Annotated in this window: 215 protein-coding genes, 1 tRNA gene and 1 riboswitch (2 of these 217 cut by a window edge); of the genes, 112 read left to right on the top strand and 104 right to left on the bottom strand. The window is 66.4% G+C overall.

What is annotated here, in order from left to right:
• Positions 1-506 carry the 3' portion of an amino acid permease gene (locus EEB18_RS11465; RefSeq protein WP_056342360.1) on the top strand. The gene continues 1,057 nt to the left of window position 1, outside the view, so only the last 506 of its 1,563 coding nucleotides appear in the window; its start codon lies off the left edge, out of view; the stop codon is at positions 504-506.
• A 67-nt stretch (positions 507-573) separates the two neighbouring features.
• On the opposite strand, the gene EEB18_RS11460 is transcribed toward EEB18_RS11465, so the two are convergent.
• The 4 genes from EEB18_RS11460 to EEB18_RS11445 all read right to left on the bottom strand — a co-directional run bounded on the left by EEB18_RS11460 (position 574) and on the right by EEB18_RS11445 (position 7,423).
• Positions 574-1,767: a multidrug effflux MFS transporter gene (locus EEB18_RS11460; RefSeq protein WP_235535531.1), complete on the bottom strand. Its 1,194-nt coding sequence runs from the start codon at positions 1,765-1,767 to the stop codon at positions 574-576.
• A 188-nt stretch (positions 1,768-1,955) separates the two neighbouring features.
• Positions 1,956-2,258 carry a hypothetical protein gene (locus EEB18_RS11455; RefSeq protein WP_056342353.1) on the bottom strand — a complete coding sequence of 101 codons (303 nt, stop codon included), beginning with the start codon at positions 2,256-2,258 and terminating at the stop codon, positions 1,956-1,958.
• Between the two features lie 26 nt (positions 2,259-2,284).
• On the bottom strand, positions 2,285-5,161 hold the full coding sequence (locus EEB18_RS11450) for a M16 family metallopeptidase (protein WP_187142002.1): 2,877 nt from the start codon (positions 5,159-5,161) through the stop codon (positions 2,285-2,287).
• A gap of 102 nt (positions 5,162-5,263) precedes the next feature.
• Entirely contained in the window at positions 5,264-7,423 is a 2,160-nt protein-coding gene (locus tag EEB18_RS11445; RefSeq protein WP_187142003.1) for an acylase, read from the bottom strand.
• 161 nt (positions 7,424-7,584) lie between these two features.
• On the opposite strand from EEB18_RS11445, the gene EEB18_RS11440 reads away from it, so the two are divergent.
• Together EEB18_RS11440 and clpB are read left to right on the top strand one after the other, a co-directional pair.
• Positions 7,585-9,165: a leucyl aminopeptidase gene (locus EEB18_RS11440; protein WP_187142004.1), complete on the top strand. Its 1,581-nt coding sequence runs from the start codon at positions 7,585-7,587 to the stop codon at positions 9,163-9,165.
• Positions 9,166-9,235: 70 nt separating this feature from the next.
• The gene (clpB, locus tag EEB18_RS11435) at positions 9,236-11,815 is read left to right on the top strand and encodes an ATP-dependent chaperone ClpB (RefSeq protein WP_187142005.1); all 2,580 of its coding nucleotides are present in this window, start codon (positions 9,236-9,238) and stop codon (positions 11,813-11,815) included.
• 51 nt (positions 11,816-11,866) lie between these two features.
• Here clpB and EEB18_RS11430 read toward each other — a convergent pair whose 3' ends face one another.
• From EEB18_RS11430 to EEB18_RS11410, 5 genes are all read right to left on the bottom strand, one after another.
• Positions 11,867-14,932 carry a TonB-dependent receptor domain-containing protein gene (locus EEB18_RS11430; RefSeq protein ID WP_262407903.1) on the bottom strand — a complete coding sequence of 1,022 codons (3,066 nt, stop codon included), beginning with the start codon at positions 14,930-14,932 and terminating at the stop codon, positions 11,867-11,869.
• 287 nt (positions 14,933-15,219) lie between these two features.
• Entirely contained in the window at positions 15,220-15,534 is a 315-nt protein-coding gene (locus EEB18_RS11425) for a hypothetical protein (RefSeq protein ID WP_187142006.1), read from the bottom strand.
• A gap of 39 nt (positions 15,535-15,573) precedes the next feature.
• Positions 15,574-15,897 (bottom strand): hypothetical protein, encoded by a 324-nt coding sequence (locus EEB18_RS11420; RefSeq protein WP_187668990.1) that lies wholly within the window; start codon positions 15,895-15,897, stop codon positions 15,574-15,576.
• 55 nt (positions 15,898-15,952) lie between these two features.
• Positions 15,953-16,273 (bottom strand): hypothetical protein, encoded by a 321-nt coding sequence (locus tag EEB18_RS11415; protein WP_056342333.1) that lies wholly within the window; start codon positions 16,271-16,273, stop codon positions 15,953-15,955.
• Between the two features lie 119 nt (positions 16,274-16,392).
• Entirely contained in the window at positions 16,393-17,577 is a 1,185-nt protein-coding gene (locus EEB18_RS11410; RefSeq protein ID WP_262407902.1) for an aspartyl/asparaginyl beta-hydroxylase domain-containing protein, read from the bottom strand.
• A gap of 61 nt (positions 17,578-17,638) precedes the next feature.
• Between EEB18_RS11410 and EEB18_RS11405 the strand changes: the two genes are divergently transcribed.
• Positions 17,639-18,646, top strand: a complete 1,008-nt coding sequence (locus tag EEB18_RS11405) for a hypothetical protein (RefSeq protein WP_316248970.1) — start codon at positions 17,639-17,641, stop codon at positions 18,644-18,646.
• Positions 18,647-18,752: 106 nt separating this feature from the next.
• Here EEB18_RS11405 and EEB18_RS11400 read toward each other — a convergent pair whose 3' ends face one another.
• The 4 genes from EEB18_RS11400 to xseA all read right to left on the bottom strand — a co-directional run bounded on the left by EEB18_RS11400 (position 18,753) and on the right by xseA (position 24,756).
• A complete protein-coding gene (locus EEB18_RS11400) occupies positions 18,753-21,827 on the bottom strand; it encodes a TonB-dependent receptor domain-containing protein (protein WP_262407901.1) in 3,075 nt (1,024 codons plus the stop codon).
• A 257-nt stretch (positions 21,828-22,084) separates the two neighbouring features.
• On the bottom strand, positions 22,085-23,020 hold the full coding sequence (locus EEB18_RS11395; RefSeq protein WP_187142010.1) for a M23 family metallopeptidase: 936 nt from the start codon (positions 23,018-23,020) through the stop codon (positions 22,085-22,087).
• Positions 23,017-23,223: a DUF2093 domain-containing protein gene (locus EEB18_RS11390; RefSeq protein ID WP_056342324.1), complete on the bottom strand. Its 207-nt coding sequence runs from the start codon at positions 23,221-23,223 to the stop codon at positions 23,017-23,019. Before EEB18_RS11390 ends, EEB18_RS11395 begins: the two co-directional genes overlap by 4 nt.
• Before the next feature lie 75 nt (positions 23,224-23,298).
• Entirely contained in the window at positions 23,299-24,756 is a 1,458-nt protein-coding gene (xseA, locus tag EEB18_RS11385) for an exodeoxyribonuclease VII large subunit (protein ID WP_187142011.1), read from the bottom strand.
• Here xseA and purD point away from each other — a divergent pair.
• Positions 24,755-26,032, top strand: coding sequence for a phosphoribosylamine--glycine ligase (purD, locus tag EEB18_RS11380; protein WP_187142012.1), 1,278 nt, complete (start codon positions 24,755-24,757; stop codon positions 26,030-26,032). The two genes, xseA and purD, sit on opposite strands and share 2 nt — an antisense overlap.
• Positions 26,033-26,177: 145 nt before the next feature.
• Entirely contained in the window at positions 26,178-26,849 is a 672-nt protein-coding gene (locus EEB18_RS11375; protein WP_187668989.1) for a hypothetical protein, read from the top strand.
• Between the two features lie 99 nt (positions 26,850-26,948).
• Here the strand turns inward: EEB18_RS11375 and EEB18_RS11370 are convergent, their stop codons facing one another.
• The gene (locus EEB18_RS11370; RefSeq protein WP_187668988.1) at positions 26,949-27,713 is read right to left on the bottom strand and encodes a hypothetical protein; all 765 of its coding nucleotides are present in this window, start codon (positions 27,711-27,713) and stop codon (positions 26,949-26,951) included.
• 181 nt (positions 27,714-27,894) lie between these two features.
• Between EEB18_RS11370 and EEB18_RS11365 the strand changes: the two genes are divergently transcribed.
• Positions 27,895-28,338 (top strand): hypothetical protein, encoded by a 444-nt coding sequence (locus tag EEB18_RS11365; RefSeq protein ID WP_187139173.1) that lies wholly within the window; start codon positions 27,895-27,897, stop codon positions 28,336-28,338.
• 50 nt (positions 28,339-28,388) lie between these two features.
• Here EEB18_RS11365 and EEB18_RS11360 read toward each other — a convergent pair whose 3' ends face one another.
• On the bottom strand, positions 28,389-29,711 hold the full coding sequence (locus EEB18_RS11360) for a hemolysin family protein (protein WP_056342308.1): 1,323 nt from the start codon (positions 29,709-29,711) through the stop codon (positions 28,389-28,391).
• Positions 29,712-29,924: 213 nt separating this feature from the next.
• On the opposite strand from EEB18_RS11360, the gene EEB18_RS11355 reads away from it, so the two are divergent.
• Entirely contained in the window at positions 29,925-30,614 is a 690-nt protein-coding gene (locus tag EEB18_RS11355) for an OmpA family protein (protein ID WP_187139174.1), read from the top strand.
• Positions 30,615-30,675: 61 nt separating this feature from the next.
• Here EEB18_RS11355 and EEB18_RS11350 read toward each other — a convergent pair whose 3' ends face one another.
• The 7 genes from EEB18_RS11350 to EEB18_RS11320 are packed head-to-tail and all read right to left on the bottom strand — an operon-like array spanning position 30,676 to position 36,796.
• The gene (locus tag EEB18_RS11350; RefSeq protein WP_056342302.1) at positions 30,676-31,302 is read right to left on the bottom strand and encodes a MarC family protein; all 627 of its coding nucleotides are present in this window, start codon (positions 31,300-31,302) and stop codon (positions 30,676-30,678) included.
• A 2-nt stretch (positions 31,303-31,304) separates the two neighbouring features.
• Entirely contained in the window at positions 31,305-31,985 is a 681-nt protein-coding gene (locus EEB18_RS11345) for a hypothetical protein (protein ID WP_187139175.1), read from the bottom strand.
• Positions 31,985-32,875, bottom strand: a complete 891-nt coding sequence (gene folD / locus EEB18_RS11340; protein WP_187139176.1) for a bifunctional methylenetetrahydrofolate dehydrogenase/methenyltetrahydrofolate cyclohydrolase FolD — start codon at positions 32,873-32,875, stop codon at positions 31,985-31,987. The genes EEB18_RS11345 and folD overlap by 1 nt, the downstream gene beginning before the upstream one ends.
• Positions 32,876-32,878: 3 nt before the next feature.
• Positions 32,879-33,178, bottom strand: coding sequence for a YggT family protein (locus EEB18_RS11335; RefSeq protein ID WP_056342910.1), 300 nt, complete (start codon positions 33,176-33,178; stop codon positions 32,879-32,881).
• 45 nt (positions 33,179-33,223) lie between these two features.
• Complete coding sequence (argB, locus tag EEB18_RS11330; protein ID WP_056342298.1) at positions 33,224-34,120, bottom strand: acetylglutamate kinase; 897 nt, start codon at positions 34,118-34,120, stop codon at positions 33,224-33,226.
• Positions 34,117-34,794 carry a queuosine precursor transporter gene (locus EEB18_RS11325; RefSeq protein ID WP_187139177.1) on the bottom strand — a complete coding sequence of 226 codons (678 nt, stop codon included), beginning with the start codon at positions 34,792-34,794 and terminating at the stop codon, positions 34,117-34,119. The genes argB and EEB18_RS11325 overlap by 4 nt, the downstream gene beginning before the upstream one ends.
• A 43-nt stretch (positions 34,795-34,837) precedes the next feature.
• Positions 34,838-36,796: an alpha/beta hydrolase family protein gene (locus tag EEB18_RS11320; RefSeq protein WP_187139178.1), complete on the bottom strand. Its 1,959-nt coding sequence runs from the start codon at positions 36,794-36,796 to the stop codon at positions 34,838-34,840.
• A 150-nt stretch (positions 36,797-36,946) separates the two neighbouring features.
• Here EEB18_RS11320 and EEB18_RS11315 point away from each other — a divergent pair, with 150 nt between their 5' ends.
• The 3 genes from EEB18_RS11315 to EEB18_RS11305 all read left to right on the top strand — a co-directional run bounded on the left by EEB18_RS11315 (position 36,947) and on the right by EEB18_RS11305 (position 39,371).
• Positions 36,947-38,296, top strand: coding sequence for a NupC/NupG family nucleoside CNT transporter (locus EEB18_RS11315; RefSeq protein WP_187139179.1), 1,350 nt, complete (start codon positions 36,947-36,949; stop codon positions 38,294-38,296).
• Between the two features lie 125 nt (positions 38,297-38,421).
• Positions 38,422-39,045, top strand: coding sequence for a beta/gamma crystallin-related protein (locus EEB18_RS11310; RefSeq protein ID WP_187139180.1), 624 nt, complete (start codon positions 38,422-38,424; stop codon positions 39,043-39,045).
• Positions 39,046-39,056: 11 nt separating this feature from the next.
• On the top strand, positions 39,057-39,371 hold the full coding sequence (locus EEB18_RS11305) for an MliC family protein (protein WP_187139181.1): 315 nt from the start codon (positions 39,057-39,059) through the stop codon (positions 39,369-39,371).
• Here EEB18_RS11305 and EEB18_RS11300 read toward each other — a convergent pair.
• The 8 genes from EEB18_RS11300 to gluQRS all read right to left on the bottom strand — a co-directional run bounded on the left by EEB18_RS11300 (position 39,366) and on the right by gluQRS (position 46,307).
• On the bottom strand, positions 39,366-40,508 hold the full coding sequence (locus tag EEB18_RS11300) for an epoxide hydrolase family protein (RefSeq protein WP_187139182.1): 1,143 nt from the start codon (positions 40,506-40,508) through the stop codon (positions 39,366-39,368). The two genes, EEB18_RS11305 and EEB18_RS11300, sit on opposite strands and share 6 nt — an antisense overlap.
• 35 nt (positions 40,509-40,543) lie before the next feature.
• On the bottom strand, positions 40,544-41,032 hold the full coding sequence (locus EEB18_RS11295; protein ID WP_187139183.1) for a hypothetical protein: 489 nt from the start codon (positions 41,030-41,032) through the stop codon (positions 40,544-40,546).
• 122 nt (positions 41,033-41,154) lie between these two features.
• Positions 41,155-42,021, bottom strand: coding sequence for a 3-hydroxyacyl-CoA dehydrogenase NAD-binding domain-containing protein (locus EEB18_RS11290; RefSeq protein ID WP_187139184.1), 867 nt, complete (start codon positions 42,019-42,021; stop codon positions 41,155-41,157).
• A gap of 69 nt (positions 42,022-42,090) precedes the next feature.
• On the bottom strand, positions 42,091-43,077 hold the full coding sequence (gene egtD / locus EEB18_RS11285; protein ID WP_187139185.1) for an L-histidine N(alpha)-methyltransferase: 987 nt from the start codon (positions 43,075-43,077) through the stop codon (positions 42,091-42,093).
• Position 43,078: 1 nt separating this feature from the next.
• A complete protein-coding gene (egtB, locus tag EEB18_RS11280; protein WP_187139186.1) occupies positions 43,079-44,389 on the bottom strand; it encodes an ergothioneine biosynthesis protein EgtB in 1,311 nt (436 codons plus the stop codon).
• Between the two features lie 234 nt (positions 44,390-44,623).
• Positions 44,624-45,205, bottom strand: a complete 582-nt coding sequence (locus tag EEB18_RS11275; RefSeq protein ID WP_187139187.1) for a cob(I)yrinic acid a,c-diamide adenosyltransferase — start codon at positions 45,203-45,205, stop codon at positions 44,624-44,626.
• Positions 45,206-45,224: 19 nt separating this feature from the next.
• Positions 45,225-45,449, bottom strand: coding sequence for an HIG1 domain-containing protein (locus EEB18_RS11270; RefSeq protein ID WP_056342260.1), 225 nt, complete (start codon positions 45,447-45,449; stop codon positions 45,225-45,227).
• Between the two features lie 9 nt (positions 45,450-45,458).
• Entirely contained in the window at positions 45,459-46,307 is an 849-nt protein-coding gene (gene gluQRS / locus EEB18_RS11265; RefSeq protein ID WP_187139188.1) for a tRNA glutamyl-Q(34) synthetase GluQRS, read from the bottom strand.
• A gap of 171 nt (positions 46,308-46,478) precedes the next feature.
• Here gluQRS and EEB18_RS11260 point away from each other — a divergent pair, with 171 nt between their 5' ends.
• Positions 46,479-47,045 (top strand): HNH endonuclease, encoded by a 567-nt coding sequence (locus EEB18_RS11260; protein WP_056342256.1) that lies wholly within the window; start codon positions 46,479-46,481, stop codon positions 47,043-47,045.
• Between the two features lie 81 nt (positions 47,046-47,126).
• Positions 47,127-47,549 (top strand): YbaY family lipoprotein, encoded by a 423-nt coding sequence (locus tag EEB18_RS11255; RefSeq protein WP_187139189.1) that lies wholly within the window; start codon positions 47,127-47,129, stop codon positions 47,547-47,549.
• Positions 47,550-47,567: 18 nt separating this feature from the next.
• On the opposite strand, the gene EEB18_RS11250 is transcribed toward EEB18_RS11255, so the two are convergent.
• Positions 47,568-48,116 (bottom strand): hypothetical protein, encoded by a 549-nt coding sequence (locus tag EEB18_RS11250; protein WP_187139190.1) that lies wholly within the window; start codon positions 48,114-48,116, stop codon positions 47,568-47,570.
• Positions 48,117-48,298: 182 nt separating this feature from the next.
• Between EEB18_RS11250 and EEB18_RS11245 the strand changes: the two genes are divergently transcribed.
• Both EEB18_RS11245 and ppc read left to right on the top strand, forming a co-directional pair.
• Entirely contained in the window at positions 48,299-48,745 is a 447-nt protein-coding gene (locus EEB18_RS11245; protein ID WP_187139191.1) for a hypothetical protein, read from the top strand.
• A gap of 78 nt (positions 48,746-48,823) precedes the next feature.
• A complete protein-coding gene (ppc, locus tag EEB18_RS11240) occupies positions 48,824-51,502 on the top strand; it encodes a phosphoenolpyruvate carboxylase (protein WP_187139192.1) in 2,679 nt (892 codons plus the stop codon).
• Between the two features lie 115 nt (positions 51,503-51,617).
• Here the strand turns inward: ppc and EEB18_RS11235 are convergent, their stop codons facing one another.
• From EEB18_RS11235 to EEB18_RS11220, 4 genes are all read right to left on the bottom strand, one after another.
• On the bottom strand, positions 51,618-52,133 hold the full coding sequence (locus tag EEB18_RS11235; protein ID WP_187139193.1) for a hypothetical protein: 516 nt from the start codon (positions 52,131-52,133) through the stop codon (positions 51,618-51,620).
• A 234-nt stretch (positions 52,134-52,367) separates the two neighbouring features.
• Positions 52,368-53,171 (bottom strand): SDR family oxidoreductase, encoded by an 804-nt coding sequence (locus EEB18_RS11230; RefSeq protein WP_056342243.1) that lies wholly within the window; start codon positions 53,169-53,171, stop codon positions 52,368-52,370.
• Between the two features lie 133 nt (positions 53,172-53,304).
• Positions 53,305-54,423, bottom strand: coding sequence for an acyl-CoA dehydrogenase family protein (locus tag EEB18_RS11225; protein ID WP_187139194.1), 1,119 nt, complete (start codon positions 54,421-54,423; stop codon positions 53,305-53,307).
• Positions 54,424-54,426: 3 nt separating this feature from the next.
• Entirely contained in the window at positions 54,427-55,608 is a 1,182-nt protein-coding gene (locus tag EEB18_RS11220; RefSeq protein WP_187139195.1) for an acyl-CoA dehydrogenase family protein, read from the bottom strand.
• Between the two features lie 171 nt (positions 55,609-55,779).
• Between EEB18_RS11220 and EEB18_RS11215 the strand changes: the two genes are divergently transcribed.
• The 11 genes from EEB18_RS11215 to EEB18_RS11165 all read left to right on the top strand — a co-directional run bounded on the left by EEB18_RS11215 (position 55,780) and on the right by EEB18_RS11165 (position 67,952).
• Positions 55,780-56,637 (top strand): SDR family NAD(P)-dependent oxidoreductase, encoded by an 858-nt coding sequence (locus EEB18_RS11215; protein ID WP_187139196.1) that lies wholly within the window; start codon positions 55,780-55,782, stop codon positions 56,635-56,637.
• Entirely contained in the window at positions 56,634-58,091 is a 1,458-nt protein-coding gene (locus EEB18_RS11210; protein ID WP_056342232.1) for an MFS transporter, read from the top strand. Before EEB18_RS11215 ends, EEB18_RS11210 begins: the two co-directional genes overlap by 4 nt.
• Positions 58,092-58,202: 111 nt before the next feature.
• A complete protein-coding gene (locus EEB18_RS11205; RefSeq protein ID WP_187139197.1) occupies positions 58,203-59,492 on the top strand; it encodes an acyl-CoA dehydrogenase family protein in 1,290 nt (429 codons plus the stop codon).
• Between the two features lie 120 nt (positions 59,493-59,612).
• Positions 59,613-60,704 (top strand): Zn-dependent alcohol dehydrogenase, encoded by a 1,092-nt coding sequence (locus EEB18_RS11200; protein ID WP_187139198.1) that lies wholly within the window; start codon positions 59,613-59,615, stop codon positions 60,702-60,704.
• On the top strand, positions 60,701-61,768 hold the full coding sequence (locus EEB18_RS11195; RefSeq protein ID WP_056342223.1) for a phosphotransferase family protein: 1,068 nt from the start codon (positions 60,701-60,703) through the stop codon (positions 61,766-61,768). Before EEB18_RS11200 ends, EEB18_RS11195 begins: the two co-directional genes overlap by 4 nt.
• On the top strand, positions 61,765-62,538 hold the full coding sequence (locus EEB18_RS11190; RefSeq protein ID WP_056342220.1) for an SDR family NAD(P)-dependent oxidoreductase: 774 nt from the start codon (positions 61,765-61,767) through the stop codon (positions 62,536-62,538). Before EEB18_RS11195 ends, EEB18_RS11190 begins: the two co-directional genes overlap by 4 nt.
• Position 62,539: 1 nt before the next feature.
• Entirely contained in the window at positions 62,540-63,343 is an 804-nt protein-coding gene (locus EEB18_RS11185) for an SDR family NAD(P)-dependent oxidoreductase (RefSeq protein WP_056342217.1), read from the top strand.
• Between the two features lie 13 nt (positions 63,344-63,356).
• Positions 63,357-64,304, top strand: coding sequence for an aldo/keto reductase family protein (locus EEB18_RS11180; RefSeq protein WP_187139199.1), 948 nt, complete (start codon positions 63,357-63,359; stop codon positions 64,302-64,304).
• Positions 64,301-65,515: a serine hydrolase domain-containing protein gene (locus tag EEB18_RS11175; RefSeq protein ID WP_187139200.1), complete on the top strand. Its 1,215-nt coding sequence runs from the start codon at positions 64,301-64,303 to the stop codon at positions 65,513-65,515. The genes EEB18_RS11180 and EEB18_RS11175 overlap by 4 nt, the downstream gene beginning before the upstream one ends.
• Before the next feature lie 21 nt (positions 65,516-65,536).
• On the top strand, positions 65,537-67,570 hold the full coding sequence (locus EEB18_RS11170; protein WP_187139201.1) for a 3-hydroxyacyl-CoA dehydrogenase NAD-binding domain-containing protein: 2,034 nt from the start codon (positions 65,537-65,539) through the stop codon (positions 67,568-67,570).
• A 154-nt stretch (positions 67,571-67,724) separates the two neighbouring features.
• A complete protein-coding gene (locus tag EEB18_RS11165) occupies positions 67,725-67,952 on the top strand; it encodes a hypothetical protein (RefSeq protein ID WP_235535528.1) in 228 nt (75 codons plus the stop codon).
• A gap of 115 nt (positions 67,953-68,067) precedes the next feature.
• On the opposite strand, the gene mmsB is transcribed toward EEB18_RS11165, so the two are convergent.
• The 9 genes from mmsB to EEB18_RS11120 all read right to left on the bottom strand — a co-directional run bounded on the left by mmsB (position 68,068) and on the right by EEB18_RS11120 (position 75,953).
• A complete protein-coding gene (gene mmsB / locus EEB18_RS11160; RefSeq protein ID WP_187139202.1) occupies positions 68,068-68,937 on the bottom strand; it encodes a 3-hydroxyisobutyrate dehydrogenase in 870 nt (289 codons plus the stop codon).
• 118 nt (positions 68,938-69,055) lie between these two features.
• Entirely contained in the window at positions 69,056-69,838 is a 783-nt protein-coding gene (locus EEB18_RS11155) for an enoyl-CoA hydratase-related protein (RefSeq protein WP_056342200.1), read from the bottom strand.
• Positions 69,835-70,881 carry an enoyl-CoA hydratase/isomerase family protein gene (locus EEB18_RS11150; RefSeq protein ID WP_187139203.1) on the bottom strand — a complete coding sequence of 349 codons (1,047 nt, stop codon included), beginning with the start codon at positions 70,879-70,881 and terminating at the stop codon, positions 69,835-69,837. Before EEB18_RS11150 ends, EEB18_RS11155 begins: the two co-directional genes overlap by 4 nt.
• Positions 70,882-71,061: 180 nt before the next feature.
• Positions 71,062-72,207 (bottom strand): acyl-CoA dehydrogenase family protein, encoded by a 1,146-nt coding sequence (locus EEB18_RS11145; RefSeq protein WP_187139204.1) that lies wholly within the window; start codon positions 72,205-72,207, stop codon positions 71,062-71,064.
• Entirely contained in the window at positions 72,204-72,608 is a 405-nt protein-coding gene (locus EEB18_RS11140; RefSeq protein WP_262407899.1) for a RidA family protein, read from the bottom strand. Before EEB18_RS11140 ends, EEB18_RS11145 begins: the two co-directional genes overlap by 4 nt.
• The gene (locus EEB18_RS11135) at positions 72,601-72,900 is read right to left on the bottom strand and encodes an I78 family peptidase inhibitor (RefSeq protein ID WP_187139206.1); all 300 of its coding nucleotides are present in this window, start codon (positions 72,898-72,900) and stop codon (positions 72,601-72,603) included. The genes EEB18_RS11140 and EEB18_RS11135 overlap by 8 nt, the downstream gene beginning before the upstream one ends.
• A 23-nt stretch (positions 72,901-72,923) precedes the next feature.
• Complete coding sequence (locus EEB18_RS11130) at positions 72,924-73,466, bottom strand: hypothetical protein (RefSeq protein WP_187139207.1); 543 nt, start codon at positions 73,464-73,466, stop codon at positions 72,924-72,926.
• 47 nt (positions 73,467-73,513) lie between these two features.
• On the bottom strand, positions 73,514-74,488 hold the full coding sequence (locus EEB18_RS11125; RefSeq protein ID WP_187139208.1) for a polysaccharide deacetylase family protein: 975 nt from the start codon (positions 74,486-74,488) through the stop codon (positions 73,514-73,516).
• A complete protein-coding gene (locus tag EEB18_RS11120) occupies positions 74,460-75,953 on the bottom strand; it encodes a CoA-acylating methylmalonate-semialdehyde dehydrogenase (protein ID WP_187139209.1) in 1,494 nt (497 codons plus the stop codon). Before EEB18_RS11120 ends, EEB18_RS11125 begins: the two co-directional genes overlap by 29 nt.
• Positions 75,954-76,048: 95 nt before the next feature.
• On the opposite strand from EEB18_RS11120, the gene EEB18_RS11115 reads away from it, so the two are divergent.
• The 4 genes from EEB18_RS11115 (at position 76,049) to EEB18_RS11100 (ending at position 82,703) form a co-directional block, all read left to right on the top strand.
• The gene (locus tag EEB18_RS11115) at positions 76,049-76,936 is read left to right on the top strand and encodes a LysR family transcriptional regulator (protein WP_187139318.1); all 888 of its coding nucleotides are present in this window, start codon (positions 76,049-76,051) and stop codon (positions 76,934-76,936) included.
• Positions 76,937-77,198: 262 nt separating this feature from the next.
• Entirely contained in the window at positions 77,199-77,999 is an 801-nt protein-coding gene (locus tag EEB18_RS11110; RefSeq protein WP_187139210.1) for an ImuA family protein, read from the top strand.
• Positions 77,890-79,440 (top strand): Y-family DNA polymerase, encoded by a 1,551-nt coding sequence (locus EEB18_RS11105; RefSeq protein ID WP_187139211.1) that lies wholly within the window; start codon positions 77,890-77,892, stop codon positions 79,438-79,440. Before EEB18_RS11110 ends, EEB18_RS11105 begins: the two co-directional genes overlap by 110 nt.
• Positions 79,437-82,703 carry an error-prone DNA polymerase gene (locus EEB18_RS11100; protein WP_187139212.1) on the top strand — a complete coding sequence of 1,089 codons (3,267 nt, stop codon included), beginning with the start codon at positions 79,437-79,439 and terminating at the stop codon, positions 82,701-82,703. Before EEB18_RS11105 ends, EEB18_RS11100 begins: the two co-directional genes overlap by 4 nt.
• Before the next feature lie 17 nt (positions 82,704-82,720).
• On the opposite strand, the gene EEB18_RS11095 is transcribed toward EEB18_RS11100, so the two are convergent.
• Positions 82,721-83,314, bottom strand: a complete 594-nt coding sequence (locus EEB18_RS11095) for a TetR family transcriptional regulator (protein ID WP_187139213.1) — start codon at positions 83,312-83,314, stop codon at positions 82,721-82,723.
• 151 nt (positions 83,315-83,465) lie between these two features.
• On the opposite strand from EEB18_RS11095, the gene EEB18_RS11090 reads away from it, so the two are divergent.
• The 3 genes from EEB18_RS11090 to EEB18_RS11080 are packed head-to-tail and all read left to right on the top strand — an operon-like array spanning position 83,466 to position 89,241.
• Complete coding sequence (locus tag EEB18_RS11090) at positions 83,466-84,635, top strand: efflux RND transporter periplasmic adaptor subunit (RefSeq protein WP_187139214.1); 1,170 nt, start codon at positions 83,466-83,468, stop codon at positions 84,633-84,635.
• Positions 84,632-87,832, top strand: a complete 3,201-nt coding sequence (locus tag EEB18_RS11085) for an efflux RND transporter permease subunit (protein WP_187139215.1) — start codon at positions 84,632-84,634, stop codon at positions 87,830-87,832. Before EEB18_RS11090 ends, EEB18_RS11085 begins: the two co-directional genes overlap by 4 nt.
• Positions 87,832-89,241 (top strand): efflux transporter outer membrane subunit, encoded by a 1,410-nt coding sequence (locus tag EEB18_RS11080; RefSeq protein WP_056342166.1) that lies wholly within the window; start codon positions 87,832-87,834, stop codon positions 89,239-89,241. The genes EEB18_RS11085 and EEB18_RS11080 overlap by 1 nt, the downstream gene beginning before the upstream one ends.
• 100 nt (positions 89,242-89,341) lie before the next feature.
• On the opposite strand, the gene EEB18_RS11075 is transcribed toward EEB18_RS11080, so the two are convergent.
• A complete protein-coding gene (locus tag EEB18_RS11075; RefSeq protein ID WP_187139216.1) occupies positions 89,342-90,310 on the bottom strand; it encodes an NAD(P)H-dependent flavin oxidoreductase in 969 nt (322 codons plus the stop codon).
• Between the two features lie 132 nt (positions 90,311-90,442).
• Here EEB18_RS11075 and EEB18_RS11070 point away from each other — a divergent pair, with 132 nt between their 5' ends.
• Positions 90,443-92,134, top strand: coding sequence for an N-acyl-D-amino-acid deacylase family protein (locus EEB18_RS11070; RefSeq protein ID WP_187139217.1), 1,692 nt, complete (start codon positions 90,443-90,445; stop codon positions 92,132-92,134).
• Between the two features lie 3 nt (positions 92,135-92,137).
• On the opposite strand, the gene EEB18_RS11065 is transcribed toward EEB18_RS11070, so the two are convergent.
• From EEB18_RS11065 to EEB18_RS11050, 4 genes are read right to left on the bottom strand one after another with little or no spacing between them, the layout of a single operon-like run.
• Positions 92,138-92,905 (bottom strand): ABC transporter ATP-binding protein, encoded by a 768-nt coding sequence (locus EEB18_RS11065; RefSeq protein ID WP_187139218.1) that lies wholly within the window; start codon positions 92,903-92,905, stop codon positions 92,138-92,140.
• Positions 92,902-93,885 carry a FecCD family ABC transporter permease gene (locus EEB18_RS11060; protein ID WP_187139219.1) on the bottom strand — a complete coding sequence of 328 codons (984 nt, stop codon included), beginning with the start codon at positions 93,883-93,885 and terminating at the stop codon, positions 92,902-92,904. Before EEB18_RS11060 ends, EEB18_RS11065 begins: the two co-directional genes overlap by 4 nt.
• Complete coding sequence (locus EEB18_RS11055) at positions 93,885-94,790, bottom strand: ABC transporter substrate-binding protein (protein ID WP_187139220.1); 906 nt, start codon at positions 94,788-94,790, stop codon at positions 93,885-93,887. Before EEB18_RS11055 ends, EEB18_RS11060 begins: the two co-directional genes overlap by 1 nt.
• Complete coding sequence (locus tag EEB18_RS11050) at positions 94,790-96,694, bottom strand: TonB-dependent receptor plug domain-containing protein (RefSeq protein ID WP_187139221.1); 1,905 nt, start codon at positions 96,692-96,694, stop codon at positions 94,790-94,792. Before EEB18_RS11050 ends, EEB18_RS11055 begins: the two co-directional genes overlap by 1 nt.
• Before the next feature lie 176 nt (positions 96,695-96,870).
• Positions 96,871-97,095: riboswitch (cobalamin riboswitch) on the bottom strand.
• Positions 97,096-97,272: 177 nt separating this feature from the next.
• Between EEB18_RS11050 and EEB18_RS11045 the strand changes: the two genes are divergently transcribed.
• A complete protein-coding gene (locus EEB18_RS11045; RefSeq protein WP_187139222.1) occupies positions 97,273-98,682 on the top strand; it encodes a sugar porter family MFS transporter in 1,410 nt (469 codons plus the stop codon).
• Positions 98,683-98,732: 50 nt separating this feature from the next.
• Here EEB18_RS11045 and EEB18_RS11040 read toward each other — a convergent pair whose 3' ends face one another.
• Positions 98,733-100,235, bottom strand: coding sequence for a tryptophan halogenase family protein (locus EEB18_RS11040; protein ID WP_187139223.1), 1,503 nt, complete (start codon positions 100,233-100,235; stop codon positions 98,733-98,735).
• 179 nt (positions 100,236-100,414) lie between these two features.
• Here EEB18_RS11040 and EEB18_RS11035 point away from each other — a divergent pair, with 179 nt between their 5' ends.
• Complete coding sequence (locus EEB18_RS11035; RefSeq protein WP_187139224.1) at positions 100,415-103,711, top strand: TonB-dependent receptor; 3,297 nt, start codon at positions 100,415-100,417, stop codon at positions 103,709-103,711.
• A gap of 56 nt (positions 103,712-103,767) precedes the next feature.
• Here the strand turns inward: EEB18_RS11035 and EEB18_RS11030 are convergent, their stop codons facing one another.
• The 3 genes from EEB18_RS11030 to EEB18_RS11020 are packed head-to-tail and all read right to left on the bottom strand — an operon-like array spanning position 103,768 to position 108,104.
• Positions 103,768-104,496 carry a DUF6445 family protein gene (locus EEB18_RS11030; protein ID WP_187139225.1) on the bottom strand — a complete coding sequence of 243 codons (729 nt, stop codon included), beginning with the start codon at positions 104,494-104,496 and terminating at the stop codon, positions 103,768-103,770.
• A 30-nt stretch (positions 104,497-104,526) separates the two neighbouring features.
• Positions 104,527-105,666, bottom strand: coding sequence for an endo-1,4-beta-xylanase (locus EEB18_RS11025; protein WP_262408213.1), 1,140 nt, complete (start codon positions 105,664-105,666; stop codon positions 104,527-104,529).
• Between the two features lie 29 nt (positions 105,667-105,695).
• A complete protein-coding gene (locus EEB18_RS11020) occupies positions 105,696-108,104 on the bottom strand; it encodes a glycoside hydrolase family 3 N-terminal domain-containing protein (RefSeq protein ID WP_187139226.1) in 2,409 nt (802 codons plus the stop codon).
• Positions 108,105-108,253: 149 nt separating this feature from the next.
• On the opposite strand from EEB18_RS11020, the gene EEB18_RS11015 reads away from it, so the two are divergent.
• From EEB18_RS11015 to EEB18_RS11005, 3 genes are all read left to right on the top strand, one after another.
• A complete protein-coding gene (locus tag EEB18_RS11015) occupies positions 108,254-110,359 on the top strand; it encodes an alpha-glucuronidase family glycosyl hydrolase (RefSeq protein ID WP_187139227.1) in 2,106 nt (701 codons plus the stop codon).
• A 64-nt stretch (positions 110,360-110,423) separates the two neighbouring features.
• Positions 110,424-111,524, top strand: coding sequence for a LacI family DNA-binding transcriptional regulator (locus EEB18_RS11010; protein ID WP_187139228.1), 1,101 nt, complete (start codon positions 110,424-110,426; stop codon positions 111,522-111,524).
• Complete coding sequence (locus tag EEB18_RS11005; protein WP_187139229.1) at positions 111,521-113,302, top strand: IlvD/Edd family dehydratase; 1,782 nt, start codon at positions 111,521-111,523, stop codon at positions 113,300-113,302. Before EEB18_RS11010 ends, EEB18_RS11005 begins: the two co-directional genes overlap by 4 nt.
• A 7-nt stretch (positions 113,303-113,309) precedes the next feature.
• On the opposite strand, the gene EEB18_RS11000 is transcribed toward EEB18_RS11005, so the two are convergent.
• From EEB18_RS11000 to EEB18_RS10980, 5 genes are read right to left on the bottom strand one after another with little or no spacing between them, the layout of a single operon-like run.
• Positions 113,310-115,184: a sialate O-acetylesterase gene (locus EEB18_RS11000; RefSeq protein WP_187139320.1), complete on the bottom strand. Its 1,875-nt coding sequence runs from the start codon at positions 115,182-115,184 to the stop codon at positions 113,310-113,312.
• 35 nt (positions 115,185-115,219) lie between these two features.
• Positions 115,220-116,095, bottom strand: coding sequence for an SMP-30/gluconolactonase/LRE family protein (locus EEB18_RS10995; protein ID WP_187139230.1), 876 nt, complete (start codon positions 116,093-116,095; stop codon positions 115,220-115,222).
• Positions 116,095-116,865, bottom strand: a complete 771-nt coding sequence (locus EEB18_RS10990) for an SDR family NAD(P)-dependent oxidoreductase (RefSeq protein ID WP_187139321.1) — start codon at positions 116,863-116,865, stop codon at positions 116,095-116,097. The genes EEB18_RS10995 and EEB18_RS10990 overlap by 1 nt, the downstream gene beginning before the upstream one ends.
• A 20-nt stretch (positions 116,866-116,885) precedes the next feature.
• Positions 116,886-118,325, bottom strand: coding sequence for an aldehyde dehydrogenase family protein (locus EEB18_RS10985; RefSeq protein ID WP_187139231.1), 1,440 nt, complete (start codon positions 118,323-118,325; stop codon positions 116,886-116,888).
• A 16-nt stretch (positions 118,326-118,341) separates the two neighbouring features.
• Positions 118,342-119,481, bottom strand: a complete 1,140-nt coding sequence (locus EEB18_RS10980) for a fumarylacetoacetate hydrolase family protein (protein WP_187139232.1) — start codon at positions 119,479-119,481, stop codon at positions 118,342-118,344.
• 139 nt (positions 119,482-119,620) lie between these two features.
• Between EEB18_RS10980 and EEB18_RS10975 the strand changes: the two genes are divergently transcribed.
• The 5 genes from EEB18_RS10975 to EEB18_RS10955 are packed head-to-tail and all read left to right on the top strand — an operon-like array spanning position 119,621 to position 127,613.
• Positions 119,621-121,327, top strand: a complete 1,707-nt coding sequence (locus EEB18_RS10975; protein ID WP_262408212.1) for a glycoside hydrolase family 43 protein — start codon at positions 119,621-119,623, stop codon at positions 121,325-121,327.
• A complete protein-coding gene (locus EEB18_RS10970; RefSeq protein ID WP_262408211.1) occupies positions 121,324-122,835 on the top strand; it encodes a tryptophan halogenase family protein in 1,512 nt (503 codons plus the stop codon). Before EEB18_RS10975 ends, EEB18_RS10970 begins: the two co-directional genes overlap by 4 nt.
• Complete coding sequence (locus EEB18_RS10965; RefSeq protein ID WP_187139233.1) at positions 122,832-124,091, top strand: tryptophan 7-halogenase; 1,260 nt, start codon at positions 122,832-122,834, stop codon at positions 124,089-124,091. The genes EEB18_RS10970 and EEB18_RS10965 overlap by 4 nt, the downstream gene beginning before the upstream one ends.
• 7 nt (positions 124,092-124,098) lie before the next feature.
• Positions 124,099-126,597 carry a glycoside hydrolase family 3 protein gene (locus EEB18_RS10960; RefSeq protein WP_262408210.1) on the top strand — a complete coding sequence of 833 codons (2,499 nt, stop codon included), beginning with the start codon at positions 124,099-124,101 and terminating at the stop codon, positions 126,595-126,597.
• Positions 126,594-127,613 carry a cupin-like domain-containing protein gene (locus tag EEB18_RS10955; RefSeq protein ID WP_187139234.1) on the top strand — a complete coding sequence of 340 codons (1,020 nt, stop codon included), beginning with the start codon at positions 126,594-126,596 and terminating at the stop codon, positions 127,611-127,613. Before EEB18_RS10960 ends, EEB18_RS10955 begins: the two co-directional genes overlap by 4 nt.
• Here the strand turns inward: EEB18_RS10955 and EEB18_RS10950 are convergent.
• From EEB18_RS10950 to EEB18_RS10935, 4 genes are all read right to left on the bottom strand, one after another.
• Positions 127,610-129,109 carry a tryptophan halogenase family protein gene (locus tag EEB18_RS10950; RefSeq protein ID WP_187139235.1) on the bottom strand — a complete coding sequence of 500 codons (1,500 nt, stop codon included), beginning with the start codon at positions 129,107-129,109 and terminating at the stop codon, positions 127,610-127,612. The two genes, EEB18_RS10955 and EEB18_RS10950, sit on opposite strands and share 4 nt — an antisense overlap.
• Positions 129,106-130,002 (bottom strand): aldose 1-epimerase, encoded by an 897-nt coding sequence (locus EEB18_RS10945; RefSeq protein ID WP_187139236.1) that lies wholly within the window; start codon positions 130,000-130,002, stop codon positions 129,106-129,108. The genes EEB18_RS10950 and EEB18_RS10945 overlap by 4 nt, the downstream gene beginning before the upstream one ends.
• Positions 129,999-132,107 carry a glycoside hydrolase family 5 protein gene (locus EEB18_RS22550; protein WP_262408209.1) on the bottom strand — a complete coding sequence of 703 codons (2,109 nt, stop codon included), beginning with the start codon at positions 132,105-132,107 and terminating at the stop codon, positions 129,999-130,001. The genes EEB18_RS10945 and EEB18_RS22550 overlap by 4 nt, the downstream gene beginning before the upstream one ends.
• Positions 132,108-132,299: 192 nt before the next feature.
• Positions 132,300-132,376: transfer RNA gene (locus EEB18_RS10935), tRNA-Arg, on the bottom strand.
• Between the two features lie 130 nt (positions 132,377-132,506).
• On the opposite strand from EEB18_RS10935, the gene EEB18_RS10930 reads away from it, so the two are divergent.
• Complete coding sequence (locus EEB18_RS10930) at positions 132,507-133,544, top strand: YeiH family protein (RefSeq protein ID WP_410468133.1); 1,038 nt, start codon at positions 132,507-132,509, stop codon at positions 133,542-133,544.
• Between the two features lie 130 nt (positions 133,545-133,674).
• Here EEB18_RS10930 and EEB18_RS10925 read toward each other — a convergent pair whose 3' ends face one another.
• Positions 133,675-134,463, bottom strand: a complete 789-nt coding sequence (locus EEB18_RS10925; protein WP_187139238.1) for a zinc-ribbon domain-containing protein — start codon at positions 134,461-134,463, stop codon at positions 133,675-133,677.
• A gap of 169 nt (positions 134,464-134,632) precedes the next feature.
• On the opposite strand from EEB18_RS10925, the gene ftsE reads away from it, so the two are divergent.
• From ftsE to EEB18_RS10905, 4 genes are read left to right on the top strand one after another with little or no spacing between them, the layout of a single operon-like run.
• Entirely contained in the window at positions 134,633-135,364 is a 732-nt protein-coding gene (ftsE, locus tag EEB18_RS10920; RefSeq protein ID WP_056342035.1) for a cell division ATP-binding protein FtsE, read from the top strand.
• Positions 135,365-135,368: 4 nt separating this feature from the next.
• Positions 135,369-136,274 (top strand): cell division protein FtsX, encoded by a 906-nt coding sequence (locus EEB18_RS10915; protein WP_187139239.1) that lies wholly within the window; start codon positions 135,369-135,371, stop codon positions 136,272-136,274.
• A complete protein-coding gene (locus EEB18_RS10910) occupies positions 136,271-136,801 on the top strand; it encodes a YdcF family protein (RefSeq protein ID WP_187139240.1) in 531 nt (176 codons plus the stop codon). The genes EEB18_RS10915 and EEB18_RS10910 overlap by 4 nt, the downstream gene beginning before the upstream one ends.
• Before the next feature lie 11 nt (positions 136,802-136,812).
• Positions 136,813-137,544, top strand: coding sequence for a lysophospholipid acyltransferase family protein (locus EEB18_RS10905; protein WP_187139241.1), 732 nt, complete (start codon positions 136,813-136,815; stop codon positions 137,542-137,544).
• A gap of 27 nt (positions 137,545-137,571) precedes the next feature.
• Here the strand turns inward: EEB18_RS10905 and EEB18_RS10900 are convergent, their stop codons facing one another.
• The gene (locus EEB18_RS10900) at positions 137,572-138,480 is read right to left on the bottom strand and encodes a prephenate/arogenate dehydrogenase family protein (RefSeq protein ID WP_187139242.1); all 909 of its coding nucleotides are present in this window, start codon (positions 138,478-138,480) and stop codon (positions 137,572-137,574) included.
• A gap of 5 nt (positions 138,481-138,485) precedes the next feature.
• Positions 138,486-139,601: a histidinol-phosphate transaminase gene (hisC, locus tag EEB18_RS10895; protein ID WP_187139243.1), complete on the bottom strand. Its 1,116-nt coding sequence runs from the start codon at positions 139,599-139,601 to the stop codon at positions 138,486-138,488.
• Positions 139,602-139,680: 79 nt separating this feature from the next.
• On the opposite strand from hisC, the gene EEB18_RS10890 reads away from it, so the two are divergent.
• Positions 139,681-140,802 carry a homoserine O-acetyltransferase MetX gene (locus EEB18_RS10890; RefSeq protein ID WP_187139244.1) on the top strand — a complete coding sequence of 374 codons (1,122 nt, stop codon included), beginning with the start codon at positions 139,681-139,683 and terminating at the stop codon, positions 140,800-140,802.
• On the top strand, positions 140,802-141,389 hold the full coding sequence (gene metW, locus EEB18_RS10885) for a methionine biosynthesis protein MetW (protein WP_187139245.1): 588 nt from the start codon (positions 140,802-140,804) through the stop codon (positions 141,387-141,389). The genes EEB18_RS10890 and metW overlap by 1 nt, the downstream gene beginning before the upstream one ends.
• A 104-nt stretch (positions 141,390-141,493) precedes the next feature.
• Here metW and EEB18_RS10880 read toward each other — a convergent pair whose 3' ends face one another.
• Entirely contained in the window at positions 141,494-142,135 is a 642-nt protein-coding gene (locus EEB18_RS10880) for a TetR/AcrR family transcriptional regulator (protein ID WP_187139246.1), read from the bottom strand.
• A gap of 217 nt (positions 142,136-142,352) precedes the next feature.
• Here EEB18_RS10880 and EEB18_RS10875 point away from each other — a divergent pair, with 217 nt between their 5' ends.
• Complete coding sequence (locus EEB18_RS10875) at positions 142,353-144,716, top strand: TonB-dependent receptor (protein ID WP_187139247.1); 2,364 nt, start codon at positions 142,353-142,355, stop codon at positions 144,714-144,716.
• Positions 144,717-144,772: 56 nt separating this feature from the next.
• On the opposite strand, the gene EEB18_RS10870 is transcribed toward EEB18_RS10875, so the two are convergent.
• The 5 genes from EEB18_RS10870 to hemC are packed head-to-tail and all read right to left on the bottom strand — an operon-like array spanning position 144,773 to position 149,702.
• A complete protein-coding gene (locus EEB18_RS10870) occupies positions 144,773-145,894 on the bottom strand; it encodes a CaiB/BaiF CoA transferase family protein (RefSeq protein WP_187139248.1) in 1,122 nt (373 codons plus the stop codon).
• The gene (locus EEB18_RS10865; protein ID WP_187139249.1) at positions 145,887-147,089 is read right to left on the bottom strand and encodes an acyl-CoA dehydrogenase; all 1,203 of its coding nucleotides are present in this window, start codon (positions 147,087-147,089) and stop codon (positions 145,887-145,889) included. Before EEB18_RS10865 ends, EEB18_RS10870 begins: the two co-directional genes overlap by 8 nt.
• 48 nt (positions 147,090-147,137) lie before the next feature.
• On the bottom strand, positions 147,138-148,055 hold the full coding sequence (locus EEB18_RS10860; protein WP_187139250.1) for a hypothetical protein: 918 nt from the start codon (positions 148,053-148,055) through the stop codon (positions 147,138-147,140).
• A 19-nt stretch (positions 148,056-148,074) separates the two neighbouring features.
• A complete protein-coding gene (locus EEB18_RS10855; RefSeq protein WP_262408207.1) occupies positions 148,075-148,755 on the bottom strand; it encodes a uroporphyrinogen-III synthase in 681 nt (226 codons plus the stop codon).
• Entirely contained in the window at positions 148,755-149,702 is a 948-nt protein-coding gene (gene hemC / locus EEB18_RS10850) for a hydroxymethylbilane synthase (RefSeq protein WP_187139252.1), read from the bottom strand. The genes EEB18_RS10855 and hemC overlap by 1 nt, the downstream gene beginning before the upstream one ends.
• Before the next feature lie 63 nt (positions 149,703-149,765).
• On the opposite strand from hemC, the gene tsaD reads away from it, so the two are divergent.
• From tsaD to EEB18_RS10835, 3 genes are all read left to right on the top strand, one after another.
• Complete coding sequence (gene tsaD, locus EEB18_RS10845; RefSeq protein WP_187139253.1) at positions 149,766-150,800, top strand: tRNA (adenosine(37)-N6)-threonylcarbamoyltransferase complex transferase subunit TsaD; 1,035 nt, start codon at positions 149,766-149,768, stop codon at positions 150,798-150,800.
• An 11-nt stretch (positions 150,801-150,811) separates the two neighbouring features.
• On the top strand, positions 150,812-151,804 hold the full coding sequence (locus EEB18_RS10840) for an NAD(P)H-dependent glycerol-3-phosphate dehydrogenase (protein WP_187139254.1): 993 nt from the start codon (positions 150,812-150,814) through the stop codon (positions 151,802-151,804).
• A 76-nt stretch (positions 151,805-151,880) separates the two neighbouring features.
• The gene (locus EEB18_RS10835; protein ID WP_187139255.1) at positions 151,881-153,440 is read left to right on the top strand and encodes a lipopolysaccharide biosynthesis protein; all 1,560 of its coding nucleotides are present in this window, start codon (positions 151,881-151,883) and stop codon (positions 153,438-153,440) included.
• Between the two features lie 3 nt (positions 153,441-153,443).
• On the opposite strand, the gene EEB18_RS10830 is transcribed toward EEB18_RS10835, so the two are convergent.
• Together EEB18_RS10830 and EEB18_RS10825 are read right to left on the bottom strand one after the other, a co-directional pair.
• The gene (locus EEB18_RS10830; protein ID WP_056341981.1) at positions 153,444-153,701 is read right to left on the bottom strand and encodes a hypothetical protein; all 258 of its coding nucleotides are present in this window, start codon (positions 153,699-153,701) and stop codon (positions 153,444-153,446) included.
• A gap of 56 nt (positions 153,702-153,757) precedes the next feature.
• Positions 153,758-154,756, bottom strand: coding sequence for an adenosine kinase (locus tag EEB18_RS10825; protein WP_056341976.1), 999 nt, complete (start codon positions 154,754-154,756; stop codon positions 153,758-153,760).
• 110 nt (positions 154,757-154,866) lie between these two features.
• Here EEB18_RS10825 and EEB18_RS10820 point away from each other — a divergent pair, with 110 nt between their 5' ends.
• Positions 154,867-155,547: an EI24 domain-containing protein gene (locus tag EEB18_RS10820; protein ID WP_187139256.1), complete on the top strand. Its 681-nt coding sequence runs from the start codon at positions 154,867-154,869 to the stop codon at positions 155,545-155,547.
• A complete protein-coding gene (locus tag EEB18_RS10815; RefSeq protein WP_056341969.1) occupies positions 155,544-155,912 on the top strand; it encodes a hypothetical protein in 369 nt (122 codons plus the stop codon). Before EEB18_RS10820 ends, EEB18_RS10815 begins: the two co-directional genes overlap by 4 nt.
• Before the next feature lie 7 nt (positions 155,913-155,919).
• On the opposite strand, the gene queG is transcribed toward EEB18_RS10815, so the two are convergent.
• On the bottom strand, positions 155,920-156,972 hold the full coding sequence (gene queG, locus EEB18_RS10810) for a tRNA epoxyqueuosine(34) reductase QueG (RefSeq protein WP_187139257.1): 1,053 nt from the start codon (positions 156,970-156,972) through the stop codon (positions 155,920-155,922).
• Positions 156,973-157,041: 69 nt separating this feature from the next.
• Here queG and EEB18_RS10805 point away from each other — a divergent pair, with 69 nt between their 5' ends.
• From EEB18_RS10805 to msrB, 4 genes are all read left to right on the top strand, one after another.
• Positions 157,042-158,007 (top strand): ABC transporter ATP-binding protein, encoded by a 966-nt coding sequence (locus EEB18_RS10805; RefSeq protein WP_187139258.1) that lies wholly within the window; start codon positions 157,042-157,044, stop codon positions 158,005-158,007.
• Positions 158,004-159,290 carry an ABC transporter permease gene (locus EEB18_RS10800; RefSeq protein WP_187139259.1) on the top strand — a complete coding sequence of 429 codons (1,287 nt, stop codon included), beginning with the start codon at positions 158,004-158,006 and terminating at the stop codon, positions 159,288-159,290. Before EEB18_RS10805 ends, EEB18_RS10800 begins: the two co-directional genes overlap by 4 nt.
• 69 nt (positions 159,291-159,359) lie before the next feature.
• A complete protein-coding gene (locus EEB18_RS10795) occupies positions 159,360-160,616 on the top strand; it encodes a cytochrome P450 (RefSeq protein WP_187139260.1) in 1,257 nt (418 codons plus the stop codon).
• Between the two features lie 56 nt (positions 160,617-160,672).
• Complete coding sequence (msrB, locus tag EEB18_RS10790; RefSeq protein WP_187139261.1) at positions 160,673-161,161, top strand: peptide-methionine (R)-S-oxide reductase MsrB; 489 nt, start codon at positions 160,673-160,675, stop codon at positions 161,159-161,161.
• Here msrB and EEB18_RS10785 read toward each other — a convergent pair.
• From EEB18_RS10785 to EEB18_RS10775, 3 genes are read right to left on the bottom strand one after another with little or no spacing between them, the layout of a single operon-like run.
• Entirely contained in the window at positions 161,142-162,938 is a 1,797-nt protein-coding gene (locus tag EEB18_RS10785) for a hypothetical protein (protein WP_187139262.1), read from the bottom strand. The two genes, msrB and EEB18_RS10785, sit on opposite strands and share 20 nt — an antisense overlap.
• A gap of 6 nt (positions 162,939-162,944) precedes the next feature.
• On the bottom strand, positions 162,945-163,382 hold the full coding sequence (locus EEB18_RS10780; protein ID WP_056341951.1) for a GtrA family protein: 438 nt from the start codon (positions 163,380-163,382) through the stop codon (positions 162,945-162,947).
• Complete coding sequence (locus tag EEB18_RS10775; protein WP_187139263.1) at positions 163,382-164,917, bottom strand: NAD(P)/FAD-dependent oxidoreductase; 1,536 nt, start codon at positions 164,915-164,917, stop codon at positions 163,382-163,384. The genes EEB18_RS10780 and EEB18_RS10775 overlap by 1 nt, the downstream gene beginning before the upstream one ends.
• A gap of 146 nt (positions 164,918-165,063) precedes the next feature.
• Between EEB18_RS10775 and EEB18_RS10770 the strand changes: the two genes are divergently transcribed.
• The gene (locus EEB18_RS10770) at positions 165,064-168,297 is read left to right on the top strand and encodes a CHAT domain-containing tetratricopeptide repeat protein (protein WP_187139264.1); all 3,234 of its coding nucleotides are present in this window, start codon (positions 165,064-165,066) and stop codon (positions 168,295-168,297) included.
• Positions 168,298-168,324: 27 nt separating this feature from the next.
• Here EEB18_RS10770 and EEB18_RS10765 read toward each other — a convergent pair whose 3' ends face one another.
• The 7 genes from EEB18_RS10765 to EEB18_RS10735 all read right to left on the bottom strand — a co-directional run bounded on the left by EEB18_RS10765 (position 168,325) and on the right by EEB18_RS10735 (position 175,541).
• On the bottom strand, positions 168,325-171,111 hold the full coding sequence (locus EEB18_RS10765; protein ID WP_262408206.1) for a collagen binding domain-containing protein: 2,787 nt from the start codon (positions 171,109-171,111) through the stop codon (positions 168,325-168,327).
• 31 nt (positions 171,112-171,142) lie between these two features.
• Positions 171,143-171,970 carry a molecular chaperone gene (locus EEB18_RS10760; RefSeq protein WP_187139265.1) on the bottom strand — a complete coding sequence of 276 codons (828 nt, stop codon included), beginning with the start codon at positions 171,968-171,970 and terminating at the stop codon, positions 171,143-171,145.
• Positions 171,971-172,220: 250 nt separating this feature from the next.
• Positions 172,221-172,718: a DUF4402 domain-containing protein gene (locus tag EEB18_RS10755; protein ID WP_187139266.1), complete on the bottom strand. Its 498-nt coding sequence runs from the start codon at positions 172,716-172,718 to the stop codon at positions 172,221-172,223.
• A 275-nt stretch (positions 172,719-172,993) separates the two neighbouring features.
• Positions 172,994-173,953 carry a ParB/RepB/Spo0J family partition protein gene (locus EEB18_RS10750; RefSeq protein ID WP_187139267.1) on the bottom strand — a complete coding sequence of 320 codons (960 nt, stop codon included), beginning with the start codon at positions 173,951-173,953 and terminating at the stop codon, positions 172,994-172,996.
• Positions 173,954-174,736: a ParA family protein gene (locus EEB18_RS10745; protein WP_056341935.1), complete on the bottom strand. Its 783-nt coding sequence runs from the start codon at positions 174,734-174,736 to the stop codon at positions 173,954-173,956.
• A complete protein-coding gene (gene rsmG, locus EEB18_RS10740) occupies positions 174,733-175,395 on the bottom strand; it encodes a 16S rRNA (guanine(527)-N(7))-methyltransferase RsmG (protein WP_262408205.1) in 663 nt (220 codons plus the stop codon). The genes EEB18_RS10745 and rsmG overlap by 4 nt, the downstream gene beginning before the upstream one ends.
• Positions 175,392-175,541 carry a hypothetical protein gene (locus EEB18_RS10735; RefSeq protein ID WP_187669112.1) on the bottom strand — a complete coding sequence of 50 codons (150 nt, stop codon included), beginning with the start codon at positions 175,539-175,541 and terminating at the stop codon, positions 175,392-175,394. Before EEB18_RS10735 ends, rsmG begins: the two co-directional genes overlap by 4 nt.
• On the opposite strand from EEB18_RS10735, the gene EEB18_RS10730 reads away from it, so the two are divergent.
• Complete coding sequence (locus EEB18_RS10730) at positions 175,540-176,166, top strand: hypothetical protein (RefSeq protein ID WP_187669111.1); 627 nt, start codon at positions 175,540-175,542, stop codon at positions 176,164-176,166. The two genes, EEB18_RS10735 and EEB18_RS10730, sit on opposite strands and share 2 nt — an antisense overlap.
• Positions 176,167-176,263: 97 nt before the next feature.
• Here the strand turns inward: EEB18_RS10730 and EEB18_RS10725 are convergent, their stop codons facing one another.
• The 4 genes from EEB18_RS10725 to EEB18_RS10710 form a co-directional block, all read right to left on the bottom strand.
• Positions 176,264-176,575 carry a 1-deoxy-D-xylulose-5-phosphate synthase gene (locus EEB18_RS10725; protein WP_187139270.1) on the bottom strand — a complete coding sequence of 104 codons (312 nt, stop codon included), beginning with the start codon at positions 176,573-176,575 and terminating at the stop codon, positions 176,264-176,266.
• Between the two features lie 14 nt (positions 176,576-176,589).
• Positions 176,590-178,461, bottom strand: a complete 1,872-nt coding sequence (gene mnmG, locus EEB18_RS10720) for a tRNA uridine-5-carboxymethylaminomethyl(34) synthesis enzyme MnmG (RefSeq protein ID WP_187139271.1) — start codon at positions 178,459-178,461, stop codon at positions 176,590-176,592.
• A 210-nt stretch (positions 178,462-178,671) separates the two neighbouring features.
• Positions 178,672-179,976: a tRNA uridine-5-carboxymethylaminomethyl(34) synthesis GTPase MnmE gene (gene mnmE, locus EEB18_RS10715; RefSeq protein ID WP_262408237.1), complete on the bottom strand. Its 1,305-nt coding sequence runs from the start codon at positions 179,974-179,976 to the stop codon at positions 178,672-178,674.
• 23 nt (positions 179,977-179,999) lie between these two features.
• Positions 180,000-180,299, bottom strand: a complete 300-nt coding sequence (locus tag EEB18_RS10710; RefSeq protein WP_056341926.1) for a DUF6489 family protein — start codon at positions 180,297-180,299, stop codon at positions 180,000-180,002.
• 109 nt (positions 180,300-180,408) lie between these two features.
• Here EEB18_RS10710 and EEB18_RS10705 point away from each other — a divergent pair, with 109 nt between their 5' ends.
• Genes EEB18_RS10705 through EEB18_RS10695 form a run of 3 tightly spaced genes read left to right on the top strand, consistent with a single transcriptional unit; the run spans position 180,409 to position 183,093 of the window.
• A complete protein-coding gene (locus EEB18_RS10705) occupies positions 180,409-181,107 on the top strand; it encodes a dienelactone hydrolase family protein (RefSeq protein WP_056341924.1) in 699 nt (232 codons plus the stop codon).
• Positions 181,104-181,502, top strand: a complete 399-nt coding sequence (locus tag EEB18_RS10700; protein WP_056341922.1) for a nuclear transport factor 2 family protein — start codon at positions 181,104-181,106, stop codon at positions 181,500-181,502. The genes EEB18_RS10705 and EEB18_RS10700 overlap by 4 nt, the downstream gene beginning before the upstream one ends.
• A gap of 4 nt (positions 181,503-181,506) precedes the next feature.
• The gene (locus EEB18_RS10695; RefSeq protein ID WP_187139273.1) at positions 181,507-183,093 is read left to right on the top strand and encodes an FMN-binding glutamate synthase family protein; all 1,587 of its coding nucleotides are present in this window, start codon (positions 181,507-181,509) and stop codon (positions 183,091-183,093) included.
• On the opposite strand, the gene EEB18_RS10690 is transcribed toward EEB18_RS10695, so the two are convergent.
• The 7 genes from EEB18_RS10690 to hemE all read right to left on the bottom strand — a co-directional run bounded on the left by EEB18_RS10690 (position 183,090) and on the right by hemE (position 187,960).
• Positions 183,090-183,491, bottom strand: a complete 402-nt coding sequence (locus EEB18_RS10690; protein WP_187139274.1) for a DUF1489 family protein — start codon at positions 183,489-183,491, stop codon at positions 183,090-183,092. The genes EEB18_RS10695 and EEB18_RS10690 overlap by 4 nt on opposite strands.
• 46 nt (positions 183,492-183,537) lie before the next feature.
• The gene (locus EEB18_RS10685) at positions 183,538-183,975 is read right to left on the bottom strand and encodes a hypothetical protein (protein ID WP_187669110.1); all 438 of its coding nucleotides are present in this window, start codon (positions 183,973-183,975) and stop codon (positions 183,538-183,540) included.
• A 32-nt stretch (positions 183,976-184,007) separates the two neighbouring features.
• The gene (locus EEB18_RS10680; RefSeq protein WP_187139326.1) at positions 184,008-184,730 is read right to left on the bottom strand and encodes a TerC family protein; all 723 of its coding nucleotides are present in this window, start codon (positions 184,728-184,730) and stop codon (positions 184,008-184,010) included.
• A complete protein-coding gene (locus EEB18_RS10675) occupies positions 184,730-185,023 on the bottom strand; it encodes an antibiotic biosynthesis monooxygenase family protein (protein WP_187139276.1) in 294 nt (97 codons plus the stop codon). Before EEB18_RS10675 ends, EEB18_RS10680 begins: the two co-directional genes overlap by 1 nt.
• A gap of 12 nt (positions 185,024-185,035) precedes the next feature.
• Positions 185,036-186,292, bottom strand: coding sequence for a transcription termination factor Rho (gene rho / locus EEB18_RS10670; protein ID WP_056341910.1), 1,257 nt, complete (start codon positions 186,290-186,292; stop codon positions 185,036-185,038).
• 193 nt (positions 186,293-186,485) lie between these two features.
• The gene (locus EEB18_RS10665; protein ID WP_187139277.1) at positions 186,486-186,935 is read right to left on the bottom strand and encodes a CopD family protein; all 450 of its coding nucleotides are present in this window, start codon (positions 186,933-186,935) and stop codon (positions 186,486-186,488) included.
• A gap of 2 nt (positions 186,936-186,937) precedes the next feature.
• Complete coding sequence (gene hemE, locus EEB18_RS10660; RefSeq protein WP_187139278.1) at positions 186,938-187,960, bottom strand: uroporphyrinogen decarboxylase; 1,023 nt, start codon at positions 187,958-187,960, stop codon at positions 186,938-186,940.
• 338 nt (positions 187,961-188,298) lie between these two features.
• Between hemE and EEB18_RS10655 the strand changes: the two genes are divergently transcribed.
• The 12 genes from EEB18_RS10655 (at position 188,299) to EEB18_RS10600 (ending at position 196,597) form a co-directional block, all read left to right on the top strand.
• Complete coding sequence (locus EEB18_RS10655; protein WP_056341901.1) at positions 188,299-189,111, top strand: pyruvate, water dikinase regulatory protein; 813 nt, start codon at positions 188,299-188,301, stop codon at positions 189,109-189,111.
• A complete protein-coding gene (locus EEB18_RS10650) occupies positions 189,108-189,704 on the top strand; it encodes a Maf family protein (RefSeq protein WP_187139279.1) in 597 nt (198 codons plus the stop codon). Before EEB18_RS10655 ends, EEB18_RS10650 begins: the two co-directional genes overlap by 4 nt.
• Positions 189,701-190,519 (top strand): shikimate dehydrogenase, encoded by an 819-nt coding sequence (aroE, locus tag EEB18_RS10645; protein ID WP_187139280.1) that lies wholly within the window; start codon positions 189,701-189,703, stop codon positions 190,517-190,519. The genes EEB18_RS10650 and aroE overlap by 4 nt, the downstream gene beginning before the upstream one ends.
• Positions 190,516-191,139 carry a dephospho-CoA kinase gene (gene coaE / locus EEB18_RS10640; protein ID WP_187139281.1) on the top strand — a complete coding sequence of 208 codons (624 nt, stop codon included), beginning with the start codon at positions 190,516-190,518 and terminating at the stop codon, positions 191,137-191,139. The genes aroE and coaE overlap by 4 nt, the downstream gene beginning before the upstream one ends.
• Before the next feature lie 19 nt (positions 191,140-191,158).
• Positions 191,159-191,863, top strand: a complete 705-nt coding sequence (gene dnaQ, locus EEB18_RS10635; RefSeq protein WP_187139282.1) for a DNA polymerase III subunit epsilon — start codon at positions 191,159-191,161, stop codon at positions 191,861-191,863.
• 44 nt (positions 191,864-191,907) lie between these two features.
• On the top strand, positions 191,908-192,480 hold the full coding sequence (gene hpf / locus EEB18_RS10630; RefSeq protein WP_056341896.1) for a ribosome hibernation-promoting factor, HPF/YfiA family: 573 nt from the start codon (positions 191,908-191,910) through the stop codon (positions 192,478-192,480).
• 158 nt (positions 192,481-192,638) lie between these two features.
• Complete coding sequence (locus EEB18_RS10625) at positions 192,639-193,103, top strand: PTS sugar transporter subunit IIA (RefSeq protein ID WP_056342854.1); 465 nt, start codon at positions 192,639-192,641, stop codon at positions 193,101-193,103.
• 27 nt (positions 193,104-193,130) lie between these two features.
• Positions 193,131-193,469: a DUF1491 family protein gene (locus EEB18_RS10620; RefSeq protein WP_187139283.1), complete on the top strand. Its 339-nt coding sequence runs from the start codon at positions 193,131-193,133 to the stop codon at positions 193,467-193,469.
• A 193-nt stretch (positions 193,470-193,662) separates the two neighbouring features.
• Positions 193,663-194,325, top strand: coding sequence for a cell wall hydrolase (locus tag EEB18_RS10615; RefSeq protein WP_056341892.1), 663 nt, complete (start codon positions 193,663-193,665; stop codon positions 194,323-194,325).
• Between the two features lie 69 nt (positions 194,326-194,394).
• Positions 194,395-195,006, top strand: a complete 612-nt coding sequence (locus EEB18_RS10610) for a DUF4136 domain-containing protein (RefSeq protein WP_187139284.1) — start codon at positions 194,395-194,397, stop codon at positions 195,004-195,006.
• Positions 195,003-196,124 (top strand): carboxypeptidase family protein, encoded by a 1,122-nt coding sequence (locus tag EEB18_RS10605; RefSeq protein ID WP_187139285.1) that lies wholly within the window; start codon positions 195,003-195,005, stop codon positions 196,122-196,124. Before EEB18_RS10610 ends, EEB18_RS10605 begins: the two co-directional genes overlap by 4 nt.
• Positions 196,124-196,597 carry a GNAT family N-acetyltransferase gene (locus EEB18_RS10600; protein ID WP_187139286.1) on the top strand — a complete coding sequence of 158 codons (474 nt, stop codon included), beginning with the start codon at positions 196,124-196,126 and terminating at the stop codon, positions 196,595-196,597. The genes EEB18_RS10605 and EEB18_RS10600 overlap by 1 nt, the downstream gene beginning before the upstream one ends.
• A 267-nt stretch (positions 196,598-196,864) precedes the next feature.
• Here EEB18_RS10600 and EEB18_RS10595 read toward each other — a convergent pair whose 3' ends face one another.
• A complete protein-coding gene (locus tag EEB18_RS10595) occupies positions 196,865-197,320 on the bottom strand; it encodes an Hsp20 family protein (RefSeq protein WP_187139287.1) in 456 nt (151 codons plus the stop codon).
• A 185-nt stretch (positions 197,321-197,505) separates the two neighbouring features.
• Between EEB18_RS10595 and gpmA the strand changes: the two genes are divergently transcribed.
• Positions 197,506-198,192: a 2,3-diphosphoglycerate-dependent phosphoglycerate mutase gene (gpmA, locus tag EEB18_RS10590; RefSeq protein WP_187139288.1), complete on the top strand. Its 687-nt coding sequence runs from the start codon at positions 197,506-197,508 to the stop codon at positions 198,190-198,192.
• A 100-nt stretch (positions 198,193-198,292) separates the two neighbouring features.
• Here the strand turns inward: gpmA and EEB18_RS10585 are convergent, their stop codons facing one another.
• Positions 198,293-200,386, bottom strand: a complete 2,094-nt coding sequence (locus EEB18_RS10585; protein ID WP_187139289.1) for a TonB-dependent receptor — start codon at positions 200,384-200,386, stop codon at positions 198,293-198,295.
• A 211-nt stretch (positions 200,387-200,597) separates the two neighbouring features.
• Here EEB18_RS10585 and EEB18_RS10580 point away from each other — a divergent pair, with 211 nt between their 5' ends.
• The gene (locus EEB18_RS10580; RefSeq protein WP_262408204.1) at positions 200,598-202,628 is read left to right on the top strand and encodes a DUF3857 domain-containing protein; all 2,031 of its coding nucleotides are present in this window, start codon (positions 200,598-200,600) and stop codon (positions 202,626-202,628) included.
• On the opposite strand, the gene dapD is transcribed toward EEB18_RS10580, so the two are convergent.
• The gene (gene dapD / locus EEB18_RS10575; RefSeq protein WP_187139290.1) at positions 202,606-203,448 is read right to left on the bottom strand and encodes a 2,3,4,5-tetrahydropyridine-2,6-dicarboxylate N-succinyltransferase; all 843 of its coding nucleotides are present in this window, start codon (positions 203,446-203,448) and stop codon (positions 202,606-202,608) included. The genes EEB18_RS10580 and dapD overlap by 23 nt on opposite strands.
• On the bottom strand, positions 203,445-204,122 hold the full coding sequence (locus EEB18_RS10570) for a pyrimidine 5'-nucleotidase (protein ID WP_187139291.1): 678 nt from the start codon (positions 204,120-204,122) through the stop codon (positions 203,445-203,447). The genes dapD and EEB18_RS10570 overlap by 4 nt, the downstream gene beginning before the upstream one ends.
• Positions 204,123-204,275: 153 nt before the next feature.
• Between EEB18_RS10570 and EEB18_RS10565 the strand changes: the two genes are divergently transcribed.
• Positions 204,276-205,571, top strand: a complete 1,296-nt coding sequence (locus tag EEB18_RS10565; RefSeq protein WP_187139292.1) for a metal-dependent hydrolase family protein — start codon at positions 204,276-204,278, stop codon at positions 205,569-205,571.
• 54 nt (positions 205,572-205,625) lie between these two features.
• Positions 205,626-206,363 carry a hypothetical protein gene (locus EEB18_RS10560; protein ID WP_187139293.1) on the top strand — a complete coding sequence of 246 codons (738 nt, stop codon included), beginning with the start codon at positions 205,626-205,628 and terminating at the stop codon, positions 206,361-206,363.
• Between the two features lie 52 nt (positions 206,364-206,415).
• Here the strand turns inward: EEB18_RS10560 and EEB18_RS10555 are convergent, their stop codons facing one another.
• Positions 206,416-206,961: a DNA-deoxyinosine glycosylase gene (locus EEB18_RS10555; protein ID WP_262408203.1), complete on the bottom strand. Its 546-nt coding sequence runs from the start codon at positions 206,959-206,961 to the stop codon at positions 206,416-206,418.
• 260 nt (positions 206,962-207,221) lie between these two features.
• Between EEB18_RS10555 and rpsL the strand changes: the two genes are divergently transcribed.
• From rpsL to EEB18_RS10410, 29 genes are all read left to right on the top strand, one after another.
• Positions 207,222-207,593, top strand: coding sequence for a 30S ribosomal protein S12 (gene rpsL / locus EEB18_RS10550; RefSeq protein WP_037515637.1), 372 nt, complete (start codon positions 207,222-207,224; stop codon positions 207,591-207,593).
• A 72-nt stretch (positions 207,594-207,665) separates the two neighbouring features.
• Positions 207,666-208,136, top strand: coding sequence for a 30S ribosomal protein S7 (gene rpsG / locus EEB18_RS10545; protein ID WP_056341861.1), 471 nt, complete (start codon positions 207,666-207,668; stop codon positions 208,134-208,136).
• Between the two features lie 110 nt (positions 208,137-208,246).
• Positions 208,247-210,340 carry an elongation factor G gene (gene fusA, locus EEB18_RS10540; protein WP_056341859.1) on the top strand — a complete coding sequence of 698 codons (2,094 nt, stop codon included), beginning with the start codon at positions 208,247-208,249 and terminating at the stop codon, positions 210,338-210,340.
• A gap of 118 nt (positions 210,341-210,458) precedes the next feature.
• On the top strand, positions 210,459-211,649 hold the full coding sequence (gene tuf, locus EEB18_RS10535) for an elongation factor Tu (RefSeq protein ID WP_056341856.1): 1,191 nt from the start codon (positions 210,459-210,461) through the stop codon (positions 211,647-211,649).
• A gap of 148 nt (positions 211,650-211,797) precedes the next feature.
• Complete coding sequence (rpsJ, locus tag EEB18_RS10530; protein WP_003042199.1) at positions 211,798-212,109, top strand: 30S ribosomal protein S10; 312 nt, start codon at positions 211,798-211,800, stop codon at positions 212,107-212,109.
• 302 nt (positions 212,110-212,411) lie between these two features.
• Entirely contained in the window at positions 212,412-213,191 is a 780-nt protein-coding gene (gene rplC, locus EEB18_RS10525; RefSeq protein ID WP_056341854.1) for a 50S ribosomal protein L3, read from the top strand.
• 2 nt (positions 213,192-213,193) lie between these two features.
• Positions 213,194-213,820: a 50S ribosomal protein L4 gene (rplD, locus tag EEB18_RS10520; protein ID WP_056341851.1), complete on the top strand. Its 627-nt coding sequence runs from the start codon at positions 213,194-213,196 to the stop codon at positions 213,818-213,820.
• Positions 213,813-214,121 carry a 50S ribosomal protein L23 gene (locus tag EEB18_RS10515; RefSeq protein WP_056341848.1) on the top strand — a complete coding sequence of 103 codons (309 nt, stop codon included), beginning with the start codon at positions 213,813-213,815 and terminating at the stop codon, positions 214,119-214,121. The genes rplD and EEB18_RS10515 overlap by 8 nt, the downstream gene beginning before the upstream one ends.
• Positions 214,122-214,142: 21 nt before the next feature.
• Positions 214,143-214,979, top strand: coding sequence for a 50S ribosomal protein L2 (gene rplB / locus EEB18_RS10510; protein WP_056341845.1), 837 nt, complete (start codon positions 214,143-214,145; stop codon positions 214,977-214,979).
• A gap of 3 nt (positions 214,980-214,982) precedes the next feature.
• A complete protein-coding gene (rpsS, locus tag EEB18_RS10505; RefSeq protein WP_037556370.1) occupies positions 214,983-215,258 on the top strand; it encodes a 30S ribosomal protein S19 in 276 nt (91 codons plus the stop codon).
• The gene (rplV, locus tag EEB18_RS10500) at positions 215,258-215,638 is read left to right on the top strand and encodes a 50S ribosomal protein L22 (protein ID WP_056341841.1); all 381 of its coding nucleotides are present in this window, start codon (positions 215,258-215,260) and stop codon (positions 215,636-215,638) included. Before rpsS ends, rplV begins: the two co-directional genes overlap by 1 nt.
• Before the next feature lies 1 nt (position 215,639).
• Entirely contained in the window at positions 215,640-216,347 is a 708-nt protein-coding gene (gene rpsC, locus EEB18_RS10495; protein WP_056341838.1) for a 30S ribosomal protein S3, read from the top strand.
• An 11-nt stretch (positions 216,348-216,358) separates the two neighbouring features.
• Positions 216,359-216,790, top strand: a complete 432-nt coding sequence (gene rplP, locus EEB18_RS10490) for a 50S ribosomal protein L16 (protein ID WP_056341835.1) — start codon at positions 216,359-216,361, stop codon at positions 216,788-216,790.
• 4 nt (positions 216,791-216,794) lie between these two features.
• Entirely contained in the window at positions 216,795-216,998 is a 204-nt protein-coding gene (gene rpmC, locus EEB18_RS10485) for a 50S ribosomal protein L29 (protein WP_037515654.1), read from the top strand.
• Positions 216,999-217,009: 11 nt separating this feature from the next.
• Positions 217,010-217,279, top strand: a complete 270-nt coding sequence (rpsQ, locus tag EEB18_RS10480; protein ID WP_056341832.1) for a 30S ribosomal protein S17 — start codon at positions 217,010-217,012, stop codon at positions 217,277-217,279.
• A 60-nt stretch (positions 217,280-217,339) separates the two neighbouring features.
• Positions 217,340-217,708, top strand: a complete 369-nt coding sequence (gene rplN, locus EEB18_RS10475) for a 50S ribosomal protein L14 (protein ID WP_056341829.1) — start codon at positions 217,340-217,342, stop codon at positions 217,706-217,708.
• A 2-nt stretch (positions 217,709-217,710) separates the two neighbouring features.
• On the top strand, positions 217,711-218,031 hold the full coding sequence (gene rplX, locus EEB18_RS10470; protein ID WP_187139294.1) for a 50S ribosomal protein L24: 321 nt from the start codon (positions 217,711-217,713) through the stop codon (positions 218,029-218,031).
• Complete coding sequence (rplE, locus tag EEB18_RS10465; RefSeq protein WP_082544748.1) at positions 218,024-218,602, top strand: 50S ribosomal protein L5; 579 nt, start codon at positions 218,024-218,026, stop codon at positions 218,600-218,602. The genes rplX and rplE overlap by 8 nt, the downstream gene beginning before the upstream one ends.
• 50 nt (positions 218,603-218,652) lie before the next feature.
• Positions 218,653-218,958 carry a 30S ribosomal protein S14 gene (rpsN, locus tag EEB18_RS10460; protein WP_056341822.1) on the top strand — a complete coding sequence of 102 codons (306 nt, stop codon included), beginning with the start codon at positions 218,653-218,655 and terminating at the stop codon, positions 218,956-218,958.
• A 12-nt stretch (positions 218,959-218,970) separates the two neighbouring features.
• The gene (gene rpsH / locus EEB18_RS10455) at positions 218,971-219,375 is read left to right on the top strand and encodes a 30S ribosomal protein S8 (protein ID WP_037556380.1); all 405 of its coding nucleotides are present in this window, start codon (positions 218,971-218,973) and stop codon (positions 219,373-219,375) included.
• Positions 219,375-219,908, top strand: a complete 534-nt coding sequence (gene rplF, locus EEB18_RS10450) for a 50S ribosomal protein L6 (protein WP_056341818.1) — start codon at positions 219,375-219,377, stop codon at positions 219,906-219,908. The genes rpsH and rplF overlap by 1 nt, the downstream gene beginning before the upstream one ends.
• A 3-nt stretch (positions 219,909-219,911) precedes the next feature.
• A complete protein-coding gene (gene rplR / locus EEB18_RS10445; RefSeq protein ID WP_056341815.1) occupies positions 219,912-220,265 on the top strand; it encodes a 50S ribosomal protein L18 in 354 nt (117 codons plus the stop codon).
• Between the two features lies 1 nt (position 220,266).
• Positions 220,267-220,983 carry a 30S ribosomal protein S5 gene (gene rpsE / locus EEB18_RS10440; protein WP_056341813.1) on the top strand — a complete coding sequence of 239 codons (717 nt, stop codon included), beginning with the start codon at positions 220,267-220,269 and terminating at the stop codon, positions 220,981-220,983.
• A 4-nt stretch (positions 220,984-220,987) separates the two neighbouring features.
• Complete coding sequence (gene rpmD, locus EEB18_RS10435) at positions 220,988-221,173, top strand: 50S ribosomal protein L30 (RefSeq protein ID WP_056341809.1); 186 nt, start codon at positions 220,988-220,990, stop codon at positions 221,171-221,173.
• A gap of 6 nt (positions 221,174-221,179) precedes the next feature.
• Complete coding sequence (locus EEB18_RS10430) at positions 221,180-221,329, top strand: DUF1737 domain-containing protein (protein ID WP_187139295.1); 150 nt, start codon at positions 221,180-221,182, stop codon at positions 221,327-221,329.
• A gap of 112 nt (positions 221,330-221,441) precedes the next feature.
• Positions 221,442-221,969, top strand: coding sequence for a 50S ribosomal protein L15 (rplO, locus tag EEB18_RS10425; RefSeq protein ID WP_082544747.1), 528 nt, complete (start codon positions 221,442-221,444; stop codon positions 221,967-221,969).
• Between the two features lie 145 nt (positions 221,970-222,114).
• Entirely contained in the window at positions 222,115-223,488 is a 1,374-nt protein-coding gene (secY, locus tag EEB18_RS10420) for a preprotein translocase subunit SecY (RefSeq protein ID WP_187139296.1), read from the top strand.
• A gap of 48 nt (positions 223,489-223,536) precedes the next feature.
• A complete protein-coding gene (locus EEB18_RS10415; RefSeq protein WP_187139297.1) occupies positions 223,537-224,202 on the top strand; it encodes an adenylate kinase in 666 nt (221 codons plus the stop codon).
• A 122-nt stretch (positions 224,203-224,324) separates the two neighbouring features.
• The gene (locus tag EEB18_RS10410) at positions 224,325-225,035 is read left to right on the top strand and encodes a hypothetical protein (RefSeq protein WP_262408202.1); all 711 of its coding nucleotides are present in this window, start codon (positions 224,325-224,327) and stop codon (positions 225,033-225,035) included.
• A gap of 4 nt (positions 225,036-225,039) precedes the next feature.
• Here EEB18_RS10410 and EEB18_RS10405 read toward each other — a convergent pair whose 3' ends face one another.
• Both EEB18_RS10405 and EEB18_RS10400 read right to left on the bottom strand, forming a co-directional pair.
• On the bottom strand, positions 225,040-225,564 hold the full coding sequence (locus EEB18_RS10405) for a YceD family protein (RefSeq protein WP_187139298.1): 525 nt from the start codon (positions 225,562-225,564) through the stop codon (positions 225,040-225,042).
• Positions 225,561-226,088 carry a ubiquinol-cytochrome C chaperone family protein gene (locus tag EEB18_RS10400; RefSeq protein WP_187139299.1) on the bottom strand — a complete coding sequence of 176 codons (528 nt, stop codon included), beginning with the start codon at positions 226,086-226,088 and terminating at the stop codon, positions 225,561-225,563. Before EEB18_RS10400 ends, EEB18_RS10405 begins: the two co-directional genes overlap by 4 nt.
• Positions 226,089-226,271: 183 nt before the next feature.
• On the opposite strand from EEB18_RS10400, the gene EEB18_RS10395 reads away from it, so the two are divergent.
• On the top strand, positions 226,272-226,766 hold the full coding sequence (locus EEB18_RS10395; protein WP_056341789.1) for an outer membrane protein assembly factor BamE: 495 nt from the start codon (positions 226,272-226,274) through the stop codon (positions 226,764-226,766).
• Positions 226,767-226,866: 100 nt separating this feature from the next.
• Here the strand turns inward: EEB18_RS10395 and EEB18_RS10390 are convergent, their stop codons facing one another.
• Positions 226,867-227,653, bottom strand: the 3' end of a protein-coding gene (locus EEB18_RS10390; protein WP_056341786.1) for an NADP-dependent malic enzyme. The gene runs 1,478 nt beyond the window's last position; only the last 787 of its 2,265 coding nucleotides appear in the window; its start codon lies beyond the right edge, outside the window; its stop codon occupies positions 226,867-226,869.

The raw sequence follows: 227,653 nt of genomic DNA, 5'->3' as shown, positions 1-227,653 counted from the left end.
TCGCGCTGCCGTCGGTCATCCTGATCCTGCTGTTCGGCCAGACCCGCGTCGCTTTCGTGATGAGCCGCGACGGCCTGCTCCCCGAATCGTGGAGCAAGGTCCATCCCAAGTGGAAGACCCCGCACATCATCACCGCGATCACCGGTGCAGCTGTGGCCTTCGCCGCCGCTTTCCTGCCGGTCGGGAAGCTCGCCGACATCGCCAATGCCGGCACGCTCTATGCGTTCATGATGGTCGCCGTCGCGGTGATGATCCTGCGCAAGACCGCCGCCGACACGCCGCGTGCGTTCAGGACGCCCGCGCTGTGGCTGATCGGCCCCGCCACCATCGCCGGCACGGTGTTCCTGTTCTTCAACCTGCCGCTCGACGCGATGCTCGTGCTGCCGATCTGGGGTGCGATCGGCCTGCTGATCTACTTCCTCTACAGCCGCAGCCGCAGCCATCTTGGCCGCGGTATCGTCGAGGTGCATGAGGACGATCTGGAACCGCACGCGCCGATCAACTGACGCCAACGGCCAGAATCGAATTGAAAGGGGCCGTCCCGGCGATGCCGGGGCGGTCCCTTCGCTTTTGTCAGAACGGACTTTTCGGCGCCGTTCCCGGCCGGGTGAACAGCTTGCCGCGCTCGGCCCAATAAACCAGCGCCAGACCCAACACCCCCGACATCAGGAAGGCATAAGCGAGCGGCAGCGTCGTGCCGTCATATTGCTGGCCGATCAGCGCGCCGACCGTCGCCGCGAGCAGAGTCTTGGCAAAGCTCTGATAGGAGGAGGCCACGCCGGCCATATGGCCGAAATCCTCCATCGCGATCGAGCCGAAATTGCTGCCGATAAAACCGATCAGACCGACATTGACCATCATCAGCGCGGTGAACATCCACAAGGTCTCACCGCCGCTGAGCGCCACCAATATCTGTATGCTCGCTGTCGCCATGAAGGCGAAGACCGCGCATTGCGACACGCGCCGCGCCCCGAAACGCTCGACGATCGCCGCGTTGGAAAAATTGGCGATCGCGATGCCGGTCGCGACGAACGCGAAGACCAAGGGAAACAGGTTTCGCGCCTGGAACACATCGGCGATGATCTGTTCGCTGCTGTTGAGATAGCCATAGAGCGACCCCTGCATCATGCCCGATGCGAACATGTAACCCGCGGCGCGGCGATGGCGCGTCACCGTCGCCCAGCCCGCGATCATGGTCCGCAGGTCGAGCGGACGGACGTCGGCGGGGTCGAGCGTTTCGGGCAGCCGCCGCAGCCAGAACAGCATGACGACACCCATCACCGCGAGGACGATGAAGATCGAACGCCAGCCCGCGACGGCGGCGACCCCCGCGCCCATCGTCGGCGCGATCGCGGGCACGATCATGAAGACGAGGAAGATCATCGACAGCCTTTTGGCCATCGCATCGCCCGAAAAAAGATCGCGAATCACCGCGACGACAATCACGCCGAGCGCCGCGCTGACGACGCCATGTCCGAAACGCAGCGTGAGCAGCATCGGAAAACTGGTCGCGAGACCGCAGCCGATCGAAAAGGCGACATAGGCAAAGAGCGCGGGCACCAGCACGCCCTTGCGCCCGAAGCGGTCGGACAGCGGACCATAGAGGAGCGAACCGAAGCCGATGCCGAGCAGATAGGTCGAGATCACATATTGCCGGTCGTTGGCGACCGTCACCCCCAGCCCCTCGCCGATCGCGGGCAGGGCGGGAAGCATCGAGTCGATGGCGAGCGCATTGAGCGCCATCACCATCGCCATCATCACAACCATCTCGCGTTGGCCGGGAAGGGGACGCGCGGTTTCGGGCGGGGGGGCGGAGGGATTATTGTGCATTGCAGCAGCGCTATGCGCTCGCCCCCGCAGTTTGGCCACCCCCTCCGGCCCGGCAAAGCTATGCAAAGAAAAGGGCCGCCTCCGGGTGGAGGCGGCCCTTCGTCTGTTTCCAGGCGTTGCGGCGATCAGCCCTGGCGGGTGCCGGTCATCGCCATCGAACCGAAAGGGCCGGCCTTGATCGTGCCGGTCAGCGTGTCACCGTCGATCGTCGCTTCGGCTTCGAGCGTCATCGGCATCGGCACCTTCATGTTCATGGTCCAGGTCAGCTTGTTGCCATCGACCTTGCCATTTTCCACATCGAGCGCGCCCATCGCACCGGCATTCTGGCCGGTGAAGGTCGCGCCGTCGCTGGTGACGGTGAAGACCGACTTCTGGTCGCCCATCGGCGACTTGGTCACGCAATCATAGCTGCCATCGACTTGGGACATCTGGGCTCTCCTTACTGAAACTGATGTTAGTTATCGAGAGTCACCGTTTCCACCGGCAGACCCAATCCGTCAAGCTGTGGTTTGACCGTCGCGGCATCGCCGACGACGACATAGACGAGGCCCTCGGTGCTCAGCGCCTTGCGCGCCGCTCCGTCGATCTCGGCGGTCGTCATCGCTTCATAGGTCGCGGGCAGGGTTTCGTAATAATTGTCCGGACGGCCATATTTGACGATCGCGCGCAGCCCGCCGAGCACATCGCCCGAAGTTTCGAAGCTGCCCGGCAGTTCGCGGACATTGCCGTTGGTCGTGCGCTGCAACTCTTCCGCGGTGACGCCCTTGTCGCCGAGGAAGGATTTGAGGTCGCTTTGCAGTTCCTTGATCGAATCGCCGGTGCGATCGGCCTGCACCGGCGCCGCGGCGATCCAGGCGATCCGGTCCTTGTCGCTCGAAACCCGGGTCCGCACGCCATAGGACCAGCCCTTGGTCTCGCGCAAATTGGTGTTGAAGCGCGAGAGGAAACTGCCTCCGAAAATATCGTTCGCCGAACGCAGCACCTCCAGCTTGTCGGTGCCTTTGGCATCGAGCACCTTGCCCGCGAGAATCACCGACTGCGGCGATTTGGGGCGGTCGAAGAGCAGGATGCGCGGCTGCGGCGCCGGGATCGCGACCTCGAAATGCTTGGTCGGCTTCGCCGTCGCGGGCGCCTTCCAATTGCCGAAGGCGGTTTCGAGCTGCCTAGTCACCTCCTTCAGCGTCGTGTCGCCGACGACGAAGATGCGCGCCGTGTCCGGGCGAATCCAAGTCGAATGGAACGATGCCAGCTGGCCCTGCGTCGCGGCGGTCACCGCCTTGGCATCGCCAAGGCCCGACGGCGGAATGCCATAGGGATGGTCGGCGCCGTACAGCACCGGCATCAGCACGCGCGACGCGATCGCATTGGGATTGTTGAGTTCGGCCTTCAGCCGGTTGAGCTGCTGCGCGCGCACCCGCTCGAGTTCCTTCGCGTCGAAGGCGGGATTGCGGATATAGTCGGCGAGCAGGGTCAGCGACGGCGCGAGGTTCGGCTTCAGCGCGAACAGTTCGAACACCGTTTCGTCGGCGTTGGCCGATCCGTCGATCTGTGCGCCGAGCCGCTCCTTGGCTTCGGCAAAGGCGATCGAATCGAGGCTCTTGGTGCCCTCGTCCATCAGGCTGAGCATCAGGGACTGGGTACCCAGCGCGTCATGCGGATCGGCGGCATAGCCGGCGTCGAAGCTGACCGCGACATTGACCGTCGGCACCGCCGTGCGCTTGGCGAAGACGACCTCGATGCCATTCTTGAGCTTGGCGCGTTCGATCGTCGGGAAGTCGAGCGCGGTCAGGTTGGCGACCGCCGGCAGTTGCGACCGGTCGGCGATCGAGGTGCCGAAGCCGGTGTCGGGACCGACATCGCCGAGCGCGGGGTTCCAATAGCGGTCGGGTTCGACCGCCGCCGTGACCTTGCCGGTTACCGCACCGCCGCGATTCTCGCCGCCCTCGGTGCGTTCGCCGGGAACATAGGTCAGCGAAAAGGCCGGGCGCGACAGCCATTTGTTGGCAACCGCCTTCACCTGCTCGGGGGTCGCCTTCGCCATGCGGTCGAGCTCGACCTTGTAATAGCCCGGATCGTTCGAATAGAGCGCGCCCTCGGCGAGCGCGACGGCCTTGCCGCCGAAGCCGCCGACCGATTCGAGCCCCGAGATCGCCGACCCCAGATAACTCGCCGCCGCACGCTGCAACTCGTCGGCGGTCGGGCCGCTCGCGAGGAATTTGGCGACCTCTTCGTCAAGGCGCTGCCCGACGAGGGCGGTGTCGACGCCAGGCTTCACATCGGCCTGGACGAGCAGGATGCCGGCATCCTCGAACGGCTGGGCGAAGGCCGAGACGCTGACCGCGACCGGGTCCTTGCGCACCAGCGCATTGTCGAGCCGCGACGACGACAGCCCGCCGAGCACCGACATCGCCATCTGCAGCGGGATCGAGTCGGCATCGTTGAGGCCAGGAATCGCCCACATGCGATAGATGCGTGTCGTCGGGACGAGGTCCTTGACCTCCTTGGCGAGCGGCGCGGGCAGCGTCGGGACCGACGTCGCCGGCGCCTTCACTTCGGGACCCTTGGGAATATCGCCAAACCACTGCTGCACCTTGGTCTTGGCGGTCGCGACGTCGATGTCGCCCGCGAGCACCAGCACCGCATTGTTCGGGCCATAATTGTCGGTGAACCACTTTTTCACGTCGTCGAGGCTTGCCGAATTGAGGTCGCCCATCGAGCCGATCGTGCTGTGGTGATAGGGATGGCCGGTCGGGAAAAGATTCTCGAAAATCTCGTAACGCAGCAGGCCATAGGGATTGTTGTCCCCCTGGCGCTTTTCGTTCTGGACGACGCCGCGCTGGTTATCGAGCTTCTCCTGCGTCACCGCGCCGAGCAGATGCCCCATGCGGTCGCTTTCGAGGAACAGCGCCATGTCGAGCGCGCCGGTCGGGACGGTTTCGAAATAATTGGTGCGGTCGACGTTGGTCGTGCCATTCTCGTCGGTGGCGCCGACCTGCTGCAGCGGTTCGAAGAAATCGCCCGGCGAATTTTCCGACCCGTTGAACATCAGATGTTCGAACAGATGCGCGAAGCCCGTCTTGCCCTTGGGTTCGTGCTTCGACCCGACACGGTACCACACCGACACCGCGATCACCGGCGCCTTGCGGTCCTCATGGACGATGACGCGCAGGCCATTGTCGAGCGTGAACGCCTGATACGGAATGTCGACCGCCTTGACGAGGTCGGCGATCGGCGCGGGGTCGGCCGCCTTGGCCTTGGCGAGTGCGGGGCCGGCGGCGACGAGCGAGGTCGACAGGGCAAGGGCAACGGCGAAGCGGTGAAAACGGGGCATGAAAATCCTCTTGAAATCAGGAGCAAGCGCGGGTTCGGCCTGCATGCGACCGGGGTGCCGGACGGCACTGTATCAACGGTTTAGGACAGCGCGCGTGCCGGTTCAAGGCCGATAGACGCGCGGCTTCGTCGCCCACAGCGCCGCGGGGTCGAACAGCACCGGCTTCAACTGGTGCCGCACGAACAGCGGCGCCTGATCGTTATAATGCGGGCTGTCCGGGCGCGTCGTCGCCGATCCGAACGGCTGGATCGATTCGGACTTGAGCTTGCCGTCCTTGCCCCAGGTCACGAACATGATGAAGCTGTCGCCGTGACGGACCTTGAGCCGGCCGTCGGGCTCGACGTCCCACAGGGTCGAGGCGCGGATCGTATCGTTGCCGCCGTCGAGCGGCAGGTCGACACGGTGATCGCCCTCGCCATGGCGCAGCCGCAGCACGGTACCGAGCTTGGGATCGAGCGTGCCGAAATGTTGCTGCAGATGGTCGGCGGCTTCCTTCAGCGTCTCGCGCGGGTCGGGGCGTTCGGCGAGCCGTTGGTAATGGACGCGGTTCGCGGGGCGCAGCACCATCAGCGCCAGCGCATCGCCCTGCCCCTTGCCATCGAGGTTCCAGTCCCATGCGCGCAGCAAGGCCTGCGCCTGCGCGAGTTCGGCATCGCCCTTCAGGTTCAGCGCGAGGATGCGATCGATCCACGCCTTGGCATAGCCGGTCTTCGCATAAGCGGTGTCATATTTGATCGCCTTCAACCGCGCCTCGTCGATCTGTCCCGACGCCTCGAACAGGTCGATCAACCGCGACGCGCGGTTGCTCATATCGTCTTCGATTCCGAGCAGCGGCGAAAAAGCCGCCGCGTCGAGTTCGTCGCCCGGACCCGCCGCGACCCACGGCGTGTTGTTGGCGTTCATCACATAACCCGACGCCGGATTGACCAGCGCCGGGACGCGGTCGAACGGCAGCGTCTTGGTCCACAGATCCGCCGAGCGATCGCCCGGCAATATGCCGCGCCAATTATAGCCCGCCGGCCGGTCGGGGAACATCGCGTTGTAGAACATCCCGATATTGCCTGCGGCGTCGGCATAGATGAAATTGGTCGCGGGCACGCCCTGTCCCGCCATGGCGGCGCGCCATTCGGCGAAATTCTTCGCCTTGTTCAGCCTATAATATTGGGTGACCATATTCGCCTGGTCGATCCCGGCGTAGCGGATCGCAAAAGCGCCCTTGGCGTTCCTGATCACCGGGCCATGCACCGAGCGATAGACCATGCGCGGCACCGGCAGGACGAAGGGGCCGAACTTGACCTTGAGCCACACCCGCTTCGCCTCGAGCGGGCGCCACTGGCCGTCGAAGCGATATTTCTCGCCGCTCTCGTCGAGCACGAGCTTGTAGATGTCGATCAGGTCGGGCCGGTTCACCGTATTGGTCCAGCCGAGATATTTGTTGTGGCCGAGGAAGGGGTATGGCGAGCCGGGGAAGTTCGCGCCCGCAAAATCCCAGCCCTCCTCACTATGCACCACCAGTTCGTACCAGGCGACCCCGCCGGTCCAGGGCTGGTGCGAGTTGGAGACGAGCCGCGTCGCGCCGTCCGTCGAACGGGCTGGCGCGACCGCCATCGCGTTCGACCCGTTGGCGGCGGGATCGCTGCCGAGCGGCGTGTCCTTGCGCGGTACGATCTTGCCGGTGGCGTCGAGTTCGGGGCCGCCCTCCCGCCCCATCTCCTTGCCTTCGACGAGCGAGCCGAGCGTCGAATCGAGCCCGAAGAAAAAGGGTGAGCGCAGCACGAAACCCGCGACGACATCCTCGCCGGTCACCGGGAACAGCTTCGACAGCCGCACTTCGTCCGGATGCTTGTCGGCGTAGCGATTGAGCCCGGCCGCATAAGCGGTGAACAGCGCCTGCACATCCTTCGGCAGCCGCGGCCAGTCGCGCGCGGTGGTCGTGCGGATATCGAGCAGCGCCGCAGCATAGTCGATCTTGGCGCCATCCTGCCCGAGCATCGCCCCGGCGCGCCCGCGCGTCATCGCGAGCACTTCCTGCAGCGTCGCAAAATCATCCTCGGCATGGGCATAGGCGACGCCATAGGCGACATCGGCATCGGTCTTGCCGAAGATGTGCGGGACGCCGAACTTGTCGCGCGCGATCCTGACGTCGGTCGGCTTGAAGCTCGGCGCGGCGGGTGCCTTAGCGGTCAGCGGCTCCCAGACCGCCAGCGAAATCACGGTCAACAGCAGCAGGACCAGCAGCCCGATTCCCAGTTTGCGCAGCATCTCGGTCCCTTTTGCGTCGGCTCACGAACGCGACTGTCTGACCGCGTGCAGGTTCGATGGCAAGCGTCTGTCGTTCGTCGAGAGGCAATTGCAGGTCGGGCCGCGCGTGCTAGGTCAAGAAACGGACCGATAGTGATGGAATAACAGGGAGTTTCCTTTTGATGCGTACCAAAAGCCTGCTGCTCGCCGCCTGCCTCTCGCTCGCGCCTTTGACGGCCCCCGCCGCCTTGGCGCAGGACGTGACCGGCTCGGGCGTCGTCCCCGGCAGTGTCGCCAACAGCGCCGAGCGCCCGATCGGCTTCGCCGCGAGCGCGCCCGCCAAGGGCGTACTGGTGGTGCTGATGGCCGACGCGACCCTGCCAGCGCTCGACGCGGTCGGCGTCGGCGCGGGCGAACGCGCCGCGATCGAATCCGCGATCGCCAATGCGAAGTTCGACGGCAAAGCCAACGCCACGCTGTCGCTGCGCGGGATCGGCGCGCACAGCCGCATCCTGCTCGTCGGCACCGGCACCGCGCCGACGATGCTCGCGCTCGCCGAGGCGAGCGGCAAAGCGGCGCAGGAACTCAAGTCCGACGCACAGCCGGTGACGCTGACCGGGGCCTTCACCGGCGCGCAGGGTGCCGAGGCGGGCTATGGCTTCGCGCTCGGCCAGTACCGCTTCGACCGCTACAAGACCGTCGACCGCAAGGCGCCCGCAACCGACGCGGTGACCATCGTCGGCGGCGACAGTGCTGCCGCCGGGTCGACCTTCGCCGCGCGCTGGCGCCCACTCGCCGACGGCGTGCGCCTGTCGCGCGACCTCGCCAACGAACCCGCCAATGTCGTCTATCCCGAAAGCTTCGTCGCCGAGGTGCGCCAGGCCTTTTCCGGCGTCCCCGGGGTGACGATCGAAGTACTCGACGAGGCGGCGATGCGACGGCTCGGCATGGGCACGCTCGTCGGGGTCGGCCAGGGCAGTCCGCGCGGCTCGCGCCTGCTCGCGGTGCGCTATCGCGGCGCTGGCTCCGACGCCGCGCCGCTCGCCTTCGTCGGCAAGGGCATCACTTTTGACTCCGGCGGCATCTCGCTCAAACCCGGCAGCGGCATGTGGGACATGAAGGGCGACATGTCGGGCGCCGCCTCGACCGTCGGCGCCGTCCTCTCGCTCGCCAGGTCGAAGGCGCCGGTGCATGTCGTCGCGGTCGCGGCGCTCGCCGAGAATATGCCCGACGGCAACGCCCAGCGCCCCGGCGACGTCGTGCGCACCATGTCGGGCAAGACGATCGAGATGCTCAACGCCGATGCCGAAGGGCGGCTCGTGCTCGCCGACGCCAATGAATATGTCGCCGACAAGTACAAGCCGCGCGCGATCGTCAATATCGCGACGCTGACCGGATCGATCGTAGGCGCGCTCGACAACCAATATGCCGGGCTGTTCGCGCGCGACGAGACGCTCGCCACGCAACTGCTTACGGCGGGCAGCGCGAGCGGCGAAGAACTGTGGCGCATGCCGCTCCACAAAAATTACGCCAAGAAGATCGAATCGGACATCGCCGACATCCGCAACATCGCGCCGGGCAGCGGGCCGGGGGCGAGCATCGGTGCGCATTTCATCGGCTATTTCGTCGCCGAGACGACGCCCTGGGCGCATCTCGACATCGCCGGGGTGAACCAGGCCGACAGCGCCTCGCCGCTTGTCCCCAAGGGCATGTCGGGATTCGGCGTCCGCCTGCTCGACCAGTTGGCGCGCGGCGGATATTGAAGGGTTGGGGAAGCCCCTTGTGTTGCCCAAAAGCAACACTATCTCTGAGCCAGAGAAAGGGGCTTTCTGGATGAACCTCGAAAAATTCACCGACCGCGCCAAGGGCTTTTTGCAGGCGGCGCAGACGATCGCGATCCGCATGAACCATCAGCGGATTTCGCCCGAGCATGTCGCCAAGGCATTGCTCGAAGACAATCAGGGCATGGCCGCCGGGCTGATCGCCAAGAGCGGCGGCGATGCCGCGCGCGCCGTGCAGGGCATCGACGCGCTGCTCGCCAAGGTGCCTGCGGTGTCGGGGTCGGGCGCGCAGGCGACCCCGGGCCTCGACAATGATGCCGTGCGCCTGCTCGACCAGGCCGAGCAGGTCGCAACCAAGGCCGGCGACGGCTTCGTCACCGTCGAGCGGCTGCTGCTCGCGATGGTGCTGGCGGCGGGCACGCCGGTCGCCAAGGCCTTCGCCGACGCGGGCGTGAAGGCGGACGCGCTCAACGCCGCGATCAATGACCTGCGCGGCGGGCGCACCGCCGACAGCGCGAGCAGCGAAGACCGCTACGAAGCGCTCAAGAAATTCGCCCGCGACCTCACCGAAGTCGCGCGCGAGGGCAAGCTCGATCCGGTGATCGGCCGCGACGAGGAAATCCGCCGCACGATCCAGATTCTCGCGCGCCGCACCAAGAACAACCCGGTGCTGATCGGCGAAGCCGGGGTCGGCAAGACCGCGATCGCCGAGGGCCTCGCGCTGCGCATCGTTAACGGCGACGTGCCCGACAGTCTGAAGGACCGCCGCCTGCTGTCGCTCGACATGGGCGCGCTGATCGCGGGCGCCAAATATCGCGGCGAATTCGAGGAACGGCTCAAGGGCGTACTCGACGACGTCAAGGCGGCCGAGGGCGAAATCATCCTGTTCATCGACGAGATGCACACGCTGGTCGGCGCGGGCAAGGGCGAGGGTGCGATGGATGCGTCGAACCTCCTGAAGCCCGCGCTCGCGCGCGGCGAACTCCACTGCATCGGCGCGACGACGCTCGACGAATATCGCAAGCATGTCGAAAAGGACCCCGCGCTCCAGCGGCGCTTCCAGCCCGTCTTCGTCGGCGAGCCGACGGTCGAGGATTCGATCTCGATCCTGCGCGGTATCAAAGAGAAGTACGAGCTGCACCATGGCGTGCGGATCACCGACGGCGCGATCGTCGCCGCCGCGACGCTGTCGAACCGCTACATCTCCGACCGCTTCCTGCCCGACAAGGCGATCGACCTGATGGACGAGGCCGCGAGCCGCATCCGCATGGAGGTCGAATCGAAGCCCGAGGAGATCGAAAACCTCGATCGCCGCATCATCCAGATGAAGATCGAGGAATCGGCGCTCGGCAAGGAAAGCGACGCCGCATCGAAGGACCGGCTCGCGACTTTGCAGTCCGAACTCGCCAATCTCGAGCAACAGTCGGCCGAGATCACCCAGAAGTGGCACGCCGAAAAGGACAAGATCCACGCCGAGGCCAAGATCAAGGAAACCCTCGACGCGGCGCGTTCGGCGCTCGACCAGGCGCAGCGCGCAGGCGACCTCGCGAAGGCGGGCGAGCTCAGCTACGGCACCATCCCGGGCCTCGAGAAGCAGCTCGAAGCGGCGCAAGCCGCGGCGGGCAATGCGATGCTGCGCGAAGAGGTCACCGCCGACGATATCGCCGCAGTGGTCAGCAAATGGACCGGCATCCCAGTCGACCGGATGATGGAAGGCGAGCGCGAGAAATTGCTGACGATGGAATCGACGCTCGAAAAGCGCGTGATCGGCCAGGACGATGCGGTGCGCGCGGTATCGACCGCGGTGCGCCGCGCGCGTGCAGGGCTTCAGGACCCCAATCGCCCGCTCGGCAGCTTCCTCTTCCTCGGCCCGACCGGGGTCGGCAAGACCGAGCTCACCAAGGCGCTCGCACGCTTCCTGTTCGACGACGACAATGCGATGGTCCGCATCGACATGTCCGAATTCATGGAAAAGCACAGCGTCGCGCGGCTCGTCGGCGCGCCGCCGGGCTATGTCGGATATGAAGAGGGCGGCACGCTCACCGAAGCGGTGCGGCGCCGCCCCTATCAGGTCGTGCTGTTCGACGAGGTCGAGAAAGCGCATCCCGACGTCTTCAATATCCTGCTGCAGGTGCTCGACGACGGGCGCCTGACCGACGGACAGGGCCGCACGGTCGACTTCACCAACACGCTGATCATCCTGACCTCGAACCTCGGCAGCCAGGCGATCGCCGCGCTCCCCGACGACGCGCCGGTCGAACAAGCCGAACCCGCGGTGATGGAGGTGGTGCGCGCGCATTTCCGGCCCGAGTTCCTGAACCGGCTCGACGAGATCGTGCTCTTCAACCGCCTCGCGCAGCAGCATATGGGCGGCATCGTCGATATCCAGGTCGCACGCGTCCAGAAGCTGCTCAATGATCGCAAGGTGACGCTCGACCTGACCGACGCCGCGCGCGCCTGGCTCGGCCGCGTCGGCTACGACCCCGTCTATGGCGCACGGCCGCTCAAGCGCGCAGTGCAGAAATATCTGCAGGATCCGCTCGCCGACCTGATCCTGAAGGGCGAAGTCAGGGACGGCTCGACGATCAAGGTCGACGAAGGCGACGGCGCTCTCAAGCTGACCCCAGCGTAACAAAAAAGGGCGGCAGAAATGCCGCCCTTTTCTTTTGATCCGAGACCGGCCCTAGAGGCCGAGGCTCGCAAGGTTCACCTTCACCCCCGCATAGACGTAACGCCCGCGGAAGCTCGACGGATAGTTGAGCTCGCCGACATCGGGATCGCGACCGAAGATATTGTTCACGCCGGCATAGAATTGGAAACGCTCGTCGTCGGTCTTGAAGCCGAGCTGGACGTCATGTTCCCATTTCTCGCGATAGAAGATGTATTTCGGATCGACGAGATCGGGGTTCGCCTCGATCTGCTCGGTGGTGAAGCGCCGCGTCTTGCTGAAATAGTTGACGCCATAGTTCAGCGACCAATTGTCCTTCACCCAGGTGATGTCGAGCGTGCCGTTCCATTTCGGCGCGAACGCCTCGGTCCGGTCGTTGTCGACCTCGGCCCCCGGGGTCGAGATGAAGGTCAGGCTATCGAGATAGCCGCCCGCGAGCCGCAGATTGAACTGGCCAAGGCTGTCGCTCGGCCGGAAGGCATAGTTGATCGTGAAGTCGGCGCCCGACGTCGCGAACTGCGACACGTTGAGCGGCCGCAGCAGATAGTCCGAAACGAACCCGGTCGACGGATCGCGGGTGATCAGGTCGCAGAACTGGTTGTCGAGCGTCGGCTGGTCGACGCAGGCGTTGGTGAGGTCCTGCGCGGTCGCCGTCGTAATCGCATTGGCGATCTTGATGTCATACCAGTCGAAGGTCGCGACCAGCCCCGGAATGAAGCTCGGCCGCAGCACCACCCCGGCAGTCCACGTCTTCGCCGTTTCCTCGTTGAGGAAGGGCGTGCCGATCGTGCGTCCCGGCAGCGAGGCGGTCGCCTGCGGATTCTGCGACGGATTGAAGGTTGCCGGATTGATGCCGAGCGCGGTCAGCGTCGCGTTGCAGTTGGCGACGCGGAACGACGTGCCTTCGGCGAGGTTGGTCGGATCGCACGGATCGTCGATGAACGAGAAGGTCCCGTTCTGCGGCGCGAACAACTCGGTCAGGTTCGGCGCTCGCACCGCTTCGGAATAGGTGCCACGGAAGCGGATGTCGCGCACCGGCCCCCAGGTGCCATCGACCTTCCACGTCGTCGTGCTGCCGATCGTCGAATAATCCGACACACGGATCGCCGCACCGAACTGCAGGATATCGGCGAACGGCATGCCGCGCAGCACCGGGATATTGATTTCGGCAAAGGCTTCCTTAACGTCGAAGCTGCCGCTTTCGGGGAATTGCGCCGCGAGATCCTGTAGCGCGTCCTGGACGAGGAAAGCGTCGGGCACGAAGTTCGACTTTTCCTTCCGATATTCGGCGCCCAATGCAAAGCCGATCGGGCCGCCAGGCAGTTCGAACACCGCGCCCGTGTCGCCTGATACCGAGGCGCTGACCACATGCTGCTGTACTTTGACGCGGTTGGCGAGGTCGACGTTGATCCAGTCGAGCGCCGCCTTGCTCGGCGAACCCTCGCCGAAAATGTTCAGCGGAACGCAGCCGCTGTTCGCGCCGGGGGTGAAGGTGATCGGCGTCGTATTGGCGCCGATGATGAAGCCGTTCGGGTCATTCAGCGGCGCGGTGGGGTCGAGCGACGAGCGGCAGACGATATTGCCGTTCGGCGTTCCTGTCGTGAACGCGCCCTGGTCGACCGCATCGAGCGCCGCGAAATAGCGGTCGCGGAGGCGGTAATTGGTGCTCAGGAACTGCGTCTTGGTCTGGCCATAGACATAGCTCACCTCATAGGTGAGATTGTCGGTGAGCCGACCGTCAAAGCCGAGCACCCCGCGATAGGTATCGCGCTCGGCATATTCGCCGCGCACGCCCATGTCGAAATTGTCGCGCGAGACGAGCACGCCGTCGGGCAGGAAACCCGAAGGCAGTTCCAGCGAATTGTTGATGTTGTCGGGTGTGATCAGCGCCGCGATATTGGCGGGAATGAACGGATTGTCGGCCTGGACCGTGGTGAAGAAGTCGAACGACGGCTGCGCGAACGAGAAGTTCTTCGTCTTCACATATTTGGCCTCGACGAAGAAGCGCAGCGCGTCGCTGAACTCATAACTGCCGAGCAGGTTGATATTATGCTTCTCGGTCTTGGGCTGGAGGTCGCCCTGATAGCCCGCGATCGGGGTGCTGTCGCCGCCCTGCACCACGCCGCCCGAACTGGGGATCGCCGTGCCGAGATCATAGACCTTGCCCGCGCCGGTGAAGTCGGGCGAAAAGTCGATGTCGACGTCGACCGCGCCGCCGGGCGCGCTGTCGGCATAGCGGATGTCGTTGTACAAAATCCGGTCGATGATGTTCGGATCGTCGAAATCGGGATCCGGATTATCCAGCAGATTCTGGCGGAAGCTGAACAAACCGAGATTGCGTCCGGTCTTGCGCGCATTGGCGGGCACCCGCGAATCGCGGTTATATTCGTACGACACCGCGACATTGCCGCGATCTTCCGAGAAATTGGTGCCGACGGTCAGCGCGCCATAGATGTTGTTCGCATCGCCTCGTGACGAAATGCCCGTCTGGAAGCGCGCGTCGATACCCTCGAAATCGCGCTTGAGCACGAAATTGACGACGCCCGACACGCCGTCGGCGCCGTACACCGCCGACACGCCGCCGGTGAGCACGTCGATCCGGTCGATCAGCGCGTTGGGGATGGTGTTGATATCGACCGACGAGGTGCCGGTGATCCCCGAAATATGGCGGCGGCCGTTGACGAGCACGAGCGTACGCTCGGTGCCGAGGTTGCGCAGGTTGAGCAAATTGACCCCGACCCCGCCGAACAATGCGGTCGATCCGCCGGCATCGGCGGTCGTGCTCGATCCGAGCAGCGCCGGATTCTGGACGAGCAGGTCGGTGAGGTTGGTAAGGCCCGATTGCTGGATCGTGTCGCTGCTGATCGAGGTCACGGGGTTGGGCGAATCGGCTTCGGGCCGCGCGATGCGCGACCCGGTAACCACGATGGCCTCGCCATCGTCGGCCGCGGCGTCGGCGTCGGCGACGGCATCATCGGCGGGCGCTTCCTGCGCGAAGGCGGGGGCGGCACAAAGCGCCAGGCCGAGGGCCAATGGCGCGGCACCGCGGCGCAGGCTTGCCAGAACGACGAGATTTTTCACGGATGGGACTCCCTTTTTGTCATCAACAAAAGGTGAGCCATGGCAGGGGGTGACGCGCGCCAACAGGCAGCGCGCTCCGTCATCCGGCACGACCCACCCCACATCGTGCACTGAAGGATTATCCTTAATTTTCTGTTATTTCGGTGAATCCCCGGTGCAAAACCAACATGCAGGGGCCACGTGCCAAAACAAGCATGGTCCGGCCAAGCGACGTGGGGCTTCGACGAACGGTCGTCAGCCGCGCGGACAGTGGCGCGCACCGACTGCGCGTTACGTGCCGCGATAATTTAGTTGCTGTGGTTGACCGGTGCGCGCGTCATCGCTTCGGCGGTTTGGCGGGCATCCTGATTTTCCTTCGCCCACACCGCCTTCCACTGTTCATTGGTGTGGCAGACACGGTTCTTCTTCACCAGTGAGCCGATCTCGAGCGTCTTGCGGCATTTGATATAATAGGGATGGGCCGGCGCGAGGCCGACGTTATACGCCTTGATCTCGGTCGGCGTCATCTCCGACGGCTTCCGCGTCGGCGGCGCGCGATCGGCAGCGGGATCGGGAGCCGCGGCCGACACGGCCAGTGCAAGCGCTGTCAATATCGTCAACATCGAGACCGCCTTTCCTTCAACGGGGTTCGCCCGCCACGCCTATTGCGGACGTCTGGGAATGGTGACCAACTGGTCGGCGGGTTCCTGCGGATTTGTCCAGCCGCGCGCGAGCGTCTCCATCGTATCGCGGGCGTCCTGATTGCCCTTGTCGACGATCCGTCGCCACTGCGCATTCGTGTTGCACACCCGCAACTTCTTCACCAGCGAGCCGATTTCCTCGATCTTGCGGCATTTGATATAATTGGGATCGGCAAACGCCAGCCCTTCATTATGCGCATCGATTTCGGCCCCGGTCATTTCCGAAGGGGTCCGCGCGAGGGGCATGTCGTCGCTCGCCGATGCCGCAGCCGGGGCAGCCAGCATCAACGATATGGATAATATGGGACGCGCACGCATCATCATCTCCCCATCGGCTGCGTCAGTTCGAACCGCCCGCCGCCTTGCTCGTCATCGCCTCGGCGGTGTCGCGCGCATCCTGGTTGCCCTTCGCCGACACTTCCTTCCACTTCTCGTTGGTGTAGCACACCCGGTTCTTCTTCACGAGCGAACCGATTTCGAGCGTCTTGCGGCATTTGATATAATAGGGATGGGTCTGCGCCAGCCCCTCGTTATACGCCTTGATCTCGGTCGGCGTCATCGCCGAGGGCGCCTTGGTCGGCGGCGCGCGGTCGTCTTCGGCCGCCTGGGCGACCGGAGCCGCAACCAGCAACGCGGCAAACAGGGTCACATATTTACGCATCGAATATCCTCCTTGCCGCCGGGCGGGCCGGCGGCATCCAGGCGATATCATATGTCGGCGTGCACCCCTTCGCCAAGCGGAATCTCCAGTCGAAACCATGGCCGCGAGCGGGCGCCGGTTCAGCGCGGAATGGCGAAGCCCGTCGCGTCCGCGGCGGCGAAATAGCGGGTCAAAAGCTCCTGCTCGCGCGGGGTCAGATGCGGGTTCCAGACGTCGAAGATCAGCACCGCGCGCAGATCGTCGCTGTCGTTCCACGCCTCATGTTCGATCGTGTCGTCGAAGGCGAAGGCCTTGCCCTCCTCCCACGCCCGCGTCTCGCCCCCGACCCGGAAACCGCAGCCCGGCGGCACGATCAGCGGCAGATGGACGATCGCCCGCGTGTTGGTCACCCCGGTGTGCGCGGGGATGCGTGTGTGGGGTTTCAGCAGCGAAAAAAAGGCGCTCGGCGATCGGCCCGGAATATGCGCGCCCGGTACCGTGGCGAGCACCGCCGCGGTCGCCGGGCAGCGATCGAGTACCGCCGGATTCGGCTCGCCATATTCCCACAGGAAGCACGCCCCCCAATCGAGCCGGTTGTCGAGCGGCGACCAGATCGACGTCGGGGTTCCCGCGTCCATCCGCACATAGGGACGCAGCGCATCGCCGGGATCGTCGAGCAGCGCAACGAGTTCGGCGCGGATGGCATCGGTCTGCGCCTCGACGTCCGCACGCCAGGGAAAATGGCCGCGATCGAAAAATTCGTCGGCGGGCAGGAACGGATAATAAAGCCCGGCGCATTCGTTCTGATAGATACGACGGCGCCCAAGCGCGCTCGCGACGAAAGCATCGCCGCGGCGTGCCTCGATCTCGGACAGGTCGCCCCGCATCGGCGCGAGCGCGCCGGTGACGGCATCGAACATCGTGTCGGTCGCCCCCGCGACAAAGGCCTGGCCGTGCGCCAACAGCGGTGCGAGCGGCGGCGGCATCGGATCGAGCTGGCCGCCGAGCGCGGTCGCCGCGCTCCATGCGCCGAGCGCCGCGCCAAGTTCGCCCCGCGCCTCGTGTCGCTCGGCCTTGCGGACCCAGGCCATCAGGTCGCGCCGGTCGACCGCCAGCGCGGCATCGAGCGCCGCCAGTTCGCGCCCGTCGTCGCCGAGCGCGCGCCAGGCCGACGCGAGGTTGCGCTGCAGCGCACCCGACTGCGGGTCGGCGGCGGCGGCGGCGGTAAAATGGGTCACGGCGGCAGCGGGATCGCCCGCCTGAAGCGCCGCGATGCCCAACCGGTTGGCCTCGACGGCCGATGCAGGCTGAGAAGAGCTGGTCATGGCCATGCTTGCCATCGGCGGATGCAATCGGCAAGGTCGATTGATGACCGCCGCGCCTTCCGTGACCGCCATTATCGGCGATGCCGAATGGCTGGCGCACCGCTACGATCCCGGCCACGACACCTTTCATTTCCGCCGCGTCGGACGCGAAGCGCGGGCGGTCGTTCCCTTCCTGACCGATGCCTGCCTCGGCGAGGACGCGGCGGCGGTCGTGCTGGTGCGGAAGGACTGCCGCGCGGCGACCGCGAACGCCCCGGCGCCGCTGCATTTTCTTTTCCATTCGGCCTATTGCGCCTCGACGATGCTCGTCCAGGCGCTCGACCAGCCGGGGGTCGCGACCGGCCTCTCCGAGCCGGTGCTGCTCAACGACATGGTCGGCTGGCGGCGGCGCGGCGCCGCGCCGCAAGAGCATGGCCGGGTGATGGACGACGCGATGGCGATGCTCGGCCGCCCTTTCCGTCCGGGAGAGGCGGTGGTGGTGAAGCCGTCGAACATCTTCAATCCGCTGGCGCGTGGCGCGTTGACGCTTCGCCCGCAGGCGCGCGCGATCCTGCTCCACGCGCCGCTCCGCGCCTTTCTGTTGTCGGTCGCGCGCAAGGGCATGTGGTGCCGGCTGTGGTGCCGCGAACTGCTCGAAAATTACCTCGCCGACGGGTTCGTCGCACTCGGGTTCGAGCCGCGCGACTATTTCCGCCAGTCCGACCTGCAAATCGCCGCGGTCGGCTGGCTCGCCCAGCAACAGGCCTTTGCCGCGCTCGCGGCATGGGCGCCCGATCGCATCGCGACGCTCGACAGCGAAACGCTGACCGCCGATCCCGCCGCGGCGGTACTCGGCGCCGCGCGCCATTTCGGACTCGCCGCGGACCCGGCGCACATCGCGGTCCATCCCGCGCTTGCCCGCAACAGCAAGTCGGGCGCCGCCTTCGCGCCCGGCGAGCGTCAACGCGACCTTGCGGCGGCGGAGGCCGCCTATGGCGAAGAGATCGAGCAGGTCGCCGGCTGGGCGGCCGTCGTCGCCGAACAGGCCGGCATCCCGCTGGCCTTGCCGCGCAGGCTCGCCATCGCCTGACGCCACGGCGTCACCTCCGCCACCGGTTCGTGCGGATTACCGCAGGCAAAGAAAAAGGGGCGGACATCGCTGTCCGCCCCCGATTCCTGTGCTTGGCTGAAGAAGACTAGAACTTCAGCTTCGCCGACACCGCGTAGCGGCGGCCCAGCGCGTCGTAGGTCGACGGATAGGTGTTGCCGCTGTTGTACGTGGTCGAACCCAGCGAGTTGCCGACGATCGGCGGCTTCTGGTTGAGCAGGTTCTGCACGGTCGCCGTGAAGGTCAGGTTTTCGCTGACGTTGAACCGCGTGGTCAGGTCGAAATAATGCTTCGCCTTGATCTTGCGGAACTCGGGGTTGACCATGCAACCGTCGGGATCGGCACCATTCGGATCGCGGCAGTCGGCCGGATTGTCGAGAGCGAAGTCCAAGTCGGCCTGCAGCTGGGCCGGCTCGAACGAAACGCTGTCCTGCCAGCGCCACAGCAGCGACACGTCAACCTTGTCGAAGCCCAGCGTGAAGCGGTTCGAGAACTGGAACTCCGGCTGGATCGAACCGGTGAACGAGCAGTTCACGCTGTAGTAGCCGACGCATTCGCGGTTCAGGCTTTCCGGATCGGCGACATTCGCGTTGAATTTCGAATGGCGCGTCCAGTTGCCGACGAACGACCAGTCGAGGCTGGCGAAGCCCAGATCGGTGTTATAGTTCAACAGCAGATCGACGCCGTCGGTGTACAGACGGCCAAGGTTGTTGGTCGTGCCGAACAGGCCCGCAGTGGTCGCCGGATCGCCGTCGAGGCCACCGGTGATCGGGTTGCGACGGATCGACGTACAAGCCGGATCGGTTGCGCTGCCTGCGGTGAGATTATCGAAGCAGGCCGCGATGATGTCACCCGGCAGCGGCGTACCCAACACGTCGTTGATCTTGATGTTGTAATAGTCGATCGACATGTTGAAACGCGGCAGGAAGTCGGGCTGCCACACCACACCCAGGGTCCAGGTGTCGGCCTTTTCCGGCTGCAGGTTCAGGTTACCACCGGTGGTGATATTGGCCTGAGCCGCGGTCGGGTTGGTGATCGAACCGATCGTGCCAGCCGGAGCGCCCTGCGCGATACAGACCGCACGCAGGTTGGCGTTGGCGGGCAACGTCGGACCCGTGCCAGCGCAGGGATCGATGCCGAGGTTGGTCAGGCCAACCGAGGTCGGCGTGAACAGTTCGCCGATGTTCGGCGCGCGAACAGCGCGGCTGTAGTTACCACGGAACTTCACGCCCGCGCCCGGTTCCCAGCTGCCGCCGGCCTTCCAGGTCGTGGTGTTGTAACCGGCGGCGCCACGGACGCTGTAGTCCGAATAGCGGATGCCGGCTTCGAGGGTCAGGCTTTCGAAGAACGGCTTGTCCTCGATCAGCGGCGCCACGATTTCGGCATATGCTTCATAGACGTCATACTGGCCATCGATGTCGGGAGCCGCACCGCCGGCGCCGCCGAGTTCACCCGGGGTCTTGGCGAGAAGGTCCGACGCCTGCTGCGCGCGATATTTGCGATATTCGCCGCCGAGGGCGAAGCCGATCGGCTGGACCGCACCCGGCGAGGTGAAGCCGAGGTCGCCCGAGATGATCGCGCGGGCCTGCGCCAGCGACGTGCGGTTCACCGAGGTGCTGTTTTCCTGGAGGTAACCAGCCATTGCGGGCGTGATCGAGCCTTCGGGACCGAACAGGTTGACCGGAACGCAATCCGGGTTGCCGCTCTGGCAGGTCACGCCATCATTCGACAGCGCCGCTTCGCGGAAACGCGACTGCAGCGTATAGCCCTGAATCGTCTGGATATTTTCCGATTCGCCATAGGCGCCTTCGACGTTCCAGTCGATCGAGTCGGTGATGCCGCCACGGGCGCCGACGCGATAGTCGAAGAAAGTCGTCTGATAATCGCTGATACGCGGACCGACTTCCGGAGTACGACGCGACAGCGCGACGGTAACGGTCTTGTAGTCAGTATTCGTGGTTCCGTCAGCGTTGGTCGGCCCCCGCGCGGCGGCTGCGGCTGCGCATTCCGTCGGCGTATAAAGCGCCTTATAGGCGCCCGCACCCAAGGTGTTCAGTGCGCAGAACTGGTTACGCAGTGTTGCGGGCAGGAACGGGTTGTTCAGGTTGATCGTGACGGTACCGCCGAACGAACCCGACGGGGCGATGATCGTCGACACGGTCTGCTTCGAGAACATGCCGCGCGTATAGACCTCGACCGAATCCGACACTTCATAATTGGCCTGGCCATAGATGTTGAAGCGTTCGAACGGCGTCTGGAAGATGTTGAACGGGTTGAAGTTGAACGTCTGGAACGTGCCAACCGCCTGGCCAGCGGCGTTCACCTGCCGCACGCCGCCATTGCCGTTGCCGTCCGGGTTGGGCGTGGTGTTGATCGTGCCATCGGCGTTCAGCGGACGCGTGCCCGAGAAGCGCGAGGGAACCGAGGTGCCCGAACCGCCGGTGCCGCCGGTATAGCTGTCGACCTGGTTGACCGAGAACGGACGCGCGCCCTGATAGACGGGGTCGGCCTGCTGGTAACCGATGCTCAGCACCGCGTTGCCGCGGCCGTCGTCGAAGTTCGCACCGATGGTGGCGTCGACGCGGAAGACGTTGCCGTCACCCTGCTCGGTGATCTGTTCCGAAGCCGTGACTTCCAGACCCGCGAAATCGCGCTTGGTGATGAAGTTGACGACGCCGGTGATGGCGTCGGCGCCATAGGTGGTCACCGCGGCGCCGGTCAGCGCATCGACGCGCTCGATCAGGGCCAGCGGGATGTTGTTAAGGTCGACGCGGCCGTTGACGTCCGACGGCGCGACGCGGTTGCCGTTCAGCAGCACGATGTTGCGGGTCGAGCCGAGGCCACGAAGATCGACGTACGAAGCGCCGCCGTTGCCGTTGTTGACGGCCGAACCGATGTTGGCGACGACGCCCGGCAGTTCGCGCAGAACTTCTTCCGCGGTGTTCGACTGCTTCAGCTCGATCGTGTCCGACGTGGTCACGTTGACCGGCGTCGACTGCTCGAGGTTCGGGTTGCGGATCAGCGAACCGGTGACGACGATTTCCTTTTCGGCCGCCGCACCGTCTTCTGCGTCCTGCGCGAAGGCAGGAACCGAAACGAGCGCAACGCTCAGCACCAGCGGTGCGGCGCCCAGTTTCAGCTTGGAATATTGGGTTTTCTTCACAGTGCAGTCCCTTGCTACTGATGGATAAGATACCCGGACCCCCATTGCGCCGGCAAAACGCCAGCGCACAGATGCCCCGATAGCGTGCGGGATGATCCTTCATTCATGTGGAGTAAAGGGAATTTCCGGCGCTTCCGGCGGTTTCACCGGCCATTGTGACGTATTTGCAACAAGTGCGAGGGCGCGCGAAATTCTATGATGCGTCGCAGCATGTTATGCGACATAAAGTTACGCCGGTTACGAAATCGCTCGCAGCCTCAGTTCCCCATCGGCCCCGCGAGCTTGCCCGGATCGAGGCGCGCATCGCGCCATTTCATGCCCCAGTGCATATGCGGACCCGTCGCGCGGCCGGTTTGCCCCACCGTGCCCAGCCGCTGCCCCTGGACGACGCGGTCGCCGACCTTCACGTCGAGCCGCTGACAGTGGAGAAAGGCGCTGTTCAGCCCCATGCCGTGATCGACGATCAGCAGATTGCCCTCGAGCGTGAAGGGCGACGCCGCCGCGAGGACGACGACCCCGTCGGCGGGCGCGACGAACGGCGTGCCCGCCGGCACCGCGATATCGGCGCCGCTGTGATAACTGCCCGGCTTGCCCTGATAGACGCGCTGCGAGCCGAAGAAGCCCGATCGCCGTCCGGTCACCGGCCAGATGAAATGCTGACGCCAGCCGTCCGAGGCGTGATCGACGCGGCGCGCCTCGGCGATCTGCGCCAGTTCGGCGGGGCGACGGCGCTCGAACTCGGCGTCGCTCGACGCGCCGCCGCGATAGGGGGCGTTGATATTCTCGATCCGCCAGTTGCCGGGCGCGACGCTTAGCGCGCGTTCGATCGTGCGGCCGTCGGCGAAGGTCGCGACGAGCCGCGCCGTCGCAGCGGCATCGCGGTCGAAGGCGATCAGGAAGGCGCCGTCGTCGGTCGTCGCAACCGGCCGTCCGTCGAGCGTCAGCGCCGCGATTCCGCCCGGCACCTGCCCGACCATGGCGCCGCCCTGTTCGGCGGTGCCCCGCAGCGTGAAATCGCGGCGGAGCGGCGCGATCGGGCCGACCACCACCGGCGTCGGCGGCGCGGCGGCCTCGACCCGCGGCGGAGGCGGCGGCAGCGCGGCCGACTCGCTGACCGGGGGCACACAGCTTCCCGCAACGACCAGCAGCGGCAGCGCGGCACCATAGCGCCGCCAGCGTCGGTGGCGCGTCATGCTCTGGATTCGAGCGCCGCCTGCACCGAAATCGCCGCGCTCGCATAAGGCTCCTGCCGTGCGACCGACCAGTAGCGCAGCTCGTCGAGCCCGATCGGCACCCCGGTCACCGCGCACAGCACATGATCGCCCGGCGACAATATCCGAAAGCCGTTGGGCCCGAACTGCAGGCGGGCGAGGCGATTGCGGCTGGCGATCAACATGGTCGGGGGTCCATTCGGTGACGATATTCGCGCCGACCATAGCAGCTTCGGCGTGCCCGGCCAGCCCCGGCGACGTCAGAAAAGCTCGCCCTGCCCCCGTTTCGGCGCGTCCGGCGACGGCTTGCGCGCCGGTTTGGCCGCGGCCGGAAGAGGCGGAGCGGCATCGCCGCCCGCCACCTGCACCGGCAATTCGCCGTCGGCGAACTGCAGCCGCAGATGCCCCGCCTGCTCGGCCTTCGCCGCGGTCGTGACGATCGCGCCGCCGGTATCGCGCACCATCGCATAGCCGCGCGACAGCAGCGCGCGCGGGTCGAGGCTATCGAGCAATCGCCCCAGTCCTTCGATCCGCGCCCGGTCGCGGTCCCAGCGCCGCGCCAGCAGCGAAGGCCGGAGCGCGCCCGACCGCGTCGCGAGCCGCTCGGCGATCACCGCCAGCCGGTGGCGCTGGCTGCGGTCGAGCCGGTCGCCCGAATCGTCGAGCCGCTGGCGCTGCGGCGCATAGAGCGCCTCGCGGCGCGGCAAATGCCGCGCCAGCGCGGTCAGCCGCTCGCCCGCCAGCGCCTGATGCCGGTTCGCCGCCGCGATCATCCGTCCCGCGCGCTGGAGCAGCAGTTCCTGCAATTCGGCGCGCACCGGCACCGCCATCTCGGCGGCCGCCGTCGGCGTCGGCGCGCGGCGGTCGGCGGCATAGTCCGCAAGCGTCGTGTCGGTTTCGTGCCCCACGGCGCTGATCGTCGGGATCCGGCAGTCGGCGAGCGCGCGCACGACCACCTCTTCGTTGAACGCCCACAGATCCTCGATCGACCCGCCGCCGCGCGCGACGATGACGAGGTCGGGGCGCGGCACCGGCCCGCCGGGCGCGATCGCGTCGAAGCCGCGGATCGCATGCGCGACCTGCGCCGCGGCGCCGTCGCCCTGCACCAATACCGGCCAGACGATGACATGCATCGGGAACCGGTCGGCGAGGCGGTGGAGAATGTCGCGGATCACCGCGCCGGTCGGCGAGGTCACCACACCGATCACACGCGGCAGGCGCGGCAGGGGCTGCTTGCTGTCCTGATCGAACAATCCCTCTTCGCCGAGCCGCGCCTTCAATTTCTCGAAGAGCAGCATCAGCGCGCCCTCGCCCGCGACCTCGAGCGTATCGACCACCAGCTGATATTTGGAGCGCCCCGGATAGGTGGTGAGCTTGCCGGTCGCGATCACCTCGATCCCGTCCTCGGGCCGGAAGGCGAGGCGCGCCGCCTGCCCCTTCCACATCACCATGTCGATCAGCGCATTATCGTCTTTCAGCGCGGCATAAAAATGCCCCGACGCCGCACGCTTCGCCCCCGACAATTCGCCGCGCACGCGGACGCGCGCAAAGCCATCCTCGACCGTGCGCTTGATCGCCGCCGACAATTGGCTGACCGATAGCGCCGGAGCATTGTCGCCATACGGCGACGGCGGCACATTGTCGCCGGGCGCCGCCTCGGCTAACAGCCGCGCCGCGGGGTCGGTTTCGGACGCCGGATCGGGAAAAGGGACTGCCATGAATATCCTGCTGGTCGGCTCGGGGGGCCGCGAACATGCGCTGAGCTGGCAACTGGCACAATCGCCGTCGTGCGCCAAGCTCTATGCCGCGCCCGGCAGCCCGGGGATCGAGGCTCATGCCGAATGCGTGCCCGTCGCGGTCGACGACCTCGACGGCCTCACCGCCTTCTGCACCGCCCACGCGATCGACTTCGTCGTCGTCGGTCCCGAGGCGCCGCTCGTCGCCGGCCTCGCCGACCGGCTGCGCGCGCTTGGCATCGCGACCTTCGGCCCCGGCGCCGCGGCGGCGCGGCTCGAAGGCAGCAAGGGCTTTACCAAGGACCTGTGCGCCCGCGCGTCGATCCCGACCGCCGCTTATGCCCGCTGCACCAGCGCCGAGGAAGCGCATGCGGTGCTCGAAGGCTTCGACATCCCGGTCGTGATCAAGGCCGACGGCCTCGCCGCGGGCAAGGGCGTGATCATCGCCGAGACCGCCGAAGACGCCGCCGCCGCCATCGACGACATGTTCGGCGGCGCCTTCGGCGGCGCGGGTGCCGAGGTGGTGATCGAGGAATTCATGACCGGCGAGGAGGCAAGCTTTTTCGCGCTGTCCGACGGCACCGACGTCATGGCGTTCGGCAGCGCGCAGGACCACAAACGCGTCGGCGACGGCGACGTCGGTCCGAACACCGGCGGCATGGGCGCGTACAGCCCCGCACCGGTCCTCACCCCCGACCTCGAAGCGGCGGTGATGGACCGCATCATCCGCCCGACCGTGGCGACGCTCGCCGCCGAGGGCACGCCCTATATCGGGGTGCTGTTCGCGGGGCTGATGCTCACCGACACGGGGCCGAGGCTGATCGAATATAACGCGCGTTTCGGCGACCCCGAATGCCAGGTGCTGATGATGCGTTACACCGGCGACCTCGCCGCGCTGCTCCATGCCGCCGCGACCGCCGCGCTGGCCGGGGCGACCCCGCCCGCTTTCACAAGCGATTATGCGCTGACCGTGGTGATGGCGGCGAACGGCTATCCGGCGACCCCCGCAAAGGGCGGCGTCATCCATGGCATCGCCGAAGCAGAAGCTGGCGGCACACGCGTTTTCCACGCCGGCACCGCGCGCGACGGCGAAACCATCGTCGCAGCGGGCGGGCGCGTGCTGGGCGTCACCGCGACCGGCCGCACCGTCACCGAAGCGCAGGCGCGCGCCTATGCCGCGGTCGACAGGCTCGATTTCCCGACCGGCTTCTGCCGCCGCGACATCGGCTGGCGGGAAGTCGCGCGCGAGGCCGAATAGCCACCCCATTCGTCATCCCCGCGAAAGCGGGGACCCAGCGAGCCAGCATCGGAACTGGGTCCCCGCTTTCGCGGGGATGACATAGATTATGGGTCGACCCGATGCGCACACCCGCATAGGCTGACCGAAAGACAGGGAGACTATCATGGTGTGGCTTCAGGAAAATTATGTCATCGCGGTCGTCGGGCTCGTCGTCGCGGTCGTGCTGCTATGGTTCCTGTTCGGCCGCAAAAAGGCCGAGGATGTCGCGCCGACCGTCGCCCCGCCCGCCGAACCGAAGAAGCCGCTCGAAGCGGTGAAGCCCGAGATCGTCGCCGCCGAGCCCGCACGCTTCAAGCCGAAGGAACCGGCGCCGGTGCCCGCGCCCCCGGTCGCAGCCCCGCCGCCTCCCCCGCCCCCTGCGCCCGAACCGGTCGTCGAACCGGTACCCGAAACCGAAGCACCGGCGGCACCGGCCGAACCGGTAACCCCGCCGCCGGCTGTCGAGGCGACCGCCGAAGCGGCCCCCGCTCCAGCCCCTGAACCGGCTCCCGCTCCGGCTCCGGCTCCAGCTCCGGCTGCCGCGAAGGCCGATAATCTGCAGCTGATCAAGGGACTCGGCCCCAAACTCGCCGGCCTGCTGAACGGCCTCGGAGTCACCGGTTTCCAGCAGATCGCCGACTGGACCGACGCCGATATCGCCGCGATCGATCCGCAACTCGGCGCCTTCCAGGGCCGCATCGCGCGCGACAATTTCGTCGACCAGGCGGGCTATCTGGCGCGCGGCGACAAGGCCGGGTTCGAAGCGAAATATGGCGCGCTGGGCGGCGAACTGTAACGACGGATTTCGACCGATTGCGGACGTTCGACCTCGGCACCAAGCCTACCAGGAAGCGATTATCCTTACCCGGTCGCATGCAAGCGTGCCGCGGTAGCTTCAGCCCCTCGGTTGCCGGTCAAAAGTCGGAGCCCACTCGAATGGCTCGTGTTGCCTGCGGATTTCGTCGGGACTTAGAACTCGGGCAGGCAGCTCGAACCTCTCCGGATCAACGGTTGCGTCGGACACCTCTGACAGCTCAAGCCCCTTGAGGCGGAGAGGAGTGCCGCTCGCGAGAAGTTCGCGCACCTTCGGGTCGTAAACACCGAACCCGAAAAGGTTGGTAAGTGACAAAGCTCTGAGCGTTCCGAAGCGACCTTTGACCAAGCGGGCGAAAGCGCTGCCGATGGGGCTTAGATACTCATCGTCCGAGATGATCAGATCGACTGGCCCAACCTTCCTGTTCGAACCGCGTTCGGCGTAGCCGCGCCCCTTCCACTTTCCGACATTCACCGCACCCTTCTCAACCAAATCGATCTTGGTGAACTGATCGACCAAATCGAGCGATATCCCTCCAGCCTGCCCGGCATCCGCAATCACTGCTTCAAGGTCATTCAGCTTCTTGGCGTAAGGCCCATCGATACCGCGACTGATCGCGTAAACCTCCCCGTCACGGATGAGGAAGTAATCGGACTTTCCGGAAATGTGCAGCCGGGCATCGCCAGCTTCATTGATTTCAATTGTCATGGCCATGTCGAGCTTCTGCTCGAACTCGTCCTCCGATTGGACTTCATAGAGCGCGGACATGTCGGCACTAGCGGGCACAGCGATGACTCCAGAGATAAACGCCAAGGTAAAGGCAGACCAGCGTAGCTTCATGAGCATGACCTCGCGATAGATGCCGGGTTGGAAAGCTAGGGTGGTGGCCGTGAAACAGCAAGGATGCACTTGTTAGCAAAGCAAAGTCCCGATGATCGGACATCCGCTTCCCACCCCAAAGCCGACCCTTCGCCGCCGCCGAAAATAATCCTTTCCTAAATTAGTTCGCTATGTTCCAAACTGGTGGATGGAACCCTCGCCTTCCCCACCACCCGCCCTGTTGCTCGCCGACAGCTGCCTCGCCTTTGCGTCCGTGCCGCAACAGCGCCATCGCGCCGACGGCTGGACGCCCGATACGCAAGCGCGCTTCATTCGCGCGCTGGAGGCGATGGGGTCGGTGGGCAAGGCGGCGCGCGCCGTCGGCATGGGCCGTGCCTCAGCCTATCGCCTGCGCGACCGGCCCGGCAGCGCGTCTTTCGCGGCGTCCTGGGATCGCGCGATATCGATGGGGCGCACCTATCAATATAGCATCGCGATCGACCGCGCGATCAACGGCGTGACGACCGTCCGCGTCTTGAAGGGCGGCGCGATCGAAGTCAGCGGCGGCCCCGACATGGCGGTCGTCCATGCCGCACTCCGCGACGAAACCGTGCCGCCGCATGCCGCTAAAGCGACAAAGGAGACAATATGACGGCGTGTGTCCGTATCTTTTGTCGCTTTAAGGCCCGAAACGGCCGCGCCTCACTCCGCCTCGTCGCCCTTCGGCTTGACGATCTCGCTGACGAGCAGCTTGTCGATCTTGCGCCCGTCCATGTCGACGATCTCGAAGCGCCAGCCGCGGTCGGTGAATGTCTCGCCTTCCTTGGGCAGATGCTTCAAAATCGCGAGCGCATGGCCGGCGGCGGTCGCATAGTCGCGGTCCTCGCCGAGTTCGATCCCCAGCCGTTCGGCCATCTGGTCGGCGGGCATAGACCCCGCGATCAGCAGGCTGCCGTCGTCGCGTTCGACGACGAAGGGCTCGCTGCCGATATCCTGGTCCGACGCGAATTCGCCCGCGATCGCCGACAGCAGGTCGGCGGGGGTCACCAGTCCTTCGAAATGGCCATATTCGTCGTGGACGAGCAGCACCGGCACTTCGGCGGCGCGCAGGTTTTCGAGCGCGTCCATCGCATCGATCTGGTCGTGGATCACAGTCGCGCGGCGCGTGAGCTTTTCGAGGTCGAGCGTCTCGCCGCGGAACAAAGCGCCGGCGATGTCACGCGCCTGGACGACGCCGATGATGTCGTCGACCGACCCGCGCGCCACCGGCAGCCGCGTGTGCGGGCTTTCGAGCAGCTTGGCGCGCACCGCGTCGGCATCCGAGGCGATATCGATCCAGTCGACGTCGATTCGCGGGGTCATCACCTCACGCACCGGGCGGTCGGCAAGCCGCACGACCCCCGAGATGATCGCGCGTTCGCTTTCCTCGATCACCCCCGACTTCGACGCCTCGGCGACGATCAGGTGAAGTTCTTCCGCGGTCACCCGGTCTTCGGATTCGCGGCTGAGGCCGAGCAGGCGGAAAACGAGTCCCGAGCTGTTGTTGAGCAGCCAGACCAGCGGCGCCGCGATTTTCGACAGCCACAGCATCGGCCGCGCCATGAAGATCGCGATCGGCTCGGGCGCGCGGAGCGCGAACTGCTTGGGCACCAGTTCGCCCGCGATCAGCGAGAAATAGGTGGTGACCGCGATGACGACCGCGAACCCTGCGGTCAGCGCGGTTTCGTCGTCGAGCCCGAACCAGGCCTGCAACCGTTCGCCGACCGGCCCGCCGAGGCTGGCGCCCGAATAGGCGCCGGCAAGGATGCCGATCAGCGTGATGCCGACCTGGACGGTCGACAGAAAGCGCCCGGGATCGGCGGCGAGCTGGCGTGCGACCGCCGCCCCGCGACTGCCGCGCTTTTGCGCCGCCTGCAGGCGCGGACCGCGCGCCGAGACGATCGCGAGTTCGGACAACGCAAAAATGCCGTTGAGAAGGATCAGCAAGGCGATGATCGCCACGTCCGACCAGGGAAAAGGGGTCATCAGTTATGTGTCCGGCGCGGTCGCGCCTGGCCCCTGTCAGCTTCGGTCATGGCCACCCTATAGGCGAAAGGTGCCGCGCTGCACAATGGGCGCGCCGCGCCCGGCTCAGCGGGGGTTCAGGCGATGAATGGAACCAGAGGCGCGGCCGGAGGTTATCGGCACAGCGACAGCAACGTCGGCGATCAGCCGTCCGCGCATAAAAGGGAGCGCATCATGAATATCAAGACTATCAAACTGGCCGCACTGGCGAGCATCGCCGCCATCGGCCTGTCGGCCTGCGTCACCGACCCGGTGACCGGCGAAAAGAAGATCTCCAAGGCCGCGATCGGCGGCGTCGGCGGCGCGCTCGGCGGCTATCTGCTCGGCGACCTGATCGGCGGCAAGCACAGCCGCACCGAGGAAATCGTCGGCGCAGGCATCGGCGCGGTCGCCGGCGCGGGCGTCGGCTATTATATGGACCAGCAGGAAAAGAAGCTGCGCGAACGCACCGCCGGCACCGGCATCGACGTCGAGCGCCAGGGCGACCAGCTGGTCCTCAACATGCCCGGCGACGTGACCTTTGATTACAACAGCGCGCTGGTAAAATCGCAGTTCCGCAGCGCCCTCGACAGCGTCGCCTCGACCCTCGCCGAATATCCGAGCACCTATATCGACGTCTATGGCCACACCGATTCGACCGGCAGCGACAGCTATAACCAGGGCCTGTCCGAACGCCGCGCCTCGTCGGTCGCCGACTATCTCGGCGGCCGCGGCATCCAGCGCGCGCGCATGGCGACGATGGGTTATGGCGAATCGCAGCTCAAATGCTCGCCCGAACGCAGCGAGGCCGATTATCAATGCAACCGCCGCGTCGAAATCCGCATCGCGCCGGTGACGCAGAACGACGTGAACAGCGCGCGGTAAACACCGATTCCAGTGGATGGAAGGAGGGCGTCGCCGACAAGGCGGCGCCCTTTTCCGTCGCTCAACCCAGGTTGAAGCTGGCCTTGACCCCGTCGATAACGAATTGCGCCGCCAGCGCGGCGAGCAGCACGCCGAGCAGGCGGGTGATCACCGCCTCGCCCTTGTTGCCGATCAGCCGCATCAATGGCCCCGCCGCGAGCAGGGCGGCGAGCGTCAGCAGCAGCACGAGCAGCAGCGCGCCGAAGATCACGAAAGCCCGGTCGAGGCCATTGTTCTGCGACACCAGCAGCATCACCGAGGCAATCGACCCCGGCCCCGCCAGCATCGGCATCGCCATCGGGAACACCGACACATCCTCGACCTCGGGGGTCGCCTTGACCTTTTCGGCGCGCTGCTCGCGGCGTTCGGTGCGCTTTTCGAACACCATGTCGATCGCGATGATGAACAGCATCAGGCCGCCAGCGATGCGGAAACTGTCGAGGTCGATGTGCAGGAAGCTGAGCAAAGCCTCGCCGAACATCGCGAAGAAGACCAGGATCCCGCCCGCGATGATCGTCGCCCGGATCGCCATCGAACGCCGCTGCACCGCGTTCGCGCCCGTCGTCAGGCTGGCATAGATCGGCGCGCACCCCGGCGGGTCGATCACCACGAACAGGGTGACGAAGGCCGAGATGAAGAGGTCGAGCATCGTCAGGGCTTCTGCGGTGTCGGGGCCGCGACCCGGTCGTCGATCACCGGCGTCATCGCTGTGCCGTCCCACAGCCGCACGGTAACGCGGCGCGCGCCGTCGGGGCTGACGACCGAGGTCCAGCTGAGCGTCTGGTCGGGCGACAGGCCGACCGCGCGGTCCTCACCCTCGTTGCCGCCGTCGATCGCGACGCCGGGACGCGAGCCGCAGACCGCCTGTTTGGTCTCGATGAATTCGGGCGCCGCGCGCGGGGTCGTCAACGTGTCGCCATGGTCAAGCGTCCACAGCGTCTTGCCGCTCTTGGGATCGCGCAGCCAGACGGTGCTGAAATAGCCGTTCGCCGGCCCCTTCTGCCAGGCGCCGGTAGTGACGCCGACATTGCCGTCGCAGCTGACATAGACGGCGTGCGGCTGCCACTTCACCGCCTCGACGGGGTCCTTCTGCGTCCGCAGCCAGTCACGCGCCTTCACCCGCTGCGGCACGAACATCGTCGCATCGGGCGCCGAGGTTTCACGAAACGCCGTCCACTGCCCCTTTTCCTGCGCGAGCCGGGCAAAGCCGATCTCGGCGGCGACGAAGCCGCTGGGATTGGGGCCGAGTGGGCGGTTGCGGATATCGTCGGGCTGACCCGCGCACCCCGCCACCAGAAGCAATGCAAGGGCAGCGGCGGTCATGCGGCGCATCAGAAACCCTCCGGATCGGCAAGGCCGGTGCGGCGGTGCGCGGCGACGAGCGTGTTGCGGAGCAGGCAGGCGATGGTCATCGGTCCGACACCGCCCGGAACCGGGGTGATCGCATCGGCGACCGCCGAAACCTGCGCATAGTCGACGTCGCCGACCAGCCGCCCCTTGGTTTCGCCGTCGGCGGGCGCGAGCCGGTTGATCCCGACATCGATGACCACCGCACCGGGCTTGATCCAGTCGCCCTTCACCATTTCGGCACGGCCGACCGCGGCGACGACGATATCGGCGCGGCGCACCGCATCGGCCAGATCGCGGGTCCGGCTGTGCGCGATGGTGACGGTGCAGTTCGCGCCGAGCAGCAATTGCGCCATCGGTTTGCCGACGAGGATCGAGCGGCCGACGACGATCGCGTCCTTGCCGCTCAAATCGCCGAGCCGGTCCTGGAGCAGCAGCAGGCAGCCATAAGGGGTGCAGGGCACCATGCCGGGGATGCCGAGCGCGAGGCGCCCGGCGCTGACCGGGGTCAGCCCGTCGACATCCTTGCCGGGATCGATCGTCGCGACCGCCGCCTGTTCGTCAAGATGGCCGGGAAGCGGCAACTGGAGCAGGATGCCGTCGACGACTTCGTCGGCATTGAGCGCGCCGAGCAGCGCCTCGACCTCGGCCTGCGTCGCGGTCGCGGGCAGGCGGTGTTCGAAGCTCGCCATGCCGGCGGCGACCGTCGCCTTGCCCTTCGACCCGACATAGACCGCGCTCGCGGGATCGTCGCCGACGAGCACGACCGCGAGGCCGGGGGCGCGGCCGGTCGCGGCCTCGAACGCCGGCACCGCATCGGCGATTCGCTCGCGCAGCCCGGCGGCGAAAGCCTTGCCGTCGATCACCGCCGCCATCGATCAGGCCAGCCCGGAACTGATGCCGAGTTGCACCAGATAGGACATCACCGGTCCGCGGATGATGATCAGCAGGATCAGCACCACCATCGGGGTCAGGTCGATGCCACCGAAATCGGGCATGATGCGGCGGATCGGGCGATAGAGCGGCTCGGTGATCCGTTCGAGAACATACCAGAGCTGGCGCACGAATTCATTGTGGGTGTTGATGACGTTGAAGGCGAGCAGCCACGACATCACCGCCTGGACGATGATGATCCACCACAGGATGTTGAGAAGGATCGACAGGATCTCGAGGAACATGAAATACAAGGGATAGTCTCCGGGGGAGCCGCGCGGGCCCCCATCTTAGCGATGAATCAGCGTGCCTGCACCCCGGGCGGTGAAAATTTCGAGCAGCATCGCGTGCGGCACCCGCCCGTCGAGGATGACCGCCGCCTCGACCCCGGCATCGACCGCAGCGACGCAGGTTTCGACCTTCGGGATCATCCCGCCGGTGATCGTCTCGTCGGCCTTCAGCGCCTCGATCGCGACGCGGTCGAGGTCGGTGAGCAGATTCTTGTCCTTGTCGAGCACCCCGGCAACGTCCGTGAGCAGGAAGAAGCGCTTGGCCCCCAATGCCCCGGCGATCGCGCCCGCCATGGTGTCTGCGTTGATATTGTAGGTCGCGCCATCGGCGCCGAGCGCCACCGGGGCGACGATGGGGATGAAATTGTCCTTGGTCAGGTTCTGCAGGATCGTCGGATCGACTGCGACGGGCTCGCCGACGAAACCCAGGTCGACATGGCGCTCGATTCCCGAATTGGGGTCGGGTTCGGTGCGCTTGACCTTTTCGGCGAGCACGAGATTGGCGTCCTTGCCCGAAATGCCGACCGCCCGGCCGCCGAGGGCGGCGATCCAGCTGACGATTTCCTTGTTGATCTTGCCCGCGAGGACCATTTCGGCGACCTCGGCGGTCGCGGCGTCGGTGACGCGCAGGCCACCGACGAAGGTCGATTCGATCCCGAGCTGCTTGAGCATCGCGCCGATCTGCGGCCCGCCGCCATGGACGACCACCGGGTTGATCCCGACCGCCTTGAGCAGCACGACATCCTCGGCGAAGTCGCGCTGCGCCTCGGCATCGCCCATCGCATGGCCGCCATATTTGATCACGAAGGTCTGGCCAGCATAGCGCTGCAGATAGGGCAAGGCCTCGACGAGCGTTTCGGCTTTCGCGAGCATCGCGGGGTCGGGGGCGTGGCTCATGCGGTGGGCTTGCTATCGAGATTGCGACCCAGCGCAACGAGGCCGGTGATCACGAAGGGGATGACGAGGATCGACAGCGTGACCTTGGCCAGCATCTGCCCGCCCATCAGGTTCGCGATGGGAAAAACCCCCGAAAAGGCGATAGTGACGAACAGCAACGTGTCGACGATCTGGCTGAGCGCGCTGGCGATCGCGCCGCGGATCGCGAGCCAGGTCGACCCCGTTCCCGCGCCTTCACGACCGCGCAGGCGGCTGAAGATCGTGACGTTCAGGAACTGCGACGTGCCATAGGCGACGATGCCCGCCGCCATCAGCCGCGGACTCTGCCCAAGCACCGTTTCGAAAGCGGCCAGCCGCGCGGGGTCCATTTCGGGCGACGCCGGCAGCGACAACACCAGCGCGGTGAGCAGGATCGACAGCACGAGCGGCACGAAGCCCCACAGCACCAACCGGTTCGCCGCAGTCTGCCCATGAAGTTCAGATACGCTGCTCGACAGGGCGACGAGCAGCAGGAAGGGGAAAATTCCCGCCTCGACCGCCAGCCAGTCGCCGAGCGCGACCTGCTTGTTGCCCAGCACCCCGGCGAGCACGACCATGCCGCCATAGATGATGGTGAAGAGGAAGAGCGAGGGCGAGAGCGTGCGCGGCAACGCCGTCGAAGAGGTGTCGGTCATCGGCGCGCGATAGTCGGTTTTGGCGGCGCTGGAAAGATGCCGGTCAATCGGGCGGATTATGCTTGGCCAGAAACGCCTCAATTGACGTCAGCAAGGTGGTCCGGTCGGCCTCGCGGGTGAAATAATGGTCGGCGAGCGGGATCGAGACGAATTCGACCGATTTGCCCGCCTTGCTCATCGCGCTGTACATCTTTGCCGACTGGACGTGGTCGACGGTGACATCCTTCTTGCCATGGACCAGCAGCAGCGGCGTCTTGATCCGGTCGATCGCGTTGATCGGCGACACGGCGGCGAAATCGGGGGTCATCTTCTGCCACTGGTCGCGATAGAGGCGCGAACGGACCTTGCCGCCGAAATCATTGACCTCGCGCCGCAGGTTGGACACGCCGTTGATCGATACCGCGCAGCGATATTGGTCGGGATCCTTGGCGATGCCCCACATAGCCGCGTACCCCCCGTAGGAGGCGCCGACGATGCACACGCGCTTCGGGTCGGCTATCCCCTCGGCGACCGCCCAGCGCACGCCATCGGTGACATCGTCCTGCATCGCGAAGCCGAGCTGGCCCTGCCCGGCCTTCAGGAAGGTCTCGCCATAGCCGGTCGAACCGCGGAAATTGGGCTGGAGCACCGCATAGCCACGCTCGGCGAGGAATTGCGCCCAATAGTCGTAGCTCAGCGTATCGTGCGACCAGGGGCCGCCGTGCGGCATGACGATGAAGGGCAGGTTTTCCTTGGCGCGGCCGCGTGGCATCGTCAGCACGCCCTCGATCTCCAGCCCGTCGCGCGCCTTGTACTGGACGAGCTTCGAACGCGACAACCGCCTGCCGCCGATCGCCTCGTTCACCGACGCCAGTTTCGACAGGTCGCCCGCGGCGGAATCGAAATAATAGAAGAGCCCCGGATTGTCGGGAGTACTGATCCGCACCAGCAGCTTCGTCAGGTCGCGGCTATAGCTTTCGATGCGGACCTTCGACTGCGGCGATGCCGCGTCCAGCTCCTTCTGGTGCGTCGCCATCACGGGGTCGATCCACTGGATCGGTTTCGCATCGTCGGAGGTGTAGAAGCCGATCAGCCGCGACCCGTCGGGCGACCGGATCGCGCCCTCGATATCGGCGCCGTCGACCTGATGCGCAATCCGTAGCTGCTTGCCCGTCGCCAGATCGGTTTCGGCGATCACCGTGCGCCCGTCGGGGGCATCGGCATAGACCAGCCCATTGTCGGTGCCCGGAACGAAGACGAAGGGAACCGACAGCCGCTCCTCGTCACGCAGCGAGGCGCTGTCGATCGTGCGGAACAGCGACTTGCCGTCGCCGCGATAGAGCAGGGTCGATTTGGTCGTCTGGTCGCGATAGCCGATGCCGTAGCGGACCCGGCCGAGATGGTCGGCACCCCACTCGAGGACGCTGCCCCGCGCAGTGACCTCGGTCTTCCTGCGGCCGGTAGCGACATCGACGCGGTAGACGGCAGGCCAGAAATCCTCGCCTTCATAGATGGAATTCTGTCCGGCCACGAGAATTTCGGTGCTGCCGTCGCTTGGAATCCACACGACGCTCGATGCATCCTGTCCCTTGAGATCCCAGAGCAGGCGGGTCGGCTTGCCAGTGGTGCGGTTGATGCTGATCAGGCGCGAGATGTACCAATTGTCCGTCTCGACCGGCAGCAATGCACGCAGGCCGACGATGATATTGTCGTCGCCGACCCATTGCAGCCAGTCGATCTCGGTCAGGTCGGGCACGCCGACAAACATCGCCTGGCTGGCGTCGCCACCGATCGGAATGATGCCAATGCGCTGTTCGCCCTTGATCGCGAACAATCCCGCGAGGTGCCGACCATCGGGCGAAAGTTCGGCGCTTTCGATGAAAGGCAGGCGCGCGAAGGTCGCGGTCGGCAACGGCTCGATCGGTTTTGCGGCAGGCGCGGGAACCGCGGCACCGCCCCCGCCCTGAGCCAGAACCGACGGCGAAACGGCGAGCAGAACCATCGCCATCATCGAACGAAACATGCGCCCCCCAAGACAATAGCCCCATGTCTATAAAGGAAATTCACTCGCGCCAAGCGTCATCGCTGCGGCAGGCCGTGATCGCCGCCCCTTGCCCCCGCCGCCCAGCCCGCTAGACAGGCGCAATAAACTTGCGGGGGACGCATCAACATTATGGAACGCCTGATCGGTCTGCTCGGCATCGTCGCACTGCTTGCGATCGCCGTGCTGTTTTCGTCGAACCGCCGCTGGATTCGCCCGCGCGTCGTCGTCCCCGCCTTCCTGCTGCAGGCCGGTTTCGCGCTGCTCGTGCTCGGCACGCCATGGGGCCGCGCGATCATCGGCGCGATGTCGACCGGGGTGTCGAACCTGCTGAGCTATGCCGACGAGGGCACCAAATTCCTGTTCGGCGAGGTGCTGACCCAGCCGCCCTATGGCAAGGCGGTGTTCGCGATCGGCGCGCTGCCGGTGATCGTCTTCTTCGCGTCGCTGATCTCGGTCCTCTATTATCTGGGCGTGATGCAACAGATCATCAAATGGGTCGGCGGCGGCATCCAGAAGATCACCGGCGTGACCAAGGTCGAAAGCCTGGGCGCGGCGGCAAACATCTTCGTCGGGCAGAGCGAAAGCCCGCTCGTCATCCGTCCCTATCTCGCCGGGCTGACCCCGTCGCAGCTGTTCACGATCATGACCGTCGGCATGGCGGGTGTCGCGGGCACGATCCTCGGCGCCTATGCCGGCATGATCGGCGAGCATCTGCTTCCCTATCTGCTCGCCGCGAGCTTCATGTCGGCGCCGGGCGGCATATTGATGGCCAAGATCATCATGCCCGACGACCCCAAGGATATCGGCATCGAACCGATCGTCATGCCCGAGGCGAGCCATGACGAGGAAAAGCCCGCGAACATCATCATGGCGGCGGCGCAGGGTGCGCAGACCGGCGTCAAGCTGGCGGTCGCGGTCGGCGCGATGGTGCTGGCGTTCGTCGCGCTCGTCGCGCTCGCCAACGGGCTGCTCGCCGGGATCGGCGGCTGGTTCCATGTCGACGGCCTGTCGTTCCAGTCGATCATCGGCCAGATCTTCCGCCCGGTGATGTGGCTGATGGGCGTGCCCTGGTCCGAATCGGACGCCGTCGGCGCGCTGTTCGGCAGCAAGATCGTGCTCAACGAATTCGTCGCCTTCATCGACCTCGGCAATATGCAAAAGGCCGGCGGGTTGTCGCCGGCGTCGATCGCCATCGGCACCTTTGCGCTGTGCGGTTTCGCCAATTTCAGCTCGATCGCGATCCAGATGGCGGTCACCGGCAGCCTGGCTCCCAACCAGCGCCCGATGATCGCCAAGCTGGGGCTGAAGGCGCTGCTCGCGGGCAGCCTGTCGAACCTGATGTCGGCAGCGCTCGCCGGGCTGATCCTGAGCGTCACCCCGCCGCTGACCACGCCGGAACCCGTACCAGCCGCGCCGGTGACGGCCCCCGCGGCGACGCCGGCACCGGAGGTCGCGCCGGCCCCCGCCGCCCGGCCCTGATTTCGCAAGCAACGATGCGAGCTTAGTACCGCTCTGGCCGCGATGAGGTTTGCGCGGCCTTCGCCCATGCTGTAATCTCGGCCTTGAACGAATCTCCGGGTCGCAGTCACAGCAGGGGAGAACGTATGAAAGCCGTGCATCGTCTGTCCATCATCGGCGCCGTCGCGGCGGCGCTGACCGGGGGGCTGCTCGCCACCTCGAACGCGCAAACCCCCGAAGAACGGCTCTATCGCCCGCCCGAGGCGACCATCTATCGCGATGCCGCCTATCGCGGCCCGGCGGTCTTCATCGGCGAGGCGAAGACCGATCTCGGACTCGCCTGGCCGGTCAATTCGATCCGCGTCGCCAGCGGCCGCTGGGAGCTGTGCGAAAAGACCCGCTATCGCGGCAATTGCCGCACCGTCGACCGCGACACGCCGATGCTCGGCAGCGTGCTGCGCGGGATGACCGTCCAGTCGATCCGCCCGGTCGGCGGAGGCGGTGGCGGCGGAGGCGGCTGGAACCCGAATCCGCCCGCGAACGACCAGAGCGCCCGCGGCAGTTTCGCCGAATTCCACACCCAGCCATCGACGAACGGCTATCGCGTCCTCGCCTGCGCCAACGGGTCGGCGACCGCCGCCTGCGCCGCGCGCGCCGCTGATACCTGGTGCCGCTCGATCGGCTGGAACGGGTCGGCACGCGAGCATATGGAAACGATCAATCGCCGCGAGTATCTGGCCGATGTGCTCTGCGTCCGCTCGGGCTATTGAAGGGGAAGGCCATGAAACGGACAATCATCCTGCTGGCCGCAGCCGGGACTGCGCTCGGCGGTTGCGCCTCGGTCCCGCGCCAGACCGGCACCAGCTATGCCTGCAGCGGCGGCACCCGGCTCAACGTCAACTATACCGGCAATGGCGCGATCGTGCGCGTCAACGGGATGCGGACGCTGGTGCTGAAACAGACGCCGTCGACGGGCGGGTCGGTCTATGAAAACAAGACCGGGGCACGGCTCGCCCGCAACGGCAATGAGGTGACGTGGAACACCGCCGTCCGCAGCGCCGCCGAACGCTGCCAGGTCGTGATGACGCCGCTATAAGCTCATGGCGCCGAGGGCCGCCCGGACCTCTTCGACAAAGAGGTCCGGCTGTTCCCATGCGGCGAAATGACCGCCGCGGTCGAGTTCGTTCCAGTAGACGATATTCTTGTAGCGCCCCTCGGCCCAGCGCCGCGACAGCCGCATGATTTCGAGCGGGAACAGGCTGCATCCGGTCGGCACATGGATTTCGCCGAAGCCGAACTCTGCGAAGCTGTGCCAATAGAGCCGCGCCGACGACGCCGCGCTGTTGGTCAGCCAATAGAGGCTGACGGTGTCGAGCATGGCATCCTTCGACAGCGCGTTTTCGGGATGGCCGCCGATCGACTGGCCGCCGGGCTGGTGGCCGCAGTCGGTCCAGCCATGGCATTTCTCGACGATCCAGCACATCTGGCCGACCGGCGAATCGGCGAGGCCATAGCCGATCGTCTGCGGGCGGGTCGCATGCTGGGTCGAATAGCCATTGTCCTTGGTCCGGTACCATTGGAAGCGCGCGAGATAGGCCTTCTCGTCGTCGGTGAGGTCGGCCATCGTGGCGGGATCGGGCTGGCCGACGATCATGTTGACGTGGATGCCGGCGCAATGGTCGGCGTGGTTGCCGCCGATCGCGCAGGTCACCGCGCTGCCCCAGTCGCCGCCCTGCGCGAAATAGCGGGTATAACCGAGCGCGACCATCAGCGCGTCCCACGCCGCCGCGATATGTTCGACGCCCCATTTCGCCTCGGCCGGCTTGCCCGAAAAGCCGTAGCCGGGGAGCGAGGGGATGACGAGATGATAGTCGGCCGACAGCGGTTCGATGACGTCGAGGAACTCGATCACCGACCCCGGCCAGCCATGGGTGAGGACGAGCGGCCGCGCGTCGGGATTGTCCGAGCGGATGTGGAGAAAGTGGATATCGAGGCCGTCGATCTCGACCAGATAATTGGGCCAGGCATTGAGCCGCGCCTCGATCCGCCGCCAGTCGTAGTGGTCGCGCCAATAGGCCGCGAGCTGCTGCGCATAGGCGAGCGGCACACCCTGGTCCCAGTCGCCGACCGTTTCCTGTTCGGGCCAGCGCGTGTTCGCGAGCCGCGCCTTGAGGTCGTCGAGCGCCGATTGCGGCACGTCGATCGTGAACGGACGGATGGTGCCGACCTGCATGATTTTCTCTCCCCCTCTTGCCCCCGGTTTCGGGCTTATGGCCGTGCGGGCGCCTTGCAGCCGCGCTCGAGTCCGACGCCTTTCAGAAAGCCGCGACGCACCGTTCCGGCATAGACCGCCGCCGCATAGCGCCGCCGTTCGGCGTTGGCGCCGGTGACCTCGCCGATGAGACCGCGAAACGGAATGATCGATCCCGCCACATTACCCGCGACGCGGCCGGCGGTCTGCTCGCGCTTCTTGGCCCGGCTCTCGTCGACCTGTTCGTTGACATCGGGGCCGAGTACCGCATCGAGTTCGGTGATTTCCTGAACGATCGCCGCGCATTTGCCCATGCCCGCGAGCGAATAGGGCGCGCCCTGGATCGCCAGCAATTTTTCCGGGACTTCCTTGCCGTCGAACGGCTCGGTCACCGAATTGGCGGTATCCTTGATCGTCGAATCCTCGGGCGCGCCTTTCTGGGCGTGCGCCGACGGCGCGAAGACGAGACCGGAAAGGGCGAGGAGGACTAAGGATTTCCGTTGCATATCAGGCTCCTGCTATGACGCACCATTAGTCCGCTAACGCCTCAAACGACATTCGGCTCCCGACCCGTTATTGCGCGACGCACCAAGCCGCGTCCAGCCGCAACAAGGACAGCCCCGGAGGCTCAGCGCGTCGGAACCGGCGCCTCGCCGGTCCAGTCGTAGAAACCGCGCCCGGCCTTTTTGCCGACCCAGCCCGCCTCGACATATTGAACAAGCAAAGGTGCCGGGCGGAATTTGGGGTCGCCGGTACCGCTCTGCAGTACGCGGATGATTTCGAGGCAGGTGTCGAGTCCGATGAAGTCGGCGAGCGTGATCGGGCCCATCGGATGGTTGAGACCCAAGCGGCAGCCGGCGTCGATGTCCTGCATCGTCGCGACGCCTTCGCCGAGCGCGAAGATCGCCTCGTTGATCAGCGGCATCAGCACGCGGTTGACGATGAAGCCCGGCGCGTCGTTGGCGTGGACGATCTGCTTGCCGAGCCCGCGGCCATAGGCCTCGACCGTCTGAAGCGTCGCGTCGCTGGTCGCGAGGCCGCGGATCAGTTCGATCAGCCCCATGACGGGGACCGGGTTGAAGAAATGCACCCCGATGAAGCGCGCCGGGTCGGGCGCCGCCTGCGCGAGGCGGGTGATCGGAATCGAGCTGGTGTTGCTGGCGAGGATCGCGGTCGCCGAGAGGTGCGGGCCGACGCTGGCGAAGATCGCGCGCTTGATCTCCTCGCGCTCGGTCGCCGCCTCGATCACGAGGTCGGCGGGGGCGAAGGCTTTATGGTCGGCGACCGGGGTGATACGCGCCAGCAGCGCGTCGGCATCGCCCTGGCTCATCTTTTCCTTGGTCACGAGGCGACCGAGGCCCTTGGCGATGCCCGCCTTGCCCGCTTCGGCGCGCGCGAGGTCGATGTCGGAGAGCAGTACGTCATGGCCAGCGCCCGCCGAAACCTGCGCGATGCCCGCGCCCATCTGGCCCGCGCCGATAACACCTACGATCATGATCCGCCCTTTCGCTGAAAATATGCGCGTGCCCTACGGCTTCGGGCTGGCGCGTCAAGGGATGGAGCGTCAGGGGGCCGAGCGGAAGGCGGTCGCTTCGGCAAGGATCAAGGCAAAGGCGGGATCGGCATCGTCCCACGTCGCGACCGGGGTCCAGCCGCTGGCGCGGAGCAGCAGGTTCGCGTCGCGGGCTCCGTATTTATGGCTGTTCTCGCTGTGGATCGTCTCGCCCTTCGCCATATGATAACGGCGGCCGTCGACGGTGAAGTCCATGTCGCAGGCGGCGACGAGGTGCATTTCGATCCGCGCATGGACGTCGTCCCAGACGGCGCGGTGAAGGAAATTGTCGACCGGGATCGTACCGCCGAGTTCGCGGTTGATGCGGGTGAGCAGGTTGAGGTTGAACGTCGCAGTCACCCCCGCCGGATCGTCATAGGCGCGTTCGAGGACCGCGATATCCTTGATCCGGTCGATACCGATCAGCAGCAGCGAACCGTCGCCGAGCGCCTCGCGCCAGTTGCGCAGCAGGTCGATCGCGGTGCGCGCGACCATGTTGCCGATCGTCGAGCCGGGAAAGAACCCCAGCTTTGGCAGCGGGCAGATTTCGCGCGGCAGCGCGACGCGCTGGGTGAAATCGGCCTCGACCGGATAGATGGCGAGCCCCGGGAAGCGCACGGCGAGCGCGTCCGAACTTTCGCGCAGGAAATCGCCCGAAATATCGACCGGGACATAGGCGGCGGGACGGATCGCTTCGAGCAGCAGCGGCGTCTTGGTCGAGCTGCCCGATCCCAGTTCGACCACCGCGCGGCCGGGGCCGATCGCCGCGGCCATTTCGCCGGCATGGCGTTTGAGCAGGTCGGTCTCGCTGCGCGTCGGATAATATTCGGGGAGCGTCGTGATATCCTCGAACAACGCCGATCCCGTCGCGTCGTAGAACCAGCGCGCCGGCACCGCCTTTTGCGCCTGCGACAATCCCGCATGGACGTCGGCGCGAAAGGCGATATCGATCCCTGCGGCATCGGCATCGACCTGGCGGAGATTGCGAACGACACCCATGTCAGAGATCCTTGGCTAGCCGCACGCCGGTGAACTGCCAGCGCTGGTGGGGATAGAAGAAATTGCGGTAGGAGGCGCGCAGATGGCCGCGCGGGGTCGCACAGCTGCCGCCGCGCAGGACGAACTGGCCGCTCATGAACTTGCCATTATATTCGCCGACCGCGCCGGGTGCGGCGCGGAAGCCGGGATAGGGGCGATAGGCGCTGCCGGTCCATTCCCACACGCTGCCGAACATCTGTTGCAGACCGATGTCGGCGGCGGGTTCGGCGGATGGCTGGACGGGTCCGGCGCCGTCGAGCTGGTCGCCCGATGCGGGGTCGAGCGCCGCGGCTGCGGCCTCCCACTCGATTTCGGTCGGCAACCGCGCGCCGGCCCAGCTGGCGAAGGCGTCGGCCTCGAAAAAGCTGATGTGGGTGACGGGCGCGTGCGCGTCGATATCGCGCCAGCCCGAAAGCGTGAATTGCCGCCCGTCGCGCCAGTAGGCGGGCGCCTCGACATCCTCGCGCTGCACCCACGCCCAGCCGTCGCTGAGCCAGAGCGACGCGGTATGATAGCCGCCGTCGGCGATAAATTGCTGCCATTCGCCATTGGTGACGGGGCGGCTGGCCAAGGCGTGCGGGGTGAGAAGCGCCGAAAACTGCGGACCTTCACAGTCGAATGCAAAATCGTCGCCGCCGTGGCCGACCGAAACCACGCCCTCGGCACCCTTCACCCAGCGGATCGCGCCGGCATCGCCCGATGCGGCAGAAGGCGCAGAAAACTGTGCAACTTCATTCGCGATTGCACTTTTTTCCCATGCGGCGGGGCCGAGCGGGTTTTGCGCGAAAAGATGCTTCAGGTCGGTGAGCAGCAGTTCCTGATGCTGTTGTTCATGATGGAGGCCGAGTTCGACCAGCGCCAGCGCGGCGCGCGACAGGTCGGGCAGCGCGCTCTGCACCGCGGTGTCGACATGGGCGCGCCAGATGCGGATTTCGTCGAGCGACGGACGCGTCAGCAGCCCGCGCTGCGGCCGCGCGTGGCGCGGCCCCTCGGCGTCATAATAGCTGTTGAAAAGAAAGGGGTAGCGGGCGTCGAACAAGACATAGCCCGGCACATGGTCGCGCAGGACGAAGGTTTCGAAGAACCAGCTCGTATGCGCGAGGTGCCATTTGGCGGGCGACGCGTCGGGCATCGACTGCGCGCTGGCATCGGCGTCGGACAGGGTCGCGACGAGATCGAGCGACAGGCGGCGCGTCGCGGCGAAGCGCTGCGTCAGCTCTGCTGCCAGATCGGCAAGTTGGACTATCAGCGGAGCATCGGTGCGGCTGGCCATGTTGAGACAATCCCCCGGACGGTGATTCGGTTTCGCAGCGGAGGAGGAATATGGTTACAGGGCGAGAGAATGTCTAGAACATTTGGGGAACGATAAGCAATCCTCCCCGTCGCGCAGCGATGGGGAGGGGGACCGCCCGAAGGGTGGTGGAGGGGCCGCAACGCCGCGTCATAGCCCCTCCGTCAGCGCTTCGCGCTGCCACCTCCCCATGGCTTCGCCACAGGGAGGATTGTCTCAGCGCGTCGCGCCAGGCTTCCAGAGGATGTCACCGCCCGCCGCGGCGTTGAGGTGGCGCGTCAGCACGAACAGATGGTCCGAGAGGCGGTTGAGATAGGTGAGCGCGAGCGGGTTGAGGTCGCGGGTCGCCCCCGCGGCGACCGCCGCGCGTTCGGCACGGCGGGCGATGGCGCGCGCGAGGTGGAGCCGCGCCGCCGCCTCGGTGCCGCCGGGCAGGATGAAGCTTTTGAGCGCGCCGAGATGCTCGTTCATCGCGTCGATCTCGTCCTCGAGCCGCGCGATTTGCGTGGGCACGATGCGCAGCGCCATCGCGTGCGGACCGAAACCGAACTGGATATCGGCGGGGGTGGCGAGATCGGCGCCGAGGTCGAACAGCTCGTTCTGGATGCGCGACAGCATCGCCGCTTCGTCGCTGGCGGGGTCGAGCGCGGCGGCGGCGATACCGACCGCACTGTTCGCTTCGTCGACGTCGCCGATCGCCGCCATCAGCGCGTCGGACTTGGCGATGCGCGAACCGTCGACGAGCCCGGTGGTGCCGTCGTCGCCGGTGCGCGTGTAGATCTTGTTGAGCTTGACCATCGGACGCGGGCGCGGACGCCTATTGCCCCGCGGCGAGCAGGCCGATCAGCACGATCAGGATGATCGTGATCGCCTGCCACTTCACGCGCGACATCATCATCTTGTTCTGCATCACCTGATTCTCGTGCGCCGTGCCGTCCATCGCGGCGCGGTGGCCTTGCGAGAAATAGAAGAGTCCGCGCGCGAGCGAGAAGAGGACGAAGCCGGCCGCCACAACGACGCCGAGGATGAGCAGGATGGACATGTCGTCTATCTAGGGCATTTGCAGCGAATAGCCAGTGGGAAGCCGTCCGCCGAGCAGATCGGCGGCGAGCGCGTGTCCGTCGGCGCCGCTGGCGCGCAGCGCGGCGAGCGACGCCGCGGCGTCGCGCTTCGCCAGCCGTTTGCTGTCGGGGCCGCAGACGAGCGCGTGGTGGCGATACAGCGGGGTCGGCAGGCCGAGCAGCGCCTGAAGCAGACGGTGGACGTCGGTCGCGGCGATCAGATCGGCGCCACGGATGATGTGCGTCACCCCCATCATCGCGTCGTCGACGGTGCTGGCGAGATGGTAGCTGGCGGGGGCATCCTTGCGCGCAAGCACGACATCACCATGTGCGCGGGGGTCGGCCAGCCGGGGGCCTTTCCCCCGCCCTTCCCAATGAAGTTCGCCCGCGACATCGGCGGCTTTCGCCATGTCGAGCCGCCAGCAATGCGGTTCGCTGGCGCGGCTTGCCCGTTCGGCTTCGGTCAGGTGGCGGCAGGTGCCGGGGTAGATCGCTCCGGATGGCCCGTGCGGCGCCGCGAGGCTCGCGGCGATATCGGCGCGGGTGCAGAAGCAGGGGTAGAGGAGATCGCGGGCGACCAGATCGTCGAGCGCCGCCTGATAGGTCGCGAGCCGCTCCGACTGGCGCAGCGGCTCGCCATCCCAAGCGATGCCGAGCCAGGCGAGGTCGGCGAGCGACGCCGCGACATAGGCCTCGCGCGAGCGGCTGCCGTCGATGTCGTCGATACGGATATGGAAGGCGCCGCCGGCGCGGCGCGCGGCGTCGAACGCGAGGACGGCGCTATAGGCGTGGCCAAGGTGGAGGTCGCCGGTCGGGCTGGGGGCGAAACGGGTCAGCATGGTTTAAACCGGATTCTCCACATCATGTGGGACACTCAGGGAAACCTTCCCATATGTTGCGGACGATGCCCCCTTGACGTCAGATTCTGATACGTCATGTAATGACCCTGTCACTTGAGGAAGGCAGTGGCGCGCCAACCCGAGAAGCAAAGGGGGCTGCGTTACCAAGCCATGTTCCATCCCGATCTTGCCCGGCATCCCGATAGTTGCCCCGCGCTTGTTTTGAACGCCGACTATACGCCGCTCAGCTATTACCCGCTCAGCCTGTGGCCGTGGCAGACCGCGGTCAAGGCGGTGTTTCTCGACCGCGTGACGATCGTCGAAAATTACGAGCGCGAAATCCATTCGCCGACGCGGACGATGCCGATCCCGAGCGTCATCGCGCTGCGGCAATATGTGAAGCCGTCGCAGCACCCGGCGTTCACGCGCTTCAACCTGTTCCTGCGCGACCGCTTCGCGTGCCAATATTGCGGGTCGGGCAAGGATCTGACCTTCGATCATGTCGTGCCGCGCCGCCTCGGCGGGCGCACGACATGGGAGAATGTCACCACCGCCTGCGCGCCGTGCAATCTGAAGAAGGGCGGGCGGACGCCGCAACAGGCGCATATGCCGATCCACCGCCAGCCCTGGCGCCCGACGTCGTGGCAGTTGCAGGACAATGGCCGCTGCTTCCCCCCGAACTATCTGCATACGAGCTGGATCGACTGGCTGTACTGGGACGTCGAGCTGGAGGGGTGACTGGAACATAACGAAGCGGACAGCGTAGGTTCAGCGGGGCGGCGCTAGCGGGCCGCATCGATCGAAAACAGGAGAAACCTCATGGCGCGCTTCACCCGCAACCTCGCGCTCGCCCTCGCCGCCCTGCCGCTCGCCGCCTGCGCGACGATCATGCCGTCCGAACAGCCGGTGTCGGTCACCGGCAGCATCACCTATCGCGAGCGCATGGCGCTGCCGCCGACCGCGCAGGTCGAGGTCACGCTCGCCGACGTCAGCCTGATGGACGCACCGTCGAAGACGATCGCGCAGCAGTCGTTCACCGCCGACGGCCGGCAGGTGCCCTTCGCTTTCTCGCTGACGGTCGACGAGCGCCGCCTCGACCCGCGCGGCCGCTATTCGGTCTCGGCGCGGATCACCGACGCCTCGGGCAGGCTGATGTTCATCACCGACACGCACAATGGCGTGACCTTCGACGGCCGGCCGGCGATCGACCTGGGCACGCTGGTGCTGGTGAAAACGCGCTGACGATCGGCGCCGCAGCTTTCAGCAATTAATGTCGGTGGATACACCCATCTCGTGCAGCATCTTTTCCACCCTAGGGAAATCAAACTGCCATTCGTCATAAATGTCCGTGGGACGGAGCGCGGGTTCCATGGCGATGCCTTGGCAGCAATAACATATCTGAAGTTCGCCAATTTGACGTCCCGACTTGTCATAATATCGGAAAAAATGATGCGGGATGAAGCAGTCGACATAGGCTCGGTTGTCCGCCTCCTTCTTCGTCATCCGATAGAGATGGACCGACTTGTCGACAATCGCCCGCTGTTGGGACGTTAGTACCACCCCCTCCGGCCGCGACGTCCACGCCCCCCTTTTTGCCTGATCCTCAAAGGATAAATCAGCAACGATTAGCCGAACCTCGCTGGCGTCGGGCCAAGGCGTAATCGGCACAGACCCTGCCGTGGGTTGGATAGGCGGGGATAGAATAAAATCTTCTTCGGCCTCACCGGGCGCGATTGCCAGAGCCAATACCAGGCCGATTGCGACGAACAAGGCCATCCATATGGCAAAGATGGCGTTCCTGTTTTTCATATCCCTCGCTCCATTGGATGATGGTCGCGCGACCCTGTCCGATACGCAACCATATATCGCGTTGCGGTGGTTTGCTGAGTAAGCTCAAACTAGGGCTGGATCGAAGCCTTGGCCTACGATAGCGAGACGGGCGGACGGCTGGCGTGCGGGGGTGCGCGGCGGCCTGCAAGGGGGGAATATTCATGGCGTATGAAGGCGGCTCGGGTAACACGTTCAAGAATCTCTGGTCGCCCGACCTGACGACGCGCGCGGGGGCGCTCAATGCCGCGCAGACGGCATCGCTGGCACTGTATATCGTCGCTGGCGCAAGCGCATTCCTGCTGTACGCGTCGGTGGGTTTCGACAATCTGATCGCGCTGCTCGGACAGGCGCATCCCGTGCTGTTGCTGACTTTGGCGCAATTGGCGCTGATGCTGATCGCCGCGACGATGCTGCGTTATGGACGCGGGGCGATCCTCGCAATCATCTCCGCCGCGCTCTACGCGCTTGGCATGGTGCTCAACGGCAACATCATCAACTGGGTCGTCGGCATCATCATGTTCGCCGCGATGGTCGGCGGGGTGCGTGGCGCGCTCGCGCTGAGCAGGGGGCGCGGGTTCAGCGACGACGTCATCGACACCTTCGCCTGAAGAGGCTGTGCGCATGGCATAGCTATGCGCGTCCATCCCCGGCTTGACGCTGTGCCTTCGCAGGTGCAGCAACCGCGCATGGGGCCTCCGATCCAGATCTCGCAAAATCCCGACATCCGCTATCTGGGGCGGATCCTGGGCGACGTCATCCGCGCTTATGGCGGCGAGAAATTGTACCGGCAGACCGAATATATCCGCTCGGTCAGCGTCGACCGGCACCGCGGGATCGACGGGGCCGAGGCGATCGACACCGGGCTCGATGCGCTCAGCCTCGACGACACCATCGCCTTTGTGCGCGGTTTCATGCTCTTCTCGATGCTCGCCAACCTTGCCGAGGACCGGCAAGGGATCGCGGCCGAGCCCGAGGCGACGGTCGCGGCGGCGCTGGCGCGACTGAAGGACGGCGGGATCGATAGCGACGCGGTCGCGCAGTTGATGAGCGCCGCGCTGGTCGCACCGGTGCTGACCGCGCACCCGACCGAGGTGCGGCGCAAGTCGATGCTCGACCACAAGAACCGCATCGCCGAACTGATGCTGCTGCGCGATGCGGGCGCCGAGGAGACCGCCGAGGGCGATATCGTCGAGGACGCGATCCGCCGCCAGATCGTGCTGTTGTGGCAGACACGGCCGCTGCGCACCGAGAAATTGTTCGTCGCCGACGAGATCGACAATGCGCTGACTTACCTGCGCGACGTGTTTCTGCCGGTGCTGCCCAAACTTTATGCGCGCTGGGAGAAGGAGCTGGGGCAGCGTCCCGCGAGTTTCCTGCGCGTCGGCAGCTGGATCGGCGGCGACCGCGACGGCAATCCCTTCGTCACCGCCGGGACGCTGCGCGAAGCGACCGCGCGCAACGCCGCCGCGGTGCTCGGCCATTATAGCGACGCGGTCCACGCGCTCGGCGCCGAACTGTCGGTGTCGGCGGGACTCGCCCCCGTGCCCGAAGCGGTCGAGGCGCTGGCCGAGGCGAGCGGCGACACCGCGCCGAGCCGCCGCGACGAACCCTATCGCCGCGCGCTGTCGGGCATTTATGCCCGGCTCTGCGCGACCTTCACCGCGATCACCGGCAAGCCCGCGCCGCGCCCGTCGGCGCTGACCGGCGAACCCTATGCGACCCCGGGCGACTTCCGCCGCGATCTTGTCATGCTGGCCGACGGCCTCGAAGCAAGCGGCGAAGGCCAACTCGGCGGGATCGGCGCGCTGGGGCGGCTGATCCGCGCGGTCGAAGTCTTTGGCTTCCACCTCGCGACGCTCGACATGCGGCAAAACAGCGCGGTCCACGAACGCGTGCTCGGCGAAGTGCTGCGCGTCGCGGGGGTGTGCGACGATTATGCCGCGCTCGATGAAGAGGCGCGCGTCGCGCTGCTCACCGCCGAGCTGGCGAGCGACCGCCCGCTCGCGGCGTCGTGGCACGAGTGGAGCGAGGAGACCGAAGGCGAACTGGCGATCGTCCGCGCCGCCGCCGATGTCCGCGCGCGGCTCGGCCCCGATGCGATCTGCCAGTGGATCATCAGCATGGCGCAGACCTTGTCCGACCTGCTCGAAGTCCATGTGCTGGCGCGCGAGGCGGGGCTGTGGCGGAGCGGCGAAGCGGCGGGCAAGAGCAACCTGATGGTCGTGCCGCTGTTCGAGACGATCGCCGACCTCGACAAGGCGCCGGCGATCATGGCGCGATACTTCGCGATGCCCGAAATCGGCCCGCAAGTGGCGCTGCGCGGGCATCAGGAAGTGATGATCGGCTATTCGGATTCGAACAAGGACGGCGGCTATCTGACCTCGACCTGGGGGCTGCACCAGGCGTCGCAGGCTTTGACCCCGGTCTTCGCCGCCGCCGGACCCTCGATGCAATTGTTCCACGGCCGCGGCGGCGCGGTCGGGCGCGGCGGCGGCAGTGCCTTTGCCGCGATCCGCGCCCAGCCCGCAGGCACGGTGCAGGGCCGCATCCGCATCACCGAACAGGGCGAGGTGATCGGCGCGAAATATGGCACGGCGGACAGCGCGGCGACCAACCTCGAATCGATGGTGTCGGCGAGCCTGCTCGCCAGCCTCGAGCCCGAGATATTGGGAGCGGCCGACTGCGTGCGCTTTACCGCCGCGATGGACGCGGTGTCGGACGGCGCCTTCGCCGCCTATCGCGGGCTGGTCTACGACACCCCGACCTTCAAGGATTTTTTCCGCGCGATGACCCCGATCGCCGAGATCGCGACGCTGAAGATCGGATCGCGGCCGTCGAGCCGCACCAAGTCGACCGCGATCGAGGATTTGCGCGCGATCCCCTGGGTGTTCAGCTGGGCGCAGGCGCGCGTCATGCTGCCCGGCTGGTACGGGACGGGCGAGGCGTTTTCGGGGTTCGCCGACAAGGTGCTGCTCAAGGATATGGCGGCGAGCTGGCCCTTCTTTGGCGCGCTGCTCGGCAATATGGAGATGGTGCTCGCGAAATCCGACATGGGGATCGCGGCGCATTATGCGGGGCTGGCGAGCCATATCGACGGGCACGACGCGATCTTCGGGCGGATCAAGGACGGCTGGAACCGCGCGCACGACGGCCTGCTCGAAATTACCGGCCAGACGCGGTTGCTTGAGAAGAATCCGGCGCTCGAGGCGTCGATCCGGTTGCGGCTGCCGTATATCGAGCCGCTCAACCTGCTGCAGATCGAGCTGATGAAGCGCCACCGCGCGGGCGAGACCGATGCCCGGATCGCCGAGGGCATTCAGCTGACGATCAACGCGATCGCGACGGCCTTGCGGAACAGCGGGTAGAGCCGAGCCCTACCCTATCCCGTTTGTGTCGAGCGAAGTCGAGACACGCAAACGCCGCGCCAGCGTGTCTCGACTTCGCTCGACACAAACGGAGGTTGGGCGGGTCTTGGCCACCCTATTTCGAAACGATCCGCACCTCGCCCTTGGCGTTCGCGCCGTCAGGGGCGAAGGCGACGGTGAAGGCGTCGCCGTCCTTGTCCGTGCCCGCGAGGGTGTCGCCGGTGCGGCTGACCTTGATCGATTTTTTCGCGAATTCACCCGCCATCCAGTCGGCCGCCTTCGCCGGGGTCGCGGGCGAGGTGAAGCCGAACTTCACCACCGCGTCATTGGCGCCATTCTTGTCATTGGCGTTGATGTCCATCGTGGTGATCTGGCTGCCCGGGAACAGCTTCACTCCGTCGATGTCGAAATCGCTGTTGATATCGAGGTCGGCGATATCGGGGATGTCGAGGTCGATATTGACCCCGGTGCCGTCGATCTTGAGCTTGCCACCGTCCTTGCCCGAGGTGATGTGGACCGCGCCGCCGTCGCCGTCGGCGTTGATCGTCAGTTCGGGGGAGTTCTTGGGCTTTTCGTCCTGCCCGCAGGCGGCGAGGAGCATCATCGGGGGAATGAGGAACGCGAAACGCATGGGCCATCTCCTTGGTGAGTTATATTAATAATACACCTAGGCGTGGACGGAGTCAATTTCCACGACGCGTCGCCTCGGCCGTGGATGATATGATTCGCGCAGAGGCGCAGAGAACGCCGAGAGAGAAAGGAAAGGGCGGCAAAGCCGCCAATCTTTTCCTCGTCCTTCGACCGCGCCCCAGCGCAAAACAAAATCTCTGCGCTCTCTGCGCCTCTGCGCGATTTTTTTCTTTCGCTACGCGTCGATGCTCGTCCGCACATCGCCGTGGACCAGCCCGCCGTCGACGGTGATCGTGTCGCCGACGACATAGTCGCCCGCTTTCGAGGCGAGGAAGATCGCGGCGCCGGCCATATCCTCGGGCACGCCGATGCGCTTGACCGGGATGCTCTGCGCCACCGCATCGCCGTGGTCGCGCGCGGCCTTGTTCATGTCCGACTGGAAGGCGCCGGGGGCGATCGCGGTGACGAGGATATGATCCGAAACCAGCCGCGCCGCGAGGCGCTTGGTGAGGTAGAGGATCGCCGCCTTCGACGCATGATAGCTGTAGGTTTCCCAGGGGTTGAGCCGCTGGCCGTCGATCGAGCCGATGTTGATGACCTTCGAGGGCCGCGCCGCGGTGCCGCCGGCCTTGAGCAGCCCGTGCAGCGCCTGCGTCAGGAAGAAGGGCGATTTGACGTTGATGTCCATCACCTTGTCCCAGCCCGCCTCGGGGAAACCCTCGAAGGGTTCGCCCCAGGCCGCGCCGGCATTGTTGACGAGGATGTCGAGGCGTTCCTCGCGCGCTTCGAGTTCCTTGGCCAGCGCGCGGCAGCCCTCGACGGTCGAGAGGTCCACGGGAAGCCCGATGACCTTGCCCGGGTAGCGCGTTTCGAAATCGGCGACAGCTTCCTCGATCTGCGCACTCTTGCGCGCCGAGATATAGACGCGCGCGGCGCCCGCGGCGAGATAGCCCTCGACGATCATCTTGCCGATGCCGCGCGAGCCGCCGGTGACGAGCGCGATGCGGCCGTCGAGGCCGAACATGTCATTGAGATTCATTGTCTCATCCTTTTGCTCCCTCCCCTTCAGGAGAGGGTTGGGGTGGGGCCTGTGGGCTCGATGCCCTCCCCGCTGCGACTAGCGAACGAGTTCGCAAGTCTCGCTGCCCCTCCCGCTTGCGGGAGGGGTGAGATCAGTAGCCGTTCATCCGCGCGACCTGGTCGATGTGGTAATGCACATCGCCCATATACTCCGCCAAAGCGCGGTCGCGTTTCATGTAGAGGCCGATGTCATATTCGTCGGTCATACCGATGCCGCCGTGCATCTGGACGCCCTCGCGTACCGCGAGGTTGGCGGCGCGGCCGGCCTTGGCCTTGGCGACCGAGACCATCAGCCTGGCGCCCTCGCTGCCCTGATCGAGCAGTTCCTGCGCCTTCATCACCGTGGCGCGCGCGACTTCCATCTCGCCATAGAGGTGCGCGGCGCGGTGCTGGAGTCCCTGGAACTCGCCGATCAGCTTGCCGAACTGCTTGCGTTCCTTGAGGTAGGTGACGGTCATATCCATCGCCCCCTGCCCGACGCCGACCATTTCGGCGGCGGCACCGGTGCGGGTCGCGGCAAGCAGCGCGTCGAGGATGTCGCCGCCGGCATCGACCTCACCGATCACCGCGTCGGCATCGAGTTCGACACCGTCGAGCGTGACATGGCTGGCGAGGCTCGAGTCGACGAGGCGGCGCGGATCGACGGTGACGCCCTTGGCATCCTTGGGCACCGCGAACAGCGTGATGCCGCCGTCGGTCTTCGCCGCGACGATGCTCATGTCGGCGACATGGCCGTGGAGGACGAAGCTTTTCTTGCCGTCGAGGCGGAAGCCGTTGCCCGAGCGCGTCGCGCTGGTCGCGATACGGTCGGGGCGGTGCTTGGCGCCTTCGTCGATCGCGAGCGCGATGATCGCTTCGCCGCTGGCGATCGCGGGGAGCCAGCGCTCGGCCTGCGTGCCGCCGGCCTTCGCCAGCGCGGCGACCGCGCCGACGCCGGTCGACAGGAAGGGCGACGGGGTCAGGTTGCGGCCGATTTCCTCGAGCACGATGCCCGCCTCCATATGCCCCATGCCGAGCCCGCCATGCGCCTCGGGAACGAGCATGCCGGGCAGGCCCATGTCGGTGAACTGCGCCCAGAGGTCGCGCGAAAAGCCGGTGGCGTCGGCGGTATCGCGCAGCTTGCGCAGGTGCGAAACCGGCGCCTGTTCGGCGACGAAGGGCGCGACGCTGTCCTTGAGCATCGCCTGGTCTTCATTGTGATACAAAGGCATGGGTCAGGCTCCGGGCAGGTCGAGGATACGCTTGGCGATGACGTTGAGCATGACTTCGCTCGTCCCGCCTTCGATCGAATTGGCCTTGGTGCGCAGCCAGCCGCGCGCGCGCGCGCCGCCCTTGGTCTCTGCGCTGTCCCATTCGAGCGCTTCGCTGCCGCCGCCCGACATGACGAGTTCGTGGCGGCGCTTGTTCAGCTCGGTGCCGACATATTTCATCATGTTCGACGACGCCGGATGCGCGCGGCCGGTCTTCCACATGTCCATGAAGCGTTCGCCCATCGCACGATAGGCAAAGACATCGACGTCGAACGCCGCCATTTCGGCGCGCAATATCGGATCGTCGAGTTCGCCGGCGGCATTCTTGCCGAACGCCTTGGCAAAGGCGCCGCCGATGCTGACCATGTCGCCGCCGGCGCCGCCGCCCGAGATCATCTCGCGTTCGTGGCCGAGCAGATATTTGGCGACGTCCCAGCCGCGGTTGATCTCGCCGATAAACTGCGTCTTGGGCACTTCGACATCGTCGAAGAAGGTTTCGCAGAAGGGCGAATTGCCCGAAATCAGCAGGATCGGCTTGGTCGTGACGCCCTTGCTCGCCATGTCAAAGAGCATGAAGGTAATGCCCTGATATTTATTCGCCTTGTCGGTGCGGACGAGGCAAAAAATCCAGTCGGCCTTGTCGGCATAGCTCGTCCAGATCTTCGACCCATTGACGACCCAATGATCGCCCTTGTCTTCGCCGAAGGTCTGCAGACTGACGAGGTCGCTGCCCGAGCCGGGTTCGGAATAGCCCTGGCACCAGCGGATTTCGCCGCGCGCGATCGGGTTCAGATACTCGACCTTCTGCTCTTCGGTGCCGAATTGCAGCAGCGCGGGGCCGAGCATCCAGATGCCGAAGCTGTCGAGCGGCGAGCGCGCATGGATGCGCTTCATTTCCTGTTTGAAGACCTTGGTCTGCTCGGGCGTCAGCCCGGCGCCGCCATAGGGTTTGGGCCAGTCGGGGACGGTGTAGCCTTTGGAAACACAGGCATCGAGCCATTGCTTCTGCGCCGCGTTCTTGAACTTGAAGTTGCGCCCGCCCCAGCAGACGTCATCCTCGTCACGGATCGGTTCGCGCATTTCGGCGGGGCAGTTCGCCTCCAGCCATTCCCGCACCTCGGTGCGGAAAGCGTCCAGTTCGCTCATCCTTCGGGCTCCTCTTCTGCCGCCAAATCTACGTCCGCTTCGCTAGTTTACGCAAGCGTCAACTTGGGACCCGCGACCTGCCGTTACGGCACCGTAGCGTCCGATTGCCGGGCGTTGACGCGCCTTTCCACGCGCCTAAGCTTAGGTCGCAAAATAAAACGGGAGCAGGATATGCGATTCGCAGGCAAGGTCGCCGTCGTCACCGGCGCAGCATCGGGCATCGGCAAGGCTGCGGTGCTGAAACTCGCCGGCGAGGGCGCGCATGTCTTCGCCGCCGACATCGACGAAAAGGGCGGACAAGCGCTGGCCGAACAGTCGAACGGCAAGATCGATTTCGTCCGCTGCGACGTCACGCAACCCGCGGACATCGAAGCGCTGATGGATGCCGCCGCCGCGAAGGCGGGCGGCATCGACATCGTGTTCAACAACGCCGCCGCGGGCGGCGACCGCGCGCCGATCGACGAGATCACCCCCGAAGGCTGGGACCGCACGATGGACCTGGTGCTGAAATCGGTGGCGATGGGGATTCGCTACGCCAGCCCGCATATGAAGGGCCGCAAGGGCGCGAGCATCGTCAACACCGCCAGCGTCGCGGCGCTCGGCGCGGGCTATTCGCCGACCGCCTATGCCGTGGCGAAGGCGGGCGTACTCCACCTGACCAAGGTCGCGGCGACCGACCTCGCCCGCTATGGCATCCGCGTCAACGCGATCTGTCCGGGCTTCATCAACACCAATATCTTCACCGCATCGCTCGACGTGCCCGACGCGATGAAAGGCGAGGCGAATGCGATCATCGCGGGAATGAGCGCGCAGGCGCAGCCCGTCGCGCGCGGCGGCCAACCCGAGGATATCGCCAACGCCGTCGCCTATCTGGCGAGCGAGGAATCGAGCTTCATGACCGGCACCCATATGCTCGTCGACGGCGGGCTGACCATCGGTCAGCGCCACGCCTGGGACCCCGAAGCGCCCGGGATGTTCGACGCCCTGACAGCGATGGAGGAGGCGGCGAAGGCGGGAGCACCCGCGTGAGCGCAACGGCGAGCGCGCTGCCGCCCTCCGGAAAACTGCCCCTGCCCATCAAGCTCGGCAACGGCTTCGGGTCGATTGCCTATGGCGTGAAGGACAATGGCTTCGCCACCCTCCTCATGCTGCTCTACAATCAGGTCCTCGGACTCGATGCGCGGATCGTCGGGCTGATCTTGCTGCTCGCGCTGTTCATGGATGCGATCATCGACCCGATGGTCGGTTACTGGAGCGACAAGACGCACAGCCGCTGGGGCAAGAGGCACCCGTGGATGTATGCGGCGATCCTGCCGATGGCGTTCGCCTGGATCATGCTGTGGCACCCGCCGTCACTCGATCAGCAATGGCTCTATGGCTATCTGCTGCTTTTCGCCTTCCTGATGCGCGCCGCGGTGTCCTGTTATGAAATCCCCGCGCTGTCGGTCGTCCCGGCGCTGACCAGCGATTATGACGAAAGGACCTCGCTGACGCGCTGGCGCTTCGTCTTCGGCTGGGCCGGCGGGCTCGTCATGTTGACGCTGGCCTTTGGCTTTTTCCTCGTACCCAGCGAAAAATACCCCGTCGGCCAGCTCAATCTCGACGGCTATCAGCTCTATGGCTGGACCGGTGCGGTGTTGATGATCCTTGCGACCAGCGTGTCGGCCTTGACCACCCACCGACGCCTCGCCCACCCCGACGCGGCGCCGCCGACGCACCTGCCGCTGGGACAGACGCTGCGCAAGATCAAGACCATCCTGTCGAACAAGGCTTTCCTTGTGTTGCTTGGCAGCTCGGTCTTCGCCTTCGTCAACCAGGGCCTGACCTTTTCGATCACCGCCTATCTGCTCACTTACTACTGGCTGATGCCGCAGGCGGGCTTCATCGCCTATTCGGCGACCCTGTTCGTCGGCGTGGTCGGCGCCTTCCTCGTCGTCGGGCTGCTCCAGAAACGGATGGAGAAGCGAACCGGCGCGGTGGCGGCGGGGGTGCTCGCGCTGTGTTTCGGGGTTTCCCCCTATCTGCTGCGCTTCATCGGCCTGTTCCCCGACAATGGCGCATCGGCGCTGATCCCGACGCTGTTCGCGCTGATCACCATCTCGAACGCCTTTTCGGTCGCGTCGATGATGCTCGCCCAGTCGATGGCATCGGACATCGTCGAGGCGTCGCAGGAAAAAACAGGTGAGCGGTCCGAAGGCATTTTCTTCTCGGCTTATTTCTTCGTCCAGAAATGCGCGACCGGCATCGGCCTGTTCCTGACCGGGCAGATCATCGGAGCGGCGAATTTTCCGGCCAAGGCGACGCCGGGTCAGGTCGACCAGTCGATCCTCGACAATCTGGCGGTCTATTTCCTGGCCGTTCTTGTCCTCTTCGCCATCGCCAGCATCTGGTTCATCTCGCGATTCCCGATTTCGCGTGCCGACCACGAAGCGCGGGTCGCGGCGATGGCGGAAGCGGCGGAAGCGGCAAGACCACATCCGTAACGGAAAAGTTCGCGAGGCGGCGAAAGGGTGTAATTTTGAGGCCGCAGGGCTTGGCAAGCGGGGCCGAATCGGTCCATGGGCTTACGTAAACGTAAAGGGAAGGATGCGAGCATGGATTTCGATCTCACCGACCGGCAGGTCTATTGGCGCGACCGCGTACGCGACTTCATCGAGCGCAAGGTGCGTCCCGCCGTCCCCACCTATGACAAGCAGGACAAGGAAGGCGACCGCTGGAAAGTCATCCAGGTCGTCGAGGATCTGAAGGCCGAGGCGAAAGAGGCCGGGATCTGGAACCTGTTCATGCCGCCGCGCAGCGCCGCGCACCACCATGTCGACGAAACGATCGAGTTCGAAGGTCCCGGCCTCACCAACCTCGAATATGCGCTGTGCGCCGAGGAAATGGGCCGCGTCGGTTTCGCCAGCGAAGTGTTCAACTGCTCGGCGCCCGACACCGGAAACATGGAGGTGTTCCACCGCTATGGCACCGCGGCGCAGAAGGAAAAATATCTCAAACCGCTGATGAACGGCCAGATCCGTTCGGCCTTCCTGATGACCGAACCGAAAGTGGCGTCCTCCGACGCGACCAACATCGAGACGCGCATCGAGCGCGACGGCGACGATTATGTCATCAACGGCACCAAATGGTGGTCGTCGGGCGCGGGCGATCCGCGTTGCAACATCGCGATCGTGATGGGCAAGACCGACTTCGCCGCCAAGCGCCACGCGCAGCAGTCGATGGTGCTGATGCCGCTCGACGCGCCGGGAGTGAACATTTTGCGTCATCTGCCGGTGTTCGGTTACGACGATGCGCCGCACGGCCATATGGAAATCGAGCTGAAGGACGTCCGGGTCAACGCCGAAGAGGCGATGCTGCTCGGCGAGGGCCGCGGCTTCGAGATCGCGCAAGGCCGCCTCGGGCCGGGCCGTATCCACCATTGCATGCGCACGATCGGCGTCGCCGAGGAGGCGATTGCCAAGATGGCGAAGCGCCTCCAGTCGCGCGTCGCCTTCGGCAAGAAGGTCGCCGAATATAGCATCTGGGAACATCGCCTGGCGCGCGCGCGCATCGACATCGAAATGACGCGGCTGCTCTGCCTCAAGGCCGCCGACATGATGGACAAGGTCGGCAACAAGTCGGCCGCGGCCGAGATCGCGATGATCAAGGTGCAGGCGCCGAACATGGCGCTGAAGATCATCGACGATGCGATCCAGGCGCATGGCGGCGCGGGCGTGTCGGAAGATTTCGGGCTCGCCAAGGCCTATGCGCATCAGCGCACGCTGCGGCTCGCCGACGGTCCCGACGAAGTGCATGAGCGCGCGGTGGCGCGGATCGAATTCGCCAAGCATAGCGAAGCGAGCGAGCCGGGTTTCTCGTCGGGCGACATCGGCGTGTCGCGCTAATTGAAACTCCCCTCCCGCTTGCGGGAGGGGTCGGGGGAGGGCCTGTTGGCGCCCGCCCCACGTGACAAGCCCTCCCCTAGCCCCTCCCGCAAGCGGGAGGGGAACTGAACGGAGATTTGAATGACCAAAGCCGCCATCCTGATCGAACCCGGCAAGCCGCTGCAGATCGAAACCGTCCAGATCGCCGATTGCGGCCCGCACGAGGTCCGCATCCGCACCGCCGCGTGCGGCCTCTGCCATTCGGACCTGCACTTCATCGACGGGGCCTATCCGCATCCCCTTCCGGCCATTCCCGGCCATGAGGCCGCTGGCATCGTCGAGGCGGTCGGCAGCGAAGTGCGCACGGTCAAGGTCGGCGACGCGGTCGTGACTTGCCTGTCGGCCTTTTGCGGCCATTGCGAATTCTGCGTCAGCGGCCGCATGTCCTTGTGCATGGGCGGCGACACCCGCCGCGCGCCCGGTCAGCCGCCGCGCATCACGCGCCCCGACGGCAGCATCGTCAACCAGATGCTCAACCTCAGCGCCTTTGCCGAGACGATGCTGGTCCACGAACATGCCTGTGTACGCATCGACCCCGACATGCCGCTCGACCGCGCCGCGGTGATCGGCTGCGCGGTGACGACCGGTGCGGGAACGATCTTCAACGCGTGCAAGGTGACCCCGGGCGAGACGATCGCGGTCGTCGGATGCGGCGGCGTCGGCCTCGCGACGATCAACGCCGCGAAGATCGCCGGCGCGGGGCGGATCATCGCCGCCGATCCGGTGCCCGAAAAGCGCGCGCTGGCGATCAAGCTCGGCGCCACCGACGTCGTCGACGCACTCGCCGACGATGCCGCGAAGCAAATTCTGGAGCTGACCAAGGGCGGCGTCGACCATGCAATCGAAGCGGTCGGGCGCCCGGCCTCGGCCAGCCTCGCGGTCGCCTCGCTACGCCGCGGCGGCACCGCGACGATCCTCGGCATGATGCCGCTCAGCGAGAAGGTCGGCCTGTCGGCGATGGACCTGCTCAGCGGCAAGAAACTGCAGGGCGCGATCATGGGCGGCAACCGCTTCCCGGTCGATATTCCGCGCCTCGTCGATTTCTACCTGCGCGGACTGCTCGACCTCGACAGCATCGTCGCCGAGACGATCCCGCTCGCGCAGATCAACGAAGGGTTCGACAAGATGAAGAAAGGCGACGCCGCCCGTTCGGTGATCGTATTCGACCAATGACATTGGACGCACAAAAGGCCTTCAGCGGCACCGTCGCGCCCGAGGGCGCCGATATCCTCGACGAGGCGAAGCTGACCGCATGGATGGAGGCGAATGTCGAGGGCTTCGAGGGCCCGCTGACGCAGGGCAAATTTGCCGGCGGCCAGTCGAACCCGACCTACAAGATTTCGGCGCCGTCGGGCAATTATGTCCTCCGCCGCAAGCCCTATGGCCAGCTGCTGCCCTCGGCGCATGCGGTCGACCGCGAATATAAGGTGCAAGCGGGGCTTCATAAGGCCGGTTTCCCCGTCGCGCGCCAATATGGCCTGTGCACCGATGACAGCGTCGTCGGCAGCTGGTTCTATGTCATGGGCATGGTCGATGGCCAGACGATCTGGGACGGCGCGATGCCGGGGTCGACGCCGGAGAATCGCCGCGCCACTTACGAGGCGATGATCGATACGCTCGCCGCGCTGCACAATGTCGATGTGGAGGCGGCGGGGCTGTCGGACTATGGCAAGCCGGGCAATTATTTCGGCCGCCAGGTCGACCGCTGGACCAAGCAGTACCGCCTCTCCGAAACCGAGACGATGGACGAGATGGAGCGGCTGATTGCGTGGCTGCCCGCGACGCTGCCCGAACAGACGCGCACCAGCGTCGTTCATGGCGATTACCGCATCGACAATATGATCTTTGCCAAGGACCGCCCCGAAGTGCTCGCGGTGCTCGATTGGGAGCTGTCGACGCTGGGCGATCCGCTCGCCGATTTCACCTATGTCGCGATGGCGTGGGTCACCGAAAATGGCGGCCGGTCGGGGGTCGAGGATCTCGACCGCGTGGGCCTGGGCATTCCCGAACTGGGCGAAATGGTCACCCGTTATTGCGCCGCGACGGGCCGCGACGGGGTGCCCGACATGAACTGGTATTTCGCCTATAATTTCTTCCGCCTCGCGGGCATCATCCAAGGCATCAAGAAGCGCGTGATCGACGGCACCGCCTCGTCGCAGCATGCGCGCGACATGTCCGAGCGTGTCCGCCCGCTCGCCGAAAGGGCCTGGGATTTCGCAAAGAAGGCGGGCGCATGAACCTGTTCGACATGACCGGCGAGGTCGCGCTGATCACCGGATCGTCGCGCGGCATCGGCAAGGCCATCGCCGAGGCGATGGCCTTCCACGGCGCCAAGGTCGTGATTTCGAGCCGCAAGCAGGACGCGTGCGACGCGGTCGCGGCCGAACTCAACGCGCAATATGGCGAAGGCACCGCGATCGCGATCGCCGCCAATATCTCGTCGAAGGACGGGCTGCAGAATCTGGCCGACGAGACCGTCGCGGCCTTCGGCCCGGTCACCGCGCTCGTCTGCAACGCCGCGTCGAACCCCTATTACGGGCCGTCGGCGGGAATCAGCGACGACCAGTTCCGCAAGATCATGGAAAACAACATCCTGTCGAACCATTGGCTGGCGCATATGTGTGCGCCCGCGATGCTGGCGGCGGGCAAGGGGTCGATCACGATCATCAGCTCGATCGGCGGCCTCAAAGGCTCGTCGATCCTCGGCGCCTATGCGATTTCGAAAGCCGCCGACATGCAGATGGCGCGCAATTTGGCCGACGAATTCGGGCCGCAGGGCGTGCGCGTCAATTGCATCGCGCCGGGGCTGATCAAGACCGATTTCGCCCGCGCTTTGTGGGAAAATCCCGAGAATCTGGAAGTTTCGACGCGGCGATCGTCGCTGCGCCGGATCGGCGAGCCCGAGGAAATCGCCGGGGCGGCGGTGTTCCTCGCCAGCCGTGCCGGCGGCTTCACCACCGGCCAGACGATCGTCATCGACGGCGGCAACACTTCGAGCGGAGGATAAGATGGGCGCATTGGACGGCAAGATCGCGATCATCACCGGCGCCGGTTCGGGTATCGGACGCGCGAGCGCGCTGCGCTTCGCCGCCGAGGGCGCGAAGCTGGTGCTCGGCGACAAGACCGCAGCGGTGCATGATACGGCGCAGTTGGTGAAGGACGCGGGCGGCGAGGTCGTCGCGCTCGAAATCGACGCGGGCGTCGAGGCCGATGTCGAAAAGCTGGTCGCGACCGCGAAGGACAGCTTCGGCGGACTCGACGTGGCCTTCGCCAACGCCGGTATCATCGGCGACATGGGCGGTATTTTCGATTTCGATCCGGCCGCCTGGGCCGAGACGCTGCGCGTCAACCTGATCGGCCCGGCGTTGATGGTGAAGCATGCCGGCAAGGCGATGGTCGACCAGGGCCGCGGCGGCGCGATCGTCCTGACCGCGAGCGTCGCGGGGATCAATTCGGGCGCCGGCCCCGGCGCCTATTCGGCGTCGAAGGCGGGGGTGATCAACCTCGCCAAGACCGCCGCGCAACAGCTGACCACCAGCGGCGTGCGCGTCAACGCGATCTGCCCCGGGCTGACCGAGACGGGGATGACCAAGCCGACTTTCGACTATGCCAAGGCCAAGGAGGTCACCCACAAGCTGGGCCAGCTCAATCCGCTGAAGCGCGCGGCGCAGCCCGAGGAACTCGCCAATGTCGCGCTCTTCCTCGCCAGCGACCAGGCGAGCTATGTCAACGGACAGGCGATCGCGGTCGATGGCGGGCTGACCAGCTCGCACCCGGTGACGCGCCAGCTTCTGGGCCAGACCTCGCACTAAGGAATTTGGACGCATGAAATATCGCGAGCTCGGCGACAGCGGCATCCGCGTTTCGACGATCTGCCTCGGCAGCTGGCTCACTTACGGGGTCGGGGTCGACGACAGCGCCGGGCGCGCCTGCGTCGAGGCGGCGTTGGATGTGGGCATCAACTTCATCGACACCGCCAACGTCTATGGCCGGGGCGCCGCCGAGGAGTTTCTGGGGGAAGCGCTGAAGGGGCATGCGCGCGATTCCTATGTCCTCGCGACCAAGGCCTTTTTTCCGATGTCGGACAGCGACAAGGGACTGAGCCGGGCGCAGATCGAAAAGCAGATCGATGCCAGCCTGGCGCGGCTGAAAACCGACTATGTCGATCTCTATCAATGCCATCGCTACGATCCCGACACCCCGCTCGAGGAAACGATGGAAGCGTTGAGCGCGGTCGTGACGAGCGGCAAGGCGCGCGCGATCGGCTTTTCCGAATGGTCGCCCGAGAATATCGAGGCGGCGCTGGCGCTCGCGCCTCGCCATGTCAAATTCGTGTCGAGCCAGCCGCAATACAGCCTGCTCTATCGCCGTGCCGAGGCGAAGGTGATCCCGATCAGCATCGCGAATGGCATCGGGCAGATCGTCTGGTCGCCGCTCGCGATGGGGGTGCTCAGCGGCAAATATGCCCCCGGCGCCGAAATCCCCGCCGGCAGCCGCGCATCGGGCGAGGATGCCCATTTCATGGGCCGCTACCTGACCGACCCGGTGCTCGAAGCGGTGCAAAGGCTGAATCCGCTCGCCGACAAGGCGGGTTGCACCATGGCGCAGCTCGCCATCGCCTGGGTGCTCGCGCAGCCGGGCATCACCAGCGCGATTGTCGGCGCAAGCCGACCCGAACAGTTGCGCGAGACCGCCGCCGCGGCCGATCTGACGATCGATCATGCGCTGCTCGCCGAGGCCGCCGCCATCCTCGAAGGAGTTCGCATTTCGTGAGTGGGTCCAAGAATCCGGGTTTCGATGCCGCGCGGCTCGACCGCATCCCTGCCTTCCTCAAGGCCAAATATGTCGACACCGGCCGCCTGCCGCATGCGGCGACCTTGGTGTCGCGGCGCGGCGAGATCGTGCATCAGTCGCTCGTCGGCGAGGGCCGGCCCGGCGAGGCGCTCAAGGACGATGCGATCTTCCGCATCGCGAGCATGACCAAGCCGATCACCAGCATCGCCTTCATGATGCTGGTCGAGGAGGGCAAGGTCGCGCTTTCCGATCCGCTCACCAAATTTTGCCCCGAGTTCAAGGACACCGGCGTCTTTGTCGCGGGCGGCGGCAATGTGCCCTTCCTGACCCGCGCACCGTCGCAGCCGATCCGCATGGTCGACCTGCTGCGCCACACCGCCGGGCTGACTTACGGGTTTCAGGAGCGCACCCCCGTAGATGCCGCGTACCGCAAGGCGCGAATCGACGATTTCGACGCCGATTATACGATGGACAGCTTCATCGCGGGGCTCGCGAAAATCCCGCTGCAGTTCGACCCCGGCGCGCACTGGAACTATTCGATGGCGACCGACGTGCTCGGCGCGGTGGTCGAACGCATCGAGGGCAAGCCGTTCGCGCAGGTGCTGCAAGAGCGCATCTTCGGCCCGCTCGCCATGGTCGACACCGGCTTCAAGGTCCCCGCCGACCAGCAGCACCGGTTGACCGACTGCTATATGTTCGACCCGCAGGCGAAGATGAAAGCGTTCGACAGCGGCGACAAGAGCCGCTGGGCGAAGGACCGCAGCTTCCATTCGGGCGGCGGCGGACTGGTCTCGACGCTCGCCGACTATCATCGCTTCTGCCTGATGCTGCTCGGCGGCGGGGCGCTCGACGGCGTGCGGATCATCAGCCGTAAGACGCTGGCGCTGATGACCGCGAACCATCTCGTCGGCGGCGGCGACCTCGTCCAGCATAGCGTCGGCATCTTTTCGGAGGCCGAAAATGCCGGGGTCGGCTTCGGGCTCGGCTTCGCGGTGACCGAGCAGCCGGCGCAGACACTGACCCCCGGGTCGGTCGGCGACTATTATTGGGGCGGCATGTTCTCGACCGGCTTCTTCGTCGATCCGGTCGAAGAAATCGCGATGGTCTTCATGACCCAGCTCATGCCCTCTTCCACCTATCCCGTGCGGCGCGAGGTCAAGACCTTGATCCACGCCGCGCTCAACGACTGATCCCCATTCAAGGAGCCTGAAATGTCCGAAGAAACCCCGAACAGCGTCACGCTGGAGAAAGACGGCAATGTCGCCGTCGTCATCGTCAACAACCCGCCGGTTAACGCGCTGAGCTGGCACGTCCGCGAGGGCCTTGCCAATCACTTCGCGACCGCGCTCGCCGACGACAGCGTCGAGGCGATCGTGCTGCGCTGCGACGGCAGCACCTTCATCGCCGGCGCCGACATCAGCGAATTCGGCAAGGCGCCGCGCGGCCCCGATTTCAACGCGGTGCTCAACAGCATCGAACAGGCGACCAAGCCGGTCGTCGCCGCGATTCACGGGACCGCGCTCGGCGGCGGGCTCGAGACCGCGCTCGTCTGCCATTACCGCGTCGCGGTTCCCTCAGCGAAGCTGGGCGTGCCCGAGGTCAAGCTCGGCCTGCTGCCCGGTGCCGGCGGCACCCAGCGCCTGCCGCGCGTCGTCGGCGTCGAAGCCGCCGCGACGATGGTGTCGTCCGGCGATCCGCTGCCTGCCGCCAAGGCGAAGGAACTCGGCCTCGTCGACGCGCTCGCGGGCGAGGACAGCCTCGCCGCCGACGCGATCGCCTTTGCGCGTACCAAGATCGCCGACGGCCCGCGCCCGACGCGCGAACGCGCCGTGTTCGGCGACGTCGCGATCATCGAACAGCTCAAGACCGCCAATGCCAAAAAGTGGCGCGGGTTCGACGCGCCTTATGCGAACCTCGCCTGTGTGGAGGCCGCGACGCGGCTGCCGTTCGACGAGGGCCTCGCGTTCGAGCGCCAGGAATTCACCAAGCTGATGTTCGGCAGCCAGTCGGCGGCGCAGCGCCACATTTTCTTCGCCGAACGCCAGGCCGCGAAGATCGACGGGCTGCCCAAGGACACCGCGCTGCGCGACATCAAGAAGGTCGGCGTGATCGGCGCCGGCACGATGGGCGGCGGCATCAGCATGAACTTCCTCCAGAAGGGCATCCCGGTCACCATCGTCGAGATGCAGCAGGAAGCGCTCGACCGCGGCACCGGGGTGATCCGCAAAAATTATGAGGCGTCGGCGGCGAAGGGCCGCTTCAAGCCCGAACAGGTCGAGCAAATGATGGGCATCCTGACCCCGACGCTCAACCTCGACGATCTGGCCGATTGCGACCTGATCATCGAGGCGGTCTATGAGAATATGGACGTGAAGAAGGAAATCTTCGCCAAGCTCGATACGATCGCCAAGCCCGGCGCGATCCTCGCGTCGAACACCAGCTACCTCGACATCGACGAGATCGCGACCGCGACCAGCCGTCCCGGCGACGTGCTCGGCATGCATTTCTTCTCGCCCGCGAATGTCATGAAGCTGCTCGAAGTGGTGCGCGGCGACAAGACCGCGCCCGACGCGCTGGCGACGGCGATGGCGATCGGCAAGAAGATCGGCAAGGTCGCGGTGGTCGCGGGGGTGTGCGACGGCTTCATCGGCAACCGCATGCTCAAGCCGCGCCAGGTCGAAGCGATGAACCTGCTGATGGAAGGCGCGACGCCGCAGCAGATCGACAAGGTCCATGTCGATTTCGGCATGCCGATGGGCCCGTTCCAGATGAGCGACCTCGCCGGGGTCGACATCGGCTGGCACCGCGACCCGACGCGCATCGAAAGCATCCGCGACGCGCTCGCCGCCAAGGGCCGCTGGGGGCAGAAGACCGGCAAGGGCTTCTACGACTATGACGAGAAGCGCAACCCGACCCCGAGCGCCGAAGTCGCCGAGATCATCGAGGATTTCCGCCAGCAGTCGAACAAGGCGAAGCGCGAGATCAGCGACCAGGAAATCATCGAGCGCACGCTGTACCCGATGGTCAACGAAGGCGCGCTGATCCTCGCCGAAGGCAAGGCGCAGCGCGCGTCGGACATCGATGTCGTGTGGATCTATGGCTATGGCTGGCCGGTCTATCGCGGCGGCCCGATGTTCTGGGCGGGGCTGGAAGGCACCGACAAGATCGTCGCGGCGCTTGAGAAGCATGGCTTCGCGGTCGCCCCGCTGCTCAAGGAAAAGGCCGAGGCGAAGAGCGGCTTCTAAAAGGCCCCTTCACTCACGAAAGGCAGGCCGTCTGTCCCACCGCGGGGCAGACGGCCTTTCTTTTGCCTGGGAGCCGCCGCAGGCATGAGCGAAGACTTGCGATTCAGGGTTAAAGCGCTGGCAAGACCTGCCGTTAGGGCAGAGCATGAATGCCATGTCGCTGCTCGCTATCCTGCTGCTCACCGGAAGCACGGCCGCCTCGGCGCCGGTCGCGACGCCGCAAGCGAGCGCGGTCGGCATCGCGCGGGCGCGAATCATCGCGCCGGCGGAAGTGCGGCGGGTCGATGGGCGGCTGGAAGTCCGCACCGGCGACCGCAAGGCACCGACGCAGGTGCACCGCGGCGAACGGAAGGACGGCGGCGAGACGGCAGATTTTTACTAGCAGCCGTCACCCCAACCTCCCGTTTGTGTCGAGCGAAGTCGAGACACGCCAGCACCGCGCCAGACGCATCTCGACTTCGCTCGATGCAAACGGAGTTGGGTTTGGATTGGCTGGGTTAGAGCGTCTGGATGATCGCCGAAAAGTCGCGGCCGTCCCTGTCGGCCGCAACGAACGCCTCATACAAATCGCGTGCGTGGCTGCTGATCGGGACCGTCGCACCCACACTTTCTGCCGCCTCCATCGCGAGGCGCAAGTCCTTGAGCATCAGCGCCGCGGCGAAGCCGCCGGCATAGCCATTGTCGGCAGGGGTCACCGGGCCGACGCCGGGAAGCGGTGCGTAGCTGGTCAGCGACCAGCACTGCCCCGACGACACGCTGGCGATGTCGAAGAATTTCTGCGGATCGAGTCCGAGCTTCTGCGCGAGCGCAAGCGTTTCGCACGTCGCGATCATCGAGGCGCCGAGCAGCATGTTGTTGCAGATCTTCGCCCCCTGCCCCGCGCCCGCGTCGCCGGCATGGATCACCGCCTTGCCCATCCTGGCAAGGATCGGTTCGGCGCGCGCGAAGCCCTCGCCGGTGCCGCCGACCATGAAGGTCAACGTCCCGGCATTGGCGGCCGCGATGCCGCCCGACACTGGCGCGTCGACCGCAACGAGGCCCTTGGCGGTGGCGGCTTCGATGTTCGAGCGCGCGGTCGCGACGTCGATCGTCGAGCAGTCGAGCAGCAAGGTCCCCGGCGCGGCATTGGGGAAGACGTCGCCTTCGTAGACGCTCGCGACATGCTTGCCGGCGGGGAGCATGGTGACGACGGCTTCGGCACCGGTCACCGCTTCGGCGGCCGATGCGGCGCGGGTGCAGCCCGCCTCGACCGCGCGCGCGAGCGCTTCTTCGCTGAGGTCGAAGGCGCGGACCTCATGGCCCGCCTTGGCGAGGTTCGCGGCCATGCCGCCGCCCATATTGCCGAGTCCGATAAAGGCGATTTTCATATCTGCTCCCCTCCCGCTTGCGGGAGGGGCCGGGGGAGGGCCTGTCCCGAATATTGCACTGTCGGAGAGCCAACAGGCCCTCCCCTAACCCCTCCCGCAAGCGGGAGGGGGACTTGGGCTACCGCCCCTTCCACACGCCTTCGCGCTTCTCGATGAAGGCGGCCATGCCTTCGGCCTTATCCTCGGTCGCGGCGAGGATCTGGAACAGGCGGCGTTCGTAGATCAGCCCCTGGTCGAGCGTGGTTTCATAGGCGGCGTTGACCATGTCCTTGTTCACCATCGCGGCCATCGGCGGCATGCTTGCGATCGCGGTGGCGGTCTTGAGGGCTTCCTCGAGCAGGTTTTCATGGCTCACGACGCGCGCGACGAGGCCCGAACGCTCGGCCTCGGCGCCGTCCATCATCCGGCCGGTGAGGCACATTTCCATCGCCTTCGCCTTGCCGACGGCGCGGGTCAGCCGCTGCGACCCGCCCATGCCGGGGGCGACGCCGAGCTTGATTTCGGGCTGGCCGAATTTCGCTTTCTCGCTGGCGATGATGAAGTCGGCCATCATCGCAAGTTCGCAGCCGCCACCGAGCGCGAAACCGTTGACCGCGGCGATCCACGGCTTGCGGACCTTCTTCACGAAGTCGCTCGTCCATTTCGAGAAGAAATCTTCGAGGTAGAAATCGGCGGCGGGCTTGTCGGCCATTTCCTTGATGTCGGCGCCTGCGGCGAAGGCCTTGTCGCCCGATCCGGTGAGGACCGCGCAGCGCTGGCTGTCGTCGGCTTCGAACGCCGCAAAGGCCGCGATCAGGTCGTCGAGCACGCCCGAGTTCAGCGCGTTCAGCGCCTGCGGACGGTTCAGCGTGACGAGCGTCACCGCGCCCTTTTGTTCGACGAGGATGGTTTCGTAGGTCATAGCGGTTTCCATTCTTCCTGTTCGGGGAGCGGCGCGAAGATCGCGGCGATCAGGTCGTCGTCCACGCCTTCGGCCGTCGCGGGATCCCATTGCGGCTTGTTGTCCTTTTCGACGATCACCGCGCGCACGCCCTCGGCGAAGTCGGGGCGGGTCAGGACGCGGCTGCCGATACGATATTCCATCGCCATGTTGGCGGCGAAATCGGGCAAATCGAGACTGTCTGCCAGCTGGCGCAGCGCGACCTTGCATGTCTGCGGGCTTTTGGTGCGCAGCGCCGCGAGTTCCTTCGCCGCCCATTCGCCCGGATCGGCTTCGAGCGCGGCGAGGATATCCTCCAGGCGGTCGGAGGCGAACAGGCGGTTGATGTCGGCGATATGCGCGACGATTTTCGCCTCTGGCGGGGTCGTCGACAATTCGCCGAGGATGCCACCGATGCGGTCGGGGTGCTCGGCTATGCGCGCCTTGGCCTCGGCGAGCTTGTCCGCCGGGAGATAATGGGTCGCGAGGCCGAGCGCGAGGCATTCGGCGCCGTCGAGCCGCGCGCCGGTGAGCGCGAGGAAGGGACCGACGCGCCCTTCGAGCCGCGAGAGATACCAGCCGCCGCCGACGTCGGGGAACAGGCCGATCCCCGTTTCGGGCATGGCGAGCCGGGTATTCTCGGTTGCGACGCGATATTTGGCGGGCAGCGAAATGCCGACCCCGCCGCCCATGGTGATGCCATCCATGAAGACGACCACGGGCTTGGCATAGGTGAAGAGCAGGTGGTTGAGCTGGTACTCGTCGTGGAAGAAGCGGCGGCCCGAGGCGCCGTCGTCGGTGAGCGCCGAATTGCGCAGGAAGGCGATGTCGCCCCCGGCGCAGAAGCCGCGGCCCTCGCTGTGATCGATCAGCACCGCCTGCACGTCGGCATCGTCTTTCCATGCGACGAGCGCGTCGGTCATGGCGTGGACCATGTCGAGATTGAGCGCGTGGATCGCCTTGGGGCGGTTGAGCGACAGCCGGCCCGCGCCGCCTTCGGTCGAGATGAGAATATCTTCGGTCATTCACCCTCACAAACCTTCTCCCATTGGGAGAAGGATATCGAAGCCTTGCCGCTGAAAGCGGTTAGGCGGAGTTGGACGAGGGGTTACGCCCTGTCGATGGCGCACCGCCCCTCACCCAGCTACGACTAGCCAGCAAGCTGGCAAGTCTGCGCAACCCTCTCCCGACGGGAGAGGGGATAACTACTGCCGCAGCAGGTCCCGTCCGACGATCATCCGCATGACCTGGTTGGTGCCTTCGAGGATCGAATGGACGCGCAGGTCGCGCCAGAAGCGCTCGATCGGATAATCGCGCAGATAGCCATAACCGCCGAACAGCTGCAGCGCGTCGTTGACGATCTTGCTGCCGTTGTCGGTCGCGAGCCGCTTCGCCATCGCCGAGAAGCGCGACTTGTCGGGGGCGTTGGCGGTGACCTTCGCCGCCGCGAGATAGAGCAAGGCGCGCGAGGCTTCGAGGTCGGTCGCCATGTCGGCGAGCATGAATTGCGTGTTCTGGAAATCGGCGATCGGCTGGCCGAACTGCTGGCGGTCCTTGGTGTAGGCGATCGCCTCGTCGAGGCAGCGCTGCGCGCCGCCGAGCGAGCAGGCGCCGATGTTGAGGCGGCCGCCGTCGAGCCCCGCCATCGCGAAGCGGAAGCCGTCGCCCTCGGCACCGACGAGATTTTCGACCGGCACGCGGCAATCCTCGAAGATCACCTGCGCGGTGGGGGACGCATTCCAGCCGAGCTTTTTCTCGGGGGCGCCGAAGCTGAGGCCCGGGGTGTCCTTTTCGATGACGAGGCAGCTGATGCCCTTCGACTTCTCCTCGCCGGTGCGCACCATGCAGACATAGATGTCGTTATAGCCGGCGCCCGAGATGAACTGCTTGGTGCCGTTGAGCACATAATGGTCGCCATCCTTTTTCGCGGTCGTCTTGAGCGCCGCGGCGTCGGACCCCGACCCCGGTTCGGTCAGGCAATAGCTCGCGATCTTTTCCATGCTGACGAGCTCGGGCAGGAAGCGCGCCTTGACCTCGGCGCCGCCGAAGCGGTCGATCATCCAGGTCGCCATATTGTGGATCGAGACATAGGCGGAGGTCGCGGGACAGCCATAGGCCATCGCCTCCATGATTAGCGCCGCCTCCATCCGGCCGAGCCCGATACCGCCCGATTCCTCGGCGACATAAATCGCGCCGAAACCCAGTTCGCCCGCCGCCTTCCACACGTCGACGGGATAATGGTTATTTTCGTCCCATTCGGCGGCGAAGGGCGTGATGCGATCGGCGGTGAACTTGCGCGCCATGTCCTGGATGGCGAGCTGGTCGTCGGTAAGCTGAAACTGGTCGGTCATGCGCTCTTCTCGATAAGGATGGCTTCGGCTTCGATTTCGACTTTCCACTCGGGGCGGATCAGCGCGGGGATGACGAGCATCGTCGATGCCGGGCGGATGTCGCCGAACATCGCGCCATGCGCGCGCCCGACGAGATCGGCATCGGCGGGGTCGGTGATATACATGCGCGTGCGCACGACATCGGCGGGTGCGCCGCCGAGCGCCTCCAGCGCCTCGCGGATGATCGTCAGGCAGCGCTTGGCCTGCGCCCCGGCATCGCCGGGGGTCGACGAACCGTCGGGTTCGATCGGCGCGCAGCCGGCGACGTCGATGCGGTTGCCCACCCGAACCGCGCGGCTGTAGCCGTAAACGGGTTCGAATGGGGACGCCGAAGAGTGGTTACGCCGGGACGCGTCAGCCACAGGTGACCTGCGTGATCTTGTACGCGTCGTCATACATGACGTTCACGCGGTCGATGCGGTAGTCCATTGTCATCGCCGAACGCGGCGGGCCCCAGCGAAGCGTGCGCGCGCCCGATGCCTTGAGGATCGCGCCGCCAAGATCGGGGGTTGCGATCTGGCCGACATAGGATTGCGCGGCATCGGCCTTGCAGGCCGCTTCGGCAGGCGGCGGGGTCGATTCGACGGGCGCATCGCTGCCCGCACAGGCGGCAAGCGGCAGGACGGCGGCGATTGCGAGCAGGCGAATGTCCATCGTGAGTCTCCCTTTGAAAACCATTATCCGGCGCAGCGCGTATAGCGCATCGCGTCCGGCGCGGCACCATCGCCATAGTCGCGGCGGACTAGCGTCTTGCCGCCGTCGGCCACTCTGAGCACCATCAGCCGGTCCCAGTCCATCCCTTCGCCGCTAAATTTATAGTCGGCGGCGAGGCGGGTCGCGCCGCGTTCGCGCACCCGCGCCAGTTCGCCGTGCGATTCGTGGAAGCGCAGGTTCGCGGCGTCGATCACCAGTGCGGTCAGATCGGTGCCCGGGCGCTTGGGACAATCGCTCGCGTCGAGCGCCCAGCGGCCCTGGATCGCGGCGGGAATCGTCTTGTCGCCGCTGCCGACGCCCGCTTCGGGCGCGGCGGGCGGTTTGATCGCCGGATCGGGCTTATAGTCTTCCGTGGTGGTCGCCGCCGGAGCTTCGGGCGAAGTTTCGGCTGGTGCATCGGGAACGATCGGCGCGGCGCTGGCCTTTTCTTCGGGTGCGGCCTTGTCGGTCGCATCGCCGCAGGCAGCGAGCATCAACACAGCAAGGGGGAGCAGATAGGCTTTCATCGTCATTCTCCTTCGCGAGGAGAAATGCGCAGGCGCCGGGAGCGGTTTCATTCGCCGCCCCCTTCGTGCAGCACCTTGGCATTGAATTCGGCGGTCGCGAGCGCGGTGTCGTTGTAGCGATACCAGCGCGGTGCGGGCACGCCGGCAGCCCAGGCGAGCGCCTCGGTCAGCGTGCCCTGCGCCGATGGCACGTCGGGCATCAGCGCGCCGATCGGGTCGGCATAGGCGGTGTCGGCGCTGACCACGGTCCAGCCCGCCCCCCGCAGCGCGCGGACGAGGTCGCCGATATAGAGTGCGGCCAAGTCGGTTTCGTGGAGCAGCATCACCTGCACCGGCTGGCGCCCGATGACCTTCTGCATCAACCCGTCGGCATAGTCGGCGGCCTCGACATGCCAGGTGACATAGAGGTCACCGAGTGCCGCGCGGTCGATCGGCTTGCCCGCCTTCGCCGCCTGGATCGTCAGCGATTCGAGATGCCAGTCCGACGATTCGGCGGTGACATAGCCATTGCGCAATCCGCGCGCCGCGAGTCCCGCACGCAGCGCGTCACGCTTGACCTTGTCCTTGCCGCCCTCGTCGAGGAAGGGGAAGCGGAACCAGGGGCGATAGCCGGGGCGGCCCTTGAGCCAGACCTCGGCGGCATCGATGTCGGCTAGATAGGCCTCGGCCGTCATGCCGCTCAGATGCGGATGGCTGTTGCTGTGGTTGGCGATGACATGCCCCGCGGCGACATAAGCCGCGAGCTGCGCCTCGCCATGCGCCCCGTCGCCATGCCCGATCGCCGCCGGGTTGACGAAAAACACCGCCTGCGGCGCCTCCGCTTTTTTCAGTTCGGCGATGATGCGCGCGGTGCGTTCCTCGGGCGTGAAGAAAGCCCCGCGCCCGCGCGGCGCGTCGTCAAACGACAGCGCGATCATCTTCTGCGCCGCCGCCGGGACCGGCAGCAGCAACAGAATCAGCAGAGGCAGGAACAGCCGCCGCAACAAGGCGGTGTCAGCCCATCGTCGGGATGACGAAAGCATTGCCGCCGTCGGGCGATCCGTCGGGCCAGCGCGCGGTGATCGTCTTGACCTTGGTCCAGAATTTTACGCCTTCCATGCCGTGCTGGTTGGTGTCACCGAACGCCGAACGCTTCCAGCCGCCGAAGCTGTGATAGGCGACCGGCACCGGGATCGGCACGTTGATGCCGACCATGCCGACGTTGACCCGCGCCGCGAATTCGCGCGCGGCATGGCCGTTGCGCGTGAAGATCGCGACGCCATTGCCATATTGATGCTTCGAGGGCAGCGCCAGCGCGGTTTCGAAATCGGGGGCGCGGACGATCTGCAGCACCGGGCCGAAAATCTCTTCCTTGTACGATTCCATGTCGGTGGTGACATGGTCGAACAGGGTCGGGCCGATGAAGAAGCCCTTTTCATATCCCTGCAGCGTGAAGCCGCGGCCATCGACCACCAGTTCGGCGCCTTCGTCGGCGCATTTCTGGATCCAGCCTTCGACCTTTTCCTTGTGCGCCTGCGTCACCACCGGGCCGTAATGCGCTTCGGCATCGGTCGATACGCCGACGCGCAGCGCCTCGATCGCGGGGATCAGCTTGGCCTTCAGCCGCTCGGCGGTCTCGTCGCCGACGGGGACCACCACAGGAAGCGCCATGCAGCGCTCGCCCGCCGAGCCGAAGGCGGCGCCGGCAAGGTCGTTCACCACCTGGTCGAGGTCGGCGTCGGGCATGACGATGCCGTGATTCTTCGCGCCACCCATCGCCTGCACGCGCTTGCCGTTGGCGACGCCGCGATTGTAGACATAATGCGCGATGTCCGACGAGCCGACGAAGCTGACCGCGCCGATATCGGGATGGTCGAGGATCGCGTCGACCATTTCCTTGTCGCCATGGACGACCTGGCAGATGCCCTCGGGCAGCCCGGCCTCGAGGAAGAGTTCGGCGAGGCGGACGGGGACCGAGGGGTCGCGCTCGCTGGGCTTGATCAGGAAGGCGTTGCCGGTCGCGATCGCGACGCCGGACATCCACAGCGGAATCATCGCGGGGAAGTTGAACGGGGTGATGCCCGCGCCGATGCCGATCGGTTGGCGCATCGAATAGACGTCGATGCCGGGGCCGGCGCCCTGCGTATATTCGCCCTTCAGCACATGCGGGATGCCGCAGCAGAATTCGATGACTTCGAGCCCGCGCTGGATGTCGCCCTTCGAATCGGCGATCACCTTGCCATGCTCGCTCGACAGCAGATGCGCGAGTTCGTCCATGTTCGCTTCGACGAGGCGCTTGAATTCGAACATCACGCGCGCGCGGCGCTGCGGGTTGGTCGCGGCCCAGCCGGGCTGCGCCGCCTTCGCCGCGGCGACCGCCTTGTCGAGCAATGCCGCATCGCCCAAAGCGACCTCGGCCTGCACATTGCCGTTGTTGGGGTCGAAGATCGGGCTGCGGCGGCTGCTGCCACCGGCGCCGCCGACGATAAGATGGTCGATCTGTCGCATGGTCTGTCTCCCAAAAATGTTGCGCCTTCCACAGACCAGGTGCGCCGCGATTGCAAGGGATAGACTTGCAGGACAATGCTGCATATTTGCAGGTCATGGACTGGGACAAGCTGCAATATTTCCTGACCGTCGCGCAGCATGGCACCCTCGCACGCGCCGGAGCGGCGCTGCAGGTCGATGCGACGACCGTCAGCCGCCAGCTGAGCGCGCTCGAGGCGGGGTTGCAACAGACATTGTTCGAACGCGCGCCGGGCGGTTTCCTGCTTACGGCGGCCGGCCGCGCGCTCGTCCCGCATGCCGAGGCGATGGCGGCGGCGGCGGCGCGCATCCGCTCGGCCGGCGACGGCGGCGCGGCGCTGTCGGGGCAATTGCGGATCAGCGTGTCCGAAGGGTTCGGGGGCAATTTCATCGCGCCGCGCCTCGCGGGTTTCGTCGCCGCGCATCCCGAGCTCGAGATCGACCTCGTCGCCTCGTCGGGGTTTTTGAACCCGTCGCGGCGCGAGGCCGATATGGCGGTGCTGCTCGCGCGGCCGCGAAAAGGCCCGCTGATCACGCGCAAATTGTCGGACTATAGCCTCGGTCTTTATGCGCCCGCCGACCGCACCGACTGGCAAGCGGCGGTCGCCGCGACCCCGCTGTCGCGCGCCGGGGTGCCGGTGATCGGCTATGTCCCCGACATCCTCTACGCCCCCGAACTCGACTATCTGGGCGAGATCGAGCCGGGGCTGCGCGCCGGGGTGCGCTCGTCGAGCATTCTCGCGCAAAGGCGGATGATCGCGGGCGGCGCCGGGGTCGGGGTTTTGCCTTGCTTCCTCGCCGCGAACGACCCCGCGCTGGTGCGGGTGCGACCCGACCAGGTCATCGCGCGCGCCTTCTGGCTCGCGCTTCACCGCGACGTCGCCCCGCAACCACGCATCCGCGCCTTCATCGACTGGCTCGACGCCGAGGTGCGCGAGAGCCGGGGGTTGTTCGTTCCGGGGTGAGCAGACTCTTCGCCTCCCCTTCTTCGTCATCCCCGCGAAGGCGGGGATCTAGCTTTTTCCTTCTTCGTGCCTTTGCGCCTTTGCGTGTGATTTTTGTGGGTTCACGCAAAGGCGCAAAGGCACGAAGAAAAGAGAAGAAGAAGGAAGCTGGATCCCCGCCTTCGCGGGGATGACGGGGTTTTAGGCGAGAGGGTCAGGCTGTCCCTGACTCGCCTTGACAAGCGCGGCTCTGAAGGCGCTAATAGAACAAATCAGGAACATCATGCCCCACGAGTCGCACCCTTCTATTGCCGGCCTGCGTCGGCGTCTCGCCCGGATCACCGGCGAGGCCGAGCCGCGCGCCGAAACGGCGGGGCGGCTGGCGAGCGGTCATGCGGACTTCGACGCCGCGCTCGGCGGCGGACTCGCGACGGAGCGCGTGCATGAATTTTTCGCCGCCGACGCACTCGACGCGAGCAGCGCCGCCGCCTTTGTCGCGCTGCTCGCGCTGCGCCTTCCCGGCCCGGCACCGCTGGTCTGGCTGCGCACCACCGATGCGGGCCGGCGCGGCGGGCAACTCTATGCGCCCGGCATCGCCGAACTTGGCGGCGATCCCGACCGGCTGCTGCTGATTGAGGCGCCCGATCCCAAATTGTTGCTCGCCTGCGCCAATGATGCGATCCGCTGCGCCGGATCGGCGGCGGTGATCGTCGAAAGCTGGGGCAAATTCCCGCTGCTCGACCTGACCGCGGGGCGGCGGCTCGCGCTCGGCGCGCGCGATGCGGGAACCACATTGCTGATGCTGCGGCTGAACGCGGTCCCCAGCGCAAGCGTCGCCGAAACGCGCTGGAGCGTCGCCGCCGCGCCGTCGCGCGAACTGGAAGCCCATGCGCCGGGCGCTCCCGCCTTCGACCTCGAACTGCTGCGCTGGCGCGGCGGCGCCGCGGGCGGGCGCTGGCAAATGGAATGGAACCATGACGAACAAGTCTTCGGGCCGAATGCCGGCGAAGCGGCGCTATCTGGCGCTGTTCTTCCCCTGGCTGCCCGCCGAGCGGCTCTGCCGCACGGCGCCGCGGCCGCCTGACGCCCCGCTCGTCTTCGCCGAGAAGATACGCGGCGCGCTCCGCCTCGCGAGCGTCGACCGCGCCGCGCAGGCGGCCGGACTCACCCCCGGCATGCCGCTCGCCGACGCGCGCGCGCGGGTGCCCGAGCTGCTGGTCGTGGCGCACGACCCGGTCGCCGATGCCGCCTGGCTCGACCGGCTCGCGCTCGGCTGCAACCGCTACACGCCGCTCGTGGCGATCGACGCCCCCGACGGGCTGATCCTCGACATCGCGGGGGCCGAGCATCTGCTGGGCGGTGAGGCCGAACTGATCGACGATGTCGAGATGCGCCTCGGCCGCCTCGGCATGAGTGTGCGCATCGCGCTCGGCCCGACCGCCGATGCGGCGCGCGCGCTCGCGCGTTACCAGACGCGCCCCGCACCCGACGAGGCGCAGGCCGTGCGCCGCCTGCCCGTCGCCGCGCTCGAACTCGAAGCCGAGGCGACGACCGCGCTGGTGCGCGCGGGACTCAAGACGATCGGCGACCTCGCGAGCCGCCCGATGGCGAATATCGCCGCGCGCTTCGGCGCCGAGGCGGCGAGCGCTCTACGCCGCATCCTCGGCGACGCGCCGAGCCCGCTCGACCCGCGTATCGCCCCACCCCCCGTCGCGACCGAACGCCGCTTCGCCGAACCGCTCGGCAGCAGCGCGCATGCAACGAGGGTGCTCGCCGAACTGGTGGGCGAGGCGATGGGCGAGCTGGGCGAGCGCGGCAAGGGCGGACGTCATTTCCGCGCGACCTTCTTTCGCAGCGACGGCCTCGCGCGCGGCATCGAGATCGAGACCGGCCACCCGACGCGCGACACCGCGCTGGTGATGCGGCTCTTCGCTGAGCGCATGGACAGCCTCGCCGACCCGCTCGACCCCGGCTTCGGTTTCGACATGATCCGCCTCGCGGTGCCGCGGCTCGAGGCGCTCGGCGCGACGCAATTGAAGCTCGAAGGCGGCGCGGTGCGCGATGCGAAGATGGACGAACTCGTCGACCGGATGACGACGCGGCTGGGCCGCGTCCGCGTCCGGCGCCTGATCGCCGCCGACACGCATATCCCCGAACAGGCGCAGCTCGCGCTGCCCGCGATCGACGCGCCGCCGCCGCTGCCGTGGGAGATGCCCGAGCCCGGCGAACCACCGACGCGGCCCTTCCATCTGTTCGACCCGCCGCAGCCGATCGAGGTGATCGCCGAGGTCCCCGACGGCCCGCCGCACCAGTTCCGCTGGCGACGGGCGACCCACGCGGTGCGCCGCTATGAAGGCCCCGAACGCATCGCCGCCGAATGGTGGCGCCGCCGCGACAACGCCGGGCTGACGCGCGACTATTACCGCGTCGAAGATGCCCAAGGCCGCCGCTTCTGGCTGTTCCGTCACGGGCTGTATGAGGAGAAGGAGCATCCGCTCTGGTATATCCACGGGGTGTTCGCATGAGCGAGACACCCGCCTTTGCCGAGCTGGTCGCGGCGACCAATTACAGCTTCCTACGCGGCGCCTCGCACCCCGCTGACATGGTCGCCGAGGCGATCGCGCTCGGCATGCCCGGCATCGGCATCGCCGATCGCAACAGCGTCGCCGGGGTGGTGCGGGCGCTGACCGGATTACGCAAGCTGGGCGAGGAGGCCGCCGAGGAGGGGGTCGAACTTCCGCCGCTCAAGATCGTCGTCGGCGCCCGGCTGGTGTTCGACGACGGCACCCCCGACATCATCGCCTATCCGACCACGCGCCACGGCTGGGGCCGCCTGACCCGCATGCTCACCATCGGCAATCGCCGGGCCGAAAAGGGCAGCTGCATACTCAAGTTCAAGGATCTGCTGATCCATTGCGAGGATATGCTGCTGATCGCGATGGGGACGGAGAAGGATGAATTTCTGCTGCGCCGCCTCGCGAGGCGCGCGCCGGGGTCCTTATGGCTCGGCGCGACGATGTCGCAGGGCGGCGCGGATCGGCGACGCCTCGCCCAGTTGGAGGCTTTGGCCAGCCGCATCGGCATTCCGCTGCTCGCGACCAACGATGCGCTTTATGCGACGCGCGAGCAACGGCCGCTCCACGATGTCGTCACCTGCATTCGCGAGGGCAAGACCCTGAACGATGCCGGCCGCCTGCTGCGCGCCAATGGCGAGCGTCACCTGAAATCGCCCAAGGAAATGCGCCGCCTCTTCCGCAACTGTCCCGAAGCGGTGGGCGAGAGCATCGATATATTGGACCGCATCGGCTTTTCGCTCCGCGACCTTGAATATGAATATCCGCACGAGCCGGTGCCCGAAGGGTGGGAGCCGCAAAGCTGGCTCGAGCATATGGTGATCAATGCCGCGACGAAGCTGCATCCCGATGGACTGCCCGACCGCTGGCGGGAGGTGCTCAAAGAAGAGCTGACGCTCATCGCCACATGCAAGTTCGCCTGCTATTTCCTGACCGTCCACGACATCGTGCAATTCGCGCGCACGCAGGATCCGCCGATCCTGTGCCAGGGGCGCGGATCGGCGGCCAATTCGCTCGTCTGCTACCTGCTCGAAATCACCTCGATCGATCCGATCGCCAACAACCTGCTCTTCACGCGCTTCCTGTCCGAAGAACGGCGCGAGCCGCCCGATATCGACGTCGATTTCGAGCACGAGCGGCGCGAGGAGGTGATGCAATATGTTTACCGTCGCTACACGCGTCGGCGCGCGGGCATCGCCGCGACGGTGATCCACTATCGCCCGCGCAGCGCGGTACGAGAGGCGGGTAAGGCGCTGGGGCTAAGCGAAGATGTCACTGCTCGTCTTGCCGACACCACTTGGGGCAGCTGGGGCAGTGAGATGCCGATCGAGCGGTTCGTCGAAGCGGGGCTGGACCCTGAGCAAGACGATATCGCGCGGCTGCAATGGGTCGTCGCGCAGCTGCTGACCTTCCCCCGCCACCTGTCGCAGCATGTCGGCGGCTATGTGCTGACCGAGGATCGGCTCGACGAGACGGTGCCGATCCACAATGCGGCGATGGCAGACCGCACCTTCATCGAATGGGACAAGGACGACATCGACGAACTCAAGCTGATGAAGGTCGATGTCCTCGCGCTCGGGATGCTGACCTGCATCCGCAAATGCTTCGACCTGATGCGGCTGCACGATCTGGGCGATCATGATCTCAAATCGGTCCCGACCGAAGACCCGGTCGTTTACGACATGCTGTGCGAGGGCGACAGCATCGGGGTATTCCAGGTCGAAAGCCGCGCGCAGATCAACATGCTGCCCCGCCTGCGGCCACGCGAATTTTACGACCTCGTCATCCAGGTCGCGATCGTCCGGCCGGGGCCGATCGAGGGCGATATGGTCCACCCCTATCTGAAGCGCCGCAGCGGCGAAGAAGCGGTGGACTATCCGTCGCCTGCGCCGCCGCACGACCCCAAGGAACTGTATAATCTGCTTCGCAGGACATGCGGCGTCCCGCTGTTTCAGGAACAGGCGATGAAACTCGCCATCGTCGCCGCCGAATTCACGCCGGACGAAGCCAACGGCCTGCGGCGTGCGATGGCAACCTTCCGCAATGCCGGGACGATCCATCAATATAAGGAAAAGATGATCGGGGGCATGGTCCGCCGCGGTTATGAGCCGGACTTCGCCGCGCGCTGTTTCAAGCAGATCGAGGGTTTCGGCAGCTATGGTTTTCCCGAAAGCCATGCCCAGTCTTTCGCCAAGCTCGTCTATGTCTCGTCCTGGCTGAAATGCCACCACCCCGCGGTCTTCGCCTGCGGGATTTTGAACGCCCAGCCGATGGGCTTCTACGCCCCCGCCCAGCTCGTCCGCGATGCGCGCGAGCATGGGGTCGAGGTGCGCGCGGTCGATGTCAATTTCAGCAGCTGGGACAACAGCCTCGAACGGCGCGATGATGGCAGCCTCGCGCTCAGGCTCGGCTTTCGGCAGGTCGACGGATTTCGCGAGGCGTGGGCGGAGCAGATCACCGACGCCCGCACGACGCCGTTTGCCAGCGTCGAAGAACTCGCGCGGCGTGCGAACTTGCCCTCGCGCGCGCTGCGGCTGCTCGCCGAGGCCGATGCGTGTCATTCGATGGGACTCGAGCGCCGCCCCGCCTTGTGGGATGCGCGGCGGGTGCGGCAGGGGGTGCTGCCCTTGTTCGGCGCCGCCGAAGCGAACGAGCTCGGCAACGAGGCGGACGCCGCGCTGCCCCCCACCCCGCTCGTCGAACATGTGCTGACCGATTATCAGACGACGCGGCTGTCGCTCAAAGGCCATCCGATGGCGTTTTTGCGGCAGCGTCTCGACGGCGAAGGGGTTTTGAGCTGCCTCCAGGTCGGCGCGGCAAAGAATGGCGCGCTCGTCCGCACCGCCGGCGTCGTGCTGATCCGCCAGCGCCCCGGCAAGGGCAATGCGATCTTCATCACGCTCGAGGATGAGGGCGGGATCGTCAATGTCCTGCTCTGGGCGCGCCAGTTCGAGCGCTATCGCCGTGCCGTCATGGCGTCGCGGCTGATGGAGGTTGCGGGCGAGGTGCAGCGGAGCAGGGAGGGCGTCGTTCATCTGATGGCGAACCGTATCGTCGATCGCACCGCGCTGCTCGATACGCTGGGCAGCGACCGGCATTTCGAACCCGAGTTATGCCGCGCCGACGAGGTCGTGCATCCGCAGCAACCGCGCGGGCTTCGCCACGGGCATCCGCGCGATGTCCGCATCCTGCCCAAATCGCGGGATTTTCATTGATGCTTGTCGTGGAATATTCAGCAAGTCAGCGCCGCCGCGAACAGGCTGCGGAAGCGCTCGGCGCATTCGGCGATCACGGCTTCCTCGTCTTCCTCGTCCGCGAAGCCGTCGACCATCATGATCGACCGCAGCACCCCGACCCCCATCAGGATCGCGAGCAGCATATTCGCGCGCAGTTCACCCTGTTCGCCGCCGATGAGTTCGGTGAGCGGGGCGAGGACATCGCGATGGACGAACTCACGGATGATCGCACCGGCCTGCGGCGAGGAGGCCGAACGGAGCATGATGATGAACATCTCCATCCGCTTTTCGAGGTCCTCGTCGGCGTCATCGACGACAAGTTGCGCCAGAAAACCGGGGAGCTCGTCGATGCTTTTCGGCTCGAAAAAGATCTTCGGCTTCTCCTCGTCGGCGACGACTTCGCGGAACAGCCCCTCCTTGCCGCCGAAATAGCGGCTGATCAGCGCGACATCGACCTTCGCGTCGCCCGCGATATCGCGCAGGCCGACACTGCCGTAGCTTTCGCGGAGGAAACGCTGGCGCGCCGCCGCAAGGATCGCGGCGCGCGTCGCGACCGCGTCACGTTTCTTGACGATGATTTCTCTCTCCATGGCGCCCTATTATCGCGGCTGAGAAATAAATCAACACCTGTTGACTTAATCGCTAACCCAGATTAGGCGGCAAAGTCTGGCATCGCGTGGCACCTCCCCCCTCCCTGTCGCGCGATGCCGGACCGCCCTGAAAAAAGAAAAGATACACGCTATGACCTTGCGCTTTCCCATCGCGCTTTCGATTCTGCTGTCGCTGACGCTCGCCGCCTGTTCGGGTGCTGACGACGCCCAGGGCGGCCCGCCCCAGCTCCCCGTGACCGCCGCCGCGCCGCTGGTGCGCGACGTGACCGAATGGGACGATTATGTCGGCCGCTTCGAAGCGGTCGACAGCGTCGAGGTCCGGCCGCGCGCCTCGGGCTATCTGCAGCGCGCCCATTTCACCGACGGCCAATATGTCCGCGCCGGGCAGTTGCTGTTCACCATCGACGCGCGCCCGAGCCAGGCCGCGCTCGACCAGGCCCGCGCCCAGCTTGCCCGCGCGCAGGCGACGCTTGCCAACGCCCGCACCGAACTCGCGCGGTCGACGACGCTCGCCGCATCGCAGGCCGCGAGCCAGGAAGAAGTCGAGCAGCGCCGCTCCGCCGTCCGCACCGGCGAGGCCGATGTCGCCGCCGCCAATGCCGCGATTCGCGCCTCGGCGCTCAACGTCGGCTTTACCCGCGTCACCGCGCCGATTTCGGGCCGCGTGTCGCAACGCCTGGTCGATCCGGGCAATTCGGTGATCGCCGACCAGACGATCCTGACCACCATCGTGTCGACCAGCCCCATCCATTTCAGCTTCCAGGGTTCCGAAGCCAGCCTGCTCGACTATGAGCGGCGCGGCGACACGCTGCAGAACGCCCCGGTGCGCATCAAGCTGCAGGGCGCCGACGATTATGCCATCAACGGCCGCATCGATTTCGTCGACAATGCGCTGTCGAACGGATCGGGCACGATCGCCGTGCGCGCGGTCGTCCAGAACCCCGACGGCAAGCTGCGCCCGGGCCTGTTCGGCCAGCTCCAGCTCGCCGCCTCGGCGCCGCGTCCGGCCTTCCTGCTCCCCGACACCGCGATCGTCACCGACGGCGCGCGCCGCGTCGTTTACGTCATCGGCCCCAAGGATGTGGTGCAGGCGCGCCCGGTCACCCTCGGCCCCGTCGTCGACGGGCTGCGTGTGATCAAGACCGGCGTCACCGCGAAGGACCGCATCATCGTCGGCGGCCTCCAGCGCGCGCGGCCGGGCCAGCCCGCCAAGGTGCAGGCCGGGACGATCGCGGCTGACGGCAAGGTGCTGACGGCCAAGGCCGCGCCCGCCGCGAAGGGCGGGGCGAACAGCAAGTGAATATCAGCCGCTTCTTCGTCGACCGCCCGATCTTCGCGGCGGTCATCGCGATCTTCATCACGCTGATCGGCGCCTTCGCCTATCCGCAGCTTCCGCTCGCCCAATATCCGGAGATCGCGCCGCCGACGATCAGCATCACCGCCGCCTATCCCGGCGCCTCGTCGGAGACGATCGCCGAAACGGTCGCCTCGACGCTGGAGCAGGAGATCAACGGCGTCGAGAATATGCTCTATATCCAGAGCAGCTCGACGCAGGGCGCCGCGCAGATCACCGTGACTTTCGAACCCGGCACCGACCTCGATGCCGCGCAGGTGCTGGTCCAGAACCGCGTCGCGCTCGCCGAGCCGCGCCTGCCCGAACAGGTGCGCCAGATCGGCGTGCAGGTGAACAAGCAGGAATCGGGCTTCCTGATGATCGTCGCGCTGACCTCGACCGATCCGGCGATCGACACCGACTATGTCGGCAACTACGCCAATTCGACGCTGCGCGACCGCCTGCTCCGCCTCGAAGGTGTCGGCGGCGTCCAGATCTTCGGCGGCGGCTATTATTCGATGCGCGTGTGGATCGACCCCGACAAGGCCGCGGCGCGCAACCTGACCGCGCCCGAAATCGTCGCCGCGCTGCAAAGCCAGAATGTCCAGGTCGCCGGCGGTTCGGTCGGCGCCCCGCCCTATGGCAAGGGCAATCCGGCGTTCGAACTGCCCGTCGAAGTCCCGGGCCGCCTCGTCACCCCCGACCAGTTCGCCAATGTCGTGATCAAGACCGACACGACGAACGGCGCGATCACCCGGCTGAAGGATGTCGCGCGCGTCGAGCTCGGCGCGCAGGACTATGGCGTGCGCGGCGTGTTCAACGGCCGCGAAGGCGTCGGCATGGCGGTGATCCAGCAGCCGGGTGCCAATGCGCTCAACGCGGCGAACCTCGTGCTCGAGGAAGTGAAGAAGGCCTCGGCCGACTTCCCCCCGGGACTCGAATATGAAATCCCCTTCAACCCGACCGAATATGTCCAGGCGTCGGTGACCGCGGTGCAGGAAACGCTCGTCGAGGCGATCTTCCTCGTCGTGCTCGTCGTGCTCGTCTTCCTGCAGACCTGGCGCGCCGCGATCATCCCGATCGTCGCGATTCCGGTGGCGCTCGTCGGCACCTTCGCGGTCCAGCTCGCGCTCGGTTTCTCGATCAACTCGCTGTCGCTCTTCGCACTGGTGCTCGCGGTCGGGATCGTCGTCGACGACGCGATCGTCGTCGTCGAGGCGGTCGAAAAGCATATCCGCGAAGGCCTCAGTCCGCGCGAAGCCGCGCACCGGACGATGGAGGAAGTGTCGGGCGCGCTGATCGCGATCGGGCTCGTGCTCGTCGCGGTGTTCGTGCCGACCGCCTTCGTCCCCGGCATCCCCGGCATCTTTTATCAGCAGTTCGCGGTGACGATCGCGGCGGCGACGGTGTTTTCGCTGCTCACCTCGCTCACCTTGTCGCCCGCGATGGCGGCGCTGCTGCTCAAGCCGCACGAAGAGCATCATGAAGAGCCAAAGAACCCGGTGATGCGCGTCGTCCGGCGCGCAGCCGACAAGTTCAACAGCGGCTTCGACAAATTGTCCGACCGCTATGGCCGCACCACCGCCTCGCTGGTGCGCAAGGGCGGGCTGATGCTCGCCATCTATGCCGTGCTGCTCGCGGCGACCGGCTGGCGCCTCGCCGACACGCCGACGGGCTTCATTCCCGACCAGGACCAGGGCGTGCTGATCGGCGTCGTCCAGCTGCCGCCGGGCGCGTCGCTCGACCGCACCAGCGAAGTCCTCGCCCGCGCGCAACAGGAAGTGAAGAAGATCGACGGTGTTGCCAGCATCGCGACCTTCTCGGGCCTCGACGGATCGAGTTTCTCGACCGCGTCGAACGCGGGCACGATGTTCATCCGCCTGACCGACTGGGGCGAGCGCGGCAGCAAGCTCTCCGCGACCGCGCTGTCGCAGCAACTGTCGGGCGTGCTCGCCAATGCGCTGCCCGAAGCGAACGCCTTCGTCATCGCGCCCCCCGCGGTGCAGGGGCTGGGCAACGGCAACGGCTTCACGATGATGATCCAGGCCCGCAGCGGCGAAAGCTACAAGGAGCTCGAACAGGCCACCGGCGCCATGATGGGCGGCGCGGCGCAGATGAAGGATGTGCAGCAGGTCTTCTCGCTGTTCAACACCGGAAGCCCACGCATCTTCGCCGATGTCGACCGCGACAAGGCGCAGATCCTGGGTGTCGATCCGAGCCAGGTCTATGCCGCGCTCGGTACCTATCTGGCGTCGACATACGTCAACGACTTCAACTTCCTCGGCCGCACCTTCCGCGTGACCGCGCAGGCCGAACCGACCTCGCGCGCCAGCATTGAGGATGTCGGACGGCTGCAGGTGCGCTCGACCTCGGGCGAGATGGTGCCCCTGTCGTCGGTCGCGACCTTCCGCGACGACAGCGGCCCGACGCGCGTCGTGCGCTATAACCTGTTCCCCGCGGTCGAACTGCAGGGACAGGCGGCGCCGGGCGTGTCGTCGGGTGCGGCGCTCGCCGCGATGGAGGGGCTTGCCGACAAGACGTTGCCGTCGGGCTTCGCCTATGAATGGACCGGCCTCGCCTATCAGGAAAAGGCGGCGGGCGGCGGCGCGGTGCTGATCTTCGGCCTCGCGGTGGTGTTCGTCTTCCTCGTGCTCGCGGCGCAATATGAATCGCTGCCGCTACCGCTCGCGGTGATCCTGATCGTGCCGATGTGCATCCTCGCGGCGATGCTCGGCGTCAACCTGCGCGGGATGGACAATAATATCCTGACACAGGTCGGTCTGGTCGTGCTCATCGCGCTCGCCGCGAAGAATGCGATCCTGATCGTCGAGTTCGCGAAACAGGCCGAGGAACAGGACGGGATGAGCACGATCGACGCCGCGGTCCACGCCGCACGCTCGCGCCTCCGCCCGATCCTGATGACCAGCTTCGCCTTCATCTTCGGCGTCGTGCCGCTGGCGATCGCGAGCGGCCCGGGACAGGAAATGCGGCAGGCGCTGGGCACCGCGGTGACCTTTGGCATGCTCGGCGTGACGATCTTCGGACTGATCTTCACCCCGCTCTTCTATGTCCTCTGCCGCAAGCTCGGCGACAAGGCGACCGCCTTCGCCCGCCGCGACCGCAAGCAGAAACAGCCGGACACCAGCCCGGCGGAGACCCGCTAATGACCCGCAACCTGATCCTTGCCGCCGCGAGCATGCTGGCGCTGTCGGCCTGTACCGTCGGCCCCCGCTATGTCTCGCCGGTTCCCGCGGCGCCGTCGCAGGCGCCCTTCCTCGAAGCCGGCAAGTCGCCCGCCTTCAGCGGCGAACAGCCGCCGGGTCCATGGTGGAGCCTGTTCGGCGACCCGTTGCTCGACCAGCTCGTCGGTGAAGCGCTCACGGCGAACACCGATCTTCGCGTCGCCGCCGCCAATCTGGCGCAGGCGCGCGCGGTGCTGCGCGAATCGCGGGCCGGCCGCCTGCCGACGACGACGGTGGGCGCCGGCGGCACCTATGCGCGCCAGGCGAACCCGCTCGGCGCCGGCTCGATCGAGGGCGACAGCTATGACGTCGGGCTCGACATCGGCTATCAGGTCGACCTGTTCGGCCGCGTCGAAAGCGCGATCCGCGCCAGCCGCGCCGACGCCGATGCGGTACAGGCGGCGTTCGACCTGACCCGCATCACCGTCGCCGCCGAAACGACGCGCGCTTACACCGACGTCTGTTCGTTCAACCGCCAGATCGCGGTCGCCGAGGACACGCTGCGCATCCAGCAGCAGACCTTCGACCTCACCCGCCGCCTGTTCGAGGGTGGCCGCGCGACGCGGCTCGAGACCGGACAGGCGGGCGCACTGCTCGAACAGACGCGGGCGACGATCCCGACGCTGACCGCGCAGCGCGCCGCCGCGCTCTATCGCCTCGCGGTGCTCACCGGCAAGCCGCCCGCCGAAGCGCCCGCTGCCGTGCTCGCCTGCCAGGCGCCGCCCGAATTGAACCGCCCGATCCCCGTCGGCGACGGTGCGTCGCTGCTTGCTCGGCGCCCCGACATCCGCCGCGCCGAGCGCCAGCTCGCCGCAGCGGCGGCGCGGGTCAATGTCGCGACCGCCGATCTGTACCCGAGCATCAGCCTCGGCGGCTCGGTCGGCTCGACCGCCAGCTCGATCTCGGGACTCGGCAAGTCCGACGGCTTCCGCTTCTCGCTCGGCCCGCTGATCTCGTGGAGCTTCCCGAACATGGAGGTCGCGCGGTCGCGGCTGAAACAGGCCGAAGCCGGGGCCGATGGCGCGCTCGCGAGTTTCGACGGCACCTGGCTGACCGCGCTGCAGGAAAGCGAAAGCGCGCTCGCCAATTATGCGGGCGAACTCGACCGGCTCGCGGCGCTGCGCCGCGCGGCGGCCGAGGCCGGCGACGCCGCCCGCATCGCGCGGCTGCGCTATCAGGCGGGACGCGAGAATTTCCAGGTCGTGCTCGATGCCGAGCGGACGCTGGCATCGATCAACGCGAGCATCGCCCAGTCCGAACAGACCCGCGCGACGAACCTCGTCTCGCTGTTCCTCGCGCTGGGCGGCGGCTGGCAGGACGGCGGCGCCTAATCAACCTTCGTCATTGCGAGCGGAGCGAAGCAATCCAGGGCAGGCGTAAACCGCTCTGGATTGCCGCGTCGCCTTCGGCTCCTCGCAATGACGAAGAATATTACCCCGCGATGCGCGCCCGCACCGCTTCGGCCTGCGCCATGATATTCGCGACCAGCTCGGCGCAGGTCGGGATGTCGTGGATCAACGCCTGGCTCTGGCCGCTGGTCCAGATGCCGCCGTCGACATCGCCGTCGCGCAGCACATTTTCGCGCCCGCGCACGCCCGCCATCAGATGCTTCACATCCTCGAAGGTCTTGGTCGGATCGCGCTGGATCTCGGCAACCTCGACCGACACTGCATTCTTCGCGACACGCGCGGTGTTGCGCAGCGTGCGGCCGACGAGCACCGTATCGGTCTCGGTCGCATCGACGATGCGCTGCTTCACATTCTGGTGGATCACGGCCTCGACGGTAGCGCAGAAGCGCGTGCCCATGTTGACCGCATCGGCGCCGAGCGCCAGCGCGGCAATGATGCTGCGCCCGTCGGCCATGCCGCCCGAGGCGATGATCGGGGTGTCGGGCAGCGCGTCGACCGTCGCCGGCAGCAGCACCACGAGCCCGACATCGTCCTCGCCGGGGTGACCCGCGCATTCGAAGCCGTCGATGCTGATCATGTCGACGCCCTTTTTCACCGCCGACACCGAGTGGCGCACCGAGGTGCATTTGTGGATCACCGTGACCCCGGCGTCCTTGAAGGCCGGCAGGTGGTCGGTCGGGGCGCGGCCCGCGGTTTCGACGATCCTGATGCCACTGGCGATGATCGCCTCGCGATATTCGTCATAGGGAATGGGGTTGATCGACGGCAGCAGGGTCAGGTTCACCCCGAACGGCTTGTCGGTCAGCTTGCGGGTCGCCTCGATCTCGTCGAACAAGGCTTGGCCGGTCGGATACATATGCGCGGTGATGAAGCCCAGAGCCCCCGCATTGGCGACCGCGGCGACGAGCGGGCCATAGCCCACGCCGGTCATGCCGCCCATGATGATCGGGGTTTCGATGCCGAACTTCTCGGTAATACGCGTCTTGATCAAAGCTTCCTCCCATCGGTTTTGTTGCGAAACCCTTGGCGCGCGGGCTGGCGGCGATCAAGCCCGATAATGCGCATGGCCAAGTGCATCTTGCTCGGGCAGGATATGCCCTCGGCGGCGAACAGGAGACGGGACATGGCGGGCAGGCAGAATATCGGACGATCGCTCGTCCTCGTCGCGAGCTGGATCGCGCTGACCGCCGCGAGTGCCGAACCCGCCTATGACATCGTGATCCGCGGCGGCACGATCTACGACGGGTCGGGCAAGGCCCCTCTCACCGGCGACGTGGCGATCAAGGACGATCGCATCGTCGCGGTCGGCAAGGTCGAGGGCAAGGGTCGCAGCGAGGTGTCAGCCAGCGGCATGGCGGTCGCGCCGGGGTTCATCAACATGCTGAGCTGGGCGACCGAATCGCTGATCGCCGACCCGCGCAGCCAGAGCGATATCCGCCAGGGCGTGACGCTGGAGGTGATGGGCGAAGGCTGGTCGATGGGGCCGATGAACGCGGCGATGAAGGTCCAGGAGACCGAGCGCCAGGGCGATATCAAATATGCCATCGAGTGGACCAGCCTCGGCGATTATCTGACGTATCTGGAGAAGCGCGGCATCGCGCCCAATGTCGCGAGCTTCGTCGGCGCCGCGACGGTGCGTATCCATGAACTGGGCGAAGACGATGTCGACCCGACCCCCGAGCAGCTGGCGCGCATGCAGGCGCTCGTGCGGCAGGCGATGGACGAGGGCGCGCTCGGCGTCGGCAGCTCGATCATCTACGCCCCCGGCTCCTATGCCGAAACCGACGAACTGGTCGCGCTGACCAGCGAGGCCGCCAAATGCGGCGGCATGTATATCAGCCATATGCGATCCGAGGGCGACCGGCTCGAGGAAGCGGTCGACGAGCTGATCGAGATTTCGCGTCGTTCGGGCGCCCCCGCAGAAATCTATCACCTCAAGATGGCGGGCCGCGACAATTGGGGAAAATATGATTCGGTCGTGAAGAAGGTCGAGGCGGCGCGCGCTGCGGGCCAGCGGATCACCGCCGACATGTACACCTATACCGCCGGCGCGACCGGGCTCGACGCCGCGATGCCGACCTGGGTGCAGGCGGGCGGACTCGAGGCGTGGATCGAGCGGCTGAAGGACCCCGCCACCCGCGCCCGCGTCGCCGCCGAAATGCGGAAGCCGGGGAGCGACTGGGAAAATCTCTTTTACGGCGCGGGCGCCGACAAGATGATCCTGTCGGGCTTCAAAAGCGACAAGCTCAAACCGCTGACCGGCAAAACGCTCGCCGAAGTCGCGGCGATGCGCGGGAAGAGCCCCGAAGAGACCGCGATGGACCTGGTGGTCGAGGACGGGTCGCGCGTCGGCACCGTCTATTTCCTGATGTCAGAGGACAATGTCCGCAAGCAGGTCCAGCTGCCGTGGATGAGCTTCGGGTCCGACGCCGCGTCGCAATCGGCCGAGGGGGTGTTCCTGAAATCGGGGTCGCATCCGCGCACCTATGGCAATTTCGCGCGGCTGCTCGGCCGTTACGTCCGCGACGAGAAGCTGATCCCGCTCGAACAGGCGGTGTACCGGCTGACTACCCTGCCCGCGACCAACCTCGGCATCAAGGAACGCGGGGCGCTGAAGCCCGGCTATTATGCCGATGTCGTGATCTTCGATCCCGCCAAGATCGCCGACCGCGCCACCTTCGAAGCGCCGCACCAATATGCGACCGGGGTGCGCGACGTCTTCGTCAACGGCGCCGCCGTGCTCAAGGACGGCGAGCCGACCGGCGCCACCCCCGGCCGCGCGGTACGCGGCGCGGGGTTCGGGAAATGCCGCTGAGGTTCAGTCGCGAAAGCGGATCGCGGCACCGTCGGCATCGCGGGTGATACGCACCTGCACCTCGTAAAGCGCGCCGAGTAGGTCCTCGCTCATCACCTCGGCGACCGACCCCGCCGCGAGCAACGCGCCGTCCTTGATCGCGACGACATCGTCGGCGTGGCGCAGCGCGAGGTCGAGGTCGTGGATCGCCATGATCACGGTGCGCCCGGCATCGGCACGCGCGCGCAGCCGCCGCGCCGCGTCGAGCGCATGACGCGGGTCGAGCCCCGCGGTGGGCTCGTCAACGATCAGCAATTCGGGATCGCCGACGATCGCGCGCGCCAGCATCGCGCGGGCGAGTTCGCCGCCCGACAGGCTGGTCGCCGGGCGGTCGCGCAAGCTGGTGAGGTCGCAGGCGGCGAGCGCGTCATCGATCGCGGGGCGCAGCGCGGCTGGCAGATCGCCGAAGCTCGGCAGCACCGGGGTCAACCCGAGCGCGACGACGCGCTCGACGCTGATAGGCCATTCGACCTCGGCGCGCTGCGGCAGATAGGCGCGGCGCCGCGCGAGCATCCGGCGACCGATGCTCGCGAGCGATTGCCCGCCGAGTTCGACGCGTCCGGCATCGGGCACGCGTAGCCCCGCCGCGACTTCGAGGAGCGTACTTTTACCGGCGCCATTGGGGCCGATCACCGCAGTCAGCCGGCCCGGCGCAAAAACGGCGTCTATGTCGCGCAGCACGACGCGCGCATCGCGTTTCGCGGCCACTGCGGCGAAGGTCAGCGCGCTCATGCGGTGCGCCTTTGCACATGAAGGACGAGCCACAGGAAAAAGGGCGCGCCGAACAGGCTGATGAACACCCCGAGCGCGAGGATCTTGCCGTCGACGACGAGCAGCCTTGTGCCGACATCGGCGAGGGTCACGAGCAGCGCGCCGACGAGCGCAGCAGGGACCAGCGTCTGGCCGGGCCGGTGCCCGACGAGCGGTCGAACGATATGCGGCGCGATCAGCCCGACGAAGCTGATCGCCCCCGCGACCGAGGTCGCCGCGCCGACCCCCATCGCGGTACCGAGCAGCGCGAGCAGGCGGGTGCGCGCGACATGGATGCCGAGACTTTCGGCCTGCGCCTCGCCGAGCGCCAGCGCGTCGAGCGCGCGGCCGGTGAGCAGCAACAGCATAGCGCCAACGAGGATGAAAGGCGCCGCGAGCCAGACATGGTCCCAGCTGCGGTCGACGAGCGAGCCCATCAGCCAGACCATGATCTCGTATGCCGCATAGGGGTTGGGCGCGACGTTGAGCGCGACGCTGACCCCGGCGGCGGCGATGCTGCTGACCGCGGCGCCGGCGAGGATCAGCGACAATGTGCCGCCGCGCCGCGACAAGGCGAGCGCGGTGCCCGCGGTGACGAAACCGCCGACGAGGCCGAACAAGGGCGGCGCCATCGCGAAGCTCGCCGCGAAGCCGAAATAGATCGCGATCACCGCGCCGAGCGACGCCCCCGCCGACACCCCGAGCAGCCCGGGTTCGGCGAGCGGGTTGCGCAGCAGCCCCTGCAGCACCGCACCCGACAGGCCGAGGATCGCGCCGACCATCAGGCCGAGGATCAATCGTGGCAGGCGGATTTCGATGAGGATCAGCGACGCGAGGTCGGTGCGGCCCGCGAGCAACCCGCCGAGCGCCTGTTCGGGGGTCAGCCACACCGTTCCGGCGAGCAGCGAGACGAAACCCGCGGCCAGCAGCAGGACGAGCAGCAGCGGGACGAACCAGCGCATCACAGCGCATGAACCCCGGCAAAGGGAAGCGGGGTGCGGACCCGGCTCGCCGCGGCGCGCAGTTCGGCGCGCAGCCGGATCGCCGCTTCGCTGATCCTGGGGGTGCCGCAGCCATAATAGGCCGGCGAAATCGCCACCGTCCGCGCGCCGTCCCAATAGCGGCGAACGAGCGGATGACGCTCGATATTCTCGCGCATTCCATATTCGGGGCGGACCCCGGCGCCCTTGACGAGCAGGGTCGGCGCGGCGACGAGCAGCACTTCGGTGTCGGGGCGATTATAGCGCGACACCGGCGGCTCGTTGGCGATGTTCACCGCGCCCGCCGCTTCGAGCACCGCGTTATAGAGCGACCCCTTGCTCGCGCTGAAACCACCGCCGTCCCACGCGACGACACGCAGCGGCGGCCCGGGATCGCGAGCCAGTTCGGCAAGCTCGCGGTCCATTTGGGCGATCATCGCCTCGCCGCGCGCGACTTCGCCGACCGCCCGCGCGACCTGCCGGGCATTGGCGCGGATCGCATCGAAGCTGGTCGCGTCGTCGACCTCGATCATCGGATAGCCGAGCCGTTTGAGCATCGCCCGCGTCGTCGGTTTCGAAAAACGGTCGGCGACGATCAGATCGGGTTGTTGCTGGACGACCTCTTCGGCAAGGCCGTGATTGATGCCGACTCGCTGCGCCGCCTCGGCCATCAGCGACCCCGACGGATCGCGCGACAGCCAGGTCACCGACGCGATCCGTTCGGGCGGCAGCAGCGCCAGCACCAGCTGGTCGGTGCACTGGTTCGTCGACATGACGCGCAGTGGCTTAGAAGGCGGCGGCCCGGCGTCGGGCGGCGCCACGGCGCTGCCGGTCGAAACCAGCAGCACCGCGGCGGCAAACACAGACGCCAGGCCGACCCCCTGCATCAGATTTTTACGCGGATACCAATGGCGGCTGTGCGACCGTAAGTATTATAGCCTTTGACAACCACATAATCCTCATCGAACAGATTTTCGATCCGGCCATAAACTTCGAGCTGATCGGTGATTGGGAAAGCCGCACGCACGGCGGTCAGCCAGTATCCGTCGAGGCGATTGGCGAAGCTGTTGTTGATATTGTCGAAACTGTCGCCGGTCAGGGCAATCGTTGCACCCAGTTTCAGGCCCCAAGGCGATTTCCAGTCGGCGACGAAACTCGCTTTGTCCCTTGGGCGGCGGGCAAGCTGGTTGCCAAAATTGGCACCCGGGGAGCGGGTGGTAGCATCGACCAGTGCGTAATTCACCCGCACGTCCAGATTGTCGTTGGGCCGGACGATAAGTCCAAGCTCGACGCCCTCCGACTTCACCCGCCCGATATTCTCCGATTGGAATGTCGCGGGATTATAGGCGATGAGGTCGTTGCTTTTGCGATGGAAGTAGGTCGCGGTCGCCGTGACTTTGCGATCGATAAAACTGTGCTCGATTCCGGCGTCAAAGCCTTTGGAGGTTTCCGGTTTCAGATTGATGTTGCCGAATGGCGGCAATGCCTCGCTCAACGTCGGCGCACGAAAACCTTCGGCATAGCTCGCGCGGAATATGGTCTTGCCATCATTGGGCGTATAGGCCGCGTCGGCACCAAAGCTTGTGTGGTCGCCATATTGTGAATGATCTTCGTATCGCACGCCGCCGTTGACCGTCAGGCCGTCAAACGGGTGTACGCCAATCTGTCCGTAAAAGCTGGAATAGTCGCTTTTGAACCTGGTGGGTGTGGTGTCACCGCCCAAGGGATAGAAAGTGCTGGCGAACGTCTCTTCATGGGCGCCGCCGAAAACCAGTGACGCGATGCCGAAGTCGACATTGCCGTCATAGGCAAAACGGTCGACTTTGCCGCGCGCGGTGAAAACATTGTAGTTGAAAGGACCGGTCGCGCCATCCTCGCTGCCTTTGCGGGTCAGCTCGGTACGGCTGTACGACAGGCGCCCCTTCCACTTGCCGTCGAGCAGGTCGTGGTTCAATCTGGCATAGCCGACGAACTGTTCGTTATCGGATTCGGGAATGGAATTTGCCGGGTTGCCCGGAAAGGCAAAGGCGTCGTCATATTCAATCCGGCCCTTGTTGTAATAACCGCGCAGATCGAGCGCGAGGGCAGGCGAGAATTCGACGAGCAACTTTCCGTTGGCGGACAAGTTCCTGTACCCATCGCGTTCGGTGCCGCCGATGAGCGACGAAATACCGTCGGTGCGATAATAGCCGGCGCCGACGCTGCCGGAGATGATCCCACTCTTGCCCGACACATTGCCAAAGACTTTGGCGGTGTCATGGCTGCCATATTCGGCGAAAGCATTGGCCGACAGCGTGTCCGTGGGTGCGACGGTTTGCACGCTGATGACGCCACCGATCGCCTGGCTGCCCCAGATGACCGAATTGGCACCGCGCAGCACCTCGACCCGGTCGATATTGCCCGTAAGCAATCCACCGAAATCGAACGCGCCATTGGGCGTCGAAGGATCATTGATCCGCACGCCATCGATCAGCACCAGCGTCTGGCTGCTTTCGGCGCCGCGGATAAACACGCTGGTTTGCGATCCGACGGGTCCGCTTTGTGCGACAGCTACGCCTGGCACGAGGTTTAAAGCGTCGCTGATCGACGTCACTTGCGATGTTTCCAGATCGTCGCGCGTGATAACGGAAATGGTGTGGCCCGTTTCGGTGCGGCTCTGTTCGACGCCGCTGGCCGTGACGACAATGGTATCACCGTTCGCGTCGGTCGATGTTTCGTCGGGATTGGACTGCGCGAAGGCGGGCGTCGCCGCCGTCAGCGCGAGGAGGGAAATGAAACCGGTCTTCAACATGGGATAAGCCCCCTTTGCGCCAGAGCGAAGTGGCGGGGGCGTACCGGCGAACCGGTCGGTGCAGGCGAAGGGCGGGCACAAGTCGCTCCGTCGCCACGCACCGATGCGGCCCCAGCCGCACAGGTCGTCGCTCAGACGGAGGATTACCGTGCCATGACCATCCCCTGGACCAAGGCAAGAGCGACCGGTGCGCTGGCAGGTCTCCTGGCTCGCGGGTCACAGCTTGATGCACGCCTTCCCAGGTTGCCCCAGTGGCTGGCCCCGACAAGGAGTCCGGACCGGTGCATCGCGCTCACCGCTTACAGTTGCAGGGACAGCCTCGGAGTCGAAAGCCCGAGCCGGGCCTTCTCACCGTGTTCCCGTTTTAAGCCCTTTCGGGCACCGGCGCGATCTTGCGGGGGCCAGGCCCCCGCGGCGCAAGCCCATAGAGCAATGCCGCGCTTTCGCAATCGGCTTTATCGCGGTCGCCGTCGCGTACAGGCGTTCCGGCCGCGTCCGGCGCGGCGTGAATGGGGCTTGCGCGCGCGCGGCTTGCCCTTCATGATAGCGCTACCATAACAGAACCTTGGGAGAGGTGAATGAACACAGCGTCGCGAGGCCAGACCAATCTGGCGCTCATTACGGCGATCGTCGCGGTGGCGACGATCGGCGGATTATTGTTCGGATATGACAGCGGGGCGGTCAACGGCACCCAGGACGGGTTGCGGTCGGCGTTCTCCCTGAGCGAGGCGGGGCTCGGCTTCACCGTCGGATCGCTGTTGATCGGCTGCTTCATCGGCGCCTTTCTTGCCGGCACGCTCGCCGACGCGATCGGGCGCCGCAACGTCATGATCCTGTCGGCGATCCTGTTCCTCATCGGCGCGCTGATCCAGGGCTTTGCCCATGCCCAGCCGCTGTTCGTCGTCGCCCGGATGATGGGCGGCATGGCGGTGGGCGCCGCGAGCGTGCTGTCGCCGGCCTATATCTCCGAGGTCGCCCCCGCCCATATCCGCGGCCGGATGACGACGGTGCAACAGATCATGATCATCACCGGGCTGACCGCCGCCTTCGTCGTCAATTATTTCCTCGCCGCCAGCGCCGGAGCATCGACCGCGCCCTATTGGGCGGGGATCGAGGCGTGGCGCTGGATGTACCTGATGCAGGCGGTGCCGGCGGCGGTCTTTCTCGTCGCGCTGTTCTTCATTCCCGAAAGCCCGCGCTATCTGGTGTCGAAGGGGCGGATCGACGAGGCCGGCACGGTGTTGACCCGCCTGTTCGGCGCCGCCGCCGCCGCGACCAAGGTCGACGAGATCAGGGTCAGCTTCAGCGCCGACCACCGCCCGCGCCTGTCCGACATATTCGATCCGGTGAAGGGCGGGGTGCGCCCGATCGTCTGGGCCGGGCTGTTGCTCGCGGTGTTCCAGCAGCTCGTCGGGATCAACGTGATCTTCTATTATGGTGCGACGCTGTGGCAGCTCGCCGGTTTTACCGAGGACCAGTCGCTGCAGATCAACATCGTGTCGGGGATCGTGTCGATTGCCGCCTGTTTCGGCACCATATTGCTGGTCGACCGGATCGGGCGGAAGCCGCTGCTGCTGATCGGGTCGGCGGGCATGGCGGTGACGTTGTTCGCGCTCGTCTATGCCTTTGCCAACGGCACGCTCGATGCCGGCGGGAAGCTCCAGCTCTCGTCGTCGCTCGGCACGCTCGCGCTGATCGCGGCCAATCTGTACGTGATCTTCTTCAACCTCAGCTGGGGCCCGATCATGTGGGTGATGCTGGGCGAAATGTTCCCGAACCAGATCCGCGGCTCGGCGCTGGCCGTGTGCGGATTCTTTCAGTGGTTCGCCAACTTCCTCATCTCCTTCACCTTTCCGATCATGGCGGTCGGGCTGGGGCTGGCGGTGAGTTACAGCTTCTATGCGATTTGCGCGGTGATCAGTTTCTTCCTGGTCCAGCGCTTCATCGTCGAGACCAAGGGCAAGGAGCTTGAAGCCATGGAAGGCTGAGCGAGTCCCAGCGACGCCTTCAAAGGGGACCGGGCGACCGGTCCCCTTTTTCATGCGGCGCAATGGTCGCGGATATAGTCGCGGTGGCGCGGCATATGGTCGACCGATGCGGTCACCGCCGCCTTGATCTGGCGCAGCCGATCGCGCGTCTGCTCGATCGGCATCAGTTCGGCGACGGGATCGTAGCGGCGCGCGCCGAGCCGCTGCCCCTCCATCACCGCGAACCAGCTGGTGTCGTTGAACAATTCCTCATGTTCGCGAAAGGCGCGGCCGCTGCTCTGAAAGACGCGGATCTTTTCGGCGAGCCGGTCCGGGATCGGCATCGTCCGGCAATAATTCCAGAAGTCCGAATCGTCGCGCGTCGTGACATGGTAATGAAGGACGAGGAAATCGCGCACCAATTCGCTCTCCTCGACCATCAGGCGATTATAGCGGTCGATGCTCGCGGCTTCGAAGCCGGTATCGGGGAAGTTCGACAGGAGGCGCGCAATGCCGGTCTGAATCATCCAGATGCTCGTCGATTCCAGCGGCTCCATGAAGCCGGCCGACAGGCCGATCGACACGCAGTTCTTTTCCCAGAAACGCGCGCGGTGACCGGTGGTGAATTTCAGGAAGCGCGGATCGGCGAGCGGCTTGCCGCCCAGATTGGCGAGCAACACCGCCGCCGCCTCGTCGTCGCCGATATAGTCGCTGCAATAGACATGGCCGTTGCCGACGCGGTGCTGGAGCGGGATGCGCCACTGCCAGCCCGCCGAGCGTGCGGTCGAGCGCGTATAGGGGGAAAAATCTTCGCCGAGTTCGCACGGCACCGCGACCGCGCGGTTGCACGGCAGAAACGCCGACCAGTCGATATAGGGCACTTCGAGCTCGCGGCCGATGAGCAGGCCGGCAAAGCCCGAGCAGTCGATGAACAACTGCCCGTCCACCGTGCGGCCGTCCTGCATCGTCACATTTTCGATGTGGCCGCTCTCGCCGTTTCGCGTCACGCCGGTGATTTTGCCTTCGATCCGGGTGACCCCGCTGCCCTCGGCCAGCTCGCGCAGATAGAGGGCGTAAAGCCCGGCATCGAAATGAAAGGCATAGGCGATCGAGGAGAGCAGCGAGCCGGGGGCGGTGGTCGGGCGCATGAACTTGCCGTGGCGCGCCGCCTTGGCCATCACCGAATAATCCTCGACGTCGGCGAATTCGGCTTCGCCGCGCAGCCGCTGCCAGAAGGCGTGGAACGACACCCCGCCCATATCGACCCCGATATTGCCGAAGGGGTGGAAATAGCGCTGGCCGATGCCGCCCCAGTCGACGAATTCGATCCCGAGCTTGAAGCTGCCCTTGGTACGGCGGACGAAGTCGTCCTCGTCGATCCCGAGCATGCGGTTGAAGATGTTGATCTGCGGGATCGTCGCCTCGCCGACCCCGACGGTGCCGATCTCGTCCGATTCAACGAGGGTGATGCTGGCATAATCGGGGCCCAATATCCGCGCGAGGGCCGCCGCGGTCATCCAGCCGGCGGTGCCGCCGCCGACGATGACGATCGATTGAATCCTGGTCGCTTCCATCGCACTCCCCCTTCAACGTCGGCATTTTTATCACACACGATCGTCGCTATTCGTCGCTAAGGCAAATCACCGCTTGTCGAAACCCGACCTATATCATATGACAGGTAAATGGTAGCGCTACCTTTTCGGCAGCGCAACCCGATGAGGCCGAAAAGGCCCATGACATGGGAGGGGTTTAAATGCCTGTTGTAACGACGTTTTCTCGTGACGTTCGGCTCACGAATCACAACGCGCCCTGGCTTCGCCTGGGCGTTTCGACGCTGGCGCTCGTCGCCTCCGCGATAATCGCTACCCCGGCCTTTGCCCAGGACACCGACACCAACGAGGTCGCCGACCCGTCGAACGCGCCCGAGATCGTCGTCACCGGCTTCCGCGCCGCGCTGCAAAGCGCGCAGGGGCGCAAGGAAAACGCCGACACCGTCATCGATTCGATCACCGCCGAAGATATCGGCGCCCTCCCCGACCGCTCGGTGACCGAGGCGCTGCAGCGCATCCCCGGGGTCACCATCAACCGCTTTTCGGCGGGCGTCGATCCCGACCATTTCTCGGTCGAGGGATCGGGCGTCACCATTCGCGGCCTCAGCTATGTCGGATCGCGCTTCAACGGCCGCGACGCGTTCAGCGCCGGCAACGGGTCGGGGCTGAGCTTCGCCGACGTGCCGTCGGAACTGCTCGCCGGGGTCGACGTCTACAAGACCCCGTCGGCCGACCTGATCGAAGGCGGCATCGGCGGCATCGTCAACCTGCGCACCCGCCTGCCCTTCGACCAGAGCGGCCTGCTCGTCGCGGGCTCGCTCGAACTCAACTATGGCGACTTCGTCAAGAAATCGGCGCCGACCTTTTCGGGATTGATCAGCAACCGCTGGTCGACCGGAATCGGCGAAATCGGCCTGCTCGCCAGCGCCTCCTATTCGCAGCTTTATTCGCAGGCCGATCGCATCGGTATCTCCAGCTTCCGCCCGCGCACCACCTATTCGGACGGGACGCGCACCGACGTCGTACCGTTCGCCGGCGCGACCGCGGGACCCTCGGCGCTGTTCCCGCGCGGCGCCGTGCTCGGCCGCCAGAATTTCAACCGCGAACGCTATGGCTATTCGGCCGCCGCGCAGTGGGAAAGCAACGACGGGACGCTCGCGGCGACCTTCCAGTTCCTGCGGTCCGACGCGCGTCAGGCGTGGAGCGAGAATACGATCGAAATCGCCACCGACAATGTGTCGAACAATGGCGATTCGCGCGCCGTCGCGGGCACCTCGCTGGAATTCGACGACAGCGGCGTCTTCGAAAATGGCGTGATCACCGGCCCGACCGGCTGGCGCGCCGACCAGCAAAATGCGACGGGTGACATTCGCACGCCCATATTGGGGCTGCAGTCGAACAATATCCGCCGCGACCATTATGAACGGATCAAGACGACCGATTATTCGGCGAACTTGCGCTGGACCCCCAGCGAAAACCTGGCGATCAATCTCGACTATCAGCATGTCGATTCGAAAAGCGACGTCGAGGACAATACGCTTTGGGGCTCGACCTATCAGGATGCGATGATCGACCTCAATGGCCATGGCCTGCCATTCGTGCAGTTCATCCCGCCGCAGAATTGCGATCCCGCGCCCTGCCAGGGCAATCCCGGCTTCGCCGCCAATTCGCCCTCCTATTTCACCGGCAGCCACCAAAGCTTCACCGATCCGTTCAACAGCTTCTACCGTTCGGCGATGGACCATCTGGAACAGAGTGATGGCAGCGAGGACGCCTTCCGCGTCGACGCCGAACTGTCCTTTCCCGACAGCGGCTTCCTGAAATCGCTGCAGGTCGGCGGACGCTATGCCGACACCGAGCAGACCGCGCGTTTCTCGATCTACAATTGGGGCGTGCTCAGCGAGCAATGGGGCAATGGCGGCCCGGTGTGGTTCGACGACAATGTCGACAACGTGACCGGCGGCAATGGCGGGGCACCGCTGCCGGGGTATGAAGAGGTCTTCTATCCCAATTTCTTCCGCGGCGCCGCCAACAACCCGATCGCGGGCCAGGGCCGCCTTTTCTATTCGGGTAACACGGTCAAGGACCGCGCCGCCTATATCGCCTATGCCAATGCGATCGCGCGCGAATGGCAGGGGACGACCACCTGCGGCATCGACGGCCGGACGATCAATGCGGGGTGGAACTCGCTGGCCGATCGCTGCGGCAATGTCGCCGGTACGCCGTTCCAGCCGGGCGAGATCAATCCGCAGCAGAACAAGAATCTGGCGCTTTACGGCATGATCAAGTTCGACAGCGAATTCGGCAGCGGGATGCGCTTCACCGGCAATGTCGGGCTGCGGTATACGCGCACCAAGCGCACCTCGCAGGGGTTCCAGCAGTTCGCCAACAACCCGACGTCGATCACCAGCGAACAGGCTTGCATCGATGCGGCGAACGCCGGGCAGCCGGCGACGGGTTTCTGTACCTTCACCCCGGCGGTGCGCCAGCAGGCACGCAACTATCTGAACGGCGCGCTGCTGCCGATCGACGCCAAGACCAACTATGATTATTTCCTGCCGAGCGTGAACCTGAAGCTCGAAGTCGGCGGCGGGCTGCAATTCCGCGCCGGCTATTTCAAGGGCGTCTTCGCCCCGCCCTTCGGCTTCTCGCGCAACTATTTCAACGTCACGGGTCTCAGCGCCAACCAGAATGTCGACAGTAGCGGCGCGGCGATCCCGGGCAGCTTCACGATCCAGTCGACGGTCACGGCGGGCAATCCCAATCTGCTGCCGACGACATCGGACAATTTCGACCTCACCGCCGAATATTATTTCAGCAAGGTCGGACAGGTGACGCTGTCGATGTTCCACAAACGGCTGCACAATGTCGTGACCAACGCGACGGTTTCGACCGACCTGACCAACAACGGCGCGACCTTCCCGGTGGTGCTGACGACCGCGATCAACTCGCCCGACACCGGCAAGGTCACCGGCGCCGAGGTGTCGTACCAGCAGGTCTTCGACTTCCTGCCGGGACCTCTGTCGGGACTCGGGCTGCAGGCGACCTATACCTATGTCAAATCGTCGGGGGTGCCGCAGACGACGCTGTCGGCGACCGACCCCGATGTCGCCGCGGGGCGCCAGTCGGCGATTTCCGGCGACAGTTTCCCGCTCCAGGGACTGTCGAAACATACGATCAACATCACGCCGTTCATCGACATCGGCCCGCTGTCGCTGCGCGCCTCGTACAACTGGCGCTCGCGCTATCTGCTGACGATCCGCGACGTGATCACACCGTTCGATCCGATCTTCCAGCGCGCCTATGGCCAGCTCGACGCCTCGGCGACGGTCACCGTCACCGACCAGTTCAAGCTGGGCATTCAGGCGGTGAATATCCTGAACTCGCAGACCAAGACCGAAGCGGCGGTGCTCAACGGCAGCGGCGATATCCAATATGTCCCGCGCCAATGGTATATGAGCGACCGGCGCTTCACGATCCTGGCCCGCTTTACCTTCTAGGGGCGCATCCCGCCTCGCTTGGGGGCCGCCGCTTTCTGTGAAAGCGGCGGCCCTTCTTATGTCCGCGACAGCGAGTCCGGCCGATAGGCGATGAACATCGTCGCGGTGAGCCGGCCGGCGCGCGGATCACCCGGATGGTCGATCGCCGGATCGATGATGCCCGCATGCAGCGCGTTGCTGCGATAGAGGATCAGCCGGTCGAATACCGCCGCAATCGCGGCGACGCGGGCATGGCCGGGCGTATCGCGGGACGGGTAAGCGGGATTCCCGTACGCGGGCATCGCGGCGTCGCGCGCGCGATCCCACGCCGCCTCACGGGTCGGCGATATCGTCTCGAACCCCGTCGACAGCTGGCGGAAAAAGGCGGTGCCGCCGAAATGTGGCGGGCAGAGATAATGGACGGTCGCGAAATGCAGCGGGTCGCTGGTGTCGATATGCGGCACCGTCTGCAGCGGGACGAGCTCGGCGGCCGGGGTCGTGACGATCGAGAAGAAACATTCGGCGCGGACCAGCCGCACAGGCCCCAGCCGATGGACGCGGCGGATCAGCGGATCGAGCCGCGCAACCATCGACCTCACATAGGCGAGCGGCATCGGCGCGCGCAGGCCGGGGTAGAGATTGCCCGTGACCGGCGCGAAGGCCACCGCGTCGGCGGCGAAAGCGACGAGCGCCTGCGGATCGGTGGTCGCGCCGTCGATCCGGATCAGCGGCACCTGCTCGACCCCGATCGCGAGGATGTCGATGACCGCGGCGTCGGCGGGCCTGCAATCGGGCGCGGCGTTCATGCGCCCGTTGTCGCGGTTATCGCGGCCGGGTCAAGCGCGCGGCGCGGCACCGGCGAACAGATCGGCGAGCGCGGCGCGCATCGGATGCGGCCGGTAATCGTCGCCATAGGGGCAACAGCGCTGCGGCAGGCCGTCGGCGCGCGGGGCGAAACCCTGCAGCCAGCTGAACTTGTCGACCATGCCCCAGCCCAATATGTCGCGAAGCTGCGGATAGGACAGCATCACCTCCAGATAGGCGCGGGTGTAGTTGGCGACCCCGGCGTCGCGCGCGACATGGTCGGCGGGCAGGCCATTGTCCTTGACGTCGAATTCGGTGAGCAGCAGCCGGTAGCCCATGCCGGTGACGTCGTCGCAGAAGGCGCGCCATTCTTTCAGGTCATAGGGGCCGATACCCGTCGCGCGGTCGATCGTCCGCATCTCGATATGCGACTGAATGCCGAGCGCGTCGCACGGCACGCCGCGCTTGCGGAATCCTTCGAGGAGGCGGAGCACCGCGGCGCGATGGTTCGCATGGCCCGGCTCCCAGCTCATATAGTCGTTATAGACGAGTTCGGCGTCGGGCAGCTCTTGCCGCGCGGTGTGGAACGCCAGGTCGACGACGGCCTCATGACTGCGCATCGCGGTCGACAGCGACGTGTCGACGAAGGCGCCGCTCTTGTCGTCGAACAATTCGTTGACGACGTCATAGCTGTGGATGGTGCCGCGATAGCGCCGCGTCACCGTCTCGATATGGCTGGTCACCAGCCGCGCGGCCTCGGTCGCGGGGCGGGCGCCATAGTCGTAGTTGTTGACCCACTCGGGCAGCCATTTCGGGCGATGCCAGAGCAGGGTGTGACCACGAATATCGAGGCCCTTCGATTTCGCGTAGCGGACGATCGCGTCGAAGGCGGCGAAGTCATAAGCGTCGGGGCCGGGGCGGATCGCCTGCCACTTCATTTCATTTTCGGCGACGACCAGCCCGCACTCGCGCTCGACGATCGCCCGGTACGCCGGGTTGCCGATCGAACCACTGTCCGACCCTTCCGCCCCATAACCGATCGCCGAACCGAACCGCAGTCCCTTGCGCGCCGCGATCCGGTGCAGGCCTTCGCCGGTGGCCGGCGGCGCGGCGGTGGTCAGCCCGGCGGCGCCCGCGCAGGCGGTCAGCGACAACGCCGACAGGCCCGCCACCACCTCCCGCCGACTAAACGCCGCATCGATCACGGCGTCACCACCAGCTTGACGCTCTGTACCTCGGCCGAATTGGGGCCGACCATGATCTCGAAATCGCCGGGTTCGATCACCCGCTTCATGGCACCGTTCCACATCTGGAACGCCGCGGGCGGCAGCGTGATCGCCACCGCCTTCGTCTCGCCCGGCTTCAGCGTGACGCGCTGGAAGCCCTTGAGTTCCTTGACCGGCCTTGTGACCGAGCTGATGCTGTCGCGGACATAGACCTGCACCACCTCGTCGCCGGCGCGCGCGCCGCTGTTGGCGACGTCGACGGTGACCGTCACCGGCTGGCCCGCGGCGATCGACGGGGCCGACAGGCGCGGCGCGCCGATGGTGAATTTGGTGTAGCTGAGGCCATAGCCGAACGGGAACAGCGGCGCCTTGTCGTCGAACAGATAGCCGCGCCGCGCAGTCGGCTTGTGGTTGTAGAAAAAGGGCAGCTGACCGACGTTGCGCGCGACCGTCACCGGCAATTTGCCGCCGGGATTGCTACGCCCGAACAGCGCATCGGCGATCGCATGCCCCTGCTGCTCGCCGCCGTACCAGGTTTCGAGGATCGCATCGGCCTTGGCGACAACGCCGGGATAGGAGGGCGGGCGCCCGTTGACGAGGACGACGATCACCGGCTTGCCGAGCGCCTTCAGCGCATCGAGCAATAGCTCCTGCTCGCCAACGATGTCGATGTCCGACCGGTCGCCGAGATGGCTGTCGGCCCAGCCTTCACGGCTGGTCTGTTCGGTGTCGCCGATGAACAGCAATATATGGTCGGCGCCGCGCGCCGCCTCGACCGCCGCGGCGATGCGCTGGCGGTTGGCGGCGGGATCGGCGAGCTTGACCTCGTCAGCCCACCAATCGTCATTCTCGGTGATCTTGACGCCTTCGTTGTAGACGATCGTCGCCTTGTCGCCGACGAGCGCCTTGATGCCGTCGAGCGGCGAGACCGTCTTGGGCGGGATGCCGTAATAGCCGCCGAGCCGTGCCACCGCGGCATTGGGACCTATGACCGCGATGGTCGGCCTGGCGGCTGCGCCCGCCGTCGGCAGGGCGAGCGGAAGGACTCCGTCATTCTTCAGCAGCACCAGCGACTTGTCGGCGGTGCGCCGCGCCAGCGCGATCGCCTCGGCATCGTTGGTGACCGCAGTCGCCTTCATCGTCGCGAACGGATTTTCGAACAATCCGGCGAGGAATTTGATCCGCAGCATCCGCGTCACCGCGGCGTCGATGTCGGCCTCCTTGACCTTGCCCGCGCGCACCGAGTCGACGAGCGTCGTGTACGCCGCGCCGTTGGGCAGGTCGCTGTCGACCCCGGCGGCGAGCGCCTGGCGCGCGGCATCGGGCAGGTCGACCGCGATCTTGTGCAGCTTGACCAGATCGTCGATCGCATAATAGTCGCTGACCACCGCGCCCTCGAACCCCCATTCGCCGCGCAGCACATCGCCGAGCAGCCATTTATTGACGTGGCTGGGGATGCCGTCGATCTCGTTATAGCTCGCCATCACCGCCTCGATCCCGGTGCGCTTGACCACCGCCTCGAACGGGGGAAAAAAGTCCTCGCGCAGCGTGCGTTCGGCGATCGGCGCGGGGCCGACGTTGGTACCGCTTTCGGGCTGGCCATGGCCGGTCATATGCTTGAGCGTCGCGAACACCTTGCCCGGCGCGAGCGGCCCGGGGCCGCCCTTGCCCTGCAGCCCCTCGACCGCCGCGACCCCCATTTCGCTGACCAGATAGGGATCCTCGCCAAAGGTCTCCTCGATCCGTCCCCAGCGCGGGTCGCGCGCGACGTCGACGACCGGCGACAGCACGAACGGAACGCCGCGCGCGCGGACCTCGCGCGCGATGACGCTGTTGACGTCGCGGATCAAATCGGGGTCCCAGGTCGAGGCCATGGCGATCGACTGGGGAAAGCTGGTCGCGTCGCGCGCCGCGAGGCCGTGGAGCGCCTCTTCGTGGAACAGCACCGGGATGCCGAGCCGCGTATTCTTGGTCGCCCAGGTCTGGACCGCATTCACATAGTCGACGCTTTCGGGAATCGAGCGCAGTTTGTTGGTGCGCGGGCTGCTCGGCCCGCTGCGATCCGACGGGCGGGCGATCTGGCCGAGGCCGTCGGGATATTTCCGCGACGCCTTTGCCGGGTTCCACGTCGTGTCGGCGTCCTGCACCTCGGCCTTGCTGTCCCACAGGGTGATGATCTGCCCGACCTTTTCCTCGAGCGTCATCCGCGCGAGCAGGTCGGCGACGCGCGCATCGACGGGCAAGCTGGCGTCGCGATACGGGGCGTTGGCGGGAGGCCTGGCGGTCGAGGCGGCCGATGCCGGGGCGGTCTGCTGGCCCATGACCTGTGCCATCGGCAGCGTCATTGTCGTGGCCAACAGCGCGGCCGCCAAAGTCATGCGCATGATCGTGTCTCTCCCGATTTTTCTTGCGCAGATCGATTCCCCGCGCTTATGTTAGCGCTACCATGAAAGAAAGCGCCCCGGGCTGTCAAGTCATGGCGAACGCTTTGGGGGAGGACGGGATCAGGGCAACGCGGGTCATCGCAGCCATCATGGCAGGGGCGATCGCCCTTCTTTCATGCGTCGCCCCGGCGCAGGCCGAGGACGGCTATGAGCTGTGGCTGCGCTATCGCCCGCTCAGCCCGTCCTATACCGACGAGCTCGCCGCCGTCGCGCCGACATTGATGGTCGATGCCCCGTCCAGCATGACGATCGATGCGGCAACGGGCGAACTCCGCCGCGCCTTCGCGGTGTGGCTCGACCGGCCGCTTCCGATCGCCGACAACGGGGCCGGCCTGTTGTTATGTCGCGTCGATCGCCCATGCGCCGAAGCGTTGCCGGAAGCCGCCGGAAAAGCCCCCGCTCTCCCCGGCGCGTTCCGTATCGACCGCCTGAACGGTGGCCGCGTCATCATTTCGGCCCGCGACGACATCGGCCTGCTCTACGGCAGCTTCGCGCTGCTCCGCCAAATCCAGCAACAGGCCCCGCTCGCCGAGCTGCCGCAAGCCGACGCCCCGCGCGTCGCGATCCGCATGCTCGACCATTGGGACAATGTCGATGGCAGCGTCGAGCGCGGCTATGCGGGGCGCTCGATCTTTCAATGGTGGCGCCTGCCGGGGTATGTCGATCCGCGGCTGACCGACTATGCGCGCGCCAATGCCTCGATCGGGATCAACGCCGTCGCGGTGAACAATGTCAACGCGCCCGCGACCTTCCTGACCCCGCGCTTCATCGCCAAGACCGCGGCGCTCGCCGATACGCTGCGCCCCTATGGCATCCGCGTCTTCCTGTCGGCGCGCTTTTCGGCGCCGCGCGATCTGGGCGGGCTGGCCACCGCCGACCCGCTCGACCCCGACGTCCAGCGCTGGTGGCGGGCGAAGGCCGACGAGATTTATGCCGCCATCCCCGATTTCGGCGGCTTTCTGGTCAAGGCCAACAGCGAAGGTCAGCCGGGGCCGCAGGATTATGGCCGCACCCACGCCGACGGCGCCAATATGCTGGCGCGCGCGGTGGGCCAGCGCGGCGTCGTGATCTGGCGCGCCTTCGTCTACGATCCCGACCCGGCGGTCGAACGCACGATGCAGGCCTACAACGCGTTCCAGCCGCTCGACGGGCAATTCGACGCCAATGTCGTCGTGCAGGTCAAGAACGGCCCGCTCGATTTCCAGCCGCGCGAGCCGGTGAGTCCGTTGTTCGGCGCGATGCCGCACACGCAGCTTGGGCTCGAGCTGCAGATCACCAAGGAATATCTCGGCTTCTCGACCCACCTCGCCTATCTGGCGCCGCTGTTCGAGGAAGCGCTCGATACCGGCGGGTTGGGCAAGGACGGGCGCGCGACGCTCGCCGAGGTCGTGGCCGGCGGTCCGACCAGCCTGATCGCAGGGGTCGCCAATATCGGCGCCGATCGCAACTGGAGCGGATCGCATTTCGACCAGGCGAACTGGTATGCCTTTGGCCGGCTGGCATGGAACTCTGCCCTGTCGTCCGACGCCATCGCCCGCGAATGGGCGGCGCAGACTTTCGCCCCCGACCCGCCGCTGGTCGACGCCGTCGCGGCGATGATGATGCCGAGCCGACAGACACTGGTCGATTATATGACCCCGCTCGGCCTCGCGCATCTGATGGGCAGCGACCATCATTATGGACCCGCGCCGTGGGTCGACGATCTGGCCCGCCCCGACTGGAACCCGGTCTATTACCACCGCGCCGATGCCGAGGGGATCGGGTTCGATCGCACCGCGACCGGCAGCAACGCGCTCGCCCAATATCGCGCCCCGCTGGCGAAGCACTACGCCGATCAGCGCGACCCTGCCCTGCCCTGGTTGCTCTGGTTTCACCGCAAGCGCTGGGACGACCGGCTGAGCACCGGGCGGACGGTATGGGACGAACTCGTCACGCGCTATGACCGCGGCGTCGCCGGGGTCGACGCCATGGCGGCGCGGTGGGACGGCCTCCGCGGACAGGTCGACGCGCGGCGCCATGGCGAGGTCGCCGCACTGCTCGCGGTCCAGCAGGCCGAGGCGCGCTGGTGGCGCGACGCCTCAATCGCCTATTTCCAGTCGCTGTCGAAGCGTCCGCTGCCCGCGGGCCATGCCGCGCCGGCGCATTCGCTCGATTGGTACCGCGCCCAACGCTTCCCCGAGGCGCCCGGCATATGAGCGCGCCGCACCCCGCCCGATATTCGCCTAGCGCGGGCGGAAAAGAAGATTTAGGGACGCTGGCATGAGCCAAAAGAGCGCTACCATGCCCCGTCAGGGCCGCCGCCAGGGCAAGGCCCCGACCATTTCCGACGTCGCCGCCGCCGCGGGCTGTTCGCCGATGACGGTGAGCCGCGTGATCAACGGCGATTCCAACGTCCGCGCCGCGACGCGTAGCCAAGTGATGGAGGCGATCGCCGCGCTGCGTTACATGCCGAACCGCGCCGCGCGCAGCCTCGCCGGCGGCGAGCAATTGCGGATCGCGCTGCTCTTCGACAATCCGTCGGCGTCGTATCTCAGCGAATTTCTGATGGGGGCGCTCGAAGAAGCGACGCGCAGCGATATCCACCTGATCGTGCAAAGCTGCCTCGATGTGGCCGACGCGCAGGCGCTGATGCGCAACCTGACGCAGGGCGGCATCAAGGGGTTCATCCTGCCGCCGCCTTTGTGCGACGACCAGAGCGTGCTCGACCTGGTCAGCGAACTCGATGCGATCGCGATCGCGGTCGGACCGGGCAAGGCGACGGGGTCGCACGGCGCGGTGATGATCGACGATTTCCAGGCCGCGTACGACATGACCAAGCATATCATCGACCTGGGGCATGAACGCATCGGTTTCATCATCGGCAATCCCGAACAGGTCGCCAGCGGTCGCCGCTTGAACGGATATCGCGCCGCGATGACCGACGCCGGACTCGCCGTCCTCGACGAATTGATCGTGCAGGGGCGTTTCAGCTATCGGTCGGGGATGGACGGCGCCGAACGGCTGCTCGCGGTCGACCCGCGACCGACGGCGATTTTCGCCTCGAACGACGATATGGCGGCGGCGACCGTCGCGGTCGCGCACCGGCGCCACCTCGACGTGCCGAACGACATCACCGTCTGCGGCTTCGACGACACCGCGATGGCGAGCACGATCTGGCCCGAACTGACGACGATCCGCCAGCCGATCCGCGAGATGACCGCCTGGGCGGTCGCGGCGATCGCCACGATCATGCGCGCGCGCAAGGCGGGCGAGCGCGCCGAGGAGCAGCAGATGACCCTGCCCTATGCGTTGATCCGCCGCGAATCCGACGCGGCGCCGAGCCTCGCGACGCGCGCGGCAAAGGGTGTGGAGCGGCGGTGACGGCGCCGGGCCAGCCCCCCAGACTGCGGTCGCGCGACTGGTTCGACAACCCCGACCGCTGGGACATGACCGCGCTCTATCTCGAGCGCTTCATGAACTACGGCACGACGCCCGAGGAATTGCAGTCGGGCAAGCCGATCATCGGCATCGCGCAATCGGGCAGCGACCTGTCCCCGTGCAACCGCGTCCATGTCGATCTGGCGAAACGGGTTCGCGACGGCATTCGCGATGCGGGCGGGATTCCGATCGAGTTTCCGGTCCACCCGATCTTCGAGAATTGCCGCCGCCCGACCGCGGCGCTCGACCGCAACCTCGCCTATCTTGGGCTCGTCGAGATTTTGAACGGCTATCCGCTCGATGCCGTCGTGCTCACCACCGGCTGCGACAAGACGACGCCGTCGCAGGTGATGGCGGCGACCACGGTCGACATCCCGGCGATCGTGCTGTCGGGCGGGCCGATGCTCGACGGCTGGCACGACGGCGAACTGGTCGGGTCGGGGACGGTGATCTGGCGCAGCCGCCGCGCGCTGTCGGCGGGGCTGATCGACGAGGCCGAATTCCTCGACCGCGCGACGTCGAGCGCGCCGTCGCTCGGCCATTGCAATTCGATGGGCACCGCATCGACGATGAACGCGGTCGCCGAGGCGCTGGGGCTGTCGCTCACCGGCTGCGCCGCGATCCCCGCCCCCTACCGCGAGCGCGGCCAATATGCCTATCGCACCGGGCGGCGGATCGTCGAAATGGTGCATGAGGATCTGCGCCCGTCGCGCATCCTCACCCGCGACGCCTTTTTGAACGCGATCGCCACGGTGAGCGTGTGCGGCGGGTCGAGCAATGCCCAGCCGCATATCGTCGCGATGGCGCGGCACGCCGGGGTCGAGCTGGAGCCCGCGGTCTGGACCGACCATGGTTACGACCTGCCGCTGCTCGTCAACATGCAGCCGGCGGGGCAATATCTGGGCGAGCGCTTCCACCGCGCCGGCGGGGTCCCCGCGGCGATGTGGGAATTGCTGAACGCCGGCAAGCTGATCGGCGATTGTCTGACGGTGACGGGGCGCAGCATCGCCGACAATCTGGCGGGGCACGAAAGCGACGACCGTGAAATGATCCGCCCCTTCGCCGATCCGTTGCAGGCAAAGGCGGGATTCCTGACCCTGAAGGGCAATCTGTTCGATTTCGCGGTGATGAAGACGTCGGTGATCTCGGACGAATTTCGCACCCGCTATCTGTCGCGCCCGGGCGCCGAAGGGATTTTCGAGGCGCGCGCAATCGTGTTCGACGGGTCGGACGACTATCATCACCGGATCAACGACCCGGCGCTCGCCATCGACGAACATTGCATCCTGGTGATGCGCTCGTCGGGCATCCTCGGCTGGCCGGGGTCGGCCGAGGTGGTCAACATGCAACCGCCCGACGCGCTGATCCAGCGCGGCATATTATGGCTTCCCACCTTGGGCGACGGGCGCCAGTCGGGAACGTCAGACAGCCCGTCGATCCTCAACGCCTCGCCCGAAAGCGCGGCGGGGGGCGGGCTGGCGTGGCTGCGCGATGGCGATATGATCCGGGTCGATCTGAACGCCGGCACCTGCGACATGCTGGTCGACGCCGACGAGATCGAACGGCGCAAGGCCGACGGTCTGCCCGACATCCCGCCGAGCAATACGCCGTGGGAAGAGCTGTTCCGCGAAAAGACCGGCCAGCTTGGCGAGGGCGGGGTGATGGAATTCGCGCTCAAATATCGCCAGACGTCAAAGACGCTGCCGCGCCACAATCACTGAGACGCGGTCAGCGGATCGGGATCTCGAAGCTGGTGACGGGCAGGTTCGCGCCGTCGAACAGGTTGACGATCGGCGTATCGGCCCAGGCATAGCGAACGCGCGTCGCCGGCTGGCCGTCGGCGGCGATCCGCGCCGTCGCGCCGTCGGCAACGGCGGCGGCGAAACGGCAGCTGCCCGCGGCGTCGTCGCAGAGTTCGAAGCCGATCGCCCGGTCGCTGCTCCAGCTTGCGAGCGCCCCGGTCACCCTGTCGAACCGCACGACGATCGTATCGCCCTGCCTCGCTGCGCCGGCGACGCGGGGCAGCGGCTTGCCCTCAGCAGCGCGCGCGAGGCGGTGGCCGAGCTCGATCTTGTTCGCGGGATGGATGTCGAGCCGCTCGCCGAGGTCGAGCGCCGGGACCAGCGTCACGCCCGATATCGTGTCGGCGGCGCGGCGCTGTTCGTCGCGGAGCAGCGCCCACCCGCTCTCGACCGGTTTCACCGCCGGCGCGCCGAAATTGGCGAGGCCGACGACCAGCACCGGCAAGTCGGTCCGGCCGAACTGCCGGCGCCAGCCGCCGATCAACGCGGCGAGGCGCGCGTCATATTTCGGCATGCCGACATCGGCCTCGCCCTGATACCAGGCGATGCCGTCGAGGCGGATCGGGCCGAGCGGCGCGACCATCGCATTGTGGATCAGGCCCAGCCCGGCGATCTGGTCCCAAGGCGGGCGCGGAGCGCCGCCGGCCTGCGTCGTGGCGATCGCGTAGGACCAGCCCTCGCCGAGCGGGATGGTGCTGCCATCGGCGAAGCGCAGTTCCAGCGCGTCGGCGGGCCCCCGGAACCCGCCATTGCCCCAGCTGTCGCCGACCAACACGACGATCTCGTTGACGCCCGCGCGCCAGTGGCCGGCGGGAACGGCATAATGGCGCGCGTCGGACCAGCTGAATGTATTGGCGACCACTTTGCCGTTGACGAAAGTCTCGTCGCTGTCGTCGATCACCCCGAGCGAGAGCGTCGCGCCCTGGGCGGCCTGCCCGGCGGTCAGCGTGACGCTGCGCCGCGCCCACACATAACCGTTGAAGGCCTTGAAGTCGGTCCCCTTCCACTCGTCCCAATAGGACATCGCGGGAAAGGCCGTCCATGTCAGGCGGTCGGGCTTGTTCCACGGTTCGTTCCCCGCCGCATCGCCGCTGAGTTTTCGCCACCAGTCGGCCCAGCGCGGAAAAAACGCCTGGTTCGCCGCAAGCGGATCGCGGGTAAAGAGCGCGAGCAGGTCGGCCTCGCTCTCGCCATAGATGGTGCGCGTCGCAGCGGGGGTCAGCCATGCCCGGATCTGCGTGCCGCCCCAGGTCGCGTCGATCGCGCCGATCGCGACCCCACGCGCCGCGCGCAGGTCACGCGCCATATAGTAACAGGCGGCGGAAAAATCGGGGACGCTGTCGGCCGACGCCGGCAGCCACGACGGCGCGGCGGAAAAGCGGGTTTGCGGCACCGTCGCCGTCGCCTTTTCGACCGTCAGCAGCCGCAGGCCGGGGTCGGCAAAACCGCCCGCCTGGTTGTCGAAATCGAGCGCGCGGCGCACCGGCAATTCCATGTTCGACTGGCCCGAACAGAGCCAGACATCGCCGAGCATGACGTCTTTCGCCGTCGCGACCGCGCGTCCGTCGCCGCCGAGAACGGTTAGATCATAGGGGCCACCCGCCGAAAGCGCAGCCAGGCGCGCCTGCCACGCCCCGTCGCGGTCGGCGGTCGCGGTTGCCCTGTTACCGGCCAGTTCGACGGTCAGCTTTTCGCCCGGCGCCGCGGTGCCTGCGACCGGGATCGGCTGGCCGCGCTGGATCACGGCGTGGTCGGCAAAAGCGGGCGCCAGCGCGACTTGTGCCGCTGAAGGAAAAGCCACGAAGGCCGCGACCAAAGCGATCAGCGCGCGGCCGATCACGACGCGCGCACCAGCGGTAGCGGATGGCCACCGACCTTTGGACGGAATGCGAACAAGGCGCCCGCGAGCGGCTGCGCGGCGCGGTCGGCGTCGATCATTTCCTGATGCGCCGAGGTCGCATAGAGCGTCGCGAGGCCGGCGCCGCCAAAGGCGAGCTTGGTGATGTTGGCGGTCGGGAAATCAACCTTCGCAATCTCCTCGCCCGCCGGGTTGAAACAGCGCGCCGCCCAGCCGGCGTAGCAGCCAACCCAGAGATTGCCCGCGGCGTCGGTGATCGATCCGTCGGGGTGACCCATATCGCCGCTGAAGGTCACAAAGGGTCGCAGCGCGCCGGGCATCCCGTCCGGCCCGATCGTCGCGGCCCAGATTTTCCCGGCCATCGTGTCGGTGAAATAGATCGTCGCACCGTCGGGCGCGATGGCGGGGCCGTTGGTGATCGCGACCTTGCTCGGCCCGGCTTGCTCGACCTGCCCCGCCGCCAGTCGATAGAAGCTGCCGGTTTCGGCAACGCACGCGTTGTCCATCGACCCGAACCAGACCGCGCCGTCGCGATCGGTGCACGCGTCGTTGAGCCTGTTTCCGGGCCTATCCGCCTCGACCGCCAGCCATGCGGCGAATGCGCCGCGCGCCGGGTCAAACCAGTGGAGCCCATCCTGCAATCCGCAGAGCAGGCGCCCGTCGTCGGCCGGCAGCGCCCAGCCGATTTCGCCCGGCGCGTCCCATTGGTCGAGCGTCGACGACGCGGGATCGAACCGGAAAAGCCGGCGCAGCTTGATATCGACGAACCACAGGCGCTGCCGCGCGGCGTCCCACACCGGCCCCTCGCCCAGCGACGTCGAGGGAAAGGCGACCGGTTCGGGCGTCGTCGCCATCAGCGCCAGCCCGCGTCGACCCAATAGTCGTGGCCGGTGCACATGCGCGCGTCGTCGGAGGCGAGGAACAGCGCCATCGCCGCGATATCGGCAGGCTGGATGCGCGCCTTCAGACATTGCGCCGCGATGATCTCGGCCTCGCCCTCAGGCGTGTACCATTGCGCCTGGCGCGGGGTTTCGACATTGCCGGGGATGATCGTGTTGACGCGGATATTGTCGGCGCCGAGTTCGCGCGCCATCGACCGCGTCATCCCCTCGATCGCGGCCTTGGCGGTCTGGTAGAGGACGAGGTCGGGCAGCGCGAGGTGCCAGCTGATCGACCCGAAATTGACGATCGACCCGCCGCCGGCGGCCTTCATCCCCGGGATCACCGCCTGCGCCGCGAAGAACAGGTGGCGCAGATTGACCGCGATCCTTTCGTCCCAATAGGCGGGGGTTACATCGCCGATCGCGTGACGATCGTCGCTCGCCGCATTGTTGAGCAATATGTCGAAGTCGCCGACGTCGGCGCGCAGCGCCGCGACGGTCCGGTCGAGGCTGGAAAGGTCGGTGAGGTCGCACAGCGCGAAGCGCGGCGCCACCGCGACCGCGCCCGACAGCCGTTCGACCAGCGCCGCGCCCGCGTCACCCTGCATGTCGAGGAAGGCGACATGCGCGCCCTGTTTCGCAAAGCCGGTCACCAGCGCTTCGCCGATCCCGGTCGCGCCGCCGGTCACCAGCACGCGCTTGCCGGCGAGGCTGGGATATTTCGCCGCCGATTTGTCGATCATGGTCGCCCGAGTCAGCACGCTCAATCCCCCGTGTAGACCGTTTTGATCTGGGTGTAGAATTCGACCGCAGCAAAGCCCTGTTCGCGCGCACCATAGCTCGATTTTCGCGTGCCGCCGAAGGGGACGTGATAATCGACCCCGGCGGTCGGCAGATTGACCATCACCATGCCGGCGCGGACATGTTTGCGAAAATGGCGGGCGTGTTTCTGGCTGTTGGTGACGATGCCCGACGACAGCCCGAATTCGCCGGCGTTGGCGAGTTCGAGCGCGGCGTCATAGTCCTTGACCCGCACCGTCGAGACCACCGGGCCGAACACCTCTTCGTTGTTGATCCGCATATCGGGATCGGTGTCGGCGATCAGCGTCGGCGCCATATAATAGCCGGGCGTCGCGCCCTTCACTTCGCCGCCGCCGGTGACACAGCGCCCGCCTTCATCGACGGCGATCTTCGCATAGCGCAGATTCTGCTCGAACTGCGCTTCGCTCGCTGCGGGGCCGACCTGCGTTTCGGGGTCGAGCGCCGCGCCGACGCGCAGCCCTTTGGCCTTTTCCGCCAGTGCGGCAACGAAACGGTCGTGGATCGCATCCTCGACGATCACCCGCGACGAGGCGGTGCAGCGCTGGCCGGTCTGGAAGAAGCCGCCGTCGAGCGCGATTCCCACCGCCTTGTCGAGATCGGCATCGGCGAGGATGACGAGCGGATTCTTGCCGCCCATCTCCAGCTGCACCCGCGCCTGCCGCGCCATCGCGGCCATGCCGACCTTTGCCCCCACGCCCTGCGAGCCGGTGAAGGAGATGGCATCGATGCCGCCATGGTCGGCGATCGCGGCGCCGACCTGGCCCTGGCCGAGGACGAGGTTGAACACCCCCGGCGGCGCACCGCATTCGACGATGATGTCGGCGAGCGCGCTCGCGGTCGCCGGGGTGACATTGGCGGGCTTCATCACCACCGCATTGCCGAAGGCGAGTGCGGGGGCGGATTTCCAAGCGGGAATGGCGATCGGGAAATTCCACGGGGTGATCAGGCCGTACACGCCGACCGCCTCGCGATAGGTCGCGACGTCGAGGCCGGGGCGCGTCGATTCGAGCGTCTGGCCATGGCGGCGCAGCGCCTCGCCGCCGAAATAGCGGAAGATGCGCGCGGCGCGCATCACTTCGCCCATGCCCTCGGCACGGGTTTTCCCCTCCTCGCGCGCGAGCAGTTCGCCAAGCTCGGCGGCGCGCGCCAAGATCGTCGCTGCGACCTTGTCGAGCAGGTCGGCGCGCACTTCGGGCGAGGCGTTGGCCCAGCCCGGCTGCGCGGCCCGCGCGGCGGCGACCGCGGCATCGACCGCAGCCGTGTCACCGGCCGGGAACAGCGCCACGACCTCGTCGGTGTTCGACGGGTTCAGGCTTTCCAGCGCGGCGCTGTCGGCGCCGATGCGTTCGCCGTTTATCAAATGGCCAAGCTTCAAAGTCATTGTGCAGTCGGATCCTTCAGATGCGATCGATGAGCCCGCGGCTCGCCAGATTGCGGAACAGGGCCGCGATGCCCAGCGTCCAGGCGGGGGCATCGCGCGATGTGGTGACGATATTCTCCAGCGTCCCCAGCCGTTCGGCCGAGATCGTCACCCGGTCGCCGACCTTGTGGGTGAAACCGCCGCCGACGACGTCGCGATCCTGGGTCGGCGCGAACAAGGTGCCGAGATAGAGCGCATAGCCGTCGGGATAATGATGCTCGCTGCGCGCCTGCGCCGCGAGGTCGAGCGGATCGCGGCTGATCTGCCCCATATGGTTGTGGCCGGTCAGCACATAGCCGTCGGCGCCCTCGATCCGCAGGTCGACCTCAGCACCCCGGACATCGTCGATGGTGAAGCCGTCGTCGAACAGGCGGATGAAGGGGCCGAGCGCGGCCGAGGCATTATTGTCCTTCGCCTTGCCGAGCAGCAACGCCGAGCGACCCTCGAAATCGCGAAGATTCACGTCGTTGCCCAAGGTCGCGCCGACCGCCTGACCCGCGCCGTCCATGATCAGCGCGATTTCGGGTTCAGGATTGTTCCAGCTCGAATCCGACCGCACGCCGATCGGGGCGCCATAACCGACCGACGAGAGCACCGCCGACTTGGTGAAGACCTCGGCATCGGGGCCGATCGCGACCTCCAGATATTGCGACCACATGCCCTCGGCGATCAGCGCCGCCTTGAGCGCCGCGGCCTCGGGCGAGCCGGGAACGACCGATCTTATGCCCTGTCCGACATGCTGCTCCAGCCCGGCGCGGATGGTCGCCGCCTGCGAGGCGTCGCCGCGCGCGCGCTCCTCGATCACCCGCTCGATCGCCGAGACGGCGAAGGTCACCCCCGCCGCCTTGATGCATTGCAGGTCGATGGGACTGAGCAAGGTCGCGCCGTCGGGCAGCGCCGGGGCGTCCGCGTCGAGTTCGCACACCGGCTCGCCATGTTCGGGCAGCCATTGTCGCCGCGCGATCGCCGCCGATACCGTCGCAGCGCTGGGGGTGAGGTCATGGAGCGTGCCGCCATCGATCAGCACGGGGGTCGGCCCCGCACCAAAATCGACTCGCCCGAGCAGGCGCGCGGCGCGCCAATCGGACGGCAAAACGGCCTTCAACGCAAAACCCATTGACCTGAAACCTCCCCGCAGCCATTGTTGTGATAGCGCTACCATCACGCTCTAGGGGATCGTGTCAAGGTTGGCGATAGAAAATCATGCGCCGCGAGGGAGGGATACCCGACCGGACGTATGGGGCGGGAGGAACGGGTTGCCAGGTTGGCGCAATATTGCTTGGCCGACGTCAGCGCTGGTGTTGGCGCTGGCGACCGCACCGGTCGCCGCGCAGGGTGCCGCCGCGCCGGTCGCTCGCTTCGACTATGTCGCCTATTCGGGCACGCCCGATGCCGAATCGTCTGCCCTGAAACCCGGAGAATTTGCCAATCCGGTTCTCCCGGGGTTCCAGCCTGACCCGTCGGTCGTCCGGGTCGGCGACGATTATTATTTGGTCAATTCGACCTTCAGCTGGTTCCCAGGCCTGCCGGTCTATCACAGCCGCGACCTCGTCCACTGGCGCCAGATCGGCAATGCGATCGACCGGCCCGGCCAGCTGACGATCGGCAAGGTCGGGGTGACGCGCGGCCTGTTCGCGCCGGCGATCAGCCACCACGGCGACCGTTTCTATATCGTCAACACCTGCATCGACTGCGGGGGCAATTTCATCATCACCGCCGACGACCCGGCGGGGCCCTGGTCCGATCCGCACTGGCTGGATTTCGGCGGCATCGACCCGTCGCTGTTCGTCGATAACGACGGGCGCGCGTGGATCGCCTATAATGATGCGCCGCCCGGACCGCCCGAATATGATGGCCACCGGGCGCTGTGGATCCAGCAGATCGACCTTGCCGCGATGAAGATGGCCGCGACGCGCACCCTGCTTGTCGACAAGGGCGTCGTCGCCGCCGACAAGCCGGTGTGGGCCGAGGGGCCGCATATCTACAAGGTCGGGCGCTTCTATTATCTGACCGCGGCCGAGGGCGGCACCGCCGACCGGCACAGCCAGACGATCTACCGCGCCGAGACGGTGACCGGACCCTATGTCGCGGGTCCGCGCAATCCGATCCTGACCCAGCGCGACCTGCCCGAGGGCCGCGCGTGGCCGGTGCAGGCGACCGGCCATGCCGACTTCGTCGAGCTCGTCGATGGCAGCTGGTGGGCGGTGTTCCTCGCGACGCGCCCCTATGCGGGGCAACAGACCAATTTGGGGCGCGAGATCTTCCTGTTGCCGGTGGCATGGAAGGACGGCTGGCCGGAGATATTGCCGCCGGGGGCGGCGGTGCCGCCGACCGCCAGGCGCCCCGCCCTGCCGGCGTTCGCGGGCGACAGCCTCGACGACTGGCGCGACGAATTCGACGACAGCCGGCTGGCGCTCGACTGGATGATGCTGCGCACGCTGCGCGGGCGAAACTGGTGGAGCCTGTCGGACCAGCGCGGCGCGCTGCACCTGACCGCGCGGCCGGTCGCCGCGGGATCGCTGGACCAGCCGAGTTTCGTCGGCAAAAGATTGCGCCACCATGACGCGGTGATCGAGACCAGCGTCGCGTTCGCGCCGCAGGCGGTCGGCGACCGTGCCGGGCTGCTCGCGCTCACCGACGAGAATCATTTCCTCTTCCTCGGCCGCGAGCGGCTGGCGGACGGCGACGCGATCGTCGTGCGCCGCCGCGCCGGCGACGGCGAACCGGCGGACGGCGTGGTGACGGGCCGCGTCGCGCTCGCCGACAAGGTGCCGGGGGCGATCGACCTGCAGGTCCGCATCAGGCGCGACAAGGCCGACCTGCGGTGGCGCGTGCACGGCGCCGCCGACTGGCAGCAACTGGCGACCGGAGTCGACGCGTCGATCCTCGCGACCGTCGGTGCCGGCCTGTTCACCGGCGCGGTGATCGGCCCGCACGCCGCGCGCGCGGACGCGGCGCCTTGAACGCCCCCGCCCCCGTCCGCGTCGTCATATTGGGCGGCGGCACCGCCGGCTGGATGACCGCCGCCGCGCTCGCCAAATTGCTGCCCGGACAGGCCGACATCCAGCTGATCGAGTCCGAGGAAATCGGCATCGTCGGGGTCGGCGAAGCCACCTTGCCGCATCTGCGCGAATTCATCCGCCGCCTCGGGCTCGACGAGATGGAATTCATGCGCACCACCCGCGCGACCTTCAAGCTCGGCATCGACTTCGTCGATTTCGGCGCGATCGGCGAGCGCTATATTCATCCCTTCGGGGCTTATGGCACCGACATAGCGGGGGTCGGTTTCCACCATTATTGGCTGCGGATGCAGGCCGCGGGACAGGTCCCGCCGATCTGCGATTTCTCGCTGCCGATCGTCGCGGCACGCGGCAAACGCTTCGCCCCGGTCCCGGAGGGCGGCGACCTCCTCGATAGCAGCTACAGCTATGCCTATCAGTTCGACGCCACCCGCATGGCGCCGATGCTGCGCCGCTTCGCCGAGGCGCATGGCACCCGGCGCACCGAGGGCAAGGTCGTCGCGGTCGAACGCGACGCGGCAAGCGGCGATGTCGCCCGGCTGCGCACCGATCGCGGCGATGTGATCGAAGGCGACCTGTTCATCGACTGCTCGGGCTTTCGCGCGCTGCTGATCGGCGAAACCCTGCAATCGCCGTGGGAGGATTGGTCCGAATGGTTGCCGTGCGACCGCGCCGCCGCCCTGCCCTGCGCCGCGCCCGACGGTCCGATCGAACCCTATACGCGCGCGACCGCGATGCCCGCCGGCTGGCGCTGGCGCATCCCGCTGCAGCATCGCGTCGGCAATGGCTATGTCTTTTCCAGCAACCATGTGTCGGAGGACGAGGCCTGCGCCGCGATCCTCGGCGCAGTCGAGGGCGAGCCGCTCGCCGACCCGCGCGTGCTGCGCTTTCGCGCCGGGCGGCGGACGAAAAGCTGGGATCGCAACGTCGTCGCGATCGGGCTCGCCAGCGGTTTCCTTGAGCCGCTCGAATCGACGAGTATCCACCTCGTCCAGCAGGCGGTGACACGGCTGGTCGAGCTGTTTCCGCAGCGCCGGATCGACGCGTGCGATCGCGACAGTTTCAACGCGCTGGTCGACCGCGAATATGACCGTATCCGCGACTTCCTGATCCTCCATTATCATGCAACGCGGCGCGACGATTCGGACTTCTGGAACCATGTCCGCACGATGGCGCTGCCCCCCGAACTCGAGCGCAAGATGGCGCTGTGGAAAGACAGCGGGCGGGTCGAACTCTATACCGAGGGCCTGTTCCTCGAGGCGAGCTGGGTCGCGGTGTACCTCGGCCAGGGGGTGATGCCGCGCGGTTACGACCAGCGCGCCGACATCCCGCCGCAGAACCGCATCGCGCAGTCGCTGGCGGACCTTGACGGCGCGATCCGGAGCCGCGTCGCGGCGTGGCCCGACCACGCTGAATATCTGCGGCAGGCGGGGGCGTGGGAGGCGGCATGACCGGCGCGCACGCCCAAACCCGATCGGTGCTGGTCATCGGCGACGGTATCGTCGGTCTCGCGGCGGCGATCGCGCTGCGCCGGGCGTTGCCGGGCGCGGCGGTCACGCTCGTCCAGCTGCCGGCCGATCGGGGAGGCTGGATCGACCGGCTCGGCGCGGCCACCCCGGTCATCCACAAATTTCACCGCCAGATCGGCCTCGACCCCCGGCTGTTCGCCCGGCGCGCCAAGGCCGAACCGGTTCATCTGCGACGCTATGTCGCGGCGGATGGCACCGCGGTTCGCGAGGCGGCCACCACCGCGATTCCCTTCGTCGAAGGCGTCGCGCTCCATCAGATCTGGCTCCGCCACCGCGCCGAAACCACCGACGCCACCCCCGATTTCGCCGCGATGCTGCTCGCGCTGCGCGACGCGCGCGGCGACGAAGGCGGTTTCGGCGCGCGTTTCGATGCCGCCGCTTATGCCGCCTTGCTCGGTGACATGGCGGCGACGCTGAACATCGTCCGGCGCGACGCTGCCGGCATTCGGGTCGAAACCGGCGGCAAGGCCATCCAGGGCATCGTCACCCCGGCGGGCGAAACGCTGACCGCCGATCTTTACATCGACGCCGCCGGTCCGCGCTCGCGCCTGCTGTCCGCACTGGGTGTTGGCTGGCTTGACTGGTCGCCATCGCTGCCGGCGCTGACGCTTGCCGTCGCGCCCGGAGGCGCCGGCGCGATCGGCGAGGAGGTGCTGACGACGGCATCCGACGCGCTGCACTGGCAAACCCGCCCATGGAGCGCGACGATCGCGGCGGGCGGCGACGCTCCCGGTCGTCTCGTGCAAAGCTGGCAAGGCAATGCCGTCGCGATCGGCGAGGCCGCGGTCCGCGCCCCGGTCGCCGACGGCAGCCTGCTGGGCAACGCGCTCGAGGACATCCTGCGGGTCATCGCGCTGCTGCCGCGCCCCGATGGCCAAGGCCGCGACACGCGCGAATATGTCCGGCGGACCGCCATCGCGCAGGATGCGCTCGGCAACTGGAGCAGCCTGTGCCTCGCCCCCGATGGCGCTGCGCGGTCCGACAGCCTGATCGCGATGCTGACGGCGTTCGACGCGCGCGGTCGCATCGCGGCCGCCGAACTCGACCCGATCGCCCCCGGCCAGTGGCTCGCGCGCCTGATGGCGCTGCGCCCGCCGCCGCGCCGCATCGACCCAACCGCGCTGGCGCTGTCCGAGGACATCGTCCGAACGACCATCGCCCGCGCGGCACCCCAATGAGAGGATCATGATGCGCAAGCATATCTGGCTGCTTTCCCTGATGCTATCGGCCTGCGCGGTCCAGAGCGGCGCTCGGGAAGCGCCGCTGCTGCTCGCCCCGGTCCCGCCCGAGGCAACCGCGCACCCCGAAAAATGGCCGGCGCCGACATGGCCTTTGCCGCGCGATGCCGCGACCGAGGCGCGCATCGCCGCGCTCATCGCGCGCATGACGGTCGAGGAAAAGGTCGGGCAGATCGTCCAGGCCGATATCGGCAGCGCCACCCCCGCCGACGCCAAAACCTATCATCTGGGATCGATCCTCAACGGCGGCAGCAGCGGCCCCGGGGGCGACGATTTCGCCGCGCCCGGAAAATGGCTGGCGCTGGCCGACGCCTTCTACGCGGCGTCGGTGGACAGCAGCGGCGGCGGGGTCGCGATCCCGATCATCTGGGGCACCGACGCGGTGCACGGCCACAGCAATATCATCGGCGCGACGCTGTTCCCGCACAATGTCGGGCTGGGCGCGGCGCGCGATCCCGATCTGATCGAGCGCATCGCGCGCGCGACCGCGCTCGAAATCCGCACCACGGGCATGGAATGGACCTTCGCCCCGACCGTCACCGTGCCGCAGGATTACCGCTGGGGCCGCGCCTATGAAGGCTATTCTTCGGACCCGGCGTTGGTCAGCGACTATGTCGGGCGGATGGTGCGCGGGCTGCAGGGTCCCGCCAATGGCAAGGACCTGCTCAAGGGCCCTTATGTCATCGCCTCGACCAAGCATTTTCTTGCCGACGGCGGCACCGTCGACGGGCGCGACCAGGGCGATGCGCGGATCAGCGAAGAGCAGCTCCGCGATATTCACGGCGCCCCCTATGTGCCCGCCCTCAGCGAGGGCGTCGCGACGATCATGGTCAGCTTCTCGGGCTGGAACGGGGTCAAGAACACCGGCAACAAGTCGCTGCTCACCGACCTGCTGAAAGATCATATGGGCTTCGACGGCTTTCTGGTCAGCGACTGGAACGCGCATGGCCAGGTCGCCGGATGCACCAACGCGTCGTGTCCGCAGGTGATCAACGCCGGGCTCGACATGGTGATGGCGCCCGACAGCTGGAAGGCGATGTGGACCTCGCTCGTCGCGCAGGCGAAGGACGGCACGGTGCCGATGGCGCGGCTCGACGATGCGGTCGCGCGCATCCTGCGCGTCAAGATGCGGCTTGGGCTGTTCGAGGCCGGCAAGCCGTCGAGCCGGCGCTATGCCGGGCAATGGGATTTGCTCGGTGCGCCCGACCACCGCGCGATCGCGCGCGAGGCGGTGCGCAAGTCGCTGGTGCTGCTGAAGGATCAGGGCGGCGTTTTGCCGATCAAGCCGGGCAGCCACGTGCTGGTCGCGGGGGACGCCGCCGACGATATCGGGCGCCAGTCGGGCGGCTGGACGATCAGCTGGCAGGGCACCGACGTCACCAACGCCAACTTCCCCGGCGCGACATCGATCTGGAAAGGGATCGACGATGCGGTGACGGCCGCAGGCGGCAGCGCCGAGCTGGCCCCCGACGGCGCCTACCGGAAAAAGCCCGACGCGGCGATCGTCGTGTTCGGCGAGACCCCCTATGCCGAATTCCAGGGCGACCTGAAAACGCTCCAGCTCCGCCCCGACCTGCGCGCGCCGTTCGCGACGATGCAGAAACTGAAGGCGCAGGGCGTACCGGTCATCGCGGTGATGATCAGCGGGCGCCCGCTGTTCATGAACCCCGAACTCAACACGGCGGACGCCTTTGTCGCGGCGTGGCTTCCGGGCTCCGAAGGCGCGGGCGTCGCCGATCTGCTGATCGCGGGCAAGGACGGCAAAGCGCGCTTCGACTTTACCGGCAAATTGCCCACCGCCTGGCCCGCCACCGCGCGCGCCGACGGACCGGTGCTTTTCCCCTTCGGCTATGGACTGGGGCTGGCGGACGACAGGGCATGGACCCGATTGTCCGAAGACCCCGGGGTCACGGACAGCGACAGCGGCACCAACTGGTTCGCGCGCGGCGTCCCCGCCGCGTCCTGGTCGCTGCGCGTGATGGACGGCGCGGGCGACACGACACGGATCAGCAGCGTCCCGGCCAAGGCGCTCGGCGGCCGGGTCACCGTCACCGCGACCGACCATATCGTCCAGGAAGGCGCGCGGCAGTTCGCGATCGCGGGCGGCCCCGCGACGGTCGAAGTGTCGAGCCACGCGCCCGTTGAACTGACACGCGAAAGCAATGGCGACTTGCTGCTGGTCGCGACGATGCGCGTCGACCAGCCCCCGGCCGAACCGGCGATGCTGGTCTTCAACCGGACCGCGATTCCCTTCGCCGCGCTGGCGACCGCGCCGCTCGGCGAATGGCGCAGCTATGGCGTGCCGCTCAAATGCTTTGCTGCTAAAGGCGCCGACATGACCAGGGTCGAGACTCCCTTCCGGCTGACCACCGAGGGCGCGGCGCGCTTCAGCCTCGCCGACGTCCGGCTGGCGTCGACCGCGGATGTCATGATCCCCTGCCCATGAGCGATTGGCTGGCCAGCGCCGCGCCGGTCGCCGCGGTCGAAGCGCCCGATGCCGCGGCGGCGCTGGCCGAGGCGGCGGCGCGCCCGCTGGTGCTGCGCGGGCTGGCCGCCCACTGGCCCGCTGTCGCTGCGGGCCGCGCCGGACCCGATGCGATGGCGCAATTGCTCAAAGGCTATGGCGAGGGCGCGGCGATGAACGTCTTCACCGCGCCACCGGGCATGGCCGGCCATTATTTCTATCGCGACGATATGGCGGGATTCAATTTCCGCACCGAACAGGCGCGCGTGGGGCCGCTGCTCGACCGGCTGCTGTGGGCGAGCGAGCAGCCCGCCCCGCCGAGCTTCTACGCCGGGTCGGTCGCGGCGGCCGATTTCATGCCGGGCTTCCTTGCCGACCACCGCCTTCCCCTCGACACCCCGGGGGCGACGCCGCGGATGTGGATCGGCAACGACAGCCATATCGCGACCCATTTCGACCAGTCGGACAATGTCGCCGTTGTCGTGTCGGGTGTCCGCCGCTTCGTCCTCTTCCCGCCCGAGCAGGTGGCGAACCTCTACCTCGGCCCGCTCAACAAGACCCCGGCGGGGCAGCCGGTGAGCATGGTCGCGGTCGACGACCCCGACCTCGCGCGTTACCCGCGCTTCGCCGGCGCGATGGAGGCGGCCCAGGTCGCGACCCTCGGCCCCGGCGATGCGATCTTCATCCCGTCGCTGTGGTGGCACAATATCCGCGCCACGGGGCCGCTCAACCTGATGGTCAATTACTGGCTCGACGCGCGCGCGGGGAGTTCGCCGCTGCTCGCCTTTGCCCATGCGCTGCTCGCGATCCGCGACCTGCCCGCCGCCGAGCGCGCGGCGTGGCGGACCTGGTTCGACCATTATATCTTCGGCGACGACGGCGCGGCGGCCGCCGATCATCTGCCGCCGCATGCGCGCGGCGTGCAGGGCGCGGCATCGCCCGAACGCGACGAGACGATCCGCAACTTCGTGCTGCGCGGGCTGATGGGGCCGCGTTAACGCGCGACCAGCCGCGCGATATAGTCGGCGTGCGGCGGCATCGCGCGGGCCTGCTGATCGAACACCGACGCGATCCGCTCCATCGCGGCGATGATCCGGTCGTCGTCGGTCGCATCGACCAGCGGGTCATAGCCGTCGGGTACAATATTCTGCCCCAGCATCACCGCCGCCCAGTTGGCGACGCCGAACAGGTCGTGGTCGAAACGGCGGATGCGGCCCTTGGTGCGGAACAGTTCGATCTTCTGTGCCAGGCTGTCGGGGATCTCCATCGCCGCCATGTCGCGCCAGAAGGACGTGTCGGTGCGCGCGGTCGCCTTGTAATGCAATATGATGAAGTCGCGGACATATTCATATTGATCGATCATCAGCCGGTTATATTCGTCGCGCTCGACCGCGCTGAAGCTCCTGTCGGGGAACAGCCAGAACAGCTTGTTGATCCCGGTCTGGATCAGATGGATGCTCGTCGATTCGAGCGGTTCGATGAAGCCGCCGGCGAGTCCCAGCGCGACGACATTGCCCTCCCACAAACGCTCGCGCACCCCGGCGGTGAAGCGCAGCTGGCGCGGTTCGGCGAGTTCTTCGCTGTCCAGATTGGCGAGCAGCGTGTCGCGCGCTTCGTCGTCGCCGGCATGGGCGCTCGACCAGACGATGCCGTTGCCGGTGCGGTGCTGGAGCGGGATGCGCCATTGCCATCCGAAACCATGCGCGGTGGCGCGCGTCGCGGGGATCAGCGGATCGGTCCGCGCCGACGGCACCGCGAACGCGCGGTCGCAGGGCAGCCAGCGCGACCAGTCGCGATAGGCGACCCCCATTTCCTTGCCCAGAAGCAGGCTGACGAAACCCGAGCAGTCGATGAAGAAATCGCCCGCGACATCGCGCCCGTCGGCGAGGCGCAACGCCGCGACATGACCGCTCCCGCCATCGCGCGCGACGCCCGTGATCCGCCCCTCGATGCGCTCGACCCCCTGCGCCTCGGCGCGGCGGCGAAGATAGGACGCGTAAAGCGCGGCGTCGAAATGATAGGCCGCCGCCATCTGGTGGAGCGGCGAGCGCGGGTCGCCGCTTTGCGGCGCACAGCCGCGATGGCGCACCGCGGCGGCGGTGATGAAATAGTCGGTAAAGGCCCCGATGCGCGGATCGTGGCGGTGCTTCAGCCAATATTGGTGAAAGGCGATGCCTTCGAAATTATGCCCCGGATCGCCGAACGGGTGGAGATAGCGCTCGCCAAGCGCGCCCCAGTCGACGAACTCGATCCCCAGCTTGAAGGTCGCGCCGGTTTCGCGGAGGAACTCGGCCTCGTCGATGCCGAGCATGTTGTTGAAATCGCGGATCGGCGGGATCGTCGCCTCGCCGACCCCGACGGTGCCGATCGCATCGGATTCGACGAGCAGGATGCGTCGCTGGCCGTCGTTCAGAAAGCGCGCCGCGGCGGCGGCGGCCATCCAGCCGGCGGTGCCGCCGCCGACGATGACGATGGTGCGGATGGGATCGGTCATTGGACGGCCTCGCGGGGCAGGACTTCGAAGCGGACATCGGCGGAAAAGGCCTCGCCGGGCGTCACGACCGGCATCGCGCGGCCTTCGCCCGCAAGGTTCAGCGCATTGTTGCTGTGCGGCACCGGCTCGAAGCAGAAGAAGTCCGCCGACGCCGGGGTGTAGACGACGGCGCACGGCAGGTCGGAGGTGATGCGCAGCGCATAGGGGCGATCGGCCCACCATATCGCGGCGCGCCCGCCCCAGCCGTCATAACCATTGTCGAGGTCGGTCGCCGCCACCGCCAGGCCCTCGCGAAAATCGCGGTCCGCGCCGGGCGGCTCGGACCGCACGGGCAGGCCGTCGATGCCCGACCGCCAGATCGGCGACGCGGCAAATCGCAGATGCGCCCCCGCCGCGTCGAAATAGGGGTGCAGGCCGAACGCCAGCGGCACCGGGCGATCGGCGGCATTGGTCGCGGTCATCGCGATCTCCAGCCCGAACGCGGTCAGCCGAAACCGCTGCTCGGCGGCATAGGCCCATGGCCAGTCGGCACTGGCTTCATGTTCGTGACGCAGCAGCGCGCGGTCGGCGGCGCTTTCGATCACCCGCCACGCCCGCCGCCAACCGACGCCGTGGATCGCATGGCGGTCGGGCAAGGCGCTTGGCGGCAGTTGGTGACGGACACCATCCCACAGAAAGGCGCCGCTGCCGATGCGGTTCGAGAAGGGCACGAGCGGGAAACTCGCCATGTCGAGCGGGTTCCAGCCCGGGGCCGCCGCCGCTCGCGCGCCGTGGAGCATCGGCTGGCCATCGACCCGCCACGACAGGATGGCGCCGCCGGCGGCGGGGGCCAGCACCAGTTCCGCCGCGCCCGCCGTCAATCGCAATGTGTCGAACGGCGGCGCTGGCCTCATTCCCCCATTCCAGCCGAAGGCGTCCCTTCGCGCAAGACATAGACGGGGCCGATCTCGATCGCCTGCGCCGCTCCGGCGGTGTGCAGCGCGAGCTGTCCCTTGCCCGCGGCGAGCGCCAGCGATGCGGTGGTCCCGATCTGGTAGAGCCGCCAGTTCGGCCCGACGACCAATATATTGTCGGCAAAACCGTCATAGGGCGCGCCATTCTGCTGCACCCGGATCGTCAGCTTGCCCTGTCCGTCGGGGGTCGATGCCGACACGGTGCGCGCGAGGATCGCGATGCGCAGCCGGTCGCCAACCGCGATCCCATCGCGCAGCGGGACGGCGGCGCCCGCGTCATAGGCGTTGGTCCCCGCCGCGCTGACCGTCAGCAAGGTCCCGACGCGGCCATAGACGTTGGTCGTCGTCGCCTTCGCCACCTGTTTCTTGCCATAGAGCAGCCAGTCGCGGTTCGCCGGATCGTTGAGCAGGTCGCCCTTGCCCACCAGTTGCGGCGGCAGTTCGGGGTCGGCGGCGGGCACCGCCGGCGCCGCGGCCTGACGGATCGATTTGGCGCCCTCGACGACGATCACCTGGCCGATCTCGACCGTCTGCCGCGCACCCGCCAACTGGAGTCCGAGCACCGCCTGCCCCCTGGGCACATCGCGATCGGCCGTCGCGGCGATTTCGTAGAGCCGCCATTCGGACCCGACGGTCAGGACGGTGTCGCCGAACCCCGCATAGGGCGCGACATTCTGCTGAAAGCGGACGCCGATCCGCCCCTTGCCGTCGGGCGCGTCGGACTTGACCGTGCGCGCCCAGAAGGCCGCGACATAATCGCCCTTGCCGCGCAGCGCGGTGCGAATCGGGACATTGGCGCCGGCGTCATAGGCCGCGACGCCCAGCGACTGCAGCGTGAATTGCATCGCCGCGCCGCCGCCGGGAATATCCGCCGATTTGACGATCTTCGATTTCATGATCGTGCCGAAGGTCGACCAGTCGAGCGCCGACGGGTCGTTGATCAGAGTGCCCGGCAGGCTGTCGTCGAGCGCCTGCAGTTCGGCTGTAGGTTGCCGCTCGCCGGCCGCGACAGGGGCCGGCGACGCGGCGGCGGATGCCGGCGCGGTGGTCGCATCGGGAAGCCCGACCGCGCCGCGCAGTCCGGGCAGCCACGCCTTCTTGTCGCTGTCATAGAAGGGAAAGGTGTTGGTATAGGCCCACATGCACATGCCGACGCCGAGCGGGGCGAAGGCCTTGGTCACCGCGGCATGATATTGCACCCGTTGGTCGAGCGGCACCGTCGTATGCGCGCCCGTCTCACCCATGAAGGGCAGCAGGCCGGTGCGCGCGGTGTAATCGCGAATCTTCTGGACATCGCGCACCAGCCGTTCGGCATCGTCGCCGATGCCATAGGCGCGACCGAGCGGCGGCGACGGATCGACCCATTCGGCGCCCTGATGGGTGAACTGGAACGGCTCATAATAGTGAAAAGTCGGATAGACATTCGGATCGTCGGGCAGCGTGAGCGTCGCGAGGGAATCGATCCCGCTCCAATATTCGCCGCCGATGATCACCGGCCGGTCGGGATTGGTCGCGCGCACCGCGGCGAGCGCCGGCGACAAGGCTTCGAGCAGGTTGGCGTTGGTGAATTTGTCGTGCGGTTCATTCTCGAGTTCGAACCACAGCGTCGCGGTCGGCTGCCCGGCAAAGGCGACCCCGATCTGTTTCCAGATGCCGGCGAAGCGGGGGGCGCTGCCGATCGGGTCGCTGTGCATCGATTCGAAATTATGGCTGTCGAGGATGACGTTCAGCCCCGCCGCCTGCGCCGCGCCGACGACATGCTTCACGCGCGCGAGGAAGGCGGGTTCGATCGTATAGGGGGCATTCTTCGCGGCATGGCTGTCCCACCGCACCGGCAGGCGGATCGTCTTGAAACCCGCCCCGGCGATATTGGCGAAATCCGCATCGGCGATCGCATGCCCGCCCCATCCCGTTTCGGTCGGCGGCTCGAGGCTGTTGCCCATGTTGATGCACTGGCCGACCGGCAGGCCGCGCGGCGCCGCCAGACCGGCGGCGGGCAACGACAGGCACGTCATCGCCGCGATCAGGACCATCGCCTTCTTCATCCCCGTTTCTCCCTTCGACTGTCATATCGTTCGCAGTTCGCACATATTTGGTAGCGCTACCAGCACGCGAGGTCAAAGCGATACTGCCACGATCCGATCGCGGCATCGTTAGGGGCGCGCCGCACCGCGGCCGCCGATATTCCGCTGGCGCGGGAAGGAAATCGCGTGCGCGATTTTTGCGATGGGGAGAAATGGCGCACCCGAAGGGATTCGAACCCCTGGCCTCTGCCTTCGGAGGGCAGCGCTCTATCCAGCTGAGCTACGGGTGCGCAGACGGCGGCCTCTAGCAAGGGAGCGGCACGCCAGCAATGGCCTATCGACGCTGCGCCGCGGATGTGCGAAGCGAACCCGAGATGGCGCAGGGGAGCGCAGGTGAAAGCATCCGAGCATAATTGGCCGATGGCCGCCGACCTCTATGGCGAAATGCAGCTCGAGGCGCATCCGCCCGCGCGGCACAGCGCGCGCGACTATATGCACGGCGTCCTCGTCACCGCGATCGCCGCCCTCGCCGCCGCCTGGCTCGCCGACCATTATGCCGTACCGCTGGTGCTGATGGGGCTGCTGATCGGGCTGGCACTCTCTTTCCTGTCGCAGGACAAGCGCACCCACGCCGGACTCGACCTGATGTCGCAGACCGCGCTTCGCATCGGAATCGTCCTTGTCGGCGCCCGCATCACCGCCGCGCAGCTCGTCGATCTCGGGCCGCTGCCCTTCGCGCTGCTGGTCGCGATCATGATCGCGGTGATCGTCATCACCGTCGCCAGCGCGCGACTGTTCCGGCAGGACCGCCACGCCGCGCTTCTCGCGGGCGGCGCGACCGCGATCTGCGGCGCCTCGGCGGCGCTCGCGCTTTATTCGCTGATCGGCGACAAGCGCGTCGACCAGGCGCGCTTCACTTTGACCCTCGTCGGCATCACGGTCGCCAGCGCGCTCGCGATGACGCTCTATCCGGTGCTCGCGGCGCAACTCGGGCTGACCGACGCGCAGGCGGGATTCCTGATCGGCGCGTCGATCCATGACGTCGCGCAGGCGATCGGCGGCGGATTTTCCTTCTCGGCGCCCGCCGGCGAGGTCGCGACGATCGTCAAACTGACCCGCGTCGCGCTGCTCGCACCGATGCTGATGCTCGTCGGGCTGTGGCTGGCGCACAGCAAGGACGATGCGGCGGGCAAGACGCGCATCCCGCTACGCCTGCCCTGGTTCATCCTCGGCTTTCTCGCCATCGCCGCGATCAATTCGCTCGTCGCGATTCCCAAGCCGTTCACCGACGGGGCGGCGACCGCGGCGCAGGCGCTGCTGTTGCTCGCGATCGTCGCGACCGCGATGAAGGCGCGGCTGCATTTGCTGCTCGACCAGGGCTGGCGCAGCTTCGCGCCGATCATCGTCGCGACGGTGACAAGTTTCCTGCTGTCGTTGGGGGGCGCACTGTTGCTGTGACGGCGTGACGCCAACGTAAGATACTGAGATATAACCTTCGTCATTGCGAGGAGCCGACGGCGACGCGGCAATCCAGAGCAGGCGGCAACCGCCATGGATTGCTTCGCTACGCTCTTAATGACGACGTTTGTCAGTTCTTCGGCAGCGCCCAGCTGACCGTCAGCTGCGATGCGCGGCGCGGGATGTCGAGCTTGGCCTCGCTGAAATTGACCTTCTCGTTCGGGGGCAGCATCCGCACCGGCGGCTTGATCGTCCAGCTATAGACGATCGTGCCCTGCGCATCGCGCAGCTCGGCGAGGATCGGCGGCACGCGCTGTTCGCGGTCGGTCGGATTGATGATCACCCCCGACGCGGCGAAATAGATCGTCCCGTCGGCCAGTTCGCGATGATCCTGGTTCGGCGGCAATTCGATGACGAGGTCGGGTTCGTCGGCGAGGCCGGGAATGCCCAGCCCCTGCGCCCAGCTCGGCAGCCCGAAATAATAAAGGCCCGCGGTCGCGGCGACCATCAGCGCGGCGGCGCCCGCGGCGATCAGCGTCCAGCGCTTCGCCGGGTTGCGGCGCGGGCGGCGGAAAGGCAGCGGCGCCTCGGCGTCGGTGACCGTAACCTTCTGCTCGACCGGGGGCGCGGCGAACGCGGCGGACGGCGGGGTTTCGGCCGGCGCGCGCGCGATCGCGGGTGTCGGCGGCGGCGAGGCGGGCGGCGGCGCCGCCGCGACGGGGGCCTCGGGCACCGCCGGTGCGGCGGGCGCATCGGGTGCCGCAACCGCCGCGTCGGTCAACAGCATCTCGCCCGGCGCCGCGGGTTCCTGGAACCAGCTATGACGGCAATTGGCGCAGCGCACGGTGCGGCCGTTGGCGCCGATCGCCGTATCGGGAACGACATAGCGGGTGTGACAGGACGGGCAGGCGAGGATCATGAATCCCTCTAAACACGCCGATTCGCGGGTTGCAAGCGCCGCGTCATTCCGGGCGGTCTACTCGGCGCTTGTCACTGTGGGAAAGCCATGTAACAGGCGGCATCATGGACGCCGACGCTGCACCTTTGCCTAGCGCGGATCGGGGCGCGCGCCGCCCCGGGGTGACGCCATGACGGACAGCGCCGGCCCGCGCCCCGGCGGCGCGATGGTCGAATTCGACCGCGTCGGGCTGCGCTACGGCCCCGACGCCGAGGTTCTCGCCGACATCAGCTTCAACCTGCAACCCGGCAGCTTCTATTTCCTCACCGGCCCGTCGGGTGCGGGCAAGACGTCGCTTTTGAAGATGCTCTATCTGGCGCAGCGCCCGAGCCGTGGCCTGGTGCGGCTGTTCGGCGAGGATCTGGTGTCGATGCCGCGCCAGCGCCTGCCCGGTTTTCGCCGCCGCATCGGGGTGGTGTTCCAGGACTTCCGGCTGATCCCGCATTTGAGCGCCCGCGACAATATCGCGCTGCCGCTGCGCATCGCCGGGGTCAGCGAAGAGGATCTGTCGGGTCCGGTCGGCGAAATGCTGAGCTGGATCGGACTCGACGACCGTGCCCATGCGCGCCCGGCGACGCTGTCGGGCGGCGAGCAGCAGCGCGTCGCGATCGCGCGCGCGGTGATCGCGCGCCCGCAACTACTCGTCGCCGATGAACCAACGGGCAACGTCGACCCTGAAATGGCGATGCGCCTGCTCGGATTGTTCGAGGCGCTCAACCGGCTCGGCACCACCGTCGTCGTCGCGACCCACGACATCCACCTGATCAGCCGCATCGACAATGCCCAGATGATGCGGCTGGAAAAGGGGCGGCTCGCCGACCCGACCGGGGCGCTGCGCTATCCGCCAGCGAACAAGGTGTGACGTCTTGATCATTCCGCGCGTTCCCGTCCAGCACCGCCGCCTGCTGCCCGACCGCCGCCTGTCGGGGCCGACGCCGTGGGTGATCGCGATCCTGATGATGCTCACCCTGCTCGCGGCGGGTGCGGGGGTCGGGCTGGCGCGCGCCGCGAACAACATCGGGGACGCGATCGCGGGGCGGGTAACCGTGCAGATCGTTACTGCCAACCCCGTCACCCGCGCCGAGCAGGCCGCCGAACTGCGCCGACAGGCGCTTGCCGCACCCTATGTCCGCACCGCGCGTAACGTCGGGCAGGACGAATTGCTCGCGACACTAAGCCAGTGGCTCGGCAGCGCCAGCGGAGACGACCCGGTGCTGCGCTCGCTCCCCCTGCCCGCGCTGGTCGATATCGACTTCGTCGGCGGCGAGCGCGCGGGCCAGCTCGCGCAGCTCCGCGCGCTCGTCGCGCGCGCCGCCCCCGGTGCTCGCATCATCCCGCACGCCGAATGGCTCGGCCCCGTCGCGCGGTTGATCCGCAGCCTCGCCTGGATCGCGGCTGGCATGGTGCTGCTCATGACCCTCGCCAGCGGCGCGGTGGTGATCATGACCGCTCGCGCCGCGCTTGGCACCCATTATGCGACGATCGAGATGCTCCACCTGATCGGCGCCACCGACCGCCAGATCACCCGCCTGTTCCAGCGCCGCATCGCGATCGACACCGCCTACGGCATCGCGCTCGGCACCGTCGTCGCCGCGGCGATCATGCTGCTGATCGGCTGGCAATGGTCAGGGGTGACATCGGGGCTGGCGGCAACCGCCTCGCTGGGGCCGATGGGCTGGGCGCTCTTGCTGGCGCTGCCGCTATTGGCTATCGCGCTCGCAGCCCTGACCGCGCGGTTGACCCTGCTCTCCGCGCTCAAGAAGATTTTATGATCAAGCGCCTCATTTCCCTCCTGTTCCTGGCCTGGGTGCTCGGCTTTGCTTGGTTCGCACTGCTGCCGCCGCTGCCCGCCGGCGACCAGAAGACCGACGCGATCGTCGTGCTGACCGGCGGCCCGGGGCGCATCGACCGCGCGCTCGAACGGCTCGAAGCCGGGGACGCCAAGCGCCTGCTGATCAGCGGCGTCGCGCGCGAGGTGAAGCCGCGCGAGCTTGCCGCCGAGTATAAACGGCCGCAGGCACTGTTCGATTGCTGCATCGCGCTGGGCTTCGAGGCCGAGGATACGCGCTCGAACGCCACCGAGGTCGCGACCTGGGTTGCGCGGCGCAACTACAAGAGCGTGCGGTTGATCACCACCGACTGGCATATGCGCCGCGCCGAATATGAACTCGGCCGCGCGGTCGGCGGCAAGGTGACGATCGTCCCCGACGCGGTGCGCAGCCAGCCGAGCTTCGCGACCCTGTTCCGCGAATATCATAAATATCTCGCCGGGCTGGCGGGCGGGCTCCTGGGCCTTTAAGAGCGGCGCCGATGCGCTACACCGTCGCCCTCTTCCGCTCGATCCTTTTCTGGATGCTGTTCTTCCTGATCAGCAGCTTCAGCTCGATCGGCGCGGTCATCTCGCTGCCGATCTCGCACAAGGCGACGATCTGGTTCGTGCGCGTCTGGGCGAAGGGGCACCGCCTCTTCTGCCGCTTCGTCCTCGGCCACCGCATCGTCGTCGAGGGCGCAATGCCCGACATCCCCGTCCTCTACGTCTTCAAGCATGAGGGCGCGTTCGAAACGATCGAACAACCTGGGCTGTTCAAGCACCCCGCGGTCTTCGCCAAGGAACAGCTGTTCAACATCCCCGTCTGGGGCAAGGCGGCGCAGTTTTACGGCCTGATTCCCGTCGACCGCGACGGCGGCGGCAAGGCGATGCGCGCGATGCTCGGTGCGGCCAAGGCTGCGCTCGCCGCGGAACGCCCGCTGGTGCTGTTCGCCGAGGGAACACGCGTCCCGCACGGCGAAGCACCGCCGCTGCGCCCCGGTTTCGCCGGCATGTACCGCCTGCTCGGTATCGACGTCATCCCCGTCGCGGTGAACAGCGGCCTCGTCTATCCGCCGCGCCGCTGGGTCAAATGGCCGGGCACGATCACCTACAAGATCGGCGAGACCATTCCCGCCGGCCTGCCGCGCGAGGAAGCCGAGGAGCGCGTCTGGCGCGCGATCAACGCGTTGAACCCGCCGGAAGCGTTGTTGGCAGGCTACAAAGCCCCCTGATTGCCGTTCGGAGGCTGAGCGCTTGGCTTAGTGCCGCCGCCCAAAGTCTGGCGCCGCATCATCCTGGCCCTGTTCGATAATCGACCGCCGTATCGCGCGCGTCCGCGTGAACCACTCCTCGAGCTTCGCGCCGTCGCCGCGGCGGATCGCCTGTTGCAGCACGGTCAGATCCTCGTTGAAGCGCTGCAAGGTCGCGAGCACCGCATCCTTGTTGGCGAGGAAGACGTCGCGCCACATCACCGGGTCGCTCGCCGCGATGCGGGTGAAATCGCGGAAACCGCCCGCCGAATATTTGATCACCTCGCTCTCGGTAACCTCTTCGAGCTCGCTCGCGGTGCCGACGATCGTATAGGCGATCAAGTGGGGCAGATGACTGGTCACCGCGAGCACCAGATCATGGTGCGCGGCGTCCATGACATCGACTCTGGCGCCGAGCGCCTCCCAGAAAGTCGTGAGCGCAGCCACCGCATCGGCGGGGGCGTCGGCGCCGGGAGTGACGATGCACCAGCGTCCGTCGAACAGGCTCGCGAAACCCGCCGCCGGGCCGCTGTTCTCGGTTCCCGCGACCGGATGCGCCGGAATGACGGCATGATCGGGCAGCACCTTCGCCAACGCCTCGGCAACGCTCGTCTTCGACGATCCGACGTCGGAGATGATCGCCTCAGCCTTCAGCCCCGGCGCGATCGCGGCTGCCGCGTCGGCCATCCGCCCCACCGGCACCGCCAGAATGACCAGGTCGGCGCCGGCAACCGCCGCGTCGGCGGTATCTGCGATATGGTCGCACAGGCCAAGCGTCCGTGCATGGTCGCACACATCGGCGCTGGCGTCATGGCCGGTCACCATCACGCCCGGCAGCCGGTCCTTGATCGCGCGCGCGATCGACGAGCCGATCAGCCCCAGTCCGACGATCGCGACCCGCTCGACGCTGCGCGCCATGCGCGTCAGCCTTCGACCGCGGCGCGGATCGCCGCCGCGAGCCCGCGCGTCTCGTCTTCGGTACCGATCGTCATGCGCAGCGCCCCCGGCAGTCCCTGCCCCGGCAGCCAGCGGACGATATAACCCGCGTCCATCAGCCGGTTGTAGACCGTCTCGGCGCTGACATCGCCTTCGAACAGCACCAGCAGGAAGTTGCACGCCGACGGCACGACACGCAGGCCATGGTTGCCGAGGCTTTCGATCTCGCCCGCCAGCCAGGCGCGCCATTCGGCATTATGCTCGCGGCTATGGCGCACGAATTCCTCGTCGCCGAGCGCCGCGACCGCCGCCGCCTGTCCCGCACGCGTGACGTTGAACGGGAGGCGAATGCGGTGCAGCGCCGAAATCACGTCGGCAGCAGCATAGCCCCAGCCGATCCGCTCGGCCGCCAGCCCGTGAATCTTCGAAAAGGTACGCGTCACGAACACATTGGGCTGCGTCTTCGCCAGCTCGAGCCCGCCATCGTCCTCTTCGGCCGACAGATATTCGCTATAGGCCTGGTCGATCACGAACAGCACATCTTTCGGCAGCCCTGCATAGAGCCGTGCGACCTCTTCGCGCGTCGCGAGCGTACCCGTGGGATTGTTCGGGTTGGCGAGATAGACGACGCGCGTCTTGTCGGTCACCGCCGCGAGCAAAGCATCGACATCGGTCGCATAGTCGCGGTCGTCGGCCTCTACCGGCATTGCCCCGACGCGCCGCGCGGCGATCTCGTAGACCGCGAAACCATAACGCACATAGAGGATCTCGTCGCCCACCCCGGCATAGGTGCCCGCCGCGAGGTGGAGCAATTCGTCCGACCCGTTGCCGCAGATGATCCGCGCCGGATCGAGCCCGAACTTCGCCGCGATCGTCTCGCGCAACACCATCGACCCCGGATCGGGATAGCGGGACAGCGCATCGGCATCGGTCTGCGCGGCGGCGAAGGCTTCGCGCGCCTTGGCGCCGGTACCGAGCGGATTTTCGTTCGCGCTGAGCTTGATCAGCGGGCGACCGTCGGCGCCGGCCGACTTGCCGGGCACATAGGGGGCGATGCCGCTGATCCACGGCTTGGGGGTGAGGGTCGGGGTCGTGTCGGTCATGCCGCGGCGTTTAACGTCTGAGCGTCGCGAGTCCAGCACGTTGACAGCCCCCGCACACCCGCTTAGCTCCGCGCGCATCATGGCGAGCGCGCTCCACCAGATATCGCACCAGAGCGTGACGATCCCGACCCCGCTGCCGCTCGACAGCGGCCAGTCGCTGCCGTCGGTGACGATCGCCTGGCAAAGCTATGGCGCGCTGAACGCCGACAAATCGAACGCGATCCTGCTGTGTCACGCGCTGACCGGCGACCAATATGTCGCGAGCGACCATCCCGCGACGGGCAAGCCCGGCTGGTGGGCGCGCATGGTCGGCCCCGGCAAGCCGATCGACACCGACCGCTTTCATGTCATCTGCGCCAATGTGCTCGGCAGTTGCATGGGGTCAAGCGGCCCCGCGACCCCCGATCCGGTGACCGGCGCGCCGCTCGGCATGGCCTTCCCGGTGATCACCATCGGCGACATGGTGCGCGCGCAGGCGATGCTGCTCGATCATCTCGGGATCGACCGGCTCCATGCGGTGGTCGGCGGCTCGATGGGCGGCATGCAGACGCTCGCTTGGGCGGCCCACTATCCCGAACGGCTCGAACGCGCGCTGGTGATCGCCAGCGCGGCGCGCCATTCGGCGCAGAATATCGCGTTCCACGAGGTCGGGCGGCAGGCGATCATGGCCGATCCCGACTGGCAGGACGGCAATTATTACGACAAATTCTGCATGCCCACGAAAGGCCTCGCGGTCGCGCGCATGGCGGCACACATCACCTATTTGTCCGAAGAAGGGCTGACCGAAAAATTCGGCCGCCGGCTGCAGGCGCGCGACATCAAGAGCTTCGGCTTCGACGCCGATTTCCAGATCGAATCCTATCTCCGGCATCAGGGGCTCGCCTTCACCGATCGCTTCGACGCCAACGCCTATCTCTATATCACCCGCGCGATGGATTATTTCGACCTCGCCGATCCGCACGACGGCCGCCTCGCGGGCGCCTTTGCCAAGGCGAAGGATGTGCGCTTCACCCTCGTCAGCTTCGATACCGACTGGCTCTATCCGACCGCCGAATCGCGCCGCATCGTCCAGGCGCTGCAAAGCGTCGGCGCCGCCGCGAGCTTCGTCGAGCTGTCGGCGCCCTATGGGCATGACAGCTTCCTGCTCGACGTGCCCGCGCTCGACCGGCTCGTCGCGGGCGCTTTGGGAAGCGGATACTGATGGCCTTGCGTCCCGACCTCGCGATCATCGCCGACGCCGTGCCGTCATCGGCACGGGTGCTCGACGTCGGCTGCGGCGACGGCGAGCTGATGGAAGCGCTGCGCGCCAAGGGTGTCGACGCCCGCGGGCTCGAGATCGACCCGGCGAACGTCACCGCTGCGATCGCGCGCGGCCAGTCGGTGGTGCAGGGCGACGCCAACCGCGACCTCGCCGACTATCCCGACAACGCGTTCGACTATGCGATATTGTCGCAGACGCTGCAGACGACCGAACGCCCCGACCTCGTCATCGACGAACTGCTGCGCATCGCCCCGCGCGCGTTCGTCAGCTTCCCCAATTTTGCGCATTGGCGGGTGCGGCTCGCACTTTTGTGGGGCGGGCGGATGCCGGTGACGCGGCTGCTGCCGGTCGCCTGGTACGAGACGCCGAACATCCACCATGTCACGGTCAGCGATTTCCGCGACCTGATCGGCGCCAAGGGCATCGGCGTCGAGGCCGCCTGGTATCTGTCGGGCGACAAGCCGACGAGCGACGCCGCCGCGAGTTGGCGCGCCGAGCATGCGATTTTTCTGATCGGGCGGGCCTGATCTTTCTGACCGTCGCCCCCGCGAAGGCGGGAGCCGCTATCGGCCTTGCACTGTCACGCAGGAATGAACCTCCAACGGCCCCCGCCTTCGCGGGGGCGACGATATCAATCCTTCTTCGCCAGCCCGTTCGCCAGCAGGTCGTTGGCGACGCGCGCGATTTCCTCGATATCGACGCCCTCATCCCACAGCCCGTATCGCATGCCGAGAAAGACATTCATGCCGCCGATCGCCCAGGCGTGGATTTCGCCGACGTCGGCGCGAATCTCGCCGCGCGCCGCGCCGGCCTCGAGCCGCTGGCGGACGCGTGCGACGGTGGTTTCATAATGGCGGCGATAGCTGGCGTAATCGACGAATTCGGCCTCGTCGATGATGCGATAGATTTCCTTGTGGTCGCGCACGAAGCGCAGGAAGGATTCAAGCCCGATGCGTTCGGCGGCGATGCCGTCGGGCGCGGCCTGGACGATCGGGGTCACATAGTCGCGCAACTGCTCGCTCATATAGCGGACGAGCGCCTGGAAGATTTCATCCTTCGAATCGAAATAGGTGTAAAAACTGCCGAGCGCGGTGCCGGCGCGACGCGTGATGCCGCTGATCGACGCCTCGTGGAATCCCCGCTCGCCGAACTCGATCGCCGCGGCGTCAAGCAGTTTGCGCAGCGTCCGCCGCCCGCGCTCGGTACGCGGGGTCTTGTCGGGATTGCCCGCCTCGCCACCCTTGCCGGGCGCGGAACCTCGCGGCTGGTCCATCATCTGCCTTCCCGTCCTCCCCCACGCCGTCCGTTCCGTCGCTCGAACGGCACGGCAGCGTGGCTTTTTCGCATCACCCGCCGTCAAAAGACAGCCGATATATTTTCCAAGTTGAAACTTGGTTCATGTTTCATTATTGGGTGAGGCGCGGCTTGGCAAGACCAGGCCCAAGAAAATCGAAAGGCGGCGATTGGCCGCCGCGACTGGGAGAGACTTCATGCGCCACACCGCCCGCGCCTTGCGCGCCGCCTGCCTTGCCACGAGCGCGCTGTCGCTGCTCGCCTTCACCCCCGCCGCCTTCGCGCAGGAGGAAGGCGCGAGCGCCGACACAGGCGACGGCGACATCGTCGTCACCGCGCGCCGCCGCGAAGAATCGCTGCTCGATGTGCCGATCGCGGTCACCGCCTATTCGGGCGCGGCGCTGGAACAGTCGGGTGCGTCCGATATCACCGCGATTTCCGACACGACGCCCAACGTCACGCTGGAAAATTCGCGCGCGACCAATTCGACGCTGACCGCCTTCATTCGCGGCGTCGGGCAGCAGGATCCGGTCGGCGGATTCGAGGCCGGCGTCGGCATCTATCTCGACGACGTCTATCTCAACCGCCCGCAGGCCGCGGTGCTCGACATCTATGACGTCGAGCGGATCGAGATTTTGCGTGGCCCGCAGGGCACGCTCTATGGCCGCAACACCATCGGCGGCGCGGTCAAATATGTCACCAAAACGCTGCCACAGGATTTTTCGCTGAAGCTGCGCGCGGCCTATGGCACCTATGATCAGGCCGAGGGCGTGATTACCGTCAGCGCGCCGGTTGGCGACCTGCTCCGTGTCGGCGGGTCGGTTGCGCGGTTGTCGCGCGGCGGGTTCGGCAAGAATCTGACGACCGGGCTCGACAACTATAACAAGGATGTCTGGGCCGGGCGGGGCACCGTCGAATTCGGCGGCTATGGCGAACCGGTCCTGATCCGCATTTCGGGCGACTACGCCAAGGACAAGTCCGATCCGCGCGGCGGCCATCGCCTGATCCGCAGCCTTCAGACGGGCACGCCGGTGCTCGACGATGTCTATGACACGCGCGGCGGCCTCATCACGCCCAAGCAGGATATCGAGGCTTACGGCCTCGCGATGAATGTTTCGGCCAATCTGTCGGACACGGTCACGCTGCGCAGCATCAGCGCATGGCGCAAGGACACCACCTTCGGTCCGATCGATTTCGACGCGCTGCCCGCCGTCGACGTCGACGTCCCCGGTTTCTACAAGAACGAACAGCTCAGCCAGGAATTCCAGCTGCTCTATGAGAGCGACAGGCTGAACGGCCTCGTCGGCTTCTACTATCTCGACGCCAAGGCGATCACCAATTTCGACGTGCTGCTCTACACCACGGGCAACCTGCTCAGCCTCCCGCAATTCTCGTCCTACACCGGCGGCACGGTCAAGACCGCCACCTGGTCGGTGTTCGGCGATTTCACCTATGACGTCACCGATCAGCTTTCGGTCTCGCTGGGCGGGCGTTACACATCGGACGTGCGCAACGCGCGCATCCTGAAACAGCGCCGTATCTTTGGACCCGATCCGCAGCTCGGCGGCGTCGCGCCGGTGGCGCTGGTCACCGATTCCGATTTCAAGGGATCGCGCAAGTTCACCAAATTTACCCCGCGCGCCTCGGTCTCGTTCAAACCCACCGACGACCACATGATCTACGCGTCCTATTCGAGCGGCTTCAAGGGCGGCGGCTTCGACCCGCGCGGCAACTCCACGGGCGCACCCGACACCAATCGCGACGGGGTGCGCAGCTATCAGGAGATCTTCGATTTCCTGACCTTCGATCCCGAAACCGTCGACAGCTATGAACTGGGGTATAAGGGTTCACTGTTCGATCGCCGCCTGCGCCTGGCCGTCACCGCCTTCCGGGCCGATTACAAGGACGTCCAGATTCCCGGATCGGTCGGCGTCGACAATAATGGCGACGGCGTGTTCGAAACCTTTGCCGGCATCACCACCAACGCCTCGAAGGCTCGCCTGCAGGGCGTGGAAGTCGAAAGCTCCGCCACCCTGGCCCGCGATTTCGCGGGCGACGGATCGGCGATCAATCTGGCAGGGACGCTCGGCTATATCGACGGCAAATATCTGAAGTTCATCAACAATCTCGGCGTCGATGTCGCCGATTTCCGGCGCATCCAGAACACGCCCGAATGGACGGCGTCGGGCACGCTGTCGGGGCAGTTCCCGGGCTTTTCCGGCTCGATCAATGCGTCGACCACGCTGTCCTACCGCAGCAAGACCACCCAGTTCGAAACCCCCAGCCCCTTCCTCGACCAGAAAGGCTATGCCCTGTGGGATGCGAATCTGGTCTGGTCGTCGAGCGACGACGGCTTTTCGATCGGTCTCCACGCCAAGAACATCCTGGACAAACAATATAAGACCTCTGGTTATCAGTTCGTCGCCGTCAACCCGACGACGGGCGTGCCGATCCTGACAGCAGCCGGCAATGTGACACCCAGCCTGGGCCAGGAGGGCGTCGTCACCGCCTTCTACGGCAACCCGCGGCAGGTGTTCGTCACCGGCACGGTCAAATTCTGACCGGCGGTTTCAAGCGAAAAAGGGGGAAAGGGGCGCCGGCGACGGCGCCCCTTTTTTTATCGGGCGAGCACCGGCGCGCCGCCCGGCGCGACCATGCGTTCGCCGTCGATCACGATCGGGCTCGCGACGCCATCGACGAACGCGCCCTCGGGACGGAAACGCAGGCCGCGCGCCTGCACCTGCGGGTCGGCGAACACCCCCGCCAGGTCGTTGATCGGCCCTGCGGGCACATCCTCGGCCTCAAGCGCGAGCGACAGCGGCTGCGCCTCCCAGCCGGCGATCTTCGCCGCGAGCAGCGGGATCAGCGCCGCCCGGTTCGCCAGTCGCGCCGCATTGGTCGCGAAGCGCGCATCGTCGGCCCAGCCCGGTTCGCCGAGCACCGCGCACAGCTTTCTGAACTGCCCGTCGTTGCCGACCGCGATCACCAGCTGGCCGTCGGCGGTGGCAAAGGCCTGATAGGGCACGACATTGGCATGGCCATTGCCCATGCGCTTCGGCGACACCCCGCTCGCGAGATAATTGGCTGCCTGATTGGCGAGCACCCCGACCTGGCAATCGAGCAGCGCCATGTCGATATGCGCGCCCGCCCCTGTGACGTCACGGCGTCGCAGGGCGGCGAGGATAGCCACCGTCGAATACATGCCGGTGAAGATGTCGGCATAGGCGATCCCCGCCTTTTGCGGCGGGCCGTCGGGCTCGCCGGTCAGCGACATCGCGCCGCCCATCGCCTGGATGATGAAATCATAGCCCGCGCGGTGCGCATAGGGTCCGGTCTGGCCGAAACCGGTGATCGAGCAGACGATCAACTCGGGGAAATCGGCCCGGAGCGTCGCGGGATCGAGCCCATATTTGGCGAGCCCGCCGAGCTTATAATTTTCGATCACGACGTCGGCGCCCGCGATCAGCGCGCGCACCTCCGCCTGCCCTTCGCCGGTCGCGATGTCGATCGCCACCCCCGACTTGCCGCGGTTGGTGCTGTGGTAATAGGCGGCGCCGAGATTCTCGCCTGCGGCGCCGGCGATGAACGGCGGTCCCCATAGCCGCGTGTCGTCGCCGGCGCCCGGGCGCTCGACCTTGATCACCTCGGCGCCCAGATCGGCGAGCAATTGCCCGCACCACGGCCCCGCGAGCACCCGCGCCAGTTCGACGACGCGGATGCCCTCCAGCGGCTTAGGCAAAGGCCGAAATGCCGGTGATCGCGCGCCCCAGGATCAGCGCATGAACGTCGTGCGTGCCCTCATAGGTGTTAACCGTCTCGAGGTTCACCGCGTGGCGGATGACATGATAGTCGGCCGAAATGCCGTTGCCGCCGTGCATATCGCGGGCGACGCGCGCGATATCGAGCGCCTTGCCGCAATTGTTGCGCTTGAGCAGGCTGATCATGTCAGGGGCGACATGCCCCTCGTCGATCAGCCGGCCGACGCGCAGCGCCGTCTGCGTGCCGAGCGCGATTTCGGTGAGCATATTGGCGAGCTTCAACTGCACGATCTGGTTCGCCGCGAGCGGGCGACCGAACTGCTTGCGTTCGCCTGTGTAATTGCGCGCCGCTTCATAGCAGAATTCGGCCGCGCCCATCGCGCCCCAGCCGATGCCGTAGCGCGCACGGTTGAGGCAGCCGAACGGGCCTTTGAGGCCTGACACATGCGGCAGCAGCGCATCCTCGCCGACCTCGACGCTATCCATCACGATCTCGCCGGTGACCGAGGCGCGCAGGCTCACCTTGCCCTCGATCTTCGGCGCCGACAGGCCTTTCATGCCCTTTTCGAGCACGAAACCGCGAATCGCCCCGTCGTGCGCGTCGGACTTTGCCCAGACCACGAAGACGTCGGCGATCGGCGAATTGGTGATCCACATCTTCGCGCCCTTGAGGCGGTAGCCGCCCGCGATCTTTTCGGCGCGGGTGCGCATGCCGCCGGGGTCGCTGCCCGCATCGGGCTCGGTCAGCCCGAAGCAACCGACAAGCTCGCCCGAGGTCAGCCCGGGCAGATATTTGCGCTTCTGCTCCTCGCTGCCATAGGCGTTGATCGGGTGGATCACGAGGCTGCTCTGCACCGAGCAGGCCGACCGGTACCCCGAATCGATGCGCTCGACCTCGCGCGCGATCAGCCCGTAGCTGACATAGCTGAGGCCCGCGCCGCCATATTCGGGGTCGATCGTCGCGCCGAGCAGGCCGAGCGCGCCCATTTCAGACATGATCTCGCGGTCGAAGCGTTCGTCGAGGAAGGCCGAGGTCACACGCGGCAGCAACTCGCCCTCGGCATAGGCGCGCGCGGTGTCGCGCACCATGCGCTCCTCGTCGCTGAGCTGCGCGTCGAGCAGCAGGGGATCGAGCGGGTCGAGCGCGACGACGCGCTGCGGATCGGCGAGGGCCATGGAACGGGGCTTTCTCTCTAACGGCGAGCGCCCCTGTCGGGACGCGCGCTAGGGGGCGGTTGCAGCCGGGGCTTTTCCGGCCATCGCGGCAGCCGGGCTGTCGCGCGGTTCCAATATCGCCGCGGTCTCGATCAGGTCAAGCGCGCGCCGCGCTTCGTGATAGCGCCGCGCGTCGATGAGCCACGCGTTGGCATTGGCGGCGCCGGGCATCGCCTCGACCTCGGCGATCGCCTTGTCGGCCATGCCGCTCGCCAGATAGCGCCGCGCGCGTTCGAGCCGTTCGGCGGCGCGCGGCGACTGGGTCCCGGCCTCGCGGACGACGAACAATTCATTGAGTTCGCGGCGGAAACCGGTCCACAGGCTGCCGCTGTCGCCGCTGCGCCCGACCAGTTCGGGGGCGATCGCGTCGAGTTCGGCGCGCAATTGTTCGAGCGTGATCGGGTCGCGCGAGGTTTCGATAATCGTCTTCACCGCATTGGGCTGGTCGTCGCCGAAGCGTAGCCGCAGCTGCGCATCGAGATAACCGAGCGACAGCCCGCGATCGAGCGCGCGGCGCACCGCAAAGGCGACGAGCAGCCCCTCGGCGCGCGACGCATTGCCCGACGCCGAGGCGGCATCGAGCGTGATGCGCGACAGGCGCTGTTCGAGTTCGGCGACGCGTGTGGTCAGCGGGCTGGCCCCGTCGACCGGAGCCACCATCATCGGCGCGGCCGCACCGCCGGTCGGGGTGGCCGCCTCACCGGCGCCGACCACCGCGAGCACCCCGCCGGGGGTCGCGGTATCGATGACTTTGGTCGTCGGCGCGCTATCGCCACCAGCCAGCCAGCGGTTCATCGCCCAGCCACCACCGCCGACCCCGATCAGGAGCAGGATCAGTCCGGAGATCGCCAGACTGCGCAAGGACGGCCCTTTTCTCGCGCCTTCCTCGCCCGGGCGGACGGGGGTATCGCTGCTGTCGATTGCCATAAACCTCTTTCGAACGACCCTATTTTTGCGCCTTTTGGCACAAAGCATAAGCCGCTGTCACCATTGCCGCGTCTTCGGGACGGTCCGTAACGGTAACAGCCGCCCAGCCTTCGCCCGCGGCTTCGGCCACCGCCGGGCCGATCGCGACGAGCGACAGGCGCCCGCGCCGCCCCTCGGTCAGCGTCGCGATCCGCGCCGCGCCGCGCGCCGAATGGGCCAGAATCACCGCCGAATCGCCGGTCAGCCGATCCCAGCCGGCGGGCGGCGCGACCGGATCGACGGCATAGCAAGGCAGGGCATCGAGCCGCGCACCGCGCGCGTCGAAATCGGACCGCTCGCGCCCGCAAAGCCACAGGATCCGGGGCTTTCTTGATGACGTCATGGCGTCGATCAAGGCCTGTGCGTCGCGGGTTCCCGTCGCCGCGACGCGCAACCCCGCCGCCTCGGCCGCCGCCGCGCTCGCCGCGCCGACGGCATGGACCGGCAGCGACACGAGCCGGTCCAGTCCAGACCCCGCCAGCCGCACCGCCTGCGCGCTGGTCAGCAGCAGCGCGTCATATTCGCCCGCGTCGGGCGGACGCCACTCGATCGGCACCGCCGCGAACAAGGGCATCGCAAAGGCGTCGAGGCCGGCCGCCCGCGCCCGCGCCACCGTCGCCGCATTGCCCGGTTCGGGACGCGTGACGATGACGGGCAGCATCATACCCCGAACAGGCGCCGCACCGCATCGGGCGCGCGGCCGAGCAGGTCGCGCGCCAGTTCGGCCGCGGCGTCGGGACCCGCGACCGCCGCATGCCCGACGACATGCTCCGCGCCATCCTCCGAATAGAGCTCGGCATCGAGCCGCAGCGTGCCATCATCCAGGAAACGCGCATGCGCCGCGACCGGCGAGCGGCAATCGCCGCCGAGCGCCGCGAGAAATTCGCGCTCGGCCATCACCGCGCGGTGCGTCGGAACATGATCGACCGCGACGAGCAGCGCGCGCACCCGATCGTCGTCGCTGCGGCATTCGATCCCGATCGCGCCCTGCGACGCGGCGGGCAGCAGGGTCGCGGCGTCCTGCACCACACCGATATCGAACATCGCCAGCCGGTCGAGCCCCGCCGCCGCGAGCAAGGTCGCATCGACATCGCCCGCCGCGAGCTTGGCGAGCCGGGTCTGGACATTGCCGCGCAGCAACAGCGTTTCGATGTCGCTCCGGCGCCGCTTGACCTGCGCCGCGCGGCGCGGGCTGCTCGTCCCCAGCCTTGCGCCCGTCGGCAACGCGTCGATGGTCGCCGCCATGATTCCCTCGCGCACCACCAGCCGATCGCGCGGGTCGGCGCGTTCGAGCATCGCGACGAGCGCGAAGCGCGGATCGCGCAGCGTCTCGACATCCTTCAGACTGTGCACCGCGATGTCGATCGCCCCCGCATCGAGCGCCGCATCGAGTTCGCGCGTCCACAGCGCCTTGCCCCCGACCTCGGCGAGCGCGCGGTCCTGGATGCGGTCGCCGGTCGCGGTCATCGGCACCAGGAAGAGCGAATCTTCGGTCAGGCCATGCGCCTGCGCGAGCGCCGCCGCCGCCATATGCGCCTGCGCCATCGCCAGCGGCGAGGCGCGGGTGCCGATCCGCAGCGGAGCGTCGGGAGTGGGAAGCCTGTTCATCGGCTTGCTGCTAGCCTCCCTTGCCCTGCCCGCCAAGGGGCGCGTAAAGGGGCGCGCAACAATATGACTCTGATCCTCGGCCTCGAATCGAGCTGCGACGAAACCGCGGCAGCGCTCGTCGACAGCGACAGGCGCGTCCTCGCGCACCGCGTCGCCGGGCAGGAGGAGGATCACGCCCCCTTCGGCGGGGTCGTGCCCGAGATCGCGGCGCGCGCGCATGTCGACCGCCTCGCGCCGATCGTCGAACGCGTACTCGCCGATGCCGGAAAGACGCTCGCCGACGTCGACGCGATCGCCGCCACCGCCGGCCCGGGGCTGATCGGCGGCGTCATGGTCGGGCTCGTCACCGGCAAGGCGCTCGCCCACGCCGCGGGCAAGCCGCTGATCGCGGTCAACCATCTCGAGGGCCACGCGCTCAGCCCGCGCCTCGCCGATCCGTCGCTGCAATTTCCCTATCTGCTGCTGCTCGTGTCGGGCGGCCATTGCCAGCTGCTGCTTGTGCGCGGGGTCGGCGACTATCGCCGCCTTGCCACCACGATCGACGATGCCGCGGGCGAAGCCTTCGACAAGACCGCGAAATTGCTCGGCCTCGGTTACCCGGGCGGACCCGCGGTCGAGCGCATCGCGAAAAACGGCGACCCCAAGGCCGTGCCGCTACCGCGCCCGCTCGTCGGCAGCGCCGAACCGCATTTCTCCTTTGCCGGGCTCAAGAGCGCGGTGTCGCGCGCGGCGGCGTCGGGCCAGCACAGCGTCCCCGATCTCGCCGCTTCCTTCCAGCAGGCGGTGGTCGACTGCCTGGTCGACCGCAGCCGCATCGCGCTTTCCGCCTGCCCCGAGGCGACCGCGTTTGTCGTCGCGGGCGGGGTCGCCGCGAACGGCGCGATCCGCGCCGCGCTGACCGATCTGGCGGCACGCCACGACAGGCCTTTCGTCGCTCCGCCCTTGTGGCTGTGTACCGACAATGGCGCGATGATCGCCTGGGCGGGCGCCGAACGCTTCGCCGCGGGGCTCACCGATCCGCTCGACACCGCCGCCCGCCCGCGCTGGCCGCTCGATCCCGAGGCCGAAGCCGTGCGCGGCGCCGGAGTAAAAGCATGACTCGTGAAAGCATGACGTCATATCAAAGCTTCGGCGTGGTCGGTGGCGGCGCCTGGGGCACCGCGCTCGCGCAACTGCTCGCCGCCGATGGCGCCCCGGTCCGGCTCTGGGCACGCGAGGCCGAGGTCGTCGCGGCGGTCAACATCGAACATCGCAACACGCTGTTCCTGCCCGGCGCGGCGCTGTCACCCTCGCTCAGTGCCACCGGCACCCTCGCTGACCTGGCGGTATGCGACGCGCTGCTGATCGTTGTCCCCGTTCCCTATCTGCGTTCCGTGCTCGCCGCGCTGCCGCCGGGCGATGCACCGCTGATCCTGTGCAGCAAGGGCATGGAGGCCGAAAGCTTCGCCTTCCCGGTCGACATCGCACGCGACGTGGCGCCGGGCCGCGCGGTCGCGGTCTTGTCGGGGCCGACCTTCGCGCACGAGGTCGCCGCCGGCCTGCCCACCGCGATCACCCTCGCCGCCGCCGACCCCGCGGTCGCCGACGACCTCGCCCGCGCGCTCGCGCGCCCGCATTTCCGGCCCTATGTCTCAGCCGACGTCATCGGGGCCGAGATCGGCGGCGCGGTGAAGAATATCCTCGCGATCGCCTGCGGCATCGTCGACGGCGCCGGGCTCGGCCTCAACGCCCGCGCCGCGCTGATCAGCCGCGGCTTCGCCGAAATGACCCGTTTCGGCCTTGCGCGCGGCGCGCAGGCCGAAACCCTCGCCGGGCTCGCCGGACTCGGCGACCTCGTGCTCACCTGCACCTCGAGCAATTCGCGCAACTTCTCGCTCGGCCAGGGCCTCGGGCGCGGCGACGAGGCGCAGGCGCTGATGGCCGATCGCCGCACCGTCGCCGAGGGCGCGTTCAGCGCCCCGGTGGTCGCCGCCGCGGCGCGCGCCGACGGCATCGACATGCCGATCACCGACGCGGTGGCGCGGCTCGTCGCGGGCGAAATCCGCGCCGGCGAAGCCATTCAGGCGCTGCTCAGCCGCCCGCTGCGACGCGAGGGCCGGTGAGCCAGCGACGACATTTGCCACTCCCCCCCTGCCGCGCTAGAAAGCGGCAGGGCGAGGAGCAAGGGGGACCGCAGGTTTGACCCAGACGGACAGCGCGGCCGCGCCCGCCCCCGACAGCGCGTCGCCTTCCCCTTCACCCGGCGATCCGCCGCGCGACGCCGATACCGCTGCGCTCGCCAAGGGCGGTCGCACCAATTTCTTCGGCTTCATCCTCCGCCTCGTCGCGCGCCTGCCCTTCCTCTACGTCGCGGGCCGCTGGTATGGCGCCGAAGCGGTCGGGCGCTTCGCCTTCGCGGTGCTCGTCATCGAACTCGTCGCCCAACTCGCCACCCTCGGCCTCAAGCGCGGCCTCGCCGAACAGCTGAGCGCGCCCGATGCCGACCATCGCATGGTCGTGTGGGACGGCATGTTCGTCGCGCTGCTCGCCTCGGCCGCAGGGTCGGCGCTGCTCCTCGCCTTTCCGCAACTGATGTTCCCCGCCGGCGGCATCGACAGCACCGACCGCTGGATGGCCGGGCTCGTCTTCGCGATCGCCGGCACCGACATCGCGCTCGCCGCCTGCGCCTATAAATTCGACATCGGCGCGACGGTCCGCGCCCGCGCGGTCGTCGAACCCTGGGTGATCAGCATCGCCGCCGCCGGTTTCTGGTTCGTGTCGGTGCGCGACGGGCTGATGCTGTCCTACGCCGCCGCGATGATCGGCGCCTTTTTGACCGCGCTCTACCCGATGCTGCGCCACTATGGCGGACCGCGCGGGTGGCAGCCGCATCCGGTGCATCTGATGGCGGTCGCGCGCCGCAATGCGCCGCTCGCCGCCGCCGACGCAATCGAATGGGGCACCCGCCGCCTCGACCTGTTCATCCTCGGCCAGTTCACCTCGCCGACGATCTACGGCATCTATTATATGGCGCAGCAGGTCGCCTCGCTGCCGCAGAAGCTCAAGACCAGTTTCGAACCGATCCTCGGCCCCGTCATCACCCGCAACCTTGCCGAGAATCGCCTTGGCGCCGTGGCGGCACAGGTCAGCCAGGTCGGTTTCTGGATCATCGCGGCGCAGGCGGGCGTCGCGCTCGCGCTCGGCATCCCGGGCGAGGCGGTAATGGGCCTCGTCGGCCCCGCCTTCGTCGGTGGCAGTACCGCGCTCGCCTTCCTGCTCGCTGCCGAGGTTGTCGCCGCGACCGCGGTGGTGAGCGAGGCGGCGCTCGTCTATGTCGCGCGCCACCGCAACCTGCTGATCAGCCTCGCCACCCTCGCGCTGCAGGCGGCGCTCAGCATCCTCTTCATCAAGACCGCCGAGGCGATGGGCTGGCCGCCGCTCTACTACGCCGCGGCTGTCGCGCTCGCGCTGATGATCGCGCTGGGCTTCGCGTCGGTGGCCAAGGCCTGGCTGCTCGGGCGCATCCTCGGCACCCCGGTCAACAGCCTGCGCTGGGCGCTGGTGTGGGCGACCGCGGGCGCCGCGGTGCTCGGCTGGGGCGCGACGCAGCTCCCCGAATGGGCCGAACTGCTGATCGGGGTCCCCGTCATCCTGGGAATCTATAGCTGGCTGATCTGGACTCGCGGTTTCGGCCCCGCCGATCGCGCCTTGTTCAAGAAGCATCCCGAACCGGCAACGGCCGAAACCGTCGCCGGCTGAAGATCAGTCGACGGCCTTCTGCGCCGCGTCGCCGACATCCTGCGCGGCATCGCCGACCTTTTGCGCGGCCTCGGTGATCGCGCCGGTTTCGGCCTTTTCATTGCCGAGGAACTGGAAGGCGACGAAGCCCGCGACCGCGAGCGCGACGAGCAGGATCAGCATCATGCCCATCCCGCCGCCGCGGCGCGGTTCGCGATCGACGATCGTCGTGGTGTGCGTCGTCCCGTCGGGATCGCGCGTGGTATGGATTTCATCGGCCATGTGAAGCCTCCTGTGCCAGTGATGGGGCATAGGACGCTTCAACGACCGCGAAGTTCCTAGCCGAGGCGTGCGGCTACCTTCGCCTTCAGGTCGGTCTGCGCGCGCGGGCCGACCTGCGCGATGATCTCGCACGCGCACACCGCGCCCATCGTCAGGCAGTCCGAAATGCTGCGGCCGTCGGCGAGGCCCGCGAGGAAACCGGCGGCGAACAGGTCGCCCGCACCGGTCGTGTCGACGACGGTCTCGATCGGCTCGGCGCCGACTTCGGTACGCGTCCCGCCCTGCAGCGCGATCGCGCCATGCGCGCCGCGCGTGACGATCAGCAGCGGCACCTGCGGCGCGATCTTGGCGACCGCCGCCTCGAAATCCTCGGTCTCGGCGAGCGCGCAGATCTCGACCTCGTTCGCGAACAGGATGTCGAACAGCCCCTCGGCGATCAGGTTGCGGAAATCCTCGCCATGGCGGTCGATGATGAAGGCGTCGGACAGGGTGAAGGCGACCTTGCGCCCCGCCGCGCGCGACACGTCGATCGCGCGGCGCATCGCGGCGCGCGACAGCTCGGGATCCCACAGATAACCCTCGAGATAGAGGATTTCCGAATCGGCGATCCACGCCTCGTCGATCATCGCCTGTTCGAGCAAATGGCTGGCGCCGAGGAAGGTGTTCATCGTCCGCTGGCCGTCGGGGGTGACAAGGATCAGGCAGCGCGCGGTCGGCGCGCCCTCGGCGAGCGGCGGGGTTTCATAAGCGACGCCCAATGCGCGCAGGTCGTGGGTGAAGACGTGGCCGAGCTGGTCGTCGGCGACCTGGCCGATGAAGGCGCAGCGTTCGCCGAGCGCCGCCATGCCCGCCAGCGTATTCGCCGCGCTGCCGCCCGACATTTCGATCGCCGGCCCCATCGCCGCGTAGAGCCGTTCGGCCTCGTCGGCATCGATCAGCCGCATCGAGCCCTTGGTCAGTCCTTCGGCGGTGATCAGCGCATCGTCGGCGCGGGCGATGACATCGACGATGGCATTGCCGATGGCAACGACGTCGAAACGGGCGGTGGAGGCCATGAAAATTCCAGTCGGTGATGGGAAAAGATTGCGCGCGGCTTTAGGGATGGCGGCGCGCCAAGGCAAGCGCGACGCTTGACGCCGCCCCCGTCGCCGCGCCATCGCGTGTCATGGCCCGCGCCGTCCACGCCCTGCTCCTCGCGTTTCGCGACCTGCCGCAGCCGCGCGTCCTTCGCGTCCTCGCGCAAAGCCTCACGCTGACGCTGCTGATCTTCGTGGCCGTGGGTGCCGCGATCTTCTTTGCGGCGCGCTGGGCGCTCTATCACTGGCAATGGCTCGGCGAGGTCGAACTCGACATGGCGGGCATCCTGATCGCGCTTGCGCTTGTCGGCGCGAGCTGGCTCCTATTCCGCGCCGTCGCGATCGCCGTCGTCGGTCTGTTCGCCGACGGCATCGTCGCCGACGTCGAGGGGCGCCGCTATCCCGAGGCGGCGCGGCGCGCGGTGCCGGTCAGCCTGGCCAAGAGCCTGCGCCTCGGCCTCGTCTCGGTCGCCCGGCTGATCTTGGTGAACCTGGTCGCGCTGCCACTCTATATCCCCTTGCTGTTCACCGCGATCGGCGCGCCCCTGCTCGCCTTTGCGATCAACGCCGCGCTGCTCGGCCGCGATCTAGAGGCGATGGTGCTCGCCCGCCATCCCGACGCGCCGCGGCTCGCGCGCGGCGACCGCTGGGCGCTCGGCATTCTGTCCGCCGCAGCCTTTGTGGTACCCGTCGTCAACCTGTTGGCGCCCATCCTCGGCGCGGCTATGGCCGTCCACCTCATTCACCTGCGAAACAGGGACCATCCATGACCCGCCTTTCCGCCGTCCTGCTGTTCGCCCTGCTCGGCGGCTGCACCGCCGCCGTCCCCTCGCCGCGCAACGTCCCGCCGCCGGTCGCCGCGGCGCCGCCGCCGACCATCGTGCGCCCCGTCCAGACCAACAGCCTGATCGGCCAAAGCGCCGATGCCATCGGCCGGATGTTCGGCAAACCGCGCCTCGACGTCACCGAAGGCGCCGCGCGCAAGCTGCAGTTCGAAGGGTCGGCCTGCGTCATCGATATCTATTTCTACGCCCCGCGCGCGGGCGCCGCTCCGGTCGCGACCCATGTCGACGCGCGCACCCCCGACGGGCGCAATGCCGAATTGGGCAGCTGCGCGGAAACGCTGCGGCGCTAAGGTGACGTCAGGACGCCAGCTCGGAGAGCGCCCACGCCGCCGCCTCGGCAACCACAGCGGACTCGTCGCTTTTTAACCGTTCGAGCGCGGGCCGAAAGCGCTGGTCGCCGCTGTTCCCCGCCGCGATCGCCGCGTTGCGAACCATCCGGCCGCGTCCGATGCGCTTGATCGGCGATCCCGCGAAGACCTGGCGGAACTCGGCATCGTCCAGCGCCAGCAGGTCGCCCAGCGACGGCGCGGCCAGTTCGGCGCGCGGCAGGAAGGCGCGGTGGCGCGCCGCGCTTTTGGCGAATTTGTTCCACGGGCAGACCGCGAGGCAATCGTCGCAGCCATAGATGCGGTTGCCCAGCGCGCGGCGGAATTCGACCGGGATCGGCCCCGCATGTTCGATCGTGAGATAGGAGATGCAGCGCCGCGCATCGAGCCGGTACGGCGCCGGAAAGGCCCGCGTCGGGCAGGCATCCTGGCACGCCGAACAACTGCCGCAGCTATCGCGCCCCGGCACCGCCGGCACCAGGTCGAGCGTGGTGTAGATCGCCCCCAGGAACAGCCAGCTGCCATGTTGGCGGCTCACCAAATTGGTGTGCTTGCCCTGCCAGCCCAGCCCCGCCGCCGCCGACAGCGGCTTTTCCATCACCGGCGCGGTGTCGACGAACACCTTGACCTCGGCGTCCGCGGCTTCGGCGACCAGCCAGCGCGCGACATGCTTCAGCGCCTTCTTGACGACGTCATGATAATCGCCGCCCTGCGCATAGACCGAGATCCGCCCGCGCTCGGGGTGCGCCGCGAGCGCCAGCGGATCGATATCGGGCGCATAGCTCATCCCCAGCGCGATCACCGAGCGGACCTCAGGCCACAGCCCCTGCGGCGACCCGCGCTGCGTGGCGCGGCTTTCCATCCAGATCATCTCGCCGTGACGCCCCTCGGCCAGCCACTGGTTCAACCGCGCTGCGGTCTGCGGCGCGGCATCAGCGCGCGCGATGCCGAACGCGACGAAGCCATGCTCGCGCGCCACCGCTTCGAGCCGCTGTTCGAGAGAGGGCAAGGCTTCGGCAACCATTGGCGCCCTATACGCGAGCGGCCTTCGCATGTCATAGGGGGCGGTGCCGACATTTCGCAGGACCAGCATTTGACCGATCTCAGCGTCGAGGCCGTCGGCCTCACCAAATATTTCGAGGCCTATAAGGCGGTCGACCATGTGTCGCTGCAGGTCCCCGCGGGCAGCATCTATGGCGTGCTCGGCCCCAATGGCGCGGGCAAGACCACCAGTCTGCGCATGATGCTCGGCATCATCGACCCCGACGAGGGCACCAGCCGGCTGCTCGGCGGTCACAAGCCGCAATCGGTGCGCCACCGCATCGGTTACCTGCCCGAGGAACGCGGACTCTATCCCGGCATGAAGGCGCGCGAGGCGATCGCCTTCATGGGCGCGCTGCGCGGACTCGACTGGTCGGAGGGGCGCCGCCGCGCCGCGACCTTCATGACCGAACTCGGGCTCGAACGCGTCATCGACGAAAAGATCCGCAAGATGTCGAAGGGCATGGCGCAGATGATCCAGCTGATCGGCTCGATCGTCCACGCCCCCGACCTCATCGTGCTCGACGAGCCTTTCTCGGGGCTCGACCCGGTCAATCAGGAACGGCTGGAGATGCTCGTGCGGCGCGAACGCGACCGCGGGGCGACGATCCTCTTTTCGACCCATGTCATGGCGCATGCCGAACGGCTGTGCGACCGGCTCGCGATCATCGCGCGCTCGCAACGCCGCTTCGAAGGCACCGTCGACGAAGCGCGCGCGCTGCTGCCGATGCAGGTCCGCTACACCCCGCGGAGCGAGGCCGGCCCCGACGCCGTCGCCGCGCTGCTCCCCGCCGGCGCCGAATTGCGCGGCGAGGCCTGGCATTTTGCGATCAAGGACGGGGACGTCGAACCGCTGCTGTCGCGGATCACGACGAGCCATCTTGGCGTCACTGGCCTCTCGATCAGCCGCCCGGCGCTCCACGACGCCTTTGTCCATATCGTCCGCCAGGTCGACGCGAGCTTCGACGCCGACGCGGCCGGAGACATCGGCGGGATCGACGGGGAGACCGGCGCATGAACGCCTTTATCAAGAATATGCTCGTCGTTGCGCGGCGCGACTTCCTCGCGATCGTCGCCACCCCGACCTTTCTGCTCTTCCTGCTCGCGCCTTTGTTCATGGTCGGCATGGGACTCGTCGGCGGCATGGGTGCGTCGCAGCTCGCCGACAGCGCGCGCGGCGCCGGCCGCATCGTCGCGGTCGCCGACGCCGCCGATGTCGAGGCGCTGCGCGCCGCCGACACAAGGCTGCGCGCTGCGATGCCGCGCGAACCCGCGCTGCTCGAACTGCGCGTCGCAAGCCCCGCGAACCGCGACTCGCTGATGATCGCGCGCGAAAAGGGCAGCGACACCTATGCTGTGCTCAGCGGCCCGCTGGCGTCGCCGCGCATCGTCGAGCGCGAACCGGGCAGCAGTTCGGGGCGCTATCTCGCGCTGCTCGCGGGCGAAGTGCTGCGCGCCCGCGCCGCCGGCCCGCTGCCGCCGGTAACCCCGACCTATGAAAATCTGTCGAGCGGCGGCACCAGCATTGCGGCCCAGCAATCGCTCGGGTTCGGCGCGGTGTTCGCCATCTTCCTGCTCACCCTGCTCCTCGCCGGCCAGACGGTGAGTTCGCTCGCCGAGGAAAAGGGCAACAAGGTCATCGAAATCCTCGCCGCCGCGGTGCCGCTCGAAAGCGTCTTCCTTGGCAAATTGCTCGGCTTCCTCGGCGTCGCGGTGCTGTTCATCGCCTTCTGGATGGTGATGGCGGTTGGCGGCGGGCTGGTCGCGATGACCCAGATGGACCCGGCGGCGATCGCCGCCGCGGGCGGCGCCAGCAAGGCCGCGGCGACCCTCACCGCCGCGCCCGCCGTCGGCTGGCCCTTCTTCCTCGGCATCGGTTTCGCCTATTTCGTGATGTCCTTCCTGCTCCTCGGCGCGGTCTTCCTCGGGGTCGGCGCGCAGGCGGCGACGGTGCGCGAAATCCAGATGCTCAGCCTGCCAATCACCATCTTCCAGGTCGGCATGTTCAGCCTGTGCGCCGCCTCGGCGAGCGCGCCGGGCAGCAATCTTGCAACCTTTGCGCAGATATTCCCCTTCTCCTCGCCGCTGGCAATGGCGGCCCGCGCCGCGACCGACGACGCGATCGGGGTCCATCTGCTCGCGCTCGGCTGGCAGGCGATCTGGGTCGCACTCGTCATCTTCCTCTCGGTCCGCCTCTTCCGCGCCGGCGTCCTCAGCGGCCGCAGCGACTGGCGCTTCTGGCGACGCGCCGGTCGGGCCGCGGCGGCGGCGGCACAGGTCACGTCGCTCGACCGCCATTGACAGAATTGTAAATAGTGGCATTCTGCAACTGAATCGGCCGCGTCAGACGGCCCTCCAGAGGAGCAGCCCATGGCCACCCAAGTCCGTATCGCCCCCGAAATCGCCAATCCGTTCGACGTCTCCCGCGCCGAATTGTGGAGCGAGGACCGTTGGCAGGAACCGATGCGCCAGCTGCGCGCCGAATCGCCGATCTATCGCTGCGAGGATTCGAAATTCGGTCCCTATTGGTCCGTGACCACCTACAAGCCGATCCAGCATATCGAGGCGCTGCCCAAGATCTTCTCCTCGTCGTGGGAATATGGCGGCATCACCGTCGCCGGCGACGGCATCGAACATCTGCAGGAGGGCGAGATCCCGATGCCGATGTTCATCGCAATGGATCCGCCGCAGCATACCGCGCAGCGCCGCACCGTCGCTCCCGCCTTCGGCCCGTCGGAAATCGAGCGCATGCGCGCCGACACCCAGGCGCGCACCGCGGCGCTGATCGACACGCTGCCGATCGGCGAGACCTTCGACTGGGTCGAACGGCTGTCGATCGAACTCACCACCGACATGCTCGCGATCCTGTTCGATTTTCCGTGGGAAGAACGCCACCGGCTCACCGGCTGGTCTGACGCACTCGGCGATATCGAAAGCTTCGACACGCTCGAAAAGCGCCAGGTCCGGCTCGGCAAGGCGTTCGAAATGGGCGCCGCCTTCAAACAGTTATGGGACGCCAAGGCGCAGAATCCCGGCAAGCACGACCTGATCTCGATCATGCTCCAGTCCGACGCGATGAAGCATATGAGCGAGAATGAGTTCATGGGGAATCTCATCCTGCTGATCGTCGGCGGCAACGACACGACGCGCAATTCGATGTCGGCCTATGCCTATGGCCTGCACAGCTTCCCCGAGGAGCGCGCGAAGCTCGAGAAGAATCACGACCCCGAACTCGCGGTCAACGCGATGCACGAAATCCTGCGCTGGCAGACCCCGCTCGCGCATATGCGCCGCACCGCGACCGAGGATGCCGAGCTGTTCGGCCACCAGATCAAGGCGCGCGACAAGATCGCGCTCTGGTATGCCTCGGCGAACCGCGACGAGAGCGTCTTCCCCGACGGCGACCGCATCATCGTCGACCGCGAAAACGCGCGCCGTCACCTCGCCTTCGGTTACGGCATCCACCGCTGCGTCGGCGCGCGTGTCGCCGAGCTGCAGCTGACGACACTGATCAGCGAAATGCAGAAGCGCCGCCTGCGCGTGAACGTCCTCGCCGAGCCCGAACGCGTCCACGCCAGCTTCGTCCACGGCTATCGCCATATGCCGGTGCAGCTCGAAAAATATTGATGGGGGTTGAAACCTCCGCACCGGCGCCAACGTATTCAGGGTAGAGGAGCCCTGCCATGGTCGAACGGCGTTACATTATCGGCGGCATCGCGCTCGGCGGCGCGCTCATTGGCGCGCCGATGCTCTTTGCCAAGGCCTCGCCGCGCCCGAAGGCGCAGCCAGGCTGGCAACTCAGCGAGGCCGAGTGGAAAAAGCGACTGACGCCCTTCCAGTACAGGATATTGCGCGAAGCGGGGACCGAGCGCCCCTTCACCAACGCGCTCAATAACGAGCATCGCGCCGGCATTTTCGCGTGTGCCGGCTGCGCACTGCCGGTCTATTCGAGCAAGACCAAATATGACAGCAAGACCGGCTGGCCGAGCTTCTGGGAGCCGCTGAAGGGCGCCATCGGCACCTCGACCGACCATGAGCTCGGCTATGCGCGCACCGAGGTCCATTGCCGCCGCTGCGGCGGGCATCTCGGCCATGTCTTCAACGACGGCCCCAAGCCGACAGGCAAGCGCTATTGCATGAACGGCGCCGCGCTCAGCTTCCGCCCCGCCTGACGCGATAGAGCCGCGCCGCCGACCCCTGCGGCATCGCCACGGGTTCAAGCCAAGACGGCACGCGTCCCGACGCCAGCGCCGCGGCGAGTCCGGCCGGGAAGGACTTGGCGACATTCTCCATTTCGGGCTGGCCCGGGCAGACGAACAGATAATCGGCGCGCGCAGCCGCGACGATCGCTTCGGCATCGGCGGGGGTTGCGGCAAAGGCCCCGATCACCCGGTTCATCGCCGCATGGTTACGGTGATGGCCGGTCGCGACGACGGCGTGCGGCGTGGCGACGAGGAGCATCGGGCCGATATCGATCCCCGACAGCACGAGTCCCGTCGCCTGCCGCGCGAGCAGCGCTAGATCGGCGGGCGCCGGGCAAGGCGCGACCGGTTTTTTCTCCGTGCGCGGCGCGGGCGCGATCATACCCACCGCCGAAGTCGCAATCTGGCCGAGTACCGGCGGCACGACGAGCAGCACCGCCAGCGACGCGCCGATCCGTGCCAGCGGCGAACGTCGCGACTGGCCATGACGCCAGAGCGCCACCCCGGTGAGGGCAAACGCGGGCAGCGCATAGACATGGGTGACCGCGGTGGTCCGCGCGATCAGCACCGACAACAGGCAACTCGCCGCGAGCACGATCAGCATCGTCTCCCAGCGTGCTTTCGCGGGTCCCGGCGCGGCCCTTCGCCAGATGCGCCAGCACAGCGCCAGACCGACGAGCGACGGCGCCAGCAGCAGCGCCATCGCCGGCGCCGCCTGCCGCCACACCGGTCGCCCTTCGAGCACATTCACATACCAATAGTCGCGCACCAGCGGCTCGAGCGCGCCGAACGGCCCCGCGAGGCAGAGCGGATTCTGCCAGGCGAACACCGCCGCACCGGCCGCTCCGGCGACCGCGATCAGCCCGAACCGGACGCGCCAGTCGCGGCGTACCGGCGCCAGCCGCGCCCCGCCGATCAGGATCAGCGCCGCCACGGCGGCACCGCTCTGGAACGGGCGCGACCAGGCGTCGCACCAGTCGCCTGCCACGCCGTCCCAGCCGCGCGTCGCGAGCAGCAGCAGCGGCGCGCCGAGCGCCAAGGTCGCGACGAAGCTCAGGAACCGCGCGCCCGCGGCTGCGTCGCGCAGCCAGGCGAGCGCAAAAATACCGCCGAACAGCAGCAGATAGGGCAAGGCCTCGAGCGAGACGACGAGGTGCAGGCTCATCACCGCCCCCGCGAGCAGCCCGTGGCGCCAGTCGGCGGCGCCGAGTGCGATCGCCAGCATCAGCGTCGACAGGATCGTCTGCCAATTATGGTGATCGATGCGCAGCGGCACGAAATAATGCAAGAACGTCACCGTCGTCGCCGCGAGCAGCAGCCCGGTCGCCACCACCGCGCGGTCGTCCGACAGACGCCGTAGCACCAGTGCGATCGCCAGAAACAGCGGCAACAGCAACAGCGGCGGATAGAGCGCGACCACCCATTGCTCGGCGGCGGCGCGGCCGATCAGCGGTTCGAGCATCAGGATCAGCGCGGCGATCTGCGCATCGATCAGCCGCGACCAGTGCATCAGACCGCCCGATGGTGGGTTGATGCGATATTGCGTCGTGTCGAACCAGCCCTGCCCGGCGATCAGGTCGCGCACCTGCACCAGCCGCAGCGCGTCGTCGCCGTCGCGAAAGCCCATCGTCGCGATCGCCGGCCAATAGATCGCCAGCATGACTGCCATGACGCCAAGCGCCAGCGCGACCGCAAGCCACAGGTCGCGGGCGAGCGGGCGCGGGGCCGGGGCGGAGGCACCGGTCATCGCGGGTCAGCCGCGCGCAAAGACGATCGTCTTGCGCAGCACATAGGTGGTCTGGAAACTGATCGCGATCGCCGCGAGCTTGGCGAGCCGCGGGTCGAGGCCGAAGGCGTCGCCGATCCACACGATGCCGACGGTGATACCGAGTCCCGCCAGCGCCGACCCGAGGAACAACGCCTTTTGCCGCGCACGCTCGACCCCTTGGGTCCGCGCGCCCGCGACGAACACCAGCCGCGTCGAGATCAGCCAATGCACGGCGATCCCGGCGCTATAGCTGATCGCCGACGCCGCGGCGGCATGCCAGCCGCCCGCGAGCAGCAGCAGGAACAGCCCCATATCCGCCGCCAGCGCCAGCGCGCTCGCGCCGATATAGCGCAAATAGGTGATCTGGTGCAGCCGCGCGAGCAGCCGCTGCCCGAGACGACCGATGCCGGCCTCGCCGAGCATCAGGCGGCCTTGCTCACGCGCGCGGGCACGTCGCGCACCGACGCCAGCGCCGCCTGCTCGCCCTCGGTGCCGCTCTCATGATATTCGGCGTCCTCATTGACGCCCCAGATGTCGTAAATCCGCTCGCCGGCGACGATATTGCGCACCGTCAGCATCGCGGTCATCATCGCATGATCCTGGTTGTTGTAGCGGTGCATGCCGTTGCGCCCGACCATGTGCAGCGTCGGATAACGCGCTTCCAGTTCGGAGCGCATCGTCTCGACATGCGCGGCATAATGGTCGTCATAGACCGGATAGGCCTTTTCCTGCCGCACCACCGCGCCGCCGACCACATCCTTGGGATCGCAGAGGCCGAGGATCGCCATTTCCTTCGTCGCCAGCGCCACGAGATCCTCGTCGCTCGACGCCCAGAGGCCGTCGCCCTCGAAGCAGAAATATTCGAGGCCGACGCAGGCGAGTTCGGGATCGGGCACCATTTCGGGCGACCAGCTGCGGAAATTCTGCACCCGGCCGACCTGCACCTTGCTGTCGTGGATATAGATCCAGTTGTCGGGGAACAGGTCCTCCGAGCGAATCTTGAGCGCGACGGTCAGGAAGTCGCGATATTTGAGGCTCGGCGCGGCGCTGAGCGCGCACGCCGGCAGCGGATGGATACGCGCCGCGAGTTCGCGCATCGGCGCCGAGCTGATGACATGGCCCGCATCGATCATAACATCGCCGTCGGGTCCGGTCGCGGTCAGCCGCCAGCGCCCCGACACCTGATCCTGCGTCACCTGCTTGAAGCTATGCCCCATCAGCACCGAATTGCCGCCCGCAACGACCTTGTCGCGCGCCGCTTCCCACATCATGCCCGGCCCCAGCCGCGGATAGCGGAAGGTTTCGAGCAACGTCTTGGTCGCCATGCCGTCATTCGGCGCCTTGTTGAGCCCCAGGCTGCGCTTCAGCCCGTCGAGCACCGCGGCGCCGAGGCTCAGCCCCTTGATGCGCTGCGCCGCCCAGTCGGCCGACATTTCGTCGCACGGCATGCCCCACACCTTCTCGGTATAGGTCTTGAAAAAGATCGAATAAAGCTTCCGCCCGAACTGGTTGATCGTCCAGTCCTCGAAGCTGCGGACCGTCTTGTTCGGAAACAGCTTCGCCTGCGCATAGCTCGCCATGCACAGCGTCGAACGGACGATGCCCAGATTCCACAGCGCCTCGAACGCGCGCAGCGGATAGCTGTAAAATTTGCCCTCATAATAGATGCGGCTCATCCGCGGCCGCTCGATGAAATCGTCGGGCAATATCTCGTTCCACAGGTCGACGACTTCGCGGCTCTTCGAAAAGAAGCGATGCCCGCCGATATCGAAGCGAAACCCCTCATGCTCGACCGTGCGGCTGATCCCGCCGACATAGGCCGGGTCCTTCTCGATCACGGTGACCGAAAAGCCTTCCTTGGTCAGCAGATAGGCGGCGGTCAGTCCCGCCGGCCCTGCCCCGATGATCGCGACATCGGCGCTGGTCGGACGATTTTTCGGCGCGGATGCGTCGGACATAATTTGATTCCCCACAGGCAAATTCATGCTCAGCGATTGCTGTGGGCAATCATGGATAAAAATTGGTTAATGCCGCGCGGGAATATCGCCGCGCGGCTGCGTTTCCGGCCCGTTTACTCGGCTCTGGCCCGGCGCTAAGCAGGGCCATGATCGGACGCCGCCTTTTGCTGGGGCTTGCGGTGTCGCTTGCGACATATGCTGCGCCGTCGGCCGCGCAATTCGTCCCGCGCGAGGCGATGATCCCGGCCGAACAGGCCGCCCGGCAACTCGCGCCCGACCGCGCGGCGCCGACATCCGCCGAACAGGACCAGATCGCCACCCTCGAAAGCCAGGTCGGGATCGACAGAGCCTGCAACACGACCTGGCAGCCCGCGCTGGAAGCCCCGCGACGCGCGCTGCTTCAGCTCTACGAACGCACCTACGGCCCCGACCATCCGGCCACCGCCCGCCCGCTCATGTCGCTGCTCTGTCACTTCGCCTATAATGGCAAGACCCCCGAAGGACGCGCCGAGAACGAGCAAATCATCGCACGCCTCGTCGCGATCGGCCGCAAGCGCGCGCAACCCGCCACGCTGTTTGCCGCGCTGACCGCGCAGGCAGGGCTGCGACGCGAGCAGGCAAAGCCCGACGCCGCCATCACCGACGCCACCGAGGCGCTCGCGCTGGCGCGCCGGCACTTCGCCGACTATCCGGCGATCGTCGCATCGAGCGCCGGCGCACTCGCCGCAACTTTCGAGGCCGCAGGCCGCCCGGTCGATGCCGAGCCGCTGCGCCAGGAGGCGGTCACGCTGATCCAGACGATGCCCGACGTGAATCGGCTCGCGTTGGTCGACGTCTATGAAGCGCTCGGCAACAACCTCACGGCACAGCTGCGCGCCAAGGATGCCGCGAGCTGGTTTTCGCGCGAGCTCGACATCTTCGAAGCGATCCTTTCTACCGCCAATGCCAACGATCTCAGCAACATCATCCTCTATTCGCAGCGGCTGTACGGGGCCGACCCGCCGCGGGTCGAGGCGCTGTATCGCGCGGTGCTCGCCCGGCAGGAGGCCGACCCGGCGAGCAGCGACAAGCGCAACTGGATGACGCTGTGGAATCTCGCCAAATCGACCTCGCTCGAACGGGGCTGGAAAAACAATGTTTTCCGCAGCGACCTGAGCGAAGCGATCGCCTATCAGCGGCGCGTCATCGCGGCGATGGGGCCCGGGCAGGGCAATGGCTTCGAACTCGAACTGGCCAGCCTGTTGCAGCAAAGGCGCGATACCGCGGCCGAAGCCGAAACCATCTATCGCCGCGCGCTGGCGGGCGATCCCGACAATCCCGCGCTGATCGAGAATCTTGGCAATACATTGCAGATTCTCGACCGGTTCGACGATGCCCTGCCGATCCGCCGGCATGCGGTCGACATCGCCAAGGCGCGGTTCGGCCCCAGCCACCGCGAAACGCTGCGGCTCGCGCAGAATCTGGGGGTCGCTTTGTGGATCCAGCGCCGGCCGAGCGAAGCCAGGCCCTATTATGAGGATGTCCTGGCCGGATATCGCGCCGAGCTGTCCGCGATCCCCGAGGGCGCGAACGCCGACTATCGGCGCAGCCTGAGCGATTTCATCAGCCTGAAGGCGAGCGACCTGCTGAAACTCTACTGGACCGATCGGGCGAACCCCGCGCAAGGCGGCGATGCGGCCAGTCGCGCGGCGGGGTTCGCCGTCGCCCAGCTCGCGCACCCCTCGGTTTCGAGCGCGGCGATCAGCGAAACCGCGGCCCGCACCCTGGCCGAACGGGCCCGCAAGGGTGAATTGTTCGGCGCGTGGGTTGCGGCGCGCGACCGCGTCGTTTCGCTCGACGCGGCGATCGGCGGCGCCGCCCAGCGCGGCGCCGGGGGCGACGCCGACCGGGGCCGGCTGCTCGAAGAGCGCGCCGCCGCCGGCAAGATGCTCGCCAAAACGACGATCCGGCTGCAGGATCAAATGCCCGACATCTTCGCGACGCTCCGCCCTGAACCGGTGGCGCTGGCCGAAGTGACCGGCAACGGGGACAAGCCGGCGCTGCTACGCGAGGATGAAGCGCTGATCCTCCTCTATCCCGGGATGCCCGATGCGCGCGGCGAGATGAGCCGCGGAATCGCCTTCGCGGTGACCCGCGCGGGATCAGCCTGGACCGAAATCCCGATCGACGGCGCCGATCTGGCGCAGGTCGTGGTCGACCTTCACGGACAATTGTCCGACCGGCAAAATTCCGGCGCGACCGAACGGGTGCCGGGCGAAGACCTGTTCGACTATCTCCACTATGATCGCGGCGCCGCCTATCGCGTGCATCAGGCGCTGTTCGGCGATCCCGCCGTCGCTGCGCTGCTCAAGGACAAGGGTCGCTGGATCATCGTCCCCGAAGGCCCGCTGCTCGCGCTCAATTTCGCGGCGCTCGTGTCGCGCCCGCCCGCGGGCGGCGCAGCCGGCGACATCGATCCCGCCATGTTGCGCGCGACCGCCTGGCTGGGCCTCGAACGCGCGATCGTCGTGCTGCCGTCGGTCGACGCGCTGCGCACGGCGCGCCGGGGCCGCGCCATGGCGTGGGGTCCGGGCAAATTCTATGGCGTCGGCGACCCCGCCTTCCGCGGCATCGCCGATCCCGCCCCGAAGGCATCGCCCGACCGCATCGCCGTGGACAGCGCCGCTCGTTCGGCGACGGCGAATATCCTGATGGCGCCGCGACAGAGCCTCTACCGTGGCGGCGTCGCCGACCCCGCGATGCTCGCCAAGCTGCCGCGCCTCGACCATAGCGCCGCCGAAATCCGGACGATGGCGCAGCTCCTCGGCGCCCCACCCGACCGGCAATTGCTCCAGCTCGACGCGACCCAGGCGCGGATCGAGCGCAGCAGCCGCGACGGGACGCTGGGCGACAGCAATATCGTCCTTTTCGCCACCCACGCGTTGCTCGGCGGCAGTTTCGACGGCACGCTGGCCGAACCCGCCCTGGCGCTGACGCCGGGCGCCCGGACGGGCGGCGAACCCGCCGACGCAAGGAACGACGGCCTGCTGACGGCGTCGGAGGTCGCCGAACTGCGCTTCAACGCCGCGCTGGTGATCCTGTCGGCGTGCGACACGGCGGCGGGCACCAGGGGTGGCGACGGTTTCAGCGGGTTGACGCGCGCCTTCCTGCTGGCCGGCGCCCGCGCCGTGCTGGCGACCTACTCGCCGGTCAACGACGAAGTCGGCGAACGGATGACCACAACCGCGGTCGCGCGGCTCAAGGACAAGCACGGCGACATTGCGGCGGCCTTGCGCGAAGCGATGCGCGAGATTGCCGCCGATCCTTCGCGCGATGCGCGCGGTCAATCGCTCGCGCATCCGGCGGCATGGGCGGTCTATGTCGCGATCGATCCGTCCTGAACCAAAGGGGCGACCGGCCTGCCCCGATTACGGGACGGATGGCGCCCGCGCGGGACCCTTGTCCTCCGCAACCGGCGGCCCGCGCGCGCTGTTGCCCGCGCCCGTCACCCCGTCGCTCGCCGCCGCCAGATCGCGGCGAACCGGCTTCAGCGCCAGCGTCCCCAGCCGTATCCGCGGCGCCGCCTTGCCCGGCGATGCGCCGATGGCAAACGCGCCATCGATCCGCAGCAACTGCGCCGACGCTTTCGCCAAACGCACCGTGTAGCGGCCGTAAGCGACGCTTTCGAAAAGGAAATATCCGTCGAACTCGGTCAAGGTCGTCGCGCGCACCCGGCCCTCGGCGTCGACGAGTTCGAGCGTCAGCCCCTCGATCGGATTGCCGCCGTCACGGATCATGGTGCCTTCGATCTCACCCGCCGCGGTCATCGGCAACATCACGCGGGTCGCCACGCCCGGGCGCGGGGTGACAACGACCCCGGGCAGCGCGGGCTGGACATAGGGGTCGGGCAGACTGCCGGCGTCGATCCCGATCATCACCGGACGGAAAGGCTCCAGCCCGTCGACCGTCGCCCGCCCGCCTTTGTCGGTCGCAGCGTCGACAAAGGCGTTGCCCGCGGTGATCGGCACATCGGGCAACGCCGCCTCGCCCGGCTGGCGGATGCCGTCGCCATTATCGTCCATCCACACCTCGGCCGTCACCTGGCCGCGGCTGGCGAGTTTCTCGCTCGACACGCGCCAGCCGCCACCCTGCGGTTTCGGCCCGAAGCTGAAGGCGAGCGCGAGCGACGCGGCGACCGAGCCGTCGCTCGCCACTTCGCCGAAACCCGTCAGCTGCAACTTGTTGAAACGGCGCGTATAACCCAGGCCCGCCCGCGCGCGGTCGAGTCCTTTGTCATACCCCAGTTCGGCGCGCCATTCGCCGTCGCCCTTCCCCGCCCATTCGGCGATCACCGTCGCGCGCGAATCGGCGGCGGCGCCCGACAGCGCGAAGCGCGCCTCGCCGCGGAGACGCACCCGCCCGATTCGGGCATTGGCAAGCAGGGTCGCGCTCAGATTGTCGGGCGGGTCGGGACCGATCGGCACCTTGGTGCGCGCCCAGTCGAGCTGGCCGGTGAAGGTCAAAGCGCGGAAACTAGCCGAGGCGCGCGCCGAGGCCTCGAGACTTTGCACCCCCGATGTCCGGTCGACCTGGCGCAAATCGAGGTGCAGTGGCAGCACGGTGCGCCCCAGCTTGACCGACTGGTCGACCGAAATCTGGTACATTCCATTGATATTGTTGATAAAACGGTCGGATACGAAACCCCCGAAGCCGCGCATAGCATCGGCGCGCACATAGGTCTCGCCGAACGCCGCGAGCCAGCTCGCGCGCAGCGCGCCGCTGTTGTCATCGGCATAGGCCCCCGCCACCTCGAGCAGGGTCGGGCCGATCGAACGGCGCAGCGCGACTTCGCCATAGTTGCGCCGGACATTCTCGATCATCAGGCTGTGCGCATAGCCAGCGATTGACGTGCGCGTGTCGAGCCCGCGCTCGACCCCGATCGTGCCGCGCCAGCCGCGGCGGAAGGTCTGGCGCCGATTGCCGAATTCGACCAAATCGGCATTTTCCTGGGCGAAACCCGCCCAATAATAGGTTTGTTGTGGTGGGATCGAATCGATCCCTACCTGCAACTGCTTGATCTCGCGCCGGATTTGTCCTTGCGGGCCATAGAGCACGATCTCGAAACGGTTCGAGCCATATTGCAGCGGCACGTCGAGAAATTCATAGCGACCGTCGCCGTTGGGGCTGGTGAACGCCAGCAACTGCCCGTTGCGATACAGCTCGGCGTCCCAGCCCGCGGGCAGGTCGCCGCGAAAATCCGTCTTGTCGAACGCCTCGGGGCGCTCGACCGGACGGTTGGTCAGCACCGCGCCGCGCCCCGGCGACGATCCCGCGACGATCCCCGTCGACAGCAGGCTGACATCGCCGACCGCATAATGCGTCGCCTTCAACGGCCCGAGCAGCTTGCCCTGCGCGTCGGTGCGATAGAGCCGCATCCGCAAACTGTCGGGCACCCCCTCATTGTCCGACGACAGCCGCGCGTCGAAGCTTTGGCCCAACACCTCGCCAGCCGCGAAGACCTCATAGCGCGCCTGCACATAGGAGCCGCCGCGCTTGTCGTTAACGAACCCTGCCGAGGCGACGACATCGACCGACGGCGTCGCCCAGTTTTCATAAGGTCGCACCGCCTGCGGCAGGCTCGCGAGGTCGAAGCTCTGCTGCGGGCGCAGCCCGGCGCCGCGCGCGCGCCGTTCGGCGGCGAGCTGGAAGGGCAATTTCTCTTTCGAATCGATACGCAGCACCGCGTTCGAGAGGTCGGGGACCAGTGGCAGCTCGAACCACGCCGCGAGCTGCTTCACATCGACGCACCAGCCCGCGGCGGTGTCGCGGATCGCGGTGGTGTCGATGGCAAAGCTGCGGCTCCCCAGCCTTACCTCGCCCGCATCGCGGTCGATCGTCAGGCTGCGGCGCTCGTCGAACACCCAGCCGGTTGCGCGGCGCAACTTCTTGTCGACGCGGATCGGCAGGTCGAGCGCGATCACCATGTCGGCCAGGTCGACGCACATCCCCGTCGGCGTCTGATAGCCGCGAATGCCGTCGCCCAGCCGGTACTGGCCCGAGCGCAGGTCGAACAGCCAGCTGTCGTCCTCACTGGGTTTCCAGCCGTCCGAGACCCCTGCCTTTTCAGCCGCATGGGCGCCGGCCGGGACCAGCCCCACCAGCGCCAGCCCGGCCGCGAGGACCGGGAAAATTCGTGTCAGAAGCGCGCGAAGCATAGCCGCGCCCGCTCGGCCGACTACCCGATGCTCATTTCACCACCCGGTCGACCGCGTCGATCGTGCCGCCGCCGACCTCGCGGTCCTCGCTATAACGGATGCGCACCGGGCCTTTCAGCTTCGCCGCCAGTTCGGCGGGCACGCGCAGCTGGACCTGGCGCTGGCCGACCTCGGGATAGACCGCGATACCGCGCGCGAGCAGCAGCGGCTCGGCGACCCCGGGCCGCGTCACCTCGATATCGCCATAGACCGACCGATTGCCCTTGCGCGTCAGGTCGAAGGCGAAGGCCGGCCCGTCGACGGTATCGACCACCTGCGCCTCGCCGATCGACGCCTCGGCCCCGAGGTCGCCGACGCGCACGATCACCGGGATGGTGATGCCATAAATGGGGGTCAGCGCGATCGACACGCCGCCGCTCGTCGCGGGCTTCGCCGGGTCGGCCGCGGGCGCCGCATCGGGCACCGCGCGGAACAGCATATGCGCGCGATATTCGCCGGGCGGCGTGCCCTCGGGCACCCGCACCCCGACGCGGATCACCTGCGGCTGATTCGGCGGCAAGGTGACGCGGCGCGGGCTAAAGCTGATCATGTTCAGCGCCGCCTTTTCGGCGTCATTCGCGTCACCCTCGTCGATCTCGTCGAGCCCGCCGAGCGCGGTCATCCGCTTGATCTCGAGGCTGATGCGATAGGTCGCGGGCTCGGACCCGATATTGTTCAGCACCACCTCGGTGCCGCGCGAGCCGTCGAGGACGACGCGGGTCGGCGCGACGAGCAGATCGCCCGCGGCGTGCGCGGGCATCGCCGCCGCACCGATCGCGAACGCGGAAAACAGGCGCAAAGCCTTGAAAAATCGCAACATGGAAATGGTCCCCACCATTTTGGAAACCGGTCGGCCCACACCGCCCGGCAGTCCCCTCCCTGTTGCGCCAACATGGTTGATATTTTGCTAACCATGGCGTTTCGCGCTGGCTGTGCAGCGCGGCACCGGCCCGCTCCTCACCGCCAGTCGGAAAAAATCGGCAAAAAGGGCCGCCGGGGGCTGGTACCCCGACGACCCTTTTGCGGCCGGCGAACCCGAAGGCCCGCTGGTCCCCCCACCCTGTCGAAACTTACTGGTAGTTGGCGGTGACGTTGAACGTCCCCGAATAGTCGCCTGCGGTCTGGTTGGCGCCGACGCTCAGCGTGCCGCCGACCTGAAAGCTGCCGCCCGTCGCGCTCAGCGTGACGTTGCTCGCCGAATAGGACAGCGACGAGGTCATCGTGCCGCCGAGCGAACCGTTGAGCGTCACCGACGAATCGCCGCCGACCAGCACCACCGCACCCGAGGTGCCGGCGATGTTGAAGTTCGCGGCGGTCGTGGTGCCGGTGCAGGTCAGCCCGGTGCCGCAGGTTGCGGCGCCGGCGGTCGAAACGACAACGGTCGAAGCCGTCGCGCCGCTGATGACCGTGGCGTACTGCAGGTCGCTGGTGTTGGTGAGCGTGATCTGGCGGAGGATCTTGGCCTTCGCCGTACCGGTGGCCGATGCCGCCTGTGCCGCCGAGGCGTTCATGGCGAGAGCGGCAATAGCGGCACCCATCAGGGCGCGCTTCAGTGCAATGTTGCGCATAAGTTTTTGGTCCCTTGGTCAATCGGAAGCGATTGGAAATCCCACCCCATCGCTGCCGCCCTTCTACAAACGACCCGTTCAGCTTTTGCCCAACAACCATGGTTAATGGCGCATTAGGAATTGGCCCGCATTTCGCATGGAAAGCAGGCTAAATCAGGGTCTTAAGACCGGAAAGCGGATAGGGTGGGGACCGCTCCACCCTGTTTAACGGCCCGATGCGGCACAGATTAAGCGGCGGCGACGGAAAGATTCGCGCGGGCCGAAGCCCCGCCGAATCAGATCGATTCGCCGGAGAGCCGCTGGCAGATCATGTCGAGCTGGTCGAGCGAGGCGAACTTCAGCGTCAGCGCCCCCTTGCCGTCGCCGGCATATTGGATGCCGACGCCGATGCCGAGCAGTTCGGACAGATGCCGCTCGACCGCGACGATGTCGGGGTCGCGATTGCCGTCCATGCTCTTATATTCCAGCGGCGCCTTGCGCCCGCCGCCCTTGCCGGCGCGTACCAGCGCCTCGACCGCGCGCACCGACAGCCCGTCCTTGACGATCTTGCGCGCGAGGCCCTCGGCGCCCTCGGCGCCGATCAGCGCGCGCGCATGCCCCATCGCGAGGCTGCCGTCGCCGACGAGGTCCTGTACCGCACGCGGCAGCTCGAGCAGGCGCATCAGATTCGCGACATGGCTGCGCGACTTGCCGACCAGCCGTGCCAGCGCATCCTGGCTATGCCCGAAATCCTCGATCAGCTTGCGATAGGCCCCCGCCTCTTCGATCGCATTGAGGTCCTGGCGCTGGATATTCTCGACCAGCGCGATTTCGTAAGTCGCCGCATCGTCGAGTTCGCGCACCAGCGCCGGAATCTGGTGCAGTCCCGCGCGCTGCGCCGCGCGCCAGCGCCGTTCGCCCGCGACGAGCTGATAGCCGTGCCCATCCGGCGCCGCGCGCACAATGATCGGCTGCAGCAATCCGCGCGCGCTGATCGAATCGGCGAGTTCGGCAATCGCATTTTCGTCGAAATGGCGGCGCGGCTGGCCGGGCAACGGGCGAATGTCGCTCACCGCGACATGCTGCACCGATTCGCCGCTCGCCGGCGCGGGCGACGCACCGCCGGGGCTCGCCAGCACCGGCGCCTCGACCGCGGCATCGCCGAACAGCGCGTTCAGCCCGCGCCCCAGCCCCGACGGCCGCTTCTTCGCCGGAAGCGCGCCAGAAACGCCAGTTTCGTCTTGTTTATCAGCCATTTATGCAGCCTTGCGGACGTTGGGCAGGCGATCGATCAGCTCGCGCGCCAGCGCGATATAGGCCGCCGACCCGGCGCAGCGATGATCATAGATCAGCGCCGGCAGCCCGTGGCTCGGCGCCTCGGACAGCCGTACATTGCGCGGGATCACCGTTTCGAACACTACCGGGCCGAGCACCTCGCGGACATCGTCCGATACCTGATCGGTCAGCCGGTTGCGGCGATCGAACATCGTCAGCGCGACCCCCAGGATCGTCAGCCGCTGGTTGAACTTGCCGCGCACCCGCTCGACCGTGGTGAGCAGCTGGCTCAGCCCCTCGAGCGCGAAAAATTCGCATTGCAGCGGCACGATCAGCGATTCGGCGGCGATCAGCGCGTTGAGCGTCAGCATGCCGAGCGACGGCGGGCAATCGATCAGGCAGATGTCCCATTGCCCCGCCTGTGCATCGGTCATCGCCTGCTGCAGCTTGTGCAGCCGGTCCTTATATTCGATAAGCTCGATTTCGGCGCCCGACAGGTCGACCGTCGCGGTGACGATGTCGAGCCGCGGCACTGCGGTCGGGATCGCGCATTCGGCCAGCGTCGCCTCGCCGCGCAGCAGGTCATAGCTCGACAGCGTGCGCCGCGCCTGCCCGATGCCCAGCCCGGTCGAGGCATTGCCCTGCGGATCGAGGTCGATGATCAGCGTCCGCCAGCCGGTCGCCGCAAGCGCGGTCGCCAGGTTGATCGCGGTCGTCGTCTTGCCGACCCCGCCCTTCTGGTTCGCCACGGCAATGCGGATCATCGCTTTCCTCGCTGTTGCGCCGCGATCTGGCCCGATCCCACCAAAATCTGGCTATCGGCATCGGTGCGGCTCTGTTCCACGTGAAACATTCTCTGCCACGCCGGCGGCAGCAACGCCAGTTCCTTAACCGCGTTTCGCCCCTTTGGCAGCAGCCAGCGCGTCGATTCGGTGGAAAAACGCGCGGATAAGTCGAGCAACTTGTCGAGCGGCGCAAAAGCCCGCGCGCTGATCGTCCCCGCGGGCCGGGTTGCCACCTTCTCCAGCGGCGCCTCGGCAACCTCGACATGGTCCAGCCCCAGCTCACCCACAACGTCGCGCAAAAACTCGCACCGGCGCTTTCGCGATTCGACGAGCAACATCGGCCGCTCGGACAGGATCGCAACGACCAGCCCGGGAAGCCCCGCGCCGCTGCCCAGGTCGACCCAAAGCCCCTCGCCGTCCCGATCGAGCGCGAGCAACTGCGCGCTGTCGGCGATATGCCGCACCCACAAAATCGGGATCGTCGACGCCGCGATCAGATTCTGCCGCCCACTCTCGGCCACCAGCATCGCCGCAAACCGCTCGAGCCGCGCCCATTGCCCGGCGCTCGGCGCGAAAGCCTTCGCAATCCAGCCGCGTGCCTCGTCCTCACTCGCCAAAATCCCGTCAGGGGAAGTCACCAGTCACCACCTTCATTCGTCATTCCCGCGAAAGCGGGAATCCAGCTTTGCGCCTTAGCGCCCTTGCGCGATGTTTTGAAAGCCTCACGCTCCAAAGCATTCGGCCGATTGCGAACCTCGACCATCCGTGCGATCTTTCCACCCATGGGCATTTCGGCAACAATAGTCCCGATATTCATTTTGTGGTCCGCGTCAGTTGCCGACCCTGTGGAGTATCTCGGTTTCACCAGCCCCGAAATCGCATCGCGGAACATCGTGCAATGCGGCGCCGAGGCCGTCGAAGTCCGCTACGACGACGACTTCGACGAGCTGGAGGGTTTCACAAAGTCGCCTACCCTCGTCGTTCGCGGAGCGACTGAGAACCAGCTTCCATGCATAAACAGGGCTGTTGGCTTTTACGATGTCGAATTGCCGCCCGAACTGCAGAAGGGCTTCGACGCAATCAGGCTGGCACAATATATGACGGCCTTTCGCGAACGAGCCGCCGCGTCGCCGTCGACGCAAGGTCTGCCGGATAAGGTGTCAAAGTTTCGCGCCGGAGAAACCGATGCGGTGGAATTCGCCCGGCAATTGGAATCGATTTGTGGGCCCGCTGCTCGGGGTGCTTTGCAATCATCCTATGGTCCACACGTCATCAGCCCGGAATGGCTCAGCCGAATCGCGCTGCCTCCCAGGCCGGAAGATGACGGCGCGATATCCTGTCTGATGGCAGCTGCATTCGCTGCCGACTTCGAATTGGGCTTCATCGGGAATGAAGCTGTTTCCGAGTAGGATAGGCCTCAATCGAAGCGCATTTCCCGGCCTCGTCGGGATTAGACGGTCACTCTGCAACAGGATCGCGGGTCAGCACCGCGAACCTCAGCGAGCGTCACCCCCCCGCCCGAATCTCGGTCCAATATTCGTCGTGGACATCCGCATCGACTTCGACCGGCATCGAACTTGACGGATAAAGCCGATCGCAACCATCCTTCCGCGGACCTGAAATCCAAAAATGATCTCCGGTCTCGGCATCGTAATAATTCGCCTTGAACCCATCACCGCCCAGCCGCTGGAACAGGCGGCCGCCATAATGCATCGACTGCCCCGATTTCGAGAAGGTCACGCGGCCGATCCGCGCCGGCCCGTTCAGCCCGGCGGACTTATCCTCGATATACATGATCCGGGTTTTCTTGCCGCTCATCACCTCTTCCCCGCTCAGGCCGCGCGCCGCTTGCTATGCACCAGGATCGCCGTCAGCGCCGCCGGGGTCACCCCGTCGATCCGCCCCGCCTGCCCCAGCGTCTCGGGCTGCGCCTTGGTCAGCCGTTCGACCATCTCGCGCGACAGCCCGCCGATCGCGGCATAATCGAGCGCGGGGTCGAGCAGGATCGCCTCATTCGCCGCCAGCGACCGCAACTCGGCCTCCTGTCGCGCGATATACGGCGCATAATGGACATCCTCGGCCAGCTCGGCGAGCAGCCTTTCGTCGATCGCCGCCAGTTCGGGCGCCAACAGCGCCAACGTCGCCATCGTCACTTCGGGAAAGCGCAGCAGATCGATCCGCCGCCGCGCCGCGCCGTCACCGGGCAGCGCCAGCCCGATCGCCGCATAATCGGCACTCGTCACCGGCGCCTCGAGCAACGCCGCCGCCCGCGCGCGCACGGCCATCCGCGCGTCGAACAAAGCCGCGGTCGCCGGCCGCACCAGCCCCAGCGCGATCCCCTTCGGGGTCAGCCGCGTCGCGGCATTGTCGGCGCGCAGCCGCAGCCGATATTCGGCGCGCGCGGTGAGCATCCGGTACGGCTCACTCACCCCCTGCAGCACCAGATCGTCGACCATCACCCCGATATAGGATATGGACCGGTCGAGGATCAGCGGATCGCGCCCCTGCACCGCCAGCGCCGCATTCGCCCCCGCGACCAACCCCTGCGCCGCCGCCTCCTCATAGCCGGTGGTGCCGTTGATCTGCCCCGCGCACCACAGCCCGCCGATCGCGCGGACCTGCAACGTCCGGTCGAGCGCGCGCGGGTCGATATGGTCATATTCGACCGCATAGCCCGGCACCACCATCTCGACCGTTTCCAGCCCTTCCATCGTGCGCAACATGGCCAGCTGCACATCGGCGGGAAGCGAGGTCGAAATGCCGTTCGGATAGACGAGCACCGAATCGAGTCCCTCGGGCTCCAGAAACACCTGATGCCCGTCGCGGTCAGCGAAGCGGTGGATCTTGTCCTCGATCGACGGGCAATAGCGCGGGCCCGCCGCGCCGATCGCCCCGGTGAACAAGGGCGAGCGGTCGAGATTCGCCGCGATGATCGCGTGGCTCTCGCTATTGGTGCGCGTGATTGCGCAGAAAATCTGCGGCACCGTCCGCGCACTGTTCCACGTGGAACAGGTCCAGCTTGCCCCCTCGACGCTGTCCGAGGGCTGTTCGTCGAGCCGCGCCCAGTCGATCGTCCGCCCGTCGAGCCGCGGCGGCGTCCCGGTCTTGAGCCGCGCCATCGGCAGATTTGCGCGGCGCAACTGTTCGGCCAGCCGATGCGCGCCGGCCTCGCCGATGCGGCCGCCCTCCATCCGTTCCTCGCCACGGAACAGCCGTCCGCCGAGGAAGGTCCCCGTCGCAAGCACCACCGCCCCCGCCGCCAGCTTGGTGCCGTCGCCGAGTTCGAGCCCCGCGACCGACGCGCCATCGTCGGACAGGACCAGCGCCGCCGCTTCGCCTTCGACGACGGTGATGCCCTCTTCGGCGGCGAGCAGGTCCTGGATCGCCTGCCGGTATAATTTCCGGTCGGCCTGGATACGCGGCCCCTGCACCGCCGCGCCCTTCGACGCGTTGAGCATCCGGTAATGGATCGCCGCGGCATCTGCCGCGCGCGCCATCCATCCGTCGAGCGCATCGACCTCGCGCATCAGATGCCCCTTGCCGAGCCCCCCGATCGCCGGGTTGCACGACATCGTCCCGATCAGCGCCGGATCGAAACTGACCAGCGCAACCGACGCGCCAAGTCGCGCCGCGGCGGCGGCGGCCTCGGTCCCGGCGTGCCCGCCGCCGACGACGATGACATCATATATTGCGCTGCTGTGCATGATTGTGGCGGCGCATAGCCGAAACTGCCGGTCAAATCCATCTGGTCTTCGACCACCGATCGAGCGCCGCAAGATACATCGATGGAAGAGCCGCCACCGCCCCTCGTCCCCCCGGACTTGATCCGTGGTCCATTCTCGCAGCGTCGAATATGTGGATCCCGGATCAAGTCCGGGATGACGGCGAAATAGATCGCTGTTCCACGTGGAACATCATTTCCCGATGCAGAATCGCCCGAACAGCGTGTCGAGCATCTCCTCGACCCCCGCCCGTCCCGTGATCCGGTCGAGCGCCCCGCCCGCGAGCCGCAACCGCTCGGCGAGCAGGATCAGATCGCCCGCCTCGCGCGACCCGGGCACAACCTCCAGCCAGCCCTTCGCCTCGGCGAGCGCGTCGCGCTGGCGCCGGCGCAGCGCCGCCTCGCCCTCGCGCGGCAACAAAGTCCGCGCCATCTCGACGATCATGCGGTGAAGCCGGTCCATCCCCTCACCCGTCGCCGCCGACAATGTCAGGTCGCAGCGCGCGGCCTCCGCTTCCGCCGCGGCATCGCCCCGCCAGCGGTCGGCCTGCGCCGCGATCAATATCGCGCGCGCATGCTCGGGCGCGTCTTTCGCCGGCCCCAGCCACAGCAATATATCCGCCGCCTCGACCGCGGCCTTCGCGCGGTCGATTCCGATCATTTCGATCGCGTCGGAACTCTCGGCGCGCAATCCCGCGGTATCCGAAAAGCGCATCGCGATCCCGTCGAGCGCCAGCGCCGTCTCGATCACATCGCGCGTCGTTCCCGCGACCGGCGACACGATCGCCAGCTCGCGCTTGGCTAATGCATTGATAAGGGTCGATTTCCCGGCGTTTGGTGGGCCCGCGATGACGACCGACAACCCTTCGGCGATCACCTCGGCGCCCGGCCTGGCCAGCCAGCCATCGAGCTCGGCGGCGAGCATCTTCATCCCTTCGCCTAAGCGATGTGCGCAATCATCGTGAAGTTGCACATCCTCCTCATCACCGAAGTTCAGCTCGGCCTCCGCCGCCGCCATCAGCCCGAGCAACCGGTCCTGCCAGCCTTCGACTGCACGCGACACATGCCCGCTCGCCATCCCGAGCGCCTGTTTCCGCTGGCTCTCGGTCTCGGCGGCGAGCAGGTCGGCAAGCCCCTCGGCTTCGGCCAAATCGATCCGCCCGTTGAGAAATGCGCGCCGCGTAAACTCGCCCGCCTCGGCCGCGCGCAGCCCCGGCATCGCCGCAAGCGCCGCCGCTACCGCCGCGACCACCGCGCGGCCGCCGTGCAGGTGCATCTCGGCCAGATCTTCCCCCGTCGCGGTCGCGGGTCCGGGAAACCACAGGACCAGCGCGCGATCGAGCGCGGCGCCGTTCATATCTTTCAGATCGGCCAGCACCGCGCGCCGCGGCTCGGGCAATCGGCCCGCCAGTACCGCAAGGGCTGCGCCCGCCCGCGCCCCGCTGACGCGCACGACCGCGATCGCCGCCGGCGGCATCCCGCTCGACAGCGCGAAGATCGTGTCGCTGCTTCTGTCTTGGTTCAGCTCTTGCGCCCCCGCGCCGGCTTGTCGTCGCCGTCGTCCTTATCGGCCGATTTGCCCGCGCCGCCCATCAATCCGCCGCCGAACTGGCTCATCAGCGATTGGACGAGCCCGAGTCCGCTTTCGCCCATCGGCACCCAGCTCTTGACCATCGACTGGACCATGTCGGGAGTGATCCCCTTCGCCATCAATTCCTTGACGCGGTCGAGGTAGATGGCGTGCAGCGGCTCGAGATCGGGCAGGCCGACGAGCCGCCGCGCTTCCTCGGGGGTGCAATCGATCTCGATATTGAATTTCATCGTCCGTCTCCGCCCCGAAAAAACCGCGAACCGCGCTTGAGCCGCGCCGCTGCGCCCGCTAGCTTCGCGCTTTCACCGCCAAGAAGCAAGAGTCACAGGAGAGTCCCCCATGTCCGCGACCAACAACAGCATCCCCGCGCTCGACGGCGAGGGGGACATCCCCGCCTATGTCGCGCGGCCCGACGCCGACAGCTCGCGCGCGATCATCGTCATTCCCGAAATTTTCGGCGTGAATGCCGGCATCCGCAAGAAATGCGACGACTGGGCCGCCGAAGGTTATCTGGCGATCGCGCCCGACATCTTCTGGCGCTTCGCCCCCGGCGTCGAACTCAACCCCGATGTGGAAGCTGAATTGCAAGAGGCCTTTGGTTATTTCGGCCAATATGACGCCAATGACGGGGTCAAGGACATCGAGGCCGCGATCCGCTGGCTCCACGGCCAGGGCGCGTCGAAAGTCGGCGCGGTCGGTTTCTGCCTCGGCGGCCGCCTCGCCTATATGGTTGCCGCACGCACCGACGTGAATGCATCGGTGGGCTATTATGGCGTCATGATCGACCAGATGCTGAATGAAAGCCACGCGATCGCCCATCCGCTGATGCTCCATATCCCGACCGAGGATCATCTCGTCGACCATGACGCGCAGAAGGTGATCCACGAAGGGCTCGACGCGCATCCGAAGGTGACGATCCATGATTATCAGGGCCTCGACCATGGCTTCGCCGCGACGATGGGCAATCGCCGCAACGAGGCGGGCGCGCAGCTCGCCGACGGGCGCACCAAGGCCTTCTTCGCCGAGCATCTGGCATGAGCGCGCACGCCGGAGTCACCGCCTGGCACGCCTATATGGCCGGCGGCGGCGATCCGCAGGCGCTGCGCGCGATGCTCGCCGAGGATGCGGTCTTCCACTCACCCGTCGTCCACACGCCGCAGGAGGGGCGGGACAAGGTCTTCGCCTATCTCCACGCGGCGAGCCACGCACTTGGCGGCGACGATTTCCGCTATCTGCGCGAGATCGTCGATGGCGATCAGGCGATGCTCGAATTCGCGACGACGCTCGACGATATCCAAATCAACGGCGTCGACATCATTCGCTGGAACGACGACGGAAAGATCATCGATTTCAAGGTGATGGTGAGGCCCTTGAAGGCGATCAACAAGGTGTGGGAGAAAATGGCCGCGATGCTCGCCGCGCAGGCGAGCTGACGTCATGGTGCGGGTTCCGCGCTGGATCGCCATCCCCATTCTCGCCGCCGCGATCGCGCTCGCCGCCTGGTGGGGACCGGCGCACTGGACGCTGATCCTCTGGGTTCCGCTGCTCGGAATCGCGCTCTACGACGCGGTCCAGCGCCACCACTCGCTCCGCCGCAACTATCCGCTGATCGCGCGGATGCGCTGGCTGTTCGAGGCGCTGCGGCCTTTCCTCTACGCCTATATCGTCGAAAGCCCGCTCGACGGGCGCCCCTTCGCACGCACCGAACGCGACCTCGTCTATGCGCGTGCCAAGGGTGATCTCGATTCGCATCCCTTCGGCACCGAACTCGACGTCTATTCGGACGAATATGAGTGGATGAGCCACAGCATCGCGCCAACCGCCCATGGCGATCGCGGCGCGCGCGTCCATGTCGGCACCTCGCAATGTTCAAAGCCCTATCAAAGCGCGCTGCTCAACATATCCGCGATGAGCTTCGGCTCGCTCAGCGCCAATGCGATCGAGGCGCTGAACCTTGGTGCCAGGATGGGCGACTTTTATCACGACACCGGTGAAGGCGGCTTCAGCCCCTATCATCGCAAGCATGGCGGTGACATCGTGTGGGAGCTGGGCAGCGGCTATTTCGGCTGTCGTGACGACGCTGGTCATTTCGATCCCGAACGCTTTCGCGACACCGCGCAAAACGACCAGGTTCGGATGATCGAGATCAAGCTGAGCCAGGGCGCCAAGCCCGGCCATGGCGGCGTCCTTCCTGGGCCGAAGGTCAGCGCCGAGATCGCCGCGACGCGCGGCGTTCCCGAGGGCCATGACTGTATCTCACCCGCCGCGCATTCGGCCTTTTCGACTCCGGTCGAGATGCTGGCATGGGCCGCGAAGCTGCGCGACCTGTCGGGCGGCAAGCCGGTCGGGATCAAGCTCTGCGTCGGCCAGCCGCACGAAATCTATGCCGTCATGAAGGCGATGATCGAAACCGGCATTCGGCTCGATTATATCGTCGTCGACGGCGCCGAGGGCGGGACCGGCGCGGCGCCGGTTGAATTCTCGAACCGCGTCGGCATGCCGCTGCGCGAAGGCCTGATCTTCGTACGCAACGCGCTCGTCGGCTGCGGGCTCAAGGGAGAGGTCAAGCTCGCAGCATCGGGCAAGGTCCATTCGGGTGCCGGCCTCGCGGTCAATAACGCGCTCGGCGCCGACTGGTCGAACGCCGCGCGCGCCTTCATGTTCTCGCTCGGCTGCGTCCAGTCGCTGCAATGCCACACCGATCGCTGCCCGACCGGGGTCGCGACGCAGGACCCGGGTCGCCAACGCGGGCTGGTGGTCGAGGACAAGGCCGAACGCGTGCGCCGCTTCCAGGCAGCGACGGTCAACGCGCTATGGGACATTACCTGCGCGATGGGGCTCGACACGCCGTGGCAGATCATGCCGCATCATCTCCACGAACGGCTCAATTCGGCGCGCTCGGACTCGATCGACCGCATCTATAAATTCTATGAGCGCGGCGTGCTGCTGGACGATCCGGACTCGGTCGCGAGCGCCCGCTATTGGGCGATGGCACGCGCCGACAGCTTCCGCGCCGTGCTTTAGAGCAGCATCAGCGCCGCGAGTTCGCGCTGGAGATGCGGCGGCAGTCCGTCGCCCTCTCCGCCTTCGCCGATGCCGGCAGGCGCATCCTCGCCGGCCAGATAGCGCCAGCCCTGATGCGCGCGGCGGTAGGTCGGCGGCAATATCTCGAGCTGGTCCGAACACACGATGTCGAGCCGCCCATCCTTGCGATCCTCGAAACGCAGGATCGTCTGCCGCGCGACGATGCGGTGCTTGATGATCCAGTGCAGCGCGCCGCCGATCAGTTCGTCCTGCCGCTTCGGCCGCATCCGCGTCGGTACGCGCAATTCGCCATTGTCGGCGCGTACCGCGACGCGCCGGGCAAAGGTTTCGACATGCGCGCAGCCGACGGCGACTTTGGTGAGATGAAGGGGATGCACCGCTCCTAAATGGGGAGCGATGCCGGGAAACCAAGCCGAAATCGCCTCATTCATCGACCTGCGGCGCCAGATAATAATCGCCGCGAACCGCCGGATTCACTGGCGTCGTCAGCAGAAAAAAGGGCGCGCTGAACAGAAAACCCAAACCCTGGACTCCCGCGACCAACGCATAGGGCAAGGTGAAGCTCGCGACTGCGCCGAGCAAGGCGGCCGAGAAACGCGCCATAGCCGTTCGCATGGCATTCGGAAATTCGGGCATATAGTCAGCCGCGGTGTCGCGCAGGACAGCGCTCGCTTCGCCATGAAATTCGGCAGGGATCAGTATCCGGAATCCGCCGATCGCCAGGATGTCCGGCGACACGCTGGTATAAAATTCGCCGCCGACATCGACCGGAATATCCGCGGCATCGAGCTTTGCCGCGACGACCAGGGTTTCGCCGCGGCTCAGCAGCGTCGCAATCGGAACCATCGCATCTCGGGCCATCGACCGACGATGCGATGGATATCCGCTAAAGTCTAGCCGAACAGCGTGCCGATCCCGACGGCCGGATCGATCCAGCCTTCGTAGATCATCTTGACCGCGACATAGACGATCACCGCCAGGCCGACATAGGCGATCCAGCGATACCGCTCGATATATTTGGCGATGATGTTCGCTGCCAGCCCCATCAGGGCGACGGCAAAGATCAGGCCGACGATCAGAATCCCCGGATGCTCACGCGCCGCCCCCGCGACCGCGAGCACATTGTCGAGGCTCATGCTGACGTCGGCGACGGCAACCGCCCAGGCGGCACCGGCAAAGCTCTTGGCGGGCTTCAGGCCCGATTGCTCGTCGCCTTCGATCTCGGGCGATCCGTGCGACTGGCCGGCATGACGCAGTTCGCGCCACATCTTCCAGGCCACCCAAATCAGCAGCAATCCGCCGACGAAGATCAACCCGACGATCTGCATCAGCTGGGTGACGACGAGCGCGAACGCGATGCGCAGCACCAGCGCCGCGAGCACGCCGATCAGGATGACCTTCTTGCGCTGTTCGGCGGGCAGGCCCGCCGCGAGCGCGCCGACGACGATTGCATTGTCACCCGCCAGCACCAGGTCGATCATCAGCACCTGCAGAAAGGCCGAGAACGCCGCGGGCTCAGTGATGTTCGAGAAATCCTTGACGATCGCGTCCCAGATTCCGGCCGGGCCGCCGAAACCCGCGGCGGCTGCGCCAGCATGGGCGATGAAGTCAAAAATCACACTCGGTCTCCGAAATAGCTGACCGCTGGGATCGGGTCATAAAAGGGGTGCAGCAGGGCGCGCCATTGTTGATAGCGATCCGAACCACGAAATCCAATGCGATGATCGTCGATCGATCGCCATTTCGCCAACAGCAGATAAGGCTGCCCGGTTTCTGCCGGGCGGCGAATGTCGAGCGAAAGGAATCCCGGCGACGCGGCGATCAGCGGCCGTGCCTCGGCAACCGCCGCCTCGAACGCCCCTTCGCTGCCCGCACGAACGGGAAGCAGCGCGAGTTCGATCACGGCCATCGCCCCGGCGACTTACTGGTTCATGCTGTCGAAGAAATCCTCGTTGGTCTTCGAATCCTTGATCTTGTCGAGCAGGAATTCCATCGCGTCGATGGTGCCCATCTGCATGAGGATGCGGCGCAGCACCCACATTTTCGACAGCTTGTCCTTTTCGACGAGCAGCTCTTCCTTGCGGGTGCCCGACTTGCCGACGTCGAGGCTGGGGAAGATACGCTTGTCGGCGACCTTGCGGTCGAGGACGATTTCGGAGTTACCCGTGCCCTTGAATTCTTCGAAGATCACCTCGTCCATGCGGCTGCCGGTGTCGATCAGCGCGGTCGCGATGATCGACAGCGAACCGCCTTCCTCGATGTTGCGCGCGGCGCCAAAAAAGCGCTTCGGACGTTGCAGTGCATTGGCGTCGACACCGCCGGTCAGCACCTTGCCCGACGACGGAACGACGGTGTTATAGGCGCGGCCGAGGCGGGTGATCGAGTCGAGCAGGATGACGACATCCTTCTTGTGCTCGACGAGGCGCTTGGCTTTTTCGATCACCATTTCGGCAACCTGGACGTGGCGCGTCGCGGGTTCGTCGAAGGTCGAGGAGACGACCTCGCCGTTCACACTGCGCTGCATGTCGGTGACTTCCTCGGGACGCTCGTCGACCAGCAGGACGATCAGGTAGACCTCGGGATGATTGTCGGTGATCGCCTTGGCGATATTCTGCAGCAGCACCGTCTTACCCGTACGCGGCGGCGCGACGATCAGCGCGCGCTGACCCTTGCCCTGCGGGCTGACGAGGTCGATGACCCGCGCCGACTTGTCCTTGACCGTGGGATCGAGACTGTCGAGCGACAGCTTCTGGTTCGGATAGAGCGGCGTGAGGTTGTCGAAATTGACGCGGTGGCGGACGACGTCGGGATCGTCGAAATTGACGCTGATCAGCTTGGTCAGCGCAAAATAGCGTTCACCGTCGCGCGGGGCGCGGATTTCGCCTTCGACGGTGTCGCCGGTGCGCAGGCCATGTTTGCGAACCTGGTTCGGCGAAACATAGATGTCGTCGGGACCGGCCAGATAATTGGCCTCCGACGAACGCAGGAAGCCGAAGCTGTCGGGAAGCACCTCGATCGTACCCGAACCGATGATTTCCTCGCCCTCTTCGGCGAGTTCTTTCAGGATCGAGAACATCAGGTCCTGCTTGCGCAGCGTCGACGCGCCCTCGACGCCCAGTTCCTCGGCCATTTCGACGAGTTGGGCGGGCGATTTGGTTTTGAGTTCTTTAAGATGCATGGGATGGATTCCGGGTATGAATATAAGAAGATATGGAGACTAGTTTCGTCGCACCGGCTGGTGCCTATCCGGTCGTGGGACAACCGTTACAGATAGCTCGGCGCATGGAAGCGCCGCCCGCAGGAAACGGGGTTGATCGGCCCCTATAACCGGCTTTTGTCCAAGTCAATCGGCGCTGCGCTGCACCGATGGATCAAAAGGGGCGAACGACTGCCAGAATGACGATCACCGCGGCCGCGACGCCCGGCACCTCATTCAGCATGCGAAGCTGTTTCTCGGTCAAGGGGCGCTCACCCTTGGCGAGCTTCTTGAAATAGCCGATCATCCAGCCGTGATAGCCCGACAGCGCGATCACGATCACGAATTTGACCAGAAACCAGCCCTGGTTCCAATAGGAACCGTTAAAGGCGAGCATCAGCCCCAGTATCCACACGACCATGATCGCCGGATTGAGGATGATCCTGCGCAGCCGGTCCTCACGCTCGATCCATTTCGCATCTTCCTCGGACCCCACCGGACACTGGTGATGATAGACGAAAAAACGCGGCATCATGAACAGCCCGGCCATGAAGAAGATCACGAAGATGACATGCGCCGCCTTGACCCACAAGGTCGCCGATCCCAGGAAACCTGCCAGTTCCATGCCTATCCTCGCACGCGCTTGATCAGATGTTCGACATGGGCGATCGGGGTGTCGGGCACGATCCCATGGCCGAGATTGAAGATATGGGGGCGATGGCGGAAGGCCGCAAGGATGCGGTCGATCGCCGTATCGAGCGCTTCGCCGCCGGCGACGAGCGCCAACGGGTCGAGGTTGCCCTGCACCGGCAGATGCGCTGGCAGAACGGCATCGGCCCACACCGGATCGACCGTCTCGTCGAGACCGACCGCATCGGTGCCGACTTCGTTCGCATAGGCTGCCAGCTTGCCGCCTGCTCCTTTCGGAAAACCGATGATCGGCGTATCGGGATGCAGCGCCTTCAGCCGACGCACTATCTCGGCATTGGGCGCGATCACCCAGCGTTCGAATTGCGCAGGGCTGAGGCTGCCCGCCCAGCTATCGAACAATTGCACCGCCTCGACCCCGTTTTCGATCTGGCCGGAGAGATAGGTGGTGCTGAGGTCGACAATTGCGTCGATGATCGCCTGGAACGCCGCCGGATCGCCGAACGCCATGCGCCGCGCCGCCGCCTGGTCCTTCGACCCCGCGCCAGCGATCATATAGGTCGCGACCGTCCAGGGACTTCCTGCAAAGCCCAGGAAGGTCGTCTCGGGCGGCAAGGCGCCCGAGACGCGCGCCACGGTGGCATAGACGGGGTCGAGCCGTTGCGGCGCGGCCTCGAGCGACGCCAGCGCACGGTCGACGAGCGGCGGGGCGAGCCGTGGGCCCTCGCCGGCCTCGAACCACAGATCCTGTCCCAGTGCGTGCGGGATGACGAGGATGTCCGAAAACAGGATCGAACCGTCGAAGCCGAAACGACGGATCGGCTGCAGTGTCACTTCCGCGGCGGCTTCGGGATCGTAGCACAGCTCGAGGAAACCGCCCTTGGTTTCGCGAAGGGCGCGATATTCGGGAAGATAGCGTCCTGCCTGGCGCATCAGCCAGAGCGGCGGCCTGTCTTGCCGCGCCCCGCGCAGCGTCGCGAGCAAGCTCTTACGGGAAGCCATGGCGCGGACCTCTTTCTCTTCCAATATAATATATAAGAATATGGTGGTGGTTTGTTGGCGGGCGGATAGCGCGGCTTTAGGCAGCGCCGCCGCTTTTGCCAACAACTTGACTCGCGCGGCGATGATCTTTGCCAAGGAGTCGCGGCGGGCTTTCCCCCTAATTCACAGCCTGTGGATAAGATGCCTTCGCTGTGGACAAGCCGTGGGGTGGAATCGGCGCCGCCGGGGATGAATCCACCGTGCCGATTTGCTCCCCCCACTTGTCCCGAAACTTATCCACAGCCGGCCCGAACGCTTCATTGCTTGCCTTTTTCTGCGGCTTTGCGCCATGTGCGGCGATGGGCCGGCTCCACCTTCACCTCATATCCGATTCCACGGGCGAAACGCTCGAAAATATCGCCAAGGCGGCGATCGCCCAGTTCGACGATGTCGAAGTGGTCCGCCATTTCTGGCCGATGGTGCGCTCGGAATCGCATCTCGACCGGATCATGGCCGAGGTCGAGGCGAGCCCGGGGATGATCCTGTTCACCCTCGTCAACGGCGACCTGCGCGTCAGCCTCGAACGCCGCGCGCGGGCGCGCGACCTGCCGCTCGTCGCCGCGCTCGACGCGGTGACCGATGCGCTGTCGCAAATGCTGGGGCAGGAAGCCAAGGCGCGCCCCGGCCGTCAGCACCAGCTTGACGCCGCTTATTTCGCGCGGGTCGAGGCGATCCAGTTCACCGTCGCGCACGACGACGGGATCGGCTGGGAAAATTGGGAACAGGCCGATATTGTCCTCGCGGGCGTGTCGCGCACCTCGAAAACCCCGACGAGCATCTATCTCGCCAACCGCGGTTTCAAGACCGCCAACATCCCGATCGTCCCCGAATCGCCGCCCCCCGACGCACTCTATCAGCTCAAGAAACCGTTGGTCGTCGGGCTGACCACCGGGCTCGACCGGCTGGTGCAGGTGCGCCGTAACCGGCTGCTCGCGCTCAACCAGGCCCCCGAGACGCCTTATGTCGACGATGAAACCGTCAAGGCCGAACTCGCCTATGCGCGCCGCATGTTCGCCGACAATGGCTGGCCGGTGATCGATGTGACGCGCCGCTCGATCGAGGAAACCGCCGCCGCGGTGATCAAGCTGGTCGAGGACCGCGGCGCGGCATGACCTTGCTCCTCGCCTCGCAAAGCAGCGGCCGCGCCGCGATGCTCCGCGCTGCCGGGCTGACCTTCGAAACCAGCGCCGCGCATGTCGACGAGGTGGCGCTGACCGCGTCGCTGCACGCCGCGGGCCAGACCCCGCGCAACATCGCCGACGCGCTGGCCGAGGCGAAGGCGATCAAGATTTCGTCGCGGCTTCCGGGGATCACCGTGCTCGGTGCCGATTCGACCCTTGCGCTCGATGATGGCGCGATGCTGAGCAAGCCGGAGAGCCCGGAGGAGGCCGCCGACCATCTCCGCCGCCTGTCGGGAACCCGACACCGCCTGTTCAGCGCCGCGGTCGCCGCGCGCGACGGGGCGCCGGTGTGGCGCGCGATCGGTGAAGCGAAACTGTGGATGCGCCCCTTGTCGGACGCCTTCATCGCCGACTATGTCGCGCAAAACTGGGACAGCATCCGCTGGACCGTCGGCTGTTACGAAATCGAGGGGGCGGGGGTGCAATTGTTCGACCGGGTCGAGGGCGATCCCTGGACCATCATCGGCATGCCGATGCTTCCGCTGCTGTCGTGGCTGCGCGCGACCGGGCTTGCGCCATCATGAGCGGCGGCGTTCCTTATGCCGAAGTGATCGGCGACCCGATCGCGCACAGCAAGTCGCCGCTGATCCACGGTTTCTGGCTCAAGGCGCTGGGCCTCAACGGCGATTATCGCCGTGCGCATGTAAAGCCCGACGATCTCGCCGCCTATATCGCCGAACGCCGTAACGATCCCGACTGGCGGGGTTGCAACGTCACCATCCCGCACAAGCTGGCGGTGATGGATTTCGTCGACGATCCCGGCGATGTGCGCGGCACGATCGGCGCGATGAACACGGTGGTGCACCAGCCGGGCGGCGCGCTGATCGGCACCAACACCGATGCCGCGGGCTTCTATGCCCCACTCGCCGAACTTGACCTCGAGGGCGCGCCGGTCGTCGTCGTCGGCGCGGGCGGCGCGGCGCGGGCGGTGCTGTTTGCGCTTGCCCGCGCTAAGGTCGGGCCGGTCACCATCCTCAATCGCAGTCCGTTGAAAGCCATGGGACTGCTCGCGACCTTCGGTCTCAAGGGGGACGTCGTTGCGCTCGATGCCGCGCTGCCCCCCGCCGCGCTGCTAGTGAACAGCAGCAGCCTGGGCATGACCGGCCAGCCGCCGCTCGACCTCGACCTGTCGCCGCTCGCCGAAGATGCGATCGTCTATGACCTCGTCTATGCGCCGCTCAAGACCGGCTTGCTGCGCGCCGCCGAGTCGCGCGGACTCGACACGGTCGATGGCCTCGACATGCTGATCGGCCAGGCCGCACTCGCCTTCGAACTCTTCTTCGGCAAGGCGCCGCCCGAGGGGCGCGACGAGGAATTGCGCGCGTTGCTCACCGCATGAGTCACTACAAGCGTCCCGCGTCGCGGCTCCGCCGTCCCTTCCTTCTCGGCCTCACCGGGTCGATCGGCATGGGCAAATCGACGGCGGCAAAGATGTTCATCGCCGAGGGCATCCCGGTGTTCGACGCCGATGCCGAGGTGCATCGGCTGCAGGGTCCCGGCGGCGCGCTCGTTGCCGCGATCGAGGCGCGCTTTCCCGGCACCACCGGGCCGAACGGCGTGGACCGGCAAAAGCTCGGCGCGCAAGTGCTTGGCAATATGCACGAACTCGCCGCGCTCGAGGCGATCGTCCACCCCGCGGTCGGCCGGGCACAGAAACGCTTCCTCGCCCGGCACCGCGCGCGCGACGTCGTCGTGCTCGATGTCCCGCTGTTGTTCGAAAAGGGCGGCTGGCGACGCGTCGGCGCGATCGCCGTCGTCTCGGCCCCCGCCTGGATGCAGCGTAAGCGTGTGATGCGGCGGCCGGGCATGACCGCCGCGAAGCTCAAGGCGATCCGCCGGCTCCAGGTCCCTGACCGCGTCAAGCGCGCGCGCGCCGATTTCATCATCGAAACGGGTCGCCCGAAAAGCGCGACGCATCGCCAGATTCGCGCCATCGCCTCTTGTTTCCATGCCCGATAGGGTCAATATTGCGGGTTCGATGCGAGAGATTATCTTCGATACGGAAACCACGGGGCTCGACCCCAGAACCGGGGACAGGCTGGTCGAAATCGGGTGTATCGAACTGGTCGACCGCCGCGAAACCGGCCAGAGCTTCCACGCCTATTTTAACCCCGAACGCGACATGCCCGCCGCCGCCGAAGCGGTCCACGGGCTGTCGATCGGTTTCCTGTCGGACAAGCCGCTGTTCGCGGCGCGCGTCGACGATCTGCTCGAATTTCTCGGCGATGCACCGCTGGTCGCGCATAATGCGGTGTTCGATTTCGGCTTCGTCAACGCCGAACTCGCACGCGCCGGGCGTCCGGCGCTCGACATGACGCGTATGTGCTGCACGGTGCAGATGGCGCGCAAGCTTCACCCCGGCGCCAAGCACAGCCTCGATGCGCTGTGTACGCGTTACGGCATCGACCGCAGCCACCGGGTCAAGCATGGCGCGTTGCTCGATGCCGAGCTGCTCGCGCATCTCTATATCGAAATGACCGGCGGGCGGCAGATCGGACTCGGACTCGCCGCCAGGCCGGCGGCGCAGGTGGCCTCGTCACTGGCAGCAACCGCCGCCGCATCTTCCTCACCCGACCAACCATGGCGCGAACCGCGCCCGCATATGGCATCGGCCGCCGAACTGGCGCGCCATGCCGAATTTGTCACGGGGCTCAACCAGCCGCTGTGGCTCGACACGGTGTGATGACCATTCCCTGACCATCGCGCCGGCCAAGAAGGAGAAGAAAAATGGAAATCCGCGTCTCTGGCCACCAGATCGAAACCGGCGAAGCGCTGCAGTCGCACGTGTCGGATCGGATGAACGCGATTGCCGACAAATATTTCTCCCGCGCGATCGGCGCGCACGCCACCTTCGGCAAGGGGCCGCACGACAGTTTTCAGTGCGACATCGTCGCGCATGTGATGCAGGGCCTCGTGCTCAAGGGGCATGGCCAGGCGCAGGACGCCCATGTCGCTTTCGAGGGCGCGGCCGAACGCATCGAAAAACAGCTCCGCCGCTACATGCGCCGGCTGAAGGACCGCAACGGGTCGGGTGCACCCTCGCCGACGGTCGACGAGATCCAGGACAATGCCAGCTACATCGTTTTCGACAGCGGCAGCGAGGAAGAGGATGCGGGCGACGCCCCCGCGATCATCGCCGAAACGCGCGTCGATATTCCCAGCAGCAGCGTCTCCGACGCGGTGATGATGCTCGACCTCAGGAACACCAACGCGCTGCTCTTCGTCAACAGCAAGACCGGCGCACACAACATGGTCTATCGCCGGACCGACGGCACCATCGGCTGGGTCGAACCGCAATAGGACTGGATTTTCTCCGCCATCCGGCCTAAGGGCCGCGCCCAACGATACACCCAAAGGTGCCGGGGCCGGCATGGCGGGGGCCGTCACGACGATCCGCGAACGATTGCCGTCAGGGCGACCTGGGCGCTGGCCGGGCTGTTTGAGATTTGACCAAAAAGATGAACCTATCTTCCCTTCTTTATCCCGCGACCGTGCGCGCGCATGTTCAGCTCGATTCGAAAAAGGCGCTGTTCCCGTTCGTCGGCGAACTCGCGGCGCGTTCGCTCGGGCTCGATTCGGGCGAGGTTAGCGAAGCCCTGCTCGAACGCGAGCGGCTGGGATCGACCGGCTTTGGCCGCGGCATCGCTTTGCCGCACGCCAAGATGGCCGACCTAACCGGGGTGCGCGGCCTGTTCCTTCAGCTGTCGCGGCCGATCGATTTCCAGGCCGTCGACGGCCTGCCCGTCGATCTGCTGTTCGTGCTGCTCTCGCCGCTCGATGCCGGTGCCGACCATCTGAAAGCGCTCGCCGGCGTCTCGCGCATGCTCCGCAACGAGGCGATCGCCGACCGGCTGCGCGGCGCGAAGAGCGACGAAGCGCTATATGCGCTGCTCGCCGACAGCGAAACGCGTGACGCGGCCTGACGCCGCACCAGTGCCGGAAACCCCTGCATGACGCGGCTGACCAGCCGCTTCCTGATCGATCTTCTGCTCCGCCGCACCGACGCGGCGGGCGGCTTCGCGACGATTCTCGCCTCGGGCGACGCCCAATCAGGGGTGATATTGATCCAGTGCCGCGCGCGCGGTATCGCCGGACCGCTGCTCGAACGGCGTTTTTCCATGACCGGCGCTTATATGTGGGAAGATGTCGGCGCATTGGCCGGCGATGATGAAGCGGCACGCACCGCTTATCTCGACCGGCGCAAAAAAGCCGATCCCGACCTCTGGATCGTCGAACTGGACATCGCGGATGCGCCACGACTCGTCGCCGAGTGGGCCGAACTGGCTTGACATTGTTGCGGCGCACAATAAGTGGCGCCGACAGATTAACGCGTAGGTCGTCCCGTGGGTTGCATCGGCTTCAAGTCGAGAGACCCGGCAAACGGTTCGGACACGCAGTCGGATGATGGCCGCAGGCGGGTACAGAAACTAAGTCCCCCGCCTGTTTTTCTTTGGCCCGTCAGCCGCCCTTTTGACGGATTTTATGAGTCGCATTTTGAACGTCGCCAGCGTGGCCGCCGTCGGCATGACCGTCGCCACCATGCTGTTCGTTGCGGAACCCGGTTTCGCCAAGAATCTGGCTTTTGATGCCAGCCTGCCCGTGTTGAGCCTGCCCGGCGCCGATGTGCCCGAACTGCTCCAGAAGGCGGATCTGCCGACCGACACGACGGTCGATACCCCCGATACCATCGAAGACCGGCCCGCCGTCGAACCGATCCCGGCTCCGGTGACTGCCGAATCGCTGGCCGCGCTCGTCGCCACGACGTCGCGTCCGGCGACGCTCGATCCCGAACTGCGCTGCCTGGCCGGCGCGGTCTATTTTGAATCGCGCGGCGAATCGCTCGTCGGCCAGCTTGCGGTCGCGCATGTCGTGATCAACCGTGCGCAGTCGGGCCGCTTCCCGACCAGCCTGTGCGGCGTCGTCCACCAGCCGAGCCAGTTCAGCTTCGTTCGCGGCGGCAAGATGCCGGCGATCCGCGAATCGTCGACCCTGTGGTCGAACGCGGTCGCGATCGCACAGATCGCCCGCGACGGCAGCTGGAAGAACCAGGCGCCCGGCGCGCTCTTCTTCCACGCCCGCCACGTCTCGCCCGGCTGGCGCAAGACGCGCATCGCGCAGATCGACAATCACATCTTCTATCGCTGACGATGGCACGGGGTGCGCCCGCGCATCCCGTTCATTGCCAAGCCAGATTCGCTGGCGCATGGTGGGTGCATGAAGCTTCATCTTAATGCCGCCCTGCTCGGTGCAGCGGCGCTGGCTCTCGGCGGTTGCGCAACTGTTGTTCCGCCGGTCGAAGTCACGCGTTTTCACAACGCGGTTCCCGGCTGGGCACCCGGCACCCGCTACGCCATCGCGACCGCGCCTGTCGACGGCCCTGCTGCGGGCATGCCGTCGATCGAGTGGAACAGCTACCGCACGGCAGTCGACCAGCAATTGCAGCGGCAGGGCCTTGTCGCCGCGGGTTCGGGCGACAGCGCGCCCTTGCTCGTGCGTATCGGTTTCGATCGCAGCGAACGGGTGAGCGGCGGCGGCAATTCGCCGGTGTCGGTCGGCGTCGGCGGTTCGACGGGCGGCTATCGCTCGGGGGTCGGGCTTGGCGTCGGTTTCAGCTTCGGCGGCGGACCGCGCCGCATCTATGATCTGCAACTGTCGGTGCGCATCGACGATGCCGCTTCGGGTAACGCCTTGTGGGAAGGCCGCGCGATCGCCGCCGTCCCGGCCAAGGCGCCCGCCGCGCAGCCGTCGCTCGCCGCGGCAAAATTGGCCGATGCCTTATTCAAGGACTTCCCCGGCGAATCGGGACGCACTATCAGCGTCCCATGACCATCAGCATCGACGCCGCTTTCGACAGCGGCAATATCGTCGTGGAGTCGCTCGCCGGCACCACCGCCCGGCTCTCGATCCGCAAGGACCGCGAATCCGATTTCTTCCAGTGGTTCCATTTCCGCGTCGGTTGCGCCGTCGGCGATGCGCTGGAACTCAGCATCACGGGTTTGGCGAACTCGGCCTATCCCGACGGCTGGCCCGATTATGCGGTGTGCGCCAGCACCGACCGTGAGCATTGGTTCCGGCTCGACACCGATTATGACGCGGCCGCCAACGGCGGGTCGCTGATCGTCCGCCACACCGCCGAAAGCCCGATCCTGTGGGTCGCCTATTTCGCACCCTATTCGATGGAGCGGCACCACGACCTGATCGCCTGGGCGGCCGAATGCGATGGCGTGACCTATCGCCGCCTCGGCCACAGCCTCGAAGGCCAGCCGATCGATTGCCTCGAAATGGGCACTGGCGACACGCAGGTCTGGCTCTATGCGCGTCAACATCCGGGCGAGAGCATGGCCGAATGGTGGATCGAAGGCGCGCTCGAAAAGCTCACCGATCCCGCCGATCCGCACGCGCGCTCGCTGCTTGCCAAATGTCGCTTTCACATCGTGCCCAACATGAATCCCGACGGGTCGCGCCGCGGCCATTTGCGTACCAATTTCGCCGGCGTGAATCTCAACCGCGAATGGCACGAACCGACCGCCGAACGCAGTCCCGAAGTGCTCTGCGTCCGCAATGCGATGGATGAGACCGGCGTCGACTGGGCAATGGATGTCCATGGTGACGAAGCGATCCCGGCGGTCTTCTTCGCGGGCTTCGAAGGCATCCCGTCGCTTAAGCCCGAGCAGCAGGACAAATATAAGGCGTTCCAGGCCGCGCTTGCCGCTGCGACGCCCGATTTTCAGGTCGACCTCGGCTATGTCGAATCGGCGCCGGGCAAGGCGAACCTCAGCATGTCGACGACGCAGCTCGCCGAGCGTTATGGCGCGGTGTCGATGACGCTCGAAATGCCGTTCAAGGACAATCGCGACCTGCCCGACCCGGTGCAGGGATGGTCGCCCGAACGCTCGAAGCTGCTCGCGCACGCGTGCCTGTCGACGCTGGACCAGATGCTGTGATGCCCGACGGGGGCGGCTGGCATATCGTCGAGGACGATCTGTCGGGCGCCCCCATCCGCGCGCTGCTCGAACAACATTTCGCGGGCATGCTGGCGAATTCGCCGGCGGGCAGCTGCCACTTTCTCGATTTCGATGGCCTGCGTGCGGGCGATGTGACCTTCTGGTCGATCCATCATGGCGACGATCTTGCCGGATGCGGCGCGCTGAAGATGCTTGATGGCCGGCATGGCGAGGTCAAGTCGATGCGCACCCACGACGCTTTCCTCAGGCAGGGCGTCGCGGCGCTTATGCTCGACCATATCATCGCCGAAGCGCGCGGGCGCGGGGCCGAAAGGCTCAGCCTCGAAACCGGCTCAAGCTCAGCCTTCGAACCCGCGCTCGCGCTCTATCGGCGCTACGGCTTCGAAGACTGCGAACCCTTCGCCGATTACAGGCCCGACCCGTTCAGTCGTTTCATGACACGATCGCTTTGAATGGGGTTTGCGCAAAGACGCAAAGACACGAAGAAGACGCTCCGAGCCGATAGACCCTTTTCTTCTTGGGCGATGCGTTTGGCGCTGCGTTGCGGGAAAAGGCCGCTTCGCAGCAGGCACGACCTCTTTGCTTCTTTGCGCGAAACAAAAAACGCGACACTTGCGCCACACCACAACCCGGCGAGGTCAATGCCCAAATGAAAACGGGGTCCGGAAGGGACTCCGGGCCCCGCTCATAACCCCGAGGGGTTTGGACAATCGGGCGCGTTACGCGGCCTTCTTGTCCTCGATCACCGGCGTGCTGCCGCCGATGGCGATCTTGTGCGGCTTCATCGCCTCGGGCACTTCGCGGACCAGGTCGATGGTCAGCAAGCCGTCGGCGAGGTCGGCCTCGCTCACCCGCACGAAATCGGCGAGCTGGAAGCGGCGTTCGAAGGCGCGCGTCGCGATGCCGCTGTACAGCAGCTGACGGCCGTCGCCTTCACCCGGCGTCGCCTTGCGGCCGCTGACGGTCAGCATATTCTGCTGGGCGGTGATATCGATCTCGCCCGACTTGAAACCCGCGACCGCAACCGTGATGCGGAAATGATCGTCGGCAACTTTCTCGATGTCGAACGGCGGATAATTTTCGGCGCCCGAACCGCTCGTTTCCAGAAATTCGAACAGGCGGTCGAAACCGACGGTCGAACGGCGATAGGGGGTCCAGTCGAAGCTGTTGCGCATGGGTCTTTCTTCCTTTGATAAGCGAAGTCAGGGACCGCGGCGCGTGCCGCGATCGCCACCCGGTCCCTTCCTGGCGACCGGATGATCCGAATCTGGTGGCGGGCGAAACCATTTCAAGAGGGGCGTTGGCCTTCGTCCGAAAGCCACGCTAAGGGGGCGGCGAATCGTCGTTAGAAGGACCATCCATGCCGCAGCTCATCCTCATCCGCCACGGCCAGTCGCAGTGGAACCTCGAAAATCGCTTCACCGGCTGGTGGGACGTCGATGTCACCGAAAAGGGTGCCGCCGAGGCATGGGCCGCGGGCGAGCTGATGAAGGAAAAGGGCATCGCCCCCGACCTTTCCTTCACCTCGGTGCAGTCGCGTGCGATCAAGACGCTCAACCTCGCGCTCGAGGCGATGGGGCGCTTGTGGCTGCCGGTGACCAAGGACTGGCGTCTCAACGAGCGCCATTATGGCGGCCTCACCGGGCTCGACAAGGCCGAGACCGCGGCGAAGCATGGCGACGAACAGGTCAAGATCTGGCGCCGCAGCTTCGACATCCCGCCGCCGCCGCTTGACGCCGGCTCGCCCTACGACCTCGCGAGCGATCCGCGTTATGCCGGCATCGCGATCCCCTCGACCGAGAGCTTGAAGGACACGATCGCGCGCGTCCTGCCCTACTATCAGGCCGAAATCGAACCCCAGCTCGCTGCCGGCAAGACGGTGTTGATCTCCGCGCACGGCAACAGCCTGCGCGCGCTGGTCAAGCATCTGTCGGGCATTTCGGACGCCGACATCACCGGCCTCGAAATCCCGACCGGCCAGCCGATCGTTTACGAACTGAACGACGACCTGACCGCGCGCGAACGCTATTATCTGAGCGAGAAATAATCGACCTCGTCATTGCGAGGAGCGAAGCGGGGCAGTCCAGAGTAGGCGTAAACCGCTCTGGATTGCTTCGCTTCGCTCGCAATGACGGGGTGGGACTCGGTTAAAGCGTCCCGGTCACCGTCAGCTGGAAATATTGCCCGAACTTGCGCTGGCGACTTTCGCTGAACGCGATCGGCCCATCGCGCCTGTCGACGAACACGCTACGGTCGAACCCGTCCTTCATCCCGGCGAGGTTGCGGTACGACAGCTTCACCGTGAAGCCCGCGATATTCTTGTGTTCGACAAAGGCTGTGACGAACGGTCCCACCGTATATTCCTTCTCGATCGCGTCGAGCCGCAATCCGGGGCTGAAGCGCTCGTCGAAATAGCCTCCGCCCCACGCGATATTGCTGCCGGGAATGTCGTGGCGCAGGCTGAGATCGGCGACATAGTCCTGCCCGAAGCTCTGGTCGCGCCACTGGTCGGTCAGCGGATCGCGCACCCGGTTGCGGCGCCAGGTCACATCGGCGTTGATCCGCGCGCCCTTCCACCCCAGCGGGTCGAGCAGCAGCGTGCCCTTGGTCGTGACGCGATAGAGATGCGCCCCCGGCAGATTGCCCCGGCCTTCGGTGGTCGGCGACAACGGGATCTGGTCGACCAGATCCTGGGCATAGCCATAGGCGAAGGCGACCGACGCATGGCCCCAGCGTCCCATGTCCTGCACGAATTCCAGCTCGCTGCGGTTGACGATCGGCGGGACAAGCTGGCCGTTGCCGCCGTTGCCCTGCCCGTTCGCGACGTCGACCGAGCTGGCGAAGTCGAAGAAGTTGAGCTGGTCGACGCGGCGCTGGACGAACCAGTTGATGGTGGTCTTCGGCCCCACCTTCCACGCCAGCGCGAACTTGCCCTTCGGCCGGATGAAGCTGCGCGTCAGCCCGCCGGGCCCTGATGAGGTCAGTTCGCTATATTCGGCGGCAAGGTTCAGCTGGGCGGTCAGGTTCGGCGCGAGCGCGCGGCCCCAGGTGAGCGAGGCTTCGCTGCGCTTTTCCTCGACCTTGGTCCGCTCGCCGCCAAAGGCGACCGGCAGAAAGCTGCCGTCGGGCTGCAACTTCGCAAATTCGGCATCGACGTCGAGGGTGTTATAGGCGCCCTCCAGCGCGATCTGCCAGTCGGTGCCGCCCGCAGTGCGCCAGCTATATTCGCCGCGCAGGATCGATTCGCTCTCGTCGGCGGTCTGGCTGAAGCGCTCACCCGACCGTCCGCCGACCTCGCGGTCGACGATGAAGCTGTCGACGAAGGGGCTATGCTCGAAGCGATAGAGCGAGATCAGCTTGAGCCGGCCTTTGCCCAGCCCCAACTCGTAATCGCCACCGATGTCGAAATTATATTCGTCCTCGGTGAAGCGGAAATCTTCGCTCACCCGGCCGAAGGCGGGCTGGACCGATGTGCCGCTGACATGTTCGCGCAGATTCTGCAGCTGCCCGCCGAGGTTGACATTCCACTTGTTGCCATTGGCGGTCGTGCGCGCGAGCGCTGCTGAAAGCCGCGGCCGGTCGCCGTCATAGGCGCCGAACTCGTCGCGGATGAAGAGCAGATTGCCATTGCCGTCGAAGCGCCGTTCGGGCCCCCAATGGCCCGACCGATTGGCTTCATTCTTCAGGCTGAGCGTTACCTGCGTGCCGTCCAATTTGCCGGTGGTCGAAATCTCGCCGTTCAGCCAATTATCCTCGATCCGCGGGCGCCATTCGGGTTGCCAGCGGATCGTCGTCTTGAGCCCGTCGCTCGCACCCGCGCCCGCGACCAGCACGACATTGGCGACCTGTCCGGTCAGCCCCGGGACGTTGAGGCTCGCGCCGTCGACGATGTCGATATAGGCGACTTGCGTCGCGGTGATCCGCGACAGCGCGGTGCGCGCATCGGTGGTCTTGCTCGCGATGCGCTCGCCATTGATCAGCACATTTTCGGTCGCCTGCCCCAGCCCGCGATCGCCGCCATTGGTGCCGGTGACGATCAGGAAGCCGGGCACCTTTTCGACCATGTCGAGCGCGGTGCGCGGGGCAAAGCGGGTGAAGTCGGCGGGGGTGTAGCGCTCGGCGCCGCCCACCGGTGCGGGGATCGCAGCGGGCGCGTCGCCGGTCGGCTCCTGTGCCCACAGCGGCGGCGCCGACGACAGCAAGATCGCCGCGAACGACGTCCGGAAAACAAAGGCCGACATGACTCCCCCCAATCGCGCCGCGATCGAAGTGCAGCCCGTCCCTTGTGCGAATAGTTCGCAATAATGAAGTTTCGTTACAATGTCTACCAACACCCCGTGCCGTTCGACGAGCGACACGGGAGCGCGGGCTCGCTATGCCGTCTTGCGTCCGGCGAAATTTGCGACATGATGTCAGCAAATTGCGGGGGTGAGGGTGCGGATTTTTGGGTCGATGCTGCTGGTGGCTGCGCTTGCGCAGGTGCCGGCGAATGCCACGAATGATCAGGTTGAACGCGGCCCGGTGCCGGGCTGGGTCGTTCCATCCGAATTATTGCCGGTCCCCGAGGACGCCAGCGGCATGCTCTTCGTGCGACGCCAGGATGTCTTGGTGCATCTCGATGCGCGGGGACAGGCGCAATATATCGGCTATCGAACGCGTATCCTGCACTCCAACGCGCTGCAACTCGGCAATATCTCCATCAGTTGGAAGCCTGTGTCGGGTCCGCCGGTCGTCCATATGATCAAGCTGCACCGCGGCGCCGAGACGATTGACGTCCTCGAAAAGGCGTCGTTCGAGATCCTGCGCCGCGAGGACCAGCTCGAAGCCGCGCAACTCGACGGCGTGCTGACCGCGGTGCTGCGCATACCGGACCTGCGCGTCGGCGATGAAATCGAAGTCGGCCTGACGACGCGCGCGGACGACCCGACACTGGCGAAAAATGATTCGGGCCTGCTGTTCATCGTCGACAGTCCGCCGCCCGGCCGCACCCGGCTCGGGCTCAGCTGGGACGAAGGGTTCAAGCCGCGCATCCGGATGACGCCGGAGATGACTGCGGCCGCGCGCGCCGGCGCCAGCGGCATCGATTTCCCGTTCGACAACCCCGCGATCAAGACGGCGGCGAAGGACGCACCGCCGCGTTTCCAATGGCAACGCGTCGTCGAATATAGCGATTTTGCCGACTGGTCGGCCGTGTCGCGGCACTTCGCCCCGCTGTTCGCCAAGGCAGCGCAGATCCCCGATGGCTCGCCGCTCAAGGCCGAGGCGCGCCGGATCGCTGCGGCGCATACGCGGCCGCTCGATCGCGCCGCTGCGGCGCTCAAGCTCGTCCAGCAGGACGTGCGCTATATCTATGTAGGCCTCGGCGCCGGAAACCTGACCCCGGCCAGCGCCGAGGAAAGCTGGCAGCGGCGCTATGGCGACTGCAAGGGAAAGACCGCGCTGCTGCTGGGGCTGCTCGCCGAACTGGGGATCGAGGCCGAGCCGGTGCTCGTGAACAACCAGGGCGCCGACGACGGCCTCGATGCGCGGCTCGCCAATCCGGCCTTGTTCGACCATATCCTGGTTCGCGCGCGGATCGACGGGACCACCTATTGGCTCGACGGCACACTGCCGCCCGTCGCCGTTCCGACGACCGATCCCGTCATCGCCTATCGCTGGGTCCTGCCGCTCAGCGCGAAGGGGAGCGCGATCGAGCAGCGCGGCTGGAAACCCGCTGCGACGCCCGACGAGATCACCCTCTATGAAATCGATGCGCGCGCGGGTTTCGACGTGCCGGCGCAGGTGACCAACACCACGATCACACGCGGCATTGCGGGTTTGCAGCAGCAGGCCCAATTATCCAGCGTCACGTCCGACCAGTTGCTGGCCGGGATGCGCCAGCAGATTGTCGGCAGCACTTGGCAGTCGGTCGACGAGGTGAAATGGCGCTACGATCAAAAGGCCGGCGCCAGCATTCTGACCATTCGCGGCAGCTGGGATGTCGACTGGGACAAGGATTCGCGTTTCGGGCGAAGCTACTCGCTGCCCGGCGGCGGCTTCAACCCGCCCGCGAAGCGCGTCCGGCCGCCCGACCAGGACCAGGGGCTGCCATATTATGCCAAGCCCGAATTCGATTGCCGGGTGACGACGGTCCGGCTGCCGTCGGGCACCGATCCGGCACACTGGACGCACAAGTCGGGTTTCGACACGCACATCTTCGGCATGAACTATTATCGCGCGTTCGATGTTCGCGACGGATCGGTCCGTATGGTCCGCGGGCGGCGCGTCGACAGCCCCGAAATCGACGCTGCCAGCGCGCGGCAGGACAATGGCCGTATCGCCGCCTTCGACAACAGCATGGCGTGGATCTTCTACAGCCCCAATGGCGGCGCCAGTCCGAATCCGGACCGCAAGGTCGTTCCGGCGACCTATGATATCGACTGGACCGCCGATCGGGTCCCCTGCCTGTCGCCCGCGGCGATCAGTCGCGCAGCAGCTCGTTGATCCCGGTCTTGGCGCGCGTCTTGGCATCGACGCGCTTGACGATCACCGCGCAATAGAGCGACGGCCCCGGCGTGCCGTCGGGCAGCGGCTTGCCGGGCAGCGACCCCGGCACGACCACCGAGTAAGCGGGGACTTCGCCGATGAAGATTTCGCCCGTCGCGCGGTCGATGATCTTGGTCGAGGCGCCGAGGTAGACGCCCATCGACAGCACCGCGCCTTCGCGCACGATCACGCCCTCGGCAACCTCGGCACGCGCACCGATGAAGGCGCCGTCCTCGATGATCACCGGTCCGGCTTGCAGCGGTTCGAGCACGCCGCCGATCCCCGCGCCGCCCGACAGATGGACGTTGGCGCCGATCTGCGCGCAGCTGCCGACCGTCGCCCAGGCGTCGACCATCGATCCCTCGCCGACATAGGCGCCGATATTGACGAAGCTCGGCATCAGCACCGCGCCCTTGCTGATGAAGGCGCCGCGGCGGACGATCGAGCCGGGGACGGCGCGGAAGCCCGCATCGCGAAAACGGTTCTCGCCCCAGCCGGCGAATTTCGACGGCACCTTGTCCCACCAGGTCGCGCCGCCGGCGCCGCCCTCGATGACCTCCATGTCGTTGAGGCGGAAGGACAGCAGCACCGCCTTCTTCAGCCACTGGTTCACCTGCCAGGTGCCGCCCGCGTCGCGTGTCGCGACGCGATAGCGGCCGTCGTCGAGCCCGGCGAGCGCGGTCTCGACCGCCTCGCGCACCGCGCCCTGCGTCGTCAGGCCCAAAGTGTCGCGCGCATCCCAGGCGGCTTCGATGGTCGATTGCAGGTCGGTCGTCATGAAATCCCCCAGGGTGTCGGCAAAGTGTCGAGCCAGTCCGAAATGTCGTTCACATGGAAATCGACCTGGTCCGGCAGGTGGTCGCGATGGCCGCTTTCGCTGCCATTGTCCAGCCACACGGTGGTCATCCCCAGCGCCTTCGCCGGGGTCAGGTTGCGCGCCATATCCTCGACGAACAGGCTGCGTTTGGGGTCGATGCCCAGATGGTCGACCATCATCCGATAGGCGGCCGGATCGGGCTTGGGCGTGTAGCGCGTGGCGCGAATGTCGCAGACGCCGTCGAACAGGTCGGCGATGCCGCGCGCCGCCAGCACCCGCGCTGCATAATCGGCATCGGCGTTGGTGAAGATCAGCCGTCGTCCGGGCAGCCGCTCGAGTCCCGCGCGCAGCCGCGCGTCCGGCGCGATGCGGTCGAGCGCGATAGCATGGACGTCGACCAGGAAATCCTCGGGATGAACGCCATGATGGCGCATCAGCCCGGCCATCGTCGTGCCATGGTCGTGAAAATATTGCTTCTGCACCCGCCGCGCCTCGATGGCGTCGACGTCCAGCAGCCGCATGATGAACGCGCCCATGCGCGCGTCGATCAGGTCGAACAGCTGTGCCGACGGCGGGTAGAGCGTGTTGTCGAGATCGAAGAGCCACGTATCGATATCGGCGAGGCGATCGGTCATGTGGCGGCGCTTAACGATCGGGCGCGTCGCGGGCAAGCCACCCTCCCCCTTCGTCACCCCGGGCTTGACCCAAGGTCCCGCTTGGCCTTCAAACCGGCAGAACCCCGGGTCAGGCCCGCGGTGACGACATCATCAGACGACAGGGGACGCTGCATGAACAAGACCTTCCTCCCGCTCCTGCTGCTCGGCACGGCGCTCGCCGCGCCCGCCGCCGCGCAGACCGCCCGCACGGTCATCCACGCCGGCCATCTGATCGCCGAACCGGGCAAGCCCGCGAAGAGAGCCGCGACGATCATCATCGAGAACGGCCGGATCGTCTCGATCGCCGACGGCCACCAGCCCGCCGACGCTGGCGCGACCCTGATCGACCTCAGCGACAAATATGTCCTCCCCGGGCTGATCGACAGCCATGTCCATCTCACCAGCGACGCCGGCGGTCTCGCCGGGCAGCTGGAAGAAATCACCCTCAGCCCCGCCGCGCAGGCCTTCAATGCCGAGGTCAACGGCATGAAGACACTGCGCGCGGGCTTCACCACGGTGCGCAACCTCGGCGACGGCGACGGCGCGACGCTCGCTCTCAGGGATGCGATCGCCGCGGGCAAGGTGCAGGGGCCGCGCATCGTCGATGCCGGCAACGCGATCTCGGGCAGCGCCGGGCATATGGACGGTTCGCTCGGTTATCGCGACGAGCTCAAGCCCTTTTTCGCGGGCGCGGGCAACACCTGCAATGGCGCCGACGATTGCCGCCGCGCGGTGCGTCATCAGGTCGGGCGCGGTGCCGACGCGATCAAATTCGCCTCGACCGGCGGGGTCAATAGCCGCATCGGCGCCGGCCTCGGCAAGCAGATGTTCGACGACGAGGCGCAGGCGATCGTCGATACGGCACATATGTTCGGGAAAAAGGTCGCGGTCCACGCGCATGGCGCCGACGGCATCCGCCTCGCGCTCGTCGCCGGCGCCGATTCGATCGAACATGGCACAATCCTCGACGAGGCGACGATCGCGCTGTGGGCAAAATCGAAGACCTATTATGTCCCGACATTGTCGACCGTGAACGGGTACAAGGAACGCATCGCCGCCAATGCCGCGGCCTATGAGCCCGACGTGCTGGCGAAGATCCAATGGCGCATTTCGATCACCGGCAAGAGCCTCGAACAGCTTGTCCCGCGCGGCGTGCGCATCGCCTTCGGCACCGACGCCGGCGTCTCGAAGCACGGCCGCAACGGCGACGAATTCGAACTGATGGTCCAGCACGGCATGACGCCTGTCGAGGCGCTCAAAGCCGCGACGGTCAATGCCGCCGACCTGCTCGGCCTCTCCGACCAGATCGGCACCATCGCGCCGGGCAAGAGCGCCGACATCATCGCGGTCGCCAGCGACCCGATCGCCGATGTGCGGGTGCTCAAAAAGGTCGATTTCGTGATGGCGCGGGGGACGGTGGTAGAATGATCTTAACGGGTGGGGTGTTTAGATCGGGCCTTGTCCAACAGCGAAGGCAGGTCGATGCATTTTACCCGGAGCGTGGCGGCGCTGGCCCTTCTTTCGCTCGCCGCCTGTGCGGAAAACCCCGATGCGGCATGCCAGGGCGATGCGGTGATCGCGGCGCTTACCAAGGGCATCACCGAAAAAGCGATCACCGGCGCGCAGCAAATGGCCGATCACCGCATGCGCGGGTCGGGCGCGACGCTGTCGGCTTTTCGATCCGTCGCCGATCGTTTTGAATTGAGTGTCGCGAATGCGCGGGTGATCGAAAAGGGTCCCGACGCGGGGCGGCGCTGTGCGGGGCGGCTGTCGATCACCGTGCCGGAGGATGTCCTGACCAAAGCGGACAATGTCGCTGCGATGCTGGGCAAGGGCGACATCCAGGCTCTTGCCAAAGCGGAAGGCGTCGACCTGAAGGGCACGACCTTCCGGACCGACGTCGATTATTCCATCGCGGGAGGCGACGGCGGCGCGGTGGTCGAGCCCGAACGCGGGACGAGATTTGTTAGTCTGGTCCGCGACCTTCTGGTTGCTGCGGTGCTTGATCGGCATATCCGGTCCGAATATGATGCGATCCGCGAGGAAGAGCGGGTCCGCGCCGATGCACGGGCGATGGCGGAGGATCCCGACCGAGCCGACGAATTGGCCGAACTTCTCGAGCGTGAACGACAGGCCCATGCCGAAGATGACGCCGATGGCGTTGCCGCCGCCGCCGAACGCGCGGCAGCCGTCTCCGAGGCGGCGGCGCGCGGGCTATGATGCGGCGTGGACCGTTCCAGGCTGGCTTCGTTTCGCTTGTAAGGGCTAGGCTTCAGCCGGTGATCGCGGCTTTCAACGGCAGCCATCGCTCCAGCTTCACCGCATAGCGAGTCGTATTCGCTGCGCTGCTCGACGGCAGATCGATCACCGCCACAGCGTCCAGCACCGGCAACTGCCGCCGCCCGATCGCCGCTGCCTTGCCGCCGTTGAACGCGACCGTCCGCAATTCGGGCAGCGTTGCGACCAGCGCCGCCAGATCCTGCGCTTCGACCCCGCGAATCTCGCTGTCGCTGCTCGACCGCCGTTCGGCTGTGCGGATCACGTCCCACAGGCCGACACGCGCTTCACGCAGCGCCGCGAGTCGCGCGTCATAACCCATCGTCGCCAGCGGCCGGTCGATCACCTCGCCCACGAGGCGCCAGAACTGGTTCGTCGGATGCGCATAATAGCGCCGTTCGGCGAGCGAGCGGGCGCCGGGCAGGCTGCCGAGGATCAGCAGGCGGGTGTCGGGCGCGACATGCGCGGCGAAGCTGGCGTGGCGGACGGGCGGCATCGCCACCCGATAGCCCGCCCCGCCCGGCGCAACAATCTTGCTCACCCCTTGACCCTCAGGGGAATCGCCGCTAGGGGCCGCGTCGATCGAAAGCGGCGCTTAACCGCCACTTCCGGTTACAACAGCGCTTGAACATTGCTGGCGCGGATGGAGCCTCCGGAAGATCCTTGTGATCCGCCGGGGTCTTTTGCTGTTACAAGGTCGCCCGTTTTCCGCGGTTTTCCGTGGGGTCCGGTCGATGTTTCATCCACCGCAGTACAGTAACCGTTCGCTTTGATGGGCGGACATTTAAAGGTGAAGCATTCATGCCCACGATCAACCAGCTGGTCCGCAAGGGCCGGACTCCCCAGAAGGTGAAGTCCAAGGTCCCGGCGATGGACGCAAACCCGCAGAAGCGCGGCGTTTGCACCCGAGTCTATACGACCACCCCGAAAAAGCCGAACTCGGCGCTCCGTAAGGTTGCCAAGGTCCGCCTGACCAACCAGCGCGAAGTCATCACTTACATCCCCGGCGAAGGCCACAACCTCCAGGAACACAGCGTTGTGCTGATCCGCGGCGGTCGTGTCCGCGATCTTCCCGGTGTGCGTTACCACGTCCTGCGCGGCGTGCTCGATACGCAGGGTGTGAAGGACCGCAAGCAGAGCCGTTCGAAATACGGTGCGAAGCGTCCGAAGTAAGGACCGCTTTTTCGGCTTTTGATCATCCCGCTGCGCTTGGCGCCGGGATGCTGTTGTACAAAGGAATTACCTATGGCTCGTCGTCGTCGTCCTGAACGCCGCGAAATCCTGCCCGATCCCCGTTTCGGTGATGTGGTGCTGTCGAAATTCATGAACAGCGTCATGCTGGACGGGAAGAAGTCCACCGCCGAAGGCATCGTCTATGGCGCCCTCGAATCGGTCGAAGCCCGTGCCAAGAAGGAACCGATCGGCGTGTTCCACGAAGCGCTGGCGAATATCCGTCCGAACATCGAAGTCCGCAGCCGCCGCGTCGGCGGTGCGACCTATCAGGTTCCGGTCGAAGTCCGTCCGGACCGTGCGCAGGCGCTCGCGATCCGCTGGCTGATCACCGCCGCGCGCAACCGCAGCGAAACGACGATGGCCGCGCGCCTGTCGGGTGAGCTGCTCGACGCCTCGAACAACCGCGGCAACGCGGTGAAGAAGCGCGAAGACACGCACCGCATGGCCGAAGCCAACCGCGCTTTCAGCCACTACCGCTGGTAATCGAACGCGGGATGCCACCGCCCTCGTGGCCGGGCGTCTCGCATTCGTAACAATCCTTCCTATATCGGGGGTGGCCCTCGCGGCCTCCCCCCAAATTCAAGGACAAGACCATGGCCCGCAGCCATCCGCTCGAAAATTATCGCAATTTTGGTATCATGGCGCACATCGACGCCGGCAAGACCACGACGACCGAGCGTATTCTTTACTACACCGGCAAGTCCTACAAGATCGGCGAAGTCCATGACGGCGCCGCGACGATGGACTGGATGGAGCAGGAACAGGAACGCGGCATCACGATCACGTCGGCTGCGACCACCTGCCTCTGGAAAGCCGACGAAGGTCAGGGCCCCGAGCATCGCCTGAACATCATCGACACCCCCGGCCACGTCGACTTCACCATCGAAGTCGAACGTTCGTTGCGCGTGCTCGACGGCGCGATCACCGCGTTCGACGGCGTTGCCGGCGTCGAGCCGCAGTCGGAAACCGTGTGGCGTCAGGCTGACAAGTACAAAGTCCCGCGCATGTGCTTCGTCAACAAGCTCGACCGCACCGGCGCCGATTTCTATTATTGCGTCCAGACGATCATCGATCGCCTCGGTGCGACCCCGGCTGTCCTCTATCTGCCCATCGGCGCCGAAGGCGACTTCAAGGGTCTCGTCGACCTGGTCAACGAGCGGGCGATCATCTGGAAGGACGAAAGCCTCGGCGCCGAATTCTTCTATGAGGAAATCCCCGCCGACCTCGCCGACAAGGCCGCCGAATATCGCGAAAAGCTGATCGAGCTCGCCGTCGAACAGGACGACGACGCGATGGAAGCCTATCTCGAAGGCACACTCCCCGAGGTCGCGCAGCTCAAGGCGCTGATCCGCAAGGGCACGCTGGCGCAGGCGTTCGTTCCTGTCCTCTGCGGCTCCGCGTTCAAGAACAAGGGTGTCCAGACGCTGCTCGACGCAGTCGTCGACTATCTGCCTTCGCCGCTCGACATTCCCGACGTTCAGGGGCTTAAGCTCGACGGCACGACGCCCGATTCGCGTCCGGCCGCCGATGACGCGCCGCTGTCGCTGCTCGCCTTCAAGATCATGAACGATCCGTTCGTCGGCTCGCTCACCTTCGCCCGCATCTATTCGGGGACCCTGAACAAGGGCACGTACCTGAACTCGGTGAAGGACAAGAAGGAAAAGGTCGGTCGTATGCTGCTGATGCATGCGAACAGCCGCGAAGACATCGAAGAAGCCTATGCGGGTGACATCGTCGCGCTCGCCGGCCTCAAGGAAACCACCACCGGGGATACGCTCTGCGCCACCGGCGCGCCGATCATCCTTGAGCGGATGGAATTCCCCGAGCCGGTCATCGAGCTGTCGGTGGAACCGAAGACCAAGGCCGACCAGGAACGTATGGGCATCGCGCTCAACCGCTTGGCCGCCGAGGATCCCTCGTTCCGCGTCTCGACCGACCATGAATCGGGTCAGACGATCATCAAGGGCATGGGCGAGCTTCACCTCGACATCCTCGTCGATCGCATGAAGCGCGAGTTCAAGGTCGAAGCGAATGTCGGCGCGCCGCAGGTGGCGTACCGCGAATCGCTCGCGAAGCCGGTCGACGTCGACTACACCCACAAGAAGCAGTCGGGTGGTTCGGGCCAGTTCGGCCGCGTCAAGGTCAGCGTCGCCCCCGGCGAACGCGGTTCGGGCATCACCTTCATCGACGAGATCAAGGGCGGCAATATTCCGCGCGAATATATCCCGTCGGTCGAAAAGGGCATGCGCGAATCGGCCGACAATGGTCACATGATCGGCTTCCCGATCATCGACTTCGAAATCAAGCTCACGGACGGCGCGTATCACGACGTCGACTCGTCGGCGCTGGCGTTCGAAATCGCGGGCCGTGCGGCGATGCGCGAAGTGGCGGCAAAGGCCGGCATCAAGCTGCTCGAACCGGTGATGAAGGTCGAGGTTGTTACCCCGGAAGAGTTCATGGGTGACGTGATCGGCGATCTCAACAGCCGCCGCGGCCAGATCCAGGGCACCGACAGCCGGGGCATCGCCCAGGTCGTCGAGGCGATTGTTCCGCTCGCGAACATGTTCGGCTACGTCAATCAGCTGCGCAGCTTCAGCCAGGGACGCGCCAGCTACTCGATGCAATTCTCGCATTATGAGGAAGTGCCGACCAACGTCGCCGAAGAGGTGAAGGCCAAGATGGCCTGACGGGTCTAAGCCGCGCGGACTTGCGCCGCGCGGCAAAGCCCTCTAAGGGCGGCGCCTGATTCAGCAGGCTCGTCCAAGACTGATCAATTCAACTATCGAACAAGAAGGTTCTTAAATCATGGCCAAGGCTAAATTTGAGCGGACGAAGCCGCACTGCAACATCGGCACCATCGGTCACGTCGACCATGGCAAGACCTCGCTGACCGCGGCGATCACGAAGGTGCTCGCCGAAACGTCGGGCGGCGTCGCCGTCGACTTCGCGAACATCGACAAGGCGCCCGAAGAGCGCGAACGCGGCATCACCATCTCGACCGCCCACGTCGAATATGAAACCGGCGCCCGCCACTATGCGCACGTCGATTGCCCGGGCCACGCCGACTATGTGAAGAACATGATCACCGGTGCTGCCCAGATGGACGGCGCGATCCTCGTCGTGTCGGCCGCTGACGGCCCGATGCCGCAGACCAAGGAGCACATCCTGCTCGCGAAGCAGGTTGGCGTTCCCACCATGGTCGTCTTCCTTAACAAGGTCGACCAGCTGGACGATCCCGAGCTGCTCGAGCTCGTCGAACTCGAAATCCGCGAAGAGCTTTCGAAGCGCGACTTCGACGGCGACAATATTCCGATCATCCCGGGTTCGGCGCTCGCCGCCCTCGAAGGTCGCGACGACGCCATCGGCAAGGACGCGATCCTGAAGCTGATGGAAGCCGTCGATGCATGGATCCCGCAGCCGGAGCGTCCGCTCGACAAGCCCTTCCTGATGCCGATCGAAGACGTGTTCTCGATCTCGGGTCGCGGTACCGTCGTCACCGGCCGTATCGAAACCGGCATCGTCAAGGTCGGTGAAGAAGTCGAAATCGTCGGCATCAAGGACACCAAGAAGACCGTCGTGACCGGCGTCGAAATGTTCCGCAAGCTGCTCGACCAGGGCCAGGCTGGCGACAACGTCGGTGCGCTGATCCGTGGCGTCGGCCGTGAAGAAGTCGAGCGTGGCCAGGTTCTCTGCAAGCCCGGCACGATCAAGCCGCACACCGAGTTCACCTCGGAAGTCTATGTCCTGTCGAAGGACGAGGGCGGCCGTCACACGCCGTTCTTTGCGAACTATCGTCCGCAGTTCTACTTCCGCACCACGGACGTCACCGGCGAGGTCATCCTCCCCGAGGGCACCGAGATGGTCATGCCCGGCGACAACGTCCAGCTCGCCGTCAAGCTGATCGCCCCGATCGCCATGGACCCGGGTCTGCGCTTCGCGATTCGCGAAGGTGGCCGCACGGTCGGCGCAGGGGTTGTCGCGACCATCACAAAGTAATATAGGGCCGCGAGCCGCGCGATTCGGAAGCGATTCGCGCGGCTCGTAGCACTAGGAATTTAGATGGCCGATCCGGCTTCCCTGCGGGAGCCGGAGCAGGCCATTTCGGCTCTTTCGCATCGTCAGACGGGATTCGACTGGAATAGTCATGGAAACGCAGAATATTCGCATTCGCCTCAAGGCCTTTGATCACCGCGTGCTCGATCAGGCCACCACCGACATCGCCGACACGGCGCGTCGTACCGGAGCGCTTATTCGCGGCCCGATCCCGCTGCCGACGCGCATCGAAAAGTTCACCGTGAACCGCGGTCCGCATGTCGACAAAAAGTCGCGCGAGCAGTTCGAGGTCCGTACCCACAAGCGGCTGCTCGACATCGTGCAGCCGACCCCGCAGACGGTCGATGCGCTGATGAAGCTCGACCTCGCCGCGGGCGTGAACGTCGAAATCAAGCTGGCCTAAAGGCCAGCGAAGCCCCGGTGAAGACCGGGGTCTCTATCGGCAGGCGGTTCGCTGCCTGCATCGTCCGGAGCGATCCGGACCGACGATAGGGTGGATACCGCCGGACCGCTTCCCCTGGAAGCATCAGGGTCCGGGCTGCGTCCCCCGTCTCGCCGCAGGTCCTTCGGGATGGCGGCACCTCAGCCCGGACGGGGCGATGCATCGAAATTATGGGCTGGGAGGGTAGTCGTCGGGCTTGGCTTGATGGCTTCCCGCAAGCCGTGCGGAATGGTCCGCCCGGCCTCTGTTGAGGAGTATTGATCATGCGGACTGGCGTGATCGCGAAAAAAATGGGGATGACCCGCCTGTTTCAGGACGACGGCCGCCACGTGCCCGTCACCGTCCTGAGCCTCGAAGGCTGTCAGGTTATCTCCGTGCGCGAACAAGAACGCGACGGCTATGTTGCCGTCCAACTCGGTGCCGGCTCGGCGAAGGCGAAGAACGTCGCCAAGCCCCAGCGCGGCGCTTTCGGCAAGGCCGAAGTCGAACCCAAGGCGAAGGTCGTCGAATTCCGCGTCGCTGACGACGCGACGCTCGATGTCGGTGCCGAACTGTCGGCCGACCATTTCGTCGCCGGCCAGATCGTGGACATCCAGGGCGTCACGCAGGGCAAAGGTTTTGCCGGTGCGATGAAGCGCTGGGGTTTCGGAGGCATGCGCGCCACGCACGGCGTGTCGATCAGCCACCGTGCCCATGGTTCGACGGGTAACCGCCAGGATCCGGGCCGCGTCTTCAAGAACAAGAAGATGGCCGGCCACATGGGCGCGCGCAACCGCACCCAGCAGAATCTCGAAATCGTCCGCACCGACGTCGAGCGCGGCCTTCTCTTCGTCAAGGGCTCGGTCCCTGGCTCGAAGGGCGGCTGGCTGATGGTCCGCGATGCGGTCAAGCTGCCGCGCCACCCCGAGGCCCCCTATCCGGCGGGCATCAAGAGCGCGGCCAACAGCAACCAGGAAGCCCCGGCAGACGCGCCGGTCGAAACGCCGGTCGAAGAGACCGTCGTCACCGACACCGCGACCACCGACGGCGCGCAGGAGTCCTGATCATGAAGGTCAAGGTTCAGACCATCGACGGCAAGGCCGGCACCGATATCGACCTCAACGACGACGTCTTCGGCGTCGATCCGCGCGCCGACATCCTGCACCGCGTCGTTTCGTGGCAGCTCGAAAAGCGCCGTGGTCCGGCTCGCGCCGCCCGCGAACGCAGCGACGTCGCCCGCACCGGCAAGAAGTTCGGTCGCCAGAAGGGCGGCGGTACCGCCCGTCACGGCGATCGCAAGGCACCGATCTTCATCGGCGGCGGCAAGGCGCACGGTCCCCGGGCCCGCACCTTCGGTCACTCGCTGAACAAGAAGATTCGCGCGCTTGGCCTCAAGATGGCGCTCAGCGACAAGGCGAAGGGCGGCAAGATCGTCGTTCTCGACACGCTCGAGCTCAAGGATGCCAAGACCAAGGCGCTCGCCGGCCAGCTCGGCAAGTTCGAACTCGGCAACCGCGCACTCTTCATCGACGGCGATGCGGTCCATGAAAGCTTCGCCATGGCGTCGGCCAACCTCATCGGCATCGACTCGATGCCGGCGGCGGGTGCCAACGTCTATGACATCATCCGTGCCGACACGCTGGTCCTGACCCGCGCGGCGGTCGAAAAGCTGGAGGCCCGTTTCCATGGCTAAGGCAAAAACTGTCGACGCGCGTCACTATGACGTGATCCTCGCTCCGGTGATCACCGAGAAGTCGACCCTGCTCAGCGAGAATAACGCGGTGGTGTTCAAGGTTGCGAACGATGCGACCAAGCCCGCCATCAAGGCCGCCGTCGAGGCGCTGTTCGATGTCAAGGTGATCGGCGTGAACACGCTCATCACCAAGGGCAAGACCAAGCGCTGGAAGGGCAAGCCCTACACCCGCAGCGACGTGAAGAAGGCGATCGTTCGCCTGGCCGAAGGCCAGTCGATCGACGTCACCACCGGCGTCTGATTGTAGGAAGAGGCAAGAACAATGGCACTTAAATCCTATAATCCGACCAGCCCCGCGCAGCGCGGCCTGATCCTCGTCGACAAATCGTCGCTGTGGAAGGGCAAGCCCGTCAAGGCGCTGACCGAAGGCAAGAACAAGACCGGCGGCCGCAACAACAAGGGTCATGTGACCTCGCGCGGCATCGCGGGCGGCCACAAGCAGAAGTACCGCTTCATCGACTTCAAGCGTCGCAAGTGGGACATGCCGGCTACCGTCGAGCGTCTGGAATATGACCCCAACCGTACGGCCTTCATCGCGCTGGTGAAGTACGAAGACGGCGAGCAGACCTATATCCTGGCGCCGCAGCGCCTCGCGGTCGGCGATGTCGTCGTCGCGGGCAAGAAGACCGACGTGAAGCCTGGCAATGCGATGGAATTGTCGCAGATGCCGGTTGGCACGATCGTCCACAACATCGAGATGAAGCCGGGCAAGGGCGGCCAGATCGCCCGTTCGGCCGGCACCTATGCCCAGGTCGTCGGTCGTGACCGCGGCCTTGTCATCGTGCGTCTCGGTTCGGGCGAGCAGCGTTACATCCGCGGCGAGTGCATGGGCACGGTCGGCGCGGTGTCGAACCCGGACAACCAGAACACCAACCTCGGCAAGGCTGGCCGTGGTCGCTGGCTCGGCAAGCGTCCGCTGACCCGCGGCGTGGCCAAGAACCCGGTCGATCACCCGCACGGCGGCGGTGAAGGCCGTACCTCGGGCGGCCGCCATCCGGTTACCCCGTGGGGCAAGCCGACCAAGGGTGCTCGTACCCGTCACAACAAGTCGACCGACAAGATGATCATCCGGTCGCGTCACGCCAAGAAGAAGAGGTAAGCCATGGCTCGCTCGGTCTGGAAGGGTCCGTTTGTCGACCTTCATCTCCTCAAGAAAGCCGAAACGGCCCAGGACGGTGGCAGCTCTGCCCCGATCAAGACCTGGTCGCGTCGGTCCACCATCCTGCCGCAGTTCGTCGGGCTGACCTTCAACGTCTACAACGGCCGCAAGTTCGTGCCGGTGTCGGTCAACGAAGACATGGTCGGCATGAAGCTGGGTGAATTTGCGCCGACGCGCTTCTTCCCCGGCCACGCGGCCGACAAGAAGGGCAAACGCTAATGGGCAAGGCAAAATCCCCCCGCCGCGTTGCGGATAACGAGGCGCTGTCGGTCGGCACGCAGATTCGTGGCTCGGCGCAGAAGCTGAACCTCGTCGCTGCGCTGATCCGCGGTCGCAAGGTCGAAGACGCGATGAACGTCCTCGCTTTCTCGAAGAAGGCGATGGCGGTCGACGTGCGCAAGGTTCTCGCCAGCGCCGTCGCCAACGCGGAAAACAACCACAACCTCGACGTCGATGCGCTGGTCATCCAGGAAGCCAGCGTCGGCAAGTCGATCTCGATGAAGCGCTGGCACGCACGCGGTCGCGGCAAGTCGACCCGGATCGTCAAGCCGTTCAGCCGCATCCGCATCGTCGTGCGCGAACAGGAAGAAGAGGCGTAACATGGGCCAGAAGAGCAATCCGATCGGCCTGCGCCTGCAGGTCAACCGCACCTGGGACAGCCGCTGGTTCGCCGAAGGGCAGGACTATGGCCGTATGCTCGTTGAGGATCTGAAGATCCGCAACTTCATCTTCAAGACGCTGCCGCAGGCCGCGATTTCGAAGGTGGTGATCGAGCGTCCCGCCAAGCTGTGCCGCGTGTCGATCTATGCCGCTCGTCCGGGCGTCATCATCGGCAAGAAGGGCGCCGACATCGAAAAGCTGCGCAAGCAGCTCGGCGAACTGACCGGCAGCGACGTGTCGCTGAACATCGTCGAAATCCGCAAGCCCGAAGTCGACGCCAAGCTCGTTGGCCAGGGCATTGCCGACCAGCTCGAGCGCCGCGTGGCGTTCCGCCGTGCGATGAAGCGCGCGGTGCAGTCGGCGATGCGTCTCGGCGCAGAGGGCATCCGCATCAACTGCGCCGGCCGTCTGGGCGGCGCGGAAATCGCGCGCACCGAATGGTACCGCGAAGGCCGGGTGCCGCTGCACACGCTGCGCGCGAACGTCGATTATGCCGAAGCGACCGCGCACACCGCCTATGGCGTGTGCGGGATCAAGGTGTGGATCTTCAAGGGCGAAATCCTGGGTCATGACCCGATGGCGACCGACCGGTTGATGCTCGACGCGCAGACGTCGGGCGTGCGCCCGGCGCGCGATGATCGCCGCTAAGGACTGCTGACATGCTGCAACCGAAAAAAACCAAGTTCCGCAAGGCTTTCAAGGGCCGCATCCATGGCAATGCCAAGGGTGGCACCAGCCTGAATTTCGGCTCCTACGGGCTGAAGGCGATGGAACCCGAGCGCATCACCGCGCGCCAGATCGAAGCGGCTCGCCGTGCGATCAGCCGTGCGATCAAGCGTCAGGGCCGTTTGTGGATCCGCATCTTCCCGGACGTCCCCGTGTCGTCGAAGCCGGCCGAAGTCCGTATGGGCAAGGGCAAGGGTTCGCCGGAATTCTGGGCCGCGCGCGTGAAGCCGGGCCGCATCCTGTTCGAACTCGACGGCGTTCCGGGCCCCGTGGCCGCGCTGGCGTTCGAACGCGCCGCGATGAAGCTGCCGATCAAGACCAAGGTCGTTGCCCGCCTCGGCGACACGACCCACCTGGAGGGTTAAGGACATGGCCAAGACCGAAGATTTCAAGGCCAAGACCGACGACCAGCTCGCCGAACAGCTTGGCGAACTGAAGCGTGAGGCGTTCAACCTGCGTTTCCAGGCGGCCACCGGCCAGCTTGAAAAGGCATCGCGCGTCAAGGAAGTGCGGCGCTCGATCGCCCGCATCAAGACGCAGCAGACCGAGCGCACGCGCTCGGCTGCGAAGTAAGGAGACTATCGATGCCGAAGCGCATTCTGACCGGTACCGTGGTGTCCGACAAGGGCGACAAGACCGTCGTGGTGAAAGTCGAGCGGAAGGTGAAGCACCCTCTGTACGGCAAGATCATCCGTCGTTCGAAGAAGTATCACGCCCATGATGAGGACAACAGCATCAAGGCTGGTGAAACCGTCCGCATCGAGGAAACGAAGCCGATTTCGAAGCTGAAGACGTGGAAGGTGCTCGACAAGGTCGACACCCACAGCAAGCCCAAAACGGCTGCCGACGCCTAAGCTGGTTTTCACGGAACCGCCGGGATTGCCCGGTAGGCCAAACAAGAAGGAAATGCATCGATGATCCAGATGCAGTCACAATTGGAAGTCGCCGACAACAGCGGCGCGAAGCGCGTCCAGTGCATCAAGGTGCTGGGCGGGTCGAAGCGTCGCGTCGCCGGCGTCGGCGATGTCATCGTCGTGTCGATCAAGGAAGCCCAGCCGCGCGGCAAGGTGAAGAAGGGCGACGTGCATCGCGCCGTCATCGTCCGCACCGCGAAGGATGTGCGCCGCGCCGACGGTTCGGTGATCCGCTTCGACAGCAACGCCGCCGTGCTCGTCAACAAGAACGAGGAGCCGATCGGCACCCGTATCTTCGGCCCCGTCGTCCGCGAACTGCGCGGCCGTGGCTATATGAAGATCATCAGCCTGGCGCCGGAGGTGCTCTGACCATGAGTATGGCGAAGATCAAGAAGGGCGACACGGTTGTCATCCTGTCCGGCAAGGACAAGGGCAAGACCGGTGAAGTGACGCAGAGCCTGCCGAAAGACGGCAAGCTGGTCGTCGCGGGCGTCAACATCATCACGCGGCACCGCAAGCCGAGCCAGACCAACCCGCAGGGTGGCCTGGAACGCAAGGAAGCGCCGCTGCACGCGAGCAAGGTCGCACTGGCCGACCCCAAGTCGGGCAAGCCGACCCGCGTGCGCTTTGAAACCAAGGACGGCAAGAAGGTCCGCGTGGCCGTGAAGTCCGGGGAGACGATCAGTGGCTGACAATTACACCCCGCGCATGCGCACCCGCTACGACGAGGTGATCGTCAAGGCGATGACCGAGAAATTCGGTTACAAGAACGCGATGGAAGTGCCGAAGATCGAAAAGATCACGCTCAACATGGGCGTCGGTGAAGCCACGCAGGACAAGAAGAAAGTCGAATCGGCAGCTGCAGAAATGGAGCTGATCGCCGGCCAGAAGCCTGTCGTGACCAAGGCGAAGAAGTCGATCGCACAGTTCAAGCTGCGCGAAGGCATGCCGATCGGCTGCAAGGTGACCTTGCGCCGCGAACGCATGTACGAATTCCTCGACCGCCTGATCACCATCGCAATGCCGCGCATCCGCGACTTTCGCGGCGTGTCGGCGACCAGCTTCGACGGCCGTGGCAACTATGCCATGGGTCTGAAAGAGCAGATCATCTTCCCCGAGATCAACTATGACCGCATCGACCAGGTGCGCGGCATGGACGTGATCGTCACCACCACCGCCCGTACGGACGAAGAAGCCCGCGAACTGCTCAAGCTGTTCGGCTTCCCCTTCCCGATCGAAGCGCAGGAAAAGGAAGCCGCCTGATCCCTTTGGGACCAGGCAGGCTCTTTCAAGAAGGAAAGAGAACTTAAGTCATGGCGAAACTGAGTTCCGTGAACAAGAATGAGCGTCGCAAGCAGCTGGTGAAGAAGTACGCCGGCCGTTATGCGAAGCTGAAGGCGATTGCGGCGGACACGTCGCTCGACGATGGCGAGCGACTGATCGCGCGCCTCAAGATGGCGGAAGTTCCGCGCAACGGAAACCCGACCCGCATCCGCAACCGCTGCGAGATGACCGGTCGTCCGCGCGCATATTATCGCAAGTTCCGGCTTTGCCGTATCCAGCTCCGCGATCTGGCCAACAAGGGCCTGATCCCCGGCGTTGTGAAGTCGAGCTGGTAAGGAAGACGCAAGATGGCAATGACCGATCCTCTGGGTGATATGCTCACCCGCATCCGCAACGGCCAGCAGGCGAAGAAGGACAGCGTCCTGACGCCGGCCTCGACCCTGCGCGTCCGTGTTCTCGATGTTCTTCAGCGCGAAGGCTATATCCGCGGCTACAGCGAAGAAGCGCTGGGCGCCAAGGGCCAGCACAAGGGCATCCGCATCGAGCTGAAATATTTCGAAGGCCAGCCGGCGATCCGCCACGTGGCGCGCGTCTCGAAGCCGGGCCGCCGCATCTATTCGGGTTCGAAAGAACTGCCGATCGTGCGCAACGGCCTGGGCATCACCATCGTGTCGACCCCGCGCGGCGTCCTCTCGGATGCCGAGGCCCGCGAACATAATGTCGGCGGCGAAGTGCTGGCGGAGGTGTTCTGATGTCGCGTATTGGTAAAAAAGTGGTCGCCATCCCTTCGGGGGTCACGGCCAGCATCGACGGCGGTCAGCTGTCGGTCAAGGGGCCCAAGGGCACCCTGGCCCTCGCGCTCGCCGACGACATCGCCTATGAGGTCAAGGAAGGCGAGATTTCGGTCCAGCCTGCCAACGCCACCAAGCAGGCGCGCGCCTTCTGGGGCATGCAGCGCACGCTGGTCCAGAACCTCGTCACCGGCGTCACCGACGGCTTCACCAAGGTGCTCGAAATCACCGGTGTCGGCTATCGTGCCAACGCCCAGGGCAAGATGTTGAAGCTGCAGCTCGGTTACAGCCACGATGTCGATTTCACGATCCCCGAGGGGATCGAGATCAAGACGCCGGACAACACGACGATTGAGATCACCGGCATCGACAAGCAGCAGGTCGGTCAGGTCGCGGCGGAAATCCGTCGTTGGCGCAAGCCCGAACCCTATAAGGGCAAGGGCATCAAATATCGCGGCGAGTACATCTTCCGCAAAGAAGGCAAGAAGAAGTAAGCCATGGCACATCTTACCCAATTCGAAAAACGCCGCCAACGCGTTCGTACCGCCCTTCGCAAGCGCGCCGGCGGGCGCGCCCGCCTGTCGGTGCACCGTTCGGGCCGTCACATCTATGCGCAGCTCATCGACGACGCTGCCGGCGCAACGCTGGCTTCGGCTTCGACGCTCGACAAGGATGTCCGCGGCAAGACCGGCGCGACCACCGCGGCGGCTGCCGACGTCGGCAAGCGCCTCGCCGCTGCCGCGAAAAAGGCCGGCGTGACGCAGGTCGTGTTCGACCGCGGCGGTTTCCTGTTCCACGGGCGCATCAAGGCGCTGGCCGACGCGGCTCGCGAAGGCGGATTGGAGTTCTAATATGGCTGACGAAGTACAGAACGTCGAAGGCGCAGCGCCCGAAGCGGCGACCGAAACCACCACCCAGGCTCCGCGCCGCGGTCGTGGCGGCGGCGCCGGCGGACCGGGCGGCAATCGTGGCGGTCGTGATGGCGGCGGCCGTGGTCGCCGCGACGATCGTCGTCCGCGCGACGATGATGGCGGCGAAGAGCTGATCGAAAAGCTCGTCCACATCAACCGTGTCTCGAAAACCGTGAAGGGCGGCAAGCGCTTCGGTTTCGCCGCGCTCGTCGTCGTCGGCGACGGCAAGGGCCGCGCCGGTTTCGGTCATGGCAAGGCGCGCGAAGTGCCCGAAGCCATTTCGAAGGCGACCGCCGCTGCCAAGAAGGCGATGATTCGCGTTCCGCTGCGCGACGGCCGCACGCTGCACCATGACGGCCTCGGCCATTTCGGTGCCGGCATGGTCACGCTGCGCTCGGCGCCCGCGGGTACCGGCATCATCGCCGGTGGTCCGATGCGCGCCGTGTTCGAATCGCTCGGCGTCGCCGACGTGGTGACCAAGTCGAACGGCACCTCGAACCCCTACAACATGATCCGCGCCACCTTCGAAGCGCTCGGCGAGCAGACCAGCCCCAAGTCGGTCGCGCAGCGTCGCGGCAAGAAGGTGTCGGACCTCATCAAGCGCGGCGGTGCATCCGATCGCACTGCCGAGGCCGAAGCCGCCGCGGTGACGGAGTAAGACCATGGCTGACAAGAAGATCAAGATCCGCCAGATCGGCTCGCCGATCCGTCGTCCCAAGAGCCAGCGTGCGATCCTGACCGGCCTCGGCCTGGGCAAGATGCATCGCGAGGTCGAACTGATCGACACCCCGGAAGTGCGCGGCATGATCCGCAAACTTCCGCACATGGTGGAAGTGATCGAGGGCTAAAAGCCGGTGAAGCTGTACCGCCTGTTGACCGGTCCCGACGACAGCGCGTTCTGCGCCCGCGTCGAAGGTCTGCTCAACCGGGGGTGGCAGCTTCACGGCAGCCCGTCGATCACCAGTGTCGCGATGGCCGCGGCTATGTCGCCCAAGCCATCGTGATGGACAAGGCCGGGGCCTACCCCGGCTTTCAGCCATCGAGTGAAATCGAACCGGACTGATCCCGTCCCGGCGGCCAGTCCCCAGCGCGAACAAAGCGAAAGCGAGTGCAATCATGACGATCAAACTTAACGAACTCAGCGACAACGCCGGCGCCCGCAAGGGCCGGATGCGCGTCGGACGCGGCATCGGCTCGGGCAAGGGCAAGACTGCCGGCCGCGGCCAGAAGGGCCAGAAGGCGCGCAGCGGCGTCGCGATCAACGGGTTCGAAGGCGGCCAGATGCCGCTCCACATGCGTATCCCGAAGCGCGGCTTCAACAATATCTTCGGCAAGGACTTCGCGATCGTCAATCTGGGCATGATCCAGAAGCTGATCGATACGAAGAAGCTCGACGCCAAGGCCGTGGTCGATCACGCGGCGCTCAAGGCCGCCGGCGTTGCCCGCGGCGGCAAGGACGGCGTTCGCCTCCTCGCCAAGGGTGAACTGACGACCAAGCTGAACTTCGCGGTTGCCGGCGCGTCGAAGGGCGCGATCGAGGCGGTCGAAAAGGCCGGCGGCAAGGTCGACCTGCCCGAAGCCAAGCCCGAAGGCGACGGCAAGCGGGCCCAGCGCAAGGCTGCGGCGGCCGCCAAGAAGGCCTGATGATTTTCGGGGGCGGCGCGGCAACAGGCCACGCCGCCCCCGACGCATTTGAATCGGGCCTTTCCCCTTGCGCTTCACGACCACCGAACGCACATAGGCGCCGGGTCGCGGGGGGCGCGGTCCGGAAATCCGAGGAAAAATACCCATGGCCTCTCGCGCCGACCAGCTTGCTTCCAACCTGAACTTTTCGAAGTTCGGCCAGGCGACCGAACTCAAGAACCGCATCTGGTTCACGATCGGCGCGCTGATCGTCTTCCGCTTCCTGTCCTTCGTGCCGCTCCCCGGGGTCGACCCCGTCGCGCTGGCGCAGGCCTATAAGCAGGCGGCCTCGGGCGGCGTCCTCGACATCTTCAACACCTTCTCGGGCGGCAGCCTTGAGCGCCTCAGCATCATCGCGCTCGGCGTCATGCCCTATATCACGGCTTCGATCGTCGTTCAGCTCGCCTCGGCGCTGGCCCCCAGTCTCGCCGCGCTCAAGAAAGAGGGCGAAAGCGGGCGCAAGAAGCTCAACCAATATACCCGCTACGGCACCGTCGTGCTCACCGCGATTCAGGCCTATTTCCTCGCGCTGACCGCCGAGGCGTCGACCGGCGCGCAAGGCATCACCGTCGTCCTCGACCCCGGCATGCTGTTCCGCATCACCACGGTGATCAGCGTCGTCGGCGGAACCCTTTTCCTGATGTGGCTCGGTGAACAGATCACCAGCCGCGGCATCGGCAACGGCGTCTCGCTGATCATCATGGCGGGCATCCTTGCCCAGCTGCCGCGCAGCTTCGCCCAGATGTTCAGCCAGGTCCGCGAAGGCTCGATGGGCGGCGGCACCGTGCTCGCCGTGATCATCGGCGCGATCGCGATCATCGCCTTCATCAGCTTCATGGAACGGGCGCAGCGAAGGGTGCTCGTACAATATCCAAAGCGTGCGACCCAGCGCGGCGGGATGCAGGCCGACCGCAGCCATCTGCCGCTCAAGGTCAACACCGCCGGCGTGATCCCGCCGATCTTCGCCTCGTCGCTGCTGTTGATGCCGCTGACGATCACCCAGTTCATGGGCAATAATGTTCAGGGCGATACCGCGACCGGCGATTTCCTGATCACGATCAACCAGTATCTCGCGCACGGCCAGCCGCTGTACATGGCGCTCTATGCCGCGGGCATCGTCTTCTTCTGCTTCTTCTATGTCGCGGTTGTCTTCAATCCGGAAGAAACCGCCGACAATCTGAAGCGCCAGAACGGCTTCATCCCCGGCATCCGCCCGGGCAAGAACACCGCCGCCTATCTCGACCATGTGCTGACGCGCATCACCGTGATCGGGGCGGCGTATCTGGCGGCGATCTGCCTGATCCCCGAATATTTCATCGCGCGGTCGGGCCTGCCCTTCCAGCTCGGGGGCACCAGCCTGCTGATCATCGTCAACGTCACCATCGACACCATTACCCAGATCCAGAGCCACATGCTCGCGCATCAATATGGCGACCTGATCAAGAAGGCCAAATTGAAAGGCGGCGTTGCGCGGCGCTGATACGCCCGCTACGCGAGTTTCGAACAGGGCAGGGAAACAGGGGCCTTCATGACGCTCAATATCATTTTGCTGGGTCCGCCGGGAGCGGGCAAGGGAACGCAGGCCTCGCGGCTGGAGGACGAGCATGGCATGGTCCAGCTCTCGACCGGCGACATGCTGCGTGCGGCGGTCAAGGCGGGAACGCCGATCGGCGTCCAGGCCAAGGCGGTGATGGATGCGGGCGAGCTCGTCTCGGACGAAATCGTCTCGGGCCTGATCGGCGAACGCCTCGACCAGCTCGGCGGCGATGTGTCGGTGATATTCGATGGCTATCCGCGCACCGCGGCGCAGGCCGATGCGCTCGACGAAATCCTCGACGTGCGCGGGCGCAAGCTCGACCATGTCATCGAACTGCTGGTCGAAGAGGATGCGCTCGTCGATCGCATCACCGGCCGCTTCTCCTGCGCCACCTGCGGCGCCGGCTATCACGACCGCTACAAGCTGCCGAAGGTCGCGGACACCTGCGACCAGTGCGGCGGGCATGACTTCAAGCGTCGTCCCGACGATAACGAGGAAACGGTGCGCACGCGCATGGCCGAGTATCGCGCCAAGACCGCGCCGATCCTGCCGATCTACGAAGCGCGCGGCATCGTGGCCCACGTCGACGGCATGGCCGATATCGATGTCGTCAACGACGCGATCGAGTTGATTCTCAACTCCGCCACAGCGTCCTAGTCCGCGTCAACATCGTCATTGCGAGGGGCGCAGCCCCGTGGCAATCCAGAGCGGCAACAGGCCGCCCGGATTGCTTCGCTTCGCTCGCCATGACGAAGCCCGGTGGTGGCGGGGGATGGGCGATGAATCTGAAAATCATGCTGGCTGCGGCCTTTCTGCCGGTTGCCGTACTCGCCGGGGCTCCGGCACAGGCCAAGGTCATCGACCAGAGCGAGATCGGCTTCACCGTCGCGCACACCGCGCAGGTCGCCGCGACCCCCGAAGATGTTTGGAAAATGCTCCGCATGCCCCAGAAATGGTGGTCGAAGGACCATAGCTGGTCGGGCGATCCCGCTAATTTCTGGCTCGATTCGCAGGCCGGCGGCTGCTTCTGCGAAAAATTGCCCGACACCGGAAAGGGCCTCGGCAGCGTCCAGCACGCGCGCATCCTTTTCGCCAAGCCCGATGAAATGCTCCGCCTGTCGGGCGCCTTCGGCCCGCTGCAGGGCGAGGCGCTGACCGGCACGCTGACGATCCAGATCAAGGAAACCCCGACCGGCGCGGCGATCCGCTTCGACTATATTGTCGGCGGCTATATGCGCTTCAAGGTCCCCGAAATCGCCCCTGCGGTCGACAAGGTGATCGGCGAACAGCTGATCGGCCTCGCCAAGGCGCTCGGCGGCAGCCTGCCGCCGACCCGCGCCGAAAAGGCGGCGGCGGACGAAGCGGGCGAGGGTGACAAGCCCGCGCCGTCCGAAAAAACCGAATCGGGCCTCGACGACGCGATGGCGGACCTGCTCGCCGATCCGCCGAAGCCCGACGAGGCGGCGAAGGAAAACGAAGCCCCCGAGTGACGCCTCAGCTCTTGGGCTTGCCCTTGAGCGCCGCGAGCGCGGCGAACGGTCCGGCCTGTTCCTCGCTCAGCACGCCCTTTTCGGCGAGGATGCGGTCGGCGTCGGGATGGCGCGGAAACGGATCGAGCGCGAGCGACAGCGTCTGCACCGCGACTTCGCCCAGGTCGACGCGGTCATGTTCGAGCGGCAGCACGTCGATATCCTCGGCGCCCAGTTCGACCTCGACCTCTTCGTCGTCGTCCGGCCGCAGGTCGCGCAGAAATTTGAGGTCGAAGGGTTCGGCGATCGTCGCCGGTACCGGCAGATCGGTCGCGGCGCAGCTTTGCACCAGCGCCGCGCGCACTTCGCCGCGCAGCCCGATCCCGCCCGCGACCGCGCGCACCTCGACGGTCACCGCGAACCGGTCGAGTTCGACGAGGGCGAGCCGCTTGGCGATCGCCCCGCGCGCCGCGGTGTCGGCCTCGAACGTCACCGTCCTGCCGGGTCCGACCTCGGCGAGCGTTACGACATGCGAAAATTCGCTGCTCATGCCGCGTCCGGCAGGCGGTCGGCGGCGATCAGGTCGGTCACCGGCATCGCGGCGAGCGCGGTCCGCAGCGCCGCGGTCCCCGCCATGACGTGCGCGAGTTCGCTCGCGCCGGGTTCGTTGCCGCGCCACAGGTTGCGAACCAGCGCCGCGCGCAGGTCGTCCGACCCGTCGGGCGCGCGATAGGCGCCGAGCCGGCCGCCGAGTGCGCCGACCATCCGCCCGATCTGCTTGCCGACGACCATGTCGCCGAAACCGATCTGGCGCATCTGGCCGTCCATGTCGGTCACGAACAATTCGGTAAGATGGACCCCCGCCAGCGCCTGAGCCGGATCTTCGTCGATGCGGTGGAGGACGAGCGCCATCACCAGCCCGATCATGTCGAACCGCCCGTCGAGCGTGTCGGGGACGCCGCCGGCCTGGTACCAGTGCGGCGCGCGCGCGGCCGCGACCACGGCGTTCCACAAGGGGCGGCGCGCCTCGCGCGGGTCGGGATCGGGCGTGAAGAGTTTGCGGAACGAGATCATGCGCTCCGCTTAGGCGCATTTGCGCCCGCCGAAAAGGCCCGCCGGTCAGGCTGCAGCAAGCTTTGCCGCGCCACAAGCGGCGCGCCATAGGCCTTGTATGCGGCACCCGCTTGCGCTTAAGAGGCGCGGGTAACAAGCGCGGTCGCGGGGGCGAGCGGCAGGCATGCGCAACGGAGATTTTTGATGCCGCACTTCACCACGATTTTTTCCGCGCCGCGGACGCGCCTGATCGTCGCCGGCCTCGCGCTGGCGCTGACGACCAGCGGTTGCGCGCAGCTCAAGGGCCGGCAGGGTTATGTCGTCGACCCCGTGCTGACCGATGCGATCACGCCCGGCGTCGACAACCGCGAATCGGTCGAAAAGACGCTCGGCCGCCCGACCTTCGTCGGCCAGTTCAGCAACAATGAATATTATTATGTGTCGCGTGAGACGCGCCAGCTCGCCTTCGCCAACCCGCGCCCGGTGGCGCAGCAGGTGCTGCGCGTGCGCTTCGACGCCACCGGCAACGTCGCCGCGGTCGATCGCACCGGAATCGAGCTGGTGAGCCGGATCAGCCCCGAAGGCGACAAGACCCCGACGCTGGGCCGCGAGCGCAGCTTCTTCCAGGATATCTTCGGCAATATCGGTGCGGTCGGCGCCCCGGGCATGGGCGGCAGCGGCGGCCCTTCGGGACCGTAACAGCGCGTTATCGCGAGGCGCGGAGCGAGGCGGCAATCCAGAGACGGCGCTAACCGCCCTGGATTGCTTCGTTTCGCGCGCAACGACGAACGTTCGATCGTTACTCGGCGATCCCGCCCGCCGCGAGCACCGCCAGCGTCACCAGGTCCGACGCGGTCGACGCCATCGTCGCGACCTGCACCGGCTTTTCCATGCCGACCAGCATCGGGCCGATCACCGCGCTGCCGCCCAGTTCGCGCAGCAGCTTGGCCGACAGATTGCCCGATTGCAGCCCCGGCATGACCAGCACGTTCGCGGGTCCCGACAGGCGACAGAAGGGATAATTCGCCATCACCTTGGGGTTGAGCGCGACGTCGGGCGACATCTCGCCCTCATATTCGAATCCCGGCTTGCGTTCGTCGAGGATCGCCACCGCGTCGCGGATATTGTCGAGCCACGATCCCGGCGGGTTGCCGAAGGTCGAATAGGACAGGAAGGCGACGCGCGGTTCGTGCCCCATGCGCCGCGCGACCTGCGCGGTGCGTTCGGCGATGTCGGCGAGCTGCTGCGCGCTCGGGCGTTCGTTGACCGTGGTGTCGGCCATGAACACCGTATGGTGCTGGCCGACGAGGACGTGGATGCCGAAATTGGTCTGGCCTTCGGCGGGGTCGATCACCCGCCGCACTTCGCGCATCGACTGCGAATAGGTGCGGGTGGTGCCGGTGATCATCGCATCGCCCAGCCCCAGCTGGAGCAACAGCGAGCCGAAGATGTTGCGGTCGCGGTTGACCATGCGCTCGACGTCGCGGCGCAGGTAACCGCGCCGTTGCAGCCGTTCGTACAGCATGTCGACCATTTGCGGCACATGCGGCGAATTGACGCTGTTGTGGACCTCGAAGCTTTCGGGG

The sequence above is a fragment of the Sphingopyxis sp. OPL5 genome (assembly GCF_003797775.2).
Lineage (GTDB): Bacteria > Pseudomonadota > Alphaproteobacteria > Sphingomonadales > Sphingomonadaceae > Sphingopyxis.
Note: the sequence above shows the minus strand (reverse complement) of the source record. Positions and strands in the feature narration are given on the sequence as shown.

Bases quoted from the DNA above. Each gene is read 5' to 3' on its own strand.
- EEB18_RS11460 (WP_235535531.1), bottom strand. From the start codon at position 1,767: ATGGTTGTGATGATGGCGATGGTGATGGCGCTCAATGCGCTCGCCATC.
- EEB18_RS11455 (WP_056342353.1), bottom strand. From the start codon at position 2,258: ATGTCCCAAGTCGATGGCAGCTATGATTGCGTGACCAAGTCGCCGATG.
- EEB18_RS11450 (WP_187142002.1), bottom strand. From the start codon at position 5,161: ATGCCCCGTTTTCACCGCTTCGCCGTTGCCCTTGCCCTGTCGACCTCG.
- EEB18_RS11445 (WP_187142003.1), bottom strand. From the start codon at position 7,423: ATGCTGCGCAAACTGGGAATCGGGCTGCTGGTCCTGCTGCTGTTGACC.
- EEB18_RS11440 (WP_187142004.1), top strand. From the start codon at position 7,585: ATGCGTACCAAAAGCCTGCTGCTCGCCGCCTGCCTCTCGCTCGCGCCT.
- clpB (WP_187142005.1), top strand. From the start codon at position 9,236: ATGAACCTCGAAAAATTCACCGACCGCGCCAAGGGCTTTTTGCAGGCG.
- EEB18_RS11425 (WP_187142006.1), bottom strand. From the start codon at position 15,534: ATGTTGACGATATTGACAGCGCTTGCACTGGCCGTGTCGGCCGCGGCT.
- EEB18_RS11420 (WP_187668990.1), bottom strand. From the start codon at position 15,897: ATGCTGGCTGCCCCGGCTGCGGCATCGGCGAGCGACGACATGCCCCTC.
- EEB18_RS11415 (WP_056342333.1), bottom strand. From the start codon at position 16,273: ATGCGTAAATATGTGACCCTGTTTGCCGCGTTGCTGGTTGCGGCTCCG.
- EEB18_RS11410 (WP_262407902.1), bottom strand. From the start codon at position 17,577: ATGACCAGCTCTTCTCAGCCTGCATCGGCCGTCGAGGCCAACCGGTTG.
- EEB18_RS11395 (WP_187142010.1), bottom strand. From the start codon at position 23,020: ATGACGCGCCACCGACGCTGGCGGCGCTATGGTGCCGCGCTGCCGCTG.
- EEB18_RS11390 (WP_056342324.1), bottom strand. From the start codon at position 23,223: ATGTTGATCGCCAGCCGCAATCGCCTCGCCCGCCTGCAGTTCGGGCCC.
- purD (WP_187142012.1), top strand. From the start codon at position 24,755: ATGAATATCCTGCTGGTCGGCTCGGGGGGCCGCGAACATGCGCTGAGC.
- xseA (WP_187142011.1), bottom strand. From the start codon at position 24,756: ATGGCAGTCCCTTTTCCCGATCCGGCGTCCGAAACCGACCCCGCGGCG.
- EEB18_RS11375 (WP_187668989.1), top strand. From the start codon at position 26,178: ATGGTGTGGCTTCAGGAAAATTATGTCATCGCGGTCGTCGGGCTCGTC.
- EEB18_RS11370 (WP_187668988.1), bottom strand. From the start codon at position 27,713: ATGCTCATGAAGCTACGCTGGTCTGCCTTTACCTTGGCGTTTATCTCT.
- EEB18_RS11365 (WP_187139173.1), top strand. From the start codon at position 27,895: ATGGAACCCTCGCCTTCCCCACCACCCGCCCTGTTGCTCGCCGACAGC.
- EEB18_RS11360 (WP_056342308.1), bottom strand. From the start codon at position 29,711: ATGACCCCTTTTCCCTGGTCGGACGTGGCGATCATCGCCTTGCTGATC.
- EEB18_RS11355 (WP_187139174.1), top strand. From the start codon at position 29,925: ATGAATATCAAGACTATCAAACTGGCCGCACTGGCGAGCATCGCCGCC.
- EEB18_RS11350 (WP_056342302.1), bottom strand. From the start codon at position 31,302: ATGCTCGACCTCTTCATCTCGGCCTTCGTCACCCTGTTCGTGGTGATC.
- EEB18_RS11345 (WP_187139175.1), bottom strand. From the start codon at position 31,985: ATGCGCCGCATGACCGCCGCTGCCCTTGCATTGCTTCTGGTGGCGGGG.
- folD (WP_187139176.1), bottom strand. From the start codon at position 32,875: ATGGCGGCGGTGATCGACGGCAAGGCTTTCGCCGCCGGGCTGCGCGAG.
- EEB18_RS11335 (WP_056342910.1), bottom strand. From the start codon at position 33,178: ATGTTCCTCGAGATCCTGTCGATCCTTCTCAACATCCTGTGGTGGATC.
- argB (WP_056342298.1), bottom strand. From the start codon at position 34,120: ATGAGCCACGCCCCCGACCCCGCGATGCTCGCGAAAGCCGAAACGCTC.
- EEB18_RS11325 (WP_187139177.1), bottom strand. From the start codon at position 34,794: ATGACCGACACCTCTTCGACGGCGTTGCCGCGCACGCTCTCGCCCTCG.
- EEB18_RS11320 (WP_187139178.1), bottom strand. From the start codon at position 36,796: ATGTTTCGTTCGATGATGGCGATGGTTCTGCTCGCCGTTTCGCCGTCG.
- EEB18_RS11315 (WP_187139179.1), top strand. From the start codon at position 36,947: ATGGAACGCCTGATCGGTCTGCTCGGCATCGTCGCACTGCTTGCGATC.
- EEB18_RS11310 (WP_187139180.1), top strand. From the start codon at position 38,422: ATGAAAGCCGTGCATCGTCTGTCCATCATCGGCGCCGTCGCGGCGGCG.
- EEB18_RS11305 (WP_187139181.1), top strand. From the start codon at position 39,057: ATGAAACGGACAATCATCCTGCTGGCCGCAGCCGGGACTGCGCTCGGC.
- EEB18_RS11300 (WP_187139182.1), bottom strand. From the start codon at position 40,508: ATGCAGGTCGGCACCATCCGTCCGTTCACGATCGACGTGCCGCAATCG.
- EEB18_RS11295 (WP_187139183.1), bottom strand. From the start codon at position 41,032: ATGCAACGGAAATCCTTAGTCCTCCTCGCCCTTTCCGGTCTCGTCTTC.
- EEB18_RS11290 (WP_187139184.1), bottom strand. From the start codon at position 42,021: ATGATCGTAGGTGTTATCGGCGCGGGCCAGATGGGCGCGGGCATCGCG.
- egtD (WP_187139185.1), bottom strand. From the start codon at position 43,077: ATGGGTGTCGTTCGCAATCTCCGCCAGGTCGATGCCGATGCCGCAGGG.
- egtB (WP_187139186.1), bottom strand. From the start codon at position 44,389: ATGGCCAGCCGCACCGATGCTCCGCTGATAGTCCAACTTGCCGATCTG.
- EEB18_RS11275 (WP_187139187.1), bottom strand. From the start codon at position 45,205: ATGGTCAAGCTCAACAAGATCTACACGCGCACCGGCGACGACGGCACC.
- EEB18_RS11270 (WP_056342260.1), bottom strand. From the start codon at position 45,449: ATGTCCATCCTGCTCATCCTCGGCGTCGTTGTGGCGGCCGGCTTCGTC.
- gluQRS (WP_187139188.1), bottom strand. From the start codon at position 46,307: ATGCTGACCCGTTTCGCCCCCAGCCCGACCGGCGACCTCCACCTTGGC.
- EEB18_RS11260 (WP_056342256.1), top strand. From the start codon at position 46,479: ATGTTCCATCCCGATCTTGCCCGGCATCCCGATAGTTGCCCCGCGCTT.
- EEB18_RS11255 (WP_187139189.1), top strand. From the start codon at position 47,127: ATGGCGCGCTTCACCCGCAACCTCGCGCTCGCCCTCGCCGCCCTGCCG.
- EEB18_RS11250 (WP_187139190.1), bottom strand. From the start codon at position 48,116: ATGAAAAACAGGAACGCCATCTTTGCCATATGGATGGCCTTGTTCGTC.
- EEB18_RS11245 (WP_187139191.1), top strand. From the start codon at position 48,299: ATGGCGTATGAAGGCGGCTCGGGTAACACGTTCAAGAATCTCTGGTCG.
- ppc (WP_187139192.1), top strand. From the start codon at position 48,824: ATGGGGCCTCCGATCCAGATCTCGCAAAATCCCGACATCCGCTATCTG.
- EEB18_RS11235 (WP_187139193.1), bottom strand. From the start codon at position 52,133: ATGCGTTTCGCGTTCCTCATTCCCCCGATGATGCTCCTCGCCGCCTGC.
- EEB18_RS11230 (WP_056342243.1), bottom strand. From the start codon at position 53,171: ATGAATCTCAATGACATGTTCGGCCTCGACGGCCGCATCGCGCTCGTC.
- EEB18_RS11225 (WP_187139194.1), bottom strand. From the start codon at position 54,423: ATGCCTTTGTATCACAATGAAGACCAGGCGATGCTCAAGGACAGCGTC.
- EEB18_RS11220 (WP_187139195.1), bottom strand. From the start codon at position 55,608: ATGAGCGAACTGGACGCTTTCCGCACCGAGGTGCGGGAATGGCTGGAG.
- EEB18_RS11215 (WP_187139196.1), top strand. From the start codon at position 55,780: ATGCGATTCGCAGGCAAGGTCGCCGTCGTCACCGGCGCAGCATCGGGC.
- EEB18_RS11205 (WP_187139197.1), top strand. From the start codon at position 58,203: ATGGATTTCGATCTCACCGACCGGCAGGTCTATTGGCGCGACCGCGTA.
- EEB18_RS11200 (WP_187139198.1), top strand. From the start codon at position 59,613: ATGACCAAAGCCGCCATCCTGATCGAACCCGGCAAGCCGCTGCAGATC.
- EEB18_RS11195 (WP_056342223.1), top strand. From the start codon at position 60,701: ATGACATTGGACGCACAAAAGGCCTTCAGCGGCACCGTCGCGCCCGAG.
- EEB18_RS11190 (WP_056342220.1), top strand. From the start codon at position 61,765: ATGAACCTGTTCGACATGACCGGCGAGGTCGCGCTGATCACCGGATCG.
- EEB18_RS11185 (WP_056342217.1), top strand. From the start codon at position 62,540: ATGGGCGCATTGGACGGCAAGATCGCGATCATCACCGGCGCCGGTTCG.
- EEB18_RS11180 (WP_187139199.1), top strand. From the start codon at position 63,357: ATGAAATATCGCGAGCTCGGCGACAGCGGCATCCGCGTTTCGACGATC.
- EEB18_RS11170 (WP_187139201.1), top strand. From the start codon at position 65,537: ATGTCCGAAGAAACCCCGAACAGCGTCACGCTGGAGAAAGACGGCAAT.
- EEB18_RS11165 (WP_235535528.1), top strand. From the start codon at position 67,725: ATGTCGCTGCTCGCTATCCTGCTGCTCACCGGAAGCACGGCCGCCTCG.
- mmsB (WP_187139202.1), bottom strand. From the start codon at position 68,937: ATGAAAATCGCCTTTATCGGACTCGGCAATATGGGCGGCGGCATGGCC.
- EEB18_RS11155 (WP_056342200.1), bottom strand. From the start codon at position 69,838: ATGACCTACGAAACCATCCTCGTCGAACAAAAGGGCGCGGTGACGCTC.
- EEB18_RS11150 (WP_187139203.1), bottom strand. From the start codon at position 70,881: ATGACCGAAGATATTCTCATCTCGACCGAAGGCGGCGCGGGCCGGCTG.
- EEB18_RS11145 (WP_187139204.1), bottom strand. From the start codon at position 72,207: ATGACCGACCAGTTTCAGCTTACCGACGACCAGCTCGCCATCCAGGAC.
- EEB18_RS11135 (WP_187139206.1), bottom strand. From the start codon at position 72,900: ATGGACATTCGCCTGCTCGCAATCGCCGCCGTCCTGCCGCTTGCCGCC.
- EEB18_RS11130 (WP_187139207.1), bottom strand. From the start codon at position 73,466: ATGAAAGCCTATCTGCTCCCCCTTGCTGTGTTGATGCTCGCTGCCTGC.
- EEB18_RS11125 (WP_187139208.1), bottom strand. From the start codon at position 74,488: ATGCTTTCGTCATCCCGACGATGGGCTGACACCGCCTTGTTGCGGCGG.
- EEB18_RS11120 (WP_187139209.1), bottom strand. From the start codon at position 75,953: ATGCGACAGATCGACCATCTTATCGTCGGCGGCGCCGGTGGCAGCAGC.
- EEB18_RS11115 (WP_187139318.1), top strand. From the start codon at position 76,049: ATGGACTGGGACAAGCTGCAATATTTCCTGACCGTCGCGCAGCATGGC.
- EEB18_RS11110 (WP_187139210.1), top strand. From the start codon at position 77,199: ATGCCCCACGAGTCGCACCCTTCTATTGCCGGCCTGCGTCGGCGTCTC.
- EEB18_RS11105 (WP_187139211.1), top strand. From the start codon at position 77,890: ATGACGAACAAGTCTTCGGGCCGAATGCCGGCGAAGCGGCGCTATCTG.
- EEB18_RS11100 (WP_187139212.1), top strand. From the start codon at position 79,437: ATGAGCGAGACACCCGCCTTTGCCGAGCTGGTCGCGGCGACCAATTAC.
- EEB18_RS11095 (WP_187139213.1), bottom strand. From the start codon at position 83,314: ATGGAGAGAGAAATCATCGTCAAGAAACGTGACGCGGTCGCGACGCGC.
- EEB18_RS11090 (WP_187139214.1), top strand. From the start codon at position 83,466: ATGACCTTGCGCTTTCCCATCGCGCTTTCGATTCTGCTGTCGCTGACG.
- EEB18_RS11080 (WP_056342166.1), top strand. From the start codon at position 87,832: ATGACCCGCAACCTGATCCTTGCCGCCGCGAGCATGCTGGCGCTGTCG.
- EEB18_RS11070 (WP_187139217.1), top strand. From the start codon at position 90,443: ATGGCGGGCAGGCAGAATATCGGACGATCGCTCGTCCTCGTCGCGAGC.
- EEB18_RS11065 (WP_187139218.1), bottom strand. From the start codon at position 92,905: ATGAGCGCGCTGACCTTCGCCGCAGTGGCCGCGAAACGCGATGCGCGC.
- EEB18_RS11060 (WP_187139219.1), bottom strand. From the start codon at position 93,885: ATGCGCTGGTTCGTCCCGCTGCTGCTCGTCCTGCTGCTGGCCGCGGGT.
- EEB18_RS11055 (WP_187139220.1), bottom strand. From the start codon at position 94,790: ATGCAGGGGGTCGGCCTGGCGTCTGTGTTTGCCGCCGCGGTGCTGCTG.
- EEB18_RS11050 (WP_187139221.1), bottom strand. From the start codon at position 96,694: ATGTTGAAGACCGGTTTCATTTCCCTCCTCGCGCTGACGGCGGCGACG.
- EEB18_RS11045 (WP_187139222.1), top strand. From the start codon at position 97,273: ATGAACACAGCGTCGCGAGGCCAGACCAATCTGGCGCTCATTACGGCG.
- EEB18_RS11040 (WP_187139223.1), bottom strand. From the start codon at position 100,235: ATGGAAGCGACCAGGATTCAATCGATCGTCATCGTCGGCGGCGGCACC.
- EEB18_RS11035 (WP_187139224.1), top strand. From the start codon at position 100,415: ATGCCTGTTGTAACGACGTTTTCTCGTGACGTTCGGCTCACGAATCAC.
- EEB18_RS11030 (WP_187139225.1), bottom strand. From the start codon at position 104,496: ATGAACGCCGCGCCCGATTGCAGGCCCGCCGACGCCGCGGTCATCGAC.
- EEB18_RS11020 (WP_187139226.1), bottom strand. From the start codon at position 108,104: ATGCGCATGACTTTGGCGGCCGCGCTGTTGGCCACGACAATGACGCTG.
- EEB18_RS11015 (WP_187139227.1), top strand. From the start codon at position 108,254: ATGGCAGGGGCGATCGCCCTTCTTTCATGCGTCGCCCCGGCGCAGGCC.
- EEB18_RS11010 (WP_187139228.1), top strand. From the start codon at position 110,424: ATGAGCCAAAAGAGCGCTACCATGCCCCGTCAGGGCCGCCGCCAGGGC.
- EEB18_RS10995 (WP_187139230.1), bottom strand. From the start codon at position 116,095: ATGGCGACGACGCCCGAACCGGTCGCCTTTCCCTCGACGTCGCTGGGC.
- EEB18_RS10990 (WP_187139321.1), bottom strand. From the start codon at position 116,865: ATGATCGACAAATCGGCGGCGAAATATCCCAGCCTCGCCGGCAAGCGC.
- EEB18_RS10985 (WP_187139231.1), bottom strand. From the start codon at position 118,325: ATGACTTTGAAGCTTGGCCATTTGATAAACGGCGAACGCATCGGCGCC.
- EEB18_RS10980 (WP_187139232.1), bottom strand. From the start codon at position 119,481: ATGGGTTTTGCGTTGAAGGCCGTTTTGCCGTCCGATTGGCGCGCCGCG.
- EEB18_RS10965 (WP_187139233.1), top strand. From the start codon at position 122,832: ATGACCGGCGCGCACGCCCAAACCCGATCGGTGCTGGTCATCGGCGAC.
- EEB18_RS10960 (WP_262408210.1), top strand. From the start codon at position 124,099: ATGATGCGCAAGCATATCTGGCTGCTTTCCCTGATGCTATCGGCCTGC.
- EEB18_RS10955 (WP_187139234.1), top strand. From the start codon at position 126,594: ATGAGCGATTGGCTGGCCAGCGCCGCGCCGGTCGCCGCGGTCGAAGCG.
- EEB18_RS10950 (WP_187139235.1), bottom strand. From the start codon at position 129,109: ATGACCGATCCCATCCGCACCATCGTCATCGTCGGCGGCGGCACCGCC.
- EEB18_RS10945 (WP_187139236.1), bottom strand. From the start codon at position 130,002: ATGAGGCCAGCGCCGCCGTTCGACACATTGCGATTGACGGCGGGCGCG.
- EEB18_RS22550 (WP_262408209.1), bottom strand. From the start codon at position 132,107: ATGAAGAAGGCGATGGTCCTGATCGCGGCGATGACGTGCCTGTCGTTG.
- EEB18_RS10930 (WP_410468133.1), top strand. From the start codon at position 132,507: ATGGCCGCCGACCTCTATGGCGAAATGCAGCTCGAGGCGCATCCGCCC.
- EEB18_RS10925 (WP_187139238.1), bottom strand. From the start codon at position 134,463: ATGATCCTCGCCTGCCCGTCCTGTCACACCCGCTATGTCGTTCCCGAT.
- ftsE (WP_056342035.1), top strand. From the start codon at position 134,633: ATGACGGACAGCGCCGGCCCGCGCCCCGGCGGCGCGATGGTCGAATTC.
- EEB18_RS10910 (WP_187139240.1), top strand. From the start codon at position 136,271: ATGATCAAGCGCCTCATTTCCCTCCTGTTCCTGGCCTGGGTGCTCGGC.
- EEB18_RS10905 (WP_187139241.1), top strand. From the start codon at position 136,813: ATGCGCTACACCGTCGCCCTCTTCCGCTCGATCCTTTTCTGGATGCTG.
- EEB18_RS10900 (WP_187139242.1), bottom strand. From the start codon at position 138,480: ATGGCGCGCAGCGTCGAGCGGGTCGCGATCGTCGGACTGGGGCTGATC.
- hisC (WP_187139243.1), bottom strand. From the start codon at position 139,601: ATGACCGACACGACCCCGACCCTCACCCCCAAGCCGTGGATCAGCGGC.
- EEB18_RS10890 (WP_187139244.1), top strand. From the start codon at position 139,681: ATGGCGAGCGCGCTCCACCAGATATCGCACCAGAGCGTGACGATCCCG.
- metW (WP_187139245.1), top strand. From the start codon at position 140,802: ATGGCCTTGCGTCCCGACCTCGCGATCATCGCCGACGCCGTGCCGTCA.
- EEB18_RS10880 (WP_187139246.1), bottom strand. From the start codon at position 142,135: ATGGACCAGCCGCGAGGTTCCGCGCCCGGCAAGGGTGGCGAGGCGGGC.
- EEB18_RS10875 (WP_187139247.1), top strand. From the start codon at position 142,353: ATGCGCCACACCGCCCGCGCCTTGCGCGCCGCCTGCCTTGCCACGAGC.
- EEB18_RS10865 (WP_187139249.1), bottom strand. From the start codon at position 147,089: ATGGCCCTCGCCGATCCGCAGCGCGTCGTCGCGCTCGACCCGCTCGAT.
- EEB18_RS10860 (WP_187139250.1), bottom strand. From the start codon at position 148,055: ATGGCAATCGACAGCAGCGATACCCCCGTCCGCCCGGGCGAGGAAGGC.
- EEB18_RS10855 (WP_262408207.1), bottom strand. From the start codon at position 148,755: ATGCTGCCCGTCATCGTCACGCGTCCCGAACCGGGCAATGCGGCGACG.
- hemC (WP_187139252.1), bottom strand. From the start codon at position 149,702: ATGAACAGGCTTCCCACTCCCGACGCTCCGCTGCGGATCGGCACCCGC.
- tsaD (WP_187139253.1), top strand. From the start codon at position 149,766: ATGACTCTGATCCTCGGCCTCGAATCGAGCTGCGACGAAACCGCGGCA.
- EEB18_RS10840 (WP_187139254.1), top strand. From the start codon at position 150,812: ATGACGTCATATCAAAGCTTCGGCGTGGTCGGTGGCGGCGCCTGGGGC.
- EEB18_RS10830 (WP_056341981.1), bottom strand. From the start codon at position 153,701: ATGGCCGATGAAATCCATACCACGCGCGATCCCGACGGGACGACGCAC.
- EEB18_RS10825 (WP_056341976.1), bottom strand. From the start codon at position 154,756: ATGGCCTCCACCGCCCGTTTCGACGTCGTTGCCATCGGCAATGCCATC.
- EEB18_RS10820 (WP_187139256.1), top strand. From the start codon at position 154,867: ATGGCCCGCGCCGTCCACGCCCTGCTCCTCGCGTTTCGCGACCTGCCG.
- EEB18_RS10815 (WP_056341969.1), top strand. From the start codon at position 155,544: ATGACCCGCCTTTCCGCCGTCCTGCTGTTCGCCCTGCTCGGCGGCTGC.
- queG (WP_187139257.1), bottom strand. From the start codon at position 156,972: ATGGTTGCCGAAGCCTTGCCCTCTCTCGAACAGCGGCTCGAAGCGGTG.
- EEB18_RS10800 (WP_187139259.1), top strand. From the start codon at position 158,004: ATGAACGCCTTTATCAAGAATATGCTCGTCGTTGCGCGGCGCGACTTC.
- EEB18_RS10795 (WP_187139260.1), top strand. From the start codon at position 159,360: ATGGCCACCCAAGTCCGTATCGCCCCCGAAATCGCCAATCCGTTCGAC.
- msrB (WP_187139261.1), top strand. From the start codon at position 160,673: ATGGTCGAACGGCGTTACATTATCGGCGGCATCGCGCTCGGCGGCGCG.
- EEB18_RS10785 (WP_187139262.1), bottom strand. From the start codon at position 162,938: ATGACCGGTGCCTCCGCCCCGGCCCCGCGCCCGCTCGCCCGCGACCTG.
- EEB18_RS10780 (WP_056341951.1), bottom strand. From the start codon at position 163,382: ATGCTCGGCGAGGCCGGCATCGGTCGTCTCGGGCAGCGGCTGCTCGCG.
- EEB18_RS10775 (WP_187139263.1), bottom strand. From the start codon at position 164,917: ATGTCCGACGCATCCGCGCCGAAAAATCGTCCGACCAGCGCCGATGTC.
- EEB18_RS10770 (WP_187139264.1), top strand. From the start codon at position 165,064: ATGATCGGACGCCGCCTTTTGCTGGGGCTTGCGGTGTCGCTTGCGACA.
- EEB18_RS10765 (WP_262408206.1), bottom strand. From the start codon at position 171,111: ATGCTTCGCGCGCTTCTGACACGAATTTTCCCGGTCCTCGCGGCCGGG.
- EEB18_RS10760 (WP_187139265.1), bottom strand. From the start codon at position 171,970: ATGTTGCGATTTTTCAAGGCTTTGCGCCTGTTTTCCGCGTTCGCGATC.
- EEB18_RS10755 (WP_187139266.1), bottom strand. From the start codon at position 172,718: ATGCGCAACATTGCACTGAAGCGCGCCCTGATGGGTGCCGCTATTGCC.
- EEB18_RS10750 (WP_187139267.1), bottom strand. From the start codon at position 173,953: ATGGCTGATAAACAAGACGAAACTGGCGTTTCTGGCGCGCTTCCGGCG.
- EEB18_RS10745 (WP_056341935.1), bottom strand. From the start codon at position 174,736: ATGATCCGCATTGCCGTGGCGAACCAGAAGGGCGGGGTCGGCAAGACG.
- EEB18_RS10730 (WP_187669111.1), top strand. From the start codon at position 175,540: ATGGGCATTTCGGCAACAATAGTCCCGATATTCATTTTGTGGTCCGCG.
- EEB18_RS10735 (WP_187669112.1), bottom strand. From the start codon at position 175,541: ATGGGTGGAAAGATCGCACGGATGGTCGAGGTTCGCAATCGGCCGAAT.
- EEB18_RS10725 (WP_187139270.1), bottom strand. From the start codon at position 176,575: ATGAGCGGCAAGAAAACCCGGATCATGTATATCGAGGATAAGTCCGCC.
- mnmG (WP_187139271.1), bottom strand. From the start codon at position 178,461: ATGCACAGCAGCGCAATATATGATGTCATCGTCGTCGGCGGCGGGCAC.
- EEB18_RS10710 (WP_056341926.1), bottom strand. From the start codon at position 180,299: ATGAAATTCAATATCGAGATCGATTGCACCCCCGAGGAAGCGCGGCGG.
- EEB18_RS10705 (WP_056341924.1), top strand. From the start codon at position 180,409: ATGTCCGCGACCAACAACAGCATCCCCGCGCTCGACGGCGAGGGGGAC.
- EEB18_RS10700 (WP_056341922.1), top strand. From the start codon at position 181,104: ATGAGCGCGCACGCCGGAGTCACCGCCTGGCACGCCTATATGGCCGGC.
- EEB18_RS10695 (WP_187139273.1), top strand. From the start codon at position 181,507: ATGGTGCGGGTTCCGCGCTGGATCGCCATCCCCATTCTCGCCGCCGCG.
- EEB18_RS10685 (WP_187669110.1), bottom strand. From the start codon at position 183,975: ATGGCCCGAGATGCGATGGTTCCGATTGCGACGCTGCTGAGCCGCGGC.
- EEB18_RS10675 (WP_187139276.1), bottom strand. From the start codon at position 185,023: ATGGCCGTGATCGAACTCGCGCTGCTTCCCGTTCGTGCGGGCAGCGAA.
- rho (WP_056341910.1), bottom strand. From the start codon at position 186,292: ATGCATCTTAAAGAACTCAAAACCAAATCGCCCGCCCAACTCGTCGAA.
- EEB18_RS10665 (WP_187139277.1), bottom strand. From the start codon at position 186,935: ATGGAACTGGCAGGTTTCCTGGGATCGGCGACCTTGTGGGTCAAGGCG.
- hemE (WP_187139278.1), bottom strand. From the start codon at position 187,960: ATGGCTTCCCGTAAGAGCTTGCTCGCGACGCTGCGCGGGGCGCGGCAA.
- EEB18_RS10655 (WP_056341901.1), top strand. From the start codon at position 188,299: ATGGGCCGGCTCCACCTTCACCTCATATCCGATTCCACGGGCGAAACG.
- EEB18_RS10650 (WP_187139279.1), top strand. From the start codon at position 189,108: ATGACCTTGCTCCTCGCCTCGCAAAGCAGCGGCCGCGCCGCGATGCTC.
- aroE (WP_187139280.1), top strand. From the start codon at position 189,701: ATGAGCGGCGGCGTTCCTTATGCCGAAGTGATCGGCGACCCGATCGCG.
- coaE (WP_187139281.1), top strand. From the start codon at position 190,516: ATGAGTCACTACAAGCGTCCCGCGTCGCGGCTCCGCCGTCCCTTCCTT.
- dnaQ (WP_187139282.1), top strand. From the start codon at position 191,159: ATGCGAGAGATTATCTTCGATACGGAAACCACGGGGCTCGACCCCAGA.
- hpf (WP_056341896.1), top strand. From the start codon at position 191,908: ATGGAAATCCGCGTCTCTGGCCACCAGATCGAAACCGGCGAAGCGCTG.
- EEB18_RS10625 (WP_056342854.1), top strand. From the start codon at position 192,639: ATGAACCTATCTTCCCTTCTTTATCCCGCGACCGTGCGCGCGCATGTT.
- EEB18_RS10620 (WP_187139283.1), top strand. From the start codon at position 193,131: ATGACGCGGCTGACCAGCCGCTTCCTGATCGATCTTCTGCTCCGCCGC.
- EEB18_RS10615 (WP_056341892.1), top strand. From the start codon at position 193,663: ATGAGTCGCATTTTGAACGTCGCCAGCGTGGCCGCCGTCGGCATGACC.
- EEB18_RS10610 (WP_187139284.1), top strand. From the start codon at position 194,395: ATGAAGCTTCATCTTAATGCCGCCCTGCTCGGTGCAGCGGCGCTGGCT.
- EEB18_RS10605 (WP_187139285.1), top strand. From the start codon at position 195,003: ATGACCATCAGCATCGACGCCGCTTTCGACAGCGGCAATATCGTCGTG.
- EEB18_RS10600 (WP_187139286.1), top strand. From the start codon at position 196,124: ATGCCCGACGGGGGCGGCTGGCATATCGTCGAGGACGATCTGTCGGGC.
- EEB18_RS10595 (WP_187139287.1), bottom strand. From the start codon at position 197,320: ATGCGCAACAGCTTCGACTGGACCCCCTATCGCCGTTCGACCGTCGGT.
- gpmA (WP_187139288.1), top strand. From the start codon at position 197,506: ATGCCGCAGCTCATCCTCATCCGCCACGGCCAGTCGCAGTGGAACCTC.
- EEB18_RS10585 (WP_187139289.1), bottom strand. From the start codon at position 200,386: ATGTCGGCCTTTGTTTTCCGGACGTCGTTCGCGGCGATCTTGCTGTCG.
- EEB18_RS10580 (WP_262408204.1), top strand. From the start codon at position 200,598: ATGCTGCTGGTGGCTGCGCTTGCGCAGGTGCCGGCGAATGCCACGAAT.
- dapD (WP_187139290.1), bottom strand. From the start codon at position 203,448: ATGACGACCGACCTGCAATCGACCATCGAAGCCGCCTGGGATGCGCGC.
- EEB18_RS10570 (WP_187139291.1), bottom strand. From the start codon at position 204,122: ATGACCGATCGCCTCGCCGATATCGATACGTGGCTCTTCGATCTCGAC.
- EEB18_RS10565 (WP_187139292.1), top strand. From the start codon at position 204,276: ATGAACAAGACCTTCCTCCCGCTCCTGCTGCTCGGCACGGCGCTCGCC.
- EEB18_RS10560 (WP_187139293.1), top strand. From the start codon at position 205,626: ATGCATTTTACCCGGAGCGTGGCGGCGCTGGCCCTTCTTTCGCTCGCC.
- rpsL (WP_037515637.1), top strand. From the start codon at position 207,222: ATGCCCACGATCAACCAGCTGGTCCGCAAGGGCCGGACTCCCCAGAAG.
- rpsG (WP_056341861.1), top strand. From the start codon at position 207,666: ATGGCTCGTCGTCGTCGTCCTGAACGCCGCGAAATCCTGCCCGATCCC.
- fusA (WP_056341859.1), top strand. From the start codon at position 208,247: ATGGCCCGCAGCCATCCGCTCGAAAATTATCGCAATTTTGGTATCATG.
- tuf (WP_056341856.1), top strand. From the start codon at position 210,459: ATGGCCAAGGCTAAATTTGAGCGGACGAAGCCGCACTGCAACATCGGC.
- rpsJ (WP_003042199.1), top strand. From the start codon at position 211,798: ATGGAAACGCAGAATATTCGCATTCGCCTCAAGGCCTTTGATCACCGC.
- rplC (WP_056341854.1), top strand. From the start codon at position 212,412: ATGCGGACTGGCGTGATCGCGAAAAAAATGGGGATGACCCGCCTGTTT.
- rplD (WP_056341851.1), top strand. From the start codon at position 213,194: ATGAAGGTCAAGGTTCAGACCATCGACGGCAAGGCCGGCACCGATATC.
- EEB18_RS10515 (WP_056341848.1), top strand. From the start codon at position 213,813: ATGGCTAAGGCAAAAACTGTCGACGCGCGTCACTATGACGTGATCCTC.
- rplB (WP_056341845.1), top strand. From the start codon at position 214,143: ATGGCACTTAAATCCTATAATCCGACCAGCCCCGCGCAGCGCGGCCTG.
- rpsS (WP_037556370.1), top strand. From the start codon at position 214,983: ATGGCTCGCTCGGTCTGGAAGGGTCCGTTTGTCGACCTTCATCTCCTC.
- rplV (WP_056341841.1), top strand. From the start codon at position 215,258: ATGGGCAAGGCAAAATCCCCCCGCCGCGTTGCGGATAACGAGGCGCTG.
- rpsC (WP_056341838.1), top strand. From the start codon at position 215,640: ATGGGCCAGAAGAGCAATCCGATCGGCCTGCGCCTGCAGGTCAACCGC.
- rplP (WP_056341835.1), top strand. From the start codon at position 216,359: ATGCTGCAACCGAAAAAAACCAAGTTCCGCAAGGCTTTCAAGGGCCGC.
- rpmC (WP_037515654.1), top strand. From the start codon at position 216,795: ATGGCCAAGACCGAAGATTTCAAGGCCAAGACCGACGACCAGCTCGCC.
- rpsQ (WP_056341832.1), top strand. From the start codon at position 217,010: ATGCCGAAGCGCATTCTGACCGGTACCGTGGTGTCCGACAAGGGCGAC.
- rplN (WP_056341829.1), top strand. From the start codon at position 217,340: ATGATCCAGATGCAGTCACAATTGGAAGTCGCCGACAACAGCGGCGCG.
- rplX (WP_187139294.1), top strand. From the start codon at position 217,711: ATGAGTATGGCGAAGATCAAGAAGGGCGACACGGTTGTCATCCTGTCC.
- rpsN (WP_056341822.1), top strand. From the start codon at position 218,653: ATGGCGAAACTGAGTTCCGTGAACAAGAATGAGCGTCGCAAGCAGCTG.
- rpsH (WP_037556380.1), top strand. From the start codon at position 218,971: ATGGCAATGACCGATCCTCTGGGTGATATGCTCACCCGCATCCGCAAC.
- rplF (WP_056341818.1), top strand. From the start codon at position 219,375: ATGTCGCGTATTGGTAAAAAAGTGGTCGCCATCCCTTCGGGGGTCACG.
- rplR (WP_056341815.1), top strand. From the start codon at position 219,912: ATGGCACATCTTACCCAATTCGAAAAACGCCGCCAACGCGTTCGTACC.
- rpsE (WP_056341813.1), top strand. From the start codon at position 220,267: ATGGCTGACGAAGTACAGAACGTCGAAGGCGCAGCGCCCGAAGCGGCG.
- rpmD (WP_056341809.1), top strand. From the start codon at position 220,988: ATGGCTGACAAGAAGATCAAGATCCGCCAGATCGGCTCGCCGATCCGT.
- rplO (WP_082544747.1), top strand. From the start codon at position 221,442: ATGACGATCAAACTTAACGAACTCAGCGACAACGCCGGCGCCCGCAAG.
- secY (WP_187139296.1), top strand. From the start codon at position 222,115: ATGGCCTCTCGCGCCGACCAGCTTGCTTCCAACCTGAACTTTTCGAAG.
- EEB18_RS10415 (WP_187139297.1), top strand. From the start codon at position 223,537: ATGACGCTCAATATCATTTTGCTGGGTCCGCCGGGAGCGGGCAAGGGA.
- EEB18_RS10410 (WP_262408202.1), top strand. From the start codon at position 224,325: ATGAATCTGAAAATCATGCTGGCTGCGGCCTTTCTGCCGGTTGCCGTA.
- EEB18_RS10405 (WP_187139298.1), bottom strand. From the start codon at position 225,564: ATGAGCAGCGAATTTTCGCATGTCGTAACGCTCGCCGAGGTCGGACCC.
- EEB18_RS10400 (WP_187139299.1), bottom strand. From the start codon at position 226,088: ATGATCTCGTTCCGCAAACTCTTCACGCCCGATCCCGACCCGCGCGAG.
- EEB18_RS10395 (WP_056341789.1), top strand. From the start codon at position 226,272: ATGCCGCACTTCACCACGATTTTTTCCGCGCCGCGGACGCGCCTGATC.